A 187866-nucleotide genomic window follows, 5' to 3' on the forward strand; every position below is an offset into this window, starting at 1 on the left:
CCGCCGGTCGCGCCGCCTTCTTGACGATGTCAGTTCGGTGGTGCGTTAGGCGTTCAGTGGTGCGATTCAACGCGCCATCGAACGCCTAACGCACCACTCAACGACGGCGCCGGGCCGCACTGGCAGGCTCAGGCGGCGCGGCGGGCGGCGGCCTGCTCCGCGCGGGTCGCGGCGAGCAGGTCGTAGCGCTCGGCGACACCCGGAAGGTGGTGGCCGGCCAGGCTCGGCGAGCGGCCGATCAGCACCACGCCGCCGACCATCGCCACCACGCAGATCGCCTCGACCGCGAGCCCGGCCACGCTGACGGACATGACGTCGCCGAGCAACGTCACGCCGAGCAGGATGCCAGCCAGCGGCTCGGCGGCGGCGATCGGCGGCAGCGACGCGTCCAACCGCGCGGCCTTGAAGGCACTCTGCGAGAGCAGCAGGCTCAGCACGGCGGCGCCGACGACGACGTACAGCCAGGGGCTGTAGAGCACGGCCGCCGCGCCATGCCGGTCGGCGGCGGTCAGCGCGGCGCGGGTGCCGGCGTCCTGCAGACCGAGCAGCAGGCCGGCGCCAAGCGCGAGGAGGACCGACTCGGCGACGAGGCCGCGGCGCCTGCCGACCGCCACCAACACCGCCACGACGCCGACGACTGAGCCGACCGCCAGCACGAGGACGCCCAACGACGGCTCGGGCGCCGCGGTGCTGCGCGGGCGGGCCACCGCGATGAACACGCCGAGCGCGGCGGACAGCAGCACCGTGCCGGCGATCTCCTGCCAGCACATGCGCCGCCGGGACAGCAGGTTCGCGAAACCGAGTGCGAACAGCAGGCTGGTGGACAGCAGCGGCTCGACGAGCGCGACGCTGGCCAGCCGCAACGCCAGCCCGGCCAACACCTCGCCGACGATCATCGCGCCGATGCCGGCCCACCAGGCCGGGCGGCGCATCAGGCCGGCCAGCAGCCGAAAGGACAATAGATTCGCCAGCTCGGCGGTGGCGGCCACCCGCTGCTGCAGCACATATCCCAGCCCGAGCAGCATGGCCGCGGCGACCCCGACGACGAAGACCACGAGGGTCAGCGTCCAACTGCTACGGGCGATTTTGCGGGCATTGGTCGAGTATCAGCGATCTTGTCGGGCCGCCTGGGTCGACGGACGGGCTCTTCGGAAGCTCCTACTGCTTCTCAAGCTACCCACGGTGTGCCGCTTTCGACCGAGAGTGACCGCGCGCGATCTCCGAGCTTCCTCAGCCGCACGCGGCGGCCGCGCTACCGTGCGGGCATGCCGGCGCCGAGTGTGGAGGTCGAGGTCGGGCCGCACCGGGTGCGGATCAGCAATCCGGACCGCGTCTACTTCGCCACCCGGGGCGAGACGAAACTCGACCTCGTCAACTACTACCTCTCGGTCGGCGACGGCATCGTGCGCGCGCTACGCGAGCGGCCGTGCATGCTGCACCGCTATCCGGAGGGGACCGACGGCCAGAAGATCTACCAGAAGCGGCTGCCGAAAGGCGCGCCCGAATGGGTCGAGACCGTCCAGGTCCGCTTCCCGTCCGGGCGCACTGCGGACGAGCTGTGCGTGACCGAGCTGGCGGCGGTGGCGTGGGCGGTGCAGATGTCGACGGTGGAGTTCCACCCGTGGCACTCGCGGCGCGCGGACACCGAGCACCCGGACGAATGGCGCATCGACCTCGACCCCGGGCCGGGGGCCGACCTGGAGTCCTGCAAGTCGGTGGCCGGCGTCGTGCACGAGGTGCTGGACGAGCTCGGCGCGGTCGGCTGGCCGAAGACGTCGGGCTCGAAGGGCATCCACGTCTACGTGCGGATCGAGCCACGGTTCGGCTTCCGCGAGGTGCGGCGCGCGGCGCTGGCGTTCGCGCGCGAGGTGGAACGGCGCGCGCCCGATCTGGTGACGACGGCCTGGTGGAAGGAGGAACGCGGCGACGGCAAGGTGTTCCTCGACTACAACCAGAACGCACGGGATAGGACGATCGCGGCGGCGTACTCGGTGCGCGGTAAGCCGTGGGGTCCGGTGTCCGCGCCCCTGACGTGGGACGAGCTGCCGGACGTCGAGATGAGCGACTTCACGATCGCGACCATGCCTGCGCGGTTCGCGCGGCTGGGCGACCTGCATGCCGGGATCGACGACGCGGTGTTCGCCTTGGAGTCGCTGCTGGAGTGGGCCGAGCGCGATGAGACCGATCGCGGCCTGGGCGACGCGCCGTACCCGCCGAATTTCCCGAAGCAGGAGGGCGAGCCGCCGCGGGTGCAGCCGTCGCGGATGAACAAGGCCAACTGGGGCGGTGACGGTCACCGCGTCGGGGACGTCGAACCCCAGCAACTCGAGTGAGTCCGCCCAGATCGCCGAATTCGCGCGCAGCTTGTCACTCCGAGATGCCGGCTGAGGACACCGGCGGAGCTGGTCCTGGCCACGCGGCCGGGGTCGTACGGATCTCATTGGCCCTGGTCGGCCGGGCGGGCTCACTCGGCGTCGTACCGGTGATAGGTCGGCGTCATCTTCTCGTCAGGATCGAGCCGACCCAGGATGGCCTCGGTGATCGCGGTCAGTTGCCGGATCTGTCGCGGCGAGAGGGCGGCGATCACGTGCTCGCGGACATTGGCGACGTGGCCGGGCGCCGCGCGCACGACCGTCTTCCGTCCCGCAGGCGTGAGCCGGACGTTGGTCGCCCGAGTGTCTTCCGGACAGGGAAAGCGCTCCAGCAAATCTCGGTGCTCGAGGCGGCTCACGACATGGGAAAGCCGAGACAGGGTCGCGTTGGTCTGCGCGGCCAGCGCCGTCATCCGCAGAGTGGCCCGAGGCGCCTCTGACAACATCGCCATCGCGTAGTACTCGAAGTGCGTCAGGTCCGCGTCACGCCGAAGCTGACCGTCAAGCACCCCGGGAAGAAGCTCGACGAGGGCGGCCAGGCGTACCCACGCGGCCCGTTCCTCTTGAGTCAGCCACTCGGTGTCCACGGCCGCATTCTGCCAGGGAGCAGTTGAAGCTTCAAGTGTTTTGCGCTAACGTAATGGTTGAAGCAACAATCAAACCCTTTCCGCTCGACGAGGAGCACGGCATGACGCACATCAGCATCATCGGAACCGGCAACATGGGCCGGGCCATCGCGGGCCTCGCCCGCAAGGGCGGCAACACGGTCGAGGAATTCAACAACGAATCCCGTGCCGACGAGGTGGTTACGGGCGACATCGTGGTCCTCGCGGTGCCCTATCCGGCGGTGGCCGACGTGATCGCCAAGCGCGCCGACCAGCTCGCGCGCAAGATCGTCGTCGACATCACGAATCCGCTGGACTTCGAGACGTTCGACTCCCTCACGGTTGCGGCCGATGGCTCTGCCGCCGCCGAGATCGCGGCCGCGCTGCCGCAATCGCGGGTGCTGAAGGCGTTCAACACCACGTTCGCCGCCACTCTCGCCTCAGGATCCGTTGGGCCGGTGCCGACGACGGTGCTCATCGCCGGCGACGACGCGGAAGCCAAAGCGCTCCTGTCCGACGTTGTCGCAGCCGGCGGCCTCAAGGCCATCGACGCTGGCGCGCTCAGCCGGGCTCGTGAGCTGGAGGCGCTTGGCTTCCTGCAGCTCACCCTGGCGGTCGGCGAGAAGGTCTCCTGGACGGGCGGTTTCGGCGTCCTCGCCTAGTCAGCTCAGCACAGGCTGTCGGCGGGCGCGGACAGGCAGCCGTCCGCGCCGCGCCAGCCCACATTCAACCGCGCACCGCGCTCGGCAAACCCAGCCGAGAAGCCGTCTTTCGAGGAGGCAGACATGTCAACACCGCGAAGCTCGTCGACCACCGCGGTTGCGGACAGCCGTATCCCCGCTCAGCATCCATTCGCCGCGCACTTGGGCCGAGCGGCCGCGGCTGAGCGCGCCGCAGCCCATCGCGCGTGGCACTCCGACGATGGCCCGCTGCCGAGCCTCTACATCAGCCACGGCGCCCCCATGCTGTTCGAGATGGCCGACTGGATGACCGAGCTCCACGCGTGGGCTCGCGCACTGCCGAAGCCGAAAGCGATCCTCATCGTCTCGGCCCACTGGGAAGCCGCGCCGCTGAGCATCAGCAGCAGCCGACCCGCCGAACTGGTCTACGACTTCGGCGGCTTCGACCCGATGTACTTCGCCATGCGCTACGACACGCCAGCGGCCACCGAACTCGCCGAGCAGGTCGCCAAGCTCATGCCGCACAGCGAGCCAGTCCACGAACACCGGACGCGCGGCCTGGACCACGGCGCCTGGGTGCCGCTGAAGATCATGTATCCAGACGCTGACATTCCGGTGCTCCAGCTCAGCCTGCCCACCCACGATCCCGCTCGATTGGTCGACCTGGGACGCCGTCTTCGCGGGTTGCGCGAGGCGGGGGTGCTGGTGATCGGCTCGGGCTATATGACACATGGCTTGCCGTATCTCGACTGGCGTCGACCGGACAACGTCCCAGGCTGGTCTTCTGACTTCGACTCCTGGGCTGCAGACGCGCTCTCTCGCGGAGACGTCGACGAACTCGCCGGATTTCGCACGAACGCTCCCGGCATGCCGTACGCGCACCCCACCGTCGAGCACTTCACGCCGCTGTTCGTGACGCTCGGCGCGGCCACCGACCCCGCAGCGGTGCCGGCCACCGCCATCGGCGGCTTCGCCATCGGGCTGTCCAAGCGCTCGCTCCAGGCTGCCTGAACAACCGGCCGTTCAACGTAGGCCCGGGTCACGGACGAGGCGCTCACCGATCTCGGCTGAGTCCGGCCCCTTCGATGACCCTCTACGGCGAAGGGGCGCGGGCGCCGGCTTGGCCGAAGGTTTGCCGGACGAGCGCGCGCAGCCATTGGTGGGCGGGGTCGGTGTTGTAGCGCTGGTGCCAGGCGCTGATCGCGACCAGCGGCGGCAGCCTCACGGGCACTCGTCTGGTCTGCAGTCCGAGCCCCGCCATCAGCGGCGTCGCCGTCTCGGCGGCGATGGTCGTGATCGCGTCGCTGGCGTGGACGATGAGCAGCGCCGCGGCGATGGTGGGAACTGCCGCGATGACCCGGCGCCGGTGTCCCTGGGCGCGGAGGGCGTCGTCGACGTGATCGTGCAGGCGTCCTCGACGAGTCACGACGACGTGCTCGGCGGCGGCGTATCTCCTGGTCGTGAGACGTCCGCTGAGCAAAGGATGATTCGCTCGCAGCACGACCTGGAGCTGGCCGGCGCCGAGGACTTCGTGGCGTATTTCTGGTCGGGTCGGCTCGCTGGCCCCAAGTTCGAGATCGACCCGTCCCTGTCGCAGGTCGCTGGTGTCGGCAGGCCCTTCGGCCAGGAACCGCAGCACGACGCCGGGGGCGTCGCGGGGGAGGGCCTGCAGCAGTGCCGGCGCCATCGAGGTGATCAGCGCGTCGTGACCTTGAATGGTGAAGGTGCGCTGCAGCGTCGCAAGATCGAGTCGGTGGTCCGGGCTGAGGACGGCCTCGGCGTCGCGCACGAGCAGGTGCACCTGCTCGCGGACCGTCATCGCGTAGGGCGTCGCAGTCATGGTCCGCCCCGTGCGGACCAGGATCTGATCGCCGGTCAGCGCGCGGATCCGGCCCAACGTCCGGCTCATGGCCGGCTGCGACAGGTAGAGCCGGTCCGCGGCGCCCGTGACGCTGCCCTCTTCGAGAAGGGCGTCCAACGCCGTCAGCAGGTTCAGGTCCAGATGCATACAGGTAATAGTACGGGTGCAAAGAATGCATTGGCGGTCAGGCCAGGTGGTCCTTATCGTTCGACAGACAGGACTCGCCGGGGGAGCCGGTGTGTCACCGAACGAGAGGAACAACTGATGTCTGACGAGTACGCCGCCGTGCTGCCCGAGGTGGTCGCTGCGGTGCACGCCGCCGGCGACCGGCTGCGCGAAGAGTTCGCCAGCACGCGAGCGCCGCTGACCCGCGATGGTGTCTATGACGCCATCCACCGCATCGACCAGAAGTCGCTGGCGGTGTTACGTCCACGGTTGGCGCAGGCTCGGCCCGGCGCCGGGTGGGTCGAGGACGAACTCGATGACGGCCCGCTGCCCGCGGGCGAGTGGTGGGTGATTGATCCCGCGGAGGGCGCGATCAATCACGTCCAGGGCATCCGAGAATGGGCCACGAGCGCCACCCTGGTTCGGGACAACGAGCCCGTCCTCACCGTGGTGTACGTCCCGCTCGAGGACGCGACCTACACCGCGACACGCGGCCACGGCGCCTTTCACAACGGCACGCGCCTGCGCGTCTCCGCCAAGACCGAGTTCCGGGCCGCGCTGGTCGGCACCGGGCAGGCCAGCCCCCGGGAGAGCACCGAGACCTTCGAGCTGATCGGGCGCACCCTTGCCGCGATGATGGGCGCCGCCGGCCTGACGCGATCCGCAGTGCCCTCGACCCTGCAACTCATCCACGTCGCCGCCGCTCGGATGGACCTCTTCTGGCAACACAGCGCCGTCCGCTCCGGATTGCTCGCCGGGGCCCTGCTCGTGCAGGAGGCCGGCGGAACGGTCACCGCGATCGACGGCCAGCCGTGGTCGCTGCACAGCCGTGATTTTCTGGCCGCGGCGCCCGGGGTTCACGAGGCCGCCGTCGACCTGCTCATGACCTCACTCGCCGACTCGCCCATGCCGGCGCGCTGAGCCGGCAGGTGAGGGATTCTCATGCGTATCGCCGTCCTCGGCGCCTCCGGCGCCACCGGCCACCAACTTGCCAGGCAAGCCTACGAACGCGGGCACAGCGTCACCGCCATCGCCCGCGACCCTGACCGGATCGACCTCCCGAACGATCAGCGAATCACCCGGATCGCCGCCGACGTGCACGACCACGACTCGATCGCCCGCGCAATCGCCGGCGCCGACGTCGTCGTCTCCGGCCTCGGCCGCCGCAAAGGCGATCAGAGCAGCACCTTGCTCGCCGGCGCGCGTGCGCTGACCGCCCGGCCGGGCGCGCGGGTGATCTGGCTCGGCGCCTACGGCACCGGGAGTTCCGCCCAGGCCGCCGGCCTGCTCACGCGTTCGCTGCTCGGGCTCGTCCTGAAAGCCGAACTGGCCGACAAGACCGCGGCCGACCAGGCCGTCCTGGCCGCGAACGGCACCGTCTTCCACGCCGCCCGGCTCACCGACGGCCCCCTGGTCCCGCATCGGCGCGTCCCGCTGGCAGACGCGCCGAAACGGATCGTCCCTCGAGCGATCAGCCGCGCGACCGTCGCCGCAGCCATGCTCGACGAAGCCGAGACGCCCACCGGCGCCGCCCAACTCCTCATCCCGCTCAGCAGCTGAAGTCCAGGCGCGGATTCGCTTCTCCTGGTTCCGTGACGTCCATTTCGAGGCCGCCAGCGAACGCCACCGAACCAGGAGAAGGGACGGGCGCCAGGCTTAACTTGATTCGATCCAGAAAAGGGACAAGGATGGGGACGTGCCCACAATCGCCGACGCCGAGCGCATGCTCCGCGACGCCGAGCTCCGGGTCACCCGTCCTCGCTTGGCGGTCCTGACCGCCGTCCACGAGCGCCCGCACGCCGACACCGAGGCGATCATCGGCCTCGTCCGCGCGGAGATCGGCGAGGTCTCCCATCAGGCGGTGTATGACGTGCTGCGCGCCCTCACCGCCGCCGGGCTGGTGCGGCGCATCGTGCCGGCCGGCTCGGTCGCCCGCTACGAGGCGCGGGTGGGCGACAACCACCACCACGTCGTGTGCCGCTCGTGCGGCGTCATCGCCGACGTCGACTGCGCCGTCGGCGCCACGCCCTGCCTGACCGCCGAGGACGACCACGGCTTCGTGATCGACGAGGCCGAGGTCGTCTATTGGGGCGTCTGCGCCAGCTGCTCGGCTGACTCGACCACAGCCCCGACCCCAACCCGTTCCTGAAACCGAACCGTCCGCAAACCCCGAAGGGAATTCACCAGTGTCCGAGCATCATCCTGACGCAGTCGTCCGCGAGATGAACGAGCCGGAGGCGAGCGACGAGGCCAAGTGCCCGGTCGCCCACGGCCGTCGCCCCTACCCGGTCGAGGGCGGCAGCAACCGCGACTGGTGGCCCAACCAGCTGAACCTCAAGATCCTGCGCAAGCACGCGGCGGCCGCCAACCCGCTGGACGCCGACTTCGACTACGCCGCGGCGTTCCAGACCCTCGACCTCTCGGCAGTCAAGGCCGACCTCGAGCAGGTGCTGACGACCTCGAAGCCCTGGTGGCCGGCCGACTTCGGCCACTACGGCGGCCTGTTCATCCGGATGGCGTGGCACAGCGCCGGCACCTACCGCATCGACGACGGCCGCGGGGGAGCGGGCGCGGGCATGCAGCGCTTCGCGCCGCTCAACAGCTGGCCGGACAACGGCAACCTCGACAAGGCCCGCCGCCTGCTCTGGCCGGTCAAGAAGAAGTACGGCAACGCGCTGTCCTGGGCCGACCTGATCGTGCTGGCCGGCAACGTCGCGCTCGAGTCGATGGGCTTCGAGACCTTCGGCTACGCCGGCGGCCGGGCCGACGTGTTCGAGCCGGACGAGGACGTTTACTGGGGCCCGGAGGAGACCTGGCTCGGCGATGACCGCTACACCGGCGACCGCGAGCTCGAGCAGCCCCTGGGCGCCGTCCAGATGGGCCTGATCTACGTCAACCCCGAGGGCCCGAACGCCAACCCCGACCCGCTCGCCTCCGCCCGCGACATCCGCGAGACGTTCGCCCGGATGGCGATGAACGACGAGGAGACCGTCGCGCTGATCGCCGGCGGCCACACCTTCGGCAAGACGCACGGCGCAGGTGATCCCGACCAGTTCGTCGGACCGGAGCCCGAGGGCGCGCCAATCGAGCAGCTCGGCTTCGGCTGGAAGCAAGGCCTGCGCACCGGCGCCCTCGGCGACGTCATCACCAGCGGTCTCGAGGTCACTTGGACCTCGACGCCGACGCAGTGGAGCAACGGCTACTTCGACAACCTGTTCGGCTTCGAGTGGGAGCTGGAGCAGAGCCCGGCCGGCGCCAACCAGTGGGTGGCTAAGGACGCCGAGGCCACCATCCCCGACCCGGACGGCACCCCGAACAAGCGCAAGCCGACGATGCTCACCACTGACCTCGCGCTGCGTTTCGACCCGATCTACGAGCCGATCTCCCGCCGCTTCCACGAGAACCCGGCCGAGTTCGCCGACGCGTTCGCGCGCGCCTGGTACAAGCTGACGCACCGCGACATGGGCCCGATCCAGCGCTACCTCGGCCCGGAGGTGCCGCAGGAGGAACTGCTCTGGCAGGACCCGATCCCGGCCGCCCCCGGCGAGCTGGGCGACGCCGACATCGCCACGCTCAAGCAGCAGATCGCGGACTCCGGCCTGACCGTGTCGCAGCTGGTGTCGACGGCGTGGGCCGCGGCCTCGTCGTTCCGCATCAGCGACAAGCGCGGCGGCGCGAACGGCGGGCGCATCCGGCTCCAGCCGCAGAGCGGTTGGGAGGTCAACCAGCCCGACGAGCTGGCCACTGTCATCCGCACTCTCGAGGGCATCGCGCAGTCGTCGGCCACGCCCGTCTCGTTCGCGGACGTCGTCGTGCTGGCCGGCGCCGTGGGCGTCGAGCAGGCGGCGAGGGCCGCCGGTGTCGAGGTCACCGTGCCGTTCACCCCGGGCCGCGGCGACGCGACCCAGGAGCAGACCGACACCGAGTCGTTCGCCGCTCTCGAGCCCAGGGCCGACGGTTTCCGCAACTGGCCAGGCAAGGGCAACCGGCTGCCGGCCGAGTACCTGCTCGTCGACCGCGCCAACCTGCTCAACCTCAGCGCTCCCGAGATGACCGTGCTCGTCGGCGGCCTGCGGGTCCTGGGCGCCAATACCGGCGGCTCCAAGCACGGCGTGCTCACCGACCGGGTCGGCGCGCTGACCACCGACTTCTTCGTGAACCTGCTCGACATGGAGGTCCAGTGGTCGTCGGTCGGCGACGAGTCGGACAGCTTCGAGGGCAAGGACTCTTCAGGCGCCGTGAAGTGGACGGGCACCCGCGCCGATCTGGTGTTCGGCTCGAACTCCGAGCTGCGCGCCGTCGCCGAGGTCTACGCCCAGGACGACGCCAAGGAGAAGTTCGTGCGCGACTTCGTCGCCGCGTGGGACAAGGTGATGAACCTGGACCGCTACGACGTCGCGTGATCGCCGCCGAGCGGCCGGCTTCGTGCCGGCCGCTCGGCGCGCGTTAGATCCAGCGGCTCGACTGGGGGCGCCGTCACCACGGCGCGCCGGCCTGAACGAGCTGCTGGCCGCGCTCGTAGTCCTCGTCGTGGTCGACGGTGAGCACGCCGACGACCACGCCGTCTTTGCCGTGCCAGACGGTGAACGCGCCGTTCGGGTCGGCGTCGACCCGGACGTCGTCGAACCCGTCGCTCCAGGCGCAATACTTCAAGGTACGGTCGCCGATGGTCGACCAGAAGCCCGGCGGCTCGCTCCAGCGCCCGTCGTCGCCGGCTGCGTTGCGCCCGGCTATTTCGCCCATCGTCATCGCGTCGCCCCAGTGCTCGACCGAAATGGCCCGGCCGGCGCTCGCGTTGTCGGCGTGCGCGACATCGCCGGCGGCGAACACACGGTCGCCGGTCGTGCGCATCGACGCGTCCACCCGCACGCGGCCGCGCTCGATCGCCAGGCCTGCGGCGACCGCCAGCTGAGCCTGCGGCCGCACGCCGGTCGCGAACAGCACGAGGTCGGCGCCGAGCGAGCGGCCGGTGTCGGTGCGCACCTCCGCAGCGGACAGCTGCGCGACGCGCTCGCCGGTGATCAACGTGACGCCCGCGGCGCGCAGCCACAGCGCGATGCGCTCGGCCGCCCAGTCGCCGAGCCGCGCCTGGTGCGGACGCTGCTCGCTGGTGAGCAGCGTGACGTCGAGGCCCCGGGCGGCGAGCGACGCCGCCGCCTCGCAGCCGATGAACCCCGAGCCGGCCACCACCACGCGATCCGCGGTCTCGGCGGCTTTGCGCAGCGCGTCGGCGTCGCGCAGCGAGCGCAGGACCATCGCCCGTGGCTCGTCCGCGCCGGGGATCGGCGGACGGATCGGGACTGAGCCGGTGGCGAGCACGCACGCCGCGTAGGGCAGTCGGCGGCCGTCGTCGAGCGTGGCCGCGCGCTCGGCGACGAGCAGCTCGGCGACGCGCCGGCCAAGCAGCAGCTCGATGTCCCGCTCGGCGTAGAAGCCGTCGTCGTGCAGCGCGGTCGAGGCGGCGTCCACCTCGCCGCGCAGGAAGTCCTTCGACAGCGGCGGACGGTTGTAGGGCGGGTCGATGTCGGCGCTGACGATCCGGACCGGGCCGGCGCCCCCGTGCTCGCGATAGGCCTCGGCGGCCGAGACGCCGGCCGGCCCGCTGCCGATCACCAGCAGCCCGTCGACAGTCACCACCTGATTGTGGCGCCGCTGCCGAACGCCTCGGCGCGCCCCGGGGGTCAGCGGCGGCGCGCGGACGCGAGCGACAGCTCGTTCAACGGTATGTCATGGCCCTGCTCGCAGCGGACGGCGACGTGCGCCTCGGCGCCGCACTCCGCGTGGCCGAGCCGCAGCGGGCCGCGGCCGCCGGGGGACAGGTACTTCGAGCCCCACTCGAAGAGCCCGAGCACGGCCGGCAGCAAGTCGCGGCCCATGTCGGTCAACCGGTACTCGTGCCGGGTGCGCTGGCCAGGATCCTGGTAGGGCTCGCGGCGCAGCAACCCCGCCGCCGTCAGTTCCCGCAGCCGGGCGGCGGCGACGGTTTCGGTGACGCCGACGCGCTCGGCGAAGTCGTCGAAGCGGGTGGTGCCGTAGAACGCCTCGCGCATGATCAGCATCGCCGACCGGGTGCCGATCACCTCGAGGGCCTTGCCGACCGGGCAGCGGTCGGCGCGCCACGCCGAGCGGTTCGCCAGGGCGCCTTCGAGGATGGCCGTGTCGTCCGTCATAGGCTCCAACCTAGCTTGCGTCACCCATAGTCAGCCAGTTAGCTTGCTGACTATGGCCAATCCAAGTCAGCGCCCGGGCGTGGTCCTTGCGGTGCTCTCGCTCGCCGCGTTCATGGCGAGCCTGGACGTGTTCATCGTCAACGTCGCGTTCGACGCCATCGGCGCCGATTTCCCCGGCAGCACGCTGTCGCAGCTGTCCTGGGTGCTCAACGGCTACGCGATCGTCTACGCCGCGCTGCTCGTCCCGGCCGGGCGGATCGCCGACCGATACGGACGCAAGGGCGGATTCCTGATCGGTCTGGCGGTCTTCACCGCCGCCAGCGCCGCATGCGCGGCCAGCGAAGGCATCTGGTGGCTCGTCGGCTTCCGCGTGCTGCAGGCCGCCGGCGCCGCCCTGCTGACCCCGGCGAGCCTGGGCCTCGTCATCGCGGCGGCGCCGCCCGAGCACCGGGCCCGCGCAGTCCGCGTCTGGGCGGCCACGGGCGCGCTCGCCGCAGCGCTGGGCCCCGCGGTCGGCGGCGTGCTCGTCGAGGCGTCCTGGCGCTGGGTGTTCCTGGTCAACGTGCCGATCGGGGTCGTCGCGCTCCTCGCCGCGGCCGCATGGGTGCCGAGATCCCGCGACGAGTCGGTCACCAAGATCCCGGACGTGCGCGGCGCGCTGCTGCTGGCGGTGGCGATCGGCGCGCTCACCCTCGCCCTGGTCGAGGGCCCATCGTGGGGCTGGGGGAGCGGACGCCTCGGCCTCGCCTGGGCGGTCGCCGCCGCGGGCCTGGTCGGCTTCGTGCTCAGCTCGCGGCGGCACGACGCGCCGATCATCGAGCCGGCCCTGCTCCGGGTGCGCGCGTTCGCCTGGTCGAACGCCACGGCGCTGCTGTTCGCGGTGCCGTTCGCGGCGGCGCTGCTGACCAACATCTTGTGGATGCAGCAGGTGTGGCACTACTCCGCCATCCGCACCGGGTTCGCGATCGCGCCGGGGCCGCTGATGGTGCCGGTGTTCGCGGCCATCGCCCACCGTCTTGCCACGCGCATCCCCATCGGCTGGATCGTGGCCGCAGGCTGCGTGCTCGTCGGCGCGGGCGGAGTCACCACGTCGCTGCTGGTCGGGGCGACCCCGAACTACGCGGGCAGCGTGCTTCCCGGCTGGCTGATCGGCGGCGTCGGGGTCGGGCTGGCGCTGCCCGCCATCCTGTCCTCCGCCACCGCGGACCTCCCGCCGGCGCGCGCGGCCACCGGCAGCGCGATCGTCAACATGAACCGGCAGATCGGCACCGCGCTCGGCGTCAGCGTCGTCATCGCGGTGTTGGGCACGCCGATCGGCTACGCCGCCGCGCATGCGGCGTTCCAACACACCTGGTGGACGGCGGCCGGCGTCGCGATCCTGGCCGCCGTCGCCGCGCCGGCGATGACCCCGAGGGCGCCCCTCACCGGCGGCCAGGCCGCCGAGGTCGCGCAACCGCCGGCAACGGCGAGAATGGCCTCGCCTCACCGTTGAGCGCGCTCAGACGGTGATGAGCACGATCGCGCCAGCCGCCAGCGCCAGGCCCGCCTGCTGAGTGCGGCTCACGTGCTCGCGCAGCACGGTGACCGCGAGCAGCACGGTGGTCGCCGGGTAGAGCGAGGTCAGCACGCTCGCGATCGACAGCAGCCCGTGTCGCGACGCGAGCAGGAAAAACAGGTTGGCCAGCGCGTCGCACGTCCCGGCAAGGACGACGATGCCCAGCACGCGCCCGCGGATCGACTCGATCGCGCCGCGCGCCTTCGCCAGCGGCACGATGATCAGCGCGGACGCGTAGCGCGAGAAGACGAGGGGCCACAGCCCGGTGTCGTGGCCCGCGCGGGCGAGGAAGACGAAGTACAGCCCGAAGCCCAACCCGGACAGGAAGGCCAGCGCCAACAAGCGCGGGCTCATCCGCCCGCGCGGCGCGTCCTCGGCGCTGCGGCTCACCAGGACGACCGCCAGCAGCCCGAGAGCGATGCCCGTCCAGGCCAACACGTGCGGCCGCTCGCCGATCGCCACGCCGACCACCACCGGCACGATGGCGGCGAGCACGGCCGTCACCGGCGAGACGACGTTGATCGGCGCCACCGTCATCAGGCTGTACATGAGCAGCACGCCGAGCACGCCGGCCAAGCCGCCGAGCACGCCGAACCCGGCCGCCCGCCCGGTCAGCGCTCCTGGGAAGAACGGCAGCATCGCGGTCATCAGCACGGCGCCGACCGGATAGCTGACCAGCAGGATCGTGATCGCCCCGCGCCGTCGGGAGGCGATGCCGCCGGTAAAGTCGCCGATCCCGTACAGCACGGCGGCCACCAGACCCAGCACGACAGTCACGATCGGCACACGCTAGCGGGCGCGCTGTCGTCGGCCCGCGGACGCGGGACTACGGCTTGGTCAGCGTGAATTGGGCGACGTCCAGGTAGCCGGTGCGAAAGCCAGCCTCCGAGTACGCGAGATACAGCGACCACATCCGGCGAAAGGTCTCGTCGAAGCCGAGCGCGTCCACCGCCGCCGCGTGCGCCTCGAACTTCGTGCGCCAGCGGTGCAACGTCTCGGCGTAGTGCCGGCCGAAGCTGTATCGGTCGGCGACTCGCAGCGTGGTGTGCGCCGCGAGCGTGCGCTCGATCGCCTCGACCGAGGCGAGCTGCCCGCCGGGAAAGATGTACTTGCGGATCCAGGTGTAGGTGTCCTTCGTGGCGAGCACCGTGTAGTCGTCCTGCAGGATCGCCTGCAGGCCCACCCGCCCGCCGGGCTGCAGCACCCGGTCGATGGTGCGGAAGTACTCGTTCCAGTGGTTGGCCCCGACGGCTTCGATCATCTCGACGCTGACGACGGCGTCGTAGCGGCCCTGCGCCTGCCGGTAGTCCTGCAGCAGCACGTCGACGCGGTCGGACATGCCGGCCGCGGCGATCCGCTCGCGGGCGAGCTCGGCCTGCTCCGTGGAGATCGTCAGGCTGGTGACGTGCGCCCCGCGGCCAGCCGCCCGCAGCGCGAGCTCGCCCCAGCCGGTGCCGATCTCCAGCACGCGGACGCCCGGGCCGACGCCGGTTGCGTCGAGCAGCCGGTCGATCTTTCGGCGCTGGGCGTCGGTCAACGCCTCGGCCGAGCCCAGCGGCTCGCCGTCGAACACCGCGGAGGAGTAAGTCATCGACTCGTCGAGGAACAGCGCGAACAGGTCGTTGGACAGGTCGTAATGCTGGTGGATGTTGTCGCGCGCGCCCTCGATGGTGTTGTCGTGCGCGTGTGGCTGCACGCTGAGCACGGCGTTGCGCAGCCGGTGCAGCATCGGCGGCACCATGTCGCGCATGTTCGCCGCGAAGGCGGACAGCACGGCCGGCAGGTCGTCGGCCGTCCAGTCGCCGGCCATGTAGGCCTCGCCGAAGCCGATCGTGCCGGTGGCGCCCACCCGGGCGAAGAAAGCGTCCGGGCGCACCAGCCGCATCACCGGGTCGGCCCCGGTGCCCGCGCCGTACCAGCGGTCCTCGGGCTCCGCCACGCGCAGCGGCAGCCGGCCGGCCGCGTGCCGGAACAGCCGTCGGGCAATCGCCGCGCGGACGGGGGAGCGCGGCACCGCGGCGATGTCCGCCCAGCGCTGCGCATCGATCGGACGCGTCTGCAGCACTGGGCGCTGCGGTCGCTCGGTGGCGGTCATCGCGGTCTCCTCCTGCCGGCCCGCCGTCAGACGACGAGACGGGCGGTTCCGGCAAACACTTTCGCTAGTACGTTCGCTGCGTCGCCGCCGACGGTTTCGGCGGGCGGCACGGCACACAGCGTGGCAAGAACGAAGCCAGCGCTCAAGCGGTGCCACAGCCGCGGCCGGCGCAGCATCGGATGGCGCTCGCCGCGCAGGCCCACGTAGCCGACCTCGTCGGCCACGCGGTTCGCCGCGGCGGCGAAGTCCTGCGAGTTGGCCGGGCTCGTCGTCCGGTCGGCGTCGCCGTGCACGATCAGCACGCGGCGGCCGGCCAGCTGGTCCACCGGGTCGCCGGGCTCGATCCACGGCGCGAGCCCGACGACCGTGCGCACCGGCTCGGCGCCCGCGGCGTAGACGGCTGCACGGCCCCCCATCGAGTGTCCGACGAGCGCGACCGGCGCGCCGGGAAACCGGTGCGCGAGCTGCCCGACGGCCCATTCGACGTCATGCACCGGCGAGCGCCGGGCGCCGTTCCACCCGCGGACGAGATAGCGCAGCCGCGCGACTGCTAGCCCGTGCTCGCGGCCGACCCGGCGCAGCTCGCCGGCGAACGGGCGCATGCGCAGCACCGCGAGCTGGTTCGCGCGCACCGGCGTGACACCGTCCTCACGGCCGCCGTGCAGCACGAGCGCCACGGCGCGGGTGTCGCCGGCTGGCTCCCATACCCCGAGGTACGGCGCGCGCGAGCCGGTCACCGGCAGACCTTCCCGGCCGGCGGCAGCGTGTGCGAGAGCAAGTAGGCGTTGACGTAGTCGTCGACGCAGCTGGAGCCCTGCTCGTAGGAGGTGTGGCCCGCGCCGTTCCACGACAGCAACCGCGCCTTGCCGAGCACCCGGGCGAGGTCGATGGCGCCCTGGTACGGCGTCGCCGGGTCGTGCAGGTTGCCGAGCACCAGGATGGTCCGGGACGCTGTCGGCGCCGTCGGCCTGGGGGGCACCGAGCGCTTCGGCTGCCACGCCTGACAGGAGAACAGCGACGGCGCGTTCACCAGGCCGAACATCGGGAAGTCCTTGATCCATGCCTCGGCGGTCGCGCGGACGACGGCGTCCGTCGGGCCGGGTTTGGAGTCGTTGCAACTGATGGCGTTGAACGCGTCCTGCTCGTTGGTGTAGGCGCCGCCGGCGAGCCGGTCGTTGTAGCCGTCGGCGAGCTGCAGCAGGCCTTGGGAGTCGCCGCGCGCGCCCTGGATCAGCGCCGTCCCCAAGGACGGCCACAGCCGCTGGGAGTAGAGCGCGTAGAGGACGCCGGTGAGCACGAGGTTCGCGGTCGCCTTGCGGGTCTCTCCGGAGGTCGCGCTGGGGATCGGCGAGCGGCGGGCGGTGGCGGCGATGTCGTAGACGGTCTCGCGCGGATCGGCCAGCGAGCTGCAGGGCGTGTGCTTGTGGCACCACACGGCGAACTGGTCGAAGGAGTTCTCGAAGCCGCGCAGCTGTTCGGTGGCCGCCTTCAGATCGTCCTCGACGGGGTCGACGGCGCCGTCGAGCACCATCACGTTGATCTTGTCGGGGAACAGGTGGGCGTACTGCGCGCCCAGCTCGGTGCCGTAGGAGGCGCCGAAATAGTTCAGCCGAGGATCGCCCACAGCCTGCCGGATCTGGTCCAGGTCGCGTGCGGTCTGCACGGTGTCGAAGTCGTCGAGCGCGCTGCCGTACTTGGCGAGACAGGCCTGCGCGAACATCTTGGCCGCGGCTTTCGCCTGCGCGACGCCGGCTGCGGTGCGCATGTCCGGTGACGCAGCGGCACGGGCGTCCTCCTGGCTGTTGGTGAGGCAGCGGACCGGCGTCGAGGCGCCGACGCCGCGCGGATCGAAGCCGAGCAGGTCGTAATGGTCGAGCACCTGTTGGGACAGCTGGACGGAGTCGCTGAGCGCGAACTCGAGGCCGGAGGCGCCCGGGCCGCCCGGATTGAGTAGCAACGACCCGTCGGACCGCGTGTTGCGGCTGTCGTGGATGCGCAACAACTGCAGGCCGATGCGCGGGCCGGCCGGCTTCGCGTAGTCCAGCGGCACCTGGATCGTCGCGCAGTCGAAGGACAGCCGGTCGAATCGGGCGGCCGGCCAGGCCCCGCTGCGCAGACCCAACTGGTCCTTGCAGTCGGTGAACTCGGCCTTGCCCTGGGTCGGCGTGGCCGGCGCCGGAGACGACCCGGGCGAGCTTGACGACGGAGTTGCGGGCGCCCGGGACGACGCGACCGAGCCGCGACCGGTCTCCACCGAGGTGCACGCGCTCACCGTGACCAGGACGGCGGCGCCGACGAGCGCCGCGACCGGACGAAAGGCTCGAGCGCGACGCACCCCAGCACGGTACCCAGGCAAGCGGCGCAGCCGGTTGGGGCGGCTCGATCCGCAGGCGGGCGCCGGCGCCGCCCGGGCTGCGCTCAGGTGTAGCGGCGCTCGATGGTGGCGCGGGCCGGCGCGCACGCCGCCCAGAACTCCTTGCCGAAGGACGACAGCTGGACGGTGCGCCGGACGATCCGGGCGCTGCCCAGCCGATTCTTGTCGATGTCGGTCCGTGCGGCGCGGACCGCGTCGTCGCGGGTGAGCATGTCGTACTGGGAGACGAGCTCTTCGCTTGCCGGACCGAACTCGATCAGACCGAACTGGGCGAGCCGGCTTAGGTAGGTCGGCCCGCGCTCCTGGGTGGCGAGCCCGGCGGCCCGGCCTACGCTCGACACGTTGGCGAGCACCGTGCGAGCACTCGAGCGGCCGAGCTGTTTGGCCACTACGTCGACTGCCGCGAACGGCTCGCCGCCGGAGAGCTTGGCGAGGATGCGCGCCTCGTCCGGGACGAGCTGGCTGACGATCGAGCCGTACAGGTAGTCGCGGCCGCCGGTGGCGTCCCGCGCGCTCGAGCGCTGCAGCAGCTCGGTCATTGCCGAGCGCAGCGGCTCGGGGTCGTCGCCGGAGTTGTGCACGAGCATCATGACGCGCGATTCCTCCGAGGTCGCGCCGGTGAACAGCTGCTGCGGGATCTCCAGCAGGCGCAGCACCTCGACCGCGGCCAGCTGGCGCAACCGCTGGGCCTGCTGCTCCACCAGGTTGATGCCGGGGATCTGCCGGGCGATCCGCCACCCGGAGCGGCCGAACAGCCGGCCCACCCGGGCGGCGGTGACGATCGCCCCGGCGCCGGCTGATCCGTTCACCCGCTCGGCGCGACGATTGTCGGGGGTGGGCTTCGCCACGGTCGAGCCGGCGTCGGCTGCCGAGTCGTCCCGGCTTTCGGCCACGTCGGTGCCCCCGGCTGTCGGTGTTGCGCGGATAAGTGCCCGTTGAGGATAAGGGTCTGTCCGCGGCGCCGCTGGTCGACCGTTGGCGCGCAGGCCTCGGCCGGCCCGATCTACCCCGGCACGGATCTAACGTCGCTTAGCGGTGATCGCGCGCCGCGCTCGACGGTTCGCTCCCCGGCGAGGCAGCGCGTCGGCCTTGCCGAGCTTCGACCGGATGAAGTTGAACGCCGTCAGCAGGCCGAACAGGAGCTGCCTGCCAACCCAGGAAACGAATTCAGAGATCGGCTCGAAGATCAGATCGAAGAGCACACACCGATATTAGGGTGGACGCCGGGCAGGCTGCGTCGCTCTCCGGCTTCGTTCAGCACGCAGTGGGCGTCGGCTCTGGATCCACCTGATCGAACACCTCCACGATGATCCCGCTACGCACTTCCGCGACAGCGGCCCCACCCGCGAGTTCCGTGTCGGCACCCAATACCTCTTCCGCGCCAAGCGCCACCGCGCCGGCGACGGGATGTCCAGCTATCCCACCCCCACGGCGCGGGCCTTCTGGACGCAGGACACGATCACTTTGTCTCCGGGTCTATCGAACGAGGTCCGTCGTCGTCGACGGCCTCTTCGGCGCGCAAACCCGGAGTGCTGCTCGTTGTCGGGGTCCGCCCGGTAGATCCGACGTGGTCGCTCGTCGTTGACGTGGCTGCCCGGCCGACAAGGATCTTCTTCTCGAGGAAGGGCCAGTTCTCGACAGTCGAGATCACGTGTTCCGGACCCGAAGCGGATCATGTCGCCGACTTGGATCGAGGTGATGGCACGGGGCTGATGGGTGACCGCGCCGACTTAGCGCCCATCCTCGACGGCGGTACCTTCGCCGCCGAGCAGTCAGAATGACCCGATGAAGCTGCCCGTCATGCCGCCCGTTGCTCCGATGCTCGCGAAAGCAGTCCCGACAATCCCGCCCGGAGCGTCCTACGAGCCAAAATGGGATGGCTTCAGGTCGCTGATTTTCCGGGACGGCGACGAAGTCGAGTTCGGCAGCCGTAACGAGAAGCCGATGACCCGGTACTTTCCCGAGCTGGTCGAAGCGGTCAGGGCCGAGCTGCCCGAACGGTGTGTCGTGGACGGCGAGATCGTCATCGCCACCGACGCAGGTTTGGACTTCGAGGCGCTGCAGCAACGCATCCACCCCGCCGTCTCGCGGGTGACGATGCTGTCGCGGAAGACCCCGGCCTCGTTCATCGCATTCGACCTGCTCGCGCTCGGCGACGATGACTACACCGGGCGTCCGTTCGCCGAGCGGCGCGCAGCCCTCGAAGCTGCGCTCGCCGACGCGAAGGCGCCGATCCACCTCACTCCGACGACCACCGATCTCGACGTGGCCAACCGCTGGTTCGTCGAGCTCGAGGGCGCACACCTCGACGGCGTCATCGCCAAGCCGCTACAGGGCACCTACCAGCCCGACAAGCGCGTCATGTTCAAGATCAAACACATCCGCACCGCCGACTGCGTGCTCGCTGGCTTCCGCTGGCACAAGACCTCCACCGAGGGCCAACCGCTGGTCGGGTCGCTGCTGCTCGGCCTCTACAACGACGAGCGCAAGTTGCAGCACGTCGGCGTCGTCGGCGCGTTCACCGCCAAGCGCCGCGCCGAACTTGTCGACGAACTCGAACCCCTGCTGCTGGCCGAGGGCGAGGACCACCCCTGGCAGGAGTGGGCCAGCGCCGACGCCCACCAGAGCCAGCGCCTACCCGGCAACGTCAGCCGCTGGAACGCCACCAAGGACCTATCGTTCGTCCCGCTGCGGCCCGAGCGGGTGCTCGAGGTCAAGTACGAGCACATGGAAGGCACTCGATTCCGCCACCTCGCTCACTTCGTCCGCTGGCGCGACGACCGCACCCCGCAGTCCTGCACCTACGAACAGCTCGAGCAGCCGCTCACCTACGCCCTCGACGACATCGTTCCCGGCCTCGGAGCAGATTTGGGTGCAAACTCCGCATAGCTGGCCGACCCGTCATTCGACATCGTGTCCTGGAGGTTGTCGCAGAACGGCGTCCTCGCGGGTATCCGCTGGCGCAAGACCCTCCACCGACGCCCATTCACCTGTCGACGAACTCGAACCGCTGCTGCTCGGTGACGCGGCAGCACCTACGGCAGGAGTGGGCCAGCGCCGAGGCCCGCCGAAGGCGGCGGCTGGCTACGTCAGCCGGAGGAACGCCAGCAAGGACCTGTCCTTCGTCCCGGGTGCATACCGGATGGTATACGGCTTGATAGGGTGGCAGGGTGAGCACTCAGGTGGCTATCCGACTGGACGAACGCGAGCTGGCGACACTCGATGAAGAGGTCGCCGCGGGCCGAGCCGCCAATCGGTCGGACGCTATTCGGCGCGGCATCGCCCGCCTGCAACGGGATCAGCGATATCGCGGCGAGGAGGCAATCCTCGTCGAACTGGCTCGGCGCGGAGAGCCCGTCTACCCCGACCTGGCCGGCACGCTGGAGCTGCCCAGGCCGACGTTGGACTGATGCGATCGATCGCGCTTGTCCAGCTGGACAAGCGCCGACCAGCGTTGATCTTAACGCGGCGGTCGAAGCTGCACCTGCTGACGTGGCTGACCGTCGCCCCGATCACCAGCACCGTGCGGGGAATCGCCAGTGAGGTTTCGGTCGGTCCACGCAACGGCCTGGATCACCCCAGCGTCGTGAGCTGCGACAACATCACCACCGTGCGGGCCAGTGCCGTAGGGGACACCATCGGCTTGCTCTTCGACGACCAAGAGCCCGCTCTCGCCCGCGCGATCAGTGATGCTTTCGAACTCGACCTCGATTAGCCGTCGGGTTAAACCGCGCTTATCGCGCTCAGACGCCGACAGCGGCGAGAAGGGCCGACGCGCCAACCGCGTCCGGCTTGCGCAGGGACGAGCGGCCGCGCTGCCAGGCGCCGAGCACGTGCTCGGCGAACCGGTTGTCGACGTGCAGGCAGGCGGCCGCGCCGAAGACGATGTCCTCGATCAGCTGCGGCTCCGCCTCGGCGAGACCGCCGCAGAGGTCGTGCGCCGCGAGCTGTTCGTGCAGCGCGTCGGCGGTGACGTGCTCGTCGTAGAAGCGGCACATCTCGTCGTCGCCGCCGAGCCGGCGCAGCCCCTTCGCATATCGGCGGCATGGCGCGGACGACGTCATCTCATACGCCGCGAGGTGGCCGACGAGCGCGCCGCGCAAGTCGCGCCGGAGCCCGAACATCGACATGACGTTGCTGATCGCCAGCGTGATGCCCGGGACGGCGTCGACGTACGCGCCGTACGCGTCGCTCAATCCGAGGCCGCGAAGCAGGCCGCGGTACAGCTCGTAGTGCATGCGGGTCTCGTCGCCGCGGCCGTACTCGTCGATCTGGATCTCGACGAGCGCGGCCTTGGCGCGGCCGGACAGGCGCGGGACCGCCCAGGTGTGCGGGTCGGCCTCCTTCAGCTGGTAGACCGAGCGTTGCGCGGCGAACTCGGTGAACTGCGCGAGGGTGGCCTTGGTCTGGACGAAGCGCGCGACTGAGGGCCCGTCGTCGCCGTCCACCAGGGCGCGCAGCCGCTCGGCGACCGGCGCCTGGCTCGGCGGGACGAACGACTCGCGGCGCAACGCCGCGAGCAACTGCTCCTCGAGCGCGCGGCGCACCGCGATGACCGGCGGCGCCCATTCCATTGTCTCGGCGACGTCGTCGAAGCCGCGATAGTGCAGCTCGAAGCAGATCCACAACGCCAACTGCAGGTCGTCGTCGCCGATCGGGTCCGCCGGCATGCGCAGACCGGAAACCGCCGGCAGCAGCGACAAATCGGGCCGGCGCAGCGCGTCGACCAGAGCCTGGGTGAGCGGGCCTCGCGGTTCGGGCAGCAGCATCGCGTCTCGTTTTCTGCGTCTTCACATGCGCTTCCGGCTTTTTCGAACGCGCAGTCCGCAAATACCCCAATGACATCTGCTGGAAACGTGGCGGTGACGGGGTAGGCAGTAGGCATGACGACCGCGACCAATCCCGTGGCCGGACCCCGGCAGCTTCAGTTCGGCCCGTTGCAGATCGAGTACGACGAGCGCGTGCTGGCCCCGCGGCCGTGGACGTTTGCGCAGAGCTCGTGGGCGGCCGAGCTGGCGCCGACGCTGCCGGCCGGCCCGATTCTGGAGCTCTGCGCGGGCGCCGGTCACATCGGCCTCGCCGCCGCGGTTCTGGCCGACCGCGACCTAATCCAGGTGGACGCCAATCCGGCCGCCGTGGCCTACGCGATCGCGAACGCCGCCCGCAGTGGTTGGTCCGAGCGCGCCGAGGCGCGGGCCGGGCAGTTGCAACACGCGCTGGCAGCGGGGGAGTCGTTTCCGCTGATCATCGCCGATCCGCCGTACCTGCCGAGCGCCGACGTCAAGCAGTGGCCGGACGACCCGGTGCTCGCCATCGACGGCGGCGAGGATGGCCTGGCGCTGGTGCGCGACTGCCTGGCTGTCGCCGCGGCGCACCTGGCGCCGGGTGGCGAGCTGCTACTGCAGGTCGCTGGTCCGCAGCAGGACCGACAGGTGGCGGCGCTGCTCGCGGCGAGCCCTGCGTGGGGGCTGCGCCGCATCGAAGTTCGGGTCGTCGACGACGCCCGGGCGATCACCCGGATCGCGCGAAACGCCTGCTGAGTTTCGCCAGAACTCGCGGCCGATGTCGTCGCGGGTGCTGGCGTCACCTGCGTGCGGGCGGGCGGGCGTGCGGGCGGGCGGGCGTGCGGGCGGTCAGCGGCCGACGGCGTAGCGCAGGAACAGCGCGCCGTCCTCCTCGAGCAGGGCGCGCAGGGTCAGCTGCCGCGCCGCCGCCCATTCCGGCCCGGCGAGCACCCGGCCCGCGCCTGGGCCAGCCAGCATCGGCGACACCGTCAGGCACAACTCGTCCACCACGCCGGCGGCAGCGAACGCGGCGAACACGGTCGGGCCGCCCTCGGCGAGGATTCGGGTCAGGCCGCGGCGCTCCAGCGCCGCGCGCGCACGAGCCGGCTCGACGTCGTCCGCGCCGCAGTCGAGGAGGTCGGCGACCTCGGCCAGCGCCGCGCGCCGGTCCGCGGGCGCGCTCGCGCAGGTGAGGACCAGCGTGCGCGCCGGCGCGTCGACGGCGAACAGCGGCGAGCCTGGGTCGAGGCGCAGGCTTCGGCTGGTCACCGCGATCGGCAGTGCAGCGGCGAGGCCGTGCTGCTCGCGAACGGCCGCGCGTTGCTCACCTAGCGTGATGGCTCCGTAACCCTCCGCAGTCGCGGTGCCGGAACCGACCAGCACCACGTCGGCGAGGTCGCGCAGCGCGGCGAACACCCGGTTGTCCCCGGGCGTCTGCAAGCCGGCGGATTTGCCCTGCGCGGCGGCGGCGCCGTCGACCGAGGCGATGAAGTTCACCCGGACGCCGCCGCGCTCGAGCCAGCCGTCGGCATACACCGCATGGATGTCAACGTCGTCGGACGGCTCGGGCAACAGCACGCGCACCGGGCCAGCGTAGGTGCGCTGGATCAGCCCGCTGCCGCGGCGTCCTAGGTTGGCGTGGTGCCCCAGCGACTCGTCGACCGCCCGGCTGACATCGACGCCGAGCAGTTGATCGCCGGGCTTGCGCCGCCGCCGCTGTTCGCCGACGCGCGCTTCGACACCTACCGGCCCGCGCCCGACCAGCCCACCCAGTCGGCCGCGCTCGCGCAGACTCGCGCGTTCGCCGGCGCCGTCCTTGGCGGAGTCACACCCGGCCGCTGGCCGCGTCGACGCCCGCGGGAAAGCCCCGGCGGCATCTATCTCGACGGCGGCTTCGGCGTCGGCAAGACCCACTTGCTCGCCGCCGCCTGGCACGCCGCGCCCGAGCCGAAGGCCTACGCGACCTTCGTCGAGCTCACCCACCTCGCCGGCGCGCTCGGCTTCGGCCAGCTGGTCGCGCGGCTGTCCGGCCTGCGGCTGCTCGCGATCGACGAGTTCGAACTCGACGATCCGGGCGACACCGTCCTGGTCTCGACACTGCTTGGCAACCTCGCCGAGGCAGGGGTCGCGCTCGCCGCGACGTCCAACACGCTGCCGGATCGGCTGGGCGAGGAGCGATTCGCGACCGAGGACTTCCTGCGGGAAATCCAGGCGCTCGCCGCCCGTTTCACCGCCGTGCGAGTGGACGGGCCGGACTACCGGCATCGCGGCGACCCGGCCGCCCCTTCGCCGCTGTCCGACGACGAGGTGCGCGCCTCGACGAGCGCGCCCGACGCCAGCCTGGACGACTTCGACGAGCTGCTGCGCCGGCTGGCCCAGTTGCATCCCTCGCGTTACGGCGCGTTGGTCGACGGTCTGCGCGTCGTCGGGCTGCTCGGCGTCCACACCGTCGAGGACGAGTCGGTGGCGTTGCGGCTGGTGGTGCTGGCCGACCGGCTCTACGACCGCGGCATCCAGGTGCGCGCGTCCGGGGCGCCGCTCGACCAGCTGTTCGCCGAGCGGATGCTCGCCGGCGGGTACCGGAAGAAGTACCGCCGCGCGATCAGTCGGCTGACGGCGCTGGCCCGCGAGCCCGGCGAGGAGGGCGGACGCCACGATGGCTGACCGACGACGGGTCCCGGTGCCGCAGGTGGTCGAGCAGGCGCTCGACGCCGCCCTCGACCGCGCGCTTGCGGTGCAGCGGCCGGTGGTCCTCGCGCACCTCGACCGAGTCCGGCGCAAGCACCCCGCGACGACGCCCGCGCAACTCGTCGACCGCCTCGAACACCAATACCTGATGGCCGTCGTCGGCCTCGGCGGCGCGTCGGGCGCCGCGGCGGCGTTGCCCGGCGCCGGCACTGCGGCGGCCCTCGCGTCCGGCGCCGCGGAGATCACCGCCTTCGTGTCGGCCTCGGCGATGTTCGTGCTGGCGCTCGCCGAGCTGCACCAGATCCCGGTCAGCGATCCGCAGGTGCGGCGGGCGTTGGTGCTCTCGGTGCTAGTCGGGGAGGGCGGCGTCGCGGCGCTGCAGGACGCAGCTGGCCACCGGGTCGGCGCCGACGTCCGCTGGGCGCACGTGCTCGGCAAGCGCGCGGCCCCGGACAAGGACAAGATCACCTCGCTGAACGGCTATCTCGGACGGTTGCTGCTGCGTCGAATGGGCACCCGCCAAAGCGCCTTGCTGGTGGGACGTGCGCTGCCGCTCGGCATCGGCGCGGCGATCGGCGCAGGTGGCAACGCCGCTCTCGCCCGCACCGCGATCCGGTCGGCGCGCGCGGTGTTCGGGTCGCCGCCGAAGTCGTTCCCGCCGAAAGTGGTGGACGCCTAGCCGAAAATTGGGCAGGTTCGTTCACGCAAGCAGTCGACTGAAAGAGGTGACCGGCGATGTTCGTCGTCGTGCTGACCGACCCGGGCGAGCAGCTGATCGGGCCGCGTGCCGTGGGTCCGTTCGACGATTGGGACAGCGCGCAAGCCTGCGCGAACGCCCTCACCGAAACCTGGGAGATCGATTCGGGCAAGGCGCCGACCGCCACCGTGGTGCGGATCGAGGCGCCGCAGCCAGGCGTCGTCGTCGGCGAGATCCAGTAGCGCCGGCGACCGCCGGGCCGGGGAGTGCTTGGATAGCACCATGACGGACCCGACGGAGCCGACCGAGCCGGCCTTCGCCGAACTGCTCGACCTGCTCGGCCGGCGGTGGACGCTGCGCATCCTCTGGGAGTTGCGCGCGGGCGTGCTGCCGTTCAACGAGCTGCGCAAGCGCGCGGGCGGGTTGAGCCAGAGCGTGCTCGTCACCCGGCTCACCGAGTTGTTCGGCTCAGGCCTCGTCGCCGACGTCCGCGGCGGATACGAGCTCACCGCGCGCGGCGCCGCGCTCGCCGTCGAACTCGGCCGGCTGCACACGCTGGCCGGGCAGTGGGCGACCGACTAGCTCTCGGCCCTGCTACGGCACCGCCCGCTGTCATGGTCTGCGCACGTCATGGCGGCCAGCGGGCATGACGGCGGCGACTCTCAGGTCCGCAGCACGGCCGCCGACTGCGGACCGAGGACGAGCGCGTCATCGCCCGGGGTCGCGTCGCCGGTGACGACCAGCAGCTCGCCGCCGGCCACCGGCACCGAGTGCGCGACCTCCGAGACGTTCGCCGCGATCTGCAGGGCGCCGCGACGCACCACGATCCAACGCTCGTCATCGTCGAAGTCGACCGACACGTGCCGCAGGTCGGAGTCGCGCAGGTCGGCCTCGGCGGCACGCAGCGCGATCAGCCGGCGGTAGAGCGCGAGCACCTCGCCGTGGCCGCCCTCGTCACGCTCGGACCACTTCAGGATCGCGCTGCGATACGCCTCGGGATCCTGTGGGTCGATCATCTCCTCGGTGTTCCAGCCGTGTCCGGCGAATTCCTCGACGCGGCCTTTCGCGGTCGCCTCGGCGAGCTCCGGCTCGGGGTGCGAGGTGAAGAACGGCCACCGGGTGGACGCCGCCCATTCCTCGCCCATCCAGAGCATCGGCGTGAACGGCATGGTGAGCAGGAGAACGGCCCCGACGCGCACGAGCGCCGGCGTGGTCAGCTCGGGCAGCCGGTCGCCGACGGCGCGGTTGCCGACCTGGTCGTGGTTCTGCAGGCACACGACGAACTGCCAGCCGCGCACGACCGCCGGGTCGATCGGCGTGCCGTGGTCGCGGCCGCGGAACGTCGAATACGTCCCGTCGTGGAAGAACCCATGCGTGTACGTCTTGGCCAGCACGTGCATCGGCCCGAAGTCGCAGTAGTAGCCCTGCGTCTCGCCGGTCAGCGCGGAGTGCAGCGCGTGGTGCACGTCGTCGTCCCATTGCGCGGCCAGTCCGTAGCCGCCGTCCTTCTGCGAGTTGATCATGATCGGGTCGTTGAGGTCGGACTCGGCGATCAGCGGCAGCGGCCGGCCGACTTCGGCGGACAGCGCCTCGACCCGCGACTCGAGCTCGGCGAGGATGTGCGTCGGCGAGCTGTCCTGCAGCGCGTGCACGGCGTCGAGCCGCAGCCCGTCGATGTGATAGTCGCGCAGCCACATCAGCGCGTTGTCGAGGATGAACTCGCGCACCGCCGGTTCCTCGACGTTCACCAGGTCGCCCCACGTGTTGCGCCCGGTCTTCAGGTACGGGCCGAAACGCGGCAGGTAGTTGCCGGACGGGCCGAGGTGGTTGTAGACGACGTCCTGGATCACCGCAAGCCCGCGCGCGTGCGCCGCGTCGACAAACCGCTTCAGCCCGTCCGGCCCGCCGTAGGGGGCGTGCACCGCATACCAGTCCACGCCGTCGTAACCCCAGTTCCAGACGCCGTTGACGGCGTTCACCGGCAGCAGTTCGACGTGCGTGACGCCGAGGTCGACCAGGTGGTCGAGCCGCTCGATCGCCGAGTCGAAGGTCGCGCCCTCGGTGAAGGTGCCGATATGCAGCTCGTAGACGATCGCCGCGGTGAGGTCGCGCCCGGCCCACCCGTCGTCGTGCCACCTGTAGGCGGACTGGTCATAGGCGCGGCTCGGCCCGTGCACCCCGTCCGGCTGCCAGCGGGACGCCGGGTCGGGCACGGGCTCGTCGGAGTCGTCGAGCAGGAACGCGTAGTCGGCGCCGAACGGGACGTCGGGAGCTGTCCACCAACCGTCGGCCTCGGCCGTCAGCGGCGTGTCCGCGCCGCCGGTGCGCAGCGCGAGCGACGAGACGTTCGGAGCCCACACGCGCTGTGCCATGCCGCATTCCTGCCCGCGCCTTTCGCGGCGGTAACCGGGGCGTGTCACGATCGAGGGATGGCATCGGTGACGATCAACGCCAGCGGCGACGCTTCTCCAGACGAGGCGTGGGACCGTTATCTGCATCCCGCACGGTGGCCGGACTGGGCGCCGCAGATCACCGGCGTCGAAGCGGAGTCCGACGAGCTGGCGCCGGGCGTGCGCGGCAAGGTGTGCGGCCCGCTCGGGTTGTCGGCGAAGTTCACCGTCGACGCGGTGGACGAGCGGCGCCGCGCCTGGTCGTGGACGGTGCGCCGCTGGCCGGTGACGCTCCGGCTGCAGCACGGCGTCCAGCCGCACGACGGCGGCAGCCGCACCTGGTTGACGGTCGAAGGTCCGCTGCCGTTGGTGATCGGCTACGTGCCGCTCGCGCATCTCGCTTTGCGCCGCCTGGTCGCGCGTTAGCCTCGCGCGATGACGCAGAGCGTGCGCGAAGCACTGGCCGTGCGGCCGGGGCCGGTCAACCTCGCCGGCTACCACTCGGCGGCGCGGCCGGTGCAGCAAACTGGAAAGCTGCGCCATGACATCGACGAGCTGAGCTTGCTCCAGCAGCAGCTGTGGGCGATGGGCACCGCCGGCGACAAGCGGCGGGTCCTGTTGCTGCTGCAGGGCATCGACACCGCGGGCAAGGGCGGCGTCACCAAGCACGTCGTCGGCGCGCTGGGCCCGATCGGCGTGCAGTACACGGGCTTCAAGGCGCCGACGAAGGAGGAGCTGCGCCACGACTTCCTCTGGCGTATCCGCAAGCAGCTGCCGCCGCCCGGCGTGCTCGGCGTCTTCGACCGCTCGCACTACGAGGACGTGCTCATCGTCCGCGTGCACGAGATGGTGTCGGCGGCGACGTGGCGGGCCCGCTACGACATCATCAACGACTTCGAGGCCGAGCTGGCCGGCGACGGCATGACGATCATCAAGGTCTTTCTGAACATCAGCTTCGACACGCAGCGTGAGCGGTTGCTGCGCCGCCTCGACCGGCCCGACAAGCACTGGAAGTTCAACGTCGCTGATCTCGACGAGCGTGCTTTGTGGACCGAGTACCAGACCGCTTACTCGGACATGCTCGAGAAGTGCAACACCGCCCATGCGCCCTGGTACATCGTGCCGAGCGACTCAAAGGGCTACCGCAATTGGGCGGTCGGCGAGATCTTGCGGGAGACGCTGGCAGAGCTCGACCTGAGCTATCCCGACCCGGCGCTGGACATCGCCGCGCTGAAGGAGCGCCTGGCCCCGCCGCACTGAGCGCCGACAGGCACAGCGCGCCGGCAAGGATAGATTGTGCGCGATATATTGCCCGCAAGCTATCTGACTAGCAGCGCCACCGGATAGACCGCGAACAACTCGGCGAGCCGCACCGCGCCGTCGCCGAAGGACCGGCCGGTCAGCACGTCGGTCGCAGCGGCATCGAGTTCGAGCACCGTGTCCCGCCACCCGCCGTCTCGTTCGAGGGTCGCCGGCAGCCGGGTGGCGACAGTGATGGCGCCGCCACGGTCGAACGAGAGCGCATGCGCGGCGCCGGCCCCGGAGGCGCGCAGCGGTGTGTAGCCGGTGAACAGCTCCGGTCGTTGCTGGCGCAGCCGCAGTGCGCGCGAGGTGACCCACAGCTTCGCCGCGCCGCTCGCGTCGATCGGCGGAGGGGACCCGTCGGAATCCAGCTTCTCGAGCAGCGCCCGAGTGCTCGCGAAGTCGACAGCGCGCCGGTTGTCCGGGTCGACGAGCGAGTCCTCCCAGAGTTCGGTGCCTTGGTACACGTCAGGCACGCCCGGCATCGTCAACTGCACGAGCTTCTGGCCCAGCGAGTTCGACCAGCCATAAGGCGTGATCGTGTCGACGAACGCCGCCAGCGGCTCGCTGACCGCCGGATCGTCGTACGCCGCGTCGACCGCGCGGTGCACCGCGGACTCGAACTCGTCGTCTGGGTCGATCCAATTCGTCGACTGCGCGGCCTCGCGCATCGCCTTCTCGGCGTACGCGTGCATGCGATCGCGCTCGATCAGGCCGGCGCCGGCGAACGTCTGCCACAGCAGGTAGGCGAATCCGAGATCTGGCAGGGGCGCCGCGGACAGCAGCCCGCGCACCAGCCGCGACCACTCGCCCGGCAGCTCGGAGAGCACCGCGAGCCTCGCCCGGACGTCCTCGCCGCGTTTCGTGTCGTGGGTGGACAGCGTGGTCATGCTGAGCGGGGCGCGGCGCTGGCGGTCAGCCTGCGCGTCGTGGAAGCGCTGCGCGTCCACGCCGAAGTGGTCCGGGTCGCCGCCGACCTCGTTGAGCGCGATGAAGCGGCTGTAGCGGTAGAACGCGGTGTCCTCGACGCCTTTCGCCATGACCGCGCCGGACGTCTGCTGGAACCGCACGCACAGCTCGTCGGCCGGATCGGCCAGCCGCGCGGACAGCGCGCCGATGGCGTCGGCGAGGTCGGGCCGGGCGGCCTGCGCCGCCTCGATCGCCGAGGCCAGGACGTCCGCGCCGGTCGGGACGTAGGAGCGGTACACGGGGAAGCGCACGGCCAGTTCGGCCAGCGCCTCGGCGGCGTTCTCGACGGAGGGCGCCAACCGCGCGAGGCGGGAGATCTCGGCCTGCAGGATGGTGGACACGCCCTGCCGCTTGCCGGCGGCGACGTGGTCGGCACTCGTCCGCGTGTCGCCGGTCAGCTCGCGGTACAGGTCGGTGAAGGTCTCTTCGGCGGCGGTGTCGACGAACACGCCGCAGACCTCGCCGAGCGCCTCATAGCCGGTCGTGCCGTCGACCGGCCACTCGTCCGGCAGCTGCTCGCCGGCCTCGAGGATCTTCTCGATCAGCAGCCAGCCGTCCTCGCCGAGCAGCCCGCGCAGCCGTTGGAAGTAGCCGAGGGGATCCGCGAGCCCATCGGGGTGATCGACGCGCAAGCCTGTCACGCCGTCTTCTGCCACCCACCGCGTGATCTGCTCGTGCGTCGCGTCGTAGACCTGCTTGTCCTCGACCCGGAGCCCGGCGAGGGTGCTGACGGCGAAGAAGCGTCGGTAGTTCTGGTCGGTGTCCGCGCGGCGGAAGTTCACCAGCTCGTAGTGCTGGTGCGCGAGCACATCCGCGCCGGTGTCGCCATCCCTCGGCTCGGTGGCCGGGGCAATCGGGAAGCGGTGCTCGAAATAGCGCAGCTCGCTAACCCCCCCGGGCGACGCGACGACCTCGAGTTGGCTGTCCTCGAACTCGTCGCCGAGCACCGGCAACAGGATCCGCCCGCGCAACCAGTCGATGTCGAACCAGCGGGCATAGGCCGAGCCGCGGCCGAGCTTCAGCAGATCCCACCAGGCCGGGTTCTCCGCCGGCACCGCCACGCCGGTGTGGTTCGGCACGATGTCCACGACCAGCGCGAGGTTGCGGGCGCGCGCGGCGGCGAGCAGCCGGGTCCAGCCGTCCGGGCCGCCGCGCTGCGGGTCGACGGTGTCGAAGCCGATGACGTCATAGCCGTGGTCCGAGCCGTGCGACGACGGCAACAGCGGCGAGCAGTACACCGCGCCTGCGCCGAGCCCTGCGAGGTAGTCGCACGCATCTGCGGCGGCGTGCAGATCGAACGATGGCCGTACTTGCAGACGATATGTCGAGCTGGGCGGCACTTACTCGCCCACTCGGGTCAGGACAACGACGGCGCGCGGGCCGACCGACACGGTCTCGCCCGCCTTGACGAGCGTTCCCTCGCTGTCGTTCGTCATCGTGTCGATCACGATCTGCCAGTTCGGCCCGTAGTCGTCGGTCGGCATCGTGAACCCGATCGCCTCGTCGTGGGCGCAGAAGCACAGCAGGAACGAGTCGTCGACGACCCGCTCGCCGCGCGCATCGCGTTCGGCGATGCCGTTGCCGTTGACGAACACCGCGATGCTCCGGCCGAAGCTCGCGCCCCAGTCGTCCTCGGTCATCTCCCGGCCGTCCGGGGTGAACCAGGCGATGTCGGGCACGCCGCCGCGCCGCCGGCTCGGCCGGCCGTCGAAGAATCGCCGCCGGCGGAACACCGGGTGGTCGCGGCGCAGCGCGGACACCTTGCGGGTGAACTCCTGCAGCTGTCCGTCGACGTTGCTCCAGTCGATCCAGGTCAGCTCGTTGTCCTGGCAGTAGCCGTTGTTGTTGCCCAGCTGCGTGCGGCCGAGCTCGTCGCCGTGGCAGAGCATCGGCACGCCCTGGCTGAGGAACATCGTGGCGATGAAGTTGCGTTGCTGCCGGTGTCGAAGCGTGCGGATCTCGTCGTCGTCGGTCTCGCCCTCGACGCCGCAGTTCCAGGACCGGTTGTGGCTCTCGCCGTCGTTGTTGCCGTCCTCGTTCGCCTCGTTGTGCTTCTCGTTGTAGGAGACGAGGTCGCGCAGGGTGAAGCCGTCATGCGCGGTGACGAAGTTGATGCTGGCGACCGGCCGGCGTCCCGATCCCTGGTAGAGGTCGGCCGAGCCGGTGAGCCGGGCGGCGAACTCGCCGACGGTGCCGGGCTCGCCGCGCCAGAAGTCGCGGACCGTGTCGCGGTACTTGCCGTTCCACTCCGTCCACTGCGGCGGGAAGTTGCCGACCTGGTATCCGCCGGGTCCGACGTCCCACGGCTCGGCGATCAGCTTCACCTGGCTGACGACCGGGTCCTGCTGGACGAGGTCGAAGAACGAGGACAAGCGGTCGACGTCGTAGAACTCGCGGGCGAGGGTCGCGGCGAGGTCGAAGCGAAAGCCGTCGACGTGCATCTCGAGCACCCAGTAGCGCAGCGAGTCCATGATCAGCTGCAGTGCCTGTGGCTGGCGCACGTTCAGCGTGTTGCCGGTGCCGGTGTAGTCCATGTAGTACCGCGGGTCGTCCTCGACGAGCCGGTAGTAGGCCTGGTTGTCGATGCCGCGGAAGGCGAGCGTCGGGCCCAGGTGATTGCCCTCGGCGGTGTGGTTGTAGACGACGTCGAGGATGACCTCGATGTCGGCCTCGTGCAGCGCGCGGACCATCGCCTTGAACTCCTGCACCTGCCCGCCGGGGGAGCTGCTGGAGCTGTACTTGTGATCGGGCGCGAAGAACCCGATGGTGTTGTAGCCCCAGTAGTTCGCCAGCCCCTTGTCGACGAGGAACGAGTCGTTGACGAAGTGGTGCACCGGCATGAGCTCGACGGCGGTCACGCCGAGCCCGGCCAAGTGCTCGACGATCGCCGGGTGCGCGATGCCGGCGTACGTGCCGCGCAACTCGTCCGGCAGCGCGGGATGGGTCTGGGTGAGCCCCTTGACGTGCGTTTCGTAGACGACGGTCTCGGCGTACGGCCGGCGCGGGGGGCGGTCTACGCCCCAGTCGAAGAACGGGTTCACCACGACGCACTTGGGCAGGTGGGTCGCCGAGTCGTCGTCGTTGCGCGAGTCCGGATCGTCGAAGTGGTAGCCGAACAGCGACTCGTCCCACTCGATCGTCCCGTCGATCGCCTTGGCGTACGGGTCGAGCAGCAGCTTGTTGGGGTTGCAGCGCAGCCCCTGGTCGGGCTTGTACGGCCCGTGCACCCGGTATCCGTAGTGCTGACCCGGCTCGACGCCCGGCAAAAAGGCGTGCCACACCCAGCCGTCGACCTCGAAGAGCTCGACGCGGGTCTCCGTGCCGACCGCGTCGAACAGGCAGAGCTCGACCTTTTCCGCCACCTCGCTGTACAGAGCGAAGTTGGTGCCCGACCCGTCGTACGTCGCGCCAAGCGGATACGCGGCCCCTGGCCAAATCTGCACTGCTGCTCCCGGTGATCCTCTATCCCGACGGACCCGGCGGGTTTCGCTCCAGCCTGCCACGTACGTCGGCCGGTCGAAGTCCTACCCGGTCATTCAGCTCGCGTATGCGGCCAACCGGTGTGACGGCGCCGGGCGGCAGACATCGCGACGGACGCGGCGAGCCCGGCCAGCGGCACCGCGACCACGCAGGCGAGCGCCGCCACGCCGACCCACGGCAGACTGCCCGAGGTGAATTGGAAGCCGGTGCGCAGCTGTCCGCCTGCCGTGCCGCCCTGGGCAGATGCGAACGCTGCGTGAAAGTTGTCTGACGTAGATCTCACTTGCAACACGGTGACCGCGACCACGCCGGCCAGCAGCGACCCGCCGCAGAGCAGGGCAGCCACGCCCATGCGCCGCCGATCGAGCAGCGCGGCGGCCGCGGCGAGGCCTAGCAGCAGCGCAGCGGCCCAGAACAACACTCCGTAATTGACGCCGTGTTGACCGGTCGCGCTGCCGCGAATTCGGCCGAAGCCGTCCACCGTCGTAGTGGCGCCGGCGAATTCCGATCGCGCGCCGTAGCCATACAGCGCCCGCGATGGGGCGACAACTGCAAGAATCGCGGCTGCCAGCAGAAGCGCCGGCTGAGCGAGCCAGAGAGCCGCGGCCGTTCGGACGAGCCCGTGCGGCGCAGGCGAGCTGCCGCCAGCTGCGGCCGTCGCCGATGCGCCGGCGAGCTCGTGATCCGCTGGGCCGGGGTCGAGGAACTCGATCTCCGTCATCACATCAGTGTGCGTCGGCGTGGGTGGGCGTGGGTGGGCGTGGCTGGGCGGCGGGGCGAAGCTGGGCGGCGGGGCGGGCACGATGTCAGACCCGGCTCGTACCGTGGGGGCATGCGCGTCCGCACCGACATCATGCCGAGCACCGGCAAGTTCGAGGTCATCTCCGACTTCGAGCCGTCCGGCGACCAACCGGCGGCAATCGATGATCTGGAACGCCGCATCCGCGCCGACGAGCGGGACGTCGTGCTGCTCGGCGCCACCGGAACCGGCAAGTCGGCGACCACCGCGTGGCTGATCGAGCGGCTGCAGCGCCCCACCCTCGTGATGGCGCCGAACAAGACGCTCGCCGCGCAACTGGCGAACGAGCTGCGCGAGATGCTGCCCAACAACGCGGTCGAGTACTTCGTCAGCTATTACGACTATTACCAACCCGAGGCCTACGTCCCGCAGACGGACACCTACATCGAGAAGGACAGCTCGGTCAACGACGAGGTCGAGCGGCTGCGGCACTCGGCCACCAACTCCTTGCTCACCCGGCGTGACGTCGTCGTGGTTGCCACCGTGTCCTGCATCTACGGCCTGGGCACGCCGCAGGAATACGTGGACCGGTCCGTGCGGCTGCGCGTCGGGCAGCAGATCGAGCGCGAGGCGATCCTGCGGCACCTGGTCGAGGTGCAGTACAGCCGCAACGACCTCTCGTTCACTCGCGGCACCTTCCGGGTGCGCGGCGACACCGTCGAGATCTTCCCGGTGTACGAGGAGCTCGCGATCCGCGCGGAGATGTTCGGCGACGAGATCGAACGGCTGTACTACCTGCACCCACTCACCGGCGAGGTCGTCCGCGAGGTCGAGGAGGTGTTCGTCTTCCCAGCCACGCACTACGCGGCCGGCCCGGAGCGGATGGAACGCGCGATCCGCGGCATCGAGAAGGAGCTCGAGCAGCGGCTCGCCGAACTGGAGAGCCAGCACAAGCTGCTCGAGGCGCAGCGGCTGCGCATGCGCACCAGCTACGACATCGAGATGATGCGCCAGGTCGGCTTCTGCTCGGGCATCGAGAACTACTCACTGCACATCGACGGCCGGGCGCCCGGCAGCGCGCCGAACTGCCTGCTCGACTACTTCCCCGAGGACTTCCTGCTCGTCATCGACGAATCACACGTGACCGTGCCGCAGACCGGCGGCATGTACGAGGGCGACATGTCTCGCAAGCGGATGCTCGTCGAGCACGGCTTTCGGTTGCCGTCGGCGATGGACAACCGCCCGCTGAAGTTCGAAGAGTTCACCGAGCGGGTCGGCCAGACCGTCTACCTGTCGGCCACGCCGGGCAATTACGAGCTCGGCCGCACCAAAGGCGACTTCGTCGAGCAGGTGATCCGGCCGACCGGCCTCGTCGACCCGGAGATCCTGGTCAAGCCGACGAAGGGCCAGATCGACGATCTGTTGCACGAGATCCGCGAGCGCGCCGAGCGCAACGAGCGGGTCCTGGTCACCACACTCACCAAGAAGATGTCCGAGGACCTCACCGACTACCTGCTCGAGCAGGGCGTTCGGGTGCGTTATCTGCACTCCGAGGTGGACACCCTGCGCCGGGTCGAGCTGCTGCGCGAGCTTCGGCTCGGCGAGTTCGACGTGCTGGTCGGCATCAACCTGTTGCGCGAAGGCCTCGACCTGCCCGAGGTGTCGCTGGTGTCGATCCTCGACGCGGACAAGGAAGGGTTCCTGCGGTCCGGCACGTCGCTGATCCAGACGATCGGCCGCGCGGCCCGCAACGTGTCCGGCCAGGTGCATATGTACGCGGACACCGTGACGCCGTCGATGCGCAACGCCATCGAGGAGACGACCCGGCGGCGTGAGAAGCAGGTGGCCTACAACCGCGAGCACGGCATCGACCCGACACCGCTGCGCAAGCGGATCGCCGATATCACCGACATGCTGACCCGCGAGGCGGCCGACACCGCGGAACTGCTCGGGACCGGCGCGGTGCCCGTGGGCGGGTCCGGCCGGTCGCAGTCGCGCGGCAAGTCGCCGGCGCCGGGGCGGGCCGGCCGCGGCGTCTCCGGCGGCGTGCTCGGTGTCGGCGCGCACGCCGCCGGCGGGCTGGACGTCGCGGAGATGCCGCGGGCGCAGCTGGCCGATCTGATCCAGCAGCTGAACGAGCAGATGCTGTCCGCGGCGCGTGAGCTGCAGTTCGAGGTCGCGGCGAGGCTGCGCGACGAGATCGGGGAGTTGAAGAAGGAGTTGCGCGGCATGGACGTCGCCGGTGTCGGCCGCTGACCAGTGAACCGGTCGGATGCCGCTCAACCACCGGCGCCCGACCTGGCGGGCCCATCGCGTCCTGCCGGCCGGCCAGAGCCGCCGAGGCGTCGGCTGAGCCCGGCCGCGGTGCGCCGCACGTGGTGCACCAGCCGCTCGTCGGCCGCCCGCTCGCTGACGGTCGTCGCCGCCACCGCCGCCACCGGGTGGCCGGCGTGGTCGAAGACCGCCGCGGCGACCGAGCCGAACCCGGGCGTCACCTCGCCGTCCTCCGTCGCGTAGCCGAGCCGGCGCGCCTCGATCAGCCGCGCCCGCAGCGCGGACGGCGACCGCGGGCCGGCGTCGGTCCGGACCGTGAACGCGGCCGCCGACGGGAACAACGCCCGGACGTGCGCGGCCGGCAGCGACGCGAGCAGCGCCCGTCCGCTTGCCGTCGACTGCGCGGGCAGCCGCACGCCGACGTCGGTGACCAGCGCGGGCAGCCCGGGGGCGCGGTCCTCGATGACGTAGACGACCTCGGCGCCGGCGAGCACGGCCAGATGCGCCGACGCGCCGCTGCGGTCCACGAGCTCGGCCAGCGGCGCCCGGGCCGCCCGCTGCAGCGGCGCCTGCCGGGAGTACCCGCTGCCCAGTTCGTAGGCGGCGAGGCCCAGCCCCCAGCGCCGGTCCTCGGGCAGGTGGGTGACGTAACCGTGGTCAGCCAGCGTCGCCAGCAGGTGGTAGACGGTCGAGCGCGGCAGGCCGAGGTCGCGCACGACCGCGGCCGCCGTCACCGGCGCCGCCTGCCGGCCTAGATAGTCGAGCACCTGCAGCGTGTGGCGGGCGGCGGGCACGTCGGACACCGCTCGAGCCTAGAACCAGAGTCTGGGATACGAGACAGCGAATCGTGTCGGGGCCGTCCGCGGGGGGTCCGGCTGGTGTGGAATGGGCCGACGTGATCACCCGGCAGTGGAGGTAGGCATGGACGGCGCACGACCGGTTCGCGCGGCGCGCGGCACGACCCTGACCGCGCGCAGCTGGCAGACCGAGGCGCCGATGCGCATGCTGATGAACAACCTCGACCCGGAGGTCGCCGAGCGCCCCGACGATTTGGTCGTCTACGGCGGCACCGGCCGCGCCGCGCGCAACTGGGCGAGCTACGACGCGCTCGTCCGCACGCTGACCACGCTGCAGCAGGACGAGACGATGCTCGTCCAGTCGGGCAAGCCGGTCGGCGTCATGCGCACCCACGAGTGGGCGCCGCGGGTGCTGATCGCGAACTCGAACCTCGTGCCCGACTGGGCCAACTGGGAGGAGTTCCGCCGGCTGGAGAGCGCGGGGTTGACGATGTACGGCCAGATGACGGCCGGCTCGTGGATCTACATCGGCACGCAGGGCATCCTGCAGGGCACCTACGAGACCTTCGCCGCGGTGGCCGCCAAGAAGTTCGGCGGCACGCTCGCCGGCACGATCACGCTCACCGCCGGCCTTGGCGGCATGGGCGGCGCGCAGCCGCTCGCCGTCACGATGAACGGCGGCGTGGCGATCTGCGTCGAGTGCGACGCCACGCGCATCCAGCGGCGCATCGACCACGGCTACCTGGACGTCCAGGCGAAGGACCGCGACGACGCGTTGCGCCTGGCCGAGCAGGCCAAAGCCGAACGCCGCCCGCTGTCCATCGGCCTGCTCGGTAACGCCGCCTCGATCGTGCCGCAGCTGCTCGCCAACGACGCGGCGATCGACATCGTCACCGACCAGACCTCGGCGCACGACCCGCTTTCCTACCTGCCGATCGGCGTGGAGTTCGACGACTGGCACGACTACGCCCAACGCAAGCCCGAGGAGTTCACCGGCCGCGCCCAGGCGTCGATGGCCCGGCACGTCGAGGCGATGGTCGGGTTCCTTGACAAGGGCGCGGAAGTCTTCGACTACGGCAACTCGATCCGCGGCGAAGCGCGCACCGCCGGCCTCTCTCGCGCCTTCGACTTCCCGGGCTTCGTGCCGGCCTACATCCGCCCGCTGTTCTGCGAGGGCAAGGGCCCGTTCCGGTGGGCGGCGCTGTCCGGCGACCCGAAGGACATCGCCCGCACCGACCGGGCGGTCCTCGAGCTGTTCCCGGAGAACGAGTCGTTGGCGCGCTGGATCAAGATGGCGCAGGACAAGGTCCACTTCCAGGGCCTGCCGGCGCGCATCTGCTGGCTCGGCTACGGCGAGCGGGACAAGGCGGGCGTCGCCTTCAACGACCTCGTCGCCAAGGGCGAGATCAGTGCCCCGCTCGTCATTGGCCGCGACCACCTGGACTGCGGCTCGGTCGCCTCGCCCTACCGGGAGACCGAGGCGATGGCCGACGGCTCGGACGCGATCGCCGACTGGCCGCTGCTGAACGCGATGGTCAACGTCGCCAGCGGCGCGTCCTGGGTGTCGATCCACCACGGCGGCGGCGTCGGCATCGGCCGCTCGATCCACGCCGGCCAGGTCTGCGTCGCCGACGGCACCGCGCTTGCCGGCCAGAAGATCGAGCGGGTGCTGACCAACGACCCAGGCATGGGCGTCATCCGGCACGTCGACGCGGGCTACGACCGCGCGGAGGACGTCGCGGCCCAACGGGACGTCCGGGTGCCGATGAGCGAGAGCGCGTGACGGCTTTCGACACGATGTGGGCCGAGCTCGAGCCCATCGGACGCGCGGCGGACACGGGCGGTTACCGCCGCTACGCCTGGACGCGCGAGGACGCCGCGCTCCGCGAGTGGTTTTCGAGCACTGCGGCGGACCGCGGGCTGACGGTCACGCTGGACCGTGCCGGCAACCAATGGGCGTGGCAGGGCGATCCGGACGTCGAATCCGGGCTGGTGCTCGGATCGCACCTTGACTCCGTTCCGGACGGGGGCGCGTTCGACGGCCCGCTCGGGGTCGTCTCCGCTTTCGCCGCTTTGGACGCTCTGCGCGAGGACGGCTTCACGCCGTCCAAACCAATCGGCGTCGTGAACTTCGGCGACGAAGAGGGCGCTCGGTTCGGCGTCGCCTGCGCCGGCTCGCGGGTGTTGACCGGCGCGTTGACCGCCGACCGGGCGCTCGGGCTCACCGACGCCGACGGACGGACGTTGGCCGACGCGCTGACCGCCGCCGGACGCAATCCCGCAGACCTCGGCCCGGACCCGGAAGCCGTCCGGCGGGTCGGGCAATTCGTCGAGTTGCACGTGGAACAGGGCCGCGGCCTGGTCGACCTCGCGCACCCGATCGCGGTGGCGAGCGCGATCCGCCCGCACGGCCGCTGGCGGATCGAGCTGCCCGGCGAGGCCAACCACGCGGGCACGACCCTGCTGGCCGACCGGCGCGACGCGATGGTCGCGCTGGCGAACCTGGTGCTGACTGCCCGCGGGGTCGCCGAGCACGTCGGCGGGGTCGCGACGGTCGGCAAGGTCCGGGTGCAGCCGAACGGCGTGAACGCGATCGCCTCGTCGGTCACCGCCTGGCTGGACGCGCGCGCCGCGACCGAGGAACAGACCCGCGCCGTCGTCGCCGGCGTCCAGCGGGTGGTCGCCGAGCTCGGCGGCACGCTGCACGAGGAGTCGTGGAGCGGCGCAACGACATTTCCGCAGCCAGAACAGCTGGCCGGCATCCTGGGCGGGGCGCCGATCCTGGACACCGGCGCCGGTCACGACGCCGGCATCCTCGCCGCGGCGGGCGTTCCGGCCGGGATGCTTTTCGTGCGCAACCCGACCGGCGTCTCGCACTCGCCTGCGGAGTTCGCAGATCGCGCGGACTGCCTCGCCGGGGTGGACGCGCTGGCCATGGTCGTGGAACGGCTCGCCACATGAGCTCCTGGTTTGCCGATTACGCGCTGTTACCAGATGGGCTCGCCCGGGACGTGCGGTTCGACGTCATAGCAGGACGACTACGGAGCGTCACCGCAGATTCGAACGCCGACGACGCGGAACGGTTACCGGGAGTAGTTGTTCCAGGTTTGGCGAACTGCCACAGCCATGCGTTCCACCGCGCCTTGCGCGGACGCACCCACGCGGCGGGCGGCACGTTCTGGACCTGGCGAGAGCAGATGTACGCCGTCGCGGCCCGGCTCGATCCGGACCGCTACCTCGACCTCGCGCGCGCCGCCTTCGCCGAGATGGCGCTTGCCGGCGTGACGACGGTGGGGGAGTTCCACTACCTGCACCACGGGCCGGGGGGGCAGCCGTATGTCGACCCGAACGCGATGGCGGAGGCGCTGCGGCACGCCGCGGCAGACGCCGGCGTCCGGCTCACGCTGCTGGACGCCTGCTACTTGATCGGCGGACTCGACGCCAACGGCCCGCGGCCGCTCGACGACACGCAACGCCGCTTCGCCGACCTCGACGTCGACGCGTGGGCGGCCCGCGTGGGCGGACTCGCCGAGTCGCCGGGGATGCGCGTCGGCGTCGCCGTGCACTCGATCCGCGCCGTGCCGCGCGCGGCGCTGCCGACGATCCGCGTGGCGGCAGACGGCCGGCCGCTGCACGTCCACCTGTCCGAACAGCCGGCGGAGAACGCCGCAAGCCTGGCCTGTTACGGCGCGACGCCCGCCGCCGTGCTCGATGACGCCGGGCTGCTCGGGCCGCGCACGACCGCGGTGCACGCCACGCACCTCACCACGGAGGACGTCGGCCTGCTCGGCAGCACGTCGACTACCTGCTGTATCTGTCCGACTACTGAGCGTGATTTAGCTGACGGCATCGGCCCGGCCCGCGCGCTCGCGGACGCCGGCGCCCCGCTCTCGCTGGGCAGCGACCAGCATGCGGTCGTCGATCTCTTCGAGGACGCTCGGGGATTGGAAATGCACGAACGTCTGACAACGCAGCGTCGCGGCCGGTTCACACCCGCCGAACTCTTGGCGGCCGCGACCCGACACGACAGCCTCGGCTGGCCGGACGCCGGAAGGCTCGCGCCCGGCGCTCGCGCCGACCTGGTGGCCGTGCGGCTGGACACCGTCCGGACGGCGGGCTGCGACCCCGCGCAGGTCCTCTACGCGGCGACTGCGGCCGACGTCGACACCGTGGTGGTCGACGGCGAGCCGGTCGTCCGGGCCGGCCGGCACCGACTCGGCGACGTCGGCCGGCTGCTCGCCGACGCGATCGGCGCGCTGCGATGAGCACCGTGCGCACCCCCGCCACGACCACACTCGTCACCGGCATCGCCGAGCTGGTCACCAACGACCCGACGCTCGACGGCTCGCCGCTCGGCCTGCTGGCCGATGCCGCCGTGGTCGTCGCCGACGACGTGATCGTCTGGGTCGGCCCGGCCGCCTCGGCCCCGGCCGCCGACGACCGGCACGACGTCGGCGGCTGTGCGGTGCTGCCGGGTTTCGTCGACAGCCACACCCACCTCGTCTTCGCCGGCGACCGGGCTGCGGAGTTCGCCGCCCGGCTTGCCGGCGCGCGGTACGACGGCGGGGGCATCGCCAGCACGGTCGCCGCCACCCGGGCCGCGGGCGACGCCGAGCTGCGCCGACTGGTCGCCCTGCGGATCGCCGAGGCGCGCCGGCAGGGCACCACGACCGTCGAGGTGAAGAGCGGTTACGGCCTGACTGTCGGCGACGAGCGGCGCGCGCTGCAGATCGCGGCGGAGCTGACGGCTGAGACCACCTTCCTCGGCGGGCACGTGGTGCCGCCGGGCAGCGACCGGGACGAGTACGTACGGCTCGTCGCCGGCGAGATGCTCGACGCGTGCGCGCCGCACGCCCGCTGGATCGACGTCTTCTGCGAACCGGCGAGCCCGCACGCCTTCGACGGCGACGAGGCGCGCGCGATCCTGCTCGCCGGCCGTGCTCGCGGGCTCGGCCTGCGGGTGCACGGCAACCAGCTGTCCGCCGGCCCAGGCGTCCAGCTCGCCGTGGACCTCGGCGCGGCGAGCGTCGACCACTGCACCTACCTGGCCGACGCCGACATCGACGCGCTGGCCGGCGCGGACACCGTCGCGACTCTGTTGCCGGCCGTCGAGTTCTCCACCCGCTCGCCCTATCCGGACGCCCGCCGGCTGCTGGCCGCCGGCGTCCACGTCACGCTCGCCACCGACTGCAACCCGGGGACGAGCTACACCTCGGCGATGCCGTTCGTGATCGCGCTGGCGGTCCGGGAGATGGGCATGACGCCGGGGGAGGCCGTGCATGCCGCCACCGCCGGCGGCGCCGCGGCGCTGCGCCGAAGCGACATCGGCCGGGTTGTCGTGGGCGCGCGCGCCGACTTGGCGGTCCTTGACGCGCCCAGCCATCTGCACCTGGCCTACCGGCCCGGCGTCCCGCTCGCCCGCACCCTCGAGCTGCCCCGCCGCGGCCGCACCTGACGGATTCACCCGACGAACCCAGCTGCGCCGGCAGCAGGCGCAGGCGGACGGCCAGCTGCAGTTCCTCAGCCGCGCGCGCTGGCCGCTGGCCTAAATTGGCGACGTGCAGACCGTCTCGCTGTCGTGGCAGCACAGCGGCGAACTCGCCGCCGGGCTGGCCGTCGTCGGCTCGGCGCTCGCGCTCGCCCGCGACCGCCGGTTGCGGGCGGCCGGCGCGTTTGCCCGCGAAACCGCCGTGATCGCGGTGCTGTACGGGCTGTGGCAACTGGCTGGCGACCTGTCGACCGTCAACGTCGACGGCGCCTTTCGGCGCGGGCGTTGGATCGCGCGATTCGAGCACGACGTGTTCCTGCCGTCCGAACACGGCGTGCAGCGGTTGATCCTCGGACACCCGCTGATCGTGCAAGGCGTCAACCTCTACTACGACACCATGCACTTCACGATGATGTTCGTCTTCCTCATCTGGCTGTTCGTCCGGCATCGCGACCGGTACCGGCCGGTGCGCCAGGTGATGGCGTGGACGACGCTCGCCTGCCTGGTCGTGCAACTGGTGCCCGTCTCGCCGCCGCGCCTGACGTCCGGCCTCGGCATCGTCGACACCGCCATGGCGTACGGCCAGTCGGTGTACGCCGAAGGCTCGCCGTTCGACCAGCTGTCGGCGATGCCGTCGGTGCACGTGGCGTGGGCCGTGCTCGTCGGCTGGTACACCTGGCGCATCGCCGAGAGCCGGTGGCGCTGGCTCGGGCCGGCGCACTCGGCGATGACGGTGTTCGTCGTCGTGTCGACCGGCAATCACTGGTGGCTGGACGGCATCGTCGCCACGGCGTTGCTCGCTGCCTGCGCCTGGGGCGTCGCCGGCGCCCGCGCAGCTTGGCGCCTCGCCGTCCAACGTTGGGGCGAACGCACCACTGTTGATCACGATCTGGTAGGCATTGCGCACGCAGAGTAAACGACTTCTCCGCTGTTGCGGCCGATCCGGGCCCAAAGTCCCGTGACAACCGCGGCGTCGGCGCCGATTAAAGATGACGTGAACGGTGGGCTGCGCGCGGACGCCGGTGAAGCGATCACCCGGCCATGCGTGCCGGAGAGCGTGGCGGCGCTGCGCAGCTGGGTCGTCGACCGGCTCGCGGTGCGGGCGCCCGCCGCTTCGTCCGGCTTGGTCGAGGACGTGCGGCTGATTGTCAGCGAATTGGCGACCAACGCCGTCCGAGCCGGCGGCAGTCTCGTGACAGCGCGCCTCGAGATCGGCCTCGACGCAATCGTCGTCGGCGTGGAGGACGACGCGCCCGGGAGGCCGCACCGACGCGAAGCCGCGCACACCGACGTCGCCGGTCGCGGCCTGGCCATCGTCAGCGTGCTTGCCGAGGAATGGGGTGTGCGGTCCACCGCGCAAGGCAAGCTGGTCTGGGCGTCGGTGGCCCGCCGCTGAGCTGACAGCCGGTCAGCCGACCGTCAGCGGGTTCAGCCGACCGTCAGCAGTCAGCCGACCGTCAGCGGTCAGCGTCGGTCACACCCGCGCTACCCGTCATGCCTCGCGCGACCGCGGCCGCCTCGCCGCGGCTGCGCACGCCCAGCTTGGCCATGATGTTCGACACGTGCACGCTGGCCGTCTTCGCGGTGATGTACAGCTGGGCCGCGATCTGCCGGTTGCTCCGGCCTTGGACGACGAGGGCGAGCACGTCCCGCTCGCGGTCGGTCAGCGCGCCGAGGCCGCCGCGCGCCTGCCGGCCGTCCTTGCCGGCGGCCGAGTCGCGGCCGCCGGCCAGCGCGGCGAGTTCCGCGACGAGCGGCCCAGCGCCCATCGAGCGGGCCGCGGGCAGCGCGAGGCGTGCCTGCTCGGCCGCCTCGCCGGGCCGGCCGACCGCGCGCAGCACCGCGGCGAGCCGCGCGCGAGAGGTGGTCACCTGGCGGAGGTTGCCGTAGTCGAACAGCTCGACCGAACGTCGCCAGAGGCCCACGAGCTCCTCAGCCGGCGGCGGGTCGACGCCGGTCAGCCAGCGCAGCCGGGCCTGCTCGGCGTCGAGGCGCTGCAACCACGCCAGCCCTTCTGGGCCGAGCTGCCGCCCGGGTGGCACCGCCCGCTCCACCGTCGTGCGCGCGTCCTGCGCGTACCGGGCGCCGGTGGCGGCGAGCTGTGCGTGATCAGCCGCCGACGCGTGTGCCGCAGCGGTGTTCAGCACCGCCAGCAGCCGGGCGGACAGCTCTACCCGCACCAGGTTCCACTCGGTCAGCCAGATCCGGGTGAGGACGGCCACGAGGTCGTCGAGCACCCGCCGGGCGGCCTCGACGTCACCTGTCTGCTCGTAGACCTCGAGCGCGGCCATCACCGAATACAGCGCGATACGACCCTCGCGCACCCAGTAGGGCCGCAGCGCGAGCGCGAGGTCGGCGGCTGCGAGGTCTCCGCGGCCGGCCCGCACCTGCAGATCGACGGACTCGAGCACCGCCGCGGCCAGCTCCGGCGGACGGTCGCCCTCGTGCCGCACCGCCGCTCGGGCGGCGTCCCAGTCGCCGCTGGTGTAGTGCACGAGGCCCGACATCGACCGGGCGACCACCGCGAAGGCCTCCCACGGCCGGCCCAGCTCGGCGGCGCGCCGCACGATCCAGTCGAAGTCCTCCAGCGCGGCCGGCAGGTCGCCGGTGTCGTGCCGCTGACTGGCCAGGCTGAAGCGGCTGCGCATCTCCGTGCCGTGGTCGCCGGCCGCCCGGGCCCGCGCGGCGACCTCCTCGAGCAACCGCGCCGCCTCGTCCCGGTCGCCGACGAGCCGCTCGAACATCGCCAGCGTCATCTCTGCCTCGGCGACGACGGCTGGATCGCCGACGACCCGCGCGACGCGCAGCGCTTCGCGGGCTAACCGCTCGCCGTCGACCTCCATGCCCATCATCCGCACGACCCGCGAGCGCTGCGCCAGCATCAGCGCGAGCAGCCGGGTGGGCGGCTCGCTGGGCGTCAGGCGCACCGCCTCGGCGCTCTCGGCGAGGGTGTCTTGATCGATCTCGCCGCTCAGCGTGGCGCGAACGGCCCCGTACAACAGCTTCGCGCGCACCAGGTCGGGCGCGTCGGGCGGCAGCGTCCGGATGGCCGCCCGGGCGAGGTCGAGGCCCCGCTGCCAGCGGCCGGCGCCTTCAGCGGCCTCAACGATGGCGAGCACGAGGTCTGCCGGGTCGGCAGGCGCCACGCCGGCCCGCGGCGCGAGTTCGTAGGCGAGCTCGTAATGCTGCAGCGCGTCCTGCGGCGCGGCAAGCGCCATCGCCTCGTCGCCGGCCGCGACGCTCGCCTCGTAGGCGGTGACGAGGTCGTGCGAGGCGAAGGCGTGTCTGGCCAGCTCGGCGCGGCTGCGCTCGACATCCTGGCGGAGCAGCGCGGCGTACGCGGTGTGCAGCCGCACCCGCTCGCCGGGCAGCAGATCGTCGTACACAGCCTCGGCCAGCAGCGCGTGCCGGAACGTGTAAGCCAGGCCGCTCGACGTGGTCTCCAACACGTGCGCGTCGATCGCGTCGCGCAGCGCGGCGTCCAACCGCTCCGGCGCGAGCCCGACGACCTCGGCGAGCATCGCGTGTGACACCCGCCGGCCGCCGACGGACGCCACCCGCACAACCGCCCGCGCGTCGTCGGACAACCGGTCGAGGCGCACGAGCAGCAGGTCGGCCAGCTGCCACGGCAGCTGCTGGGCGTCGGTGTACTGCTCGGTCGCGGCGACGAGCTCTTCGACGAAGAAGGCGTTGCCGTCTGCCCGGCTGACGATGCTGGCGACGTCGACCTCAGCCAGCGGCCCGGCGCGCAGCAGCCCGACGAGTTGCCGAACGTCGTCCGCAGGCAGTCGGTCCAGCTGAATTCTGGTCACACGTGGTAATCGACTCCACTCCGCGAGCACTCTGCGTAACGGATGCCGACGGTGCAGATCGTCCGCGCGGAAGCTCGCGATCACCGCGAGCCGCTCCCCGCCGAGCCGGGTGAGCAGGAACCCAAGGAGGTCGCGGGTCGCCTGGTCGGCCCAGTGCAGGTCTTCGATCAGCAACAGCACAGGCGTGCGCCGGGCCAGCGCCGCCAGCGCGCCGAGGACCGACTCGAACAACGTGCCGCGCTCGACCCGGCCGTCAGACTCGGCCCCGCCTCGGCCGGGCAGCAGCCGGCCGATCGCCGGCTGCTCCGCGGCGAGCTCGGCGACGAGCTCCGGATCGGTCGACTGCAAGCGAGCGAACGCCTCGCCGAACGGCAGGTACGGCGGCGGAGCGTCGCCGAGATCGACGCAGTGGCCGATCAGCGTGCAGAACCCGCGCTCGGCGGCGGCGTCGGTGAGCTCGCGCAGCAGCCTGGTCTTGCCGACGCCGGCGTCACCGCCCACGACGACCGCGCCCGCGTCGCCGCGCGCGGCCGTGTCGAGCACGGCGACCAGCTGGGCGAGTTCGGCGGCGCGGCCGACGAGCGCCGTGCGCGGACGTGTCACGTCACCATATTGACGGCTGGCGCCGACACCGAGCGCGACGCTGGGCCGAGGATCAGCGGTCCGGCTGTGCTGCCGGCTGCGCCGCCGCCGGTTGTGCCACCGGCGATGGCCGGGCGCCGAGCTGCGCGACCGCGCGCGCCGCGAGGGCCGCGGCGGCCTTGAGGCAATCGCCGACCTCGCCGACGGCGGCCAGGAAGCCCGCGGCGAAGGCGTCGCCGGCGCCCGTCGTGTCGACGACGTCCGCAGGCGCCGCGGGCGCCGACCACACGCCGGCGCCGTCGGACCAGACCGCGCCCGCCGCCCCGCGCTTGACGACCGCCAGCCCGCTGCGCGCCGCGAGCGCCTGCGCCGCCGCGGCCGCCTCTGCCCTGCCGGTCAGCGTCAGCGCCTCGTCGAGGTTGGCCAATAGCAGCACGTCTGGACCGACCCAGTCGAGGAACGCGGCGGCGCCCGCCTCGGCCAACGGCGCGGCAGAGGCAGCGTCCACCGCGATCGACCAGCGCCGCTCCCGGGCGTGCGACAGCGCCGCGAGCGCGAACGGCCGAGCCCCAGAGTTCAACAGCGAATAACCGGATAAGTACAGCCAGTCACCATCGGGTGGCAGCAGCGCGGTGTCCGCAGCAGCGCCGTTCGCGCCCGCAGACGGGATCATCGTGCGCTCACCGTCGGGGTCCACGAGCACCACGCAGGCGCCAGTGGGCCGATCGGGATCGACCTCGACCGACGTCCGCACGCCAGCCGCGCGCAATGCCGCGACGGCCTCCGCGCCGGCCGGATCGGTGCCGACTCGGCCGACGAACGTCGCGTCCCCGCCCGCTTCGACTACCCAGGCGGCGACGTTCGCGGCCGCCCCGCCGCCCTGGAACGTCACCGGCGCGGGAGTGTCCGACCCGGGCGCCAGCGGCCCCGGCAGCCGCACGAGGACGTCGACCATCAGGTCGCCGACGCACACGACCCGGGTCACGCGCGGGCCGCAGCCACCTGCGCGGCGACCTCCGCCGCCACCTGCGCGGCAAGCCGGGCGTTGGCCAGCACGAGCGCGACATTGGTGGCGAGCGACGCGCCGTGCGTCTTCCGGTGAAAAAACTCCAGCAGGAACGGCGTGACGTCCTTGCCGCGGACCCCGGCAGTCTCGGCGGCGGCCAGGCCGGCCCGCAGTGTGCTGTCGTGCAGGTCGGCGTCCAGCTCGTCGGCGGCGTCCACCGGATTGGCGATGACGAGTCCATACCCGGCGCTGCCGAGCCGGTCCTGCGCGCGGAGCACGGCGGCAATCTCGGCGGGGGAGTCCACCGTCCAGTGCACAGCGTGTCCGGAGTCGCGGCGGTAGAAGCCCGGGAAGCGGTCGGTCCGGTAGCCGAGCACACCGATGTTCAGCGTCTCGAGCCGCTCCAGCGTCGCGCCGATGTCCAGGATCGACTTCACCCCGGCGCACACGACAGCCACCGATGTCCGGGACAGCGTCGTGAGGTCAGCCGACTCGTCCCAGGAGTCTCGCGCGCCGCGGTGGACGCCGCCGAGGCCGCCGGTCGCGAACAGCCGGATCCCGGCGGCGGCGGCGAGGTGCGCCGTCGAGGCGACGGTCGTCGCGCCCACGCCCCCGCGCGCCGCAAGCACCGCGATGTCGCGCACGCTGACCTTCGCGACGGCGGGATCGCCGGCGACCCGGGCGAGCGCGTCGTCGTCCAGACCGATCCGGGCATGGCCGTCGACGACCGCGATCGTGGCCGGCACCGCGCCGCCGTCGCGGACCGCCTGCTCGATCTCGCGCGCGACGCGCAGGTTGTCCGGCCGGGGGAGGCCGTGGCTGATGATCGTGCTCTCCAGCGCCACGACGGGCTGCCCGGCGGCGAGCGCGTCGGCGACTTCCGGCTGCACGAGCACGGTCGTCTCCTGTCTGGCGGGGAGCTGTCTGGCGGGGATCTGGATGGACGCTATCGGCGCTGGCGCGTCGCCCTACGCTCGGACGCATGCTGACGGCGCTGGATCATGTGACGTTGACCGCGGCCGACTTCGCGCAGGCTGCCGCGTTCTACGACGCCGCGCTCGGCGCGCTGGACCTCACTCGGGTGGCCGAGCTCGTCGACGAGGAGGAGAGCGGCGCCGAGGTGGAGGCCGCCGCGTGGGGCCCTTGGGGCGGGTCGGCCATGATCTGGCTGATCCGCGGACCGACACCGACGCTCGGCCTGCACATCCAGCTGCGCGCCGCGTCCAGAGCTCAGGTCGAGACCTTCTTCGCCGCGGCGACCACCGCCGGGGGCACAGCGCATGCCGAGCCGCGCCGCTGGACGCCGTACCGACGGGGGGAATACGCCGCCACCGTCAGCGACCCGGCGGGGAACCTGATCGAGGTCGTCGGCGCGGAGTGAGCAAGCCCCGTTGGGGTCAGACGTCGGCGAAGTGCTCGACACGCGGCGGGCTCGCGAAGTGCGGGCCGATCGCCGCGCGCCACTGCTCGAACAGGTCGGTGTTGCGGAAGTTCTGCACGTGCGCCTCGATCGACTCCCACTCGACGAGCAGGACGAACCGCGATGGCGACTCGACGCCGCGGGTTATCCGCACCGATTGGCAGCCGGACACGCCGGCCAGGATGTGCCGGGCCGACCGGTAGGCGGCGACGAAGTCGTCTTCCGCGCCGGGCTTGACGTCGATATCTGCGATCTCGAGAACCATGGCGGCAGTCTGGCAGGTCGGCCATGCTCTGGGCGGGTAGATGCTTCGTCCCATCCGTCACAACTGGCACACTGACCACATGAGTGTTCGACGTGCGCTCTCCACCGCCGTCGTGACGGCTGCGGTCGGCGGGTGCGTGGTCGTCGCCATCGGGATGAGCCAGGCCGCGAGCAGGAGACCGGCGGCGGATTCGGCCGGCCGCCCGTCGGCGGCGACGCCCACCTCGCGTCCGGCGTATCTGGCGCCGCGGCCCACCGCCGGCTCGACGTCCATCGCGACGACAACGCCCGCGTCTGCTTCGCCGCCCGCTGCGACGATTTCCGCGCCCCGATCGGGCGGGACGATCCGGCCGACCACCACGCCGGCTGCGCCGTCGTCCACGCGACCGAGCGGCTCGCTGGCGGCCGCGCCCAAGATTGCTGCGACGACGTCCGCCGCGCCACGTGCCGCAGCCAAGCCCGCGCCCAAGCGCACCGCCGCGCCGACGGCGCCGAAGCCGGCCAACCAGACTGCCCGCGGCAGCACACTGCCGTTGCGGTACCCGACGGGTGGCGCAACGCGGGTGCTCACGGTCGTCGCGCGCTCGGCCGGCAGCACCACCGCGAAACTGCAGGCCTGGACGAAGACCGGCGCCGGCCGCTGGAAGAAGCACGGCGGCGCGGTCACCGCGCACGTCGGCGCCGACGGCCTGAGCGCGCACCCGAGCGAGACGCGGTCGGCGACGCCGATCGGCAGCTTCACCCTCACGGACGCCTTCGGCCGAGATGCTGATCCGGGCACCGCGCTGCCATACCTGCGGACCCGGCCGAGCGACTGGTGGATCAGCCAGCCGGGGCGGCTCTACAACACCCACCAGCGTTGCTCGTCCGGGTGCGCGTTCCGCCGCGGCGATCCGAACGAGCACCTCTACTACGAGACGCCGTATTACGACTACGCGGTGGTGATCGACTACAACACCCGCAACGCGCCGGGCGGCGTCCATCAGGGGAGGGGCAGCGCTTTCTTCCTGCACGTCACCGACGGCACGCCGACTGCCGGGTGCGTCGCGATCGCGCGGACGAAGCTGATCAGCCTGCTGCGCTGGCTGACCCCGAAGGCGCACCCGCGCATCCTGATCGGGGTGACGTGACACCCTGACGGGGTGCGACATCGAACCGCCCGCGGCGCTTGCGTCAAGGTCGTTGGCGCTGGCGTCAGAGTCGTCGGCGTCGCGGTGGTTGCCGCTTTGACCGCATGTTCAGCGAGCCCGTCGAGCCCGTCGGCGTCGAGCCCGTCGGCGTCGAGCGCGACGACAACCGCGCCGCGGGCGACGTCCATGGCGCGCACCGCGGCCGGCGGCCCGTCCACGGCGCGCGGCTCGTCGTCGGCTGCCTCCCCGTCGCCCGCGTCGCCATCCCATTCGGCGCGCCAATCACCCTCGCCGCCGGCGTCCAGCACCGCGGGCCGGGCGACGGCGCTGCCGCTGCGGTTCGGCACCGGCAACGCCAGCCAGGTGATCACCGTGACGGCCGCGTCCACCGTCAGCACGACCGCGACCTTGCAATCCTGGCGACGCTCCGCAGGGCAGTGGCGCACGGTGGGTCCGGCCGTCGAGGCGTGGCTCGGCAGCGACGGCCTCAGCCGGCACCCCAGCGAGAGCCGAACCGCGACCCCGATCGGCAGCTTCACCCTCACCCAGGCGTTCGGGCACGACGCCGACCCGGGCACAGCGATCCCGTACACCCGCACGACGCCCGACGACTGGTGGATCAGCCAGTCCGGCTCGCTCTACAACACCCGCCAACGCTGCGCGTCCGGCTGCGACTTCACCCGCGGCGATCCGAACGAGCACCTCTACTACGAAACGCCCTATTACGATTTCGCTCTGGTGATCGATTACAACACCCGCAACGCGCCCGGGGGAGTGCGACAGGGGGCCGGTAGCGCGTTCTTCTTGCATGTCACCGTCGGACAACCGACCCAGGGTTGCGTGTCGATCGCCAAGAGCCAGCTGGTGCGGCTGCTGCGCTGGCTGCGGCCGGCTGATCATCCGCGCATTCTGCTCGGCGTCCGATGACGCTGCGCGGTCGCGCGCGGCGGGTACGGGTTGGTCGTAATCGACGCGGCACACAGGGGAGTGGTGGGCACTTTTCGCGGCACGTTCGTTCGAAAGGTTCACACGTTCGATAACTACACAGCGTAGTTATCGAATAACTCCGAAAGCGTTCGAATAGTCTGCCGGAGCGCAGGGGAGTGGCGTTCGACTTCTGGCTTGGCGCTCCGCGCGAGTCCACAGGCGGCGAGCGGCATCGTCGGCCGCCGCTCAGCCGGTCGGCCGCCGAGGTGACGTCGTCGACGTTATCCAAGAGTGCGCTGTCCCGAAACGAGGCGATCGAGGCGGCCACTCCTCCGACCGCCCGGCGCCCGACCGCCCGGCACCTCAGGTTCGCTGCTCACGCAGCGCTCGCAGGAGGACGGCTGCCCAGGTGCGAAATGGCCGCCAGGCTTCGGCGATGACGTCGAGCGACTGGTCGGGGCCGTAACGCTGGGCCACTTCGGCTGCGAGCCGGCGTTCGTTGCGCGGCAGCGCGTCAGGCGAGTTCGCGCCCCGAAGCACGATGAGTTCGGCGGCGAACGGTCCGATTCCCTTGATCGACTGAAGGTCGTTGACGCTGCGCTCGGGGTCGGCCGCGTGCAGGGCGGCGCCGTCGAGTCGACCTTCGAGCGCCGCCTCGGCGACGGCCTGGAGGTATTCGGCTTTGCGGCCGGGGAGGTCGAGGTCGAGCCGGCGCAGCCGGCCCGGTGCAGGGAAAGCCCCGCCATCGCCGTGGTCAGCGACGAGTTGTTCGCGAAGTTTCGCGGCCTGGACGATCCGGACGCGCTGGGAGAGCACCGACCAGGCCGCCGCTTCGTACGGCGAGTGGAACCCGCATGGGCGTAACCCGGGCAGCCGCTGTTGGGCGTCGGCGATGACGGTGTCGCGGTCCGCGACCTCCGGCCACGCCCGCGCGTCGATGTCCAGCGACAGGAAGCGCCCGACCTGCGCTGCCGCGGCGTCGAGGTCGCCGTCGCCTTGGACGGTGATCGTCGCGGTGTGCCCGTGCTGGGTGACTTCGGCTGTGGCCGCTGACCAGTCGGCGTCGACCCGGAACACGGTGCGCAGGGCGGGGTCGTCATCGCGCGGGCTTTGCGGCAGGGCGGCGGGGGTGAAGCCTTCCCAGAACTGGCGGCTGGTCTTCAGCGACCACGGTCCGAGCACGGTGATCTTGACTGTGTGGCCGGTCATCGGCTCTGTCCCTTTCGCGACGGCGGGTGCTGCGGCGTGGCTGGCCAAGTCGTGGATGGTGACCGCCTCACCGTCAGTACCTTGACACAGCCAGTGTGTCAGAATCTCCTAAATGCAACTTCTCTGACTACGAATAGGCGCAGCGATCGTTGCCGCGCTGGCGGTGCGGCAACATGGACGCGTGCCCGCGCCGACGAACACCCAATTCGCGGTGGCCGTGCACGTCCTCGTCTACCTGGCTGACGCCGATCCCGGCACGTTGGTCAACTCCGACGAGCTGTCGCGCAGCGCCAACGCCAACCCGGTGTACGTGCGTCGGGTGCTGGGGCCGTTGCGCGAGGCGGGGATCGTCCGTTCCCGGCCCGGTGTCGGCGGCGGCTGGGAGTTGGCGCGCGCCGCGGGCTCGGTCGCGCTCGATGAGGTCTGGTCGGTCGTGAACGGCGACGATCCGGTGCTGGGCCTGCATGGCCCGAACCCGAGCTGCCCGATCGGCCGTGGCGTCCAACGAGCGCTCACCGACCTCGACCGGCAGGCGGAGCGAGCGCTGCGCGACGTGCTGGGGCAGCGCACGGTGGGCGATGTGCTGGCCGCCACCTCGGTGCGTCCGCGTCGCGGCGCGCGCCGGACCGACGGACGAAGGGCTTAGAGTGTCGTCGCGATGACGTGGTCCGAAGTCACCGACGAGACGCAGCTGCGCGAGATCCTCGGCGTGCCCGCACAGGCGGCGCTCGCCAAGGAGCGCAGCGGGCTGCACGAGCTCGATCGCAAGTGGCTCGCGGCGTCGCCGTTCTGCCTGATCGCGACGTCGGCCGCGGACGGCACCTGCGACGTGTCGCCCAAGGGGGACCCGGCGGGGTTCACCGTCGTTCTGGACGAACGCACCATTGCGCTGCCGGAGCGCGCCGGCAACCGGCGGGCCGACGGCTTCGTCAACGTGCTGAGCAACCCGCACGTCGGGTTGATCTACTTCCTGCCTGGCCGCGGGGACACGCTGCGGATCAACGGCCGAGCCCGACTGCTGCGCGACGCGCCGTTCTTCGACGACATGGTCGTCCGCGGCCACCGGCCGGCGCTGGCGTTGCTTGTCGAGATCGAGCAGGTTTTCCATCACTGCTCGAAGGCGTTCCTGCGCTCCAAGCTGTGGGAGCCGGACACCTGGCGGCCGGGCGCAATGGACCGGCGGGCGGTCATTGCGCACGCGCTGGAGCGCCAGGACCAGACGCTCGAACAGGTCGAGGCGCACTACGGCCCGTCCTACGCCGACGGTCTGTATCCGAGGACATGACGACGCTCGCGCCGCACATCGCCGATAACGCGCATTATGTCAACTTGGCTTTGTGTCGGCTCAGCAGACACAGTAGTGACGGTTACCTAGATCAGTCATGCTCTGAGGTTCAGCCGCGAGTTGACCGTGGCCGGTGTTTCCGCAAGTCCGGCGGCGAGCAGCTTGCGATCTGCGCTTACCAGCGAAACGCCGAGCGCAGCCCGCGCAGGAACGTTGCGGACCTCGTAGATCGCCAGATCCAGCACGTGCGCGTCGAGGTCGCCATGAATGTGCGCACCGCGAATCGCTCGAGCCTCAGCGAGCTCGCTCTCCCCCGCGTCGTGGAACCACTTGATCAACACCGATGTGTCGATGAGCAGGCGCGTCACCGACGAGCGTCACGATCGGACCGGACGAGGTCCGCCGACTCGAAACTGCCGGCGTCGCGGAAGCGACGCTCGGATTGTTCGATCGCCGCGGCAAGGTCAGCGGGGTCTTGACGCGCTAGCTCACGTCGAGCTGCGCCAGGAGGTCATCAGGCAGCGACACCATGCCTTCGACATCCATCGATAATAACCTGCGGTATTGCCGGCAGTATGGCTTTCGTCCCGAATCGAGGCAGCGAAAACAGTGCAGGCCACGTCCGCGCCTCTCCCCACCTGCGCGGTGGGGTGGTCGGCGCGCTGTCGAGGTCTGCACGCGCGTATGCGAGCAGACCTCGACAGCTGGTGGGCGGTCCCCAGGCGATCCGCCGGCACCCTCACGACGCCGTCTGCGGACGGTGGTCGACTCCGCTCGCCGTCGCGCCTCGTAGCCGGCGCAGCATCCTGGCGTCGGCGAAGCCGACTTCGCGCGCAGCGGCTCCCACGTCCACCCCTGACTTGCCAGGTGTGCCGCGCGTTCGACGCGCAGTTCCTGTTGGTACCGCAGCGGTGTCGTCCCTTTCGCGCGGAGGAACAGCCGGGTCAGGGTGCGCTCGCTGACGCCGGCGTCCCTAGCCAGTCTGCCCAAGGCTGTTCGGTCACCGCGAAGCTGACCTGAGGAAGAGTCAGCGTCGCCGCGCACACGAGGTACGTCGAGGGAACCTGCCCGGGTCAAGAAGTTGGCGACGCGCCGCGCGAGTCGTCTTGGATAACCGATTCTTTGAAGCCGCGGCGCTGTCGAATGCTGAAAGCTAACAGCCCGAATAGGCCGAGCGTGATAGCCAGGTACGCATAATTATTGATCGCCCGAGGAACGGAGTGTGCCGAGACCCACCCAGGCGGTACGAGATTGACGCCGATAAGGTACGTGGCGGTAGCAATCAGCCATGAGCGAACCGCCAACGTCGAGTCGGCCGCCCACCCGATCACGCCCGCGAAGCATGGTATGAACCAGGTCCAATGATGTGACCACGACACTGGCGACACGAGGCACCCGGTAAGGCCGACCAGCCCTAGGCTCAGCACCTCGTGGCCCAATAGTGACACCCGAGTGGCGAGCAGCAGGCCAGCTAGGCCGGCCAACGCCGCAAGCACAATCCACGCTTCCGTTGCGCCGGATTGCAGACTGCGCTGAGCAAGACCGTTCAACGAGTGGTTCTGCCCACGTCGGATGTCGCCGATGCCTCCACCGCTCAGGAGTTCCGAAGTCCAATAACGTAGCGAATTCTTGGGCGTGACCGCAAAGGTCGTCAGGGTCGCCACCGAGAACGCGCCGACGGCGTTCTTCGCCTGGTCACGCCGGCCCCGAATGAACAGGTAAAGGACGAAGATCGCCGGCGTCAATTTGACGGCCGTCGCAAGCCCGGTCAACATGCCGGCGTAACGAGCTGGCACTGCCCCGGTCAAGTCGAGCAAAATCAACGCGGCGAGAACAATGTTGATTTGCCCGTTCCACAAGTTGGTGCGCACCGGCTCGAAGGCGGCCATACCCAGAATGACAAGCGCGGCAGAACGAGAAGACAATCGACTCTCGCCCTTGCGCAACTGCACAGTCGATAACCGAAGAACAACGCCCAGACAGACCACCGAGACGCTCGTGACGATGGCAAACGCAAAGGACATGGGAATTCGGGACAGCGCGGAGAACAGCACCGCAGCGAAAGGCGGATAGGTGAAACCGTACTGTCGGATTCTGACTGATGTGCTGTAAAGCGAATCGCCACGCCAGGCGTGCTGCCCGCCCAACAAGTAGACGCGGAGATCGAGCGGGTAGTCCGAGGTCGGCAGATCACGGCAAACGAGAGCTATCACAGCGAGGAGCGCGGCGCACGCGACCAGGATGGCGACACGGTGATCGACCCGGAAGCTGAACCGTGAGGTCATCTGGGCACGATATCCGTCCAATGAGGTGCCAGCGGGCACCTCGTTCTCAGTAATACAGTCGTGAGTCTGGTGCGGGCGTGGTTCGTGCCGCGGAACGGCCGCTCGCGGCCACAATTCGTGCCGACCTCAGATGGGACCCCGATCACGTGCACCCGCTGTCTGCGAGCGCGTTCGAGCTGCCCGACCGGCTCGCTGCCAAGGCCGACCCGGCGCTGATTGCCGACGACGAGCAGCACTTCGCGGCCATCGCGGAGAGCCTCGGGCAGTCCATCGCCGAGCTTTCCGAGCGCCTCGACGTCGAGCGCAGGGCGCCGGGCGGCATCGGCCAGGAAGCGATGGACCGGGACATGCAGGTCCACCGGCTGACCGCCCGCTTGCGCGCGCTGCGCCGGTTCGGCCTGGACCTGTGCCTCGGCCGCATCGTCGGCGCAGACGACGCCGAGCCGGTGTACGTCGGACGGCTCGGCCTCACGGACGGCGATGGCCGTCGGCTGCTGGTCGACTGGCGCTCGCCCGCGGCCGAGCCGTTCTTCGCCGCCACCCACGCCAACCCGCTCGGTCTGGCAAGTCGGCGCCGGTACCGCTGGACACGCGGGCGGGTCAGTGATTACTGGGACGAGGTGTTCACCGCGGCCGGGTTGGCCGGGCATGCCGCACTCGACGACCAATCCGCCTTCATCGCGAGCCTGGGCGCCGACCGATCGAGCCGGATGCGCGACGTGCTCGGCACGATCCAGGCCGACCAGGACGCCATCATCCGGGCGGGATCCCGCGGCGCCCTCGTCGTCGACGGCGGCCCGGGCACCGGCAAGACGGTCGTCGCCCTGCACCGCTCCGCCTACTTGCTCTACGCCGACCCGCGCCTTCGCCACCGCCGCGGCGGGGTGCTGTTCGTCGGTCCGCACCAGCCCTACCTCGACTACGTCGCCGACGTCCTGCCCAGCCTCGGCGAGGACGGCGTGCGGACCTGCACGCTGCGCGACCTCGTCGCCGAGGGCGCCGCGGCAGCGGCGACCGAGCCCGAGCCGAACGTCGCGCGGCTGAAGTCGTCCGCAGACCTGGTGAAGGCGATCGAGACAGCGGTCGCGATCTATGAGGAGCCGCCTGCCAACGGAATGACAGTTAGCACTGAGTGGTCCGACATCTGGTTGAGCGCCGAAGATTGGGCCGAAGCCTTCGAAGCGCCCGAGGCCGGCACTCCGCACAACGAGGCGCGCGACCGCGTCCTGGATGAGCTGCTCGCGATCCTGGTGGACAAGCACAACGGCGCCCCGCCTGACCTCCTGCGCAAGTCGCTGCTGCAGAACAGAGAGCTGCGCGCGACCCTGAACCGCGCCTGGCCGCTGCTCGAAGCGGCCGACCTGGTCGCCGACCTGTGGTCGGTGCCCGCCTATCTGCGCAAGTGCGCTCCGTGGCTCAGCCGCGATGAGATCGTCGCGCTGCAGCGCACGGACGGCCAAGCCTGGACGGTGTCCGACCTGCCGCTGCTGGACGCGGCACGGCAGCGGCTCGGCGACCCGAAGGCGTCGCTGCGCGCGCATCAGCGCGCAGCGACCCTCGCGGTCGAGCGGGAAAAGATGTCGCTGGTCGTCGATGACATGGTCGCCGGCGACGACTCCGAGATGCTGGCGATGTCGATGCTGCGCGGCGAGGACACCCGGGACGCGCTCGTCGACGAGGCCGCGCTGCCGGCCGCCGATCCGGACCTGCTGGCCGGCCCGTTCGCGCACATCGTCGTGGACGAGGCGCAGGAGCTGACCGACGCCGAGTGGCAGATGCTGCTGCTGCGCTGCCCGTCCGGCAGCTTCACCATCGTCGGGGACCGCGCCCAGGCCAGGCGCGGGTTCCCGGAGTCCTGGCAGGAACGGCTGAAGCGGATAGGCCTCGACCGGATCAGCCTGGCGACCTTGCGGGTCAACTACCGCACGCCGGCAGTGATCATGGCCGAAGCCGAACCGATCATCCGCGCCGTGCTGCCGGACGCCAACGTGCCGACCTCGATCCGCACCGGCGGCGTGCCCGTCGTGCACGGACCTGCCGCCGAGCTGGGCTCGATCCTGGATGCCTGGCTCGCCGCGCATCCACAAGGAACCGCCTGTGTGATCGGCGACCCCAGCTTCGTCGCGACGCCGCGCGTGCGGTCGCTGACCCCTGAGCTGTCGAAGGGGCTCGAGTTCGACATGGTCGTCCTCATCGACCCGGCGTCGTTCGGCGCCGGGATGCAGGGAGCGGTCGACCGTTACGTCGCGATGACCCGCGCGACCCAACAGCTCGTCGTCCTCACCACCAGGTGAGCGAGACGGGCGAACGAGGAGGCAAGCGATCGCGGTAGGGAAGACTGCCGACGTGCCCGTCACCCCGCATGCCTATGCCCACGTCCGCCTCACCGTCACCGACATCGCGCGCTCGCGCGAGTTCTACGACCGGGTGTTCGGCCTGCCAGTCGCCTTCGAGATGCCCGCCGACGCGGACGACGCCACCAAGGAGAGACTGTGGTTCCTCTTCGGCGGTGTCGTCTATCGGCTCGGCGATTCGCTGCTCGGCCTGCGGCCGGTCGGCGAGGACGAGTTCACCGAGGACCGCACCGGTCTCGACCACGTCAGCTTCGCGGTCGGATCGACGGACGACCTGGACCGGGCTGTGGTGCTGCTGGACGAGCTGAACGTGCCGCACGCCGGCATCAAGGACCTCGGCGGCGCTTGCATCCTGGAGTTCCGCGACCCTGACAACATCGCCCTGGAGCTCTTCGCGCTCAAGGCGTAAGCGGGGAGCCATGTGCTACCATGTGCTACATGCAATCGGTCGGGGTCCGCGAGTTGCGGCAGAGCGCGAGCGAATTGCTCGAGCGCGTTCAAGCCGATGGCAACAGCATCGAGATCACCAACCACGGGCGACCCGTCGCCCAGCTGGTGCCGATCCAACGCCTGGCAAAATCGTCGCGGGCGCAACTGATCGACTCAGGCGTGCTTCGACCCGGTCGCGGTGACGTCCTCGACATCACGCCCGTCGTCGCGCCACCAGGCACGCCGTCCTCGGCCGAGCTGATCGCCGCAGACCGAGACGATCAGTGAGCCTCTACCTCGACACGTCGGCGCTCGCCAAGCTCGTGGTGGCGGAAGACGAGAGCGAGGCCCTTCGCGAGTGGCTCGCAGCGCGACCGGACAGTCCACGCATCACCAACGTTGTCGGGGTGGTGGAACTGCATCGCTTTGCTGCCCGGGTCAGCCAGGCGGCCGTTGGCGCGGCGGTCCAGGTGTCGAACCGCATCGACAAGCTGGAGCTCACGCCGGCTTCCCTCGCTCGCGCCGCCATGCTTCCGCCACCGGCAGCCCCGACTCTTGACGCGATGCATATCGCGTCGGCGTCCGAGCTGACTGATCTCGAGGCACTCGTGACCTACGACGTCCGGATGATCTCCGCGGCGACCGGCTACGGCCTGCCGGTGGCCAGCCCCGGGCAGCGCTAATAGCGCCGTAGCGCGGACAACTTTGTAGGTGCAGCGCGTGCGCCCAGGTCAGTCGGCGGGAGCTGCGCAAGCTCGTGGCCGCCCGAGCGGACCGGAGTGCGAGCCGCTCGTATTCTCGGCGGGTGAGCGCGAGCGTCGAGATCCGCCCTCGGCGCATACAGGTCGCGGTCGCCGCGATCTTCGTCTCGCACGGCTTGCTGTTCGCGTCCTGGACGGCGCACGTCGCGCAGGTGAAGGCCCGGCTCGGCATCGGCGACGGGACGCTCGGCGTCGCGCTGCTTGGCGCGCCGATCGGGTTGGTCAGCGCGATCGGCGTCGCCGGATGGGCAGTGCCGCGCTTCGGCAGCAGATCGTTGGTGCAGGTCGCACTACTCGGCTACTGCCTGTCCGGCCCGCTGGTCGGGCTCGCCGATTCTGTGCCGACGCTGTTCGCGGCGCTGCTCGTATGGGGCGCATTCATGGGCCTGCTCGACATCGCGATGAACTCGCAGGCGATCACCGTCGAGCGGTCGACCGGCCGGGCGCTGATGAACGGTTTGCACGGCGGCTGGAGTATCGGCGCATTCGCCGGCGCCGGCCTCGGCACCCTGGGCGTGGCCGTCGGGTTGTCGCTCACAATCCAGCTGGCCGTCCTCGGCGTGCTCCTGCTGCTTGGCGTCGGCTGGCTCACCGTCCCGCTGCTCGGCGACCGGGACGGCCCGCGCGGCGCGCCGGCATCGGCAGGCGGCGCCGCCGGCCGGCAGCCGATCGACCGGCCCGACCGCACCGGCCGACGGCTGTCGGCCACCGCGCTGCTATTGGGGGCCATCGCGTTCTCGTCGATGTTGTGCGAGGGCGCGGCGGCGGACTGGGCGTCGGTCTACCTGCGCGACTCCCTCGGCAGCGCCGCGGTCGTCGCCGGGCTCGGCTACACGTCCTTCGCATTGGCGATGGTGACGGTGCGACTGCTGGGCAATCGGCTGCTCGGGCGCTTTCGTGCCGGGCTGCTGCTTCCAACACTCGCCACGACCGCGGCGGTCGGCTTCGCCCTCGCGCTGGCCATCGGGGTCGCGCCGGCGGCGATCGTCGGATTCTTCCTGCTCGGCGCGGGCCTCGGCACGGTGGCGCCCACGGCGTACAGCGCCGCCGGCCGGCTGCCCAATCTGCCTCCTGGCGTCGGGGTCGCGGTGGTGTCCGGTCTGGGCTGGGCTGGATTCGCGCTCGGTCCGCCGCTCATCGGCCAACTGGCCGACGCGTTCTCGCTGCCTGCGGCGCTGGTCGCGGTGCCGGTGCTGCTCGCGGTTATCGCCATCGGGACGTCGCGCGTCCGGGCGCTCGAGGGGCCGTGACGATTGCTATTCCCGTGCGCCAGGTGCGCCAGGTGCGCCAGGCGCGACATGTCGCACCGTGACCGGTGGCGTCGGCCGGCTGCTGCCGCTGCAGCTCGACGTCACCGACCGCGCCGCCGACTTCGCCGCGGTCGAGCAGGCGCACCAGCACTTCGGCCGGCTCAGCATCGTCGTGAACAACGCCGGCTACGGCGCCTTCCCGCTCGTCGGCGCGTATCACGCGTCCAAGTGGGCGCTCGAAGGCCTGAGCCAGAGCCTCGCGCAGGAGGTCGCCGATTCGGCGTCAAGGTCACGCTGATCGAGCCGGGCGGGTTCTCCACCGACTGGGGCGGCTCGTCGGCGCGGCACTCGGCCGAGCTGGACGCCTATGCGGACTACCGGACGAAGGTTCAGGAGCAGCGGAAAGCCCGCATGGCCTCGCCGGTCGACCCGCAGGCCAGCGCCGTAGCCGTGCTGCGGATCGTCGACGCCGACAACCCGCCGCTCCGCGCGTTCTTCGGCGCCGGACCGCTGGGGATCGCGGAGAAGGATTACGAGTCGCGGCTCGCGTCGTGGCGCGAGTGGCAGGACGTCGCGGAGCTCGCCCAGGGCTGAGGCGGCCTGACTCGGCTACCGTGCTGCGGATGCCGCGCTTGATCGTGCTCAACGGCATGCCGGCAGTCGGCAAGACGACCCTGGCCCGCCGCTACGCCGCCGATCATCGGCTGACGCTCGTGCTCGATCTCGACAGCATCCGCCGGCTGCTCGGCGGGTGGCGCGACGACCCGACGCAGGCGGGGCTGGTCGCGCGTGAGCTGTCTGTGCCGCTGGCCGGCGCGCACCTGCGTGCCGGCCGGGACGTCGTCGTGCCGCAGTACCTCGCCCGCCCGGAGTTCCTCGGCCAGCTCGAGGCCGTCGGCAGCGAGGCCGGCGCGGACTACGCCGAGTTCGTGCTCACCGACGACCGGGACACGTTGTTCCGCCGGTTCGCCGAGCGCACCGCGGCGGCGGCCGAGCCTGCGCACGTCGAGGCCGGCGAGCAGATCGCCCAGCTCGGCGGCGAGCCGGTGCTCGGCGCGATGTACGACCGGCTGCTGCAGCTGATCAACACTCGTCCCCACGCCCAGGTGTTGCACTGCCCCGAAGGCGCCGCGGACGACGTGTACGCACAGCTGTTGGGCAGACTCGACGAGTGAGCACCAACAGCAGATCCGACACCAAAGACCTCGGCGCGGACGGCAGCTTCGAGCGCGACCAGAACTACTTGACGACCCGCATCACCGCCGACGGCCGCGACGGGTACCCGGTCGAGGCCGGTCGCTACCGGCTCGTCGTCGCCCGCGCCTGCCCCTGGGCGAATCGCGCGATCATCGTCCGGCGGCTGCTCGGCCTCGAGCCGGTGCTGTCGATGGGCGTCTGCGGGCCGACGCATGATGAGCGCAGCTGGACCTTCGACCTCGATCCCGGCGGCCGCGATCCGGTGCTCGGCATCGAGCGGCTGCAGGAGGCCTACTTCGCCCGCGTCCCGGACTACCCGCGCGGCATCACCGTGCCGGCGTTCGTCGACATCCCCACCGGCCAGGTCGTCACCAACGACTACCGGCAGATGACGCTGGACATGTCGCTCGAGTGGCGCCAGTTCCACCGGCCTGGCGCGCCCGAGCTCTACCCGGACAAGCACCGGGACGAGATCGACGAGGTCGCCGAGGCGGTGTTCCAGGACGTCAACAACGGCGTCTACCGGTGCGGGTTCGCGAGCAGCCAGCGGGCCTACGACCGCGCGTACACTGCGTTGTTCGCCCGGCTCGACTGGTTGGCCGAGCGGCTGGCCACGCAGCGCTACCTCGTCGGCGACACGATCACCGAGGCGGACGTCCGGCTGTTCACCACGCTGGCGCGCTTCGACGCCGTTTACCACGGCCATTTCAAGTGCAACCGGCAGAAACTGAGTGAGCTGCCGGTGCTCTGGGCCTACGCGCGCGACCTGTTCCAGACGCCCGGGTTCGGCGACACGACTGACTTCGTGCAGATCAAGCAGCACTACTACCTGGTGCACACCAACCTCAACCCGTCCGGCATCGTGCCGGCCGGACCGGACCTGTCCGGGTGGCGCGCGCCGCACGGCCGCGAGCAGCTCGGCGGCCGCCCCTTCGGCGACGGCACGCCGCCGGGGCCGGTGGCCGCGGGCGAAGCGGTGGCCGCCGGACACGGAGCGTAAACGCCGCGGTCTAGACATCACCTCGAGACAGTCAGACGCCGACGGCCTTCTCGAGCGCGTTCAACTCCTCGTCGAGGAAGCCGAGCATCCGCTGCAGGTGCGGCACGCTGCGCCGGCAGCCGGTGAGCCCGAACCCGATGGCGTCCGAATAACTGACGCAGGTGATGTTCAGCGCCTGGCCGTCAAGCGGAATGGACAGCGGATAAACGCTCTCCAGCTGCGCGCCGTTCCAGAACATCGGCCGCTGCGGCCCGGGGACGTTCGAGATGATGACGTTGAAGGGCGGGCGCATCGTCCCCACCAGCCCAAGTGCCGGCCACACCGCGAGCGGGCTCATGGCAAGCGCGCTCATCATCAGGATCTGCAGCGGCGTCATGGAGCGCAGCGCCGACTTGCCCTCGTCCATCGAGCGGTGCACGGTCTCCAGCCGCTCCCCCGCGTCGGCCTTGTCGGTGCCGAGGTTGCACATGACCGCCCCCACCGCGTTGCCGCCGCCGTCGCCCGACGCCGACCCCTCGCCGTGCAACGACACCGGCACCATCGCGATCAGCGAGGTCTCCGGCAGCGCGTCCAGGCTGAGCAGGTAGTCGCGCAGAGCGCCGGAGCACATCGCGAGCACGACGTCGTTGACCGTGCCGTCCGCAGCCTTGCTCACCGCCCGGATGCGTTCAATCGGCCAGGACTGCGCGGCGAAGCGCCGGGCCCCGGTGATCGGCACGTTGAACATTGAGTTGGGAGCGGAGAAGGCCAACGAGCCGCCGCGGTCGCCGAGCGCCCGCACCAGCGAGCGGCCGAGCGCCGGGCCCATGCCGACGGCGTCCCCGGCCGCGGACAGCAGCTGCTGCGCCGGGCTGCGGGACTCGTGGCCGCCGCTCTCGCGCTTCGCCGGCGGGCGGGGCGCCCAGGGCGGCGGCATGCCGCGCTCGCGGGCGTCCGGGCTCAACATCCGGCCGAGCATCCGCAGCGCGGACACGCCGTCCATCATCGAGTGGTGCACCTTGCTGTAGATCGCGTAGCGGCCGTCCTGCAGGCCTTCGATCAGGTGCATCTCCCAGAGCGGCCGGCGCCGGTCGAGCAGCGTCGAGTGCAGCCGAGAGACCAGTGCCAGCAGCTCGAGCACCCGCCCGGGCTGCGGCAGGGCGCTGCGCCGGACGTGGTGCTCGAGGTCGAAATCCTTGTCGTTCTCCCAGCCCCATTGGCCGAGCGTGGTGAGCGAACGCCGCGGTCGCTTGGTGAACACCGGCGCCGCCGCGGTCTCCGGTCGCGCGAGGTCGTCAGCGATCGCCTGTTCCAACAGGGCCCGCACGTCGAGCGCATTGGCGCCGTCCGGCGGGGTGTACAGCTGCAGGCTGCCGACGTGCATCGGGTAATCGCGCGTCTCGGCGAGCAGGAACATCGAGTTCGCAGGCGACATCGGCAGCAACATGGACCGATTCTGGCCTGTGTCGGAGGGTTTGCCCAGACTGCAGGTACCGGGAGTATCGGTTTTTCTCGCGTCAGCGGCGCGGCGCGGGCGCGGTGTGGACGACGCCGTGGGCATCGGCGCAGTTGTCCGCGTCGTGCCGGCGGTCTTCGGCGTGATCGACCTGCAGGGTGACGTGGCTGATGCCGTAACGCTCGGCCAGCAACCCGCGTAGCCGTGCGGCGACCGCATGGCAGTCGTTCGCGCGGTTGACGAGCACGTGCGCGGAGAGCGCAGTGTCCCGGGAGCCGAGCACCCACACGTGCAGGTCGTGCACCTGGGCGACGCCGGCGGTCGAGGCAAGCTCGGCGCCCAGCTCCGCCGGGTCGATCTCAGCCGGCGCCGCTTCGAGGAAGACCCGGTTGGCGTCGCGCACGAGCCGCAGGCCCGTCCAGGTCATCAGCGCGGCCACGACGAGCGACGCGATCGGGTCGGCGCGCTGCCAACCGGTGCCGGCGATGACCAGGCCGGCGACAAGCGTCGCCGCGAACGCCCAGACGTCGGTGAGCAGGTGCGCCAACACGCCGCGCACATTGAGGCTGCCGCGGTCCGCCCGCCCGGCCAGCGCGGTCGCGGCGAGGTTCACCGCCACGCCGACGACCGCGACCAGCGCGACGACGCCCCCGTGCACCGCCGACGGGTCGACGAGCCGGCGGACGCCCTCGATCGCGAACCACACCGCGAGCAGCACGAGCGTGATGCCGTTGGCCTGGCCGGACAGCGCGTCGACCCGGGCGAACCCGTAGGTGAAGGCGCCGCGAGCCGGCCGTTGCGCCAAGCGAGAGGCGATAACTGCGAGTAACAGAGCGGCTGCGTCGGTCAGCATGTGGCCGGCGTCGGCCAGCAGCGCGAGCGAACCGGCCAGCAATCCGATGACGACCTCGGCGACCATGAACACGACCACCAGCCCGAAGGCGGCCAGCAGCCACCGCCGATCGGCGCCGGCGGCGGGATGCTGGTGTTGCGAGCCCACCCCTCCACTGTCCCACTCCACCCCGCGGGGACGGCAGGCTCACCAGCCGAAGTGCAGCGGCCGTCCCTCCGCGTAGCCGGCCGCGCTCTGCACGCCGATCACCGCGCGCTCGTGCAGCTGAGCCAGCGACGCGGCGCCGGCGTATGTGCACGCCGAGCGCACGCCCGCCGTGATGCTGTCCAGCAGATCCTCGACGCCCGGGCGCACCGGGTCGACGAACTGCCGGCCGCTGGAGATGCCTTCTTCGAACAGGCCCTTCCGGGCGCGTTCGAGCGCGCCCTCGCCGCTGGTCCGATTCGCGACCGCCCGGGCCGACGCCATGCCGAAGCTGTCCTTGTACGCACGCCCGTCGGCCGACAGGTGCAGGTCGCCAGGCGACTCGTGGGTGCCGGCGAACCACGAGCCGATCATCACCGCGGACGCGCCGGCGGCGAGCGCCAGCGCGACGTCGCGCGGGTGCCGCACTCCCCCGTCGGCCCAGACGTGCTTGCCGAGCGCCGCGGCGGCCTCGGCGCATTCCACCACCGCGGAGAACTGCGGGCGGCCGACGCCGGTCATCATCCGAGTGGTGCACATCGCGCCGGGCCCGACCCCGACCTTGACGATGTCCGCGCCGGCGGCGATGAGGTCGCGGACGCCCGCGGCGGACACCACATTGCCGGCGACGACGGGCACGTGCGGGGCGAGCGCCCGCACAGCTTCGAGCGCGTCGGTCATCCGCTGCTGGTGGCCGTGCGCGGTGTCGAGCACCACCAGGTCGACGCCGGCGTCCAGCAGATCGGCCACCTTCGCCTTGACGTCGCCGTTGACGCCGACGGCCGCGGCGACTCGCAGCTGCCCGGCCTCGTCCACGGCAGGGCGGTAGATGGTCGAGCGCAGCGCGCCGACCCGGGTGATCAGCCCGACCAGCCGGCCGTTCGCGTCGATCACCGGCGCGAGCTTGCGGCGCCGCTCGTCCAGCTCACGGAACGCCGCCACCGGGTCGAGCGGCGCGCGCAGCGTCACCGGATCGGGGGTCATCACCGCGTGCAGCTGCGTGAAGCGGTCGGCGCCCGCACAGTCGGTCTCGGTCACGACGCCCACCGGCCGGCCGTCCTCGACGACCACCAGCGCGCCGTGCGCGCGCTTCGGCAGCAGGGCGAGGGCGTCGCTGACGGTGCTGCGCGGCGAGAGCGTGAGCGCCGTCTCGATCACCGGGTGCCGGGCTTTCACCCACTGGACGACCTCGCGAACCACGGGCGTCGGGATGTCCTGCGGCAGCACGGTCAACCCGCCGCGGCGAGCGACGGTCTCGGCCATCCGGCGGCCCGCGACGGCGGTCATGTTGGCGACGACCACCGGAATGGTCGCGCCGCTGCCGTCTTCGGTTGCGAGGTCGACGTCGAATCGCGACGCGACCTCCGAGCGCGCCGGGATCATGAAGACGTCGTCGTAGGTGAGCTCGAACGACGGCGCAGGGTTGGCGAAGCGCACGAGATCAGCAGCGTACGGCAATCGCGCGGACCGCTGCGGTCGGCGTTCGCACGCAGGCGCCGGCCCGTACGTTGGGCCCGGTGCTGGCGGTCTTCGACATCGACGGTGTGGTGGCCGACGTCCGGCATCGGCTGCACCACCTCGACCGCGGCAACTGGCGACGGTTCTTCGCAGCCGCCGACCGGGACGCGCTGCTGCCCGAGGGCGCGCGGCTGGTCGCCGATCTGGGCGCCGGCGCAGACGTGGTCTGGCTGACCGGCCGGCCGGAATCGCTGCGCGAAGTCACCGCCACCTGGCTGGCCCGGCACGAGCTGCCGGCCGCCGAGCTGCACATGCGCCCGGCTGGCGACTACCGGCCGGCTCGGATTTACAAGCTCGGGGTGTTGCGCACGCTCGCCCCGCGAGGCGTCGCCGCAGTCGTCGACGACGACGACGAGGTCGTGCGGGCCGCGCTGGCAGCGGGGTTTCCCGCCGTGCTCGCTGACTGGGTGCCACGAGCCGGGGCCCTGCGGCGCGCGCAGGACCGCCAAGGACGCACCTGACGCACTTCGCCAGACGAAGCGGGACGAACCGGGACGAGCGAAGTGGCAGAGGTCACAGGCTGATAACTTTTTACTTTGCCCTCACGGAAAGGTGCCCGGATGCCGACGGTAGGGGTACACCATGAAAGGCGGGCGAGGGCGCTGGACATCCCAGGAATTTCAAGGACACTAGACACCGCTCAGACCGAAAACGATTACAGGACCGCCATGATGAACACTTCCGCACTGGTGACCGGCTCTGCTGCCGGGTCCAACTCCATTGACCGCCGTTGCTCCCACTTCCCCGCGTGCCCGACCGCCGAGGCGATCGACCGCGACGCGGCGCACGTGATCTCAGCGCACCCAGAACAGGGCTGGAGCCTGCTGTGCAACGGCGTGGTCGTCTTCGAGGACTTCGGCGAGCTGCTGCCGAACGGTCAATGCGTCGACGCCCGGCGCGCCGAACTGCTGATGGCCTCACCGCACCGCATCGCCAGCTAGCTCGCAGCTACTCGCGTCAGCTCACTCGGGCCCGCTCGAGGATCGTCGCGGTGTCGACTCCGACCGGCAGCGTCCCGTAGGCGAGTCCGCGGTCTCCGCCGAGTCTGGTCGCCACAAACGCGTCGGCGACTGCGGGCGACCCGCGGCGCAACAGCAGCGACGCCTGCAGCAGCTGGGCCATCTGCTCGGCCACCCGTCGGGCGCGGTAGTGCGCCTGCTCGGGGTCAGCGAGCTCCTTGCGCAGCATGGCCAGCGCGTCGTCGTATCGGCTGTCGGCGCCGGCTGCGGCGTCGAGCTCGGCGAAGAACGCCTCCGCGGCCTCCGGTTCGCGGGTCAGGGCGCGCAGGGCGTCCAGCGCCGCAACGTTTCCCGAGCCCTCCCAGATCGACACTAGCGGCGCCTCGCGGTAGAGCCGCGGCATCCCGGATTCCTCGACGTAGCCGTTGCCGCCCAGACACTCCAGCGCCTCGCCGGTGTGGCCGGCCAGTCGCTTGCACAGCCAGTACTTGGTGACGGCGAGCGCCACCCGGCGAAACGCCTTCTCCTGCACGTCGCCGCGGACCGCGCGGTCGACCGCGCCCGCGATCCGCAGCACCACCGCCGTCGCCGCCTCGGACTCGAGGGCCAAGTCGGCCAGCACGTTGGCCATCGCCGGCTGGTCGATCAACGCCCTGCCGAAGGCGAACCGGTGCATCGCGTGGTGCACCGCGTGGGCGGTCGCCAGGCGCATCCCGGCGGCGGCCATCAGCGCGCAGTCCAGGCGCGTCATGTTCACCATCTCGATGATCGTGGCGACGCCGCGGCCCTCCTCCCCGACCAGCCACGCCACCGCGCCGTCGTACTCGACCTCGGCCGACGCGTTCGACTTGTTGCCCAGCTTGTCCTTCAGCCGCTGCAGGAAGAAGGCGTTGCGCGCGCCGTCTGGCAGCACCCGCGGCAGCAAGAAGCAAGACAGCCCGCCAGGGGCCTGCGCGAGGGTCAGGAACAGGTCGGACATCGGCGCCGAGGTGAACCACTTGTGCCCGGTGAGCCGGTAGCCGCCGTCGCCTGCCGCCCGATCCGGCATCGCGACCGTGGTGTTCGCCCGGACGTCGGAGCCGCCCTGCTTCTCGGTCATCGACATGCCCGCGATCAGCCCGCGCTTGCCGAGCGGCGCGCGCAGCCCGAAGTCGTAGTCGCCGCTCGTGAGCAGCTGCTCGTACTGCGCAGCCAGCTCAGGCGCCGTGCGCAGCGCCGGCACCGCTGCGTAGGTCATCGAAATCGGGCACAGGTGGCCGGCGTCGGCGACGCCCCAGGCGATCACCTTCGCCGCCCGGGCGACGTGCGCGCCGGGCCGCGGGTCAGCCCAGGGGGCGCCGTGCAGGCCGTGCTCGACCGCGACGCGCATGAGGTCGTGATATTGCGGCAGGTAGTCGACTTCGTCCACCCGGTTGCCATAGCGGTCGTGCGTGCGCAGCACCGGCGGATGGTCGTTGGCGAGCCGGCCGGCCTCCTGCCACCGCTCGCTGTTGCCGAGCAGCGCGAGCTCGCGCACCCCGGCCTCGGCGTCGCTCGCGCCCTCGAGGCGTAACCCCTCGAACAGCGCGGGAGACGTGCTGATGTCGTGGCCGAGGATCGGCGGAACCTGGTTGCGGACGTCATGCGTGGCCATACTCGGACTTCCCATCGCTCGGTGCGCGAACAGCTCAGCCGCTCAGGCCGGCTCAGCCGCTCAGGGCGGCTCGGGCGCCGCACTGGGCGCACTCGTACGCCTCGCCCTGGGCGGCCATCTCGCCGTGCGCTGTGCACGTCGGCTGGCCGTCCGCGCTGAGCACGACGTTACCCAGGCCGACGTCCCACCCGCCGGCGACATCGCGCAGCACCCGCGCCTGCGGGCCGGTGCTGCGGGCCGCGGCGAACGCGAGCACGGCGTCGACTGTCGCGCGGAACTGCGGGGAATCGAGCCGCCAGCCCGCCGGGAGGCTGGCTTCGGCCACCCGGACCACGCCATCGACGACCTCAGCGGTGGCGGTCTGCTCGCTGCTGTCTGGCCGGGTGAAGGTCAGGGCAAATCGATTTTCGCCGGGCAGCGCCTCGATGCGGTTCAGAACTGCCTCCACCCGCCACAGCATGCCGTATCGGTCGGTCTGCGGCCGTGGCAAGCTTGCCGGCATGTGCCGAAACATCCGCACCCTGCACAACTTCGAGCCACCCGCGACCGGCGACGAGGTGCACGCCGCGGCGTTGCAGTACGTCCGGAAAGTCAGCGGTGCGGCTCGGCCGTCCGCGGCGAACCAGGCGGCGTTCGACGCGGCCGTCGACGAGGTCGCCCACGCCACCCGGCACCTGCTCGAGCGGCTCGTGACGAGTGCGCCGGCCAAGGACCGCGATGCGGAAGCAACGAAGGCGCGCGCCCGCGCGGCCAAGCGCTACGCCTCGGCCTGACGGACGTCGGTGGTCGACCGTTACCTGGCCCGCGAGCTGACCCAGCTCGCCCTCGCGGGCAACGCGCTTCGCCCACTGCCCGGCGGCCCGGTCATGTTCCCCGCGTTCGTCAGCGGCTGGCTGACCTCCGAGCTGGCCGCGCACCTCGCCGCCGTGACCGCGCTGGACACCGCGGCGCACGTCGCGCAACACGGTGTGCGCGGGCGGGCTAACGCTCTCGGCGTGGCGGTCGCGGCGGCCAACCTGGCCGCCTACGCCGCGCTGATCGCCGGCGGCCGCAAGGCGGACGGCGTCGTCGAGGCGGCCTTGGTCGAGGCGCTCGGTCCCGACTACCGAGAGGCGCTCCAACGCGATCCGCTGCCGACGGACGACACGGTGCCCTGGACGGCGCTGGCGCTGCCGTTCCGGGTGGCCGACGCGAACGTCATCGTGACTCGCGGCGTCGCCTACGCCGAAGGCGGCCGGCGCTTCCAGCTCAACGTGTACCAGCGCCGAGACCGGCCTACCAACGCCCCGGTGTTGCTGCAGGCCCACGGCGGCGCGTGGGTAGCCGGACGCAAGGACACCCAGGGCGTGCCGCTGATGCTGCACCTGGCCGCGCGCGGCTGGGTGTGCGTCGCCCCGAACTACCCGCTTTCACCGAAGGCGCGCTGGCCGGCACATCTGGTGGCGCTGAAGCGGGCGCTGGCCTGGGTGCGTCAGCACGGCGCCGAGTACGGCGCGGACCCGTCGTTCGTCGCGGCGACCGGCGGCTCGGCCGGCGGCCACCTCGCCGCGATGCTCGCGCTGACGTCCGACGACCCGTCCCTGCAGCCGGGCTTCGAGGACGCCGACACCTCGGTGCAGGCCTGCGTGCCGCACTACGGCGTCTACGACTTCACCGCCGAGTCCGGCGCGGCCGCCGCCCAGCGTCGGCTGGCCGGCCTGCTCGAGCCGTGGGTGATGAGCCGGGACGCCCGCTATCCCGACGATTACCGAGCCGCCTCGCCGCTGTACCGGGTCGGCCCGCAGGCGCCGCCGTTCTTCGTGGTGCACGGCGCCGCCGACAGCCTGGTGCCGGTGGCCGAGGCCCGGCTGTTCGCCGAGCGGCTGCGCGCCCAGTCGCGGCATCCGGTGGCGTATGCCGAGGTGCTTGGCGCGCAGCACGCGTTCGACATCTTCCCGTCGGTGCGCAGCGCCGGAGTCGTGCGTGGCGTGGCCCGGTTCCTCGAGTGGTGCCATGCGACCCGGCACGAACTGGCGCCCGGCTGATCGCTCGCCACGTCATGCGACGAGCGTCGGCGCCGGGTTGGCCCGGTCACCGCGCTCGACCGCGAGCAGTCGATCGGCGGCGCCCTCCAGCGGGTCGCCGGCAGGCAGCCGCAACCGGAACGTCGCGCCGCTGTCTGGCTGCGCCGGCAGGCACAGCACGTCCCCGCCGTGCGCGCGGGCCAACGCCCGCGCGATCGGCAGGCCGAGGCCGAACCCGCCGCCATCGCGGGCACGTGCGGCGTCGACGCGAACGAGCCGCTGGAAGATCCGCTCGCGGTCCGCGTCGGCGACGCCGGGCCCGTCATCGGCGACGTCAACCTCCACGACGGCGGAAGAGACGCGCACGTGCACCTCGATCCGGCCGCTCGGGCCCGCCGCGGTCAGCGCGTTGGCGAGCAGGTTGGCGAGCACCTGGCCGAGCCGGCCGGCGTCACCCCACACCACCGCGGGGCCGTCGGCGCTGACGGCGACCGTCAGCTGCGGGGCCAGCAGCCGCACCCGGCCGGCTTCCTCGCGAGCCAGCGCGACCAGGTCGACCGGCCTGACACCGGCTTGGTCCAGCGCCATGCTCAGGTCCAGCCGGGTCATCGTCAGTAGATCCTCGACCAGCCGCGCCGCCCGGCGAGTCTCGCGGATCAGCGTCACATACGCGCGTTCGCGCCCGACCGGGTCCAGTTCGTCGCGCAGCAGGGACTCCGCGGTCGCCTGCAGCCCAGCGATCGGGGTCCGCAACTCGTGCGAGACGTCGTCCAGGAAGGCCCGCTGGCGCTGCTCGGCGCGCGACGCCGTCGCCAATGCCGACTCGAGCTCGTCGAGCATGGCGTTGAACGCGGTGCCGACGCGGCCCAGCTCGGTGCGCGGGCCGGCGAGCTGCAGCCGCTGCCCGCGGTGCCCGCCGGCGATTCGACGCGCGAGCGCGCTCATCGCGTCCAGCGGGCGCAACGCCGTGCCGATGACCTTGGCGAGAACGAGCGCCGCGAGCAACAGCGCGACGGCCCCGGCGGCCGCCTCGAGCGCCACGAGCCGGCGCACGGTCGCGCTGACCGAGGTGCGGTCGACGGAGAGCGTCAAGGTGGCCCTGCTCGCCGGCAGGATCGTCCGCACATAGAGCACCGGCCCGTCCACTCGCAGCTGGCTGGCGGCGGCTGCGCGCCGGGCGGCGGCCTTGGCCGGCGCGGGCGGGCGGCCGCCCCCGGGTCCGGCCGGACCGCCCGCCGCCCCGCGCGGCGGCGGCGAGGTGTCGGCCTGCACGCAATCGCCGTCGTCGCACAGCTGGGCGGAGACCCCAGCGCCGCGCAGCCTGTCGACCAGCTGCTGGGCCGGCAGCGCGCCGTCCAGTTGCTCGGCGAGCGCAACCCGGTCGGTGAGCCGGGCGCGCAGGTCGGAGTCGAGTCGGCTGGACAGCGCGAGGTCGACGACGACGAACAACGCGACCAGCAGTGCCACCAGCACCGCGAGGACGGCGCCGAGAACCCGGCCGCGCAGCGAGGCGCGCCGGCGCAACGCGGTCACGCCCGCAACACGTAACCCAGCCCGCGTGCGGTGTGGATCAGTCGCGCCCCGTGCTGTTCGGTCTTGCGGCGAAGCGCGCTGACATGCACCTCGACGAGGTTCGGGTCGTAGTCGTCGTAGCCCCAGACCTGGGTGAGGATCTGCGTCTTCGACAGCGTGCGACCGCGGTTGGCGGCCAGGTATCCGAGCAGGCGCCATTCGGTCGCGGTCAGGTCGAGGCGGACGCCGGCGCGGGTGGCGACCGTCGCGGTCTCGTCGAGCACGAGGTCGGCGACCTGGACGGTCGTCGGCACCCGGCCGAGCCGGCGCAGCGCGGCGTGCGATCGGGCGAGCAGTTCGGCCATCGCGAATGGCTTGACGACGTAGTCGTCGGCGCCCGCCTCGAAACCGTCGAGCCGGTGCGCCAACTGATCGCGGGCAGTCACGAAGACGATCGCCGCGTCGGCGCGCTGCCGTGCTGCGCGAGCCGCGGCAAGGCCGTCGCGTCCGGGCAGCATCACGTCGAGCACGATGAGATCGGGCCGGAATCCGTCGACCTGCTCCTCGATCTGGTTGGCGTCCGGTCGCGCGCACACCTCGTGGCCGGCTGCCCGGAAAGCCGCGGCCACGGCGTCGCGGATCGGTTGCTCGTCCTCGATCAGCAGGACGCGTGGCGACGGGGTCATCGGTTGATCGTTACGCGTCGGGCTGAAGCGTTTCTGAAGAAGACGTGCCGGACCCCTCGCTTCAGCGGCGCTTCAGAGCGGCAGTCAACAGTCGGCATCGACCAGCTCGGACCGATCGACAGGAGTCCTCAATGACTTTCCGCACCCGCCGCGCCGCGCTCACCGTCGCCGGCACCGTGATCACCGCCGGAGCGGCGGCCGGCGCCGTCGCAGCGGCGTCCGCCGACACCCCGTCCGGCTCGCCCAAGGCCCCGTCAGCCTCGGCGAGCGGGCAGCCCCGCCCGCCGGCGGCGCCGGGCCACCGTCCGGCGGCGCCGGGCCACCGTCCGGCGGCGCCGGGCCACCGTCCGGCCGCGCTGGGCGCGAACGACGCCGACGGCTTGCTGAGCAAGGTGTCCGCATCGTCGCTGACCTTGACGACTGTGCTCGGCAAATCCTCGACGTATGTCCGGACGAGCAGCACCACCGTCCATGCCGGGCCGAACGGGTCGGCGACGCTCCGGGTCGGCGAGCACGTCGTCGTCCGCGGCACGCGCACCTCCGGGACGCTGCGCGCGGTGTCGGTGGACGTGCGAGCCGCCCACATCGGCGGCGGCGTTGTCGGCGTCAGCGGAAATACGATGACGGTCCGCGACCTGGACGGATTCACTCATGTGGTCTCTATCTCGAGTTCCGCGAAGATCACGCACAATGGCAAGACGGCCACTCTCAGTGCTATCACGGTTGGCCGATGGATTGACGCGGACGGTCAGGCCGCCGGCGACGGCGTGACCCTGCAGGCAACGCACGTCACCGTGCGGGACTCCGTGCCGCTGCCGCGAGCAGGCGGACCGGCCGCCGGACCCGCGGGCCAACCTGCTGGCCCGCCCGCGGGCAAAGCACCACAGCCAAAGCCGAAGCGTTAGCGGGCCGCGTTAGCGGGGGGCGTTCAGCGGGCCGCGTTCAGCGGGGGGCGTTCAGCGGGCCGCGTTCAGCGCCTCGATGAGCTCGGCGGCAGTCGAGCACCGGTCGAGCAGCTCACCCACATGCGCCTTCGTGCCGCGCAGCGGCTCGAGCATCGGCACCCGCACCAGCGAGTCGCGGCCGACGTCGAAGATCACCGAGTCCCAGGACGCCGCCGCGACCGACGGCCCGTAACGGCGCAGGCACTCGCCGCGGAAGTACGCGCGGGTGTCGGCGGGCGGCGTCGCCACTGCCGACTGCGCCGCGTCGGGCGGCAGCAGCGTCTGCATCGCGCCGCGGGAGACTAGCCGGTTGTACAGGCCCTTCTCCGGACGGACGTCGCTGTACTGCAGGTCGACGAGCTGCAGCCGTGGGGAGTTCCAGTCCAGGCCGTCGCGCTCGCGGTAGCCCTCGAGCAGGCGCAGCTTCGCGACCCAGTCGAGCTCGGTCGCGAGCCCGAACCTGTCGCTGGCCAACCGCGCGAGCGTGGACTCCCATCGTTTCAGGACGTCGGCGGTCTGCTCGTCCACGTCGGCGCCGAGCCGGTCGTCGACGTGCTTGCGCGCCCGGTCGAGGTACTCGCCCTGCAGGTCGAGGGCGGTGATCGTGCGGCCGTCGGCCAGCGTGATCGCGTGCTGCAACGACGGATCGTGCGAGACGTCGTGCAGCTCGCGGACCGGATGCGCGATCACCAGGTCGTCGGCGAGCACGTTGTCCTCGATCATCTCGAGCACGAGCGCGGTGGTGCCAACCTTGAGATACGTCGAGATCTCGGACATGTTCGCGTCGCCGATGATCACGTGCAGACGGCGGTATCGGTCGGCGTCGGCGTGCGGCTCGTCGCGGGTGTTGACGATCGGCCGCTTCAGCGTCGTCTCCAGCCCGACCTCGACCTCGAAGAAGTCGGCGCGCTGCGAGATCTGGAAACCCGCGCCGCGCCCGTCCTGTCCGATGCCGACCCGCCCCGCGCCGCAGACGACCTGCCGGGTGACGAAGAACGGCACCAGGTGCCGGACTAGCGAGGCGAACGGCGTCTCACGCCGGCACAGGTAGTTCTCGTGCGCGCCGTAGGACGCGCCCTTGTTGTCGGTGTTGTTCTTGTACAGGTTGATCGTCGCGGCGACCCCCGGCATGGTCGGCAGCCGGCGGACGGCGTCGAGCATCACCAGCTCGCCGGCCTTGTCCCAGCGCACCGCGTCGAGGGGGTTGGTGACCTCGGGGCTGGAGTACTCCGGGTGCGCGTGATCGACGTACAACCGGGCGCCGTTCGGCAGGATGACGTTGGCCATCCCGGCGTCCTCTTCGGCCTCGATGAACTCCTGCGCGATCGCGCCGCCGGCGCCCGAGCCGCCGAGATCGAAGCCGCGCGCGTCGCGCAGCGGCGACTCCTCTTCGAAGTCCCAGCTGGCGCGTCGGGCGCGGCCGGCCGGCAACGTGCTCGCGTAGGCGTTCACGACCTGCGCCGACAACAGCATCGCGTTCGCCGACGGCTGGCCGGGCATGCTGACGCCGTACTCGACCTCGGTGCCCATCACACGTCTGACCGTCACGAGGTCAGGCTACGCGGGGTGCCCGGACGACCGGCTGACGACGAATGCCGCTACGAGACGGGGCGGTGGTCGACGACCAGATACTCGCACTCGTCGTAACCGCGGCGAACCGAGGAGCACTGCGTCGTGGGTCGCCATTGCGAGCGGTTCTCCGAGCGAAGAATTCGACGCGGAAAGCACCCATTACTGTCAGACCTGCTTCCTAAACTTGCCCTATGTCGACCGGCGATCGTGATATTGCGAACGTGGATCCGGCGAGCCTTTCGCAGGACGAACGACTGACATTGTTGAGCGATGTCGAACGCGCGCTCGCGCAATTGCACGCGGCCAAGGTTCGGGTGCTGCACGCGCTTGCCGGCGAACCAGGAATTGCGCCGGCGCCGGTTTTGGACAAGCAGTGGATTCGGGAGGAGATCGCCTGCCTTCTGCGTGTCCCGGCTATGAATGTGGCGGCTCAGTTCGCGACGGCGGCCGAATTGGTCGATCGGTTGCCGTCCACGCTGCGCGCGCTCGCCGACGGGCAGCTGACGCTGCGGCACGCGGAGCGGCTGGCGGACGCAGTCGCGCCATTGCCCGACGATGCGGCTGCGAAGGTCGAAGAGACGGTCTTGCCGAAGGCGGCCAGTCAATCCACGACGCAATTCGCGGCGTCGGTGCGGCGCGCGGTCGCCCGGCTCGACCCTCGCTCGGTGGCGCAGCAGCGCGCGCACGGGATGGCGCAGCGGCGCGTCGTGTTCACGCCCCAGGACAATGCGATGACCGAGCTCTGGGCCGATCTGCCCAGCGAGCAGGCCGCGGCGATGCGGTCGCGAGTGTGCGAACTCGCCAAGCAGTGGGTGCTGATGGACGCTGCCAACGGCATCGTGCGCACAGCCGACCAACGACGTGTAGACGCCCTGATGGCACTCGTCCTCGACACCGGGTACTCCGGCCTCGCGCACGTGGTGATGCCGGAAGCCGACACCGACACCGACACCGACACGACCGCGGGCGCTGCCGGCGAGGCCGCTGAAACCACAAGTGCCAGCGCGGGCGCCGGAACAGGCTGCCGCTGCGGGGGTGTCGGCCCGGGCGCCGGCAGCCGACCGCTGGTGCGCATCACCGTCGCGTTGTCCACGTTGCTCGGCCTCGACGAGCAGCCGGCCGATCTCGACGGCGCCAGCCCGATCCCCGCCGAGGTCGCCCGTCGACTTGCCGACGACCCGACCGGGGTGTGGCGCCGCCTGGTCACCGACTCGTGCGGCGCCGTCATCGACGCCGCCAACACCTACCGACCACCAGCACGAATGGCCGGCACAGTGCGCGCGAACTGGCGCACCTGCTGCTTCCCCGGCTGCCGCAGACCCGCACCCACCTGCGAACTCGACCACATCCAAGCCCGGACCGACGGCGGCCCAACCAGCGTCGCCAACCTCCAACCCCTCTGCGCCAGACACCACCATTGCAAACATGACGCCAACTGGCAGGTTCGGCGGCTGCCGGACGGCACAACCCGATGGACCAGCCCACGCGGACGCGTCTTCGACCGACCGCCCGACGACCCCCTACCCCGGGACACGACCATGGCGCCGCGGCTCACACTCCGTCCGACGGACCTGGCAGCGGCACCGATGACAGCGGCCTGACAGCTCGCTGCGCCGACCCTTTGGGCACGCAGAGTTCAGGCGAGCAGCTTCACGATCGCCAGCACGCCGACGACGACAATCACCGCCCGCAGCACGGCCGGCGGCAACCGCCGGCCGATCAGCGCGCCCAGGAGGCCGCCGAGCACCGACCCGCCCGCCACTAAGCCGGCGGCGGCCCAGTCGATCGACGTCGTCGCGACGAACACCAGCGCGGCGACCAGGTTCACCAGGCCGGCGAGGACGTTCTTGAGTCCGTTCTGCCGCTGCAGCGTGTCGCGCAGGAAGACGCCGAGGAAGCCCATCAGCAGCACGCCCTGGGCGGCGCCGAAGTAACCGCCGTACACGCCGGTGCCGAGGGTCGCCACCCACAACGGCTTCGTCGCCCGCTCGGACGTCTCGCGGCCGCGCGTTGCCAGCCAGGCGGTCAGCCGCCGCCCGAAGACCACCAGCAACAGCGCCAGCACGATGAGCACCGGCACGATCGCCTTGAACGCGCCCGGCGGGAGGGTCAGCAGCAGCACCGCGCCGACGACCGCGCCCAGCACCGACGCGGCGCCCAGGGTGATCACGCGGCTGCGCTGCCCTGCGAGTTCGCGGCGGTAGCCGTACGCGCCGACGAACGAGCCGGGGAACAGCCCGACCGCGTTCGTGACGTTGGCCGACACCGGCGGCAGCCCGACGGCCAGCAGCACCGGGAACGTGACGAGAGTGCCCGACCCGACGACCGTGTTGATCGCGCCCGCCCACACACCGGCGACGAGCACCAGCACGCCGTCCCAGAACGTCACCGAGCCACTGTGCCCGACAGCGGCGAGGCGGGTTTACAGATACTGGCCGGTGTTGCCGACGTTGTCGATCGAGCGGCCGGCGTCCGAGCCCTTGCCGCCGGAGACGAGCGTGCGGATGTAGACGATCCGCTCGCCCTTCTTGCCGGAGATCCGCGCCCAGTCGTCGGGGTTGGTGGTGTTCGGCAGGTCCTCGTTCTCGCGGAACTCGTCGACGCAGGCGGCCAGCAGATGCTGCATCCGCAGGCCGCGCTCGCCGGTGGTGAGCAGATCCTTGATCGCCATCTTCTTCCCGCGGTCGACGATGTTCTGGATCATCGCGCCGGAGTTGAAGTCCTTGAAGTACAGGGTCTCCTTGTCGCCGTTGGCGTAGGTGACCTCGAGGAAGCGGTTCTCCTCGCTCTCGGAGTACATCCGCTCGACGGTGTGCTCGATCATGCCGGTGACGGTGGCCTCCGGGTCGCCACCGTGCTCCTTGAGGTCCTCGTCGTGGATCGGCAGCCCAGGCAGAATGTACTTGCCGAAGATGTCCGCCGCGGCCTGCGCGTCCGGCCGCTCGATCTTGATCTTCACGTCCAGCCGGCCGGGCCGCAGGATGGCCGGGTCGATCATGTCCTCGCGGTTGGACGCGCCGATGACGATGACGTTCTCGAGGCCCTCGACGCCGTCGATCTCGCTGAGCAGCTGCGGGACGATGGTGTTCTCGACGTCGGAGGACACGCCGGAGCCGCGGGTGCGGAAGATCGAGTCCATCTCGTCGAAGAAGACGATGACCGGCGTGCCCTGACTGGCTTTCTCCCGCGCGCGCTGGAACACCAGCCGGATGTGCCGCTCGGTCTCGCCGACGTACTTGTTCAGCAGCTCCGGGCCCTTGATGTTCAGGAAGAAGGCAGTGGCCCGCTCGTCCCCGCCGTGCACCCGCTGGACCTGCTTGGCGAGGGAGTTCGCGACCGCCTTGGCGATCAGCGTCTTGCCGCAGCCGGGCGGCCCGTACAGCAGGATGCCCTTCGGGGGCCGCAGCTGGTGCTCGCGGAACAGGTCGGCGTGCAGGAACGGCAGCTCGACGGCGTCCCTGATCGCCTCGATCTGCGAGCTGAGGCCGCCGATGTCGGTGTAGTCGATGTCCGGAACCTCTTCGAGGATCAGCTCCTCGACCTCGCTCTTCGGGATCCGCTCGTAGGCGTAGGAGGAGCGGGTCTCCAGCAGCAGCGAGTCGCCCGCGCGCGGCGGCTTGTCGCGCAGGATGTCGGCGAGGAAGACGACGCGTTCCTCGTCGGTGTGGCCGACCACGAGCGCGCGGTCGCCGCCCTCGAGGATCTCCTTCAGCATCACGATCTCGCCGGCGCGCTCGAAGCCGCGGGCGGCGACGACGTTCATCGCCTCGTTGAGCATGACCTCTTGACCGTGCCGCAGCTCGCCGACCTCGACCTCGGGCGAGACGGCCACGCGCAGCTTGCGACCGGTGGTGAAGATGTCGACCGTGCCATCCTCGAACGCCTCGAGGAACACGCCGTAACCGCTGGGCGGCTGGGCGAGGCGGTCGATCTCCTCTTTCAGCTGCACCATCTGGTCGCGCGCCTCGCGCAGCGTCGCGGCGAGGCGCTCGTTGCGGTCGCTGAGCGACGCGATGCGCGCCTGCGACTCGGTGAGGCGGTCCTCGAGCAGCCGCATGTGGCGGGGGGATTCCGACGCCTTGGCGCGCAGCAGCTCGACTTCCTGCTCGAGAAAAGCGCTGCGCCGACGCAGGTCGGCGTCACCCTGTCCGCGCTGACTGTCTTGCCTGTCCGACGGCTCGTGCGCCACTGCGGCCACCTCCCGACTACGCGCTTCCCATAAGTCGCGCGAAGTGTTCGCGAAATCCCACCCTACACACGACGAGGCGCCGCAGCGCGGAACTACTCTCGATGGTGACCGAACCGATGTCGGGCCACATTTCGTCAGGAGTTTCCGCCCTATGAGCGAGGCGTTACGCGTGTGGATCGACCAGGAGCTCTGCACCGGCGACGGGCTGTGCGTGCAGTACGCCCCTGAGGTGTTCGAGTTCGACGTCGACGGCCTCGCCTACGTCAAGGACGACCGCGGCGACCTGCTCGCAGCGCCGGGCGCCCGGGCAGACGTCCCCGCATCGCTGCGGCTGGATGTCATCTCCTCGGCGAAGGAGTGCCCGGGCGACTGCATCCACGTGATCCGGGAGACCGACGAGGTCGAGGTCGCCGGCCCCGACGCCTGACCGCCCGCTGGGTCAGGTCTCGGTCAGCTCTCGGTCATGGTCGGACGGCGCTGGCGGGTCGGCGCGGTGACGCCGGGCGCGAGTCGGCGCGCAGACACCAGGAACGCGGTGTGGCCGATCATCCGGTGCTCGGGCCGGACGGCCAGGCCGACGACGTGCCAACCGCGCTGCAAGGACTCCCAGGCGGCCGGCTCGGTGAACCCGCCGTGCGCGCGCAGCGCCTCGACCAGCCGCGAGAGCTGCGTCGTCGTCGCGACGTACCCCATGAGCACGCCGCCCGGGCGCAGCGCCGCAGCCACCTCGGCCAGGACCTGATCCGGGCTGAGCATGTCGAGCACGATCCGGTCGACCGGCTCGTCCACCGGGTGCTCCAGCACGTCGACGCGCCGCAGCGTCCAGTTCTCCGGCTGCTCGCCGAAGAACGTCTCGACGTTGCGGACCGCGACGTCGGCATGGTCGTCACGGACCTCGTAGGACAGCACCCGCCCGCTCGGGCCGACGGCGCGCAGCAGCGCACAGGTGAGCGACCCGGAGCCGGCCCCCGCCTCGAGCACCACCGCGCCCGGGCAGATGTCGCCCATTGTCACGATCTGCGCGGCGTCCTTGGGGTAGATGACGGCGGCGCCCCGCGGCATCGACAAGACGAAGTCGATCAGCAGCGGGCGCAGCGCGAGGTACTGCGTGCCGGACGTCGAGGACACGACGCTGCCCTCCGGCGCGCCGATCAGCGCGTCGTGCTCGATCGCGCCGCGGTGGGTGTGAAATTGTTTGCCCGTCGTCAGCGTGACCGTGTGCAACCGGCCCTTGGGATCGGACAGCTGAACCCGCTCCCCCTCGGCGAACGGCCCAGACCCGGGCGCGGAGTTCACGTCCCGCCCCGCGCGCCGGTCAGCTGACGGGCGAAGTCGCGGGCGTTCAGCAAGCCGACCGGCGCGCCGGCGCCGTCCACGACGAGGTACTCGCGGGCGGGCGCCGCCTGGATGTGCTCGAGCAGCTCACTCGGCGCGATCGTCGCCGGCACGGTGAGCTCGGCTGTCAGCGGGCGTGCGACGCTCGACACCGGGGTCCAGGCCTGCCGCTCGAGCGGCACGGCCGAGATCAGCACCTCGTCCACCAACGCGCTCGGCCGGTCGGCGGCGTCAAGCAGGACAAGGCCCTGCGCGCCGGTGGCGCGCGCCTGGCGCAGCGCCTCGGCCACCGACACATCCGCGCGGACGAACAGCCCGGGCCGCAGCAGCGCGGCGACGTCGATGCCCGGCAGCCGCGCGGTGACGCTGGCGCCCACCACAGCCTGGCCGGCACCGAACCACAGGTACGCGCCGAGCGCGACGCTCATCACCGCCGCAGCCACCCCGCCGGTCCCGCGTTCGACGAAGAACGCGGACGCCACGACGGCCAACGCGACCAGCCGGCCGACCCAGGCGGCAACCCGCGTCGCCGACAACCGGGACGCACCCAGCCCGAACACCGCGGCGCGGAGCAACCGGCCGCCGTCGAGCGGCAGGCCGGGAAGCAGGTTGAAGGCGGCGAGCACGGCGTTGCTCCAGCACAGCAACGCCGCGAACGCGCCAAGCAACGAGTAGTCCGGCGTCAGCTGCCACAACCCCCAGGCGGCGGCGGCGATGCCGACCGACACCAGCGGCCCGGCCGCCGAGATCAGCAACTCGTCACGGGCCCGGTCCGGCTCGCCGTCGATCTCGGAGACGCCGCCCAGGGCGAACAGCGTGATGCTGCGGACTCGGTGGCCGAGGGCGATGCTCACCAGCGAATGGCCCACCTCGTGCAGCAGCACGCAGCCGGCGAACACGACGGCGAAGCCAAGCGCCGCCACGGTCGCCGCGCCCGCGCCGAGTCCGTCGACGGCATTGCGCAGCACCGGCGTGTAAACGGCGGTCAGCAGCACGGCGACAAGCAGCCAGGATGGCGCGACCAAGATCGGCACGCCGCGCACCGAGCCCACCCGCATCGGGCGCACCGGCGCGGATCGCGGCGATCTGCTGGGCACTTGGCGAGACTACGGGGCCGATAGGCGTGCGCCTGCTCGGCAGATCGGGGCGACTCGCCCGCAGATATCGGATAAACCCCGGTTCGGTGTGGTTACGCTCTGTTCGTGACGCACGACACCGTGCCGGTGGTGTCGCGGCCGTCGCCGCGGCCGTCCCACGAACGTCCGCGCCGCCCACGTCCGCCACAGCCGGCAGAAGACGACACCGCCAGGAGCGGCGCGGGCACGGGCACGGGCACCGTCGCCGCTTCCATGCCGGTTGTGCGAGCGCCAGGGCGGCTGCGGCCGTGGCGTCGTCCAGCGCGTTCGGCGGGTCACGCCGCGGCGCGCCCGACGAGCCCCGCCTCGCCCTGGATTCCGAAGCATGCTGCGATCGTCGGGCGTGTCCCGCACAGCTCACCGGACGGCGAGCAGTCCCGGCATCAGCCAGCGGGTGAGCGTCGCGGGACCGTTGTTCAGCCGCGCCCCGAGCCAGCGAGACACGTATCGACCCGGGAGTCGAACCAGCCCGCAGCGGCCCGCTCGCCGCAGCCTGGCGTGCTCGCCTCGGTGACGCCGTTGTCCGGTCGCGCGTCTGCGCCGCCAGTCGAATCGGCGCCACGGCGGCCACGACCGGCGCCCGGCGCGCCGCACGCAGTGCACCCTGGGCGGCCGGCAGCCGGCACCCGAACGCGACCCCGGCCACGCCGGGACGCGTCGAAATCGGCCTGAGGAAATGCCCAAGTCCCCTCTCGTCGATAGCGGGTTGAGGGCGCGGGTTGACACGGAAGCGGTTACCGTACGCAGGTGACCGATGACACGGGTCCACGCGTGGCGTCAACGGGCCAGCGGCCGCGCCCGCGCCCGTCGACGGCCTCTGTCGACCCGGTCACCCACGGTGATGCCGCACCAGTAACCATAACGGCGGATGAACCTCGTAACGGCAGCACGCGCAACGGCCGCAGCGTGTCAGTCGGCGCGGAAGGCGCGGCGACCCTACCGGGCCCGAGGCACGCCGCCTCTCACGGCAGCGACCAGCCGGCGGCGCGGCGAGCCGGTCCGCGCCCGGCGCCGAACGGAGCTCGACCCCGTCCTGCCCCGGCCGATGACGAGCAGACGCGCTTCGCCCGATTCCTGGCAGCGAGCGAGGCCCAGCCCGACGACGAGCCGACGCGCCGCCACCCCCGCCGCTCCGCGCCGGTCGCCTCGCCACGGCCGACGCCGGCCGTCGTCGGCGGCCGTGCCACAAGCAGCTCGGTGAATGGGGCCGTGAGTCGCGCGGCGCCGCGCCCCGCCGCGCCTGCGCCGGTCAACCGCACCGGCGGCGTGGCCGGCCGCGCGGCCGACAGCGCTTCCGGCAGCCCGTCCGCGGTTGCCCTGACGAAGGCGCCGCCTGCGGACCAGACGCAGGCCGACCCGAAAACAGCAGCGAAGCCCGCTGCGAAGACCTCGAAAACGCAGGCGAAAGCCGACGTGAAGACGGCCGAGGGCCAGCAGAAGCCCGACCGCAAAGCCGAACGCGCAAAGGCTAAGGAAGACAAGTCCACCACGGCGCAGGCGTCCGGCGGCGCCAAGAAAGGCGCCGGTGGCGCGGGCTGGCTGCGGCGCGGTCTTCGCCTTGCCATCATCGTCGCCATCGTGGCCACGGGCGCGGTGTTGCTTCGGGTTTACGTCGTGCAGCCGTACTACATCCCGTCCGAGTCGATGGAGCCGACGCTGCATGGCTGCACCGGCTGCAACGACGACCACATCCTCGTCAACAAGCTGTCCTACCGCTCGGGGACTCCCAGCGAGGGCGACATCGTCGTGTTCGACCGGCCGCCCGGGGTGTCGGCGCCGGACAAGGTGCTCATCAAACGAGTGATCGGCCTGCCCGGCGACAAAGTCCAATTATCAGGCGGTCAGGTATATCTAAATGGCCTGCACATAGAAGAGAGTTACGTCAACCAGAAGTGCGGGGAGAACGCCACCCGTCCGCTGGACGGGCGCACCTCTTGGACCGTCCCCGCGAAGGATATCTTCGTCATGGGTGACAACCGATGCGACTCCGACGACAGCAGGGTGTTCGGCCCGATCCCGATCAAGAGCGTGTTGGGGCGGGCGTTCGCGATCATCTGGCCGATCAACCGGGTCCGAATCTTGTAGCGCCTGCTGTTGGCACGGCGGGCGATACTGAAGACGCGCGAGCCCGCGTCCCGGAATTGTCGGGGCCGGCTCCTACTGTCTCGACCATGACCTCCGCGCCTGCCGTCGAGTCGAATCTGACCGAGCTTCCCGCTGTGGTGCTCGGTTCGCTGTCGCCCTCGCGTGCGGCCGACTTCAAGACCTGCCCGCTGCTCTACCGGTTCCGCTGCATCGACCGGTTGCCCGAAGCCCCGTCGCGCGCCGCGACCCGGGGCACGCTCGTTCATTCGGTGCTCGAGCGCTTGTTCGACCTGCCTGCCGCGGCCCGCACGCTCGCGGCCGCGCACGATCTGCTGCCCGGCGCCTGGGCTGACCTGCGGCTGGCCAACCCCGAGGTCGACACGCTGTTCGCCGAAGCTGAGCCCGCGGAACTGGTCGACTGGCTGCGCTCCGCCGACGGTCTGCTCGACAACTACTTCACGCTGGAGGACCCGTCCCGCTTGGAGCCCGCCGCGCGTGAGGAGCTCGTCGAGGTCGTGGCCGACGGCGTGCGCCTGCGCGGTTATGTCGACCGGATCGACGTCTCCCCCGCCGGCGATCTCCGGGTGGTCGATTACAAAACCGGCTCGACGCCACGCGAGGCGTTCGAGGGCAAGGCGCTGTTTCAGATGAAGTTCTACGCGCTGGTGCTCTGGCGCACCCGTGGCGTGGTGCCGCGCCAATTGCGGCTGATCTACCTCGCCGACGCGGACACGCTGAGCTACTCCCCCGACGCCGACGAGCTCGTCCGCTTCGAGCGCACCGTGCTGGCCATTTGGGCGGCGATCCAACGTGCCACGCTGACCGGCGACTTCCGCCCGAGTCCGAGCCGGCTGTGCGATTGGTGCGACCACAAGGCGCACTGCCCCGCATTCGGCGGCACGCCGCCGCCGTACCCGGAGCGTCCCGTGCTCACCGATCCGCGCGACGATCCGCCCGCGGACATGCTGCTGCCGTGACTATGCGTGCACGCCGAACGCGTCCTCGCGGGTCAGGGTGATCAGCGGGATGGCCATTTCCACCGCCGTCCGGGAACCGTGGAACCCCACCAGCGCCGACACCTCCGGTGGCTCGTGCGCCGTCGCCAGCAGGGCGACGTCTGCGGTGCAGACGACGATCAGGTCGCCGAGCCGTTGGCGGTGTGAATCTGAAACCGGTCCGAACAGGCCGCCGTCGATCGCCTCGTCGCGCAGCAGCACATCGGCATTCGAGTTCAGCACCGATCGCCAGGCGGCGGCCACGTCGTCGATCGCGCCCGGGCGTACGTGCAAGTATCGCACTCGTGGCTCGCCTGTTGCGGCGAGCACGTTGTCACCCAGTCGCGGGTCGCTGTCGATGTCCCAGCGGGCGTCCGGGGGCACGTTGAGGCCGCCATGGTCGGCCGTCACCAGCAACACCGCCCCGGCGGGCAGCTCGGACACGACGCGCCGCACCAACGCGTCCACCGCGGCGGCGGCGGTGTGCCACTGCGCCGAGCCGGCGCCGTGCAGGTGCGCGGCGGTGTCGAGGTCGGCGAGATATCCGTACACCAGCCCGGGTCCCGCGCCGATCTCGGCAGCCAGCGCGACGGCGTAGTCGGCCGCAGGCTGGACCCACCGGAAAGCGGCGCCGCGATAGGCGGCGTCGGTCAGGCCGCTGCCGGCGAACGCGGCCGGCAGCACAGCTCGGGCTCCGACACCGACCGCGGCAACCCGCTCGAACCAGGTGTCCCGCGGCTGCCACGTCCTGGGGTCGGGCTCTGTTCGCCACAGCACATGAGTAAGCAGCGCGCCGGTCTCCGGGACGCGCAGCGTGAAGCCCAGCACGCCGTGCTCGCCCGGCGCCGATCCGGTGCCGAGCGACACGAGGCTGGTCGGCGTCGTCGACGGGAAGGTCGATTCCAGGCCGACGAGCTGTCCGCGGGCGCCGCGCAACACGTCGGCGAGCAGCGGCGCGCTGGGCGCCAGCGCCTCGAGCAGGTGCAGGCCGAGGCCGTCGATCAACAGCACGACGACCGTGTCGGTGGGTCCGTGCGAATCGAGCAGCGACAGTCGATCCTCGCCCGCTGTCAGCCCCAGCAGCGCGGCGGCCGAGGGCAGGATGTCGGTGATCGACGCTGTGGCGTTCGTCGGCGCATCCAGGTGGCTCACGTGGCCGCTCGCCGGGCGACGAGTGCGGTCAGGTCGGCGAGCGTGAGTTCGGCCAATGAGCCGGCGAGCACGCGGCCAGGCGCGGCGGAGACGGGCACCCGGAACGGCACCGCGACGGCCACACATCCGGCGGCTTCGGCGGACGCGACGCCGGTGGGCGAGTCCTCGATGGCAACCGTTGCCGCTGGCTCCACGCCCAGGCGCGCGCATGCGGTCAGATACGCCTCCGGGTGCGGCTTGCCGTGCCGTACGTCGTCACCGGTGACGATCGTGGCGAACGTGTCCGGGGGAAGCTGGCGCACGAGGGTTTCGGCGAGCGACCGGTAGGACATCGTCACCATCGCGCACGGCACGCCCGCTGCCCGGCACTCGGTCAGGAGTTCTCGCGCGCCGGGCCGCCACGGCATCTGCCCGCCGACGCCGCGGATCACCGAGTCGAGCATCCGTCCGACGATCGTCGGTGGCGCCAGCTCGACCCCGCCGACATCGCGCAGGTACTCAGCCGCCCGGATCAGGTCGCTGCCGACAAGCGCGTTCGCGTGGTCGTCGTTCCAGGTGCCGCCGTGCTGCTCGACGAGTTCGTATTCGGCGGCCATCCAGTGCGGCTCGGTGTCGACGAGAGTCCCGTCCATGTCGAAGAGGACGGCTTGCAGCCCGCGTCCCGCGTCGACGGTCTCATCATTAGGCATCGGTCCAAGTACACACGCCAGGTGATCTCGGCTTACAGGTGGCCCAGCCAGCGGGTCCCGCACCGGCGCAGAAGGACGGCTCAGCTGTGCGCGGGGTGCTCAGTTCATCCCGGGCCGCTCCGGGGAGGCCGAGCACTCTCGTCAAAGGTCCGGCGAGGTGTCCGCCGTCGCGCGCGCCTCGATCACGGCGTGGATCTGTTGCGGGACGGGATCGAAGGACGGCGTGCCCGCTGCCCCGTCGCCGCTCGCCCCCGCGGTGGCATAAACGGCTCGCCGCGAGGCTCGCGCCCGTGACCCGACGTCGCCGGGGGCGTCGAGCAGCCCGGAGTCGGCGAGCTGGTCGACGCTTCGCACGGTTCCGCCGAGCGCCGACGCGTAGTCGCTCGCCTTGGCCAACGCCGCTCTGATGGCATCGGCGCGCACGGCGCGCCAGGCCGGGTTCGCGGCGTCGACGTGCCAGCTCACGTCCTCGATGGCGAGGCGGTCGACCGAGCCCAGCGCCTCCCCCAGTTCGGCAAGCCGGCCGAGGTCGCGGATGGCGACCACCACCGAGGCGTGCGCCTCCGTCCGGCCAGTCGGTTGGTGCTCGCCGGTCCGCTTGTTCGAGGCGTATTCGTCATGTACGGCGATGGACCCGAACGACCAGGTGATGGCGGCCTCCCCGCTGCTCGCGGTGAGCGCCGTCGCGCCCAGGCTGCCGAGCGAGGCGGCGAGCGCGTCCTGCCTGCCCCGCACGTCTGCCAGCGCCGCCGCCCGCACGGCCGGGACGGCTCGAAGGTTCGCCTGGACGACCGCGTAGTCGGGCTCTACGGTGCGACTCGCCTCACCCCGGACGGACAACGTCGTCCGCCGGCCGCAAGCCGCTCCTGCTCGGCGCTCGTCACGGACGCGACAGTAACGAATCGGTGCGGCGCGCGGCCGGTGCTCGCCTGCTTCTCGCGACTTGTCCTCGCTTCGTCGGCGGTGAGGCCGAGGAAGCGAGGACAAGTCGCGATTGTCCGGGCGACCGTCAGCCGCGGGAGCGGGAGACGAAGCCGCACTCGTAGGCGGCCACCACCGCCTGCACCCGATCGCGAACGCCCAGTTTGGTGAGGATGCGGGCCACGTGCGTCTTCACCGTGGGATCGGCCACCACGAGTTCGGCGGCGATCTCGGCGTTGGACAGCCCCCGCGCGATCAGCCGCAGCACCTCCAGCTCCCGATCGGTCAGTCCGCGCACCCGCTCGGGCAGCCCGGCCGGTTCCGCGTCCGGCGTCGCGGCGAACTGCTCGACGAGCCGGCGGGTGATCGACGGCTCGATCAGCGCGTCACCCTGCGCTGCGGCGCGCACGGCCGCGACGAGGCGCGTCGCCGGGGCGTCCTTGAGCAGGAACCCGTAAGCGCCGGCGCGCAGCGCGCGGACGACGTACTCGGTCTGGTCGAACGTGGTCAGCACGACGACGCGCGGCGGATCCGGCGTCGCCATCAGCTGCTCGGTGGCACTGAGCCCGTCGAGCTCAGGCATCCGGATGTCCATCAGCACCACGTCCGGCCGCGTGCTGCGCACCGCCGAGAGCACAGCGCTGCCGTCGGCGGCCTCGCCGACCACCTCGATGCCCGGCTCGGAATCGAGGATCACCCGGAACCCGGCGCGCAGCAGCTGCTGGTCGTCGACGATGAGCACCCGAATCGCGTCGGGTGCAGGCGCCACGTCGTCGGCCACCGGGACATCGTGGCATTCCGGCGTCTTCCGGCGTCCACCGTGGTCGTTCTCGAGGATGACGTCGCCGGCCAGAGATCGTCCTTCCTGCCGACGACGACGAGGCCCGGCGATTCCTAATGTTCCGAGCATGCCTGGCCGTCCTGGTCAGGCCCTCGGAGAGGAATGTGAATGAACACTCTGTTCGTAGGCGTCCGCAGGGGAGACGTCTTCCTGGCCGCCGTGCTCACCGCTATCGGCGTCGTGTTGATGATCGAGAACATGCGGTCGACCGGCCACGGCGTGCGCATCGACTCGCATTCCTGGCTGCTGGTGCCGGTGTTCGCCGCGGCGACGCTGCCCATCCTGTGGCGTCGGCGCAACCTGCTGGCCGTGTACGCCGTCACCGCGGCGGCGCTCGCCGTGCACATCGCGGTGTTCGACTGGGTGGTGCGCTGCGGCGCCGGCCTGCCGTTGGCCTTCGCGCTGTCCTACGCCGCCGGCCGGCTGAGCATCGGCTGGCAGACGGCGCTCGGCTTGATTCTCACGGTGGGCATTCAGGCCCTTGTTCTGGCCAAGGACTCGGCGGCAGGATTGGGCGTCCTGCCGGTCACGGCCGGGATCGGCGTCGTGTGCTGGGGCGTCGGGGTGTGGCTGCGGCGCCGTTCGACGCCGTTGACCACCGTTGCGCCCGAGCTGGTCACCGTCGGCTCGCGCGGCTGACGGCGACACGGACGGGGCGGGTCGAGGCGGCGATGGCAAGCAGGACGACGGCGACCGGCGCGAAGGGAACCGGGCTGCTGGGCGGCGTGCGTCCGGTCGACCTGGTCGTCACCGCGGTGCTCTGCGCGCTGGCGGCGTTGCTGGCGCTGGAGGACATCCTCGGCCGTGACACCAAGATCCGCATCGACTCGCACTCGTGGCTGATTCTGCCGGTCGCCGTCGCGTCGGCGGTTCCGGTGCTGTGGTGGCGGCGGGAACTGCTCGCGGTGCTCGCGGTGTCCAGCGCGGTGATGGCCGTGCACGTGTTGGCCTTCGGCTCGATGGCACGGTGCGGGTCTGGGTTGCCGCTGACCTTTGTGGTCGCGTTCCTCTCCGGCCTCGAGCGGCGCCCCCGTCAGGCGGCCGCTGCCCTCGTCCTCACCGGCGTGCTGGGCAGCCTGGTGATGGTCCGCGACACTGCCGCCGGGGTCGGCCTGCTGCCGGTGGTGCTCGCCATGTCGGTCGTGCTGTTCGGGATCGGACGGGTGGTGGCCCACCGTTCCCGGATGGCGGCGGACCTGCGGCAGCGCAACGAGGACCTGCGACGGCTGCGGGACGAGCGGGCTGCGCTGGAGGTCAGCGAGGAGCGGCTTCGGCTCTCCGCCAGGTTGGAGACGCTGCTGGACGAACGGCTCGGCCAGCTCGCGGCCGCCGCGGAGGGCGGGTCCACGGTGGCCGGGGCGGCCGGCACGAAGGCCTTGCTGGCCACGCTCGAGGACGACGGGCGCCGCACGCTTGGCGAGATGCGCGAGATCGTCGGACTGCTGCGCGGCGGCGAGGTCTCCCTCACCCCGGTTCCCTCGGTGGCCCATCTCGACGCTTTGCTTGCCCGGCATCTGCGCGGCGAGCCCCGGCTGCAGGTCTCGGGAAACCCCCGGCTGCTGCCGGCAGTCGTCGAGCTGTCGGCATATCGGATCGTGGAACACCTGATCACCGCCCTCGGCGACGACCCGGCGGCGCCGGTGCGGGTGGCGGTCGCCTTCTCAGACGACGCGTTGGAGATCCAGGTGTCCGGACCGGTGTCACGCGGGTCGGACATTCGCGACGCGGTCAATCGCGCTCGGGAGCGGGCGCGGCTGCATGCCGGCACGCTGGAGGTGCGGACGGCGCGCGGCCAAACCCGCTTAGTGGCCCTGCTTCCGGTCCAAGGCGCGCCCGCGCGGGGCGGCGGCTGACGCCATGTCCCGCCTGCCTGAGCTCGTGGTCGGGATCGCCGCGCTGGCGCCGACCGTCGTGTCCGTCGCGGTCGACGACTCCGTCCACGGCCCCGGACAGTGGACCGGCGTGACCTGCCTGATGCTGGGCGCGCTGCTGCTGGCGGGCTGGCGGACGTTCCCGCTGCTCGTGCTGATCGCCGGGCCGACCTTGCTGCTGGGCCCGCTGTTCCTCGGGCCTGACCCGGGCAGCTACGTGCTGGTGGTGATGACGGGCTATGCCGCGCTGGCCGCGGAACGGTTCTCCGGCCGGGCGGCCTGGTGGGCCGGCGGGGCGTGCCTGGCGTACCTCGTGCTGATCTACGGCGTCTCGGGCGACCGCAGCATCGGGCCGATCATGCTGACGCTGCCCGGCTTCCTGGCCGGCACGGCGCTGCGGCTGCGTCGCGAGACCGGCGAGGAACTCGCCGAGCGAGGCCTGGAGCTCGAACTCGAAAGGGAGCTGTTCACCGAGCTCACCGTCCGCAACGAGCGGGCCCGGATCGCCGCCGAGCTGCACGACATCGTCGGGCACGCGCTGAGCGTGATGGTCGTCCAGGCCGCGGCCGGACAGCGGCTGGTCGACCGGGCGCCGGACGCGGCGAGCGCGTCGCTGTCGGTCATCGCGCAGTCGGCCCGGCAAGGCCGCGCGGACCTGCAGCGGCTGATCGACCTGCTCGTCGGCACCGACGTCGCCAGCCCCGACCTCGCGCTGCTCGAGGAGCTGGTCGCCCACGCGGCCCGCGGCGGGTTGCTGGTGACACTGCGCTTCGAGGGCGACCGGGACGGCGTGGACGCCGGCGCCGCGCACCTGGCCTACCGGATCGTGCAGGAGAGCCTCACCAACGCGCTGCGGCATGCCCAGGGCACCGAGGTGCGGGTGCTCGTCCGCGGCGACGCCGGCGGCCGCTCGTTGACCGTGCGGGTCGAGAACGATCCACCTCCCGGCCCCGCCACGCATCCGGTGGTCGGCGGCGGCCGCGGCCTGGTCGGTTTGCGCGAACGGGTGGACGAGCTGGGCGGCACGTTCTCGGCCGGACCGGGCGCCGGGGGCGGTTGGCTGGTCGAGGCGACGTTCGGCGTGCGCGCGGGCCGCGCGGTCGTCACCTGACCGGTCACGTCACGCGTCGGAGGCGTTGACCCGCGCCCGTCTGTCACTCACGCGTCGGAGGCGCGGGCGATGGTGGCCGAGGCGCGCCGCACCGAATGACCGTCGGCCGCGGGCAGCACCTCGTCGAGGAAGGCGTAGCGGGCGGCGAGCTCGGCGGCCGTCGCCGACCCGGCGCCAGCCCGCGCGCGGATCCCGGCGAGCCAGTCCAGCAGGTCGCCCCAACCCGGCGCGGCGAGCGACCCGCCGACGTACTGCACGGACAACGCGGCGCACAGGTTCGCGAACGCCAGCCGTTGCCGTAGCGGCCAGCGCCGCAGGGCGCCGAGCACGAAGGCCGCGCTGAACACGTCGCCGGCGCCCGTGGGGTCGTGCGCGTTGACCGGGAACGACGGCGCCCACTCCTCCTCGCCGGTGGTGGAGTCGATCGCGATGGCGCCCTCGCCGCCGCAGGTCACCACGGCGACCGGGACCCGATCGGCCAGCGCGTGCAGGGCGTCGTGCGGCTCGTCGGTGCGGGTGTACGCCATCGCCTCGACGCTGTTGGGCAGAAACCCGTGAAAGCAGTCGAGCTGGTCGAGGATCGCCGCCGACCACTGCTCGCCCGGATCCCAGCCGATGTCGGCGAACAGCGTCATGCCGGCGTCCGCGGCGGCCTGCACCCAGTCCTGCGGCTCGGGCGCTAGGTGCACGAAGCCGAACTCCGCCTGCGGCAGCGCCCCGATCATCTCGCCAGCCGGCATCGGCGAGGGGTGCGCATGGGTGATCATCGCGCGGTCCCGGTCGAACACCATCGACACGGTGACCGGGGTGTGCCAGCCGGGGAACCGGCGAGAATGGCTGAGGTCGACGCCTTCCTGCTCCGCCAACGTGGACCAGCAGAAGTCGGCGTAGACGTCGTCGCCGAACGCCGCGGCCAGCGACGTGCGCAAGCCCAGCCTGCTCGCCGCGATGGCCAGATTCGCGATGCCGCCCGGGCACGACCCCATGCCGTCGGCGAGCACCTCGGTGCCGCGAGCGGGTAGGGCGGCCAAGCCGGTGAGCACGACGTCCAGGAACACGGTGCCCTGCAGCAGGAGGTCGACGTCTCGAGGCACAAGCCATCTTCACCGACGACTCGACGCCGCCGCCACCTCGCTACTGTCGCCCGGTGCGCATCGCGGTGCTCGGCGGCGGCGGCTTCCGCGTCCCGCTGCTGCACCGCGCGCTGGTCGCAGCCGACCTGGGCATCGACGAGATTGCGCTGCACGACGTCGATCCTGGCCGGCTCGCCGTGGTGTCGGCGGTGCTCGGCGATCCCCTGGTCCGTGCGACGTCCTCGTTGGACGACGCGCTCGACGGCGCGGACCTGGTGTTCTCGGCGGTGCGGGTCGGCGGGGTCGACGGGCGGGTGCGCGACGAGCGCGCGGCGCTCGAACTCGGCGTGCTCGGCCAAGAGACGGTTGGGGCCGGCGGGCTGGCCTACGCGATGCGCGGCGCGCCGGTCGCGCTCGAGCACGCGCGGCGAATCGCGCTCCGCGCGCCGTCCGCCTGGACGATCACGATGACGAATCCGGCCGGTGTGATCACCGAGGTGATGAGCCGCGAGCTCGGCGATCGGGTGATCGGCGTCTGCGACTCCCCCGCCGGGCTCGTCAGCCGGGCCGCGCGGGCGCTAGATCTGAAGCCGGACGCCGATTCGGCGGCAGCCGGCCACGACGTCGTGGTCGACTACGTCGGGATCAATCACCTCGGCTGGCTGCGCGGCCTGCTCGTCGACGGCGTCGACGCGCTGCCTCGGCTGCTCGGCGACGCCGCGCTGCTCGCCGGAGTCGAAGAGGGCCGGCTGTTCGGGGCCGACCTGATCGGCGCCCTCGGCGCGCTGCCCAACGAATACCTCTACTGGTACTACGCGGCGCATGAGGCGCTCGACGGCGTGCGCGCCGCCGGCCGGACGCGCGGCGAGCACGTGCGCGCGGAGCAGGCCCGCTTCTACGCCGCCGCCGTGGCCGACCCGTCACATGCGGCCGAGCTCTGGCAGCGCGCGAACGACGAGCGCAACCGCAGCTACTTCGCCGAGCTGCGCGCGCAACCGCGCGACGAGCAGGACGTCCTTGCCGGTGGCTACGAAGGCGTCGCCGTCGCGCTAGCCCAGGCGCTGCACCAGCCGGGCCGGTCGGCGCGGCTGGCGCTCAACGTCCGCAACGGCGACACAGTGTCTGCTCTGCCACCGGACGCCGTGGTCGAGGTGCCCTGTCGGGTGGACGAGGCGGGCGCGACGCCCCTGCCCCTGCCGCTCGGACCGCTCACCGCTCACCAGGCGGCGCTAATTGCGCAGGTCCGCGACTGCGAACGCGACGCCGTCGAGGCCGCGCTGTCCGGGTCGGCGACGAAGGCTCTGCGGGCGTTCGCACTGCATCCGCTGGTCCCGTCCCTGGCGGCCGCTCGCCACCTGAGCGCGGAAGCGCTCGCCACGGCAGACGCGCACGGCTAGTTCGCCGGTGGGTGGCGGATGTCTCGGACCGGATCGGCGTGGGCTCCCCCGGCGGCGGTCGCGGTGCGCCACACTCGCTCAACCCCAGCAGGAAGGGTTGACACAGATGACCCGCTGCACATGCATCTACCGAGCCAGCACCGCGCCCGAACGGGCCGCCGGGAGGGCCGCCATCAGCGTGGCCAGCCGCGACCCGTGGTGCCCAGCCGCAGCCCTGCACGACCGCACGCTCGGCGCGCCGCCCGACAGCGAACCGGCAGACAGCGAACGGTCAGACAGCAAGCGAAGCTGACCGCAGCTTCGAACGCCACCGCTGCCGGCTCTAGCCGCCGACGGGTACCGGCAACGGCCGCGTCTCGACCTCGGCGACCGCACGCCGGCGACCCGGCAGCGCCAGCGCTCCGAGCGCGCCGGCCAGGCAGACCCCGGCGACCACGACGCACGCCACATGCAGGCCGGTCATGAACGCCGAGTTGGCCGCGTCGACCAGCGCGGGCGAGCGACCAGCGACGCGGTAAGCCGCAGCCACCGAGTCGCGCGCCGCTTGAAGCGCGCCGGCCGGCAGCTGGCTGAACCCGCCGGTGAGATGGGCGGCGTAGAGCGAGGTGAAGACGCTGCCGATGACCGCGACGCCGAGGGTGCCGCCGGCCTCGCGGGTCGCGTCGTTGACCGCCGAGCCGACGCCGGCCTTGGCCGCGGGCAGCACGCTGAGGATCGATTCGGTGGCCGGAGCAGTCGTGAGCCCGAGCCCGAGGCCCATGAGCACCATCTGTCCGATGATCTCGGTGTAGGGCATGAACGTCGACGACACCGAGATCCAGGCGAACGACGAGCCGAACAGCAGCAGGCCGGTGACGACGACGGCACGGGTGCCTACCCGGGCGGCGAGCAGCGCGCCGGCGACCGAGCCGATCGCGATCGTGATGGCCACCGGCAGGATGCGGGCGCCGGTCGACAGGCTGCCGTAGCCGCGCACGAACTGGAAGTACTGGGTGATCAGGAAGATGAAGCCGAAGAGGGCGAAGAACGCGACGGTCACCGCGCCGCTCGCGGCCGAGAAGGCCGGCGTGCGGAACAGCGTCACGTCGAGCATCGGGTGCTCGCTGCGGCGTTCGACCAGCACGAAGACGACGGTCAGCGTCGCCGCCGCGGCGAAGCCGAGCAACGATGCCGGCGCCGTCCAGCCCCGGGCGGGGGCCTCGATGATCGTGTAGACCAGCGTCGCGATGGCCGCCGACGAGAGCACGAGGCCCATGGGGTCGAGGCGGGCCTCTCCAGGATTGCTCGACTCGGGCACCACGACGAAGGCGAGGACGGCCGCCAGCAGCGCCACCGGGACGAGCGCGAGGAAGACCGATGGCCACCCGAAGTGGGCGAGCAGCAGCCCGCCGCTGATTGGGCCGACCGCCACGCCGAGGCCGGTCACCGCACCCCAGACGCCGATCGCCTTGGCCCGCTCGCCGCGGTCGGGGAAGAGGTTCGTGATGATCGACAGCGTCGTCGGGTAGATCAGGGCGGCGAAGACGCCCATCACGAACCGGACCGCGATCAGCGCGCCTGCGCTGTCCACGGCGGCGCCGACGCCGCTCGCCGCGGCGAAGCCGATCAGCCCGACGAGCAGAGCGGGTCGGCGGCCGAACCGGTCGCCGAGCGAGCCCGCCGTAAGCACGAGTGCGGCGAAGGCGAGGTTGTAGCCGTCGACGATCCACTGCAGATCGCGCGTCGACGCGCTGAGCTGACGGCCGAGATCTGGCAGCGCGACGTTGACGATCGTCGTGTCGAGATTGATGGCGAAGGCGGCCAGGCAGACGGTTGCGAGGACGAGTCCCCGCCGGGCGCGGCGCGTCGGTGCTTCGGTGTTGGTCACGGCAGCCTCGCTAGCCATGTTGACAGTGGACACATCATCAGCGTGGCATCGGATGTGGACGATGTCAACATGCAACACTGGCGACATGCAGACCGCCACGCCGACTCGGCCGTATCACCACGGCGACCTCCGGGCCGGACTCGTCGACGCCGGCGTCGAGCTGGCGCGCGCCGAGGGGCCGGAAGCGCTGCAGCTGCGGGCGGTCACCCGCGCGGTCGGCGTCTCGCACAATGCGGCGTATCGGCATTTCGACGACCACCAGGACCTCGTCAACGCGGTGGCTGAGCGCTGCATGGCAGAGCTGGCCACGTTGATGCGCGCGGGCGTCGCGACCGTGCGCGTCCGCGACCGCAGGCGCCGCGCGATCGCAGAACTCGCCGCGATCGGCCGCGCGTACATCGACTTCGCCGTCGCCGAGCCGGGCTGGTTCCGCACCGCGTTCGCCATCCGGGCCGCCGCCGAGGTCGAGGCCGCCGAGGTCGACGCTGCCAAGGCGGCCGCCGCCACGTCGGCGGAAGAGCGCGGCCCGTATGAGTTGCTCATCGCCGCTCTCGACCGGCTTGTCGAGGTGGGCGCGCTGCCCTCGGCGCGCCGGCCCGGCGCCGAGCACGCCGCGTGGTCGGCAGTGCACGGCATGTCGATGCTGCTCGTCGAGGGCCCGCTGCGCGACCTGCCGCCCGGCGAGCGCGACGACGCGATCACGGCCGTCCTCGACGTCGTCCAGCGCGGATTGACCGGCGCCGACTCCGGCTGAGCCACCGCGCCCAGCTTGGTAAGGTGAAAGTATGACCGTGTCCAAAGTGACGGTGAGTTTGGATGCCGCCGTCGCAGAGCGGGCGCGTCGAGATGTTGCCGATGGGAGGGCGAAATCAGTCAGCGCCTGGCTGAACGACGCCGCCCGCGACCGAATGGAGAATGAGGACCTTGCCACGGTCCTGACTGAGCTGTTCGAAGCCACCGGCGGACCGCTCACCGCGCAGGAACTGTCGCGGGCACGTGAGCGGCTGTCGCTTGCCGAGCAACCGTGAGTCTGGTTCTCGACGCCGGAGCGTTGATCGCGATCGAGCGTGCCGACCGCGATACCGCTGCTGTCATCGAGGCGGCTCGCCAGGATCGACGCGAGATCGTCGTGCCTGCAGGCGTTGTCGGCCAGGTGTGGCGCGGTGGCAGTCGGCAGGCAAGGCTGGCCCGTCTGCTCAACGCACGCGATGTCGTCGTAGAGCCCCTCACCGACGCCGGCGCCCGGGCTGCCGGCATCCTGTGCGGCGCCGCCGGCACGGCCGATGTCGTTGATGCGTCCGTCGTGCTCGCGGCCCGCCGACGGCACGCGACCGTGATCAGCTCGGACCGGCCCGACCTACGCCAACTCGACCCGACGATCCCCGTTGTCGACTGCTGACAGGGCCCCGATCGATAGATGTCAGCTCGGTCGTACCCGCCGAACGGGTGAGTGCTCAGCCCAGGACGAGCTGCTGCACCATCCCACTCGCGGCCGGTCGGCCTCACTGCAGCCTGGTCAGCCGGAGGTCGGCATCGGCGCAGCGCTGGCCGGCGGCGCCTCGAATCGGCACCAGACCGTCTTGCCCCTCGCGGCCGGTCGGACGCCCCACGAGGCGGACATCGCCGCCACGATCAACAGGCCCCGCCCGCCAGGGGCGTCCGGCTGGGCGGTCGTCATTCGGGGCGCGCCAGGCCCGGCGTCCAGCACCTCGAGCACGATCGCCGCGCCCGCCGAACGAACGGTGACCTGCACCGGCGGCTGGCCGTGCTTGAGCGCGTTCGTCGCCAGCTCGCTGACGGCAAGCTCGGCGTCGAACGCGATGTCGTCCCCGACGCCCCAGCCCGTCAACGTGCCGCCGACGAACGCGCGGGCCCGCGCCAACGCGAGATCGTCGTGCTCGACCACGTGACGCGCCGAGCGTTCCTGCGCGGCTTCGTCCTTCACCCGGCACAGCAGCAGGGCGACGTCGTCGTCCGGGGCGTCGGCGAGCAGCGCGTCGGTCAAGGCCGTAGGCAGGTCGGCAAGCGGCACGGTGGCGGCGGAGACCAGGCCGGCCAGCTGCGCGATGCCGTCGTCGAGGTCCGAGCCCCGCCGCTCGACAAGGCCGTCGGTGTACATGGTGACCAACGTGCCGGGCGTCAGCGCGACCGTCTCGCCGGCGTCCGCCTGATTGCTCGCGCCGAGCGGCGGGCCGCCGGCGACGAGCTGGCGCGTCGTCCCGTCCGGGTCGGTCAGCAGCGGCGGCAGGTGGCCGGCGTTGCAGTAGTCCAGGGTCTGCCGGGCCGGGTCGAACACCGCGTACACGCACGTCACGATGGTGTCCGCGCTGATCTCGCGCACCGTCTCGTCCAACAGCCGGACAACCCGCGCCGGCGGCAGGGCGAGGCGGGCATAGGCGCGCACCGCCGCGCGCAGCTGGCCCATCACTGCCGCCGCTCGCACGCCGCGGCCCATGACGTCGCCGATCACCAGCGCGGTGCGCCCGTCGCCGAGGTCGATGACGTCCTGCCAATCGCCGCCGACCTGGGTGCCCTCGACGCCGGCCCGGTAGTAAGCGGCGATCTCGAGGTGCGGCGCGTGGAAGCTGCGCGGCGGCAGCAGGCTCTGCTGCAGCTCCGTCGCGATCGCGTGCTCGCGGGCCGCGGCCTCCCGTTCGGCGTGCGCGGCCGCCAGCTCGATCTCCGCCGCCCGCTGCTCGGTGATGTCCTGCGTGCTGCCGCGCAGGTGCAGCGGCCTTCCGTCGCCGTCCTTGGTCGCCACCGCCCGAACCCGCACGAGGAAGGGCATGCCGTCCGGCCGCACGCCGTGCAGCTCCACGTCGATCGGCTTGTCGCCGGCAAGCGCCTCGTCAGCGGCTTCGTTGAACAGCTCGACGCTGACCTCGTCGAGCGTCGACAGCGCGGCCGACAGCGACACCGTCGGCTCGGCCCCCGGCGCAACGCCGTTGATCCGGTGCAGCTCAGGCGACATCCACACCTGCTCGGTTTCCAGGTCGACCTCCCAGCTGCCGACGTGGGCGAGGCTCTCGGCGTGGTCGAGCAGTTCCTGCGTGCGCTGCAGCTCGGCCACCAAACGGCGTGTCCGATCCAGCTCGAGGTTGGCCCGCACCCGGGCGAGCAGCTCGCGCGCGGAGAAGGGCTTGACGAGGTAGTCGTCGGCGCCGGCGTCCAAGCCCTCGACCGTCGCGTCGTCGCCGGAGCGCGCGGACAGCATGACCACCGGGATGTGCATGGTCGCCGGATCCGCGCGGACGGCAGCGAGCAGGCCGAAGCCGTCGAGCACCGGCATCATCACGTCGGTGAGCACGAGATCCGGCGGCGCGGCGCGGACCCGCTCGAGCGCGGCCGCCCCGTCTGCCGCGCTGTCCACGGCGTAGTCGCGCGCCAGCAGCTCGGACACGTAATCGCGCATGTCCGGGTTGTCGTCGACGACCAGGATTCGCGGACGGCCGGCAAGCGTGCTGTCGCCGGCGGGCCGGGCCGAGCGGGGCGTGACCCAGCGCAACGTCTCGGCGAGGTAGCCGGCGCCGTAGCGGGCGACTTCCGGGACCTCGTCGACCGGCGTGTCGGCCACCCGGGCCGGGCTCAGGTGCGCTCGCCCGAACGGGATCCGGACGGTGAACGTGCTGCCGACGCCTGGCTCGCTCAGCACCTCCACCGAGCCGCCGTGCAGTGCGGCGAGCTCGGCCACCAGCGCCAACCCGACGCCGGAGCCCTCGTGCGAGCGCAACTGCGCGCCGGTGACGCGGTGGAACCGCTCGAACAGCCGCGGCTGCTCCTCGACCGGGATGCCGACCCCGGTGTCCGCGACCTCGAGCACCATCTCTTCGGCGTCGGCGTCGGCGTCGGCGTCGGCGTCGGCGGCCGCGGCCCGCAGGCGCACGGTGACGCCGCCGGTGAACGTCGCTTTCAACGCGTTGGACACGAGGTTGAGCACGATCTTCGACCACATCTCGCGGTCGACGTAGGGTCGCTTCGGCAGCGCGGCGCAGTCGATGGTGAGCCGTAGGCCGGCCCGCTCGAACGCCGACTCGAACATCTGCGTCAGCTCGACGGTGTAGCGGCGCAGGTCGAGCTGTTCGAAGACCGGCTCGACGCTGCCGGCCTCGAGGCGAGAGAAGTCGAGCAGCGTGTTGACGAGCTTGAGCAGCCGCTCGCCGTTGCGCTGAACCACTTCGAAGCGGCGTCGCGAGGTCGCGTCGAGGCCGCTGTCCGGCTCGTTGAGCGCGTCCTCGGCCGGGCCCAGCAACAGGGTCAGCGGGGTCCGCAGCTCGTGGCTGACATTGGTGAAGAAGGTGGTCTTGGCGCGGTCGAGCTCGGCGAGCCGCTCGCTGCGGTCGCGCTCCTGCTCGAAGGCGCGGGCCCGGGCGATCGCCGCGGCGAGCTGGCCGGCGACGAGCTCGACGAAGCCGCGGTAGTCCTCGTCCAGCTCGCGGTACAGGTTGAGCGCGGCGATCAGGTAGCCGTACGGCGCCTGCTCGCCCACCCGGAGCAACGGCACGGACAGCGCCTGCCGGGGCGGCTCGGCCCACCCGCCGACCGGCAGGTCGGCGACGTCGGTGAGATCCGTGAGCAGCTGGCTGCCGGCGGCGCCGAACAGCGCGGGGTGCCAGCGCGCGCCCCGCTCGTCTGCGCGCACGATTAACGGCGCGATGTCGGCGCCGGCGGCGACGCCGCTGCTCCAGCGCAACCGCGCTGCCCGGGCGTCCGGGTCGAACAGATAGGTCATCGCGAACGGCAGATCCCAGGGGTCGCTGCTCAGCTGCTGGTGCATGGCGTAGCCGACCTCGTCGACAGTGCTCGCGCCGGCCAGCGCGCCGCCGAGGTCGCGCAGCAAAGCCATCCGCCGCGCCCCGACCACCCGGGCGGTGTCCTCGCTGACGACGCAGAGCATGCCGGCCACGCGACCGTCGTCGCCGGTCACCGGGCTGTAGGAGAAGGTGTGGTAGGTCTCTTCGACATAGCCGCTGCGTTCGAGAAAGAGCAGCAGGCCCTGGTCCCAGGTGGCCTCCCCCGTGGTGACCACCGAGTCGATCCGCGGGCCGATGTCCGGCCAGATCTCCGCCCACACCTCCCGCGCCGGGCGGCCGAGCGCCCACGGGTACTTGGCGGCGAGGGTGTCGAGCCGGTACGCGTCGTTGCAGAAGAACGTCAGGTCCGCGCCCCACGCCATCCACATCGCGAATTTCGAGCCGGTCATCAGCCGGACGGTGTTCACCAGGCTGGCCGGCCACATGTCCGGCGGCCCCACGCCCGTGCTCGCCCAGTCGACGGCGGCGAGGTCGCGGCCAAGCTCTGTGCGCAGGTCGAAGACGCCGGCGCGCGCTGTCTGCGGAGCGTCGCTGTCGTCGCCCTGGCGCATGAAAGCGGATATCCTCGTCAGTTGCAAACTGGTGGCTGCCAGGATAACTGGCGCCGCCCCCGACACCGGGGATCATCGGAGGTTTCCGTGGCATTGCGGCTTGAGCGCCGCACGGCCGAGGCCGCGGTGGTCGTCGGGGTCGCCGGCGAGGTGGACAACTTCACTGCTCCGCAGTTGCGCGCCGCGCTGCTCGAGGCCCGCGACAGCGGCGCGCCGCGGCTGATCGTCGACCTCACCGAGACCGATTTCCTGGACTCGTCCGCGTTGGGCACCCTGGTCGGCGTCGCCAAACACCTGACGGGCGGCACCCGGCTGGTGCTGGTCTGCCCGCGCCCGCACCTGCGCAAGGTCCTGCGCATCTCCCGGCTGGACGAAGTGATCGACGTCTACGACAGCCTGGCCGACATCCCGGCGTGAAGCGGCGCTTGCGGCGCGTGACGGTCGCTGCGCGGTAGGTGACGGTCGCGGCGCGGTAGGTGACGGTCGCGGCTCACTCGTCGTCGGTGCGGTAGCCGAGGTTCGGCGACAGCCAACGCTCTGCCTCGGCGAGCGTCCAGCCCTTGCGGCCGGCGTAGTCCTCGACCTGGTCCCGGCCGATCCGGCCGAGCGTGAAGTACCGCGATTCCGGATGCGCGAAATACCAGCCGCTGACCGACGAGCCCGGCCACATCGCCATGCTCTCGGTGAGCTCGATGCCGGCGTTCGCCTTGACGTCGAGCAGCGACCACAGTGTTTGCTTCTCGGTGTGCTCCGGACACGCGGGGTAACCGGGTGCCGGACGGATGCCGGTGTAGTGCTCGTGCAGCAGGTCCGCGACGCCGAGCGACTCGTCCGGCTGGTACCCCCAGAACTCGGTGCGCACCCGCTCGTGCAGGCGCTCGGCGAACGCCTCCGCGAGCCGGTCGGCGAGGGACTCGAGCAGGATCGCGCTGTAGTCGTCGAAGCCCTTCTTGAAGTCGGCGACGCGTTCCTCGCTGCCGAGCCCGGCGGTGACGGCGAACGCGCCGACGTAATCCGCGAGGCCGGTCTCGGCTGGCGCCACGTAATCGGCCAGCGACCGGTTCGGCACGCCGGGACGGTGTTCGCCCTGCTGGCGCAGGAAACGCAGCGTGGTCAGCACTTCACTTCGGCCCTCATCGGTGTAGACCGCGACGTCGTCGCCGACGGCGTTCGCCGGGAACAGTCCGACGACGCCGTCGGCGCGCAGCCAGTTCTCATCGACGATCCGGTCCAGCATGTCCTGCGCGTCGTCCCAGAGCTTGCGCGCGGCATCGCCGGACACCGGGTGGTTGAGGATGTCGGGGTAGCGGCCCTTCATCTCCCAGGCGGTGAAGAAGGGCTGCCAGTCGATGAACTCGCGCAGCTCGGCCAGCGAATAGCGCTGCACGGTCTTCACGAATTGGGTCCGCCTGCTGCGCGCCCTATCGCCGGCGTGCATGTCGCGCGCCTGCCGCGAGATCAGGTGCGGTCGCGGCGGTCGGTAGCCCGTCCAGTCGATCGGCGTGCGGTTCGCCCGCGCCGTCTCGATCGGGACGAGCGGCTTGGCGTCGGCGCGGGCGGCGTGTCGCTCGCGCAACGCGTCGTAGTCGGCGGCCACGTCGGCGAGCAGCGCGGGACGTTGGGCGTCGGACAGCAGCGCCGCGACCACCGGCACGGAGCGTGACGCGTCCTTCACCCACACCACCGGGCCGTGATACTGCTTGTCGACCTTGACGGCCGTGTGCGCGCGCGAGGTCGTCGCGCCGCCGATGAGCAGTGGGATGTCCAGCCCCTGCCGCTCCATCTCGGCGGCGAAGTTGACCATCTCGTCCAGCGACGGCGTGATCAGCCCGGACAGGCCGATGATGTCCGCGCGGTGCTCGCGCGCGGCGTCGAGCACCTTCTGCGCCGGGACCATGACGCCGAGGTCGATCACCTCGTAGTTGTTGCACTGCAGCACGACGCCGACGATGTTCTTGCCGATGTCGTGCACGTCGCCCTTGACGGTGGCCATGATGACCGTGCCGTTGGTGTCCTTGCGGCTGCCGGCGCTGCCGGCGGCGTCGGCTGCATCGCCCGTGCCGGCTGAGAGCGCGGCGGCCTTCCCGGCCTCGATGAACGGGATGAGATAGCCGACGGCCTTCTTCATCACCCGCGCGGATTTCACCACTTGCGGCAGGAACATCTTGCCGGCGCCGAAGAGGTCGCCGACGACGTTCATGCCGGCCATCAGCGGACCCTCGATCACCTCGATCGGCGCGCCGCCGCGGTCGTCGATGATCGCGCGGAGCTCCTCGGTGTCCGCCTCGACATAGTCGTCGATGCCCTTCACCAACGCGTGCGTGATCCGCTCGTCGACCGGCAGCTCGCGCCACTGCTCGCCGACCGTCTCCACCGTCTTGCCGTCGCCGGCGAACTCGGCGGCGACCTCGAGCAGCCGCTCGGCGGCGTCCGGGCGGCGGTTGAGCACGACGTCTTCGATGCGCTCGCGCAGCCTCGGGTCTACCTGGTCGTAGAGCACAAGGGCGCCGGCGTTGACGATGCCCATGTCCATCCCGGCCGCGATGGCGTGGAACAGGAACACGGCGTGGATCGCCTCGCGCACGGCGTTGTTGCCGCGGAAGGAGAACGACACATTCGACACGCCGCCGGACACCAGGGCGCCGGGGAGGTTCTGCTTGATCCACCGGGTGGCGTCGATGAAGTCGACGCCGTAGTTGGCGTGCTCCTCGATGCCGGTCGCGAGCGCGAAGATGTTCGGGTCGAAGATGATGTCCTCGGCGGGGAACCCGATCTCGTCGACGAGAATGCGGTACGCGCGCTCGCAGATGGAGATCCGCCGCTGCAGGTTGTCGGCCTGGCCGTCCTCGTCGAAGGCCATCACGACCACCGCGGCGCCGTACTTGCGGCACAGCCGCGCCTCGCGGCGGAACTTCTCCTCGCCCTCCTTCATGGAGATCGAGTTGACGATCGGCTTTCCCTGGACGCAGCGCAACCCGGCCTCGATCACCTCGAACTTCGAGGAGTCGACCATGATCGGGACGCGGCTGATGTCCGGCTCGCTGGCGATGAGCTTCGTGAAACGGTCCATCGCCGCGACGCCGTCGATCATGCCCTCGTCCATGTTGACGTCGATGATCTGCGCGCCGTTCTCAACCTGCTGGCGGGCGACCGACAGCGCCGCGTTGTAGTCGCCGTCGCGGATCAGCCGCCGGAATCGCGCCGAGCCGGTGATGTTGGTCCGCTCGCCGACGTTGACGAACAGCGAGTCGCCGGTGATGTCGAGCGGCTCGAGGCCGGACAGCCGCAGCGCCGGTGGCCGCGACGTCGGCACGTGCGGGTCGAGCCCGGCGACGGCCCGCGCAGTGGCCGCGATGTGGTCGGGCGTCGTGCCGCAGCAGCCGCCCAGGACGTTGACCAGCCCACTGCCGGCGAATTCGCGCAACACCGTCGACGTCTGGTCCGGCAACTCGTCGTATTCGCCGAACGCGTTCGGCAAACCCGCGTTCGGATAACAGGAGATGAAGCAGTCCGCCACGCGCACGAGCTCGGCCAGGTAGGGGCGCATCTCGCCGGCGCCGAGCGCGCAGTTGAGTCCGACGAGCAGCGGCTTTGCGTGCCGCACGGAGTTCCAGAACGCCTCGGTCACCTGACCGGACAGCGTGCGGCCGGACGCGTCGGTGATCGTGCCCGAGATCATCACCGGCCACCGGCACCCGCGCTCCTCGAACAGCGTCTCCACGGCGAAGATGGCGGCCTTGGCGTTCAACGTGTCGAAGATCGTCTCGATGAGCAGCACGTCCACGCCGCCGTCGACCAGCCCGTTCGCCTGCTCGAGATACGCGTCGACGAGTTCGGCGAAGCTGGTGTTCCGGGCGCCCGGGTCGTTGACGTCCGGCGAGATCGAGGCCGTCCGGTTGGTCGGGCCGAGCGCGCCGACGGCGAAGCGCGGGCGGTCCGCGTCGGCCGCGGTGGCCTCGTCGCAGGCCGCGCGGGCCAGCCGGGCCGAGGCGAGGTTCAGCTCGTAGGCGAGTTCCTGCATGCCGTAGTCGGCCAACGAGATCCGCTGCGCGTTGAACGTGTTGGTCTCGATCAGGTCGGCGCCGGCGTCGAGGTAGGCGTGGTGGATCGCGGCGATGGCGTCCGGCTGGGTGAGGCTGAGCAGGTCGTTGTTGCCGCGCAGGTCGCTGGGCCAGTCCGCGAACCGCTCGCCGCGGTAGTCGCCTTCGCTGTAGCCGTGCCGCTGGATCATCGTGCCCATGGCGCCGTCGAGCAGCAGGATGCGCGATCGCAGAAGGCGGGAGAGCGCTTCGGTGCAGTCCGGTCGGACGGTGTGGTTCTCGGGCAACTTTCTCACTCCGTGAAATCAGCCCTCGGGTGCGCCGGTGACGGCCGGTCTCAGATCCCGTCAAGCATACGGAGTGCGGCCTGCGCGCGGGCGCTGATACTGCCGACGTCAGCGCCGAAGTTCCCACGGTTGCCGGGGCGGCGCGGCCCCTCGACGTAGGCTTGGCGGCATGACGGCCCGCCTGCTCCGGGAGCCCCTTCGGTGACTTCTGCGGACAACGACGCGACCGACCGCGAAGCCGAGGACGCGTGGCCCGAGCTCGTCAATCCGGTTCTCGTCGCCGCCTTCGAGGGCTGGAACGACGCCGGGGACGCGGCGAGCGGGGCCATCGAGCACCTCGAGCTGGTGTGGGACGCCCAGCCGGTGACCGAGCTCGATCCCGACGACTACTACGACTTCCAGGTCAACCGGCCGTCGGTGTCGCTCGTCGACGGGATCTCGCGGCGGATCTCCTGGCCCACCACCCGGTTCTCCTACTGCCGGCCGCCGGGCGCGGAGTTCGACCTGGTGCTCGTCCACGGCATCGAGCCGAACATGCGCTGGCGCTCGTTCTGCGGCGAGCTGCTCGCGATCATCCACGCCCTCGACATCCGGGTCGTGGTGACGTTAGGAGCGCTGCTGTCCGACACGCCGCACACCCGGCCGACGCAGGTCACCGGCACCGCGTACGACCCGGAGTCGGCGGCCCGCTTCGGGATGGAGCGCTCGCGGTACGAGGGCCCGACGGGCATCGTCGGCGTGCTGCAGGACGCCTGCGTCGCCAGCGGCATTCCCGCGCTGTCGTTCTGGGCCGGCGTGCCGCACTACGTGTCGCAACCGCCGAACCCGAAGGCCACTCTCGCGCTGCTGCACGGCGTCGAAGAGGTGCTGGACATCCCGATCCCGCTCGCCGAGCTGCCGCAGCAGCGCGACGAGTGGCAGAAGCTGGTCGACGAGATGGCCGCCGAGGACGACGAGGTGACGGAGTACATCCGCAACCTGGAAGAACGCGACGACGAGATCGACCGTTCGGAGATGCACGAGGCCTCCGGCGACGCGATCGCGCGGGAGTTCGAGCGCTACCTGCGCCGACGCGACCACGGCGGCGGACACGCCGGCGGCGGCCCCTTCTCCCAGGGCTGAGTCCCAGCGCCAAGGGCTACAGCGCGACGCCGAGCAGGGCGTCGACGAGGTCGCGCAACAGCCGCGGGCCGCCCGGCCCGGCGCCGGCTGGCAGCGCGTCCCCGTCGAGCGCGGCGGCGACGTAGCCGTCGACCGCCGTGAGGGCGCCGGGGGTGTCGAGGTCGTCGGCGAGCCGGGCCCGAACCGCCCGCAGCAGCGATTCGGCGGGCGGCGCCGCGGCCAACGCGGTGGCCGCGCGCCACCGCGCCAGCCGGGCCTCGGCGGCCTTGAGCCGCCCGCCCGTCCACTCCCGGTCGGCGCGGTAATGGCCGTCCAACAGCGCCAGCCGAATGGCCATCGGGTCGACGCGCGCGGCCCGCAGCTTGGACACCAGCACCAGGTTGCCGCGCGACTTGCTCATCTTCTCGCCGTCGAGCCCGACCATGCCGGTGTGCACGTAGTGCCGGGCGAACGGCGCCTCGCCGGTGAGCGCCTCAGCGTGCGCGGCTGAGTGCTCGTGGTGCGGGAAGATCAGGTCCGAGCCGCCGCCCTGAACGTCGAACCCCATCCCGAGGCGGTTCAGCGCGATCACGCTGCACTCGATGTGCCAGCCGGGGCGGCCGGCGCCGAGGGGGGTCTCCCAATACGGCTCGCCGACGCGGCGCGAACGCCACAGCAGCGAATCGAGCGGGTCGCGCTTGCCGTGCCGTTGCGGGTCGCCGCCTCGCTCGGCGAACAGCCTGAGCATCGTCTGGCGGTCGTAATGCGACTCGGCGCCGAAACCGGTCGCCGCCGACACCGGAAAATAGACATCGTCGTCCAGTTGATACGCGCCGTCTCGCTCGAGCAGTCGGCCGACCGCCTCGGTGATCTCCGGAATCGCCTCCACCGCCCCGACGTACTCGTGCGGCGGCAACACGCGCAGCGCCGTCATGTCGTCGCGGAACAGCTGGATCTCGCGCTCGGCGAGTTCCGTCCAGTTCTCGCCGGTGTGCGCGGCGCGCTCGAGCAGCGGATCGTCGACGTCCGTGACGTTCTGGACGTAGTGGACCGGCCCGCGCCCGGCGTCGAGCCACACCCGGTACACGAGGTCGAACGCGAGGTAGGTCGCGGCGTGGCCCAGGTGGGTCGCGTCGTACGGGGTGATCCCGCAGACGTACATGCGGGCCGCGCCGCCGGGCGCAGTGTCGCGCACCGAGCCGCTCGCGGTGTCGAACAACCGCAGCGTGCCGCCGTTGCCGGGAAGCACCGGGACCGCGGGCGACGGCCAGGTGTCCATGCCGGTCAACTTATCGAGGCGGTGATCAGGCAGACTCGGCGGGCATCAGGCAGACTCCGTGAGCATGAGCGACTATCTCGTCAGCGAGTCCCGCACCATCGCCGCCGATCCGCAACGGTTGTTCGACATCGTCGCCGACCCGGCGATGCACCCGAAGATCGACGGCTCCGGCACCGTGCAGGCGCTGCGCACCGGCGGCCCGGAACGGCTGTCCGCGGGGGCGAAGTTCTCCGTCGACATGAAGATCGGCGCGCCGTACAAGGTCATGAACACCGTCGTGGAATTCGACGACGGCAAGCGGATCGCCTGGCGGCACTTCAATGGCCACATCTGGCGCTACACGTTCGAGCCCGCGCCGGGCGGCGGCACCACCGTCACCGAGCAGTGGGACGCCAGGCATGTCTGGAACCGGTTGTTCCTCAAGCTCGTGGGATTTCCGAAAAAGAACCGCGCCGGCATCAAGGGCACGCTGACCCGGCTGGACGAGCTCGTCACCCAGTCCTAGATCGGCGGCCACGGGACGGCGGGCCAGTCGCCGCCGGGCTGCGGGTGCCGCCCGGTCGACAGCAGCCGGTCGACCCGCGAGCGGGTTGACCGGACCTCGTGCCTGGTCAGCAGCGCGGCCAACCGCTCGCCGAGCGCGCCGTCGAGCTCGGTCCGCAGCCGGCCGAGGGCGTCGAGCGCATGGCCGGTCAGCCGCGCGCCGGCCCATTGCCACAACACTGTCCGCAGTTTGTCCTCGACGCTGAACGTGACGCCGTGGTCGATGCCGTACACGTGCCCGTCGTCGGTCGGCAGCAGGTGGCCGCCCTTGCGGTCGGCGTTGTTGATCACCGCGTCGAACACCGCGATCTCGCGCAGCCGCTCCATGTCGCGCCGGCGCATGAAGCGGGCGATGTCGATCGACTCGTCGATCTCGACCCACAGCTGCACCATCCCGGGGCCGGCCGGGCCCTCGCGATACACCGTCGGCGGGACGATCGCCCAGCCGCTCGCCGCGGACACCTCGTACGCGGCCACTTCGCGCTCGGCCAGCGTGCCGGTCGGAAAGTCCCAGAGCGGGCGCTCGCCGGCCACCGGTTTGTAGACGCAGGCGGCGGACGCGCTGTCGAATGTCACGCCGCAGTAGAAGGTGGCGTTCGAGGCGTCCATGACCCGGCCCTCGATGGACAGCTCCCCTGCGCTCAGCAGCGTGACGGCGTCGTCGGCCGAGATGCCCGCGCCGCCGTCGACCGCAAGCCGCACCGGCGCGGTGAGCTCGCCCTCGCCCGCCGGTTCCTCAGTCACGAGCGCCGACGCAATTCACGATCACTGGCGTCAGGGGTTGAGCGAGATGCCGCGATGGTAGCCGTTGAGCCGCACGCAGACGTGGCCCGCGGGATTGAGCGGCTGGCCGCACAGCGGGCACGGCGGGCGGCCAGCGGAGACGAGCCGGCGGGCCCGCTCGACGAAGGCCCGCGCGTCGCCCGGCTCGAGCAACACGCGCAGCGCGTCCGGACCCTCTTCGACGTCCTCCAGCAGGGTCTGCTCGGCCTCTTCGCTCGACTCGACCGGCGCCTGCGCCTCGATCACCACCAGGCCGGCGTCGCCGTCCCACGCCAGGCCCATGGCGGCGACCCGAAACTCCTCGTCGACCGGCTGCTCCAGCGCGTCGTTGTCGCCGGCGGCAGAGCCGGTCGCCGGCAGCGCGGTGCCGGTGCGCGTCACCACTTCTTCCAGCAGCTGGTCGAGCCGGTCGGACAGCACCACGACCTGCTGCTTCTCCAGCGCCACGGACACGACGCGGTTGCCGTCGGCGGCCTGCAGATAGAACGTGCGATCCCCAGGCTCGCCGACGGTGCCGGCGACGAAGCGGGCCGGGCGTTCGAAGACGTGGAGTTGCCGCATGATTGCGATCAGCCTAGCCAGCCTCAGACTGCCCCGCCGCCGGTGCCGCCGCCGATCGTCGCGTCGCTGGCGGCGCTCTTGCGACGACGACGCTTTGCCGGGGCGAAGCCGGCCAGGTCGCCGCCGGTGTCGTTGACGCGGATCACGTAGGGCCGGGTCTTCGTGTACCGGATCACGGTCACCGAGCAGGGGTCCGGGACGATGCGCTGGTATTGGTCGAGATGCAGGCCGAGGGCGTCCGCGACGATCGCCTTGATCACGTCGCCATGGCTGCACGCCACCCAGACCGCGTCCTCGCCGAGCTGGTCGTCCCAGTCGCGGATGGCGCCCACGGCCCGCGCGGCCATCTCCGCCAGCCCCTCGCCATTCGGAAATCGCACCGCGGACGGTTGTGCCTGCACCACCTTCCAGAGCGGCTCCTTCGCGAGATCTTTCAGCGCCTTGCCGGTCCAGTCGCCGTAGCCGACCTCGATGAGCCGGTCGTCGACGGCCCACCGCGGCTCGCCGCCCTGCGCGTCGCGGATGGCCTGGGCGGTCTCCAGGCAGCGGTCGAGCGGGCTGCTGACGATCGCCGCGAGCGGCAGCACGGCGATCCGCTCCCCCACTGCGGCCGCCTGCTTGCGGCCGCGGTCGTCCAGATGGACGCCGGGCGTGCGGCCGGCGAGCACCGGTCCGGTCATCGGGGTCAGGCCGTGGCGGACGAGGAGCAGCGTGGACACGGGTCAGGTGGCGGAGATGACGTTGGTCGCCAGCAGCACGATCAGCAGGATGCCGAGCGCCACGCGGTACCAGATGAAGACGTAGGTGGTGTGGTTCGTCAGCCAGCGCATCAGCCAGTGGATGGAGGCCAGCCCGACGATGAACGCGAAGAGCACCGCGACGCCGGTGAGCCCGACGCCTGGGGACTTCGAGTCGCCGGGTTTGATCGCCTCGTAGCCGCCGGACAGCACCACGGCCGGAATGGACAGCAGGAAGGAAAAGCGCGCGGCGGCCTCGCGGGTCATGCCGCGAAACAGCCCCGCGGTGATCGTGGTGCCGGACCGGGAGGCGCCCGGAATTAAGGCGAGCGCCTGGGCGGTGCCGACGGCGATGGCGTCGGTGGTGTTGATCTCCTCTTCGCCCCGTTCGCGCGAACCGAGCTTCTCCGCCGCATAGAGGATGCCGGCGAGCGCGATAAGCGTGCAGGCGATCAGCCACAGGTTGCGAGCGCCGGTCTCGATCTGCTTGCTGAACACCAGGCCGAAGACGCTGACCGGGATCGTCGCCAGGATGAGGTACCAGCCCAGCTTGTACTCCAGCGAGCTGCGCACGGAGCGGTCGCGGATCCCGCGGAACCAGGCGACGACGACGTGCAGCAGCTCGCGCCAGAAATAGATGACGATGGCGAGGGTGGTGCCCAGCTGGATGATCGCGGTGAACGCGGCGCCGGGGTCGTCCGACGTGGGCTGGCCCTTGTAGTGGAAGTGCCAGTCGAACAGCACCGGCACGATCCGCAGATGCGCGGTGGACGACACCGGCAGGAATTCGGTCAGACCCTGCACGATGCCCAGGACGATCGCCTGCAGCAGCGTCATGCGCCGACGCCGGACTCGTCGAGCGCCTCCGCCGCGGCGCGCAGCCCGGCCAACTGCTCCTCGACCGTGGCGCCGTACGGCGCCACCGACAGCGTGGTGACGCCCGCGCCGGCGAACTCCGCCATCCGGTCGGCGAGCCGGTCGACCGGGCCGAGCAGCGACGTGCTGTCGACGAACTCGAACGGGACGGCCGCGGCGGCGCCGTCGTAGTCCCGCGAGAGGTAGCGCTCCTGGACCTCGGCCGCGGCGTCCGCGTAGCCCATGCGCGTCGCCAGCGCGTTGTAGAAGTTCTGCTCGCGGCTGCCCATCCCGCCGACGTAGAGCGCGGCGTACGGCCGGACCGGCAGCGCGCACGCCTCCAGGTCATCGCCGACCGACAGCGGGACGGTCGGGGCGACATCGAAGCCGCTGAGATCCTTGCCGGCCTTCGCCCGCCCGGCGGCGACCGTCGCAAGCTGTTCGTGCGCGTAGGACGGCGCGAAGAAGACCGGCAGCCAGCCGTCGGCGAGCTCGCCGGCCAGCTCGAGGTTTTTCGGCCCGATCGCGGCGAGGTAGATCGGGATGTGCTCGCGGGTCGGGTGCAGCATCAGGTGCAGCGCCTTGCCCGGCCCGTCAGGCAGCGGCAGCGTGTATGTCTGACCCTCGTAACGCACCCGCTCGCGGCTCAGCGCCATGTTGACGATGTCGACGTATTCGCGAGTGCGGGCGAGCGGCTTGGCGAACCGCACGCCGTGCCAGCCCTCGGACACCTGCGGGCCGGACACGCCGAGGCCGAGCCGGAACCGGCCGCCGGAGAGCGCGTCGAGCGTCGCGGCGGTCATCGCCGTCATCGTCGGCGTCCGGGCCGGAATCTGCAGAACCGCGCTGCCCAGCTCGATGCTGGAGGTCTGCGCGGCGAGCCAGGCGAGGACGGAGACCGCGTCCGAGCCGTACGCCTCCGCGGTCCACACGACCGAGAAACCGAGTCGCTCGGCCTCCCGCACGACGGAGAGCTCATTGCTCTCGGAGCCACGCAGGCCCCAGTAACCGAGGTTGAGTCCGAGCCGCACCGAGCAACCTTAGCGAGCGGCGTCGGCCGGCCCGGACTCCCGAGGTAGCTTCTGGGCGTGAAACTCCGTTCGGTCGGCCGCAGCGGGCTGACGGTCTCGCACCTCGGGCTCGGCACGTGGCGCTGGGGGCAGGACACGGACGCGGACGAGGCCGCCGCGATCCTGGTGGAGTTCCACGACGCGGGCGGCACCCTCGTCGACACGGCGGTCGGTTACGCCGGCGGCGAAGCGGAGTCGATCCTCGGCGGGCTGATCGCCGACGTCGTGCCGCGCGAGGAGCTGGTGCTCGCCGGCAAGGCCGGCCACCGGATCGTCGACGGCGAAGCGCGGGTCGACGCGTCCCGCGGCCGGCTGCTGAGCGACCTGGAGACCTCGCTGCGCCGGCTGGGCACCGACTACCTCGACCTGTGGCAGGTGCACGTCCCGGACCCGCGGGTGGCGATCGAGGAGACGCTGTCCGCGCTCGACGCCGCGGTGTCGGCCGGCAAGGCGCGCTACGTCGGGGTGTCGAACTACGACGGCTGGCGCACGGCCCACGCGGCCACCCTGCAGGCGGCCAAGGCCGGCTACGCGCCGATCGTCTCGAACCAGGTGAAGTACTCGCTGCTGGACCGCGGCGTCGAGCGCGAGGTCGTGCCGGCCTGCGCGGCGCTGGGCGTGGGCCTGCTGCCGTACTCGCCGCTCGGCGGCGGCGCGCTCACCGGCAAGTACCGCGCTGGCATCCCCTCGGACTCCCGGGCGGCGTTGGGCACCCGGCATCTGGCCGATCTCGACGACCCGGCGACCCACGGCATCGTCGAGGCGGTGGCGACTGCGGCCGAGGGCCTGGCGACCTCGCCGATCGCCATCGCGCTGGCCTGGGTGCGGGACCGGCCCGGCGTGGCCGCGCCGATCGTGGGCGCGCGCACCCTGGGCCAGCTCACCGCGGCGCTGGTATCGGAGACGCTGGACCTGCCGAGCGAGATCCGCAGCGCGCTCGACGACGTGTCCGCGCCCATTCTCGGCTACCCCGAGAGCGTGGCCCTCGAAATGGTGGGCTGAGCGCCGGCGTGGCAGCCGACGATTCACGGGCCGCTCCGGGTGCGGAACCAGGCGGCGGTTCCGGCGTCGATCCGGTCTTCGCAGCGTTCTGCGAGGCCGGGCTGTGGCCAGGACTTGGCCGCCGGCTCGCTGCCGAACTCGCCGACCACGGCATCCGCGCTCCGCAGGACGTCAGCGCCACAGCGCTCGCGGCGCTGCCGAAAGTCGGGCCGCAGCGGGCCGGGCGGCTGGTGTCGTCGTTCATCGCGGCTACGCCCGCATATGAGGTCGCCGAGCTGATCGTCGCGGCCGGTCTCGACGCCCGGATCGTGGGGCGCGCCGTCGACCTGCTCGGGCCGCCGGCGTCCCGGCTGCTCCGCGACGACCCGTGGCGATTACTGAGCGTGTACGGAGTGTCACCGTCCGAGGCGGACCGGGTCGCGCGGTCGGCGCTGCCCGGCGTCCAACGCGACGACCTGCGGCGGGCGCGTGCGCTCGCCGGCTGGGTGCTCGCCCGGCGCGGACGGGATGGGCACACCTGGGCGGCGCGGCCGGACGTGGTCGGCGAGCTGGCGCAGTTCGGACTCGGCGACGTCGAGGTGGCGGTCGGCGCGGCGCTCGAGTCCGGCGCGGTGGTCGAGTCCGACGACGGCCAGCTCGCGTTGGCGCGCTACGCCGAGGCCGAGGACGGCATCGCGCAGGGCGTCGCCCGGCTGCTGGCCACCGCCAAGCCGATCGACGTCCCGAAGAAGGCGGCCCGCCGTGCCGCCGACCTCGACGACAACCAGCAGTCGGCCGTCACCGCCGCGCTCACCGCGGGCGTCAGCGTGCTCACCGGCGGCCCCGGCACCGGCAAGAGCCGCACCGTGGCGACGATCGTCGCGCAGGCCGAGGCGGCCGGCCGGTCCATCGCGCTGGCCGCGCCCACCGGCCGCGCGGCGAAGCGGCTGGAGGAGCTGTGCGGCTCGCCGGCTTCCACGCTGCACCGGCTGCTCGGCGCGCAGCCGCGGCAGTCCGAAGGCGGCGTGCGCTTCGACGGCGGGTTCGCCCGCGGCGAGGACGCGCCGCTCGACGAGGACGTCGTCGTGGTCGACGAGACGTCGATGTTGGACGTCGAGCTGGCCGACGCGCTGCTGTCCGCCTGCGCCGACGGCACGCACCTCGTGTTCGTCGGCGACGCCGCGCAGCTGCCGTCCATCGGGCCGGGGCGAGTGCTCGGCGACCTGATCGACTCCGCCGTCCTACACGTCACCGAGCTCACCCAGCTGTACCGCCAGGCGGAGGGCGGCACGATCGCCCGGCTCGCGGCGGCGGTGCGCGAGGGCGAGTTGCCGGCCGTCGACGACCCGACCCGCGAAGTGGTGGTCGTGCCGGCGCGCGGCTCCGCTGAAGCGGCGCACCGCGTCGTGCAGCTCGTCACCGACTCGATCCCGCGGGCGCTCGGCATCGCGGCGGACAGCGTCCAGGTCGTCACGCCGGTGCACCGCGGACCGGCGGGCACGCAGGGGCTGAACGCTGCGCTGAAGGCGGCGCTCAACCCGGGCTCGGGCAAGCGGCGGTTCGACCCGGGCGATCGCGTCGTGGCGACCGCCAACCACCTCGAGGCCGAGCCCGCCGGCTACGCGAACGGCGAGGTGGGCGTGGTCGACGACGTCGGCGCCGACGGCGCGGTGACGGTCGAGTTCGCGTCTGGGCCGGCGCAGGTGCGCGGCAAGGCGCTCGGCGACCTGCTGCACGGCTGGGCGATCACGGTGCACCGCGCGCAGGGCTCGGAGTTCCCAGCCGTGGTCGTCGTGTTGCCGCCCGAAGCCGGTGGCTTGCTGTCGCGTCCGCTCGTCTACACGGCGATGACCCGTGCGCAGCGGCACCTGTCGATCGTGCACGCGGCCGGGCCGGCAGTCGGCCGCGCGGTGCGCCAGGTGGGCGCGGTGCCTCGCCGCACCCGGCTGATGCCGCTGCTGCAGGAATACGTCGGCGCCGTCTCGTCCGACCCGTCCGCCCCGTCCAGTCCGCCCGCCCCGCCCGGCTGACTGGTGCGTTCCGCGCTGAGTGGTGCGTTATCACGCGCCATTGAGCCGTTATCGCACCAGTCAACTGAGCGCGCGTAGGTAGCGGTCGGTCATCAGGCGCTGCATGAGCGTCGTCATCGGGCCGCCGAGTCGAGCCAACCTCGTCGCGGGTCGAGAGAACGCGGAGACGGTGAACTCGATCCGGCCCGCTGCCGTGCGCTCGAGGACGAACGACTCCTCGCCCGATTCGGGATGTCCGGGCAGCGTGCCGTAGGCGAAGCCACGGCGGTCCGCCTCCTCGATCACATACACCACCCGGCACGGGATTGTGATCGCGAGCGGGCCGACTCCGAGACGCATCAGCGTGACGGCGTCCGCCTCGACGCGCTGCGATGACGCCGCGACTCGCAATCCGGCGCGCGACTGAACCTGCCAGGTCATCAAGCGGTCGACGAGCACGTCGAAATCGCTCGATCCGCTGAGCGTGCGCGTCCGGGCGATGTGCTGGTACCCGTCAGGAAGCGGACCCGCGGAACGCCCGACCTCGGGATAGGTGAAGTGCTCGCGTTGGAGTTCGGCGGCGCGGGACGGGTCCAGTAGTTCCACGGTCACACCCAAATCGTCTCGAGCCCTGTCGTCAGTGGTCACTTGCGCGTGTCAGTGGTCGGGTGCGGCTGACCACTCACCTGTCCAACTGACCACTGACGGCGACACGCGCGGGAGAGGGCAGCGAACGGGGCTGCCCGACCCGGCGCCGGCCCGCCGTGCGCTCGCGGCGCAGCTCGCCGAGGTGCTCCAGGAAGTCGACCTGGATGGTGTGCCGCTTCGACCGCACGTAGCGCTTCGCGAGCGCCCGCCGATAGGACGCGATCTCCGCCTGCATGGCGGCGTCGGACGGCAGCGTCGCGGTCCCGTCCAGCAGGTCGGCCACCCATTCGGCCTGCGCCTCGGCGAGCGGCATGATCGCGCCGAGCGGCTGCACCAGGCCGACGAAGTAGAGCCCGGGATGCGCCGGGTCGACCACCCGGTGATACAGCGAGATGTCATTGTCCTGGGCATTCACCAACGACTCGTCGAAAAACGGAAAGCTGATCTTGTAGCCCGTGCAGTAGACGATCACATCGATCCGCTCCGACGAGCCGTCGACGAAGTGCACGGTGTCGCCGTCGAGCCGCGCGATGTTCGGCTTGACCGCGACGTCGCCGTGGCCGAGCCGCACGAGCAGGTCGTCGGAGATCGTCGGGTGCGCCGAGGCGATCTTGTGGTCCGGCTTGGGCAGGCCGTACTTCGTCACGTCGCCGCGCACGGCCCGCATGATCAGCGAGAGCAGTGCTCGCTGGATCGCGAACGAGCCCACCCGGGCCAGCGGCGACGTCGTCAGATGGTCGGTCGGGATGCCGAACACGTACTTGGGAATGACGTGCGCGCCGCGACGCATCGCGAGGAAGGTGCGCTCGGACACCCGGGACGTCTCGACGGCGATGTCGCACGCGGAGTTGCCGATGCCGAGCACGAGCACCCGCTTGCCCTCGTAGCCGTCGAAGGTCTTGTAGTGGTGCGAGTGGACCTGCTCGCCGGTGAAGGTCTCGGCGCCGGGGAAAGCGGGCTCCGGCCAGCGCGGATCCCAGTGGTGGCCGTTCGCGACGAGCACGGCGGCGTAACGGCGCTCGACGACATCGGCCGAGCCGCGCGCCCGGACGCCGACCACCCACTCGCCGCCGTCCGGAACGACCGACACGACCTCGGTGCGGAACCGGATGCGGTCGCGGAGGCCGAAGTGGTCGACGAACCGGTCGAAGTACTCGGCGATCTGCGCGTGGTTGGGGTAGGTCGGGTAGTCGTGCCGCATCGGGAACGAGCGGTACTCCATCACCTCGCGCGAGGTGTTGATGTGCAAGGACCGGTAGGACGAGGACATCTCGTTGTCGTTCAGGTAGCGCCAGTTGCCGCCGACCTCCGAGCCGGCTTCGTAGCAGTCGAATTCGATGCCGCGGGCCTGCAGCACCTGGCACGCCGCGATGCCGGACGACCCTGCCCCGATGACACACACCTGCGCGCTCAACGAAACGCCGCCCCCTCTTGCCTGAATGTGACCACCCGGTCATAGTGACTATGTCAGCGCTGTCGAGGAGGTGCAAATGCCACGGCCAACCTGGGACAACCTCGCGCCCGACCGCCGCCGTCGCGTGCTCGACGCGGCGATGGCCGAATTCGGCCGGCACGGTTACTCGGGCGGCAGCCTGAACGTCATCGCGCGCGAGGCCGGCGTGGCGAAGGGCTCGCTGTTTCAGTACTTCGACGACAAGTCCGACTTCTTCGCCCACGTCGCCGAAGAGGCGTCGCTGCGGATCTACGCCCACATGCAGCCCTACCTGCAGGCGCCCGGCGACGGCGAGTCGCTGGTCGATCACGTGGCCGGGCTCGTCGACGTGTGGATCGCCTATATGGCCGAGCATCCGCTCGAGCGCGGCGTCACCGCGGCGACGACCATGGAACTCGACCCGGACGTCCGCGAGGCCGTTCGCGCGCCCGTCCACCGGCTCTACGCGGCAGGGCTGCGGCCGCTGCTGCGCAACGCCGTGACCGCTGGCGAGCTGCGACCCGACGCCGACCTGGACGCGTTGATCTCGCTGCTGGTGCTGCTGCTCCCGCATCTTGCGCTCGCGCCGTTCGAGCCTGGCCTGGACGCCGCGCTCGCCTTGCACGGGACGACCGGCCGGACGCGGTCCAAGCGTGCCCGACGTTTCGTCGACACCCTGCTCGGCGGAGTGCTCGCATGACTGCTCATCCCATCGAGGTCGCCTGGTGACTCATTACGACGTGTTGATCATCGGCTCGGGCTTCGGCGGCAGCGTCAGCGCGCTGCGGCTGACCGAGAAGGGCTACCGGGTCGGCGTGCTCGAAGCCGGCCGCCGGTTTGCCGACGCCGACCTGCCGAAGAGCTCGTGGCATGTGCGCGACTACCTGTTCGCGCCGGCGCTCGGCTGCCACGGCATCTTCCGGATCACACCGCTGCGCGACGTGCTGGTGCTGACCGGCGCGGGCGTCGGCGGCGGCTCGCTCGGCTACGCGAACACGCTCTACCAGCCGCCGGCCGCGGTGTTCGCCGACCCGCAGCTCGGGCACATCACCGACTGGGCGGCGGAGCTCGAGCCGTATTACGACCAGGCCCGCCGGATGCTGGGCGTGACCCCATACCCTGGGGTATCCCCTGCCGACCGGGTCATGAAGGCGGTCGCCGAGGAGATGGGCATCGGCGCCACGTATCGCAACGCGGACGTCGGCGTGTTCTTCGGCTCGAAGCCGGGCGTCGACACGCCGGACCCGTACTTCGGCGGCGTCGGCCCGGCGCGCCGCTCGTGCACCCACTGCGGCGAGTGCATGACCGGCTGCCGGCACGGCGCGAAGAACACGCTCGTCAAGAACTACCTCTACCTCGCCGAACAGGCCGGCGCGCAGGTGCTGCCGCTGCGCACGGTGCACGACGTCCGGCCGCGGACGGACGGCGGTTACGCCGTCCACTCACACCGGACCGGACGGCCGCGAGCCGGCCGGCGCTCTGCGACGCAGATCGACACCGCCGACCAGGTGATCTTTTCCGCCGGCGCGCTGGGCACTGCCAAGCTGCTGCACGCGTTGCGGGCGGACGGGTCGCTGCCGGGGCTCTCGCCGCGGGTCGGGAAGCTGACCCGCACCAACTCCGAGGCGATCCTCGCGGCGCGGGCCCGCGGGCACGACGTCGACTACAGTCGCGGCGTCGCCATCACCTCCTCGATCCATCCCGACCCGGTGACGCACGTCGAGCCGGTGCGCTACGGGCGCGGGTCGAACCTGCTCGCGTTGCTCGGCACCGTGCTCGTCGACGGCGACCAGCCGGTGGCCCGCTGGCGCGCCGGCCTGCGTGAGATGCGCGCCCGGCTGCGCGAGCTCCCGGCGCTGCACACTCCGCGGCATTGGTCGGAGCAGACGATCGTGCTGCTGGTCATGCAGACGCTCGACAACTCGATCACCACGACGCTGCGACGCGGCCGGCTGGGCCGCCGCCGCCTGACGTCCGCGCAAGGCGAAGGCGAGCCGAACCCCGCCTGGATTCCGGCCGGCCACGAGGTCGCGCGGCGAGTGGCCGAGCACATCGACGGCGTGCCGGGCGGCTCGTGGGGCGATCTCATCGACATGCCGGTCACCGGACATCTGATCGGCGGATGCGTGATCGGCGACTCGCCGCAGACCGGAGTCGTGGACGCCTATCAGCGCGTCTACGGACACGCCGGGCTGCACGTGGTGGACGGCTCGGCGGTGTCGGTGAACCTCGGCGTCAACCCGTCCTTGACGATCACCGCGCAGGCCGAGCGGGCGATGGCGATGTGGCCGAACCGGGGCGACGCCGACGCGCGGGCCCCACTGGGCGCGCCGTACGAGCCGGTGCCGGCGGTCGAGCCGACGCGGCCGGCGGTGCCGGAGACCGCGCCCGGCGCGCTGCGGCTGCCCGTGTTGGCCCCGCAGCGGGGCGACACGCCACCGGATTCGCCGCAGCCGAGCCAAGACCGTTGACCGGCTACCCGCCACAGCCGTGGGACCTGCGCGGCCAGATGCACGCCTCGGCGTTTCTCGTCCCGCTGGCCGACGTGCCGGTGGACCTGCCCCCCGGGCACACGCCGGTCCGGCTGGGCCGCTTCGGTGTCGTCACCGCCGCCTGGGTGTCCTACGAGCCGGGCGGCGTGCTCAGCTATCAGGAGCTGATGGCCACCGTGCTGGTGCGCCACGGCTGGCGGCTGCGGCCGACGATCACCGCGATCTGGGTCGACAGCGTCGCCTCGCGCGACGGCGGCCGCGCGCTGTGGGCGATCCCGAAGGAGCTGGCCGAATTCGCAGTCGGCGACGGCCGGTTCGCCGCCTCGGACGAGAAGGGGCCGATCGCGACGGGCGTCCTCCGACGCCGGCTGCGGCTGCCAGGGCGGCTGCCGATCCGGTTCGCGGTCGCCCAGTCGCGTGCCGGTGCCGCCGTCGTGAGCCCGGTCGTGGCGCGCGGCTCGCTGGCGTTCTCCCGCTCCATTTTCGAGGCGACCCCTGGCGGCCCGCTGGGGTTTCTCACCGGCCGTCGGCCGCTGCTCACCCTCTCGTTGGGCGAGTTCCGGATGGCCTTCGGCCGCTAGACCGGCTGTCGACGAGCTTGGTCTGACGCCGGGAGATGGCGTTCAATGGTCGCGATGGACGGTGCCGAGCCCGAGTGGGAATACGCGCCGCTGCGCATCCCGGCCGAGGTGACCCGGCTGAACGCGGCGGCGCAGTTGTCGCTGCACGCGGAGTTCGGCGGTTGGGAGCTGGCCCGGGTCGTCCGGTACACGGACGGCAGCCGGCGGGTCACACTGCGGCGCAAGCGGCGCAAGACCGCCGTCCCGCTGCCCGGCTTGTCGACCTGAGCGACGCCGCTGCCACGGCCCTGCCCCGGGCGGACGACGCTGATGTCAGACCCGCGCTGCAGAATCCGCACATGACCAGAACAGAACAGCCGGACCGCGAGCGGGCCGATCTCGTCGAGTCGCTGAATCGTCAGAGGTTCTTCCTGCGCAACACGCTGCGCGGGCTCACCGACGAGCAGGCCGCCCAGCGCAGCACGGCGAGCGAGCTGTCGCTCGCCGGGCTGATCAAGCACGTGGCCATGGCCGAGCGGCAGTGGGCCGAGTTCATCGTTCACGGGCCGTCCGCGATGAGCGGCTCGGACGAGCAGGCGATGGCGGCGTGGATGGCCGGCTTTCACATGGCCGAGGGCGAGACGGTTGAAGGGCTGTTCGCGGCCTATGACGACGTCGCGCGGAGCACCGACGAGCTGCTCCGCGAGCTGCCCGATCTCGACGCCGAGCAGCCGCTGCCAGAGGCGCCGTGGTTCCAGCCGGGCGCACGGTGGTCAGCGCGGCGGGTGGTGCTGCATGTGATTGCCGAGATCGCGCAGCACGCCGGCCACGCCGACATCATCCGCGAGTCGATCGACGGGGCGAAGTCGATGGGCTGAACGCGGACTTACCCCAGGCTTTGCTACTCGACGTGGAAGGCGCGCACCGTGTCGATGGTGTCCGCCTCGGCGGCCGATTTGTCGTCGCGGTAGCGCAGGACGCGCGCGAAACGCAGCGCAACCCCGCCCGGATAGCGGGTCGACGCCTGCAATCCGTCGAACGCGATCTCGACGACCTGTTCGGGCCGCACCTGCACCACGTACCCGTCGGTCGGCCCGTCGGCGAGCTCGGTGAAACGCCGCGTCTGCCAATCGAGCATGGAGTCCGTCATGCCTTTGAACGTCTTGCCGAGCATCACATACCCGCCGGTATGGGGGTCGAGCGCGCCGAGGTGGATGTTCGACAGCTTGCCGGTCCGCCGGCCGGACCCCCACTCGACCGCCAGCACCACGAGGTCGAGCGTGTGCACCGGTTTGATCTTGAGCCAGCTCGCTCCGCGCCGGCCGGCTTCATACGGGGCGTCGAGGGCTTTGGCCACGACGCCCTCATGGCCGGCAGCGAGCGTCGCGTCGAGGAACCGCCGCGCCTCGGCCTCGTCCGAGGTGACGAGCCGGTCGACGCGCTGGCCGGCCGGGACGAGGTCGGCGAGCACCGCCGCGCGCCGCTCCAGCGGCTCGTCGAGCAGGTCGGCGCCGTCGACGTGCAGGACGTCGAAGAAGAACACCGACAATGGCTGGGCGCCCTGTGCCGCCGCGATGTCGACGCTGCGCCCGAAGCGCGACGCCGTCACTTGAAACGGCTGTGGCCGCCGGTCCGACCGCAGCGCGATCGCCTCGCCGTCGGCCACCAGATCGGTCACTTTCAGTGCCCGGGTCGCGGCCACAACCTCGGGCAACCGGCTGGTCACGTCGTCCAGGCTGCGGGTCCACACCCGCACGTCGTCGCCGGCGCGATGGATCTGCACCCGGGCGCCGTCCAGCTTGGCCTCGAACACCGCTCGTCCGCCAAGCCGGGCGAGCGCGTCGCCGACGTCCGAGGCCGGCTGCGCGAGCATCGGCCCGACCGGCCGACCGACCTGCAGCCGGAACTCCGCGAGCGCGTCCGCGCCTCCTTTCCTTGCCGCGTAGGCCACCGCGGGCAGCGCACCCCCGAGCATCGCGGCCCGCCGCACCCCGGCCAGCGGAACGTCGAACGCCCGCGCGATGGCGTCGGCCATGAGGCCGAGCAACGCGCCCTGCCGCAGCTCGCCGCCGAGCAGCCGGCGCAGGAACACCTGCTCCCCCGGCGTCGCGACGCCGAACAGCCCGGCCAGCAGCGCCGCTCGCCGTGCCTGCGACCCGACTCCCCGAACGCCTTTGATCTCCGTCAAGATCGCGTCGACCCCGGTGACGGTGAGCGACGGCTCGGCGGCTGGCGCAGGCACCGTGCGCAGCGCAGCCCAGCCGACACCGATCTGCCGCTGCGCCAGCTCGCCGGACAGCCAGGCCACGACGGTCTCGAGCTCACCTTCAGCCGTCTCGGCCAGGACGGTCGCGAGCCGAGCCGACTTCGCCAAGCGCGAAGTCGTCGCCGCGAGTTCGGCGGAGGCGGCCGCGACTTCGGTGAGCAGCACGTGCGTCAGCAGGCTGCGAGCAACCGGTCTAGCACGCGGACGCCGAACTTCAGCGCGTCCACCGGCACGCGTTCGTCGATGCCGTGGAACAGCGCCATGAAGTTGAGCTCGGACGGCAGCCGGAGCGGCGCGAAGCCGAAGCAGCGGATGCCTAGGGTGGAGAACGACTTCGCGTCGGTGCCGCCGCTCATCAGGTAGGGCACCGGGTGCGCGCCCGGATCCTCGGCGCGCAGCGAGGCCGCCATCGCATCGACGAGCGCGCCCTCGAACGGCGTCTCCACGGCGATGTTGTTGTGGATCGTCTCCCGCGTGATGCCCTCGCCGGCGAGCTCGTCGAGCACGGCGAGCATGCGCTCTTCCGCCCCGGGCACGAAGCGGGTGTCGATGCTCGCCTCGGCCCGGCCGGGGATCACGTTCACCTTGTAGCCAGCCTCGAGCATCGTCGGGTTCGCGGTGTTGCGCACCGTCGCGCCGATCATCCGCGCTGCGCCGCCGAGCAGCGGAAGCCACGCCTCGACGTCGTCGGCTTCGAAGTTCTTGCCGGTCACCGCGTTCAGCCCGTCGACGGTCGCGCGGACGGTGTCGGTGATCTCGACCGGCCACTCGTGGTTGCCGATCCGCGACACCGCGTCGGCGAGCCGGGTGACGGCGTTGACCTCGTGCACCATCGAGCCGTGTCCGGGCGGCGCGGACGCGCGCAGCCGCAGCCAGTTGATGCCCTTCTCGGCGGTCTGGATCAGATAGAGGCGGTGGGCCTCGTCGAGGCTGACGCTGTAGCCGCCGACCTCGCTGATCGCCTCGGTGCAGTCGGCGAACAGCTCTGGATGGCGGTCGACCAGGTAGTGGGCACCCTCGCGTCCGCCGGCTTCCTCGTCCGAGACGAAGGCCAGCACGATGTCGCGTGGCGGCGTGCGTCCGGCGCGGGCCCACTCGCGGACGAGCGCGAGGGTCATCGCGTCCATGTCCTTCATGTCGACCGCGCCCCGGCCCCACACGTGGTCGTCGCGCACCTCGCCGGCGAACGGGTCGACGGACCACTCGCTGGCGTCGGCCGGGACGACGTCCAGGTGGCCGTGGATCAGCAGCGGCGGACGGGACGAGTCCGCCCCGGCAATTCGCGCAATCGTCGAGGCCCGCCCAGGGGCGGCCTCGATGATCTGCGACTCGATGCCGACCTCGTCGAGCTTCGCGGCCACCCACTCCGCCGCCGGCCGCTCCGGATGGGTGGGGTTGGAGGTGTTGATCCGAATCAGGTCGACCAGCAGCTCGACGACCTCGTCCTGCGCGGTGACAGACTCCGACGGCCGGCTCATGCCTCGTTCCTACCAGTTCCGCCGCCGCCGGTCGGTGCGTTTAACCCGCCGGGGCGGTCGAGTAAACTCGGCGACACACTCGTCCGGGTGGCGGAATGGCAGACGCGCTAGCTTGAGGTGCTAGTGCCCGTTTTAGGGCGTGGGGGTTCAAGTCCCCCCTCGGACACCGATCGAAGTCTCGGGACATCGTCAGATGGGTTCCGGTCCGACCCGCAAGCCGGCAGCCTGCGCAGCTCGTCGTAGTTCTTCGTCATAGGCGATCATCACATCTGCCCCGATGCGCAGTGCGGCCGTCAGATGGATCGCGTCCAACGTCCGCAGTCTGCCCGGCGCGTTCGGTGCATCGTGCAGATCGCTCGCGTCGAGTTGCGCGAGGTTGACCATGCCCACGAGCACATCGGCCTCGTTCGTGTCGATTTCAGGCTGCCGGTTGACCTGGCAAAGGATCTCGGTGCGCAGCAGGACCGACGAGACGAGGGTCTCGCCGCGGTCGAGGAGGTCGTCGAGGTAACGCGCCGTGTGTTCGGTCAGCGCGGCGAGCGCCGCATCGGGGCTGACCGTCAAGACGCGCAGCGCCGCGGATGTGTCCAGATAGGCGATCACTCGTCACGCATCTCGGCGAGCACGTCCAAGGCATCGCGTTCAGTCGCTCGCGCAGCGAAGCTGGCGAACGTGTCCCTGGTGGGCAAGCCCCCTGGACTGAAAGGGCCCGCAGTAGCGCCGACGCGCGATGGGGCGCTGTGCTGAGATCGCCTTCGACGAACTCAAGGACTGCGACCGCACAGATGACCGGCGAGGCCCTCGCGGGCCGCGTCCGCGGCGGTCGGGTTATCGGGCAGTGCTTATCGGCTGGCTTGTGTTGTCGCGAGTCGGACCCGGTGTCGCGGCACTAGCGGTGCACCGCGCCGATTCGCACTGCGAGCAGGGCAACGTCGTCGCTGTACGGGTCGTCGGCGCCCATCTCGCTCAGCAGCCGGTCCAGCACAGTGTCGAGGTCGTCGTCGCTGGTCGCGCGCATGACGTCGGCGAGGCGGGCCAGGCCGACGTCGAGGTCGCGGTCGCGGCGCTCGACGAGCCCGTCGGTGTACAGCAGCAGCATCGACCCCGGCTCCAGTGTCGCGGCGTGATTCCGGCGGCTCGCGGCGGGCATGACGCCGAGCGGGACATCGATGACATCGGTCGTGAGAAAGCGCACGACGCCGTCGCGGTCGAGGACGGCCGGCGCGAGATGGCCGGCGTTCGACCAGCGAAACGCCACCGAGCCTGCAGCGCCGGCGCGTTCCAGCTCGCCGGTCAGGGCGGTGGCGAAGGTGCCAGGCCCGAGCGCCCGGCTGGCGCTGTCGGTGGCAGTGAGCACGTCCGCCGGGGAATGCCGCCCGGTCCAGGCAGCCGCCCGCATAAGGGTGCGCAGCTGCGCCATCGCCGCGATCGCCGCGACGTCGTGCCCCATGACATCGCCGATCGTCACGACGGTCGACCCCTCCGGAAGGTCGAAGTGGTCATACCAGTCGCCGCCCACTTCGTGGTCTAGCTGAGCCGGCCGGTAGCGCGTCCGCACCTCTAACCCGGGGCCTGCGGGCGGCGTCGCCAACACGCTGCGCTGGACAGATTCCGCCAGCCGGCGCGCGCGGTGGGCCGCTCGCGCGCCATCCAGCACCGGCCCGGCGCGATCTGCGATCTCCAGGGCGGCCTCGATCTCATCCGGCTGGTGGGCGCCCCGCTCGTGGGTGGTCACGAGGGTCAACACACCGAACACCCGGCCGCGCGCCGTCAGCGGGATGTAGGCGACACCATGGGGTTCGAGCGCGCGGACGAGCGCGCGGACGGCCGGGTCGGTTTGCGCAGCTGCCAGCTCGTCGTCGCTCATGTTCGCGAAGACGACCGGCTCGCCGGTACGCAGCACCGTGGCGAGCGGCGCGTTCTCATTCTTCGCCACGCTGCGCCGCGAGGCGTAGTTCTCAACCTCCGGCTGACGCTTCGGATCGCGGTGGGCGACGCCGATGTCGCGTAGCGCGTGGTCCTCGTCAACCACGGTCACCAGGCTCCAGTCGGCGAGGTCTGGCACGACCAGGCGGGCAAGGTTGCCGACTGCGACATCAGGGTCGGCATTGGCCGTGAGCGCCTCGCTCACCCGCGCCAACAGCGCCAGCCGCTTGTTCGCGCGCTCGGCCTCGGCCCGAGCCGACTCCGCCTCGGCGCGGGCGAACCGGGCGCGCTCGTAGGCGGCCGAGTTGTCGATCGACAGCGCGGCGCGGGAGGCGACGTCCTTGGCCACCTCGAGTTGGCCGTCGCTCCAGGGCGCGTCGGCGAACAGCGACAGCAGGCCCACCGTCCGCCCGCGCGCGAGCATCGGCACGACCACTGCGGCGTGCGGGGCCAGGTCGTCGAACGACGCCCGCACATCTTCGTCGGCCATCTGCACACGCAACACCGAGTGCGCGTTCGTCATCAGCGCCGCCGGCTTGCGCGAGCTGACCGCGTCCTCGGCGATCGTTCCCGGCGGGACGGCCTGCCGGGCGTTCATGTACTGGGCGACCGTCCGACGCCGGGCCGGATCGGCATGCCACGAGCTCATGTCCTGAAACACGCCGGCGCGATCAGCGACGGCCACGATCGACCATGTGCCCAGGTAGGGCACCACGAGCTGCGCGAGCCGCACCACGTTGGAGAAGACGTCCAGACTCCCGGCGAGGGCATCCGCGACGCCCGCCACGAATCGCGCCCGCTCGGCGGCCTGCGCCTCGTGCGACTGCGCCTGCTTGCGGGCCGTCACGTCGAGGAAATAGCACGCGATGCCATGCGGGGTCGGCTGCACCCGAAGTTCGAACCACACGGACAGCACGGGATACCACGCGTCGAAGGACGCCGGTTGTCGCGTGGTCATCACCGACTCATAGACCCGGCCGAACTCGAGCTCGCGGGCTCCAGGAAACTGCTCCCACAGGTTGCGGCCGAGGAGCTCGCCCGCTGTCTTGCCGAGGATGCCCTCCGCGGCCGCGTTGACCCGCGTTATACGCCAGGTTCGATCCAGGCTCACGTACCCGACAGCCATCTCCTCGATGACCGAGGACGCGTCCGCGCCAACCGCCGACGTGGGCGCAGCCCCGTCCTCGTCCATACATTCTCCCGAACTGAGCCTGGGTGACGCGCGACCATCACACCACGTCCGGCCAGTGAACCGAACGCCGCCACTGCGGGATCGGCGCCCGGCCCGACCGCCACGAGTTCGCGAGCCAAGACTCCGTCGGCCGTGATCCTCAGCTCACGGACACCAACGCCTTCGACGGGCCCGACTCCGCTGAACGCCTCGTGCTGCCTCCTCGAGCAGGCAGACACTGAGGGGTCGTGCTCCAATCCGCAACGACACGAAATCGGCCGTTGACGGCCGCGTCTCGCCGCGCAAGGTCACAGCCAGCTGTCGGTGTGGCGCGCCGCTTGCAGGGGCACATTCTGGCCACAATGACAGCTCGGGCGAGCGCGGAGGTGCGGGATGAGCTGGATCGCAGAAGATGACGGCGGCGTGTGCTGGGACTGTGGTGGTCCGATCATGCCGGGGCAGTCGGTGGACCGGTCCAACGAGCCGGAAGTCGCGCCGTGGATGCACATCGAATGCCCGGTGCCAGTGGCCGCGTCCAACGAAGCCGCCTAAACGGCCGCAACCTCTCGACCCGGTGCTGGCGGGCTCGATCGCGTCGTCAGCGGCCGGCGGTCAGCGCGGCCCGGGCGCGGCCGGTCACGCCGTCGCCGATCGGGCGGATAACCGTGCTCAGCGCGACCATCCGGGCGCGCCGCCGCCGGTCGCTGGATCGGTTGCCGAATGACGGGCGTGCGCCGAGCGCCGGACGAGCCGGGACGCGGCGTGGAGCCGCGGGTGGCAGCAGCGTCGTCATGTCAATAGCTATATCGCCGCAGGATGAGCGGGCACTGGGGCGCAAGCCGGTGTTCGCAAAGAACCTTCGGCCGGGGTTCCTGCCGGACAAGCGGCGCGCATCGCCAGTCCGGACGCCGTCGGCGCGGCCCGGTCGGACTCCACATCACGCGCCAGCTCGACGTGACTTGAGCCCGGCGCGAGCCATTCGGATCGAGGCCTGCTGGCCAGTCTCCGCCGGCGGCCAGCTCGCGCCACGGGGTCCCTGGTGCGCCTCGAGATCGGCACAGATCCTGCGCATCGCGGCCGATACGACGCGGGCGACCGTTCGGTAGGGCGTGCCCATCCGCTGTGCTGCCTGGCGCTGCGTCAAGCCCTCGGCGTAGATGAGCAACAGCGCTTGCCGGCCGAGCGGCTCGACGTCGGCCAACAACGCGGTGAAGGGTTGGACGACCGGTTCTGCGACCGGTTCTGCGACGGCGCTGGCTGGTAAAGGTCGCAGCTCGCGCGGCACCGGCCAAGCGGGTCCCGGGCTGGGTGTGGCCGCTGTGGACTCTGTCGACATTGGCTGACCGATTCGCGCCACGCGCTGGCCTGGCGAGGCGAACTCAGCAGGGGCACTCGAAGGTTGGGTGTCGCCGCGCGCACCGAGAACAACCTCGACCCGTAGTTAGTGTTGCACACTCCGTAATGCGTCCGGCACTTTTTGCCCATTCCGCCGCGTAGGGTAAATGGCGACCGAGGGCATTTCGCACGCCGGCCCCCACGCCGGCCTCGTCCGCGGAGATCGTCGACACCGCCCAACAAGGGCCGAAGTGGTGTGCACGATGACGACCGCGTCCGTCCGGACAGCGCGCTGACGCCCGCATACGGCATTCGACGGCCCGGTCCAGCCCAGTCGGTCGCGGCATTTCGCTGTGGCTCGACACCCCCTCCACCAGAAGGTGACACTCCGTTGGGACAACGATTCGGTTTCGTCAGCACCTACCCGCCGACCCAGTGCGGCTTGGCCACGTTCACCGCGTCGCTGAACGAAGCCCTGACCGGTGCTTGCGCCGACGAGGGGTTGATCGTCCGGCTGCTCGACGACCCCGGACCGATCGCCGCCGTCGACCAGGGGGCCGAATGGCTGCGCGACGACCATGACGGCATCGCGCTGTCCGCCGAGCGGCTCAACGGGTGCGACGCGGTGATTGTGCAGCACGAGTTTGGCGTCTACGGCGGCCGCGACGGCGAGGACATCTTGCGGCTGCTCGCCCAGGTGCGGGTGCCGACTGTGGTGGTGCTGCACACCGTGCTCGTCGAGCCGTCGGCGCATCAGAGGCAGGTCCTGGAGGCCGTGGTCGCGGCGGCCGACGCGGTGGTCACGATGACCGCGACCGCCCGTGACCGGCTGGTGGCCGGTTACCGGATCGACATCGCCAAGGTGCGGATCATCCCGCACGGGGTGCCGGTCATGAACAGCACAGCCGAGACCTCACGGCGGCCCTTCGGCGCCGGTCCGCTGGTGCTGTCGTGGGGGCTGCTCGGTCCGGGCAAGGGCCTGGAATGGGGCATCGAAGCCATGGCGCTGCTCGCCGACCTGCGCCCGACAGCGCGCTACCTGATGGCCGGCGAGACCCACCCGAAGGTGTTGTCCCGCTTCGGCGAACGCTACCGCGACGGGCTGACCGAACAGATCAACCGGCTGAACCTGGCCTCGAGTGTGCGGCTCGACCCGCGCTACCGCGACGCGCCCGCGCTGGCCCAACTCGTCGCTTCGGCCGACGTCGTGCTGCTCCCCTACGACTCGACCGACCAAGTGACCTCCGGCGTGCTGATCGAGGCGGTCGCGGCGGGCAAGCCTGTCGTGGCGACGGCGTTCCCGCACGCTGTAGAGCTGCTCGCGGACGGCGCCGGGCTGCTCGTGCCGCACCGCGACCCCGCGGCCATCGCCCAGGCCCTGCGCACCGTGCTGACCAGGCGCGACCTCTCGGCCTCGATGTCGGCCAAGGCCGCGTCGAGCACCGCTGCGCTGGTCTGGCCCGCGGTGGCCGGGCATTACCGCGCGCTGGTGTCGCAGCTCGTCCGCGAGCGCGTCGCGGCGTGATCGCCACCCCACGAAATCGCTGCGCAAAGAACCCTCCACGATTCCGCGTGGACCCCGCGTGATCGTCACCCCACGAAATCGCTCCGCAAAGAACGCTCCACAATTCCGCGTGGACCCCGCGTGAGTTCGGCCGCGATCGGCCCGCCGCGCCCGGTGTTCGACCACCTGGCTCGGCTCAGCGACGAACGCGGGTTGTTCGAGCACGCGTTGCGCGACTCGCCCCGCCTCGAGCACGGGTACTGCGTCGACGACGTCGCGCGCGGGCTCGTCGTCGTCAGCCGCGAACCCAGGCCTGATCCGGTCCTGCGCCGGCTGACCCGGCTGTACCTCGATTTCGTCCTCTGCGCGCTCGACGACGACGGCGCCTGCCGCAACCGAATGAGCGCGGCCGGCGTGTGGCAGGACGAGCCGTCGCTCGGCGACTGGTGGGGCCGGGCGGTCTGGGGGCTCGGCGTCGCCGCTGCCGGCGCGCCGACGCCGTATGTGCGCGCCCGGGCGCTGTGCGGGTTCCGTGTCGCCGCGCAGCGCCGCTCACCGCACAACCGGGCGATGGCGTTCGCCGCCCTCGGCGCCGGCCGGCTGCTGCAGGCGAGTCCGGAAGAGCAGTCCGCCGAACACCTCGTCCGCGATTGCGCCGTCCTGCTGTCGGCGGCCTCGCCAGACGACGCCTGGCTGTGGCCTGAGCCTCGATTGCGCTACGCGAACGCGGCTGTGGCGCACGCTTTGATCCTTGCCGGCGACACGCTCGACGAGCGCGCGCTGCTCGATCGCGGCCTTGAGCTGTTGGGTTTCCTGCTCGGCCTCGAGACGGTCGACGACCACCTCTCGGTCACCGCGGCAGGGGGGCGCGCGCCGGGTGAGGTCGGCCCCGCCTTCGATCAGCAGCCGATCGAGGTGGCGGCCATGGCCGAAGCCTGCGCGGCCGCCTACGCGGCGACCAATCAGCCGCGCTGGCACGACGCCGTCGCGTTGTGCTGGGGCTGGTTCCTCGGCAACAACGACAGCCGCACGGAGATGTTCGACGGTGCGACGGGCGGCGGCTACGACGGGCTCGAACCCACCGGCCGCAATCAGAACCAGGGCGCCGAATCGACGCTGGCGATGCTCGCCACTGCGCAGCAGGCCCAGCGCGTCCGCGGCCGACGATGACCGCGCCGTTGATGGGTGCGTCGTTGACGCGCACGCCGTTGATGCAGGCGGTCGCCGACAACCTTCGTCCGGACCCGGCGCGGGTCATCGCGAAGCTTTTCCTGCCCGGCGAGGAGGAGCACGGCACGCAGTCACGCGCGGCGGCCATCGTCGCTCGGGTGATGGCGCTGCCCGAGACCGAGATCGAGGAGCTTGCTGCCGCTCTGTTGCGCGATTTCACCGGCCGGCACCGCAACTACGCAGACGTCCTCGATCGGCACGCCTCGATCGTCTCGTCCCGCCTCAGCGAACGGCCGCCGCTGTCCGTGGCTCGCACGCAGGTCCTGGGCGCCGCGTTCACGTCGGAGTACTCGACCGAGGCGGCGGCGCTGCTGAACCCGAGCGCGGTGCTCTCGCCCGACCAGTCCGGCGTGCTGCCCGGCCAGATCCGCAGCGCGGTCAGCCTGCGCGCGATCGGCGAGGGCCACCTGTCCTCGATCGGCTTCTGCAGCGCGCTGGTCGGCCCCGGGCCGACCTGGTCCTTCGAGCCCCGGGCGCGGCCGGCCGTCACCGGCGCCACGTCGGACGCCCGCTGGACGATCGAGGACCTGCGTTCGGTCCTGCGCGACCAGGGCCAGCTGGACGAGCTCGGCCGTTCCCTGCTGGACGCGCTGCCCGACAGCTTCGACAACGCCGACGTCGAGCGCGCGATCCTCGGCCTGCATCCCGAGCTGACGTCGCGTGCCGGCGGCGGCACGAGCGTCGACCTCGTCCGGCGCACAGTGGACTCGGCATACACCGCGACGTTCGACAATGACGTCGCGCTCAGCCAGCGAGTGCTGCACCCCTCCGCGGCCGAGGAGAGCAATGGCATGGAGGACGCGCGATTCACCCGGTTCGTCGACGACGACGGCGCCGTCGAATTCCGCGGCACGTACACCGCCTACGACGGTCGGCGAATCGCCCCACGGCTGCTCGTCAGCGCGGACCTGCGCACCTTTCGGGCGTACCGGCTCGCCGGTGGCGCGGCGCGCAACAAGGGCATGGCGCTGTTCCCACGCACGATCGCGGGCCGGCACGCCGCGCTGTGCCGCACCGACGGCGAGAGCACCAGTCTCGCGTTCTCCGACGACGGCCGCACCTGGGGCGAGCCGGTCGTGTTGCACCAGCCGGCGACGAGGTGGGAGCTGCTGCAGGTCGGCAACTGCGGGCCGCCGATCGAGACCGACCGCGGCTGGTTGGTGCTCACCCACGCCGTGGGCGCCATGCGGGTCTACACGATCGGCGCGATCTTGCTCGACCTCGACGACCCCTCGAAAGTCATCGGCCAACTCGACGAGCCGCTGCTCGTGCCCGAAGCAGCTGACCGGGACGGCTATGTGCCGAACGTCGTGTATTCGTGCGGCGGCCTGGTGCACGACGATCGGCTCTGGTTGCCGTACGGGGTGAACGACGCGCGGGTCGGCGTCGCCTGGGCCCCGCTCCCCGAACTGCTCGACCGGCTGCTGGCCGCCGATCAGAGGGCGCGAGTCCCGCTGTCCACGAGCCGTTCGTAGACCGCGAGGTAGTCCGACACCATCCGCGCCACGCCGAAGCGGCGAGCCGCCTGCGCGCTCACTGCGGCGCGGTCGAGCGCGACGGCTTCGGCCACCGCCGCGACCGCGGCCGCGACGTCGTCGACCAGGTAGCCCGTCACCCCGTCGTCGACGACCTCGCGCATCGAGCCGCGCGCGTAGGCGACAACCGGCGTGCCGCACGCCATCGCCTCGACCACCGACAGTCCGAACGGCTCGTCGAACGCGATCGGATGCAGCAGCGCCGCCGCCGACCCCAGCACCTGCGCGCGCTGTTCCGGGCCGACCGAGCCGAGGAACACGACCCGGTCGCCGTCGACGTGCGGCTCGACGTGCGAGCGGAAGTAACCCTCGTCCTGCACGATGCCGCAGATGATCAGCCGTCGCCCGGCACGCCGGGCGATTTCGATGGCCGTCGCCGTGCCCTTGTCCGGATGCACCCGGCCGAACACCACCAGCTCCTCCGACGGCACGGCGCGATAGGGCAGCGCGGCGAGATCGATGCCGTGGTGGATCGTCGCGGCGTAGTCGAGCCCGGGCGAGCGGTCGGCGTCCGAGATCGAGACGAAGGCCGATCCCGACGCGGCGTAGGCGGGCAGGATGCCGGGGCCGGAGAAGCCGTGGATCGTGGTGAGCAGCGGGGCGCGTGAGTGTTCGTGGAAGGCCAGCGGCAACCAGTCCATCTGGTTGTGCACCAGGTCGAACTCGCCGGAGCGGGCCAAGGCATGCGACGCGTGCAGCGCTTCCCACACCCGCCCGTCCATCGTGGGGTCTTCCTCGTAGCCGCGGGGCGACACCCCGTCCAGCACGGCCGAGGTGAGCGAGTCTCGGGTCGCGAACAGTGTGACGTCCACACCACGCGCCACGAGGCCTTCGGTCAGCAGGCTGGTGACGAGCTCCCATGGGCCGTAGTGGCGCGGCGGCGTGCGCCAGGCGATCGGCCCGAGCATGGCCAGCTTCACGACGCCGGCAGCGTTCGACCGCCCTCGTTCTCGACGCGGCCGGGCAGGCCCGTCACGCCGCCACGTTCTTGCTCAGAACCGGGAGCACTGGCGCCACCGGGGCCACCGGGGCCACCGGGGCCACCGGGGCTGTCGGGCCGGCGGCGGCCGCCGATCAGGCGGCCGAGCCGAAACAGCACGGCGTCCTCGTACTGCTTGACGATGCGCGCGGACGACGCCGCGCCGATCAGCAGCAGCATTGCGACCACCACGACGACGATGACGACAACGTTCATGGTGATCCTCGAGAAAGGTCCTCACCGACGCGTCAGGCGCGGAGCAAATGCTCGCGGAGTTCAGCGGCGGACGGCTGTTCTCGGTTCTGACTGGCTGGGCTGCTCAGCACCATCGACGCTACACCGGTGGGTAGGTGATTCAATTCGGCAGCGCCGCGAGCAGCGCTGCTGCTGCGCCGACCTGGTCGCCGCCACGCGCGGTAGCCAGCGCGTCGAGTTCGGCCAGGGCCTGTTCCGGCGTGCGCCCGCGGCCGATCAGCACACCCACCGCCTGGTTGACGATCGACGTCGCGCGCAGCGACCGGCCGACGTCGGGCCCGCCTGGCTCGACGGCTCTGCCTGCCTCCTCTCGCGGCGCGACCAGCTGCCCATCCAGGTCCATATCGGCCAGGTCGCGACCAGTCAGCCAGGAAAGGTCCGCCGCGAGGTCCACGAAGGCGCCGGCTGTCCCCGCGTAGAGGATCACCACCGCGGTGGACCGCGCAGAACCGAGACCGGAAGCAGGCAGGGGCAGCGCCATCGAGGCCCGGATCGGCTCGGCCGGGTCCAGCGACGTCAAGCTGAACCGGTCGTCGGCGACAGCCACGGTGACGGTCAGCCCCAGATACGACGCGACCGCAGCCGCGTTCGCGCCGAGCCGACGCAACGTGTCGGCGATGTCCACTCGGGCGTCGTCGAGCGCCTCGGTGAGCAGGCGCAGGTCGGCGGCGAGCGCTGCGGCGATTTCCACGCGGGTGCTCCGCTGGCGCTCCCGAGCGCGGATGAACAGCCAGGCTTCCGAGCACGGCGGAACGCCGGTGCGCCGGTGAGGGGTCCGAGCCGCGAACAGGACGCGGCTCGTCAGTCACCCCTCGTAGGCCACCCTAGCCCGCCAGCAGCAGCGCTGACGGTTCCGTGCCACGTTCGTCACGCCTCGCTATGCCGAGCACGGGCGCGGCGAACTGCGTCGTCGACGATGCGCTGGGCCACGGCCGCCAATTTGACGTGCTCGCTCTGGCTGATCGCGCGCAGGCGGGCGAACGCCTCGTCGACGGTTCCGCCGGTGCGCCCGCGCAGCAAACCGATCGCCTGATCGATGACCGGACGGGTGGCCAACGCGGTCTGCAGCTGCGCGGTGAGCGTCTGCGCCTGCGTGAGGATCTGGGCGTTGTACACCGCGACGGCGGCGGGAGTCGCGAACAGCTCGCCCAGCTCTGCGGCGTGATCGTCGAACACGTCTTTGTCGTGCGCGTAGACATTGATCGCGCCCACCGTCTGGTCGGGCAGCAGCAGCGGGAGAGACAGCGCGCTATGCACTCCCAGCCGTCCGACGCGCGGGCCGAACCGCGGCCACATCTGCTCGCCGCCGAGCGACCCCGAGCGCACGGTCCGCGATTCCAGCGCCGCCGTGATACACGGGCCCTCGCCGACGAGAACGTACTGGATCTCGTCGATCTCGCGGACGAAGTCGTGGCTCGCCGCCAACGCCTCGACCTCGTGGTCACCGTCGTTGATCCGCAGCAGGGTGACGCCGGCGCCGTCCGCCCCCGGAATGGCGTGTGCGGCGAAGGTGGCCACTCGGGCCAGCATGTCGTCAAGGCCCAAACGCCCGGCGACCAGCCCGGCGAGGTCGGCCAGGCTCTCCTGCAGATCGTCGTCGTCGTCGCGGGAGCGGTCGCGCGCCGGCGTCTGCGGCTCGTGTTCCCCTGACGTGAATTCGGTCATCGCCGGTCCTTGCGCTCCTACGTCTGCCAGCCAGTTCCGGATTTGTTCACCGGATCCGGCAACGTGCCCGCTGCGCAGCGATCGCGAGATGACGCGTCGCGCCGACTATAACCAGGCAGCCGTGTTCCCCGCGGTTGTGATTCGCCGCGGGCGTGGCCGTGGCCGCACTCTTGAGCGATCCCTGTGGCTTAGCATCGCCGCATGACGAACGCGACGACGGACCGGGCCGGCAGCGACTACACCGTGCTGATCAAGGCGGTGCGAGACGCCGGCCTGCTCGACCGGCGCCTCGGGTCATACGCAATCCGCGGCCTGGTGACCCTCGGCTTGTACGCGGCGATCTGCTTTGCCATCGTCGAGGTCGGCAATTCATGGTGGCAGTTGCTGACCGCCGCGGTCTTCGGCATCGCGTTCGGCCAGATCGCGTTCCTCGGCCACGACGCGGGGCACCAGGCGATCTTCAGCAGCCGCCGGCTGAACGACGCGCTCGGCCGGTTCCTCGGCAACGCCCTCGTCGGCCTCAGCTATGGCTGGTGGCTCGACACACACAACCGGCACCATGCCAATCCGAATCACGAAGAGCGTGACCCCGACGTCGGCGACGGCGTGCTGGCGTTCACCGCTTCGCAGGCCGCGAAACGGAATGGGGCGGTCAGCGGGTTCATCGCGCGTCGACAGGCCTGGCTGTTCTTTCCGCTGCTCACCCTCGAGGGCATCAACCTGCACGTCGCGAGCGTCATCGCCGTCGGCGGGGACTCCGATCGCAGCCCGCGCGGCGGCAGCCGTCGTTTCGAGGCCATCGGCCTCGTGCTGCACGCGGTGTTGTACGTGACCTTTCTGCTGCTCGTCATGTCGCCGACGAAGGCGCTGGCTTTCGCCGCTGTGCACCAGGCCGTGTGGGGTGTCTACATGGGTAGCACGTTCGCGCCCAATCACAAGGGCATGGCGATCATCGGGCCGAACGACAACCTCGACTACCTGCGCCGCCAGGTGCTGACCTCGCGCAACGTCCGCGGCGGGATGTTCACCGACTTCGCACTCGGCGGGCTGAACTACCAGATTGAGCACCACCTCTTCCCGAACATGCCGCGCGCCTCGCTGCGGCGGGCACAACCGCTCGTGCGCGCGCATTGCGAATCGATCGGCGTGCCCTACTGCGAGACGTCGCTGATCGAGTCCTACCGCGCGGCGCTTGCGCATCTGCACGAGATGGGGGCGCCTCTTCGCGCGCAGTCTGCCGCTGAGCCCGCTCTCGTCGCACGCTGACCGTCTCGCCCAGTCGCGCCGTGACCGCGGCCCGGCCCGGGCGCGTGCTTCGCGCGGTCGGCGCCGTCGCCTGCGTCGGGTTCGTGTGCGCCGGAACACTCGCGGCCTGCGGGCCGTCCTCGGCGCCGCCCCGGGTCGAGACCTCCAGCCCGCCACGTCCCTCGGCGGCTACCGACGTCTCGACGCCACCGGCGGCGAGCTCCAGCGGAGCCGCTCCGCCGGGACTGCCGCCGAGCCAGCCCGAAGCCACGACGGCGCACAGCAGCCGTCCGGTGGTCGTGCTCGATCCCGGCCACAGCCCCGCCATCCACGCCATCGACCGGCGCACCGGACTCGACGTCTCCGACTACGAGAACGAGCCGGAGATGGACGATGTGTTCGCAGTCGCGCAGCTGGTCGAGAAGAAGCTGACGTCGGCTGGCTACCGGGTGGTGCTCACCAAGAACACCGTCCGAACGCGCGTGTCACTCGCCAAGCGCGCTGCCATCGCCAACCGGGCGCATGCGGACCTGGCGCTGAGCATCCATGACCAGGCCGGCCCGAACGGCGGAATCGTCTTTGCCAGCGGCAACAACACCGTCTATTACCAGTCCGTCGGCGACTACCGGGCCACCGCCGCCGGGAAGAGGATCCGGTTCACGAACGCGGCGGTCGCCGCCCGCAGCAAGGAATACGCCGCGATCTTCCGCGCGGAACGCGCGCGTGTCGAACACACGCACGTCGCGCTGCGCGGCGACGTCGGCTACGACCTCGGCACGCGCGGGCTCGCTGCGGGCAACATCTGGCTCGTCCAGTTGCTGTCGGATGTCCCGTGGGTCTACAACGAGGCCGGGGGCAACAGCGCCGGCCGGTCCGGCCTCGACGGCGCAGACCGGCGCCGGTACGCCGACGCGCTGGTCGCCAGCGTCGAGCGGTGCCTGCCGATCACCCGGTGACCGCGACCACAGGATTCCGCGGCTGATGCGCTTCAGTCGGGCCGGCCGGCGCCGATCAGGAGCGGGTGGCCGCAGCGGCGGTCCACAGCTCGGTTGGGAGGGCGGGACGGCACGACCTCCGTTTTCCCCCGCAAGCGGATGCGTGCCGTCCCGCCCGAGCGCCGGGTCTTCTCGTCCTCCCACACCAGATGGTCGAAGTCGATCTCCAAAATCGACCACGACGTGTGGGCAGGCGCAGGTGGGGCGGGCATCATCGGCGAATGCCCAGTCTCGCCGCTCCGGCGGTTGCGCCCGGTTCGCTAGCCACGCGCCCGCAACCGACCCTCGTCGTCGACGAGCTGACGTTGCGGCCCTGGCTGGCGTCGGACGCTCCGGCGGTCGCCGCCGCCTACGCCGACGAGGCAATCCAACGCTGGCACGTCCGCTCGCTGACCGACGACGAGGCGGCCGGGTGGGTGAGCGATTGGGCACGCGGGTGGGCTGCGGAGACCGCCGCCGGCTGGGCCGTCGCCGACGGTGACACGCTGGTCGGCCGGACCACCTTCCGGCCCCTCGATCTGCACGACGGCACCGGCGTGGCCGGGTACTGGGTCGTGCCGGCAGCACGCGGTCGCGGCGTGGCTGTGCGAGCCCTCTCGGCGGTCACGACGTGGATGTTCGGCGAGCTCGGCTTCCACCGGATGACGCTGCTGCATTCGACTGGCAATCCCGCGTCGTGCCGGGTGGCCGAGCGAGCGGGTTATCCGCTCGAAGGCATCCAGCGCGGCCAAGCGCTACACGCCGACGGCTGGCACGACATGCACCTGCACGCGCGACTGCGCGCCGATCTATCGCCCTGACGCCGGCGGGTCAGGACTTCTCGCCGTGTCCGGTGAACTGCGCCATCGAGTCGTACACGCCGACCCGGCGCAGCCACAGATCGCGCAGCGGCACCGGCAGCACGCCGCTGAGCACCTTGTTCAGCCGCGAGGTCCACGGGATGATCAAGAACGGTGAGCCCTTGAGCATCTCCTTCCACGCCCCGGCGACGACGTCCTCCTGCTCGAGCATCGGCGTCAACAAGATGCCCTTCGCGCCCTCGAACATGCCGGTGTTGATGTAGGTCGGACAGACCGTCGTCACGCGCACGTGCGAATGGCCGGCCTGCTCGAGCTCCAGACGCAGCGAGTCGGACCAGCCGACGGCGGCCCACTTCGACGACGCGTAAGCCGCCATCCGCGGCACCGCGTTCAGCCCGGCCGACGAGGCGATGTTCACGACGCGGCAATCGGTGTCCGCGGCGACCATCGCCGGCAGGAACTCGCGCGCCACGTACATCGGCCCGAGGGCGTTGATCGACATCGTGGCCGTGGTGTCCTTGACGTCGCTTTCCCAGAAGTACTTGTTGCCGCGCACGATGCCGGCGTTGTTGATCAGGACATGGACGTCGCCCACCTCGGCGCGCACCAGCTTCGCCGCGCGCGCAACCGCCGCAGCCGACGACACATCGACGACGTCGGTGAACACCGTCGCGCCGGCCGCCTCGAACTCGGCGGCGGTGTCCTTGAGCGCGCTTTCGTTGAGGTCCCACAGCACGATCGTCGCGGCGTTCTCCCGCACCGCGGTCTGCGCGAACAGCTTGCCCAGGCCCATCGCCGCGCCCGTGACGAGCACTGTCTTGCCGGCCACTGATTTCATCGCTCGACTCCCTACTTCCGGCCGATTCGCCGCAACGCCCACAGCGCCGTGGTCATGGTCTTTGCCCACATCGCATCCGACATCCCCGGCAGGGGCGCGATCGGAAACAGCCGTTGCGTCGCAATCGTCTGCACGTCGGTGTACTTGAGGATGCCCTCCCGGCCGTGCCGACGGCCCAGGCCCGAATCGCCGACGCCGCCGGACGGCGCGTCGATGCTTCCCCACGCCGCGGCGTACCCGTCGTTCACGTTGACCGCTCCGGCGCGGATGCGCTCGGCGACGCGGCGCCCGTGCGCCGTGTTCCGCGTCCACACGCTGGCGTTGAGCCCGTACCGGGTGTCGTTGGCCTGCTCGACCGCCTCGTCGTCGGATTCGACGCGATAGACCGACACGACCGGGCCGAACGTCTCCTCGCGGTGCACCCGCATCTGCGCGGTGACACCGGTGAGCACGGTCGGCTCGTAGAAGTACGGCCCGAGATCCGGCCGCGCGCGGCCGCCTGACAGCACGGTGGCTCCATGCCGCACCGCGTCGGCAACGTGGGCCTGCACCGTCTCGAGCTGACGGGCAAAGGTCAGCGAGCCCATGTCGGAGTCGTAGGCCAGGTTCGCGCCGAGTCGCATCGCGGCGACATTGGCGACGAACGCCGCGACGAAGTCGTCGTACACGGCGGCGTTGACATAGAGCCGTTCCATCGACTCGCACAGCTGTCCGGCTGAGGAGAAGCACCCGCGGACGGCGCCGGCCGCGGCCTTGGCGACATCGGCGTCGGCCAGCACCAGCATCGCGTTCTTGCCGCCCAGCTCGAGCGAGCAGCCGATCAGCTGCGCGGCGGCCTGCGCGGCGATGCCCCGGCCGGTGGCCGTGGAGCCGGTGTAGTCGACGAAGTCGGCGCGCTGGACGAGGTGGGCACCGAGGTCGCGCCCGCGGCCCAGCACGACCTGCCACACGTCGCGCGGCAGCCCGGCCTGCTCGGCCAGTTCGTGGGCCCACAGCGTGGTGATCGCGGTCTGGTTGTCCGGCCGGGACACGACGGCGTTGCCGGCGATCAGCGCCGGCAGCGCGTCGGACACCGACAGCGCGAGCGGGTAGTTCCACGGCGAAATCACGACGACGACGCCCTTGGGGTGCCGGACTTCGCGCACCGACGTCAACACCGGCAATGCGCCGCTGCGGGCGTGATCGCGCAGGGTCGAAGCGGCGGTTCGGGCGTAGTAGCGGGCGTTGATGGCGACGTCGACGACCTCTTCGAACGCGTGGCTGCGCGCCTTACCGGTCTCCGTCTGGATGATGTCGAGGATCTCCGCCTGCCGGCGGAGGATCAGGTCGTGCAGCCGGCCGAACACGGCGGCACGTTCGGCGACCGGCCGCGCGGCCCACTCGCGCTGCGCGAGCGCGGCGCGGGCAAACGCGTCGTCCAGATCGCGCTCGTCGGACTGCGGCAGGTCGGCGATCTTCGCGCCCGTCGCCGGGGCGAACGTCTCGACCGGCGGCGCGTGCCCGGCGCTCGCCCGCTCGGCCAACGCCGCGACGCGCTCGGGCAGCAGCGACCAGTCCGGCCGCGGCGGCGGCACCGGCGCCGGGGCGGCTCCCGCCAGGCGGCGGCGCGCGGTGGACGTAGAACTCGAGCGAACGGTTGCCGTCATCGCAGTCAGATCCCTCGCAGATCGGCGAACACTGTTGTTTCGCGAATACCTCTGTTAACGTAAACCCGTGTCACACCCAGATGTCAAGGCGGGCGCATCGCCGAGTGGACACGCGGGCGCACGCGGCGCGGTTCGGCGCGGCCGGCGACCGCAGAGCGAGGCGGCGACCGCCGCGGCACGCTCGCGGATCGTGACCGCCACGGCGCAGGTGTTCGCCGAGCACGGCTCACGCGGGCTGTCGGTGGCGCTGATCATCGAGCGGGCCGGTATCGCGCGGCCGACCTTCTACCGCTATTTCGCCAATGCCGAACAGCCATTGCATCTGGTGCTCGACGCGTCCGACCTCGCGCTGGTCGACGGCCTGCAAGCCGCGCTCGACCGCGCCGCGGACGAAATCGAGATGGTCGCGAACGGCGTCGACGCCTATCTCGCCTGGGCGCGCGACCACGGTCCCGCGCTGCGCCCGCTGTTCGCCGAGCTGCATGACCCGGCGTCGCCGGTGTCGCCGCACCGGGAGCGGACGTTGGCGATGCTGCGCGAACGTTTGCTGGCTCGGTTTCGCCAGTTGGGGCGCACACCACCGTTGGCATTGGACATCGATGTGCTGCTGCACGCATTCGAGTACGTCGGCTTCCGGGTGGCGCTGGCCGAGCCGGGCGACGGCGCTGACGACGGCTGGGCACGCACAACGATGGCCCGCATCGCGCTGACCCTGCTGGGCACCGAGCCCGATGGGGAATTCGCCGCGTCGATCCCCGGGGTGTCGCACCCGCAGCGCTGAGGCTGCCGGCTCGTCAGCGAGCGGCGTCGTCAGGATGAGTGTGGAGGTGGACAGCCGGCCCGTTCCCCCGAATGCGAGCCGGCTGTCCACGTCCTTAGGCGTTGACCGCTGCGTCCTCGTTCCCCCCGGACGAGTCGCCAGTCGTCACCTACGGAATCGGCTACTGCAGGTCCCCCGACCGCCGGTTCCGGGTGTCGATCTCTACTCAAAGCATAACCGCTTTACGCTGGCTTTACACCAATCGAGCCGAACTATTTTCATTACTTTGTGCTGCATCCGGTGACTTTCCGTATTCACAACGGGCGACTGTCATAACCCGCCGCCGAGCGCGATCAGGTTTATGCTCACAATCCCGTGTGAAGTGCTTGTTAGTTTCGTCCATCCGGGCAATACTCTCCGCATGGGGGCATGGTGGGAAGATACGTGGGTGGCTGCCGAAAGGCGTAAGCGCCTGGAACATCTCGAGCGTCGCGTCCTCGAGGCGGAAGCCAGCGTGCGGTCCGTCCGCGCTGAACTCGATCGAGCCAAGGCCGCGCTGGGTGACGAGCAGCGCGAGGGCGCACACGGCAAACCCGCGCGCCGCTGATTTCTCGGCGAACTACGCTGCGCGGGTGCGTGAGTCCTGGGCCTCCTCCCCCGGTACGCGCCGTTCCATGCAGGCCAATCGCAGTCGCGACACCGGTCCGGAATTGGCCCTGCGCCGTCTGCTGCACGCGCGTGGCTTGCGCTACCGGGTCTGCGTGCGGCCGCTGCCCGGGCGCCGGCACCAAGCCGACATCGTGTTCCGGCGCGCCCGGGTGGCTGTCGAGGTGCGCGGTTGCTTCTGGCATGGGTGCCCGCAGCACTACCGGGCGCCAGCGAGCAATTCGACGTACTGGCAGGCCAAGGCCGAGCGCAACATGGCCCGCGACTGCGCCGCCGAGCAGGCCCTGACGGCCGCCGGATGGCAGCTGATCGTGGTCTGGGAACACGAGGACGCCGCCGACGCGGCAGAGCGGGTGGCGACCGTGGTGCGCGACCGGCGCGGCTAGTCATGCTGACGGAGCGGCGACGCGCCCACCGTCTCTTCGAGGTCGTAACAGAGCGTGACGAAAAATGAGTTGTGCAAACGTTCCGTAATCACTCAACTTCGTGACCGGCCCGTCGATTCTCGAGGCATGACCGCGAGCATCGACACCACTCCTGCGACTCGTCAGGCGCTTGACGCCGGTCACTGGTCGGACATGGAGATCTGTGAAGCCCTGTACTGGCTGCGCCGAGCGCGCCGCCGCGACGATCCGGCGATGATGCGCATCTGGACCGAGCGGATGGATTCGCTGCTCGATTGGCGCCTCGAGCACGGCGCCGCCGACGTGTTGCCGGCCTGAGTCTGGCTGAGGTGCCCGACCGGCGCTCGACGTCGCTTCTCGCCCAGGTGGTTGCATCCTGACGATTGCATAGAGTGACGCAAATCGGGGCAACCTGACGCCAGGTGATGGGCAGATCTTGAGCTGTCCGACCGCGGTCAGTCGGTGGCCGCGCCAGGATCGGGGGTCATGGTGTCCACGCGCCATCAGCTAGCACCAGAGACCCGTCGGCACGGCGCCGCTGCGGCCGCCGGCCGCCGAGGCCTCCTACCGGCATTCCTCGCCCTGTTGATCGTGGGGATAGCGACCGTGTCGGTTCTTCTGCTCGTGAACCACGGCGACGGGACGGCCTCGGCGGCGAAGAACAGCGCTGGAGCGAACAACCCCGCACCGCGCTCGTCGGCGTCCGCTCCGGCGCCGACGGCGAGCGACTCGCTTTCGCCGGTCAGCCAGAACTCGCCCGAGACGGTCGCCCCGGTGGGTGGCGCCAGCGCATCGGCTGCCGGCACGCCGGCTTCCGCCGCGAAAAAGGCAAGCAAGCCCGCCGCGTCGAAGTACGTCAAATACACGGTCAAGCCGGGTGACAACCTGTTCGTGATCGCCGACTGGTTCCACCAGAAGGGCTACCAGCCCATCTACCAGTGGAACCAGACCACGATCGGCAAGGACCCTTCGCTGATCCGGCCGGGTCAGACGCTCATCGTGGCCGTCCGCTCCTGATCGGCTGACTCGCAGTGAGTCCGGTCGTCCAGCAGGGGCCACGTTGGCGAGCGGCCGCCGCTCGCCAAGCGTTAAGGACAGATCCCTAAACTCTGCGGTCATCGCCACCACTCACGCCCCGGCCAGCACTCTGGCGCTGCGGGCCAATCGCTGGGTCACTCGCTTCGGGGGCGCCCTCGTCTTCGTCGTCGCCGCCGCCCTGCGCTTTGGCTACGTCCTCAACAGCCCCGGCCGCTTCGCCGGCAACTTCGGCTACGACGCCTCGGTCTACTACACGGCCGCCGACGCGCTGATCCACGGCCGGCTGCCGTACCGCGACTTCCTGCTGCTGCACCCGCCCGGCCTGATGCTCGTGCTCACGCCGTTCGCCGGGCTCGGCCAGCTCGTCGGCGACCATGCCGCATTCATGACTGCCAACGCGGCCTTCTGTCTGCTCGCTGGCGTGAACGCGCTGCTCGTCGTGCTGATCGCGCGTCGAATGGGTCTGGGCCAATTCGCAGCAGTGCTCGGGGGCCTGTTCTACGGCGTCTGGTTCGGCTCGATCATCGCCGAGGGGTCGATCCGGCTGGAACCGATGGGCAACTTCGCGTTGCTGCTCGGCCTGCTCGCGCTGACCGGCGAGCGAGGCAGGCGCGCACTGGTGCTTGGCGGGGTGGCCGTCGCGGTCGCGGCGAGCGTGAAGATCTGGTGGATCGTGCCGGCCCTGCTGGTCCTCGGCTGGCAGTTCTTCGTCCGCCCTCGGCAGGCGGCGCTGGCCGCGCTCGCCGGCGCGGCGGCCACCTTCCTCGTCGTCGACGGCCCCTTCTTCCTCGCCGCTCCGCGAGCGATGTGGCGGATGCTGGTCAGCGATCAGCTCGACCGGCACGGAACGACGAGGTCGCGCGTGCTGCGCGCCGGCGACCTGTCCACCGTCAACCTCGCTGACGGGCACGTCGGCGGCAGCGTTCGACTGGCCGTGCTGGCGGTGTTGGCCGTGTTGCTGTTCGGGTTGGCCGCGTCGGCCTGGCGCACCGCCGCGTGCCGGCTCGCGGTAGTCCTCGCCCTCGCGCAACTGGCCGTGCTCGCGCTCGCTCCGGCCTACATCTCCTACTACTCCGACTTCGCCGCCGTCGGTCTTGCCCTGGTGGTGGCCGGCGCCGCCGCGCAGTGCCGCTCCCGGATCGCGGTCGTCGGCACCGCGTTGGCGATGGCCACCGTCGTCGGCGCCACCGTGTCGACGGCGATCATCTTCACCACCCCGCGCGGATCCATCAGCGTCCCGTTCGACGGCCGCTCGCTGGCGAGCCGGGTCCGGAACGTCCGCTGCCTGATGGCCGACACCCCGATGGCGCTGGTCGAGCTGGACGCGGTGAGCCGCGGCCTGGCCAACGGCTGCGTCAACTGGGTGGACGTCTCCGGCCGCACTTACGACGTCGACCGGCCGCCCGGAAAGGAGCACGCCCGCCCGGCGAACAAGCGCTGGCAACGCGACATCCGCAGCTACTTGCGTTCCGGCGACGCGTTCTTGTTCATCCGCCGTGCCACCGGGTTGAGCGCCGCCACCAAGCGCGAGCTGCGCACGTCCCCCGTCCTCGCCCGATCGCACGGCATCACGATCTACGACACCCGTCGCGCCCCCTAGACTGCGCCAATGCCAGATCCAGACGATGAGAAGGCCGACATGCAGGTCGGGCCGGATGCTCCGCCCCGCGACGACGAGCCGGACGCCGCGCCGGCGCCCGGACATGACGACGAACCCCAGCGCCAGGATGAGTGACCACGTCGACGTGCTCGTCATCGGCGCCGGTCTGTCCGGCATCGGTGTGGCGTGCCGGCTCAGCCGGCAGTGCCCGGACAAGACGTACGCGCTGCTCGAGCGGCGGACCACGATCGGCGGCACGTGGGATCTGTTCCGCTACCCGGGTGTGCGCTCGGACTCGGACATGTACACCTTCGGCTACAGCTTTCGGCCGTGGCTGGACACCAGGGTGCTCGCCGACGGGCCGTCCATTCGCGACTACGTCGAACAGACGGCTGCCGAGTACGGGGTCGTCGACCAGATCCGGTTCGGCCAGAAGGTCACGTCCGCCAGCTGGTCGAGCGCGGATCAGCGCTGGACGGTCGAGGCGACAGACGAGGCGAGCGGCGAGACGCAGCGCATCACCGCTGACGTTCTCGTCCCCTGCACGGGTTACTACAACTACGACACCGGCTACCGACCCGACTTCCCCGGAGAGCAGCGGTTCACCGGTCGCCTCGTGCACCCGCAGCACTGGCCGGCGGACCTCGACTACACCGGCAAATCGGTCGTGATCATCGGCAGCGGCGCCACCGCGGTCACGCTCGTGCCGGCGATGGCCGAGGACGCCGCGCACGTGACGATGTTGCAGCGCTCCCCCACCTACATCGTCTCCTTGCCGGCTCGGGACAAGATCGCCGAGGCGATGTTGCGCGTCCTGCCGGAGGGGGTGGTCTACAAACTCGCCCGGACCCGCAACATAGCCGTGCAGCGCGCGATCTACGCCCTCGCCCGCGCCCGGCCGAACGTGGTGCGGGACTTCGTCTTGACGAGCGCCAGCAAGCAGCTCGGCGGGATGTCCGACCTCGCGAACTTCACGCCCAAGTACAACCCATGGGACCAGCGGCTGTGCGTGGTGCCTGACGGCGATCTGTTCGCCGCAATCCGATCCGGCGCCGCCGACGTGGTCACCGACCGCATCACGACGTTCACCGAGACCGGCATCGAACTCGAGTCCGGCGCGCGCCTGGACGCCGACATCATCGTCACCGCCACCGGCCTCGACGTGCAGATCTTCGGTGGTATGTCGGTGGAGATCGATGGCGAGCCGTTCGTCGCGAACCACAAGCTGACCTACAAGGGCGTCCTGGTCGAAGACCTCCCGAATGCCGCGCTGATCTTCGGTTACACCAACGCGTCGTGGACGCTGAAGGCCGACATCGCGGCGGTGTACCTGTGTCGGCTGATCAACCACATGGACGCCCACGGCTACCGCACCTTCGTCGCCCGTGGCGCCGACGCCGAACGCGCCGACGGCTCGATCCTCGGCAGCCTCAACGCCGGCTACGTGCGCCGCGGCAACGACCGGCTCCCCCGACAGGGCGTGCGCGGACCGTGGAAGGTGCGCAACGACTACCTGCGCGACGCGCCCGCGCTGACCCGTGGCCGGATCGAGGACCGCGTGCTGCGTTTCGACGAGCCGCGGATGGCGCGGCGGGCCACACCATCGCCCGCGCGCCGCGCCACCGCCTGACCGGGTTGGCTACGGTCGGCAGATGGACGTCGTCACGCTGCAGAACAGCGGGCTGAACGAGGCGCTCGGCTTTCGGTTCGACGTGTTGCGCGCGGACCGGGTCGAAATGAGCTGGACCGTCGGCCCGCAGCACCTGCAACCGCACGGCATCGTGCACGGCGGCGTCTACTGCGCCGCCGTCGAGGCGAGCGCGAGCGCCGGCGCAGCGGCGTGGTTCGGCGAGCGGGGGCAGGTCGTCGGCGTCGCCAACAGCACCGACTTCCTGCGTGCCACCCGCGAGGGCCGGCTGGTCGCCACGGCAACGCCAGTCCACCAGGGCCGCAGCCAGCAGCTGTGGGTGGTTGAGATCGTCCGGCCGGACGGCAAGCTCGCTGCACGCGGGCAGGTTCGCGTGCACAACCTCCCGGGCAAGGACTGGCTAGGGCCCCAGTAGGGTCAGACGTCAGCGCACGCCCGAGAGGAAGCCATGGCCGACGCCGTCGAGAACGCCGTATTCACCGCCCCCGGCAAGGATTCGCTCGATCTCCCGGTGCGTCACTCGACGGAGGGCGCGGGCGGCGCGGACATCAGCAAGCTGCTGTCGACGACGGACCTCGTCACCTACGATCCCGGCTTCGCGAACACCGCGTCCTGCACGTCGGAGATCACCTACATCGACGGCGACGCCGGCATCCTGCGCTACCGCGGCTACCCGATCGACCAGCTTGCCGAGCACTCGACGTTCCTCGAGGTCAGCTACCTGCTGATCTACGGCGAGCTGCCCACCGCCGATGAGCTCGCCGACTTCACCAACAACGTCCGCCGGCACACCCTGTTGCACGAGGACCTCAAACGCTTCTTCGAGGGCTTCCCGGCCGACGCGCACCCGATGCCGGTGCTGTCATCGGCGGTCTCGGCGCTGTCGACCTTTTACCAGGATTCCCTCGACCCGTTCAAGGAAGAGGACGTCACCCTCTCGACCTACCGGCTGCTCGCCAAGCTGCCGACGATCGCCGCCTACGCCTACAAGAAGAGCGTCGGGCAGCCGTTCCTGTACCCGGACAACTCGCTCGGCCTCGTCGAGAACTTCCTGCGGATGACCTTCGGCTTTCCCGCCGAGCCCTACGAGGTCGACCCGGCGGTGGCCAAGGCCCTCGACATGCTCTTCATCCTGCACGCCGACCACGAGCAGAACTGCTCGACCTCGACCGTCCGGCTCGTCGGCTCCTCGCAGGCGAACCTGTTCGCCTCCGTCTCGGCAGGCATCAACGCGCTGTTCGGGCCCTTGCACGGCGGCGCGAACCAGCAGGTGCTCGAGATGCTGCAGCAGATCCAGGCGCAGGGCGGGGACGTCGCCCAGTTCGTGAGCAAGGTGAAGAGCAAGGAAGACGGCGTGAAGCTGATGGGCTTCGGCCACCGGGTGTACAAGAACTACGACCCGCGCGCGGCCATCGTCAAGAAGGCGGCGGATCAGGTGCTGCAGTCGATGGGCAAGCGCGACCAGCTGCTCGACATCGCGTTGGAGCTCGAGCAGGTCGCGCTCGAGGACGACTACTTCGTCTCCCGCAAGCTCTACCCGAACGTCGACTTCTACACCGGCCTGATCTACCGGGCGATGGGCTTCCCGACCCGGATGTTCACCGTCCTGTTCGCGATCGGCCGGCTGCCCGGCTGGATCGCCCAGTGGCACGAGATGATCAACGACAAGAGCACCCGGATCGGCCGGCCCCGCCAGCTCTACACCGGCCCGGCGGAGCGCGGATTCGTCGCGCTCGAGAAGCGGTGACCGGCCGCCGGCCGCGCGGGGCAGTGAAACCGAACGCATGACTGTCCGCGAACAAGCTGGTGTGGAGCTCGCACTCGCCGACATCGGTGATCGCCTGAACAAGGGCGACACGGTGGCCTTGGAAGAGGCCTATCGGACGCTCGGGCCCCTCGTCATCTCCTACCTCGGCCGTTACGTGCCGCAGCCGGACGTCGAAGACGTCCTGCAGAAGGTGTTCTACGAGGTGTGGCGCGTCCACACCCGCTTCGACCCGAGCCAGTCGCTGCGTGGCTGGGTTTTGGGCATCGCCCGCAAGCGCGCGATCGACCACCTGCGCAAACGTCGCGACGTCGTCGTGCCGCTCGACTCGATGCGCGAAATCACCGGCGCAGACGGTCGGGAGTTCGCCGAGCGCCTGGTCTGGGCCGATGAGATCCGCGGCGCGCTCAACATGCTGCCCCAGCTGCAGCGCGAGGTGCTCGAGCTCGCTTACTTCGACGGCTACACGCAGACAGAGATCGCAGCGACCCTGGACATTCCCCTCGGCACGGTGAAGACGCGCACGGCACGAGGCCTGCAACGCCTCGCCGGCCTCGTCGAGAACTCCGGGGGGCGGCGATGAGCGATCATCTCGCGGAGAACCTGCCGCGCCTGCTCACCGGTGACGCCAACCGCGTCGAGGTGATGGCGGCTGCAGAACACCTGCGCAGCTGCCCCGACTGCCAGCAGGAGCTGGTGTCCGCGGTCGTCGCGCACGCCTCGCTGACCTCGGCGCGGCGGTTCGCGCCCGAGATCGTCTCACCGGAGAGAGCCGAACTCGATCTCGACGCGGACTCAGCTGCGGCCGGGCCGCTGCCCGACCTCAGCTCGGTGTTCGAGACGGCGCGCGCGGAAGCCGCCGCGAGCCCGGTGCGGAGCCTGCGAACCGCTCATCGCGGGCGGTTGCTCGCCGTCGCGGCCGCCGCGGTGGTGCTCGTCGGCGGTGGCGTGACGATCGCCGAGACCGTCGGCGGCGCCGACTCGCCCGCATCGCGCACGGTCAAGCTGAGCGCCTTCGACCAGGGCACGAAGCCGGCGAAGGCGACGCTCACCGGGGGCCAAACCATGCGCATCGACGCCAGCGCCTTGCCCAAGCTGGACGCGTCGCACAGATATGAGGTGTGGTTGACCGATGACCGACGCAAGCAGATGCTGCCCGTCGGCCCGATCGGGCGCGACAACCGGGCCGAGCTGACCGTGCCGCCGACGGACATGGCCAAGTATCACGACATCGAGATCAGCGTGCAGCGCACGGACCAGCTGACCGACTACAGCGGGATCAGCGTGCTGCGCGGGTCGTACCAGGACTGAGACCGCTCAGGCCGCGGCGCGCGGCTTCCTCGGCGGCAGCGGGAAGAACATGCTGGTGCGCGCCGCGTACTCCTCCCAGCCGTCGCGCTTGCTCATGTGCTTTTCCAGGATGCGGGCGCCGGATCCCTTGGTGAGCAGCAGCGTCATGATGATCGGCGCGTAGATCGTGACGACGCCAGGCAGCGAGTCCGCGGCGATGAGGAACGTGCCCCACCACACGCAGGCGTCGCCGAAGTAGTTCGGATGCCGGGTGTAGCGCCACAGGCCGACGTCGATGACCTGGCCCTTGTGCGCTGGGTCGGCACGCCACGTCTGCATCTGGGCGTCGCCGACCGCCTCGAAGAACAGGCCGACAGCCCAGACCGCGACGCCGAGCCAGCCGACCACGCGTAACGGCCGCGGCTCGAAGGCGCCGACGATGATCGGCGAGGAGATCACCAGCGCCAGCAGGCCCTGCAGCACGTAGACCATGCGCAGGGCGTACAGGTCGCGATTGCCTTTCGCCTTGTTCAACATCTCGTCGTAGCGCGGGTCCTCGCCCTTGCCCAGCGACCGGCGCAGCACGTAGTAGGCCAGCCGCAATCCCCACAGGCCGGGCAGCAGTAGCAGCAGGTAGCGGCGCAGGCCGTCGCCGTAGCCAGCCGAGCAGACGAACGACACCACGGCGGCCGTGACGAACAGCAGGCCCCACGTGGTGTCGATGACGTTGTGCCGGCCGGCGATCTTGGCGCAGCCGAACGTGGCGAGCAGGACGACCGCGACCGCCGCGGCCGACCAGCCGACCGTCTCGAAGAACGCGGAGGTGTCGAAAGAGCTCACGGTGTCGGCCTACCCCGATCGAGCGCGGGCAGCCCGAAGGTCAGAGCGCCCACGGCCGGGTGGCCGGCATGCCGCTCCCGCCGTCGACCGTCGGCTTGACGCAGAGGAACTGGTCGACGCCCATCCGGCCCTCGTCGAAGGCGAGCGCGCCGCCGACGAGGTAGAGCCGCCACACGCGCGCGACCTCCTCGCCCTGCAGTGCGACGAACTCCTCGTAGTGCCGGTCGAAGGTGTCGATCCAGTGCTCGACGGTGCGCACATAATGCTCGCGCATCGCCTCGACGTCGCGGATCTCGAAGCCGGCGTTCTCCAGGTGCTGCAGCGTGCGCGCGAGCGGCCGCATGTGCATGTCCGGTGCGATGTAGGACTCGATGAACGCGCCGCCGCCGGGCGCGGTGCCCTGGTGCCGCGACATCTGCTGCAGCAGCAGCCGGCCGGTCGGCTTCAGGGCGTCGTGCAAAATGCCGGCGTACACCGGGTACTGGCCTTCGCCGACGTGCTCGCCCATCTCGATCGAGCTGACCGCGTCGAACGCCTCTCCGACGTCCGCCAGTTCGCGGTAGTCCTGCAGGCGCACCTCGACGCGTTCGGCGAGCCCGCGGTCGGCAATCCGCTTGACGATGAAGTCGCGCTGCTGCGCGGACAGCGTGACGCCGACAGCGCTGACGCCGTAGTGCTCGGCCGCGTGCAGGATCAGCGAGCCCCAGCCGCAGCCGACGTCGAGCAGCCGCATGCCCGGACGCAGGTCGAGCTTGCGGCAGACGAGGTCGAGCTTCGCGGTCTGCGCGTCGTGCAGCGACTGCTCGTCAGCGGTGTAATACGCCGAGGAGTACGCCATGTGCTCGTCGAGCAGCAGCTGGTAGAAGTCGTTCGACAGGTCGTAGTGGTGGGCGATTGCGGCCCGGTCGCGGCGCTGCGTGTGCAGCCGGCCGGTCAGCCGCGCCTCGGCCGCGGGCGGCTTGGGCGGCGTGCCGAACGCGCCCAGCTTCGCCGCAGCCAGCACGGCCCGGCCCTTGGCGGCGACGCTCAGCGAAACGCCGGTGCTGGGTCGGTTGCGCGCGACGCGCCACGCGCGCCGGAACCCGTCCGCGAGGTCGCCCTCGACGTCGATGTCGCCGGCGACGTACGCACGGGCCAGGCCGAGTTCGCCCGGCGCCCACAGCAGGCGGCGCAGCGCGCGGCGCGAGCGGATCACGAGGGTCGGGCCGTCGGCCGGCCCAGCTTCGCTGCCGTCCCAGGCACGGAGGCGAACCGGCAGGTCGAGGCCGGCGACATCGCGCAGCAGCGCGGCAAGCTGGTCGGCGACTGTCGCGTCGTGGTTGGTGGCAGGCATAGATACCTCCGGGTATGGCGGCCGTGGCTGGACCGGCAGTCCTTTGCGCCACAGCGAGATGCCGTGTTTGACGATCAGGGCGCGGACGAGCCAGGTCTCCAACGGGTGCCGCACCGCCACGGCGACGACCGCGCGACGGGTCGCCGGCCGGCGCACGCCGCGAACCGACGCGGTGAAGGGTCGTTCGCCCTCGCGGTGCAGCGTGATCGTTATCGCGAGCCGCTCGCCCGGCTCCGGCACGCTCATCCGGTAGGCGCCGTCGACGGGATAGAACGGCGAGACGTAGAACTGCTTCGCGGTGTCGGCGCGGCCGGCGTCGTCGGTGCGCAGCAGGTAGCGGTGCCGCTGCCGGTAGGTGTTGTGCACCTCGGCGATCACGCACGCCACCGCGCCCGACGGATCGTGGCACCAGTACAGCGTCAGCGGGTTGAAGACGTAGCCCAGGCTCCGGGCGTTCGTCAGCATCGTGATTCGGCCGCCGCGCAAGTCGATGCCCTGCTCGGCGAGGTAGGCGTCGACATTCGCGCGCAGCGGCAGCGCAGGGTCGCCGAGGTGGTCGCGGGAGCGGAAGCGGGCCAGCACACCGTGCGCGGGAAGGTCGTCCAGGTCGACGAACCACAGGTAGCTGCGATGCCGCACGTCATGCCGCACCGGTTCCGCGCGCACGTGGGCGATGTCGACCTCGTACAGGGCAGCGTTCACCATCGGACTCCGAGGCTGGCCGCCGCGGCCACACCCGAACGGCAGCCGTCCTCGTGGAAGCCCCAGCCGTGATAGGCGCCGGCATAGGCCACGACGCCGTCGTTGAGCAGCGGCAGCCGCTCCCGCGCGTGGACCGACGCGGTCGTGTACACCGGGTGCTCGTAATCCATCCGGGCGATCACGCTAGCGGGGTCGATGCGGTCCTCGCTGTTGAGCGTGACGACGTAGGCCTGCGGCGCGTCCAGGCGCTGCAGCCGGTTCATGTTGTAGCTGACCTGCACTGAGGTCGGCACCGCGTCGCAGGCCGGCAGCGAGTAGTTCCACGACGCCTGTGCCCGAGGCGTGCGCGGCAAAAGCGACGCGTCGGTGTGCAGCACCGTCGGGTTCGTCGTATAGCCGATGGCACCAAGCAGGTCCAGCTCAGCTCGGGTCGGCTCGGCCAGCATGCCCAGCGCCTGACGCGGGTGGGTGGCGATCACGACGCCGTCGAACTGCTCGATCTGGTCGGCGTCGTCGCGCACCTCGACCCCGGCGCCCACCCGGCGAACCGAACGGACGGGCGTGGACGTCTGCACCGAGGTCAGGCTCTTCGCCGCCCGTTCGACGTAGCGCGCCGAGCCGCCCACCACCGTGTACCAGACGGGGCTGCCGGTCACGCTGAGCGCGCCGTGGTTCTGCAGGAAGGTGAACAGGTAGCGCGCCGGGTAGTCGCCGGCCGCGGTTGGCGCCGTCGACCACACTGCGGCGATCACCGGCGTGATGAAGTGCGCGTTGAAGTACTCGCTGAAGCTGTTGGCCGCGAGGAACTCGCGGATCGTCACGTCGTCGTCCTCGGCGGCGAGCAGCCGGTGGGCGGCGCGGTAGAAGCGCACCACCTCACCAAGCAGCCGCAGGTAGCGCGGGGTGAGGACGGTGCGGGCCGAGGGCAGCAGGCCGGACAGTCCTCGGCCGCCGGCGTACTCGAGCCCGCAGCCGGCGCAAGAGATCGCCATGCTCATGTCGGAGGCCTGGGTGGCCACGCCGAGTTCGCTGAACAGCCGGCGCAGCATCGGGTAGGTGCGCAGGTTGTGCACGATGAATCCGGTGTCGATCGAGCGCAGCCGGCCGTCCGCGCCGACGACGTCATGCGTGTCGGCGTGTCCGCCGAGGCGGCTGTCGGCTTCGTACAGGGTGACGTCGGCCTCGTTCTGCAGGACGTAGGCGGCCGTCAGACCGGCGACGCCGCTGCCGACCACGGCCACCCGCCGCGTGGGTCGTCCATGGCTCACGGCGTGCTTCCCTCCACGGATGCTGGTCCCCGCGGTGCGCGGCGCCTGTACGAGGAGCAATTCGTCGCGCGCTGCGGCGGCGGTTCCACCACGGCGCCGCTGAGGCTCCCCCACGCGCGGGCAAGCCTTGCGCGCAACCTATCGGGTGAGCAGGCCACCTGGCGGGGCCGACGGATGGGTGGGACGAAATAGAAGGGGCGAGCGGCACGGGAGGGATGTGCCGCTCGCCTGCCCGGCAGCATACCCACGGCGATGTGAGATCGACCCCATATCGTGGGCGAGTGTCAGAGAGTTATTACCTGCCGCTTTCGGTGCCGTCTGCCATGGACGGCGGTGCCGCACATTTCCGCGCCGGCGAGCACACCGTCGGTCCCTGGGCTGCGCACCTGCAGCACGGCGGTCCGCCGAGCGCGTTGGCGGTGACTCGCGCCGAAGCCGCGGTCCGCGCGGCCGGTCGCGACGATCTCATCGCGCTGCGTCTCGCCGCGGACTTCATCGGCCCGGTGCCGGTCGGCGTGGTCGCCGTGGCCACCCGGGTGGTCCGCGCCGCGCGCAGCGCCGCACTGGTGGAGGCGGTCGTCTCGGCGGACGAGCGCGACTGCCTGGTGTGCCGGGTCTGGTTCGTGCGCGCGGCGGACACGACGGAAGTCGCCGGTGAGCTTGCGCCCCCGCCCGAGGTGCCGGCGCCGGCCGAGCCGGCCGAGCCGGCCGGGTCGGCCGAGCCGGCCGGGTCGGGCGAGTTGGGCTTGCGATTCGGCTACGGCGACAGCGTGGACTGGCGCTTCGTGGGCGTGGGGCGGATGACTGCTGCCGGGCCGGCGGCCGCCTGGGCCCGCCCGCGCGTGCCTCTCCTGCCCGGTGTGCAGATGTCCGGCTTGGCTCGCGCGGTGTTGATCGCGGACTCCGCCGGCGGGATTTCCGCCGAGCTGCCGTGGACCGAGTGGTCCTTCGCCAACGTCGACCTCGATGTGCATCTCGCCCGCCCGCTGCTCGGCGAGTGGGTGCTCTTGGACGCGACGACGCAGCTCGGCCCGGCTGGTTCGGCGCTGGCTCGATCGACGCTCAGTGACCGCACCGGCGTCGCCGGCTCGGGACTGCAGACGCTGCTGCTGAGCCGATTGCCTATCGCCTAGGTAGAGTTTTGCTCGTGGCGCAGATCCTTGGCTTCCCGAATCCGGTCAACGAACTCGCGGCCCGTTCGGTCGCCGCCGGTGTCGTCCTGCTCGGGGTGACGACGCTCGCGCTGTCGTTGGCCGCAGGCTCCGGCTGGCTCTGGCTGACCGTCGTGCTGGCCTACGGGTTCGTCGCGCGGGTGCTGGCGGGTCCCACGCTGAGCCCGCTCGGCCAGTTCGCGACGCGAGTGGTCGCCCCTCGCCTCGGACCGGCCAAACTCGTCCCCGGGCCGCCCAAGCGTTTCGCGCAAGCCGTCGGCGCGGCGTTGACCGTCGCCGCCGTGCTGCTGCACTTTGGATTCGGCGCTGACGGCGCGGCGCAGGTGCTGGTGGCCTGCCTGATCGGCGCCGCGACGCTCGAATCGGTCTTCGGACTCTGCCTCGGCTGCACCGCCTTCGGCTACCTGATGAAGGTCGGGCTGGTGCCGGCGGAGACCTGCGCCGCGTGCGCGGATCTCAGCCTGCGCGCGCCGCAACCGATCTGAGCCTCAGCCGACCCGCTTCACGCCATGAAGGAAGGCCGCTGAACACCGGGCTGAGCGGCGAGTCAGGCGGCTTCGCCCGCTGCGGCACACTGTGCGCGTGAGCGCGCAGGCCGATCGGGCCGATCAGGACGCCGATCCCGCGGGTTCACCGCACGCGGCGCGCGAGCGCCCGGGCCTTGAGCTGCTCGCGGTGCTCGGCGTGTCCTACGGGATGTCCGGGATCTACGCGCTGCTGAGCTTCCTCCGCTCGCAGGTGACGATCAACCACGGGGCCGGGTTCGGCAACGTGGCGGCGCCGGTGGTGGTCGCGCAGGCGAGCCATTACGAGTGGCTCGACGTGCTGGACCGCCTCGCCGACGTGCTGCACGGTGTGCTGCCCGCCTTCCTCGCCGTGGTGCTGCTCGCCCGCTCGCCTGGCGGGCGCGGTTTCGGAATCGGCTTTGACCGGCTGCGCTGGCGGGAACTGGCGCACGGCGCCGGTTTTGCGGCGCTCATCGGCGTGCCAGGCCTCGGCCTGGTATTCGTCGCACGCAAGCTGGGACTGAACGCGCAGCTGATCGTCACCGACTTCCCGGACGTCTGGTACCGCATCCCGGTGTTGCTGCTGGACGCGTTCCAGGACGGCGTCGCCGAGGAGATCGTGGTCGGCGCGTTCGTGCTGACCCGCCTCGGCCAGCTGGGCTGGTCGCGATCGCGGGCGCTGGCCGCCAGCGCGGTGCTGCGCGGGTCGTACCACCTGTACCAGGGTTACGGCGGCTTCGTCGGGAACGCGGTCATGGGGGTGGTCTTCGGCTGGTGGTTCCAGCGCACTCGTCGAGTCTGGCCGCTCGTGATCGCGCACTCCGTGATCGACGCGGTGAGCTTCATCGGCTACCTCTACCTGAAAAACCGAGTCAGCTGGATCTGATTACTCAGCGACGTTTCTTGTAACGAAGTGTAATTGCGACTACTGAGCGCAATTGCTTATCACTCTCTGTCTGTGAATTCCTCCCAGACTAAACACAGAGTTTACAATTGCTAATGTTTGGTTATTGTTAGGTGGAAGGCGAGCTACGACTCGCCAGGTCCCCTTTCATGACGGAGGTCGGTTGCCGTGTCGGCATCCAAGTTCTTCGAGGTTCAGCCGGGTCGCCGGCGTCGTCTTGCCGCAGTGGTGGCCGCCACGGCCGCGACCGCGGCGCTCGGCGTCGCACTGCCGCAAGGTGCCCACGCTGCCGCGACCGGCCCGGGCCCGATCCAGCAGCCTGCCGCCGCCAACGTGACGGCGGACGCGTTGCCCACGGTGCAGATGGACGGCGTGGCCTGGTCGCAGGTGATCGTCGGCAACACGGTGTACGTGGGCGGCAAGTTCGCCAACGCGTATCCGTACGGCAGCGCGGCCGGCACGAACCAGACGCCACGCACAGACATGCTCGCCTACGACCTGACGACCGGGAACTTGATCACGGCCTTCAACCCGGTGCTCAACGGCCAGGTGATGACCGTCGCGGCGTCCGCGGACGGCAAGACGATCTACATCGGCGGCGACTTCACCACCGTCAACGGCAAGACCCACAGCCACATCGCCGCGCTGAACGCCACCACCGGCGCACCGATCACCACCTTCACTGCCAACGCCAGCGCGCAGGTCAAGTCGCTGGTCGTCAACGGCACCACGATCTATGCCGGCGGAATGTTCACCGCCGCGAACGGGGTGGCCCGCGGCCGGCTCGCCGCCTACACCCCCGCGGGCGCGCTGCTGTCCTGGGCGCCGAGCGCGGACTACAACGTGAACGCGCTCGTGCTCACGCCGGACAAGACGAAGGTCGTCGTCGGCGGCGCGTTCACCAACCTGAACGGCGTCCCGGCCTACGGACTCGGCGCGGTGAGCGCGTCGACCGGCGCGTCCGTGGCTTGGGCGGCCAACACGGTGATCCGCGACTACGGCAAGAACTCTGCGATCACCAGCCTGTCCGCCGACGCCAACGCGGTCTACGCCACCGGCTACGTCTATGGCTCACCGGGCAACGTCGAGGGCACGGTCTCGATGAACCCGGCCGACGGCTCGCTGAACTGGCTGGAGGACTGTCACGGCGACAGCTACGGCAGCTACTCGAATGGCACGACCGTCTACACGGTCAGCCACGCGCACTACTGCGGCAACGACAACGGCTGGCCGGTGTACAACCCCTGGCAGTACCGGCGAACGGTGGCCTTCACCGCCAACGCGACCGGCACGCTGGCGCACAACCAGCAGAGCGGCTACCCCGACTTCTACGGCAAGCCTTCGCCGTCGATCATCAACTGGTTCCCGGACTACCTGACCGGCAAGGTCACCGGCCAGGGCCAGGCGGCCTGGACGGTCACCGGCAACAGCAGCTACGTCGTCGAGGGCGGGGAGTTTCCGGCGGTCAACAACAAGCCACAGGCCGGCCTCGTCCGCTTCGCCGTCCGCGGCACCGCCGGCAACCCGGGCACGCAGGGCCCGATGCTGAAGACCACCAGCTTCCAGCCCACGGTGGCCGTCACGTCGGACACGTCCACCCAGATCACGTTCGGCTCGAACTGGGACCGTGACGACCTGACGCTGACCTACAAGCTCACCCGCAACGGCCAGACGATCTGGACCACGACGGGCGACTCGACCTGGTGGAACTTGCCGACCCTGAGCTACACCGACAGGGGTCTGCGGCCGGGCACGGACTACACCTATCAGCTCTCCGCTTCCGACGCGCACAACAACGCGGTCACCGGTTCCGCCGTCACGGTCACCACGACCGGCGCGGCGCCGGCAACCGGCACGTCCTACGACCGCAAGGTGCTCGCGGATGGCGCCGCCAGCTACTGGACGCTGGGCGACGCCTCGGGCACCTCGGCCGCCGACAGCGCCGGCAGCAACCCGCTGACGCTGAGCTCCGGCGTCACGCTCGGCGCCGCCGGGCCGGTCTCGCCGGAGACCGCCGCGACCTTCAACGGGACGAGCACCGGCTACGCCACGGCTCAGGGCACGCAGGCAGGGCCGAACACCTTCACGGTGTCGGCCTGGGTGAAGACCACCTCGAAGACCGGCGGGAAGATCATCGGCTTCGGTGACGGTCTCACGAGCACCTCGCACGCCGACCGCTCTGTCTACCTGGACAACGCCGGGCACGTGTACTTCGGGGTCTACAGCGGTGGCGTCTACACGGTGTCGTCGAGCCAGACGGTCAACGACGGCCAGTGGCACCTGGTCACCGCGACCCTCGGCACTGGCGGCATGACGCTCTACGTCGACGGCACGCAGGTCGGCGCGAATGCCAGCGCCACCAAGGGTCAGAGCTACACCGGCACGTGGTATGTCGGCGGTGGACTGGTCGGCGGCTCCTGGGCCGGCTCGCCCACCAGCAAGTACCTCAACGGCGTCATCGGCGACGTCGCGGTGTTCGCCACCGCGCTGACCCCGTCAACGGTCTCCGCGGAGTACGCGGCGCGCTGATCGGCCGGCAGCACGCACGGACTCGGGCGGCGTCACGGGAAACCGGGACGCCGCCCGAGTCGGCTTTCCGCCCAATCCTCGCGAGTTGTCCGCGTGTCGTCGGCGCAGAGCCCGCCGACGCGCGGACAACCGCTGCGTGCGGGGCTGTTACCGGTCGCCGGGGGCTGTTACCGGTCGCCGGGAGCGAGGGGCTTGTCGAAGCCGGGCCCGGGCGGCAACGGCGAGTCGTCCGGCGAGATACCGACCCGCGCGGCGAGCGAGTCCGGGTCGTGGTCGGAGGCGCGCAGATCCCGCGCCTCAGGCTGCTCGGCAGCCGGCGTCAGATTCGAGTCGAACCAGCCGGTGGTGTCGATGCCTGCCCCGCTTCCATCCTCCGCGGGCCCGGCGGTCGACGGACTGGCGCCGGTCTGCGCGAGCCAGTTCGGCGTGCCGTCGCCGTCGCCTCCGGTCAACCGGGACAGCCCCTCGAGCGCCTTGCTGAACTCGCTGGGCACGATCCACATCTTGTTCGCGTCGCCCTGCGCGATCTGCGGCAGCGTCTGCAGGTACTGATAGGCGAGCAGCGCCGGGTCGGGCTTCGCCGCGTGGATCGCCCCGAACGTCGTCTCGATCGCCTTGGCCTGGCCCTGGGCGGCGAGGTAGCGGGCGGCGCGCTCGCCCTCGGCGCTCAGGATCCGCGCCTGGCGGTCGGCCTCGGCGGCGAGGATGACCGCCTGCTTCTGACCCTCCGCGTCCAGGATCTGCGCGGCCTTCTGGCCCTCGGCGGTCTTGATCGCCGATTCCCGTTGGCCCTCGGCCGTCAGGATGAGCGCGCGCTTGTTGCGGTCGGCGCGCATCTGCTGCTCCATCGCGTCCTGGATCGACGGCGGCGGGTCGATGGCCTTGATCTCCACACGGGCCACCCGGATGCCCCACGGACCGGTCGCCTCGTCCAGCACCCCGCGCAGCTGGGTGTTGATCGAATCGCGGCTCGTCAGCGCCTGTTCGAGGTTCAGCGAGCCGATGACGTTACGCAACGTGGTGATCGTCAGCTGCTCGACAGCTTGGATGTAGTTGGCGATCTCGTATGACGCGGCGCGCGGATCGGTGACCTGGAAATAGATGACCGAGTCGACGCCGACGGTGAGGTTGTCCGACGTGATCACCGGCTGTGGCGGAAAGCTCACCACCTGCTCACGCAAGTCGATCATCGGGCGCATCCGGTCGACGAACGGCAGCAGCAGCGTCAGGCCGGGGCCCTGGGTGCGGGTGTAACGCCCCAGCCGCTCGATGACGGCCGCGCGCGCCTGCGGCACGATGCGCACCATCCGGATGAGCACGAAGATCACGACGACGGCCACGACGATGGCGGCGATGGCTGCAGCGTTCATTCGATGCCTTCTCTCTGATCAGTCGAACGGGTCTTTCCACACCACGGCCGTCGCGCCCTCGATTGCGACGACCGAGACGCGGGTGCCCGGTGGCAGCAGCTGCCCCGGATCCCTGGCCCGCGCCGACCACTCCCCGCCGTTGAGCCGCACCCGGCCGCCGGCGTCCCGGCCCACCTCGGCAAGCACGACCGCCTCCCGGCCGACCAGCGCGTCCGAGCCGGTGATCGCGGCCGGGCCCGGGTGCAGGTGCCGAATGGCAATCGGTCGCACGAGCCAGACCAGGCCCGCGGTCACCGCGAGGAACACCACGACCTGCAGCACCACCGGGGCGCTCAGGGCTGCGGCGACGGCGCCGCCGCCCGCGCCGCCGGCGACCATGAGCAGCACGAAGGTGTTCGTGACCGTCTCGCCGGCGGCGAGCGCCCCGGCGATGATCAACCAGACGAGCCATGCCGCCATGCGCCCATCCTGCACCCGCGGTGCAAGGCGGTGGCCGATCGAGACCGCGATCCTGTCGCCACGAGCGCGTGCCTGGTCCGGAAGTTGCCGAGACGATCGCCGTCAGGCAGCGGTCACGAAGTCGATCAGCTCCTCGACCGCGCGCAACAGCGGCACCTCGACGTCGGCGAAGCTGTCGACGCTGGCGAGCACGCGCCGCCACATCTCCCGCGGCTCGGCGACTCCGAGCGCGGCGCAGACGCCGGCTTTCCAGTCGACGCCGCGCGGCACCGTCGGCCAGCGCTCGATGCCGAGCGCCGTGGGCTTCACGGCCTGCCACACGTCCACGTACGGATGACCGGTCACCAGCACGCCGTCGCGGTATCCGGCGCGGTGCAGGTCTGCGACGATCCGCGACTCCTTGCTGCCGGTCACGAGGTGGTCGACGAGCACGCCGACTCGCCGGCCCGGACCGGGTTCGAACTCGCGCACGTGGGCGACGAGGTCGTCGATGCCGCCGAGCGGTTCGACGACGACGCCTTCGATGCGTAGGTCGTCGCCCCAGATTCGTTCGACGAGCGCGGCGTCGTGCCCGCCCTCGACCCAGATGCGGCTCGCCCGCGCGACTCGGGCGGCGGCCCCGGCCATCGCGTAGGAGCCACTCGCGGTGCGGGCCGTCTTGGGCGCCTTCGCCGCGGGCGCCGGTCGGACGAGCGTCACGGGTGCGCCGTCGAGCAGAAACGCCGCCGGCAGCATCGCAAACACGCGCTGCGTGCCGCGCCGGTCCTCCAGGGTCACGGTGAGCCGCTTCTCGCCGGCGTCCACCGCGACGCCCACCGCGACGACCGCGCCGCAGAAGCCGGTGTCGGCAGTCTCCACGACCAGGCCGGCATCGGCCGGCACCTCGGGCACCTGCCGCCGGCGCGGCGGCTGAGCGAGCACGTCGCGGTAGTCACGCATGCTGGGCGACGCTACGGCGGCTGCGCGGCCCAGCGGCGACCGCCACGCCGGTGGGATCCCCTGCAGACGTAACGTGGGATGCCGTGCCGGTCCCCCGTTCCTGCCTGCTCGCCGCGTGGAGCAACGCGTTCTTCGCCGGCCAGGCGAGCCTCGACCAGGTCGTCGACGCCGTCACCCGGGCCGACGGGCCGCACGTCGTCACCGGGCTGCCGGACATCCCGGCTGCCGCGCACCTGCGCGAGCTGCTCGTGGCCTGGCGCCGCGCCGGCGAACGCGTCCGCGCTGTCCTGCCGGTCCCGGGCGACGTGCGTGGGGTGCCCGGCCCGCGGCCGTTCCCGACGGTCGCGCTGGACGCGGGCGAGGCGGCGTTCGCAGGCGGCATCGGCGTCGCGCCGGCGGTCGTCGACCACGCGCCCAGCAGCGCCCCGGCGTCGGTGATCTGGCAGGCCTACGCCGTCGGGCTCGTCGCCGCAGATCACCTCTCGCTCGAGGACACCGGTTACGAGCTCGCCGTCGCGATCCGCGAGTGCGCGAGCACGCTCACCGCGGCGCAGGTTTCCGGCTCGACGGGCGCGGTGGGTCCGGCGCTGTCCGACGCCCGGCGCGCTGGCGAGGCGCTCGAGCTGCCGCCCGGCCACCCGCCGCGCGCGGTCGGCCTGCTCGCGCAGGCCGAGCGGCTGCAAGCGGTTGTTGATCTCGCGCTTGCCGACCCGCTGGGCGGCGCGGTCGACCGGGCCGGCGTGTCACTTCGGGTCGACGCGCTTCGGCCGCTCGCCACCGCGGTGCGTCGCGCGCGGCTGGCCGGCTACAACGCCGGCGGCTGAGCGCGACCGCAACCGCGCGCGACCGCAACGGCGCGCGACCGCAACCGCGCGGAAACGTGGCGGACTCGGCTCGGCGCCACCGTGAGCGGACATGGCGGTCAGCTCCATCGGCGATGGCCGGCGGCAGCGCCAGCCCGGCCGGCGCGGCGCGGCGAACCGTCCTCGGCCGACTGTCCGGATCGAGTCCCAGGTGATCCACGGCTATCGCCGGGTGTATCGCATCGCCGGGGCCGGCCCGCCTGTGTTGCTCATTCACGGGATCGGCGACAGCTCGGCGACCTGGCGCACCGTGCTGCCCCAGCTGGCGCGCCGACACCTCGTCATCGCCCCCGACCTGCTCGGCCACGGGGCGTCGGCCAAGCCGCGGGCCGACTACTCGACCGCCGCCTACGCCAACGGCATGCGCGACCTGCTCGGCGTGCTGGGCATCGACCGGGTCACGCTCGTCGGCCACTCCTTGGGCGGCGGCGTCGCCATGCAGTTCGCCTACCAGTTCCCCGAGCGCACCGAGCGGATGGTGCTGGTGTCGTCGGGCGGGGCCGGCCGGCACGTCTCGCCCCTGCTGCGCACGGCGTCGCTGCCCGGCGCGCAAGCGGCGCTGGCGGCGCTTCGGCTGCCCGGCGCACGCAGCGCTGTGAACGCCGCGATTTGGCTGCTCGAGCGTTTCGACACCGGCCTCGGCCTGGACGCTCCCGATCTGCGCCGGGTGGTCGAGGCGTTGCCGGACGCCACGGCCCGGGCGGCGTTCATCCGCACGCTGCGCTCGGTCGTGGATTGGCGCGGCCAGGTCGTCACGATGCTGGACCGCTGCTATCTCGTGCGCGGCATGCCGACCCTGCTCATCTGGGGCGACCGGGATAGCGTGCTGCCGATCGGGCACGCGTACCAGGCATATGCGGCCATGCCCGGCAGTCGGTTGGAAGTCTTCGAGGGCGCTGGGCACTTCCCGTTCCGCAGCGATCCCAACCGATTCGTCGACGTGCTCGAGGACTTCCTCGCCTCGACCCAGCCGTCCGAGTGGGGCGTCGAGCAGTGGCGGGAGTTGCTGCGCGCCGGCCGGCCGGCCGCGGTGCAGCACACCGAATCGCCGCGCTTCGCCGAGACGCTGCGTGCCGCTAGCGAACGCTCGGCTACCTAGCGTGACTGAACACTCGGAGTGTCCAGTCACTCTGAGTTACCGGTGACTCCCCGTGACTGAACACTCAGCGTTACTGGGAAGCCGCCGGGGCGTTGGCGCGATCCGGACGGACCTAGCAAGATCTGACCCTGCCCGGTGTGGACCCAAGAGAGTGGTGCGGTAACCATCGAGCGGTGCGGCATCGCGCACCACTCAGTTCGAAACGCACCACCAACGCGTTCGGGCGTTCAGCGTTCGGGCGTTCAGCGTTCGGGCGTTCAGGTATCCGGGGCGTTCAGGCGGTGCCGCCGGCCGCGGCGGGCCGGCGCTGAGGCGCGGGGCAGCAACCGGTCGGGCAGTCGACGCCGCACAGCCCCAGCCGGCCGAGCGCGCGCGGCGCCGCGCCGCTGAGCCGCTCTTCGACGAGTTCGCGGATCGCCGAGACGAACGCAGGGTGCGTGTTCGCGGTGGCAGCGCGCGCGAACGCGAGGTTCAGCTCGGCTGCGGTCTCCGCCGCTTCGTTGTCGAGATCCCAGCGCACCTCGATGTGGTCGGAGACGAAGCCGGTCGGCGCGACCACGACCGCGCGCGCCCCGCGAGCTGCGAGCTCCCGCACATGGTCGTTGACGTCCGGTTCCAGCCAGGGCACCTGCGGGGGGCCGGATCTCGACTGCCAGGCCAGGTCGAATTCGGCGCCGGCGCCGCGCACCGCTTCGGCGACCAGCCGGGCCGTCTCGAGCTGCTGGCGGGCATAGAGCCCGTCTGCGCACGGACCTGACGTGTCGTTCATCGACGTCGGGATCGAGTGGGCGGTGAACACCAGCCGCGCGTCGTCGCGCAGCTCCGCCGGCAGTCGCGCCAGCGCTGCGCGCAGGCCGTCGGCGTTCGCCGCAATGAAGCCAGGATGGTCGAAGAAGTGCCGCAGCTTGACCAGCTCGGGCGCGTCGTCGCCCGTCTCGCGCTGGGCCCGCGCCATGTCCTCGCGGTATTGCCGGCAGCCCGAGTAGGACGAGGTGGCGCTCGTCGCGAACACCAGGGCCCGGCGCACGCCATCCGCGCGCATCTCGGCCACCGCCTCGGTCGCGAACGGCGCCCAGTTGCGGTTGCCCCAGTAGATCGGCAGGCCGATGCCGTTTTCGGCGAACTCGATCCGCAGCGCCGCGATGAGCGCCCGGTTCTGCTCGTTGATCGGCGAGACGCCGTCGAAGTGCTGGTAGTGCGCCGCGACCTCGACCAGCCGAACGTCGGGGATCCCGCGCCCGGCTGTGACGTTGCGCAGGAACGGCATGACATCGTCCGGGCCCTCCGGACCCCCGAACGACAACACCAGCAGCGCGTCGAACTCCACTCAGACGCCCATGGCGTGGAATCCGCCGTCGACGTGCAGCAACTCGCCGGTCGTCGAGGGGAACCAGTCCGACAGCAGCGCCAGGGTGCTGCGGGCGACCGGCTCGGCGTCGGTGTTGTCCCAGCCGAGGGGCGCGCGAGTGGACCACGCGTCCTCGAAGGCGTGAAACCCTGGGATGCTCTTCGCCGCCATGGTGCGGATCGGCCCGGCCGCGATCAGGTTGACCCGGACGTTCTTCGGGCCGAGTTCGCGGGCGAGATAGCGCGAGGTCGACTCCAGCGCCGCCTTGGCGACGCCCATCCAGTCATAGGCGGGCCACGCGACCCGAGCGTCGAAGTCCAAGCCGACGATCGAGCCGCCGACGCCACCGTTGCTCTCGAACAGCGGCAGGGTCGCCGTCGCGAGCGACTTCAGCGAGTACGCGGACACCTGCAAGGCGGTCGCGACGTCCTCCCAGGGAGCGTCGAGGAAGCCGCCGCCGAGGCACGAGGGCGGCGCGAAGCCGATCGCGTGGACAACGCCGTCGAGCCCGTCGACATACTCCCGGGTACGGTCGGCAAGCGAGGCAAGCTGCGCGGGGTCGGCGACGTCGAGCTCGATGACCGGCGGCGGCGTCGGCAACTTGCGCGCGACCCGCTCGACAAGCGACATCCGCCCGTAGCCGGTGAGCACGACGGTCGCGCCTTCCTGCTGCGCGAGTCGGGCGATCGTGAAGGCGATCGACGCGTCGGTGATGACGCCGGTGACCAGCAGCCGCTTCCCGTCCAGCAGACCCACGTCAGATTCCCATCCCCACGCCGCCGTCGACCGGCAGCACGATGCCGGTCACGTAGGCCGCGGCCTCCGAGGCCAGGAACAGCGCGGCCGCGGCGATCTCGTCCGCCTCGCCGTAGCGTTTGAGCGGCACGCCGGAGAGCACCTCGTCGCGGCGCGCCTGCGTCATCACGGCGGTCATGTCCGTGTCGATGAAGCCCGGGGCGATGACGTTCGCGGTGATCGAGCGGCTGCCGAGCTCGCGGCTGATCGAGCGCGCGAGGCCGATCAGCCCGGCCTTGCTGGCCGCGTAGTTGGCCTGGCCTGGCGCGCCGAGCAACGCGACGACGGACGACACGAAGATCATCCGCCCAGAGCGGGCCCGCAGCATGCCCTGGGTGGCGCGCTTGGCGACGCGATAGGCGCCGGTCAGGTTCGCGTCCACGACGCTCGTGAAGGAGTCCTCGCTCATCCGCAGCAGCAACGCGTCGTCGGTCATCCCCGCGTTGGACACCAGCACCTGAATTGCGCCGTACTCCTGCTCGACGGCGGTGAACGCCTCGTCCACCTGCTCGGCGGACGTGACGTCGCACTTGACGCCGAACAGGCCGTCTGGGACGCCGCTGCCCCGGTGTGTGACCGCAACCCGATCGCCCTCGGCGGCGAAGGCCCGCGCGATCGCCAGGCCGATGCCGCGGTTGCCGCCCGTGACGAGGACGGTTCTCGGTTCCTGCTTCACGATCCCGACGCTAGCGGATCAAACCGTCAGACGAGGCGCCCGGACCAGAGCATCGCGGCCCCGCCGGCGGCGAACAGCACGAGCAGCCCGGTCAGGAAGAAGCGCCAGCTGATGTCCCGGCGCGAGGTGGTGTAGCCGATCTGGGACCCGATGTCGGCGTAGACCGATTTCAACTGCTCCTCCGAGGCCGCGGTGTGAAACGACCCGCCGGTGCTCGTGGCGATAGTGCGCAGCGCATTGTCGTCGGCGGGGACGGGCACGAGGCGGCCTTCTTGCTCGACGGTGCCGGTCTGCGTGCCGAACGCGATCGTCGACACCTCGACATGCGCCGCTTTCGCCGCCGCGATCGCGCTGGTGACGGAACGGCCGTAGGTGCTGTATCCGTCGCTGAGCAGCACGATGCGCGCCGGCGGCGGCTTGGCGCCCTTCCCCGCCTGGGCCTCGCTGAAGATCTGGATCGACTGCAGCGACGTGAAGATCGCCTCGCCGATCGCCGTGTAGTTGGCGAGCCGCAGGCTCTTGATCCCCTGCTTGACGGACGTGCGGTCGAGCGTGGGCGGCACCAGCACGCTGGCGCTCTTGGCGAAGCTGATCAGGCCGAGGTTGATCTGGCGCGGCAGCAGCTGGACGAAGCTCGTGCCGGCGCTCTGCGCGGCGGCGAGCCGGCTGGGCAGCACGTCGGTGGCCTTCATCGACAGCGACACGTCGATGTCCAGCATCACCGTGGCTCGATCGCGCGGCACTCGAACCGCGCTCGACGGACGCGCGACGCCGATCGACAGCACGCTCAACGCGATCAGCAGCAGCGCGAAGGTCAGGTGCCGCCGCCAGCCGGGGCGCCGCGGCGCGAGGCTGCCGAGCAGCTCCACATTGCTGAACCGCGCCACGTAGCGCGTGCGGCGCAGCTGCAGCGCGATATACAGCGCGAGCAGGACCGCCACGCCCAATAGCAGCAATAGATAGGCCGGGGACAGGAAGCGCATCACCGGACTCCGGTTCCGACGGCCGCGCCGACGAACTTGCGGCGGGCGATCACGAATCGCACGACGTCGGCGAGCCAGTCGCGGTCGGTGCGCAGTTGCAGGTGCGCGGCACCGGCGTGCCGCAGACCCGTGGCGATCCGCTCGCGCTGCTGCTGGGCGGCCGCGGCGTATCGGGCGCGCACCTGCCGGTCACTCGTCTGCACTTCGAGCTGGCGGCCGGTCTCGGTGTCGACGAAGGTCACCAGGCCGGCCGCGGGCAGTTCGAGTTCGCGCGGGTCCAGCACCTCGATGCCGAGCAGCTGATGCCGATCGGCGAGCCCGCGCAGCGCGCGCTCGAACGCGGGCGGCTCGGACGTCGCGCCGGCGCCGCTGTCGAGGAAGTCCGAGACGACCGCGACGAGTCCGCGGCGGCGCTGCGGGCGGCGCAGCGACTCGAGCAGCCGGGCGAGGTCGACGTCGCCGCCCTGCGGCAGCCGCGGCGTCGTCGCGATGCGCCGCAGCAGATGCTGGGCGTGCGCGCGCCCGGCCCGTGCCGGCACGACATACGAGCGCTGTCCGTCGCCTACCACGGCGCCGACGCGGTTGCCGCCGCGCACGGTGAGGTGGGTGACGGCCGTCAGCGCGGCGAGCACCAGCTCGCGCTTCTCGGTCAGGCCGGTGCCGAAGTCGAGGCTCGGCGACACGTCGACGACCAGCCAGGTCTCCAGCTCGCGGTCGGCGATCGTCTGCCGGATATGCGGAACTGTGGTGCGGGCAGTGACCGGCCAGTCCATCCGCCGGACGTCGTCGCCAGGCAGGTACTGCCGCGACTCGCCGGCCTCCGAGCCCGGCCCGGGCACCAGCCCTTGGTAGTTGCCCTGCAGCAATCCGTCCAGGCGGTTGCGGACGGTGAATTCGAGGCGGCGCAACAGCACGTCCGCGCCGTGGAGGTCGAGCACCGGGCCGTGGTCGTCGGCCAGCGGCGCGGGCTGGTAGGGCGCGCTCACGCCGAGCGCTCACCCCACTGCGGCTGCTGCGGCGGCGCGGCCTGACCGTAGACGAGCGGCTGGCTGGCGGCTCCGGGTTGTGCCGGCCCCGACGGCGTCATGTCGATCGGTCCCCCGGCCCGCTGCCGGGGCGCGACCTGCGGCAGCGGCACGGCCTGCAGCACCCGCCGCACCGCATGGGGCGCCGGCACGCCGTCGGCGATCGCGTCATAGCTGAGCACCAGGCGGTGCGCGAGGACGTCGACGGCGATGTCGAGGACATCCTGCGGCAACACGTAGTCGCGGCCGCGCAGCAGCGCCATCGCCCGACCCGCGGCGATCAGACCCAGACTCGCGCGCGGGCTGGCGCCGTAGGACACCCACTGGGCGACGTCTTCGAGGCCGAGCTGGCGCGGGGTTCGGGTCGCCAGCACAAGCCGCACCACGTAGTCGACGATCGCGTGGTGGACGAACACCCGGCCGGCGCTGGCCTGCAGCCGCAGCAGCTCGTCGGTGGAAAGCACGGTGTTGGCCGAGGGCGGCGCGACGCCCATCCGGTAGATGATCTCGCGTTCCTCGGCTGCGGTCGGGTAGCCGACCGTGATCTTCATCAGGAATCGGTCGCGTTGGGCTTCGGGCAGCGGATAGACGCCCTCGGACTCGATCGGGTTCTGCGTGGCGAGCACGAGGAACGGCAGCGGCACGTCGAAACGCCGGCCGCCGATCGTCACGTGCTTCTCGGCCATCACCTCGAGCAATGCGGACTGCACCTTGGCAGGGGCCCGGTTGATCTCGTCGGCGAGCACGAAGTTGGCCATGATCGGGCCGAGCTCGGTGTCGAACTGCTCGGCGCCGGGACGGTAGATGCGGGTGCCGAGGATGTCGGACGGCACGAGGTCCGGCGTGAACTGCAGCCTGCTGAAGCTGCCGCTGACGGTCTTGGCGAGCGTCTCGACGGCGAGCGTCTTGGCCACGCCGGGCACGCCCTCGAGCAGGCAATGGCCCTGTGCCAGCAGGCTGACCATCAGCCGTTCGACCATCCGCTCCTGGCCGACGATCACCCGCTTGACCTCGAACATCACGCGCTCGAGGGCCGCGGCGTCGGAGGCCGGGGTCGAAGTCTGCTCGGGCTCGCTCACGTCTCTCCTCGGGCTGCTCTACCTCGGCGGCTGGACTTGTGAGGAAACGGTACGGGACGTCGCTGTACGGTGCCTGGGTGAACGACGCGCCGCCGGCGGGGCCCGGCGACGACGGCGCCCGCTGCTCGGCGAAGGGCTGTCAGGCGGCCGCGACGACGGCGTTGAGCTGGCGCAATCCGCGACTGCACGACGCTGCCCGGGTGAAGCGCTGGTTGGCCTGCGATGAGCACGCCGACTTCCTCGCCGACTTCCTGCGCCGTCGCGACTTCCTGCTCGCCCGCGACGTGCTCACGTGAGCCGTGACTCAGCCGCCGATGGCCGACATCGTGCGCGTCGGCTGGACGAAACCCTGCGCGCCGATGCCGTGGCCGGCCTGCTTGCCGGCGACGGCGGCGCGGATCAGCTCGGCAAGCTCAGTGTCCGTCGCGCCGGCGCGCAACGGCGCACGCAGATCGGTCTCGTGCTGGGCGAACAGGCAGGTGCGCAGCTGGCCGTCCGCGGTCAGCCGCAGCCGGTCGCAGTCGCGGCAGAACGGCCGGGTCACTGACGCGATTACCCCGACCCGGCCCACCGGCACGGCCCAGGACGCGCGGTCCGGGCCGTCGACGACGTCGAAGTCCTCGGCCGGCGCGGACAAGCGCTCGGCCCGCGGGCGCAGCGCGTACGTCGCGCCGACGAGGTCGAGCATCTCCTCGGCGGTGACCATGTCCGCGCGCGTCCAGGTGTGGTCGGCGTCGAGCGGCATGTGCTCGATGAATCGCAGGTCGTATCCGTGTCGCAGCGCCCAGCCGAGCAGCGCCGGCGCCTCATCCAGATTCTCGCCGCGGACCAGCACGGTGTTGACCTTCAGCGGCGCGAGTCCGGCGTCGGCAGCGGCGGCCAGCCCGGCCAGCACCGCGGGCAGCCGGTCGCGTCGGGTCAGCCTGGCGAATCGCTCGCGGTCGAGGGTGTCGAGCGAGACGTTGATCCGGGACAGTCCGGCGTCGGCGAGCTTGCGGGCGTGTCGCTCGAGCGTGACGCCGTTCGTGGTCAGCGAGATCTCCGGCGCCGGCTCGAGCGCGCGCAGCCGCTCCACGACGGAGACGACACCGGGGTGGACCAGGGGCTCGCCGCCGGTCAACCGCACACTCGTCACCCCGAGCGCCACGAACACCGAAGCCAGCCGGACGAACTCCGCGTCGGTCAACCGCTCGCGCTGGGACAGCCAGGGCAGCCCTTCGGCCGGCATGCAGTACGTGCAGCGCAGCGAGCAGAGGTCGGTCAGCGAGATGCGCAGATCGGTGGCCACCCGACCGAAAGCGTCGATCAACCTCGAGTCAACCAAAACAGACGTCCCGGCCACCCCGCTCAGGCTACGCGTCGGTCAGGTCAGCGGCCGGGTCGCGCCGTAGTAGCCCCACATGACTTGATCCCAGGGGGTGATCTCGATGAGCTTGCCGCTCTCGGGCGCCTGGACCACGTTTCCGCCGCCGAGGTAGATCGCCACGTGCTCGATGCCGGACCTCGTGCCGTCCGAGCTCCAGAACAGCAGGTCGCCGGGCTCGAAGCTGCCGGCTGCCGGGTGCACAGACCCAGCCTGGGAGTACTGGGTGGCGGCGTAGTGCGCCCAGCCCTTGCCCCACGCGTACATCACCAGGCCAGAGCAGTCGAACCCGACGACGTTGCAGTCGTTCGGCGCGCCGTTGCCCGGATCGCACACCCCGTAGGACGGCCCGCTCGCGCCGCCACCGGCCCAGGCGTACGGCACACCCAGCTGGCTCAGCGCGCGGGCCGCGGCCCGCCGGCCCTTTGCAGCCGTCCACGACCCGCCGGTGGGGGCGGTCGGTCCGGAAGTGACCGGAGCTCCGCCGCCGTGGTGGCGGGCACGTCGAGCCCGGGCTGCCGCGGCCGCCGCGGCTGCGGCCTGCGCAGCCTGCGCCGCCAACCTGGCCTGCCGCGCCTTCTCGGCGCGGATCCGCGCCTGGCGGGCCAGTTCCACCTTGTAGGCGACGTAGGCCGCCCGCCGGTTGTTGAGCGTGGCCAGTTCGGACTGGGCGGCGTCGAGCTGCACCTGGCTTGCGGCGAGGGTGCGCTGCAAGGCCGCGCGCTGCGCCTGCTGGGCGGCCACCGCGTTGTCCGCGGCCTCCTGGGTCGCCTTCGCCGCCGCCGCTTTCTTCGCGACGCTGCGGACGGCGCGCCGGGCAGCAGCCTCCGCGTTGGAGCGGGTGACGGTGGCGCGCTGCAGATCGCCGATCGCGCTCACCTGGCTGTCGGCGGCGTATTCCTCGAGGGTGCCGCGATCGAGCAGCGAGCCCGGATCCTGCGCGGTGAGCAACGACCCGGTGATGCCGTCGACGTCGCCGGCCATGTAGGTCGCCTGCAGGTATCGGACGAAGTTGGTGTGCGCCTCGTCGACGCCGGCCTGCGCTGCGGTCTCGCGACGCTTCGAGGTCGCCGCGGCTGCCTTGGCGCCACGCAGTTCGGAGAAGGCGAGCGCAACCTTCTGCTCGGCGAGCTCGCGCTTGCCGACCAGCTGCTGCAACTCGGACTGGGCAGCGGCGATCTGACCGCTCAGCGCCCCGACCTTTTCCGCGACGGCGGTCTTGTGCGCCGCGGCGGCGGCGACCTGTTGTTGGGTGACCTTGGGCGGAGGTGGCGGTTTCGGCGCCGCGGCCGTCGACGAGGCGACCGTAAGCAGGCTCGCCGCAGCCATCGCGACGGCGGACGCGGCGACGATGCGTCGACGTCCGGTGCGGCTCAGGATCACAGCGGGGGCTCCCTGACAGCGCCGGTTTCACTGCTACAACCAGCCCAGGCTGCCACGTGAGCCCCACCAGCGCCAGCGGCCACACCGGAAACGTTGGCACCATCAGTCACATGAGTAACAAATCACCGCAGATTGGCGGGCGCCCTCCGCTCGTCGACGGCGGGCGCCCCGAAGACCAACCGGACGTCGCTGGCGTCGTTCCCCGCACCGCTGCGCGGGCCGTTTTCCGGGCGGTTCTCCAAGCGGCCTTCAGCACGGTGTTCAGCACGGTTTCCAGCGCGCTCTTCGGTCAGCGCGCGACGCCGGGCCTCCCACCGCGACATCCCGGCATGCGCGGCGAGCGCGTACCCGACGCCGCCGACGAGATCCAGCACCCAGTGCTCGCCGGTGTAGACGAGGGTGAAGCCCATGGCGAGCGGGTAGAGCGCGAGCAGCCAGCGCAGCCGTGACCGCAACCGGCCGGCGATCGTCAGCGCGACCAGGGTCGAGAACGCGGTGTGCAGCGACGGCATCGCGGCAACCGCGTTCACTCCCTCGTGCTGCGCCGCTGCCAGCGCGGTGTTCACGTTGCCGAGGTGGAACCATTCCCACCCGCGGGCAGACAGCCGAGCGACCGGCGCGCTGAGCCCGTCTCGCGCGGCGAGCCACGGCGGCGCCTCGGGGAACAGGCAATAGGTGATCAGCCCGGCGACCGACAGCACGATCACCCGCGAGATGAACCCGATCCAGGCGACGCGGTCGCGCAGCCACAGCACGGCTGCGAGCACGGGTGTCGCGATGAAGAAGGAGGTGTAGACGAGCGTGCAGAGCGCGTCGTACCAGCGGACGTGCGTGGGCGAGTAGAGGTGCTGCTGCAGCCAGACGCTCGGCTCGGCGCCGCCGAACGTCCACTTCTCGGCGGCGAGGATGTCCGCCTCGTGCACCCGGATGCCGAGGGAGTCGGCGACGCCGCGGGTCTGGTCGTAGAGCATCAACACCGCCGTGAACGGCAGCCAGTCGACGAGCACCTGCCGCGTCTGGCGCCACCCGCGGCCAATGCTCGTGATCGCGAGGCCGCTGACGATGATGCTTGCCAGGCTGGCTCGGCCGGTGGGTATGCCCCAGTGGATGACGATCCCGACCAGCGCCGCCGCGTAGACCCCGTATGCGGCGAGGCGGACCGACCGCAAGCGATCCGCGGCAGCGGACGACCCGAGCTCGTCCTGTTGCAGCGAAAGCACGGCGGGAGTTTACCGGCGCGACATCTGTGTCCGAGCCCGCGACCGGCCGGGCTCTCTGGTATCTTGACGTCAAGATAAATCGCCGGACGCAATCCGACCTTCCCGGATGGAGCCTTCAGTGCCAGCACAGAGCAACGACAGCTTCGGAGCCCGCAGCCAACTGGAGGTCGGGGGCGAGAGCCTGGAGTACTTCCGCCTCGACGCGATCGCCGGCGCCGAGCGGCTGCCGTTCAGCCTGAAGATCCTGCTCGAGAACCTGCTGCGCACCGAGGACGGCAAGAACGTCACCGAGAGCCAGATCAACGCGCTCGCCCACTGGCAGGCCGACGCCGAGCCGGACACCGAGATCCAGTTCACTCCCTCGCGCGTGGTGATGCAGGACTTCACCGGCGTGCCAGCCGTCGTCGACCTGGCCACCATGCGCGAGGCGGTCGTCGAGCTCGGCGGCGACGCGGCCAAGATCAACCCTCTTGCTCCGGCCGAGCTGGTCATCGACCACTCGGTCATCGCCGACCTGTTCGGCACCCCGGACGCCTTCGCCCGCAACGTCGAGCTGGAGTACGAGCGCAACAACGAGCGCTACCAGTTCCTGCGCTGGGGGCAGGGCGCGTTCTCCGAGTTCAAAGTGGTGCCGCCGGGCACCGGCATCGTGCACCAGGTCAACATCGAGTACCTCGCCCGGGTGATCTTCAATCGGGACGGGGTCGCCTACCCGGACACGCTTGTCGGCACCGACTCGCACACCACGATGGTGAACGGCCTCGGCGTTCTCGGCTGGGGCGTCGGCGGCATCGAGGCCGAGGCCGCGATGCTCGGCCAGCCGGTCAGCATGCTCATCCCGCGAGTCGTCGGCTTCAAGCTCGAGGGCGAGCTGCCGGACGGGTCGACGGCCACCGACCTCGTGCTGACCATCACCGAGATGCTGCGCAGGCACGGGGTGGTCGGCAAGTTCGTCGAGTTCTACGGGCCGGGCGTGGGCGCGGTGCCGCTGGCCAACCGGGCGACGATCGGCAACATGAGCCCGGAGTACGGCTCCACGTGCGCGATCTTTCCGATCGACGACGAGACGCTGCGCTACCTGCGCTTCACCGGCCGCAAGGACAGCCAGATCGAGCTGGTCGAGACGTACGCGAAGGCGAACGGCCTCTGGCACGACCCGGCCGGCGAACCGGTCTTCTCCGAGACCCTCGCGCTGGACCTGTCGACGGTGGAGCCCTCGCTCGCCGGCCCCAAGCGCCCGCAGGATCGCGTGCCGTTGAAGTCGGCCAAAGCGATGTTCCGCGAGGCGCTGACCTCATATGTGGACGGCGACTCGGTGCAGGACGCGCAGGACGAGGCGGGGGTCGAGTCCTTCCCGGCATCCGACCCGACCTCGGCGACCGGACACGAGTCGACGCCGGCGCCCACGTACTCGGCGGCAGCCGGCGCGCAGGGCCGCACGTCGAACCCCCAGCCGATCACCATCGGCGACGGCGGCGAGTGCGTCGTCGACCACGGCGCGGTCGTGATCGCCGCGATCACCTCGTGCACCAACACGTCCAATCCGTCGGTCATGGTCGGGGCGGCGCTGCTCGCCAAGAAGGCGGTCGAGAAGGGCCTGACCCGCAAGCCGTGGGTCAAGACCTCGCTCGCCCCGGGCTCGAAAGTCGTCACCGACTACTACGACCGCGCCGGACTCACGCCCTACCTCGAGAAGCTCGGCTTCAACCTCGTCGGCTACGGCTGCACGACGTGCATCGGAAACTCCGGCCCGCTGATCGAGGAGGTCTCGGCGGCCGTGAACGCGGGCGACCTCGCCGCGACCGCCGTGCTGTCCGGCAACCGCAACTTCGAGGGCCGGATCAACCCGGACGTCAAGATGAACTACCTCGCGTCCCCGCCGCTGGTCGTCGCATACGCGCTCGTCGGCTCGATGGACGTCGACCTGTTCAACGAGCCGCTGGGCACCGGCAGCGACGGCGAGCCGGTGTACCTCAAGGACGTCTGGCCGACGCCCGCCGAGATCCAGGAGACGATCGACTCGGCGATCGCCAGCGAGATGTACACGAGCGACTACGCCGACGTCTTCACCGGCGATGAGCGCTGGCAGGGCTTGTCGACGCCCGAGGGCGACACCTTCGAGTGGGACAGCGATTCCACGTACGTGCGCAAGCCGCCGTACTTCGACGGCATGCAGGTCGAGCCGAGCCCGGTGCGCGACATCGCCGGCGCGCGGGTGCTGCTCAAGCTGGGCGATTCGGTGACCACCGACCACATCAGCCCGGCGAGTTCGATCAAGGAGGACTCCCCCGCAGGCAGGTATCTCGCCGAGCACGGCGTCGAGCGCAAGGACTTCAACTCCTACGGCTCGCGCCGCGGCAACCACGAGGTGATGATCCGCGGGACGTTCGCCAACATCCGGCTGCGCAATCAGCTGGCGCCGGGAACCGAGGGCGGCGTCACGCGTGACTTCACGCGCGACGGCGACGTGACCTCGGTCTACGAGGCCGCCGAGCATTACGCCGAGGCGGGCACGCCGCTCGTCGTCCTGGCCGGCAAGGAGTACGGCTCGGGCTCGTCACGCGACTGGGCGGCGAAGGGCACCGCGCTGCTCGGCGTGCGCGCCGTGATCGCCGAGTCCTACGAGCGGATCCACCGTTCGAACCTGATCGGCATGGGCGTGTTGCCGCTGCAGTTCCCGGACGGCGAGAGCGCCGAGTCGCTCGGGCTCAGCGGCGAGGAGACGTTCACGATCGCGGGCGTCACCGAGCTCAACGACGGGACGACACCGCGCACCGTGCACGTCAGCGCCGACGGCGGTTCGGGCAGCACCGTCGAGTTCGACGCCCGGGTTCGCATCGACACCCCCGGCGAGGCCGACTACTTCCGGCACGGCGGGATCATGCAGTACGTGCTGCGCTCGCTGCTCTGACATCCGCGCGCCACCTGCGCTGACCGCGGCCCCTCCCAAGACTTGTCCTCACTTTGTCGTGCCCTGCCACGGCGAAGCGAGGACAACTTGGCGAAAGGGGGTGCGACTGACGACTGACGCGGTCGAACGCCAGGTCTCGATCCGGGACCGGAAGGTAACGAGTTCGTTTCGGAATCTGGTCATCCTCGTTACGTTTCGATATGTTCGCGCCCACAACATTCGTCGGGCGCGAGCCCAAAATCTTTCGAAAGGCGTGAGTCGATGCGCAATAGCGCGCTCGCCATGGTCGCCGTCGGGGCGGCGGCCGTCACCATTCTCAGTGCATGTAGCAGCTCGGGAACCAGCAAGCCAGCCTCGTCCGGCACGAGCGGCACCGGTGGCTCATCCTCTTCTTCCTCCTCCAGCGGCGGCAGCAGCGGCAAGGCCCAGGTCGGCGTGATCCTGCCCGACACGACGTCGTCGACGCGGTACACGGAGTTCGACACCCCGCTGCTGACCAAAGCCTTCCAGGCGGCGGGCATCAAGTCCGACATCCAGAACGCGCAGAACGACAAGACGAAGTTCGCTTCGATCGCGCAGAACATGATCGCCGAGGGCGTCAAGGTCCTCCTGATCGACTCGATCGACGCGCCGTCGGGCGCCGCAGTCGAGGCGCAGGCCAAGACCGCGGGCGTCAAGGTCATCGACTACGACCGCGTCAACCTCGGCGGCAGCGCCGACTACTACGTGTCCTTCGACAACGAGAAGATCGGCGAGCTGCAGGGCCAGTCCCTGATCAGCTGCCTCAAGGCCGCAAAGGCGCCGAGCCCGGCGCAGGTCATCGAGATGGACGGCGGCGTCGACGTCGACAACAACGCTGTGCTGTTCAAGGCCGGCGCGCAGAAGGTGCTCAAAGCCGACAGCGGCATCAAGGTCGTCGCCGACTCGGTCGTCAAGGGTTGGCTCGTCGCCAACGCAGCTCCGGCCTTCACCCAGGCGCTCGCCTCGAACGGCGGCAAGGTCGACGGCGTCTACGCCGCGAACGACGACATCGCCAACGCGGTCATCAGCGTCCTGAAGAGCAAGGGCCTCAACGGCAAGGTCCCGGTCACCGGCCAGGACTCCGGCGTCGAGGGTCTGGACAACATCTTGCGCGGCGACCAGTGCGCCACGATCTACAAGTCCTACGCCGCTGAGGCGGCCGCCGCCTCGAAGCTCGCCATCGCGCTGGTCAAGGGCCAGGACGTGTCGTCCGCCGGGGTCACGCTGACCCCGTTCAAGGACCCGAAGGGCAACCGCACGCTGCAGGCCTTCCTGCTGCCTGCCCAGATCGTCACGAAGGCGAACGTGAAGACCGTCGTGGACTCCGGCCAGGTGAAGGCCGCGGATCTGTGCAAGGGCCTCACGAGCCAGTGCAAGGCAGCCGGCATCAGCGGCTGATCTGATTTCCTCGCCGGGCGGCGGTGGTCGGGCTTAGGCTCGGCCACCGCCGCCTCGCTTGCCCACCGGAAAGAAGGAACGCCGTGCCCGATCCGATCCTGTCGATCCGAGGACTGAACAAGAGCTTCGGTCCCGTGCACGTTCTGCACGACGTCGACTTCGACGTCTACCCCGGCGAGGTCAGCGCACTCGTCGGCGACAACGGCGCCGGCAAGTCGACGCTGGTCAAGTGCATCGCCGGCATCAACACCATCGACACAGGCACGGTCAGCTGGCAGGGCAAGGAGGTGACGATCTCCGACCCGCGCGCGGCCGCCGCACTGGGCCTCGAATTCGTCTACCAGGACCTCGCGCTGGCCGACAATCTCGACATCACCCAGAACATGTTCCTCGGCCGGGAGATCTCCCGGTTCGGCATCCTCAACGACGGCGAGATGGAGCGCAAGGCCCGCGAGGTCCTCGCCAGCCTGTCGGTGCGGACGGTGTCGTCGGTGCGGCAGGTCGTGGCGAACCTGTCCGGCGGCCAGCGGCAGACGGTCGCGATAGCGAAGGCGGTGCTCTGGAACAGCAGGGTGGTTTTCCTCGACGAGCCGACGGCCGCTCTTGGTGTCGCGCAGACCCGTCAGGTGCTCGACCTGGTGCGCCGCCTCGCCGACCAGGGCCTCGGCGTCGTGTTGATCTCGCACAACATGAACGACGTCATGGAGGTCGCCGACCGGGTGGCGGCCCTCTACCTCGGCCGGATCGCCGCCGAGGTGTTCACGAAGGACAGCAGCACCACCCAGATCGTCGAGTTGATCACCGCCGGCCGCAGCGGCGACATCGGCCTCGCGCCGCAGACCGCCAACCTGAACATCTGAAGGGCCCGAGATGACCACGCCGAACACCCCCTCCGGACCTTTCTCCGACGAGCCTGCGCCGACCGAGTCCGGCCAGACGGCGGCCGGCCAACCGTCGGTGGCGACGAGGCCCGCGGACGACGAGGGCGCCCGCCTCGGCCGCGCCAGCAGCTTCTCCCTCGACGTCGAGCGCCGCAGCATCGGCGACGGACTGCGCGGTTACGTCAACAAGGTCCGCTCTGGCGATCCGGGGGCGCTGCCATCGGTCCTCGGCCTGCTGGTCCTCGGCGTCATCTTCAGCCAGGTCAGCGACCGCTTCCTCAGCAAGGGCAACATCGGCGCCCTGCCCGGCCAGGGCGGCTACATCGCGCTCATCGCGCTCGGCCTCGTCTTCGTCCTGTTGCTCGGCGAGATCGACCTGTCCGCCGGCACCACCGGCGGCATCTGCGCCGCGTTCGCCGCGCAAGGCGTCGTTTCCGGCGGCCTGCGCGGCGGCGTACCCGGATCCACCCTGCTGTTCGGCATGCTGCTCGGCCTGATGATCGTCGCCCTGCTACTGGGCGTGTGGCTCAAGGCGTGGGCCGGCTGCGGGATGATCGTGTTGGGCCTGATCATCGTCCTGTCCGGGCTCGACGAGCACATCATCTTCGCGCTGCTGTTCGCGATCAGCCTGGGTTCCGCGGTCGGCATGCTGGTCGGCTTCCTGGTCGCGAAGGTCGGGATCCCGAGCTTCATCGTGACGCTCGCGCTGTTTCTCGCCTGGCAGGGCGTGGTGCTCTTCGCGCTCAACGGCAATCCGATCGGCACCAACAACTACGCGTTCTGGTACGGCCTGACGCACAACAACATGTCGATCACGTGGAGCTGGGTCTTCAGCATCGTCGTCGCCGGCGGCTACCTGCTGTACACGCTGTTCCGCTCCTGGCGGGCGCAGCAGCGCGGCCTAGCCGCGGACACCTATGGCCTGGTGGTGCTGCGGGGCGGCATCATCCTGGTCGTCGCGCTGGTCATCACCTACTTCGCCAATCAGAACCGCAACCCGAACCCGAACTTCAAGATCCAGGGCATCCCGTGGGCCGCGTCGATTCCGATCGCGCTGATGATCGTGTGCACCATCGCGCTCACCAAGACGACCTGGGGGCGGCATCTGTTCGCCACCGGCGGCAACGCCGAGGCGGCGCGCCGCGCCGGCATCGACGTCGTGCACATCCGGGTCAGCGCATTCGTGGTGTCGTCGTCCTTCGCCGCTGCGGGCGGCGTCTTCCTGGCCTCCTACCAGGGCAGCGTGTCCCTCGACCTCGGCGCCGGCAACATCCTGCTGTTCTCGGTCGCGGCGGCAGTGATCGGTGGCACGTCGCTATTCGGCGGGCGCGGCAAGGCCCGGGACGCGATCATCGGCGCGCTGGTCATCGTGATCATCCCGAACGGGATCCTGCTGCGGCCAAGCCTGCCGGCCCAGTACCAGAACGTGATCACCGGCGTGGTGCTGCTCGTGGCCGCCGCGGTCGACGCGCTGTCTCGCCGCAGATCGCGCCGCGGCTAGCCGAGCGGCTTCGGCCAGCCGCATGTCCAGCCAACCGGCGCCGACGCGCCCCGACGCGATCCGACGGCACAACCTCGCCGTCATGCTGGACCAGATCCACCGCAACGGGGCGCTCACCCGCGCCGAGTTGACGCAGCGGCTGGGCGTGAGCCGTTCGACGGTCGGCGCATTGGTGGCGGAGCTGACGAATCTCGGGCTCGTCGAGGAGACGGTGCCCACCGGCGGCGCGGGCGTGGGCCGGCCCTCCCATGTCGTCGGCCCGAGCTCGCGCGGGCCGTTCGCAGTCGCCGTCGATGTGGACGTGCCGCACGTGACGGTCGCCGCCGTCGCCTTGGGCGGCGCCATCCTGGCCAGCGAGGTCGTCGAGCTCGGCCCGCCTGCGAACGACTACCGGGCCGTCGCCGACCTGGTGGTGCAGGCGATCCCCCGGTTGCAGGCTGCGGGCGCGCACGGCTCAGGGCCGGCCGGCGTCGGCGTCAGCGTGCCCGGCACGGTCGACCGCCGCACCGGCAACGTCGCCGTCGCGCCGAACCTCGAATGGCAGGATGCGCCGCTCGGCGAACACCTGCGCTCGCTGTTGCCGGGCATCCCGGTTGCGGTCGGGAACGACGCCGATCTGGCCGCGCTCGCCGAGCACCGGCGCGGCAGCGCACGGGATTGCGACGACGTCGTCTTCGTGCTCGGCCGCATCGGCGTCGGCGCCGGCATCATCACCGGCGGCGGGGCACTGCGCGGCCATGACGGGCACGCCGGCGAGATCGGGCACGACGTCTTCGACGCTGCCGGGCCGCCGTGCCACTGCGGCCAGAACGGCTGCGTGGAGACCTACGTCGGCGACGGCGCGCTGCTCGCCGCTGCCGGCCGCCCCGGGCCGATCAGTGACGTCGCTGTGGCCGAGGTGTTCGCGGCGGCCCGCGACGGCGAGCCGCTGGCGCTCGCCGGAGTGCGCACCGTCGCCGAGGCGTTGGGGCGCGCCCTAGCGAGCCTGGTGAACACCCTCAATCCGCAGCGGGTCCTGCTCGGCGGCTCGCTGTCGGTGCTGCTCGACCTGGCCCAAGCAGAGATCGAGCGCTCGCTCGCCGGGAACGCGCTCGAGGCCCACCGCCGGACCGTGCAGCTCGTGCAGCCCGCGCTCGGCGCGAACGCCCCCCTGCTGGGTGCGGCGGAGATCGCCTTCGCTCCCCTGCTCACCGACCCCCTGTCCGCCTCCTCGCTGTCCGCGTCGGCGATCAGTGGTCAATTACGGCCGGCAGTGGTCACCTCTGACTGACCACTGACCGCCCGAACTGACCACTCACGGCACCACGCCGGCGGCCTGGCGCTCGAACTGGGTGCGGTAGAGCTCGGCGTAGAGCCCGTTCGCGGCGAGCAGCTCGGCGTGCGAGCCAAGCTCGACGACGCGCCCGCCCTCCAGGACCACCACCGCGTCTGCGTTCAGGATCGTCGAGAGCCGATGCGCGATCACCAGCGAGGTCCGGCCGACGAGCGCGCGCGACAACGCCTCTTGCACCGCGACCTCGCTCTCGCTGTCCAGATGCGCGGTGGCCTCGTCCAAGATCACGATCCCGGGCGCCTTGAGCAACAGCCGGGCGATCGCCAGCCGGGCCTTCTCACCCCCGGACAGCCGGTAGCCGCGGTCGCCGACGACGGTGTCGAGCCCGTCGGGCAGCGAGCGGACGAGCTCGCCGATCTGCGCCGCCTCGAGCGCCTGCAACAGCTCGTCATCGGTGGCGTCCGGCGTCGCGTAGACGAGGTTCGCGCGGATCGTGTCGTGGAACATGTGCGCTTCTTGGCTGACCACGCCGATCCGATCGTGCAATGACTGCTGGGTCACCGCGCGGACGTCCTCGCCGCCAACGAGCACCTGCCCGCCGGTGACGTCGTAGATGCGCGGCAGCAGCTGGCTGATCGTCGTCTTGCCGGCCCCGGAGGGCCCGACGAGGGCGATCATCTGGCCCGGGGCGGCGGCGAACGAGACCCCGTGCAGCACCTCGGGCGTGGCGCCCGAGTCGAGCACCGCGACGGACTCGAGCGAGGCGAGCGACACATCGGCCGCGCTCGGATAGCGGAAGCGCACGTCGCGGAACTCGACCGAGCGGGCGTCCGCGGGCAGTTCACGGGCATCCGGGGCGTCGGCGATCATCGGCTCGAGGTCGAGCACCTCGAAGACGCGGTCGAAGCTGACCAGGGCGCTCATGATGTCGACGCGCGCGTTCGACAGCGCGGTCAGCGGGCCGTAGAGCCGGCTCAGCAGCAGCGCCAACGTGACGACGGTGCCGGCGGACAGTTCGCCCTTGATCGCGAAGTAGCCGCCCAAGCCATAGACCAGCGCCTGCGCGAGCGCCGCCACCAACGTCAGCGACACGAAGAACGCCCGCCCGTACATTGCCGAGGTGATCCCGATGTCACGCACCCGCGCGGCGCGGGCGCGGAAGGACTCGTCCTCCCGATCCGGGCGGCCGAAGAGCTTGACCAGCAGCGCGCCGGAGACGTTGAACCGCTCGGTCATCGTCGTGTTCATCGAGGCGTTGAGGTTGTAGGACTCGCGGGTGATCTCTTGCAGCCGCGCGCCGATGCGCCGCGCCGGGAGCACGAAGACCGGCAGCATGACGATCGAGATCAAGGTGATCTGCCAGGACAGCGTGAACATCACCGCCGCCGTCAGCACCAGGCTGACGACGTTGGACACCAGACCGGACAGCGTGGACGTGAAGGCCTGCTGCGCGCCGAGCACGTCGCTGTTCAACCGGCTGACCAGCGCCCCGGTCTGCGTGCGGGTGAAGAACGCGAGCGGCATGCGCTGGATGTGTGAGAAGACCGAGGTGCGCATGTCGTAGATCAGGCCCTCGCCGATCCGCGCCGAGTACCAGCGTTGGACGAACGACAGCGCGGCGTCGGCCACCGCCAGAGCCGCGATGACGACCGCGATCTCGACCACCGCCGACACCGCCCCATGGCCGGTGATCTTGTTGACGATCCGGCCGGCCAACACCGGGGTCGCCACTCCGATCAACGCGTCGCCGACGACCAGCACGAGGAAGACGGAAAGATCGACCCGGTAGGGACGCGCGAAGCGCAGCACCCGCCGCCAGGTGCCCTTAGGCAGCTGCTTGTTCAAGACGTCGCGGTCGCGCCGGCCCATCGACCGCATCATCTGCATGTTCACGTTCTGCATGGACACCGTCCACCTCCTGATGACAGCTGGTAACCGGGCAGGCGATGCGAAAAGTCCGGCGCGCGCGCAGTCCGATGCGCTGGGTGGGGACGTCAGTCCTCGGCGTGGAGCCCCGCGATCGCGCGCAGCCGGCGGTGCTGTGCGGCGCGCTCGGCGCCCTGCTGCTCGTCTTGGCTGCGGTCATGCGCCCGGGCGAGGAGCGCCTTCGTCTCGGCCGCGGCGTCCCGGTCGACGGCGAGCAGCGCCTCGACGGTGTGCTGCACCGCGGTGTCCAGCCCCTCACGCGGCACCACCCGCGAGGCGAGGCCGATCTGCGCCGCCTCGTCGGCCCCGACCCGCCGCCCGGTCAGGCAGATCTCCAGGGCGCGTGAGTAGCCGACCAGGTCGACAAGTCGTTTCGTGCCGCCGAGATCGGGCACGATGCCGAGCAGCGGCTCGGGCATCGCGAACTGGACGTCGTCGGCGACGATCCTGATGTCCGCGCCCAAGGCGAGCTGGAAACCGCCGCCGATCGCGTGGCCGTGCACGGCCACGACGCTGACCAGGTCGGCGCGCGACGACCAGTCGAAGGCCTCTTGCCAGGCGGCGATTCGCGCGGCGGCAGCCGCGGCCGGCGCCGCCGCCAGGCTCGGCAGGCCGTCGGGCGAGGTGAACAGCGCCCGGTCCAGGCCGGCGGAGAACGCCCGCCCCGCGCCGCGCAACACGACGACGCGCACATCGCCGGGGAGTTCCCGGCGGAGCCGGACGAGCGCGACCCAGGTCTCGGGCGTCTGGACGTTGAGCCGCTCCGGGCGGTCAAGGGTCACGGTGACGACCGCGCCCTCCCGCTCGACCCGTAGGCCCGCGCCCGGATCAACCTGAGACAGCGACATGCCGCTCAGGCTAGCCAGCGACAGAACCTACTTGGCCTTGGCCTTCGCCTTCGACGGGGCAGCCTTCGACGGGGCAGCCTTCGACGGGGCAGCCTTCGACGGGGCAGCCTTCGACG

At 71.1% G+C, this 187866-nt stretch carries 179 protein-coding genes, 1 tRNA gene and 3 pseudogenes; 97 read left to right on the top strand and 86 right to left on the bottom strand.

The genetic code is table 11. The features are described 5' to 3' along the window. Positions 1 to 128: 128 nt before the first annotated feature. Entirely contained in the window at positions 129 to 1055 is a 927-nt protein-coding gene (locus tag ACFFBG_RS03430) for a DMT family transporter (protein WP_375475594.1), read from the bottom strand. Positions 1056 to 1265: 210 nt separating this feature from the next. On the opposite strand from ACFFBG_RS03430, the gene ligD reads away from it, so the two are divergent. Continuing rightward, positions 1266 to 2333 (top strand): non-homologous end-joining DNA ligase, encoded by a 1068-nt coding sequence (gene ligD / locus ACFFBG_RS03435; RefSeq protein WP_375475596.1) that lies wholly within the window; start codon positions 1266 to 1268, stop codon positions 2331 to 2333. Positions 2334 to 2464: 131 nt separating this feature from the next. On the opposite strand, the gene ACFFBG_RS03440 is transcribed toward ligD, so the two are convergent. Beyond that, positions 2465 to 2959, bottom strand: a complete 495-nt coding sequence (locus ACFFBG_RS03440) for a MarR family winged helix-turn-helix transcriptional regulator (RefSeq protein ID WP_375475598.1) — start codon at positions 2957 to 2959, stop codon at positions 2465 to 2467. Between the two features lie 101 nt (positions 2960 to 3060). Here ACFFBG_RS03440 and ACFFBG_RS03445 point away from each other — a divergent pair, with 101 nt between their 5' ends. Further along, positions 3061 to 3639: an NADPH-dependent F420 reductase gene (locus tag ACFFBG_RS03445; protein WP_375476251.1), complete on the top strand. Its 579-nt coding sequence runs from the start codon at positions 3061 to 3063 to the stop codon at positions 3637 to 3639. Between the two features lie 123 nt (positions 3640 to 3762). Beyond that, positions 3763 to 4668: a dioxygenase gene (locus ACFFBG_RS03450; RefSeq protein ID WP_375475600.1), complete on the top strand. Its 906-nt coding sequence runs from the start codon at positions 3763 to 3765 to the stop codon at positions 4666 to 4668. Between the two features lie 82 nt (positions 4669 to 4750). On the opposite strand, the gene ACFFBG_RS03455 is transcribed toward ACFFBG_RS03450, so the two are convergent. Beyond that, the gene (locus tag ACFFBG_RS03455) at positions 4751 to 5665 is read right to left on the bottom strand and encodes a LysR family transcriptional regulator (protein WP_375475602.1); all 915 of its coding nucleotides are present in this window, start codon (positions 5663 to 5665) and stop codon (positions 4751 to 4753) included. A 117-nt stretch (positions 5666 to 5782) separates the two neighbouring features. On the opposite strand from ACFFBG_RS03455, the gene ACFFBG_RS03460 reads away from it, so the two are divergent. The 4 genes from ACFFBG_RS03460 (at position 5783) to katG (ending at position 10086) form a co-directional block, all read left to right on the top strand. After that, positions 5783 to 6604 carry an inositol monophosphatase family protein gene (locus ACFFBG_RS03460; protein ID WP_375475604.1) on the top strand — a complete coding sequence of 274 codons (822 nt, stop codon included), beginning with the start codon at positions 5783 to 5785 and terminating at the stop codon, positions 6602 to 6604. 21 nt (positions 6605 to 6625) lie between these two features. After that, positions 6626 to 7243 carry an NAD(P)-dependent oxidoreductase gene (locus ACFFBG_RS03465; protein ID WP_375475605.1) on the top strand — a complete coding sequence of 206 codons (618 nt, stop codon included), beginning with the start codon at positions 6626 to 6628 and terminating at the stop codon, positions 7241 to 7243. A 136-nt stretch (positions 7244 to 7379) separates the two neighbouring features. Next, entirely contained in the window at positions 7380 to 7832 is a 453-nt protein-coding gene (locus tag ACFFBG_RS03470; protein ID WP_375475607.1) for a Fur family transcriptional regulator, read from the top strand. A 73-nt stretch (positions 7833 to 7905) separates the two neighbouring features. Next, the gene (gene katG / locus ACFFBG_RS03475) at positions 7906 to 10086 is read left to right on the top strand and encodes a catalase/peroxidase HPI (RefSeq protein ID WP_375475609.1); all 2181 of its coding nucleotides are present in this window, start codon (positions 7906 to 7908) and stop codon (positions 10084 to 10086) included. 73 nt (positions 10087 to 10159) lie between these two features. Here the strand turns inward: katG and ACFFBG_RS03480 are convergent, their stop codons facing one another. After that, entirely contained in the window at positions 10160 to 11317 is a 1158-nt protein-coding gene (locus ACFFBG_RS03480; protein WP_375475611.1) for an NAD(P)/FAD-dependent oxidoreductase, read from the bottom strand. Between the two features lie 47 nt (positions 11318 to 11364). Further along, entirely contained in the window at positions 11365 to 11853 is a 489-nt protein-coding gene (locus ACFFBG_RS03485) for a winged helix-turn-helix transcriptional regulator (RefSeq protein ID WP_375475613.1), read from the bottom strand. Between the two features lie 52 nt (positions 11854 to 11905). On the opposite strand from ACFFBG_RS03485, the gene ACFFBG_RS03490 reads away from it, so the two are divergent. Further along, entirely contained in the window at positions 11906 to 13345 is a 1440-nt protein-coding gene (locus ACFFBG_RS03490; protein ID WP_375475615.1) for a DHA2 family efflux MFS transporter permease subunit, read from the top strand. A 6-nt stretch (positions 13346 to 13351) separates the two neighbouring features. Here ACFFBG_RS03490 and ACFFBG_RS03495 read toward each other — a convergent pair whose 3' ends face one another. The 6 genes from ACFFBG_RS03495 to ACFFBG_RS03520 form a co-directional block, all read right to left on the bottom strand. After that, positions 13352 to 14185, bottom strand: a complete 834-nt coding sequence (locus ACFFBG_RS03495) for an EamA family transporter (protein WP_375475617.1) — start codon at positions 14183 to 14185, stop codon at positions 13352 to 13354. Between the two features lie 49 nt (positions 14186 to 14234). Then, positions 14235 to 15503 carry a class I SAM-dependent methyltransferase gene (locus ACFFBG_RS03500; protein ID WP_375475619.1) on the bottom strand — a complete coding sequence of 423 codons (1269 nt, stop codon included), beginning with the start codon at positions 15501 to 15503 and terminating at the stop codon, positions 14235 to 14237. A 26-nt stretch (positions 15504 to 15529) separates the two neighbouring features. Next, entirely contained in the window at positions 15530 to 16240 is a 711-nt protein-coding gene (locus ACFFBG_RS03505) for an alpha/beta hydrolase (RefSeq protein WP_375475621.1), read from the bottom strand. After that, positions 16237 to 17838 (bottom strand): alpha/beta hydrolase, encoded by a 1602-nt coding sequence (locus ACFFBG_RS03510; RefSeq protein ID WP_375475623.1) that lies wholly within the window; start codon positions 17836 to 17838, stop codon positions 16237 to 16239. The genes ACFFBG_RS03505 and ACFFBG_RS03510 overlap by 4 nt, the downstream gene beginning before the upstream one ends. An 83-nt stretch (positions 17839 to 17921) precedes the next feature. After that, positions 17922 to 18770 carry an Abi-alpha family protein gene (locus tag ACFFBG_RS03515; RefSeq protein WP_375475625.1) on the bottom strand — a complete coding sequence of 283 codons (849 nt, stop codon included), beginning with the start codon at positions 18768 to 18770 and terminating at the stop codon, positions 17922 to 17924. Positions 18771 to 18896: 126 nt separating this feature from the next. After that, positions 18897 to 19079 carry a hypothetical protein gene (locus ACFFBG_RS03520; RefSeq protein ID WP_375475627.1) on the bottom strand — a complete coding sequence of 61 codons (183 nt, stop codon included), beginning with the start codon at positions 19077 to 19079 and terminating at the stop codon, positions 18897 to 18899. Positions 19080 to 19406: 327 nt separating this feature from the next. Here ACFFBG_RS03520 and ACFFBG_RS03525 point away from each other — a divergent pair, with 327 nt between their 5' ends. The 4 genes from ACFFBG_RS03525 to ACFFBG_RS03540 all read left to right on the top strand — a co-directional run bounded on the left by ACFFBG_RS03525 (position 19407) and on the right by ACFFBG_RS03540 (position 21592). Continuing rightward, on the top strand, positions 19407 to 19658 hold the full coding sequence (locus ACFFBG_RS03525; protein ID WP_375475629.1) for a hypothetical protein: 252 nt from the start codon (positions 19407 to 19409) through the stop codon (positions 19656 to 19658). Between the two features lie 4 nt (positions 19659 to 19662). After that, on the top strand, positions 19663 to 20766 hold the full coding sequence (locus ACFFBG_RS03530; RefSeq protein WP_375475631.1) for an ATP-dependent DNA ligase: 1104 nt from the start codon (positions 19663 to 19665) through the stop codon (positions 20764 to 20766). A gap of 281 nt (positions 20767 to 21047) precedes the next feature. Next, positions 21048 to 21287 (top strand): ribbon-helix-helix domain-containing protein, encoded by a 240-nt coding sequence (locus tag ACFFBG_RS03535; RefSeq protein ID WP_375475633.1) that lies wholly within the window; start codon positions 21048 to 21050, stop codon positions 21285 to 21287. Further along, complete coding sequence (locus tag ACFFBG_RS03540) at positions 21287 to 21592, top strand: type II toxin-antitoxin system PemK/MazF family toxin (RefSeq protein WP_375475635.1); 306 nt, start codon at positions 21287 to 21289, stop codon at positions 21590 to 21592. Before ACFFBG_RS03535 ends, ACFFBG_RS03540 begins: the two co-directional genes overlap by 1 nt. Before the next feature lie 28 nt (positions 21593 to 21620). Here the strand turns inward: ACFFBG_RS03540 and ACFFBG_RS03545 are convergent, their stop codons facing one another. Next, positions 21621 to 22646 (bottom strand): iron-containing redox enzyme family protein, encoded by a 1026-nt coding sequence (locus ACFFBG_RS03545; protein WP_375475637.1) that lies wholly within the window; start codon positions 22644 to 22646, stop codon positions 21621 to 21623. Between the two features lie 114 nt (positions 22647 to 22760). Between ACFFBG_RS03545 and ACFFBG_RS03550 the strand changes: the two genes are divergently transcribed. After that, complete coding sequence (locus ACFFBG_RS03550) at positions 22761 to 23417, top strand: methyltransferase (protein ID WP_375475639.1); 657 nt, start codon at positions 22761 to 22763, stop codon at positions 23415 to 23417. A 93-nt stretch (positions 23418 to 23510) separates the two neighbouring features. Here ACFFBG_RS03550 and ACFFBG_RS03555 read toward each other — a convergent pair whose 3' ends face one another. Beyond that, entirely contained in the window at positions 23511 to 24245 is a 735-nt protein-coding gene (locus ACFFBG_RS03555; protein WP_375475641.1) for a dihydrofolate reductase family protein, read from the bottom strand. A gap of 54 nt (positions 24246 to 24299) precedes the next feature. On the opposite strand from ACFFBG_RS03555, the gene zapE reads away from it, so the two are divergent. From zapE to ACFFBG_RS03575, 4 genes are read left to right on the top strand one after another with little or no spacing between them, the layout of a single operon-like run. Beyond that, the gene (gene zapE, locus ACFFBG_RS03560) at positions 24300 to 25325 is read left to right on the top strand and encodes a cell division protein ZapE (RefSeq protein WP_375475643.1); all 1026 of its coding nucleotides are present in this window, start codon (positions 24300 to 24302) and stop codon (positions 25323 to 25325) included. Continuing rightward, positions 25318 to 26028: a hypothetical protein gene (locus ACFFBG_RS03565; protein WP_375475645.1), complete on the top strand. Its 711-nt coding sequence runs from the start codon at positions 25318 to 25320 to the stop codon at positions 26026 to 26028. Before zapE ends, ACFFBG_RS03565 begins: the two co-directional genes overlap by 8 nt. A gap of 56 nt (positions 26029 to 26084) precedes the next feature. Then, complete coding sequence (locus ACFFBG_RS03570; RefSeq protein ID WP_375475647.1) at positions 26085 to 26288, top strand: hypothetical protein; 204 nt, start codon at positions 26085 to 26087, stop codon at positions 26286 to 26288. Positions 26289 to 26328: 40 nt separating this feature from the next. Continuing rightward, entirely contained in the window at positions 26329 to 26628 is a 300-nt protein-coding gene (locus tag ACFFBG_RS03575) for a winged helix-turn-helix transcriptional regulator (protein WP_375475649.1), read from the top strand. An 80-nt stretch (positions 26629 to 26708) separates the two neighbouring features. Here the strand turns inward: ACFFBG_RS03575 and treZ are convergent, their stop codons facing one another. Further along, positions 26709 to 28418 carry a malto-oligosyltrehalose trehalohydrolase gene (gene treZ / locus ACFFBG_RS03580; RefSeq protein WP_375475651.1) on the bottom strand — a complete coding sequence of 570 codons (1710 nt, stop codon included), beginning with the start codon at positions 28416 to 28418 and terminating at the stop codon, positions 26709 to 26711. Between the two features lie 57 nt (positions 28419 to 28475). Here treZ and ACFFBG_RS03585 point away from each other — a divergent pair, with 57 nt between their 5' ends. Next, positions 28476 to 28862: an SRPBCC family protein gene (locus ACFFBG_RS03585; protein ID WP_375475653.1), complete on the top strand. Its 387-nt coding sequence runs from the start codon at positions 28476 to 28478 to the stop codon at positions 28860 to 28862. Positions 28863 to 28871: 9 nt separating this feature from the next. Further along, the gene (locus ACFFBG_RS03590; protein WP_375475655.1) at positions 28872 to 29696 is read left to right on the top strand and encodes a PPK2 family polyphosphate kinase; all 825 of its coding nucleotides are present in this window, start codon (positions 28872 to 28874) and stop codon (positions 29694 to 29696) included. A 59-nt stretch (positions 29697 to 29755) separates the two neighbouring features. Here ACFFBG_RS03590 and treY read toward each other — a convergent pair whose 3' ends face one another. The 3 genes from treY to ACFFBG_RS03605 form a co-directional block, all read right to left on the bottom strand. Then, the gene (gene treY, locus ACFFBG_RS03595) at positions 29756 to 32047 is read right to left on the bottom strand and encodes a malto-oligosyltrehalose synthase (protein WP_375475657.1); all 2292 of its coding nucleotides are present in this window, start codon (positions 32045 to 32047) and stop codon (positions 29756 to 29758) included. Then, the gene (glgX, locus tag ACFFBG_RS03600) at positions 32048 to 34150 is read right to left on the bottom strand and encodes a glycogen debranching protein GlgX (protein ID WP_375475659.1); all 2103 of its coding nucleotides are present in this window, start codon (positions 34148 to 34150) and stop codon (positions 32048 to 32050) included. A gap of 89 nt (positions 34151 to 34239) precedes the next feature. Further along, the gene (locus ACFFBG_RS03605; protein ID WP_375475661.1) at positions 34240 to 34908 is read right to left on the bottom strand and encodes a hypothetical protein; all 669 of its coding nucleotides are present in this window, start codon (positions 34906 to 34908) and stop codon (positions 34240 to 34242) included. A 111-nt stretch (positions 34909 to 35019) separates the two neighbouring features. On the opposite strand from ACFFBG_RS03605, the gene uvrB reads away from it, so the two are divergent. Then, positions 35020 to 37182 (top strand): excinuclease ABC subunit UvrB, encoded by a 2163-nt coding sequence (uvrB, locus tag ACFFBG_RS03610; RefSeq protein ID WP_375475663.1) that lies wholly within the window; start codon positions 35020 to 35022, stop codon positions 37180 to 37182. A 23-nt stretch (positions 37183 to 37205) separates the two neighbouring features. On the opposite strand, the gene ACFFBG_RS03615 is transcribed toward uvrB, so the two are convergent. Continuing rightward, complete coding sequence (locus ACFFBG_RS03615; protein ID WP_375475665.1) at positions 37206 to 38003, bottom strand: IclR family transcriptional regulator; 798 nt, start codon at positions 38001 to 38003, stop codon at positions 37206 to 37208. Between the two features lie 118 nt (positions 38004 to 38121). Here ACFFBG_RS03615 and hutU point away from each other — a divergent pair, with 118 nt between their 5' ends. From hutU to ACFFBG_RS03645, 6 genes are all read left to right on the top strand, one after another. After that, positions 38122 to 39780 (top strand): urocanate hydratase, encoded by a 1659-nt coding sequence (gene hutU, locus ACFFBG_RS03620; protein ID WP_375475667.1) that lies wholly within the window; start codon positions 38122 to 38124, stop codon positions 39778 to 39780. Continuing rightward, positions 39777 to 40958 carry an allantoate amidohydrolase gene (locus ACFFBG_RS03625; protein ID WP_375475669.1) on the top strand — a complete coding sequence of 394 codons (1182 nt, stop codon included), beginning with the start codon at positions 39777 to 39779 and terminating at the stop codon, positions 40956 to 40958. The genes hutU and ACFFBG_RS03625 overlap by 4 nt, the downstream gene beginning before the upstream one ends. Then, positions 40955 to 42262 carry a formimidoylglutamate deiminase gene (locus ACFFBG_RS03630; RefSeq protein ID WP_375475671.1) on the top strand — a complete coding sequence of 436 codons (1308 nt, stop codon included), beginning with the start codon at positions 40955 to 40957 and terminating at the stop codon, positions 42260 to 42262. The genes ACFFBG_RS03625 and ACFFBG_RS03630 overlap by 4 nt, the downstream gene beginning before the upstream one ends. Further along, positions 42259 to 43452 (top strand): imidazolonepropionase, encoded by a 1194-nt coding sequence (hutI, locus tag ACFFBG_RS03635; RefSeq protein WP_375475673.1) that lies wholly within the window; start codon positions 42259 to 42261, stop codon positions 43450 to 43452. Before ACFFBG_RS03630 ends, hutI begins: the two co-directional genes overlap by 4 nt. A 103-nt stretch (positions 43453 to 43555) precedes the next feature. Then, positions 43556 to 44401: a phosphatase PAP2 family protein gene (locus tag ACFFBG_RS03640; protein ID WP_375475675.1), complete on the top strand. Its 846-nt coding sequence runs from the start codon at positions 43556 to 43558 to the stop codon at positions 44399 to 44401. 78 nt (positions 44402 to 44479) lie between these two features. Beyond that, positions 44480 to 44881, top strand: coding sequence for an ATP-binding protein (locus ACFFBG_RS03645; protein ID WP_375475677.1), 402 nt, complete (start codon positions 44480 to 44482; stop codon positions 44879 to 44881). Positions 44882 to 44942: 61 nt separating this feature from the next. On the opposite strand, the gene ACFFBG_RS03650 is transcribed toward ACFFBG_RS03645, so the two are convergent. From ACFFBG_RS03650 to ACFFBG_RS03660, 3 genes are read right to left on the bottom strand one after another with little or no spacing between them, the layout of a single operon-like run. After that, the gene (locus tag ACFFBG_RS03650; protein WP_375475679.1) at positions 44943 to 47900 is read right to left on the bottom strand and encodes an AAA family ATPase; all 2958 of its coding nucleotides are present in this window, start codon (positions 47898 to 47900) and stop codon (positions 44943 to 44945) included. A 52-nt stretch (positions 47901 to 47952) separates the two neighbouring features. Beyond that, entirely contained in the window at positions 47953 to 48864 is a 912-nt protein-coding gene (locus ACFFBG_RS03655; RefSeq protein ID WP_375475681.1) for a carbohydrate kinase family protein, read from the bottom strand. Continuing rightward, entirely contained in the window at positions 48861 to 49781 is a 921-nt protein-coding gene (locus ACFFBG_RS03660) for a pseudouridine-5'-phosphate glycosidase (RefSeq protein WP_375475683.1), read from the bottom strand. Before ACFFBG_RS03660 ends, ACFFBG_RS03655 begins: the two co-directional genes overlap by 4 nt. A gap of 86 nt (positions 49782 to 49867) precedes the next feature. Here ACFFBG_RS03660 and ACFFBG_RS03665 point away from each other — a divergent pair, with 86 nt between their 5' ends. Further along, positions 49868 to 50266, top strand: coding sequence for a VOC family protein (locus tag ACFFBG_RS03665; RefSeq protein ID WP_375475685.1), 399 nt, complete (start codon positions 49868 to 49870; stop codon positions 50264 to 50266). A 16-nt stretch (positions 50267 to 50282) separates the two neighbouring features. Here ACFFBG_RS03665 and ACFFBG_RS03670 read toward each other — a convergent pair whose 3' ends face one another. Continuing rightward, a complete protein-coding gene (locus tag ACFFBG_RS03670) occupies positions 50283 to 50570 on the bottom strand; it encodes an antibiotic biosynthesis monooxygenase family protein (RefSeq protein WP_375475687.1) in 288 nt (95 codons plus the stop codon). Positions 50571 to 50627: 57 nt separating this feature from the next. Continuing rightward, positions 50628 to 51140 carry a hypothetical protein gene (locus tag ACFFBG_RS03675; protein WP_375475689.1) on the bottom strand — a complete coding sequence of 171 codons (513 nt, stop codon included), beginning with the start codon at positions 51138 to 51140 and terminating at the stop codon, positions 50628 to 50630. Here ACFFBG_RS03675 and ACFFBG_RS03680 point away from each other — a divergent pair. Together ACFFBG_RS03680 and ACFFBG_RS03685 are read left to right on the top strand one after the other, a co-directional pair. Further along, complete coding sequence (locus ACFFBG_RS03680) at positions 51133 to 51699, top strand: L,D-transpeptidase (protein ID WP_375475691.1); 567 nt, start codon at positions 51133 to 51135, stop codon at positions 51697 to 51699. The genes ACFFBG_RS03675 and ACFFBG_RS03680 overlap by 8 nt on opposite strands. Positions 51700 to 51885: 186 nt before the next feature. Continuing rightward, complete coding sequence (locus ACFFBG_RS03685) at positions 51886 to 52626, top strand: L,D-transpeptidase (RefSeq protein ID WP_375475693.1); 741 nt, start codon at positions 51886 to 51888, stop codon at positions 52624 to 52626. 363 nt (positions 52627 to 52989) lie between these two features. Here ACFFBG_RS03685 and ACFFBG_RS03690 read toward each other — a convergent pair whose 3' ends face one another. Beyond that, positions 52990 to 53835 carry a DNA-3-methyladenine glycosylase family protein gene (locus ACFFBG_RS03690; protein WP_375475694.1) on the bottom strand — a complete coding sequence of 282 codons (846 nt, stop codon included), beginning with the start codon at positions 53833 to 53835 and terminating at the stop codon, positions 52990 to 52992. A gap of 181 nt (positions 53836 to 54016) precedes the next feature. Between ACFFBG_RS03690 and ACFFBG_RS03695 the strand changes: the two genes are divergently transcribed. Next, complete coding sequence (locus tag ACFFBG_RS03695) at positions 54017 to 54481, top strand: Rrf2 family transcriptional regulator (protein WP_375475696.1); 465 nt, start codon at positions 54017 to 54019, stop codon at positions 54479 to 54481. 12 nt (positions 54482 to 54493) lie between these two features. Next, positions 54494 to 55120, top strand: a complete 627-nt coding sequence (locus ACFFBG_RS03700; RefSeq protein WP_375475698.1) for an MSMEG_1061 family FMN-dependent PPOX-type flavoprotein — start codon at positions 54494 to 54496, stop codon at positions 55118 to 55120. 95 nt (positions 55121 to 55215) lie between these two features. On the opposite strand, the gene ACFFBG_RS03705 is transcribed toward ACFFBG_RS03700, so the two are convergent. The 3 genes and pseudogenes from ACFFBG_RS03705 to ACFFBG_RS03715 form a co-directional block, all read right to left on the bottom strand. Then, positions 55216 to 55488 (bottom strand): hypothetical protein, encoded by a 273-nt coding sequence (locus tag ACFFBG_RS03705; protein WP_375475700.1) that lies wholly within the window; start codon positions 55486 to 55488, stop codon positions 55216 to 55218. Between the two features lie 371 nt (positions 55489 to 55859). After that, positions 55860 to 56110: pseudogene (locus tag ACFFBG_RS03710) on the bottom strand (helix-turn-helix domain-containing protein); the annotation flags it as partial. A gap of 83 nt (positions 56111 to 56193) precedes the next feature. Then, the gene (locus tag ACFFBG_RS03715; protein ID WP_375475702.1) at positions 56194 to 57405 is read right to left on the bottom strand and encodes a glycosyltransferase 87 family protein; all 1212 of its coding nucleotides are present in this window, start codon (positions 57403 to 57405) and stop codon (positions 56194 to 56196) included. 146 nt (positions 57406 to 57551) lie between these two features. Between ACFFBG_RS03715 and helR the strand changes: the two genes are divergently transcribed. The 8 genes and pseudogenes from helR to ACFFBG_RS03755 all read left to right on the top strand — a co-directional run bounded on the left by helR (position 57552) and on the right by ACFFBG_RS03755 (position 64396). After that, on the top strand, positions 57552 to 59699 hold the full coding sequence (gene helR / locus ACFFBG_RS03720) for an RNA polymerase recycling motor ATPase HelR (RefSeq protein WP_375475704.1): 2148 nt from the start codon (positions 57552 to 57554) through the stop codon (positions 59697 to 59699). 52 nt (positions 59700 to 59751) lie between these two features. Then, positions 59752 to 60168 carry a VOC family protein gene (locus ACFFBG_RS03725; RefSeq protein WP_375475706.1) on the top strand — a complete coding sequence of 139 codons (417 nt, stop codon included), beginning with the start codon at positions 59752 to 59754 and terminating at the stop codon, positions 60166 to 60168. 29 nt (positions 60169 to 60197) lie between these two features. Next, positions 60198 to 60476, top strand: a complete 279-nt coding sequence (locus ACFFBG_RS03730; protein WP_375475708.1) for a type II toxin-antitoxin system Phd/YefM family antitoxin — start codon at positions 60198 to 60200, stop codon at positions 60474 to 60476. Further along, positions 60473 to 60871, top strand: coding sequence for a type II toxin-antitoxin system VapC family toxin (locus ACFFBG_RS03735; protein WP_375475710.1), 399 nt, complete (start codon positions 60473 to 60475; stop codon positions 60869 to 60871). The genes ACFFBG_RS03730 and ACFFBG_RS03735 overlap by 4 nt, the downstream gene beginning before the upstream one ends. 122 nt (positions 60872 to 60993) lie before the next feature. After that, positions 60994 to 62199, top strand: a complete 1206-nt coding sequence (locus ACFFBG_RS03740; protein WP_375475712.1) for an MFS transporter — start codon at positions 60994 to 60996, stop codon at positions 62197 to 62199. Positions 62200 to 62278: 79 nt separating this feature from the next. Further along, a pseudogene (locus tag ACFFBG_RS03745) lies at positions 62279 to 62793 on the top strand (SDR family NAD(P)-dependent oxidoreductase); the annotation flags it as partial. A 29-nt stretch (positions 62794 to 62822) separates the two neighbouring features. Further along, positions 62823 to 63374 (top strand): AAA family ATPase, encoded by a 552-nt coding sequence (locus ACFFBG_RS03750; RefSeq protein ID WP_375475714.1) that lies wholly within the window; start codon positions 62823 to 62825, stop codon positions 63372 to 63374. After that, positions 63371 to 64396, top strand: a complete 1026-nt coding sequence (locus tag ACFFBG_RS03755; protein ID WP_375475716.1) for a glutathione S-transferase family protein — start codon at positions 63371 to 63373, stop codon at positions 64394 to 64396. Before ACFFBG_RS03750 ends, ACFFBG_RS03755 begins: the two co-directional genes overlap by 4 nt. Before the next feature lie 31 nt (positions 64397 to 64427). On the opposite strand, the gene ACFFBG_RS03760 is transcribed toward ACFFBG_RS03755, so the two are convergent. The 3 genes from ACFFBG_RS03760 to ACFFBG_RS03770 all read right to left on the bottom strand — a co-directional run bounded on the left by ACFFBG_RS03760 (position 64428) and on the right by ACFFBG_RS03770 (position 68304). Further along, complete coding sequence (locus ACFFBG_RS03760; protein ID WP_375475718.1) at positions 64428 to 65822, bottom strand: wax ester/triacylglycerol synthase family O-acyltransferase; 1395 nt, start codon at positions 65820 to 65822, stop codon at positions 64428 to 64430. A 70-nt stretch (positions 65823 to 65892) separates the two neighbouring features. Next, positions 65893 to 66831 carry a cation diffusion facilitator family transporter gene (locus ACFFBG_RS03765; RefSeq protein WP_375475720.1) on the bottom strand — a complete coding sequence of 313 codons (939 nt, stop codon included), beginning with the start codon at positions 66829 to 66831 and terminating at the stop codon, positions 65893 to 65895. A 39-nt stretch (positions 66832 to 66870) separates the two neighbouring features. Next, positions 66871 to 68304 (bottom strand): GuaB1 family IMP dehydrogenase-related protein, encoded by a 1434-nt coding sequence (locus tag ACFFBG_RS03770; protein ID WP_375475722.1) that lies wholly within the window; start codon positions 68302 to 68304, stop codon positions 66871 to 66873. Between the two features lie 80 nt (positions 68305 to 68384). Here ACFFBG_RS03770 and ACFFBG_RS03775 point away from each other — a divergent pair, with 80 nt between their 5' ends. Continuing rightward, positions 68385 to 68846, top strand: coding sequence for a hypothetical protein (locus tag ACFFBG_RS03775; RefSeq protein WP_375475724.1), 462 nt, complete (start codon positions 68385 to 68387; stop codon positions 68844 to 68846). Positions 68847 to 68945: 99 nt separating this feature from the next. Then, positions 68946 to 69326 (top strand): DUF5999 family protein, encoded by a 381-nt coding sequence (locus ACFFBG_RS03780; protein WP_375475726.1) that lies wholly within the window; start codon positions 68946 to 68948, stop codon positions 69324 to 69326. A gap of 16 nt (positions 69327 to 69342) precedes the next feature. On the opposite strand, the gene ACFFBG_RS03785 is transcribed toward ACFFBG_RS03780, so the two are convergent. Continuing rightward, the gene (locus tag ACFFBG_RS03785) at positions 69343 to 70977 is read right to left on the bottom strand and encodes an acyl-CoA dehydrogenase family protein (protein ID WP_375475728.1); all 1635 of its coding nucleotides are present in this window, start codon (positions 70975 to 70977) and stop codon (positions 69343 to 69345) included. 52 nt (positions 70978 to 71029) lie between these two features. After that, the gene (locus ACFFBG_RS03790; protein ID WP_375475730.1) at positions 71030 to 71479 is read right to left on the bottom strand and encodes a hypothetical protein; all 450 of its coding nucleotides are present in this window, start codon (positions 71477 to 71479) and stop codon (positions 71030 to 71032) included. Here ACFFBG_RS03790 and ACFFBG_RS03795 point away from each other — a divergent pair. Both ACFFBG_RS03795 and ACFFBG_RS03800 read left to right on the top strand, forming a co-directional pair. After that, complete coding sequence (locus tag ACFFBG_RS03795) at positions 71478 to 71750, top strand: DUF2277 domain-containing protein (RefSeq protein WP_375475731.1); 273 nt, start codon at positions 71478 to 71480, stop codon at positions 71748 to 71750. The genes ACFFBG_RS03790 and ACFFBG_RS03795 overlap by 2 nt on opposite strands. Before the next feature lie 9 nt (positions 71751 to 71759). Beyond that, positions 71760 to 73001: an alpha/beta hydrolase fold domain-containing protein gene (locus ACFFBG_RS03800; RefSeq protein WP_375475733.1), complete on the top strand. Its 1242-nt coding sequence runs from the start codon at positions 71760 to 71762 to the stop codon at positions 72999 to 73001. 12 nt (positions 73002 to 73013) lie between these two features. Here the strand turns inward: ACFFBG_RS03800 and ACFFBG_RS03805 are convergent, their stop codons facing one another. After that, a complete protein-coding gene (locus ACFFBG_RS03805; RefSeq protein ID WP_375475735.1) occupies positions 73014 to 74513 on the bottom strand; it encodes a sensor histidine kinase in 1500 nt (499 codons plus the stop codon). Next, a complete protein-coding gene (locus tag ACFFBG_RS03810) occupies positions 74510 to 75178 on the bottom strand; it encodes a response regulator transcription factor (protein WP_375475737.1) in 669 nt (222 codons plus the stop codon). The genes ACFFBG_RS03805 and ACFFBG_RS03810 overlap by 4 nt, the downstream gene beginning before the upstream one ends. Positions 75179 to 75309: 131 nt before the next feature. Between ACFFBG_RS03810 and ACFFBG_RS03815 the strand changes: the two genes are divergently transcribed. Further along, complete coding sequence (locus ACFFBG_RS03815; RefSeq protein ID WP_375475739.1) at positions 75310 to 76083, top strand: DUF5666 domain-containing protein; 774 nt, start codon at positions 75310 to 75312, stop codon at positions 76081 to 76083. A 51-nt stretch (positions 76084 to 76134) separates the two neighbouring features. Here the strand turns inward: ACFFBG_RS03815 and dop are convergent, their stop codons facing one another. Then, complete coding sequence (gene dop, locus ACFFBG_RS03820; RefSeq protein ID WP_375475741.1) at positions 76135 to 77670, bottom strand: depupylase/deamidase Dop; 1536 nt, start codon at positions 77668 to 77670, stop codon at positions 76135 to 76137. Between the two features lie 287 nt (positions 77671 to 77957). Between dop and ACFFBG_RS03825 the strand changes: the two genes are divergently transcribed. Continuing rightward, a complete protein-coding gene (locus tag ACFFBG_RS03825; protein ID WP_375475743.1) occupies positions 77958 to 79295 on the top strand; it encodes a DUF222 domain-containing protein in 1338 nt (445 codons plus the stop codon). A gap of 35 nt (positions 79296 to 79330) precedes the next feature. On the opposite strand, the gene ACFFBG_RS03830 is transcribed toward ACFFBG_RS03825, so the two are convergent. Both ACFFBG_RS03830 and arc read right to left on the bottom strand, forming a co-directional pair. After that, positions 79331 to 80083: a sulfite exporter TauE/SafE family protein gene (locus ACFFBG_RS03830; RefSeq protein WP_375475745.1), complete on the bottom strand. Its 753-nt coding sequence runs from the start codon at positions 80081 to 80083 to the stop codon at positions 79331 to 79333. Between the two features lie 33 nt (positions 80084 to 80116). After that, on the bottom strand, positions 80117 to 81826 hold the full coding sequence (gene arc, locus ACFFBG_RS03835; protein WP_375476253.1) for a proteasome ATPase: 1710 nt from the start codon (positions 81824 to 81826) through the stop codon (positions 80117 to 80119). Positions 81827 to 82034: 208 nt separating this feature from the next. Between arc and ACFFBG_RS03840 the strand changes: the two genes are divergently transcribed. Continuing rightward, positions 82035 to 82310, top strand: coding sequence for a ferredoxin (locus ACFFBG_RS03840; protein WP_375475747.1), 276 nt, complete (start codon positions 82035 to 82037; stop codon positions 82308 to 82310). 23 nt (positions 82311 to 82333) lie between these two features. Here the strand turns inward: ACFFBG_RS03840 and ACFFBG_RS03845 are convergent, their stop codons facing one another. Then, positions 82334 to 83179 (bottom strand): tRNA (adenine-N1)-methyltransferase, encoded by an 846-nt coding sequence (locus ACFFBG_RS03845; protein ID WP_375475749.1) that lies wholly within the window; start codon positions 83177 to 83179, stop codon positions 82334 to 82336. Next, complete coding sequence (locus ACFFBG_RS03850) at positions 83176 to 84315, bottom strand: M50 family metallopeptidase (protein WP_375475751.1); 1140 nt, start codon at positions 84313 to 84315, stop codon at positions 83176 to 83178. Before ACFFBG_RS03850 ends, ACFFBG_RS03845 begins: the two co-directional genes overlap by 4 nt. 1305 nt (positions 84316 to 85620) lie before the next feature. Between ACFFBG_RS03850 and lepB the strand changes: the two genes are divergently transcribed. Together lepB and ACFFBG_RS03860 are read left to right on the top strand one after the other, a co-directional pair. Then, a complete protein-coding gene (gene lepB, locus ACFFBG_RS03855; protein ID WP_375475753.1) occupies positions 85621 to 86439 on the top strand; it encodes a signal peptidase I in 819 nt (272 codons plus the stop codon). 86 nt (positions 86440 to 86525) lie between these two features. Then, positions 86526 to 87416, top strand: a complete 891-nt coding sequence (locus tag ACFFBG_RS03860; RefSeq protein WP_375475755.1) for a RecB family exonuclease — start codon at positions 86526 to 86528, stop codon at positions 87414 to 87416. On the opposite strand, the gene ACFFBG_RS03865 is transcribed toward ACFFBG_RS03860, so the two are convergent. The 4 genes from ACFFBG_RS03865 to ACFFBG_RS03880 all read right to left on the bottom strand — a co-directional run bounded on the left by ACFFBG_RS03865 (position 87417) and on the right by ACFFBG_RS03880 (position 90977). Further along, entirely contained in the window at positions 87417 to 88586 is a 1170-nt protein-coding gene (locus tag ACFFBG_RS03865) for an alkaline phosphatase family protein (protein ID WP_375475757.1), read from the bottom strand. It abuts the gene before it with no gap. After that, the gene (locus tag ACFFBG_RS03870) at positions 88583 to 89275 is read right to left on the bottom strand and encodes an HAD family hydrolase (protein WP_375475759.1); all 693 of its coding nucleotides are present in this window, start codon (positions 89273 to 89275) and stop codon (positions 88583 to 88585) included. Before ACFFBG_RS03870 ends, ACFFBG_RS03865 begins: the two co-directional genes overlap by 4 nt. 141 nt (positions 89276 to 89416) lie before the next feature. Then, a complete protein-coding gene (locus ACFFBG_RS03875; RefSeq protein ID WP_375475761.1) occupies positions 89417 to 90262 on the bottom strand; it encodes an SIMPL domain-containing protein in 846 nt (281 codons plus the stop codon). Between the two features lie 22 nt (positions 90263 to 90284). Next, the gene (locus ACFFBG_RS03880; protein WP_375475763.1) at positions 90285 to 90977 is read right to left on the bottom strand and encodes a response regulator; all 693 of its coding nucleotides are present in this window, start codon (positions 90975 to 90977) and stop codon (positions 90285 to 90287) included. A gap of 168 nt (positions 90978 to 91145) precedes the next feature. Between ACFFBG_RS03880 and ACFFBG_RS03885 the strand changes: the two genes are divergently transcribed. The 3 genes from ACFFBG_RS03885 to ACFFBG_RS03895 are packed head-to-tail and all read left to right on the top strand — an operon-like array spanning position 91146 to position 94019. Beyond that, entirely contained in the window at positions 91146 to 91676 is a 531-nt protein-coding gene (locus tag ACFFBG_RS03885; RefSeq protein WP_375475765.1) for a hypothetical protein, read from the top strand. A 32-nt stretch (positions 91677 to 91708) separates the two neighbouring features. Then, positions 91709 to 92890, top strand: a complete 1182-nt coding sequence (locus ACFFBG_RS03890) for a sensor histidine kinase (RefSeq protein WP_375475767.1) — start codon at positions 91709 to 91711, stop codon at positions 92888 to 92890. Between the two features lie 4 nt (positions 92891 to 92894). Further along, positions 92895 to 94019, top strand: a complete 1125-nt coding sequence (locus tag ACFFBG_RS03895) for a sensor histidine kinase (RefSeq protein ID WP_375475769.1) — start codon at positions 92895 to 92897, stop codon at positions 94017 to 94019. Positions 94020 to 94066: 47 nt separating this feature from the next. On the opposite strand, the gene ACFFBG_RS03900 is transcribed toward ACFFBG_RS03895, so the two are convergent. Then, complete coding sequence (locus tag ACFFBG_RS03900) at positions 94067 to 95113, bottom strand: PfkB family carbohydrate kinase (RefSeq protein ID WP_375475771.1); 1047 nt, start codon at positions 95111 to 95113, stop codon at positions 94067 to 94069. 53 nt (positions 95114 to 95166) lie between these two features. Between ACFFBG_RS03900 and ACFFBG_RS03905 the strand changes: the two genes are divergently transcribed. Next, positions 95167 to 96489 (top strand): 6-phospho-beta-glucosidase, encoded by a 1323-nt coding sequence (locus ACFFBG_RS03905; RefSeq protein ID WP_375475773.1) that lies wholly within the window; start codon positions 95167 to 95169, stop codon positions 96487 to 96489. A 322-nt stretch (positions 96490 to 96811) separates the two neighbouring features. Here the strand turns inward: ACFFBG_RS03905 and ACFFBG_RS03910 are convergent, their stop codons facing one another. After that, positions 96812 to 98356 (bottom strand): MFS transporter, encoded by a 1545-nt coding sequence (locus ACFFBG_RS03910; protein ID WP_375475775.1) that lies wholly within the window; start codon positions 98354 to 98356, stop codon positions 96812 to 96814. 85 nt (positions 98357 to 98441) lie between these two features. Here ACFFBG_RS03910 and ACFFBG_RS03915 point away from each other — a divergent pair, with 85 nt between their 5' ends. Genes ACFFBG_RS03915 through ACFFBG_RS03925 form a run of 3 tightly spaced genes read left to right on the top strand, consistent with a single transcriptional unit; the run spans position 98442 to position 99755 of the window. Further along, entirely contained in the window at positions 98442 to 99110 is a 669-nt protein-coding gene (locus ACFFBG_RS03915; protein ID WP_375475777.1) for a TetR/AcrR family transcriptional regulator, read from the top strand. Between the two features lie 31 nt (positions 99111 to 99141). Further along, the gene (locus ACFFBG_RS03920) at positions 99142 to 99384 is read left to right on the top strand and encodes a hypothetical protein (RefSeq protein ID WP_375475779.1); all 243 of its coding nucleotides are present in this window, start codon (positions 99142 to 99144) and stop codon (positions 99382 to 99384) included. After that, positions 99381 to 99755, top strand: coding sequence for a PIN domain-containing protein (locus ACFFBG_RS03925; RefSeq protein ID WP_375475780.1), 375 nt, complete (start codon positions 99381 to 99383; stop codon positions 99753 to 99755). Before ACFFBG_RS03920 ends, ACFFBG_RS03925 begins: the two co-directional genes overlap by 4 nt. A 117-nt stretch (positions 99756 to 99872) precedes the next feature. On the opposite strand, the gene ACFFBG_RS03930 is transcribed toward ACFFBG_RS03925, so the two are convergent. Next, positions 99873 to 103718 carry a SpoIIE family protein phosphatase gene (locus ACFFBG_RS03930; protein WP_375475782.1) on the bottom strand — a complete coding sequence of 1282 codons (3846 nt, stop codon included), beginning with the start codon at positions 103716 to 103718 and terminating at the stop codon, positions 99873 to 99875. A gap of 87 nt (positions 103719 to 103805) precedes the next feature. Between ACFFBG_RS03930 and ACFFBG_RS03935 the strand changes: the two genes are divergently transcribed. After that, positions 103806 to 104135, top strand: coding sequence for an STAS domain-containing protein (locus ACFFBG_RS03935; RefSeq protein ID WP_375475784.1), 330 nt, complete (start codon positions 103806 to 103808; stop codon positions 104133 to 104135). A 73-nt stretch (positions 104136 to 104208) separates the two neighbouring features. Here the strand turns inward: ACFFBG_RS03935 and metH are convergent, their stop codons facing one another. Next, positions 104209 to 108045, bottom strand: coding sequence for a methionine synthase (metH, locus tag ACFFBG_RS03940; RefSeq protein ID WP_375475786.1), 3837 nt, complete (start codon positions 108043 to 108045; stop codon positions 104209 to 104211). 201 nt (positions 108046 to 108246) lie between these two features. Here metH and ACFFBG_RS03945 point away from each other — a divergent pair, with 201 nt between their 5' ends. Then, the gene (locus ACFFBG_RS03945; RefSeq protein ID WP_375475788.1) at positions 108247 to 109167 is read left to right on the top strand and encodes a PAC2 family protein; all 921 of its coding nucleotides are present in this window, start codon (positions 108247 to 108249) and stop codon (positions 109165 to 109167) included. Between the two features lie 16 nt (positions 109168 to 109183). On the opposite strand, the gene mshC is transcribed toward ACFFBG_RS03945, so the two are convergent. After that, positions 109184 to 110425, bottom strand: coding sequence for a cysteine--1-D-myo-inosityl 2-amino-2-deoxy-alpha-D-glucopyranoside ligase (mshC, locus tag ACFFBG_RS03950; protein WP_375475790.1), 1242 nt, complete (start codon positions 110423 to 110425; stop codon positions 109184 to 109186). A gap of 64 nt (positions 110426 to 110489) precedes the next feature. Between mshC and ACFFBG_RS03955 the strand changes: the two genes are divergently transcribed. After that, positions 110490 to 110930: an SRPBCC family protein gene (locus ACFFBG_RS03955; protein ID WP_375475792.1), complete on the top strand. Its 441-nt coding sequence runs from the start codon at positions 110490 to 110492 to the stop codon at positions 110928 to 110930. On the opposite strand, the gene ACFFBG_RS03960 is transcribed toward ACFFBG_RS03955, so the two are convergent. From ACFFBG_RS03960 to ACFFBG_RS03980, 5 genes are read right to left on the bottom strand one after another with little or no spacing between them, the layout of a single operon-like run. After that, entirely contained in the window at positions 110927 to 111712 is a 786-nt protein-coding gene (locus tag ACFFBG_RS03960) for an SCO1664 family protein (RefSeq protein WP_375475794.1), read from the bottom strand. The genes ACFFBG_RS03955 and ACFFBG_RS03960 overlap by 4 nt on opposite strands. Positions 111713 to 111742: 30 nt before the next feature. Next, positions 111743 to 112315: a DUF3090 domain-containing protein gene (locus ACFFBG_RS03965; protein ID WP_375476255.1), complete on the bottom strand. Its 573-nt coding sequence runs from the start codon at positions 112313 to 112315 to the stop codon at positions 111743 to 111745. 20 nt (positions 112316 to 112335) lie between these two features. Beyond that, a complete protein-coding gene (locus ACFFBG_RS03970; protein ID WP_375475796.1) occupies positions 112336 to 113031 on the bottom strand; it encodes a histidine phosphatase family protein in 696 nt (231 codons plus the stop codon). A 3-nt stretch (positions 113032 to 113034) separates the two neighbouring features. After that, positions 113035 to 113886 (bottom strand): undecaprenyl-diphosphate phosphatase, encoded by an 852-nt coding sequence (locus ACFFBG_RS03975; protein ID WP_375475798.1) that lies wholly within the window; start codon positions 113884 to 113886, stop codon positions 113035 to 113037. Then, positions 113883 to 114935 (bottom strand): LLM class F420-dependent oxidoreductase, encoded by a 1053-nt coding sequence (locus ACFFBG_RS03980; protein ID WP_375475800.1) that lies wholly within the window; start codon positions 114933 to 114935, stop codon positions 113883 to 113885. The genes ACFFBG_RS03975 and ACFFBG_RS03980 overlap by 4 nt, the downstream gene beginning before the upstream one ends. Before the next feature lie 57 nt (positions 114936 to 114992). On the opposite strand from ACFFBG_RS03980, the gene ACFFBG_RS03985 reads away from it, so the two are divergent. Continuing rightward, positions 114993 to 115976, top strand: coding sequence for an aldo/keto reductase (locus tag ACFFBG_RS03985; RefSeq protein WP_375475802.1), 984 nt, complete (start codon positions 114993 to 114995; stop codon positions 115974 to 115976). A gap of 8 nt (positions 115977 to 115984) precedes the next feature. Beyond that, positions 115985 to 117985 (top strand): AAA family ATPase, encoded by a 2001-nt coding sequence (locus ACFFBG_RS03990; RefSeq protein ID WP_375475804.1) that lies wholly within the window; start codon positions 115985 to 115987, stop codon positions 117983 to 117985. Positions 117986 to 118045: 60 nt separating this feature from the next. On the opposite strand, the gene ACFFBG_RS03995 is transcribed toward ACFFBG_RS03990, so the two are convergent. Next, on the bottom strand, positions 118046 to 118576 hold the full coding sequence (locus tag ACFFBG_RS03995) for a DUF1990 family protein (RefSeq protein WP_375475806.1): 531 nt from the start codon (positions 118574 to 118576) through the stop codon (positions 118046 to 118048). A 70-nt stretch (positions 118577 to 118646) separates the two neighbouring features. Next, on the bottom strand, positions 118647 to 120026 hold the full coding sequence (locus ACFFBG_RS04000) for an NAD(P)-binding domain-containing protein (RefSeq protein WP_375475808.1): 1380 nt from the start codon (positions 120024 to 120026) through the stop codon (positions 118647 to 118649). Between the two features lie 76 nt (positions 120027 to 120102). Here ACFFBG_RS04000 and ACFFBG_RS04005 point away from each other — a divergent pair, with 76 nt between their 5' ends. The 5 genes from ACFFBG_RS04005 to ACFFBG_RS04025 all read left to right on the top strand — a co-directional run bounded on the left by ACFFBG_RS04005 (position 120103) and on the right by ACFFBG_RS04025 (position 123974). Beyond that, the gene (locus tag ACFFBG_RS04005) at positions 120103 to 120744 is read left to right on the top strand and encodes a TetR/AcrR family transcriptional regulator (protein ID WP_375475810.1); all 642 of its coding nucleotides are present in this window, start codon (positions 120103 to 120105) and stop codon (positions 120742 to 120744) included. 25 nt (positions 120745 to 120769) lie between these two features. Beyond that, positions 120770 to 122515: a GMC oxidoreductase gene (locus ACFFBG_RS04010; protein ID WP_375475812.1), complete on the top strand. Its 1746-nt coding sequence runs from the start codon at positions 120770 to 120772 to the stop codon at positions 122513 to 122515. Continuing rightward, positions 122512 to 123117 (top strand): acetoacetate decarboxylase family protein, encoded by a 606-nt coding sequence (locus ACFFBG_RS04015; protein WP_375475814.1) that lies wholly within the window; start codon positions 122512 to 122514, stop codon positions 123115 to 123117. The genes ACFFBG_RS04010 and ACFFBG_RS04015 overlap by 4 nt, the downstream gene beginning before the upstream one ends. A gap of 54 nt (positions 123118 to 123171) precedes the next feature. Next, positions 123172 to 123384 carry a DUF5703 family protein gene (locus ACFFBG_RS04020; RefSeq protein WP_375475816.1) on the top strand — a complete coding sequence of 71 codons (213 nt, stop codon included), beginning with the start codon at positions 123172 to 123174 and terminating at the stop codon, positions 123382 to 123384. 71 nt (positions 123385 to 123455) lie between these two features. Beyond that, positions 123456 to 123974, top strand: coding sequence for a DinB family protein (locus ACFFBG_RS04025; RefSeq protein WP_375475817.1), 519 nt, complete (start codon positions 123456 to 123458; stop codon positions 123972 to 123974). A 23-nt stretch (positions 123975 to 123997) separates the two neighbouring features. Here the strand turns inward: ACFFBG_RS04025 and ACFFBG_RS04030 are convergent, their stop codons facing one another. After that, positions 123998 to 125527 carry an ATP-dependent DNA ligase gene (locus ACFFBG_RS04030; protein WP_375475819.1) on the bottom strand — a complete coding sequence of 510 codons (1530 nt, stop codon included), beginning with the start codon at positions 125525 to 125527 and terminating at the stop codon, positions 123998 to 124000. 5 nt (positions 125528 to 125532) lie between these two features. Then, positions 125533 to 126840 (bottom strand): M20/M25/M40 family metallo-hydrolase, encoded by a 1308-nt coding sequence (locus ACFFBG_RS04035; RefSeq protein WP_375475821.1) that lies wholly within the window; start codon positions 126838 to 126840, stop codon positions 125533 to 125535. A gap of 81 nt (positions 126841 to 126921) precedes the next feature. Between ACFFBG_RS04035 and ACFFBG_RS04040 the strand changes: the two genes are divergently transcribed. Then, positions 126922 to 127006 (top strand) — tRNA-Leu (locus ACFFBG_RS04040). Positions 127007 to 127029: 23 nt separating this feature from the next. On the opposite strand, the gene ACFFBG_RS04045 is transcribed toward ACFFBG_RS04040, so the two are convergent. Then, a complete protein-coding gene (locus ACFFBG_RS04045) occupies positions 127030 to 127443 on the bottom strand; it encodes a type II toxin-antitoxin system VapC family toxin (RefSeq protein ID WP_375475823.1) in 414 nt (137 codons plus the stop codon). Positions 127444 to 127729: 286 nt separating this feature from the next. Beyond that, positions 127730 to 129958, bottom strand: coding sequence for a SpoIIE family protein phosphatase (locus ACFFBG_RS04050; RefSeq protein WP_375475825.1), 2229 nt, complete (start codon positions 129956 to 129958; stop codon positions 127730 to 127732). Positions 129959 to 130330: 372 nt separating this feature from the next. Between ACFFBG_RS04050 and ACFFBG_RS04055 the strand changes: the two genes are divergently transcribed. Continuing rightward, positions 130331 to 130489 (top strand): hypothetical protein, encoded by a 159-nt coding sequence (locus ACFFBG_RS04055; protein ID WP_375475827.1) that lies wholly within the window; start codon positions 130331 to 130333, stop codon positions 130487 to 130489. 46 nt (positions 130490 to 130535) lie between these two features. On the opposite strand, the gene ACFFBG_RS04060 is transcribed toward ACFFBG_RS04055, so the two are convergent. Together ACFFBG_RS04060 and ACFFBG_RS04065 are read right to left on the bottom strand one after the other, a co-directional pair. Then, a complete protein-coding gene (locus ACFFBG_RS04060; RefSeq protein WP_375475828.1) occupies positions 130536 to 130730 on the bottom strand; it encodes a hypothetical protein in 195 nt (64 codons plus the stop codon). Positions 130731 to 130874: 144 nt separating this feature from the next. Further along, entirely contained in the window at positions 130875 to 131273 is a 399-nt protein-coding gene (locus ACFFBG_RS04065; RefSeq protein ID WP_375475829.1) for a sigma factor-like helix-turn-helix DNA-binding protein, read from the bottom strand. Between the two features lie 390 nt (positions 131274 to 131663). Here ACFFBG_RS04065 and ACFFBG_RS04070 point away from each other — a divergent pair, with 390 nt between their 5' ends. The 3 genes from ACFFBG_RS04070 (at position 131664) to ACFFBG_RS04080 (ending at position 135481) form a co-directional block, all read left to right on the top strand. After that, positions 131664 to 132797 (top strand): glycosyltransferase, encoded by a 1134-nt coding sequence (locus ACFFBG_RS04070; protein ID WP_375475831.1) that lies wholly within the window; start codon positions 131664 to 131666, stop codon positions 132795 to 132797. Between the two features lie 120 nt (positions 132798 to 132917). Beyond that, positions 132918 to 133946: a glycosyltransferase gene (locus ACFFBG_RS04075; protein WP_375475833.1), complete on the top strand. Its 1029-nt coding sequence runs from the start codon at positions 132918 to 132920 to the stop codon at positions 133944 to 133946. A gap of 23 nt (positions 133947 to 133969) precedes the next feature. Further along, positions 133970 to 135481 carry a glycoside hydrolase family 130 protein gene (locus ACFFBG_RS04080; RefSeq protein ID WP_375475835.1) on the top strand — a complete coding sequence of 504 codons (1512 nt, stop codon included), beginning with the start codon at positions 133970 to 133972 and terminating at the stop codon, positions 135479 to 135481. On the opposite strand, the gene ACFFBG_RS04085 is transcribed toward ACFFBG_RS04080, so the two are convergent. The 4 genes from ACFFBG_RS04085 to ACFFBG_RS04100 form a co-directional block, all read right to left on the bottom strand. Continuing rightward, positions 135442 to 136461 carry a glycosyltransferase family 4 protein gene (locus ACFFBG_RS04085; RefSeq protein ID WP_375475837.1) on the bottom strand — a complete coding sequence of 340 codons (1020 nt, stop codon included), beginning with the start codon at positions 136459 to 136461 and terminating at the stop codon, positions 135442 to 135444. The two genes, ACFFBG_RS04080 and ACFFBG_RS04085, sit on opposite strands and share 40 nt — an antisense overlap. Beyond that, positions 136458 to 136700: a hypothetical protein gene (locus ACFFBG_RS04090; protein WP_375475839.1), complete on the bottom strand. Its 243-nt coding sequence runs from the start codon at positions 136698 to 136700 to the stop codon at positions 136458 to 136460. The genes ACFFBG_RS04085 and ACFFBG_RS04090 overlap by 4 nt, the downstream gene beginning before the upstream one ends. 175 nt (positions 136701 to 136875) lie before the next feature. Then, positions 136876 to 137466: a hypothetical protein gene (locus tag ACFFBG_RS04095; protein WP_375475841.1), complete on the bottom strand. Its 591-nt coding sequence runs from the start codon at positions 137464 to 137466 to the stop codon at positions 136876 to 136878. Positions 137467 to 137642: 176 nt separating this feature from the next. Further along, a complete protein-coding gene (locus ACFFBG_RS04100) occupies positions 137643 to 138440 on the bottom strand; it encodes an ANTAR domain-containing protein (protein ID WP_375475843.1) in 798 nt (265 codons plus the stop codon). A gap of 201 nt (positions 138441 to 138641) precedes the next feature. Between ACFFBG_RS04100 and ACFFBG_RS04105 the strand changes: the two genes are divergently transcribed. The 3 genes from ACFFBG_RS04105 to ACFFBG_RS04115 all read left to right on the top strand — a co-directional run bounded on the left by ACFFBG_RS04105 (position 138642) and on the right by ACFFBG_RS04115 (position 141480). Next, a complete protein-coding gene (locus tag ACFFBG_RS04105; RefSeq protein WP_375475845.1) occupies positions 138642 to 139706 on the top strand; it encodes a fatty acid desaturase family protein in 1065 nt (354 codons plus the stop codon). Between the two features lie 20 nt (positions 139707 to 139726). Then, the gene (locus ACFFBG_RS04110; protein WP_375475847.1) at positions 139727 to 140641 is read left to right on the top strand and encodes an N-acetylmuramoyl-L-alanine amidase; all 915 of its coding nucleotides are present in this window, start codon (positions 139727 to 139729) and stop codon (positions 140639 to 140641) included. 260 nt (positions 140642 to 140901) lie between these two features. Beyond that, positions 140902 to 141480 (top strand): GNAT family N-acetyltransferase, encoded by a 579-nt coding sequence (locus tag ACFFBG_RS04115; protein ID WP_375475849.1) that lies wholly within the window; start codon positions 140902 to 140904, stop codon positions 141478 to 141480. A gap of 10 nt (positions 141481 to 141490) precedes the next feature. Here the strand turns inward: ACFFBG_RS04115 and ACFFBG_RS04120 are convergent, their stop codons facing one another. Both ACFFBG_RS04120 and ACFFBG_RS04125 read right to left on the bottom strand, forming a co-directional pair. Continuing rightward, positions 141491 to 142318 (bottom strand): SDR family NAD(P)-dependent oxidoreductase, encoded by an 828-nt coding sequence (locus ACFFBG_RS04120; RefSeq protein WP_375475851.1) that lies wholly within the window; start codon positions 142316 to 142318, stop codon positions 141491 to 141493. Positions 142319 to 142329: 11 nt separating this feature from the next. Then, entirely contained in the window at positions 142330 to 143964 is a 1635-nt protein-coding gene (locus ACFFBG_RS04125; RefSeq protein WP_375475853.1) for a succinic semialdehyde dehydrogenase, read from the bottom strand. Between the two features lie 67 nt (positions 143965 to 144031). Between ACFFBG_RS04125 and ACFFBG_RS04130 the strand changes: the two genes are divergently transcribed. The 12 genes from ACFFBG_RS04130 (at position 144032) to ACFFBG_RS04185 (ending at position 153156) form a co-directional block, all read left to right on the top strand. Further along, complete coding sequence (locus ACFFBG_RS04130; protein WP_375475855.1) at positions 144032 to 144745, top strand: TetR/AcrR family transcriptional regulator; 714 nt, start codon at positions 144032 to 144034, stop codon at positions 144743 to 144745. Between the two features lie 427 nt (positions 144746 to 145172). Then, positions 145173 to 145331, top strand: a complete 159-nt coding sequence (locus tag ACFFBG_RS04135) for a hypothetical protein (RefSeq protein WP_375475857.1) — start codon at positions 145173 to 145175, stop codon at positions 145329 to 145331. A 67-nt stretch (positions 145332 to 145398) separates the two neighbouring features. After that, positions 145399 to 145776, top strand: coding sequence for a very short patch repair endonuclease (locus ACFFBG_RS04140; RefSeq protein WP_375475859.1), 378 nt, complete (start codon positions 145399 to 145401; stop codon positions 145774 to 145776). Between the two features lie 126 nt (positions 145777 to 145902). Beyond that, positions 145903 to 146112 (top strand): hypothetical protein, encoded by a 210-nt coding sequence (locus ACFFBG_RS04145; protein ID WP_375475861.1) that lies wholly within the window; start codon positions 145903 to 145905, stop codon positions 146110 to 146112. A gap of 288 nt (positions 146113 to 146400) precedes the next feature. Continuing rightward, on the top strand, positions 146401 to 146811 hold the full coding sequence (locus tag ACFFBG_RS04150; RefSeq protein ID WP_375475863.1) for a LysM peptidoglycan-binding domain-containing protein: 411 nt from the start codon (positions 146401 to 146403) through the stop codon (positions 146809 to 146811). Between the two features lie 43 nt (positions 146812 to 146854). Beyond that, the gene (locus ACFFBG_RS04155) at positions 146855 to 148432 is read left to right on the top strand and encodes a hypothetical protein (RefSeq protein WP_375475865.1); all 1578 of its coding nucleotides are present in this window, start codon (positions 146855 to 146857) and stop codon (positions 148430 to 148432) included. A gap of 9 nt (positions 148433 to 148441) precedes the next feature. After that, a complete protein-coding gene (locus ACFFBG_RS04160) occupies positions 148442 to 148567 on the top strand; it encodes a hypothetical protein (RefSeq protein WP_375475867.1) in 126 nt (41 codons plus the stop codon). Beyond that, positions 148560 to 150062: a flavin-containing monooxygenase gene (locus ACFFBG_RS04165; RefSeq protein ID WP_375475869.1), complete on the top strand. Its 1503-nt coding sequence runs from the start codon at positions 148560 to 148562 to the stop codon at positions 150060 to 150062. Before ACFFBG_RS04160 ends, ACFFBG_RS04165 begins: the two co-directional genes overlap by 8 nt. 22 nt (positions 150063 to 150084) lie before the next feature. Further along, the gene (locus ACFFBG_RS04170) at positions 150085 to 150495 is read left to right on the top strand and encodes a PaaI family thioesterase (RefSeq protein WP_375475871.1); all 411 of its coding nucleotides are present in this window, start codon (positions 150085 to 150087) and stop codon (positions 150493 to 150495) included. A gap of 33 nt (positions 150496 to 150528) precedes the next feature. Then, on the top strand, positions 150529 to 151827 hold the full coding sequence (locus tag ACFFBG_RS04175) for a citrate synthase (protein WP_375475873.1): 1299 nt from the start codon (positions 150529 to 150531) through the stop codon (positions 151825 to 151827). Positions 151828 to 151888: 61 nt separating this feature from the next. Further along, the gene (locus ACFFBG_RS04180; protein ID WP_375475875.1) at positions 151889 to 152428 is read left to right on the top strand and encodes an RNA polymerase sigma factor; all 540 of its coding nucleotides are present in this window, start codon (positions 151889 to 151891) and stop codon (positions 152426 to 152428) included. After that, positions 152425 to 153156, top strand: a complete 732-nt coding sequence (locus tag ACFFBG_RS04185; protein WP_375475877.1) for an anti-sigma factor domain-containing protein — start codon at positions 152425 to 152427, stop codon at positions 153154 to 153156. The genes ACFFBG_RS04180 and ACFFBG_RS04185 overlap by 4 nt, the downstream gene beginning before the upstream one ends. Before the next feature lie 6 nt (positions 153157 to 153162). Here ACFFBG_RS04185 and ACFFBG_RS04190 read toward each other — a convergent pair whose 3' ends face one another. From ACFFBG_RS04190 to ACFFBG_RS04205, 4 genes and pseudogenes are all read right to left on the bottom strand, one after another. After that, positions 153163 to 153975: a DUF1295 domain-containing protein gene (locus tag ACFFBG_RS04190; protein ID WP_375475879.1), complete on the bottom strand. Its 813-nt coding sequence runs from the start codon at positions 153973 to 153975 to the stop codon at positions 153163 to 153165. 40 nt (positions 153976 to 154015) lie between these two features. Further along, entirely contained in the window at positions 154016 to 155308 is a 1293-nt protein-coding gene (locus tag ACFFBG_RS04195; RefSeq protein WP_375476257.1) for a class I SAM-dependent methyltransferase, read from the bottom strand. Between the two features lie 30 nt (positions 155309 to 155338). After that, positions 155339 to 156013: pseudogene (locus ACFFBG_RS04200) on the bottom strand (DUF1365 domain-containing protein); the annotation flags it as partial. Continuing rightward, positions 156007 to 157278: an NAD(P)/FAD-dependent oxidoreductase gene (locus ACFFBG_RS04205; protein WP_375475881.1), complete on the bottom strand. Its 1272-nt coding sequence runs from the start codon at positions 157276 to 157278 to the stop codon at positions 156007 to 156009. The pseudogene ACFFBG_RS04200 and the gene ACFFBG_RS04205, both read right to left, overlap by 7 nt. A gap of 281 nt (positions 157279 to 157559) precedes the next feature. Here ACFFBG_RS04205 and ACFFBG_RS04210 point away from each other — a divergent pair, with 281 nt between their 5' ends. From ACFFBG_RS04210 to ACFFBG_RS04225, 4 genes are all read left to right on the top strand, one after another. Continuing rightward, positions 157560 to 158411 carry an acyl-CoA thioesterase domain-containing protein gene (locus tag ACFFBG_RS04210; RefSeq protein ID WP_375475883.1) on the top strand — a complete coding sequence of 284 codons (852 nt, stop codon included), beginning with the start codon at positions 157560 to 157562 and terminating at the stop codon, positions 158409 to 158411. A gap of 14 nt (positions 158412 to 158425) precedes the next feature. Continuing rightward, on the top strand, positions 158426 to 158935 hold the full coding sequence (locus ACFFBG_RS04215) for a DUF4395 domain-containing protein (protein WP_375475885.1): 510 nt from the start codon (positions 158426 to 158428) through the stop codon (positions 158933 to 158935). 97 nt (positions 158936 to 159032) lie between these two features. Next, the gene (locus ACFFBG_RS04220; protein WP_375475887.1) at positions 159033 to 159842 is read left to right on the top strand and encodes a CPBP family intramembrane glutamic endopeptidase; all 810 of its coding nucleotides are present in this window, start codon (positions 159033 to 159035) and stop codon (positions 159840 to 159842) included. A gap of 186 nt (positions 159843 to 160028) precedes the next feature. Beyond that, on the top strand, positions 160029 to 162389 hold the full coding sequence (locus ACFFBG_RS04225; protein ID WP_375475889.1) for a LamG-like jellyroll fold domain-containing protein: 2361 nt from the start codon (positions 160029 to 160031) through the stop codon (positions 162387 to 162389). A 167-nt stretch (positions 162390 to 162556) separates the two neighbouring features. Here the strand turns inward: ACFFBG_RS04225 and ACFFBG_RS04230 are convergent, their stop codons facing one another. From ACFFBG_RS04230 to ACFFBG_RS04240, 3 genes are all read right to left on the bottom strand, one after another. Beyond that, positions 162557 to 163759, bottom strand: coding sequence for an SPFH domain-containing protein (locus ACFFBG_RS04230; RefSeq protein WP_375475891.1), 1203 nt, complete (start codon positions 163757 to 163759; stop codon positions 162557 to 162559). Positions 163760 to 163777: 18 nt separating this feature from the next. Then, a complete protein-coding gene (locus tag ACFFBG_RS04235) occupies positions 163778 to 164218 on the bottom strand; it encodes an NfeD family protein (RefSeq protein WP_375475894.1) in 441 nt (146 codons plus the stop codon). Between the two features lie 102 nt (positions 164219 to 164320). Continuing rightward, a complete protein-coding gene (locus tag ACFFBG_RS04240) occupies positions 164321 to 165157 on the bottom strand; it encodes a DUF3097 family protein (protein ID WP_375475896.1) in 837 nt (278 codons plus the stop codon). Between the two features lie 83 nt (positions 165158 to 165240). On the opposite strand from ACFFBG_RS04240, the gene ACFFBG_RS04245 reads away from it, so the two are divergent. Continuing rightward, the gene (locus tag ACFFBG_RS04245) at positions 165241 to 165981 is read left to right on the top strand and encodes a hypothetical protein (RefSeq protein WP_375475898.1); all 741 of its coding nucleotides are present in this window, start codon (positions 165241 to 165243) and stop codon (positions 165979 to 165981) included. 91 nt (positions 165982 to 166072) lie between these two features. Beyond that, positions 166073 to 167119: an alpha/beta fold hydrolase gene (locus tag ACFFBG_RS04250; protein ID WP_375475900.1), complete on the top strand. Its 1047-nt coding sequence runs from the start codon at positions 166073 to 166075 to the stop codon at positions 167117 to 167119. A 274-nt stretch (positions 167120 to 167393) separates the two neighbouring features. Here ACFFBG_RS04250 and ACFFBG_RS04255 read toward each other — a convergent pair whose 3' ends face one another. From ACFFBG_RS04255 to ACFFBG_RS04280, 6 genes are read right to left on the bottom strand one after another with little or no spacing between them, the layout of a single operon-like run. Continuing rightward, positions 167394 to 168446, bottom strand: coding sequence for a ferrochelatase (locus ACFFBG_RS04255; RefSeq protein ID WP_375475901.1), 1053 nt, complete (start codon positions 168444 to 168446; stop codon positions 167394 to 167396). Next, positions 168447 to 169223: an enoyl-ACP reductase FabI gene (gene fabI, locus ACFFBG_RS04260; RefSeq protein WP_375475903.1), complete on the bottom strand. Its 777-nt coding sequence runs from the start codon at positions 169221 to 169223 to the stop codon at positions 168447 to 168449. 1 nt (position 169224) lies between these two features. Continuing rightward, complete coding sequence (fabG, locus tag ACFFBG_RS04265) at positions 169225 to 169938, bottom strand: 3-oxoacyl-ACP reductase FabG (protein ID WP_375475905.1); 714 nt, start codon at positions 169936 to 169938, stop codon at positions 169225 to 169227. A gap of 26 nt (positions 169939 to 169964) precedes the next feature. Then, positions 169965 to 170921 (bottom strand): VWA domain-containing protein, encoded by a 957-nt coding sequence (locus ACFFBG_RS04270; protein ID WP_375475907.1) that lies wholly within the window; start codon positions 170919 to 170921, stop codon positions 169965 to 169967. Further along, entirely contained in the window at positions 170921 to 171907 is a 987-nt protein-coding gene (locus ACFFBG_RS04275; protein WP_375475909.1) for a DUF58 domain-containing protein, read from the bottom strand. Before ACFFBG_RS04275 ends, ACFFBG_RS04270 begins: the two co-directional genes overlap by 1 nt. Next, positions 171904 to 172965: an AAA family ATPase gene (locus ACFFBG_RS04280; protein ID WP_375476259.1), complete on the bottom strand. Its 1062-nt coding sequence runs from the start codon at positions 172963 to 172965 to the stop codon at positions 171904 to 171906. Before ACFFBG_RS04280 ends, ACFFBG_RS04275 begins: the two co-directional genes overlap by 4 nt. Positions 172966 to 173102: 137 nt before the next feature. Between ACFFBG_RS04280 and ACFFBG_RS04285 the strand changes: the two genes are divergently transcribed. Next, on the top strand, positions 173103 to 173321 hold the full coding sequence (locus ACFFBG_RS04285) for a hypothetical protein (RefSeq protein WP_375475911.1): 219 nt from the start codon (positions 173103 to 173105) through the stop codon (positions 173319 to 173321). 8 nt (positions 173322 to 173329) lie between these two features. Here the strand turns inward: ACFFBG_RS04285 and moaA are convergent, their stop codons facing one another. From moaA to ACFFBG_RS04300, 3 genes are all read right to left on the bottom strand, one after another. Next, positions 173330 to 174313 carry a GTP 3',8-cyclase MoaA gene (moaA, locus tag ACFFBG_RS04290; protein WP_375475913.1) on the bottom strand — a complete coding sequence of 328 codons (984 nt, stop codon included), beginning with the start codon at positions 174311 to 174313 and terminating at the stop codon, positions 173330 to 173332. A gap of 75 nt (positions 174314 to 174388) precedes the next feature. Continuing rightward, positions 174389 to 175771 (bottom strand): NlpC/P60 family protein, encoded by a 1383-nt coding sequence (locus tag ACFFBG_RS04295; protein WP_375475915.1) that lies wholly within the window; start codon positions 175769 to 175771, stop codon positions 174389 to 174391. A 122-nt stretch (positions 175772 to 175893) separates the two neighbouring features. Next, entirely contained in the window at positions 175894 to 176991 is a 1098-nt protein-coding gene (locus tag ACFFBG_RS04300) for a phosphatase PAP2 family protein (protein ID WP_375475917.1), read from the bottom strand. Between the two features lie 118 nt (positions 176992 to 177109). Here ACFFBG_RS04300 and ACFFBG_RS04305 point away from each other — a divergent pair, with 118 nt between their 5' ends. Then, the gene (locus ACFFBG_RS04305; protein ID WP_375475919.1) at positions 177110 to 179902 is read left to right on the top strand and encodes an aconitate hydratase; all 2793 of its coding nucleotides are present in this window, start codon (positions 177110 to 177112) and stop codon (positions 179900 to 179902) included. 188 nt (positions 179903 to 180090) lie between these two features. On the opposite strand, the gene ACFFBG_RS04310 is transcribed toward ACFFBG_RS04305, so the two are convergent. Further along, entirely contained in the window at positions 180091 to 180375 is a 285-nt protein-coding gene (locus ACFFBG_RS04310) for a hypothetical protein (RefSeq protein ID WP_375475921.1), read from the bottom strand. Here ACFFBG_RS04310 and ACFFBG_RS04315 point away from each other — a divergent pair. From ACFFBG_RS04315 to ACFFBG_RS04330, 4 genes are all read left to right on the top strand, one after another. Continuing rightward, positions 180338 to 181321 carry a sugar ABC transporter substrate-binding protein gene (locus ACFFBG_RS04315; RefSeq protein ID WP_375475923.1) on the top strand — a complete coding sequence of 328 codons (984 nt, stop codon included), beginning with the start codon at positions 180338 to 180340 and terminating at the stop codon, positions 181319 to 181321. The two genes, ACFFBG_RS04310 and ACFFBG_RS04315, sit on opposite strands and share 38 nt — an antisense overlap. An 83-nt stretch (positions 181322 to 181404) precedes the next feature. Beyond that, positions 181405 to 182181 (top strand): ATP-binding cassette domain-containing protein, encoded by a 777-nt coding sequence (locus ACFFBG_RS04320; RefSeq protein ID WP_375475925.1) that lies wholly within the window; start codon positions 181405 to 181407, stop codon positions 182179 to 182181. A 10-nt stretch (positions 182182 to 182191) separates the two neighbouring features. Beyond that, on the top strand, positions 182192 to 183703 hold the full coding sequence (locus tag ACFFBG_RS04325; RefSeq protein ID WP_375475927.1) for a sugar ABC transporter permease: 1512 nt from the start codon (positions 182192 to 182194) through the stop codon (positions 183701 to 183703). Between the two features lie 82 nt (positions 183704 to 183785). After that, positions 183786 to 184973 carry an ROK family protein gene (locus tag ACFFBG_RS04330; RefSeq protein ID WP_375475929.1) on the top strand — a complete coding sequence of 396 codons (1188 nt, stop codon included), beginning with the start codon at positions 183786 to 183788 and terminating at the stop codon, positions 184971 to 184973. 24 nt (positions 184974 to 184997) lie between these two features. On the opposite strand, the gene ACFFBG_RS04335 is transcribed toward ACFFBG_RS04330, so the two are convergent. Next, positions 184998 to 186878 carry an ABC transporter ATP-binding protein gene (locus tag ACFFBG_RS04335; RefSeq protein ID WP_375475931.1) on the bottom strand — a complete coding sequence of 627 codons (1881 nt, stop codon included), beginning with the start codon at positions 186876 to 186878 and terminating at the stop codon, positions 184998 to 185000. A gap of 92 nt (positions 186879 to 186970) precedes the next feature. Next, positions 186971 to 187750, bottom strand: coding sequence for an enoyl-CoA hydratase/isomerase family protein (locus ACFFBG_RS04340; protein WP_375475934.1), 780 nt, complete (start codon positions 187748 to 187750; stop codon positions 186971 to 186973). Between the last annotated feature and the right edge of the window lie 116 nt (positions 187751 to 187866).

The organism is uncultured Jatrophihabitans sp., assembly GCF_964251945.1.
In the GTDB taxonomy this organism is placed as follows: Bacteria; Actinomycetota; Actinomycetes; order Mycobacteriales; family Jatrophihabitantaceae; genus Jatrophihabitans.

Coding starts and splice junctions, on each gene's coding strand:
- ACFFBG_RS03685 (WP_375475693.1), top strand. CDS start 51,886: ATGGCGCGCACCGCGGCCGGCGGCCCGTCCACGGCGCGCGGCTCGTCG.
- ACFFBG_RS04125 (WP_375475853.1), bottom strand. CDS start 143,964: ATGACGGCAACCGTTCGCTCGAGTTCTACGTCCACCGCGCGCCGCCGC.
- ACFFBG_RS04020 (WP_375475816.1), top strand. CDS start 123,172: ATGGACGGTGCCGAGCCCGAGTGGGAATACGCGCCGCTGCGCATCCCG.
- ACFFBG_RS03445 (WP_375476251.1), top strand. CDS start 3,061: ATGACGCACATCAGCATCATCGGAACCGGCAACATGGGCCGGGCCATC.
- ACFFBG_RS03750 (WP_375475714.1), top strand. CDS start 62,823: ATGCCGCGCTTGATCGTGCTCAACGGCATGCCGGCAGTCGGCAAGACG.
- ACFFBG_RS03870 (WP_375475759.1), bottom strand. CDS start 89,275: ATGCCTAATGATGAGACCGTCGACGCGGGACGCGGGCTGCAAGCCGTC.
- ACFFBG_RS03955 (WP_375475792.1), top strand. CDS start 110,490: ATGAGCGACTATCTCGTCAGCGAGTCCCGCACCATCGCCGCCGATCCG.
- ACFFBG_RS04120 (WP_375475851.1), bottom strand. CDS start 142,318: ATGAAATCAGTGGCCGGCAAGACAGTGCTCGTCACGGGCGCGGCGATG.
- ACFFBG_RS03630 (WP_375475671.1), top strand. CDS start 40,955: ATGAGCTCCTGGTTTGCCGATTACGCGCTGTTACCAGATGGGCTCGCC.
- ACFFBG_RS04165 (WP_375475869.1), top strand. CDS start 148,560: ATGAGTGACCACGTCGACGTGCTCGTCATCGGCGCCGGTCTGTCCGGC.
- ACFFBG_RS04335 (WP_375475931.1), bottom strand. CDS start 186,878: ATGCAGAACGTGAACATGCAGATGATGCGGTCGATGGGCCGGCGCGAC.
- ACFFBG_RS04035 (WP_375475821.1), bottom strand. CDS start 126,840: ATGAGCCGGCCGTCGGAGTCTGTCACCGCGCAGGACGAGGTCGTCGAG.
- ACFFBG_RS04115 (WP_375475849.1), top strand. CDS start 140,902: ATGCCCAGTCTCGCCGCTCCGGCGGTTGCGCCCGGTTCGCTAGCCACG.
- ACFFBG_RS04060 (WP_375475828.1), bottom strand. CDS start 130,730: ATGACGACGCTGCTGCCACCCGCGGCTCCACGCCGCGTCCCGGCTCGT.
- ACFFBG_RS03700 (WP_375475698.1), top strand. CDS start 54,494: ATGACGTGGTCCGAAGTCACCGACGAGACGCAGCTGCGCGAGATCCTC.
- ACFFBG_RS04280 (WP_375476259.1), bottom strand. CDS start 172,965: ATGTTCGAGGTCAAGCGGGTGATCGTCGGCCAGGAGCGGATGGTCGAA.
- ACFFBG_RS04145 (WP_375475861.1), top strand. CDS start 145,903: ATGACCGCGAGCATCGACACCACTCCTGCGACTCGTCAGGCGCTTGAC.
- ACFFBG_RS04170 (WP_375475871.1), top strand. CDS start 150,085: ATGGACGTCGTCACGCTGCAGAACAGCGGGCTGAACGAGGCGCTCGGC.
- ACFFBG_RS04330 (WP_375475929.1), top strand. CDS start 183,786: ATGCTGGACCAGATCCACCGCAACGGGGCGCTCACCCGCGCCGAGTTG.
- ACFFBG_RS04100 (WP_375475843.1), bottom strand. CDS start 138,440: ATGACCGAATTCACGTCAGGGGAACACGAGCCGCAGACGCCGGCGCGC.
- ACFFBG_RS04105 (WP_375475845.1), top strand. CDS start 138,642: ATGACGAACGCGACGACGGACCGGGCCGGCAGCGACTACACCGTGCTG.
- ACFFBG_RS04025 (WP_375475817.1), top strand. CDS start 123,456: ATGACCAGAACAGAACAGCCGGACCGCGAGCGGGCCGATCTCGTCGAG.
- ACFFBG_RS04055 (WP_375475827.1), top strand. CDS start 130,331: ATGAGCTGGATCGCAGAAGATGACGGCGGCGTGTGCTGGGACTGTGGT.
- ACFFBG_RS03450 (WP_375475600.1), top strand. CDS start 3,763: ATGTCAACACCGCGAAGCTCGTCGACCACCGCGGTTGCGGACAGCCGT.
- ligD (WP_375475596.1), top strand. CDS start 1,266: ATGCCGGCGCCGAGTGTGGAGGTCGAGGTCGGGCCGCACCGGGTGCGG.
- ACFFBG_RS03715 (WP_375475702.1), bottom strand. CDS start 57,405: ATGACCTCACGGTTCAGCTTCCGGGTCGATCACCGTGTCGCCATCCTG.
- ACFFBG_RS03670 (WP_375475687.1), bottom strand. CDS start 50,570: ATGGTTCTCGAGATCGCAGATATCGACGTCAAGCCCGGCGCGGAAGAC.
- ACFFBG_RS03550 (WP_375475639.1), top strand. CDS start 22,761: ATGACGACCGCGACCAATCCCGTGGCCGGACCCCGGCAGCTTCAGTTC.
- ACFFBG_RS03790 (WP_375475730.1), bottom strand. CDS start 71,479: ATGCCGGCAAGCTTGCCACGGCCGCAGACCGACCGATACGGCATGCTG.
- ACFFBG_RS04250 (WP_375475900.1), top strand. CDS start 166,073: ATGGCGGTCAGCTCCATCGGCGATGGCCGGCGGCAGCGCCAGCCCGGC.
- uvrB (WP_375475663.1), top strand. CDS start 35,020: ATGCGCGTCCGCACCGACATCATGCCGAGCACCGGCAAGTTCGAGGTC.
- ACFFBG_RS03565 (WP_375475645.1), top strand. CDS start 25,318: ATGGCTGACCGACGACGGGTCCCGGTGCCGCAGGTGGTCGAGCAGGCG.
- hutI (WP_375475673.1), top strand. CDS start 42,259: ATGAGCACCGTGCGCACCCCCGCCACGACCACACTCGTCACCGGCATC.
- ACFFBG_RS03840 (WP_375475747.1), top strand. CDS start 82,035: ATGAGCGAGGCGTTACGCGTGTGGATCGACCAGGAGCTCTGCACCGGC.
- treZ (WP_375475651.1), bottom strand. CDS start 28,418: ATGGCACAGCGCGTGTGGGCTCCGAACGTCTCGTCGCTCGCGCTGCGC.
- ACFFBG_RS04140 (WP_375475859.1), top strand. CDS start 145,399: ATGCAGGCCAATCGCAGTCGCGACACCGGTCCGGAATTGGCCCTGCGC.
- ACFFBG_RS03575 (WP_375475649.1), top strand. CDS start 26,329: ATGACGGACCCGACGGAGCCGACCGAGCCGGCCTTCGCCGAACTGCTC.
- ACFFBG_RS03485 (WP_375475613.1), bottom strand. CDS start 11,853: ATGACGGACGACACGGCCATCCTCGAAGGCGCCCTGGCGAACCGCTCG.
- ACFFBG_RS04175 (WP_375475873.1), top strand. CDS start 150,529: ATGGCCGACGCCGTCGAGAACGCCGTATTCACCGCCCCCGGCAAGGAT.
- ACFFBG_RS03780 (WP_375475726.1), top strand. CDS start 68,946: ATGCCGACGGTAGGGGTACACCATGAAAGGCGGGCGAGGGCGCTGGAC.
- ACFFBG_RS04185 (WP_375475877.1), top strand. CDS start 152,425: ATGAGCGATCATCTCGCGGAGAACCTGCCGCGCCTGCTCACCGGTGAC.
- ACFFBG_RS04340 (WP_375475934.1), bottom strand. CDS start 187,750: ATGTCGCTGTCTCAGGTTGATCCGGGCGCGGGCCTACGGGTCGAGCGG.
- ACFFBG_RS03785 (WP_375475728.1), bottom strand. CDS start 70,977: ATGGCCACGCATGACGTCCGCAACCAGGTTCCGCCGATCCTCGGCCAC.
- ACFFBG_RS03890 (WP_375475767.1), top strand. CDS start 91,709: ATGGCAAGCAGGACGACGGCGACCGGCGCGAAGGGAACCGGGCTGCTG.
- ACFFBG_RS04240 (WP_375475896.1), bottom strand. CDS start 165,157: ATGCGTGACTACCGCGACGTGCTCGCTCAGCCGCCGCGCCGGCGGCAG.
- ACFFBG_RS03605 (WP_375475661.1), bottom strand. CDS start 34,908: ATGACGGAGATCGAGTTCCTCGACCCCGGCCCAGCGGATCACGAGCTC.
- ACFFBG_RS03490 (WP_375475615.1), top strand. CDS start 11,906: ATGGCCAATCCAAGTCAGCGCCCGGGCGTGGTCCTTGCGGTGCTCTCG.
- ACFFBG_RS03465 (WP_375475605.1), top strand. CDS start 6,626: ATGCGTATCGCCGTCCTCGGCGCCTCCGGCGCCACCGGCCACCAACTT.
- ACFFBG_RS03730 (WP_375475708.1), top strand. CDS start 60,198: ATGCAATCGGTCGGGGTCCGCGAGTTGCGGCAGAGCGCGAGCGAATTG.
- ACFFBG_RS03915 (WP_375475777.1), top strand. CDS start 98,442: ATGCAGACCGCCACGCCGACTCGGCCGTATCACCACGGCGACCTCCGG.
- ACFFBG_RS03920 (WP_375475779.1), top strand. CDS start 99,142: ATGACCGTGTCCAAAGTGACGGTGAGTTTGGATGCCGCCGTCGCAGAG.
- ACFFBG_RS03530 (WP_375475631.1), top strand. CDS start 19,663: ATGAAGCTGCCCGTCATGCCGCCCGTTGCTCCGATGCTCGCGAAAGCA.
- ACFFBG_RS03930 (WP_375475782.1), bottom strand. CDS start 103,718: ATGCGCCAGGGCGACGACAGCGACGCTCCGCAGACAGCGCGCGCCGGC.
- ACFFBG_RS04230 (WP_375475891.1), bottom strand. CDS start 163,759: ATGAACGCTGCAGCCATCGCCGCCATCGTCGTGGCCGTCGTCGTGATC.
- ACFFBG_RS03895 (WP_375475769.1), top strand. CDS start 92,895: ATGTCCCGCCTGCCTGAGCTCGTGGTCGGGATCGCCGCGCTGGCGCCG.
- ACFFBG_RS04325 (WP_375475927.1), top strand. CDS start 182,192: ATGACCACGCCGAACACCCCCTCCGGACCTTTCTCCGACGAGCCTGCG.
- ACFFBG_RS03815 (WP_375475739.1), top strand. CDS start 75,310: ATGACTTTCCGCACCCGCCGCGCCGCGCTCACCGTCGCCGGCACCGTG.
- ACFFBG_RS03540 (WP_375475635.1), top strand. CDS start 21,287: ATGCGATCGATCGCGCTTGTCCAGCTGGACAAGCGCCGACCAGCGTTG.
- ACFFBG_RS04050 (WP_375475825.1), bottom strand. CDS start 129,958: ATGGACGAGGACGGGGCTGCGCCCACGTCGGCGGTTGGCGCGGACGCG.
- ACFFBG_RS03975 (WP_375475798.1), bottom strand. CDS start 113,886: ATGACGCTGCTGCAGGCGATCGTCCTGGGCATCGTGCAGGGTCTGACC.
- ACFFBG_RS03585 (WP_375475653.1), top strand. CDS start 28,476: ATGGCATCGGTGACGATCAACGCCAGCGGCGACGCTTCTCCAGACGAG.
- ACFFBG_RS03455 (WP_375475602.1), bottom strand. CDS start 5,665: ATGCATCTGGACCTGAACCTGCTGACGGCGTTGGACGCCCTTCTCGAA.
- ACFFBG_RS03665 (WP_375475685.1), top strand. CDS start 49,868: ATGCTGACGGCGCTGGATCATGTGACGTTGACCGCGGCCGACTTCGCG.
- ACFFBG_RS03795 (WP_375475731.1), top strand. CDS start 71,478: ATGTGCCGAAACATCCGCACCCTGCACAACTTCGAGCCACCCGCGACC.
- ACFFBG_RS04065 (WP_375475829.1), bottom strand. CDS start 131,273: ATGTCGACAGAGTCCACAGCGGCCACACCCAGCCCGGGACCCGCTTGG.
- ACFFBG_RS03690 (WP_375475694.1), bottom strand. CDS start 53,835: ATGACCGGCCACACAGTCAAGATCACCGTGCTCGGACCGTGGTCGCTG.
- ACFFBG_RS04235 (WP_375475894.1), bottom strand. CDS start 164,218: ATGGCGGCATGGCTCGTCTGGTTGATCATCGCCGGGGCGCTCGCCGCC.
- ACFFBG_RS03760 (WP_375475718.1), bottom strand. CDS start 65,822: ATGTTGCTGCCGATGTCGCCTGCGAACTCGATGTTCCTGCTCGCCGAG.
- ACFFBG_RS04270 (WP_375475907.1), bottom strand. CDS start 170,921: ATGCGCTTCCTGTCCCCGGCCTATCTATTGCTGCTATTGGGCGTGGCG.
- ACFFBG_RS04195 (WP_375476257.1), bottom strand. CDS start 155,308: ATGCCTGCCACCAACCACGACGCGACAGTCGCCGACCAGCTTGCCGCG.
- ACFFBG_RS04090 (WP_375475839.1), bottom strand. CDS start 136,700: ATGCTGCTGCTGATCGGCGCGGCGTCGTCCGCGCGCATCGTCAAGCAG.
- ACFFBG_RS03860 (WP_375475755.1), top strand. CDS start 86,526: ATGACCTCCGCGCCTGCCGTCGAGTCGAATCTGACCGAGCTTCCCGCT.
- ACFFBG_RS03590 (WP_375475655.1), top strand. CDS start 28,872: ATGACGCAGAGCGTGCGCGAAGCACTGGCCGTGCGGCCGGGGCCGGTC.
- ACFFBG_RS03885 (WP_375475765.1), top strand. CDS start 91,146: ATGAACACTCTGTTCGTAGGCGTCCGCAGGGGAGACGTCTTCCTGGCC.
- ACFFBG_RS04005 (WP_375475810.1), top strand. CDS start 120,103: ATGCCACGGCCAACCTGGGACAACCTCGCGCCCGACCGCCGCCGTCGC.
- ACFFBG_RS03570 (WP_375475647.1), top strand. CDS start 26,085: ATGTTCGTCGTCGTGCTGACCGACCCGGGCGAGCAGCTGATCGGGCCG.
- hutU (WP_375475667.1), top strand. CDS start 38,122: ATGGACGGCGCACGACCGGTTCGCGCGGCGCGCGGCACGACCCTGACC.
- ACFFBG_RS03460 (WP_375475604.1), top strand. CDS start 5,783: ATGTCTGACGAGTACGCCGCCGTGCTGCCCGAGGTGGTCGCTGCGGTG.
- ACFFBG_RS03545 (WP_375475637.1), bottom strand. CDS start 22,646: ATGCTGCTGCCCGAACCGCGAGGCCCGCTCACCCAGGCTCTGGTCGAC.
- ACFFBG_RS03810 (WP_375475737.1), bottom strand. CDS start 75,178: ATGACCCCGTCGCCACGCGTCCTGCTGATCGAGGACGAGCAACCGATC.
- ACFFBG_RS04160 (WP_375475867.1), top strand. CDS start 148,442: ATGCCAGATCCAGACGATGAGAAGGCCGACATGCAGGTCGGGCCGGAT.
- ACFFBG_RS03500 (WP_375475619.1), bottom strand. CDS start 15,503: ATGACCGCCACCGAGCGACCGCAGCGCCCAGTGCTGCAGACGCGTCCG.
- katG (WP_375475609.1), top strand. CDS start 7,906: ATGAACGAGCCGGAGGCGAGCGACGAGGCCAAGTGCCCGGTCGCCCAC.
- mshC (WP_375475790.1), bottom strand. CDS start 110,425: ATGGACACCTGGCCGTCGCCCGCGGTCCCGGTGCTTCCCGGCAACGGC.